This is a genomic window from Haemophilus influenzae (assembly GCF_003494325.1).
GTDB lineage: Bacteria > Pseudomonadota > Gammaproteobacteria > Enterobacterales > Pasteurellaceae > Haemophilus > Haemophilus influenzae_I.
In genome coordinates this window covers 346,028-576,713 of sequence record NZ_QQIK01000001.1, presented here as the reverse complement: position 1 = coordinate 576,713, position 230,686 = coordinate 346,028, and the positions used below count along the sequence as shown (strand labels likewise).

The 230,686-nt window shown below is 38.0% G+C and carries 232 protein-coding genes, 4 tRNA genes, 1 other RNA gene, 2 pseudogenes and 1 riboswitch (2 of these 240 cut by a window edge); of the genes and pseudogenes, 148 read left to right on the top strand and 91 right to left on the bottom strand.

Going from position 1 to position 230,686, the window contains the following annotated elements:
* From DV356_RS02975 to DV356_RS02880, 20 genes are all read left to right on the top strand, one after another.
* A protein-coding gene (locus DV356_RS02975) for an N-acetylmuramoyl-L-alanine amidase (protein WP_013525661.1) crosses the window boundary here: on the top strand, window positions 1–219 show its final stretch. Its footprint begins 318 nt before the window's first position; the window shows 219 of its 537 coding nt (coding positions 319–537); the start codon falls outside the window, past its left edge; it ends in the stop codon at window positions 217–219.
* 239 nt (window positions 220–458) lie between these two features.
* Window positions 459–689, top strand: a complete 231-nt coding sequence (locus DV356_RS02970) for a DUF2644 domain-containing protein (protein ID WP_005658916.1) — start codon at window positions 459–461, stop codon at window positions 687–689.
* Window positions 686–943 (top strand): DUF2681 domain-containing protein, encoded by a 258-nt coding sequence (locus DV356_RS02965; protein WP_005658913.1) that lies wholly within the window; start codon window positions 686–688, stop codon window positions 941–943. Before DV356_RS02970 ends, DV356_RS02965 begins: the two co-directional genes overlap by 4 nt.
* A 123-nt stretch (window positions 944–1,066) precedes the next feature.
* Complete coding sequence (locus DV356_RS02960; protein WP_005658911.1) at window positions 1,067–1,375, top strand: hypothetical protein; 309 nt, start codon at window positions 1,067–1,069, stop codon at window positions 1,373–1,375.
* Window positions 1,372–1,674 (top strand): hypothetical protein, encoded by a 303-nt coding sequence (locus DV356_RS02955; protein ID WP_005658909.1) that lies wholly within the window; start codon window positions 1,372–1,374, stop codon window positions 1,672–1,674. Before DV356_RS02960 ends, DV356_RS02955 begins: the two co-directional genes overlap by 4 nt.
* A gap of 9 nt (window positions 1,675–1,683) precedes the next feature.
* Complete coding sequence (locus DV356_RS02950; RefSeq protein WP_042602925.1) at window positions 1,684–2,232, top strand: DUF3486 family protein; 549 nt, start codon at window positions 1,684–1,686, stop codon at window positions 2,230–2,232.
* On the top strand, window positions 2,216–3,538 hold the full coding sequence (locus DV356_RS02945) for a terminase large subunit domain-containing protein (RefSeq protein ID WP_005658905.1): 1,323 nt from the start codon (window positions 2,216–2,218) through the stop codon (window positions 3,536–3,538). Before DV356_RS02950 ends, DV356_RS02945 begins: the two co-directional genes overlap by 17 nt.
* A gap of 1 nt (window position 3,539) precedes the next feature.
* Complete coding sequence (locus DV356_RS02940) at window positions 3,540–4,955, top strand: DUF935 domain-containing protein (protein ID WP_005661597.1); 1,416 nt, start codon at window positions 3,540–3,542, stop codon at window positions 4,953–4,955.
* Window positions 4,956–6,233, top strand: coding sequence for a phage minor head protein (locus DV356_RS02935; RefSeq protein ID WP_005658901.1), 1,278 nt, complete (start codon window positions 4,956–4,958; stop codon window positions 6,231–6,233).
* Window positions 6,234–6,419: 186 nt separating this feature from the next.
* Window positions 6,420–6,608 carry a hypothetical protein gene (locus DV356_RS02930; protein ID WP_005658899.1) on the top strand — a complete coding sequence of 63 codons (189 nt, stop codon included), beginning with the start codon at window positions 6,420–6,422 and terminating at the stop codon, window positions 6,606–6,608.
* A gap of 202 nt (window positions 6,609–6,810) precedes the next feature.
* Window positions 6,811–7,311 carry a phage virion morphogenesis protein gene (locus DV356_RS02925; protein ID WP_005661604.1) on the top strand — a complete coding sequence of 167 codons (501 nt, stop codon included), beginning with the start codon at window positions 6,811–6,813 and terminating at the stop codon, window positions 7,309–7,311.
* A gap of 242 nt (window positions 7,312–7,553) precedes the next feature.
* Window positions 7,554–8,657, top strand: a complete 1,104-nt coding sequence (locus DV356_RS02920; RefSeq protein WP_042602928.1) for a hypothetical protein — start codon at window positions 7,554–7,556, stop codon at window positions 8,655–8,657.
* Window positions 8,658–8,675: 18 nt separating this feature from the next.
* Window positions 8,676–9,602 carry a hypothetical protein gene (locus tag DV356_RS02915; RefSeq protein WP_005661610.1) on the top strand — a complete coding sequence of 309 codons (927 nt, stop codon included), beginning with the start codon at window positions 8,676–8,678 and terminating at the stop codon, window positions 9,600–9,602.
* A gap of 65 nt (window positions 9,603–9,667) precedes the next feature.
* Window positions 9,668–10,039, top strand: coding sequence for a DUF7210 family protein (locus DV356_RS02910; protein ID WP_080317248.1), 372 nt, complete (start codon window positions 9,668–9,670; stop codon window positions 10,037–10,039).
* Window positions 10,039–10,473 carry a gp436 family protein gene (locus DV356_RS02905; RefSeq protein ID WP_005658887.1) on the top strand — a complete coding sequence of 145 codons (435 nt, stop codon included), beginning with the start codon at window positions 10,039–10,041 and terminating at the stop codon, window positions 10,471–10,473. Before DV356_RS02910 ends, DV356_RS02905 begins: the two co-directional genes overlap by 1 nt.
* Window positions 10,474–10,484: 11 nt before the next feature.
* Window positions 10,485–10,982: a Gp37 family protein gene (locus DV356_RS02900; protein ID WP_005658884.1), complete on the top strand. Its 498-nt coding sequence runs from the start codon at window positions 10,485–10,487 to the stop codon at window positions 10,980–10,982.
* A gap of 9 nt (window positions 10,983–10,991) precedes the next feature.
* Window positions 10,992–12,377: a phage tail sheath family protein gene (locus DV356_RS02895; RefSeq protein ID WP_005661612.1), complete on the top strand. Its 1,386-nt coding sequence runs from the start codon at window positions 10,992–10,994 to the stop codon at window positions 12,375–12,377.
* 10 nt (window positions 12,378–12,387) lie between these two features.
* A complete protein-coding gene (locus DV356_RS02890) occupies window positions 12,388–12,906 on the top strand; it encodes a phage major tail tube protein (RefSeq protein ID WP_005661614.1) in 519 nt (172 codons plus the stop codon).
* Window positions 12,907–12,999: 93 nt separating this feature from the next.
* Window positions 13,000–13,275, top strand: coding sequence for a phage tail assembly protein (locus DV356_RS02885; protein ID WP_005658875.1), 276 nt, complete (start codon window positions 13,000–13,002; stop codon window positions 13,273–13,275).
* Between the two features lie 20 nt (window positions 13,276–13,295).
* Window positions 13,296–13,436 (top strand): GpE family phage tail protein, encoded by a 141-nt coding sequence (locus DV356_RS02880; RefSeq protein ID WP_005658873.1) that lies wholly within the window; start codon window positions 13,296–13,298, stop codon window positions 13,434–13,436.
* Between the two features lie 15 nt (window positions 13,437–13,451).
* Here DV356_RS02880 and DV356_RS02875 read toward each other — a convergent pair whose 3' ends face one another.
* Entirely contained in the window at window positions 13,452–13,685 is a 234-nt protein-coding gene (locus tag DV356_RS02875) for a hypothetical protein (protein WP_005658872.1), read from the bottom strand.
* Between the two features lie 37 nt (window positions 13,686–13,722).
* Here DV356_RS02875 and DV356_RS02870 point away from each other — a divergent pair, with 37 nt between their 5' ends.
* From DV356_RS02870 to DV356_RS02810, 13 genes are all read left to right on the top strand, one after another.
* Window positions 13,723–16,071 (top strand): phage tail tape measure protein, encoded by a 2,349-nt coding sequence (locus DV356_RS02870; protein ID WP_005658870.1) that lies wholly within the window; start codon window positions 13,723–13,725, stop codon window positions 16,069–16,071.
* The gene (locus tag DV356_RS02865; protein WP_042602932.1) at window positions 16,071–17,003 is read left to right on the top strand and encodes a phage tail protein; all 933 of its coding nucleotides are present in this window, start codon (window positions 16,071–16,073) and stop codon (window positions 17,001–17,003) included. The genes DV356_RS02870 and DV356_RS02865 overlap by 1 nt, the downstream gene beginning before the upstream one ends.
* The gene (locus DV356_RS02860; RefSeq protein ID WP_016533315.1) at window positions 16,984–17,214 is read left to right on the top strand and encodes a tail protein X; all 231 of its coding nucleotides are present in this window, start codon (window positions 16,984–16,986) and stop codon (window positions 17,212–17,214) included. Before DV356_RS02865 ends, DV356_RS02860 begins: the two co-directional genes overlap by 20 nt.
* A complete protein-coding gene (locus tag DV356_RS02855) occupies window positions 17,207–18,271 on the top strand; it encodes a phage late control D family protein (protein ID WP_005658863.1) in 1,065 nt (354 codons plus the stop codon). Before DV356_RS02860 ends, DV356_RS02855 begins: the two co-directional genes overlap by 8 nt.
* Entirely contained in the window at window positions 18,258–18,866 is a 609-nt protein-coding gene (locus DV356_RS02850) for a phage baseplate assembly protein V (RefSeq protein ID WP_005658861.1), read from the top strand. Before DV356_RS02855 ends, DV356_RS02850 begins: the two co-directional genes overlap by 14 nt.
* Before the next feature lie 54 nt (window positions 18,867–18,920).
* The gene (locus DV356_RS02845) at window positions 18,921–19,286 is read left to right on the top strand and encodes a GPW/gp25 family protein (RefSeq protein ID WP_005658860.1); all 366 of its coding nucleotides are present in this window, start codon (window positions 18,921–18,923) and stop codon (window positions 19,284–19,286) included.
* Window positions 19,286–20,392, top strand: coding sequence for a baseplate assembly protein (locus DV356_RS02840; RefSeq protein ID WP_005658857.1), 1,107 nt, complete (start codon window positions 19,286–19,288; stop codon window positions 20,390–20,392). Before DV356_RS02845 ends, DV356_RS02840 begins: the two co-directional genes overlap by 1 nt.
* Window positions 20,385–20,954 carry a phage tail protein gene (locus tag DV356_RS02835; protein ID WP_005658855.1) on the top strand — a complete coding sequence of 190 codons (570 nt, stop codon included), beginning with the start codon at window positions 20,385–20,387 and terminating at the stop codon, window positions 20,952–20,954. Before DV356_RS02840 ends, DV356_RS02835 begins: the two co-directional genes overlap by 8 nt.
* Before the next feature lie 31 nt (window positions 20,955–20,985).
* Window positions 20,986–22,695, top strand: a complete 1,710-nt coding sequence (locus DV356_RS02830) for a phage tail protein (RefSeq protein ID WP_085012763.1) — start codon at window positions 20,986–20,988, stop codon at window positions 22,693–22,695.
* An 11-nt stretch (window positions 22,696–22,706) separates the two neighbouring features.
* Window positions 22,707–23,309 carry a hypothetical protein gene (locus DV356_RS02825; RefSeq protein ID WP_005661624.1) on the top strand — a complete coding sequence of 201 codons (603 nt, stop codon included), beginning with the start codon at window positions 22,707–22,709 and terminating at the stop codon, window positions 23,307–23,309.
* Window positions 23,306–23,806 carry a hypothetical protein gene (locus tag DV356_RS02820; RefSeq protein WP_005659026.1) on the top strand — a complete coding sequence of 167 codons (501 nt, stop codon included), beginning with the start codon at window positions 23,306–23,308 and terminating at the stop codon, window positions 23,804–23,806. The genes DV356_RS02825 and DV356_RS02820 overlap by 4 nt, the downstream gene beginning before the upstream one ends.
* Window positions 23,807–23,981: 175 nt before the next feature.
* Window positions 23,982–24,101, top strand: coding sequence for a Com family DNA-binding transcriptional regulator (locus DV356_RS02815; RefSeq protein ID WP_005641687.1), 120 nt, complete (start codon window positions 23,982–23,984; stop codon window positions 24,099–24,101).
* Window positions 24,102–24,157: 56 nt separating this feature from the next.
* Window positions 24,158–25,003, top strand: a complete 846-nt coding sequence (locus DV356_RS02810) for a hypothetical protein (protein WP_042602938.1) — start codon at window positions 24,158–24,160, stop codon at window positions 25,001–25,003.
* 39 nt (window positions 25,004–25,042) lie between these two features.
* Here the strand turns inward: DV356_RS02810 and DV356_RS02805 are convergent, their stop codons facing one another.
* The 3 genes from DV356_RS02805 to DV356_RS02790 form a co-directional block, all read right to left on the bottom strand.
* Window positions 25,043–25,306, bottom strand: coding sequence for a hypothetical protein (locus tag DV356_RS02805; protein ID WP_005689965.1), 264 nt, complete (start codon window positions 25,304–25,306; stop codon window positions 25,043–25,045).
* 205 nt (window positions 25,307–25,511) lie between these two features.
* Complete coding sequence (locus DV356_RS02795) at window positions 25,512–25,874, bottom strand: FimD/PapC N-terminal domain-containing protein (RefSeq protein ID WP_239994840.1); 363 nt, start codon at window positions 25,872–25,874, stop codon at window positions 25,512–25,514.
* 94 nt (window positions 25,875–25,968) lie between these two features.
* Entirely contained in the window at window positions 25,969–26,682 is a 714-nt protein-coding gene (locus tag DV356_RS02790) for a fimbria/pilus periplasmic chaperone (protein WP_116945209.1), read from the bottom strand.
* Window positions 26,683–27,080: 398 nt separating this feature from the next.
* On the opposite strand from DV356_RS02790, the gene DV356_RS02780 reads away from it, so the two are divergent.
* Complete coding sequence (locus DV356_RS02780; RefSeq protein ID WP_118806486.1) at window positions 27,081–27,716, top strand: fimbrial protein; 636 nt, start codon at window positions 27,081–27,083, stop codon at window positions 27,714–27,716.
* 96 nt (window positions 27,717–27,812) lie between these two features.
* Here DV356_RS02780 and DV356_RS02775 read toward each other — a convergent pair whose 3' ends face one another.
* Both DV356_RS02775 and DV356_RS02770 read right to left on the bottom strand, forming a co-directional pair.
* Window positions 27,813–28,157: a type II toxin-antitoxin system HicB family antitoxin gene (locus tag DV356_RS02775; RefSeq protein WP_005653201.1), complete on the bottom strand. Its 345-nt coding sequence runs from the start codon at window positions 28,155–28,157 to the stop codon at window positions 27,813–27,815.
* The gene (locus DV356_RS02770) at window positions 28,154–28,402 is read right to left on the bottom strand and encodes a type II toxin-antitoxin system HicA family toxin (RefSeq protein ID WP_005647315.1); all 249 of its coding nucleotides are present in this window, start codon (window positions 28,400–28,402) and stop codon (window positions 28,154–28,156) included. The genes DV356_RS02775 and DV356_RS02770 overlap by 4 nt, the downstream gene beginning before the upstream one ends.
* Before the next feature lie 170 nt (window positions 28,403–28,572).
* On the opposite strand from DV356_RS02770, the gene purE reads away from it, so the two are divergent.
* The 3 genes from purE (at window position 28,573) to DV356_RS02755 (ending at window position 31,553) form a co-directional block, all read left to right on the top strand.
* Complete coding sequence (purE, locus tag DV356_RS02765; protein WP_118806485.1) at window positions 28,573–29,067, top strand: 5-(carboxyamino)imidazole ribonucleotide mutase; 495 nt, start codon at window positions 28,573–28,575, stop codon at window positions 29,065–29,067.
* A gap of 68 nt (window positions 29,068–29,135) precedes the next feature.
* A complete protein-coding gene (gene purK / locus DV356_RS02760; RefSeq protein ID WP_048954437.1) occupies window positions 29,136–30,224 on the top strand; it encodes a 5-(carboxyamino)imidazole ribonucleotide synthase in 1,089 nt (362 codons plus the stop codon).
* Between the two features lie 138 nt (window positions 30,225–30,362).
* Complete coding sequence (locus tag DV356_RS02755; RefSeq protein ID WP_048954438.1) at window positions 30,363–31,553, top strand: amino acid aminotransferase; 1,191 nt, start codon at window positions 30,363–30,365, stop codon at window positions 31,551–31,553.
* 222 nt (window positions 31,554–31,775) lie between these two features.
* On the opposite strand, the gene DV356_RS02750 is transcribed toward DV356_RS02755, so the two are convergent.
* Genes DV356_RS02750 through DV356_RS02730 form a run of 5 tightly spaced genes read right to left on the bottom strand, consistent with a single transcriptional unit; the run spans window position 31,776 to window position 34,827 of the window.
* Entirely contained in the window at window positions 31,776–32,393 is a 618-nt protein-coding gene (locus DV356_RS02750) for an energy-coupling factor ABC transporter ATP-binding protein (RefSeq protein WP_048954439.1), read from the bottom strand.
* The gene (locus DV356_RS02745; RefSeq protein ID WP_005667287.1) at window positions 32,394–33,026 is read right to left on the bottom strand and encodes an energy-coupling factor transporter transmembrane component T family protein; all 633 of its coding nucleotides are present in this window, start codon (window positions 33,024–33,026) and stop codon (window positions 32,394–32,396) included. It lies immediately after the preceding gene.
* Window positions 33,026–33,646 (bottom strand): cobalt transporter CbiM, encoded by a 621-nt coding sequence (gene cbiM / locus DV356_RS02740; protein WP_005667290.1) that lies wholly within the window; start codon window positions 33,644–33,646, stop codon window positions 33,026–33,028. The genes DV356_RS02745 and cbiM overlap by 1 nt, the downstream gene beginning before the upstream one ends.
* On the bottom strand, window positions 33,646–34,131 hold the full coding sequence (locus DV356_RS02735; RefSeq protein WP_112074778.1) for a carboxypeptidase regulatory-like domain-containing protein: 486 nt from the start codon (window positions 34,129–34,131) through the stop codon (window positions 33,646–33,648). The genes cbiM and DV356_RS02735 overlap by 1 nt, the downstream gene beginning before the upstream one ends.
* Before the next feature lie 12 nt (window positions 34,132–34,143).
* A complete protein-coding gene (locus DV356_RS02730; protein WP_005671602.1) occupies window positions 34,144–34,827 on the bottom strand; it encodes a DUF4198 domain-containing protein in 684 nt (227 codons plus the stop codon).
* 89 nt (window positions 34,828–34,916) lie between these two features.
* Between DV356_RS02730 and DV356_RS02725 the strand changes: the two genes are divergently transcribed.
* On the top strand, window positions 34,917–35,324 hold the full coding sequence (locus DV356_RS02725) for a Cd(II)/Pb(II)-responsive transcriptional regulator (RefSeq protein ID WP_012055477.1): 408 nt from the start codon (window positions 34,917–34,919) through the stop codon (window positions 35,322–35,324).
* A gap of 13 nt (window positions 35,325–35,337) precedes the next feature.
* Here the strand turns inward: DV356_RS02725 and DV356_RS02720 are convergent, their stop codons facing one another.
* Together DV356_RS02720 and DV356_RS02715 are read right to left on the bottom strand one after the other, a co-directional pair.
* The gene (locus tag DV356_RS02720; protein WP_192882148.1) at window positions 35,338–35,880 is read right to left on the bottom strand and encodes a tetratricopeptide repeat protein; all 543 of its coding nucleotides are present in this window, start codon (window positions 35,878–35,880) and stop codon (window positions 35,338–35,340) included.
* Window positions 35,881–36,597, bottom strand: a complete 717-nt coding sequence (locus tag DV356_RS02715; RefSeq protein WP_048954442.1) for a YwiC-like family protein — start codon at window positions 36,595–36,597, stop codon at window positions 35,881–35,883. It abuts the gene before it with no gap.
* Window positions 36,598–36,708: 111 nt separating this feature from the next.
* Here DV356_RS02715 and DV356_RS02710 point away from each other — a divergent pair, with 111 nt between their 5' ends.
* Both DV356_RS02710 and DV356_RS02705 read left to right on the top strand, forming a co-directional pair.
* On the top strand, window positions 36,709–37,059 hold the full coding sequence (locus DV356_RS02710) for a RidA family protein (RefSeq protein ID WP_005647339.1): 351 nt from the start codon (window positions 36,709–36,711) through the stop codon (window positions 37,057–37,059).
* Between the two features lie 30 nt (window positions 37,060–37,089).
* Window positions 37,090–37,494, top strand: coding sequence for a Z-ring associated ZapG family protein (locus DV356_RS02705; protein WP_014550872.1), 405 nt, complete (start codon window positions 37,090–37,092; stop codon window positions 37,492–37,494).
* Window positions 37,495–37,540: 46 nt separating this feature from the next.
* On the opposite strand, the gene DV356_RS02700 is transcribed toward DV356_RS02705, so the two are convergent.
* Complete coding sequence (locus tag DV356_RS02700; RefSeq protein ID WP_005653150.1) at window positions 37,541–38,146, bottom strand: DedA family protein; 606 nt, start codon at window positions 38,144–38,146, stop codon at window positions 37,541–37,543.
* Window positions 38,147–38,373: 227 nt separating this feature from the next.
* On the opposite strand from DV356_RS02700, the gene rplY reads away from it, so the two are divergent.
* Window positions 38,374–38,661 carry a 50S ribosomal protein L25 gene (gene rplY / locus DV356_RS02695; RefSeq protein ID WP_005633680.1) on the top strand — a complete coding sequence of 96 codons (288 nt, stop codon included), beginning with the start codon at window positions 38,374–38,376 and terminating at the stop codon, window positions 38,659–38,661.
* 153 nt (window positions 38,662–38,814) lie between these two features.
* Here rplY and DV356_RS02690 read toward each other — a convergent pair.
* The 4 genes from DV356_RS02690 to DV356_RS02675 form a co-directional block, all read right to left on the bottom strand.
* Window positions 38,815–38,889 (bottom strand) — tRNA-Gln (locus DV356_RS02690).
* Between the two features lie 47 nt (window positions 38,890–38,936).
* A tRNA-Gln gene (locus DV356_RS02685) sits at window positions 38,937–39,011 on the bottom strand.
* 28 nt (window positions 39,012–39,039) lie between these two features.
* Window positions 39,040–39,124, bottom strand: a tRNA-Leu gene (locus tag DV356_RS02680).
* 5 nt (window positions 39,125–39,129) lie between these two features.
* A tRNA-Met gene (locus DV356_RS02675) sits at window positions 39,130–39,206 on the bottom strand.
* 307 nt (window positions 39,207–39,513) lie between these two features.
* On the opposite strand from DV356_RS02675, the gene DV356_RS02670 reads away from it, so the two are divergent.
* The gene (locus DV356_RS02670) at window positions 39,514–39,879 is read left to right on the top strand and encodes an ACT domain-containing protein (RefSeq protein WP_005667312.1); all 366 of its coding nucleotides are present in this window, start codon (window positions 39,514–39,516) and stop codon (window positions 39,877–39,879) included.
* Window positions 39,880–40,007: 128 nt separating this feature from the next.
* Window positions 40,008–41,306 (top strand): adenylosuccinate synthase, encoded by a 1,299-nt coding sequence (purA, locus tag DV356_RS02665; protein ID WP_005667315.1) that lies wholly within the window; start codon window positions 40,008–40,010, stop codon window positions 41,304–41,306.
* A gap of 57 nt (window positions 41,307–41,363) precedes the next feature.
* Here purA and dapD read toward each other — a convergent pair whose 3' ends face one another.
* Window positions 41,364–42,191 (bottom strand): 2,3,4,5-tetrahydropyridine-2,6-dicarboxylate N-succinyltransferase, encoded by an 828-nt coding sequence (gene dapD, locus DV356_RS02660; protein WP_005657060.1) that lies wholly within the window; start codon window positions 42,189–42,191, stop codon window positions 41,364–41,366.
* Window positions 42,192–42,551: 360 nt separating this feature from the next.
* Here dapD and purR point away from each other — a divergent pair, with 360 nt between their 5' ends.
* Together purR and ppc are read left to right on the top strand one after the other, a co-directional pair.
* Window positions 42,552–43,562 (top strand): HTH-type transcriptional repressor PurR, encoded by a 1,011-nt coding sequence (purR, locus tag DV356_RS02655; RefSeq protein ID WP_038441314.1) that lies wholly within the window; start codon window positions 42,552–42,554, stop codon window positions 43,560–43,562.
* Window positions 43,563–43,746: 184 nt separating this feature from the next.
* Window positions 43,747–46,386 (top strand): phosphoenolpyruvate carboxylase, encoded by a 2,640-nt coding sequence (gene ppc, locus DV356_RS02650; RefSeq protein ID WP_118806484.1) that lies wholly within the window; start codon window positions 43,747–43,749, stop codon window positions 46,384–46,386.
* 37 nt (window positions 46,387–46,423) lie between these two features.
* Here ppc and DV356_RS02645 read toward each other — a convergent pair whose 3' ends face one another.
* The gene (locus DV356_RS02645) at window positions 46,424–47,836 is read right to left on the bottom strand and encodes a YcjX family GTP-binding protein (RefSeq protein ID WP_112119127.1); all 1,413 of its coding nucleotides are present in this window, start codon (window positions 47,834–47,836) and stop codon (window positions 46,424–46,426) included.
* Between the two features lie 69 nt (window positions 47,837–47,905).
* Here DV356_RS02645 and DV356_RS02640 point away from each other — a divergent pair, with 69 nt between their 5' ends.
* Genes DV356_RS02640 through DV356_RS02615 form a run of 6 tightly spaced genes read left to right on the top strand, consistent with a single transcriptional unit; the run spans window position 47,906 to window position 54,332 of the window.
* Complete coding sequence (locus tag DV356_RS02640; protein WP_116945166.1) at window positions 47,906–49,600, top strand: ABC transporter substrate-binding protein; 1,695 nt, start codon at window positions 47,906–47,908, stop codon at window positions 49,598–49,600.
* On the top strand, window positions 49,600–50,565 hold the full coding sequence (locus DV356_RS02635) for an ABC transporter permease (protein WP_006996469.1): 966 nt from the start codon (window positions 49,600–49,602) through the stop codon (window positions 50,563–50,565). Before DV356_RS02640 ends, DV356_RS02635 begins: the two co-directional genes overlap by 1 nt.
* Window positions 50,555–51,442 carry an ABC transporter permease subunit gene (locus DV356_RS02630; RefSeq protein WP_005689227.1) on the top strand — a complete coding sequence of 296 codons (888 nt, stop codon included), beginning with the start codon at window positions 50,555–50,557 and terminating at the stop codon, window positions 51,440–51,442. The genes DV356_RS02635 and DV356_RS02630 overlap by 11 nt, the downstream gene beginning before the upstream one ends.
* A 3-nt stretch (window positions 51,443–51,445) precedes the next feature.
* Entirely contained in the window at window positions 51,446–52,495 is a 1,050-nt protein-coding gene (locus DV356_RS02625) for a peptide ABC transporter ATP-binding protein (protein WP_005693649.1), read from the top strand.
* The gene (locus DV356_RS02620) at window positions 52,495–53,304 is read left to right on the top strand and encodes a peptide ABC transporter ATP-binding protein (RefSeq protein WP_118806483.1); all 810 of its coding nucleotides are present in this window, start codon (window positions 52,495–52,497) and stop codon (window positions 53,302–53,304) included. Before DV356_RS02625 ends, DV356_RS02620 begins: the two co-directional genes overlap by 1 nt.
* 11 nt (window positions 53,305–53,315) lie before the next feature.
* Window positions 53,316–54,332 carry a YeiH family protein gene (locus tag DV356_RS02615; protein ID WP_118806482.1) on the top strand — a complete coding sequence of 339 codons (1,017 nt, stop codon included), beginning with the start codon at window positions 53,316–53,318 and terminating at the stop codon, window positions 54,330–54,332.
* Between the two features lie 92 nt (window positions 54,333–54,424).
* Here the strand turns inward: DV356_RS02615 and truA are convergent, their stop codons facing one another.
* Window positions 54,425–55,234 carry a tRNA pseudouridine(38-40) synthase TruA gene (truA, locus tag DV356_RS02610; protein ID WP_105872281.1) on the bottom strand — a complete coding sequence of 270 codons (810 nt, stop codon included), beginning with the start codon at window positions 55,232–55,234 and terminating at the stop codon, window positions 54,425–54,427.
* A 234-nt stretch (window positions 55,235–55,468) separates the two neighbouring features.
* On the opposite strand from truA, the gene fbp reads away from it, so the two are divergent.
* The 3 genes from fbp (at window position 55,469) to DV356_RS02595 (ending at window position 61,466) form a co-directional block, all read left to right on the top strand.
* Window positions 55,469–56,473 (top strand): class 1 fructose-bisphosphatase, encoded by a 1,005-nt coding sequence (fbp, locus tag DV356_RS02605; RefSeq protein ID WP_118806481.1) that lies wholly within the window; start codon window positions 55,469–55,471, stop codon window positions 56,471–56,473.
* A 413-nt stretch (window positions 56,474–56,886) separates the two neighbouring features.
* Window positions 56,887–58,485: a lactate permease LctP family transporter gene (locus DV356_RS02600; RefSeq protein WP_118806480.1), complete on the top strand. Its 1,599-nt coding sequence runs from the start codon at window positions 56,887–56,889 to the stop codon at window positions 58,483–58,485.
* Window positions 58,486–58,739: 254 nt separating this feature from the next.
* Window positions 58,740–61,466, top strand: coding sequence for a TonB-dependent receptor domain-containing protein (locus tag DV356_RS02595; protein ID WP_118806479.1), 2,727 nt, complete (start codon window positions 58,740–58,742; stop codon window positions 61,464–61,466).
* A gap of 77 nt (window positions 61,467–61,543) precedes the next feature.
* On the opposite strand, the gene DV356_RS02590 is transcribed toward DV356_RS02595, so the two are convergent.
* From DV356_RS02590 to dsbC, 4 genes are all read right to left on the bottom strand, one after another.
* The gene (locus DV356_RS02590; protein WP_071163254.1) at window positions 61,544–62,233 is read right to left on the bottom strand and encodes a 5'-methylthioadenosine/adenosylhomocysteine nucleosidase; all 690 of its coding nucleotides are present in this window, start codon (window positions 62,231–62,233) and stop codon (window positions 61,544–61,546) included.
* A complete protein-coding gene (locus DV356_RS02585; protein ID WP_112101957.1) occupies window positions 62,230–62,925 on the bottom strand; it encodes a thiol:disulfide interchange protein DsbA/DsbL in 696 nt (231 codons plus the stop codon). Before DV356_RS02585 ends, DV356_RS02590 begins: the two co-directional genes overlap by 4 nt.
* A 4-nt stretch (window positions 62,926–62,929) precedes the next feature.
* A complete protein-coding gene (recJ, locus tag DV356_RS02580) occupies window positions 62,930–64,657 on the bottom strand; it encodes a single-stranded-DNA-specific exonuclease RecJ (protein ID WP_118806478.1) in 1,728 nt (575 codons plus the stop codon).
* Between the two features lie 290 nt (window positions 64,658–64,947).
* Window positions 64,948–65,637 carry a bifunctional protein-disulfide isomerase/oxidoreductase DsbC gene (gene dsbC, locus DV356_RS02575; protein ID WP_111691854.1) on the bottom strand — a complete coding sequence of 230 codons (690 nt, stop codon included), beginning with the start codon at window positions 65,635–65,637 and terminating at the stop codon, window positions 64,948–64,950.
* 132 nt (window positions 65,638–65,769) lie between these two features.
* On the opposite strand from dsbC, the gene prfB reads away from it, so the two are divergent.
* A protein-coding gene (gene prfB / locus DV356_RS02570; RefSeq protein WP_105182830.1) for a peptide chain release factor 2 occupies window positions 65,770–66,868 on the top strand; the annotation gives its coding sequence in 2 pieces (ribosomal slippage) (window positions 65,770–65,844 and window positions 65,846–66,868; 1,098 coding nt in all).
* 151 nt (window positions 66,869–67,019) lie between these two features.
* On the top strand, window positions 67,020–68,528 hold the full coding sequence (gene lysS, locus DV356_RS02565) for a lysine--tRNA ligase (RefSeq protein WP_118806477.1): 1,509 nt from the start codon (window positions 67,020–67,022) through the stop codon (window positions 68,526–68,528).
* 86 nt (window positions 68,529–68,614) lie between these two features.
* On the opposite strand, the gene mdh is transcribed toward lysS, so the two are convergent.
* A complete protein-coding gene (gene mdh / locus DV356_RS02560; protein ID WP_105897835.1) occupies window positions 68,615–69,550 on the bottom strand; it encodes a malate dehydrogenase in 936 nt (311 codons plus the stop codon).
* A gap of 206 nt (window positions 69,551–69,756) precedes the next feature.
* Between mdh and argR the strand changes: the two genes are divergently transcribed.
* Both argR and DV356_RS02550 read left to right on the top strand, forming a co-directional pair.
* Window positions 69,757–70,212, top strand: coding sequence for a transcriptional regulator ArgR (gene argR, locus DV356_RS02555; RefSeq protein WP_005667370.1), 456 nt, complete (start codon window positions 69,757–69,759; stop codon window positions 70,210–70,212).
* Window positions 70,212–71,102 (top strand): TIGR01777 family oxidoreductase, encoded by an 891-nt coding sequence (locus DV356_RS02550; protein ID WP_112102271.1) that lies wholly within the window; start codon window positions 70,212–70,214, stop codon window positions 71,100–71,102. The genes argR and DV356_RS02550 overlap by 1 nt, the downstream gene beginning before the upstream one ends.
* A 54-nt stretch (window positions 71,103–71,156) precedes the next feature.
* On the opposite strand, the gene purF is transcribed toward DV356_RS02550, so the two are convergent.
* The 3 genes from purF to yfbV form a co-directional block, all read right to left on the bottom strand.
* Window positions 71,157–72,674 (bottom strand): amidophosphoribosyltransferase, encoded by a 1,518-nt coding sequence (gene purF / locus DV356_RS02545; RefSeq protein ID WP_118806476.1) that lies wholly within the window; start codon window positions 72,672–72,674, stop codon window positions 71,157–71,159.
* Between the two features lie 10 nt (window positions 72,675–72,684).
* Window positions 72,685–73,176, bottom strand: coding sequence for a CvpA family protein (locus tag DV356_RS02540; protein WP_105875504.1), 492 nt, complete (start codon window positions 73,174–73,176; stop codon window positions 72,685–72,687).
* An 86-nt stretch (window positions 73,177–73,262) separates the two neighbouring features.
* Window positions 73,263–73,706: a terminus macrodomain insulation protein YfbV gene (gene yfbV, locus DV356_RS02535; protein WP_005663782.1), complete on the bottom strand. Its 444-nt coding sequence runs from the start codon at window positions 73,704–73,706 to the stop codon at window positions 73,263–73,265.
* Window positions 73,707–73,921: 215 nt separating this feature from the next.
* On the opposite strand from yfbV, the gene DV356_RS02530 reads away from it, so the two are divergent.
* Both DV356_RS02530 and pta read left to right on the top strand, forming a co-directional pair.
* Window positions 73,922–75,127, top strand: a complete 1,206-nt coding sequence (locus tag DV356_RS02530) for an acetate kinase (protein ID WP_032824104.1) — start codon at window positions 73,922–73,924, stop codon at window positions 75,125–75,127.
* A 67-nt stretch (window positions 75,128–75,194) separates the two neighbouring features.
* Window positions 75,195–77,330 carry a phosphate acetyltransferase gene (gene pta, locus DV356_RS02525; protein WP_005657124.1) on the top strand — a complete coding sequence of 712 codons (2,136 nt, stop codon included), beginning with the start codon at window positions 75,195–75,197 and terminating at the stop codon, window positions 77,328–77,330.
* Between the two features lie 77 nt (window positions 77,331–77,407).
* Here the strand turns inward: pta and smrB are convergent, their stop codons facing one another.
* Window positions 77,408–77,911, bottom strand: coding sequence for an endonuclease SmrB (gene smrB, locus DV356_RS02520; protein WP_118806475.1), 504 nt, complete (start codon window positions 77,909–77,911; stop codon window positions 77,408–77,410).
* A 130-nt stretch (window positions 77,912–78,041) separates the two neighbouring features.
* Between smrB and prmB the strand changes: the two genes are divergently transcribed.
* Window positions 78,042–78,986 (top strand): 50S ribosomal protein L3 N(5)-glutamine methyltransferase, encoded by a 945-nt coding sequence (prmB, locus tag DV356_RS02515; protein ID WP_118806474.1) that lies wholly within the window; start codon window positions 78,042–78,044, stop codon window positions 78,984–78,986.
* Window positions 78,987–79,044: 58 nt separating this feature from the next.
* On the opposite strand, the gene cysB is transcribed toward prmB, so the two are convergent.
* From cysB to DV356_RS02480, 7 genes are all read right to left on the bottom strand, one after another.
* The gene (cysB, locus tag DV356_RS02510; protein ID WP_118806473.1) at window positions 79,045–80,016 is read right to left on the bottom strand and encodes an HTH-type transcriptional regulator CysB; all 972 of its coding nucleotides are present in this window, start codon (window positions 80,014–80,016) and stop codon (window positions 79,045–79,047) included.
* 10 nt (window positions 80,017–80,026) lie between these two features.
* On the bottom strand, window positions 80,027–81,100 hold the full coding sequence (rluB, locus tag DV356_RS02505; RefSeq protein WP_116945838.1) for a 23S rRNA pseudouridine(2605) synthase RluB: 1,074 nt from the start codon (window positions 81,098–81,100) through the stop codon (window positions 80,027–80,029).
* A 47-nt stretch (window positions 81,101–81,147) separates the two neighbouring features.
* Entirely contained in the window at window positions 81,148–81,771 is a 624-nt protein-coding gene (locus tag DV356_RS02500) for an L-threonylcarbamoyladenylate synthase (protein ID WP_005657132.1), read from the bottom strand.
* A 120-nt stretch (window positions 81,772–81,891) separates the two neighbouring features.
* The gene (gene sucD / locus DV356_RS02495) at window positions 81,892–82,773 is read right to left on the bottom strand and encodes a succinate--CoA ligase subunit alpha (RefSeq protein ID WP_118806472.1); all 882 of its coding nucleotides are present in this window, start codon (window positions 82,771–82,773) and stop codon (window positions 81,892–81,894) included.
* Complete coding sequence (sucC, locus tag DV356_RS02490) at window positions 82,773–83,942, bottom strand: ADP-forming succinate--CoA ligase subunit beta (RefSeq protein ID WP_112119113.1); 1,170 nt, start codon at window positions 83,940–83,942, stop codon at window positions 82,773–82,775. The genes sucD and sucC overlap by 1 nt, the downstream gene beginning before the upstream one ends.
* A gap of 35 nt (window positions 83,943–83,977) precedes the next feature.
* Window positions 83,978–85,069 carry a 23S rRNA (cytidine(2498)-2'-O)-methyltransferase RlmM gene (gene rlmM / locus DV356_RS02485; RefSeq protein WP_112119112.1) on the bottom strand — a complete coding sequence of 364 codons (1,092 nt, stop codon included), beginning with the start codon at window positions 85,067–85,069 and terminating at the stop codon, window positions 83,978–83,980.
* Window positions 85,062–85,955, bottom strand: a complete 894-nt coding sequence (locus DV356_RS02480; RefSeq protein ID WP_005653692.1) for a transcriptional regulator GcvA — start codon at window positions 85,953–85,955, stop codon at window positions 85,062–85,064. The genes rlmM and DV356_RS02480 overlap by 8 nt, the downstream gene beginning before the upstream one ends.
* A gap of 473 nt (window positions 85,956–86,428) precedes the next feature.
* Here DV356_RS02480 and ilvE point away from each other — a divergent pair, with 473 nt between their 5' ends.
* Entirely contained in the window at window positions 86,429–87,460 is a 1,032-nt protein-coding gene (ilvE, locus tag DV356_RS02475; RefSeq protein WP_112119111.1) for a branched-chain-amino-acid transaminase, read from the top strand.
* Window positions 87,461–87,510: 50 nt separating this feature from the next.
* Here ilvE and DV356_RS02470 read toward each other — a convergent pair whose 3' ends face one another.
* Entirely contained in the window at window positions 87,511–87,654 is a 144-nt protein-coding gene (locus DV356_RS02470) for a hypothetical protein (protein WP_065245225.1), read from the bottom strand.
* Window positions 87,655–87,762: 108 nt separating this feature from the next.
* Window positions 87,763–87,807, top strand: a riboswitch (PreQ1 riboswitch).
* A 1-nt stretch (window position 87,808) separates the two neighbouring features.
* Here DV356_RS02470 and queC point away from each other — a divergent pair.
* From queC to DV356_RS02425, 8 genes are all read left to right on the top strand, one after another.
* The gene (queC, locus tag DV356_RS02465) at window positions 87,809–88,492 is read left to right on the top strand and encodes a 7-cyano-7-deazaguanine synthase QueC (RefSeq protein ID WP_112119110.1); all 684 of its coding nucleotides are present in this window, start codon (window positions 87,809–87,811) and stop codon (window positions 88,490–88,492) included.
* On the top strand, window positions 88,485–88,910 hold the full coding sequence (queD, locus tag DV356_RS02460; RefSeq protein ID WP_005663812.1) for a 6-carboxytetrahydropterin synthase QueD: 426 nt from the start codon (window positions 88,485–88,487) through the stop codon (window positions 88,908–88,910). Before queC ends, queD begins: the two co-directional genes overlap by 8 nt.
* Window positions 88,911–89,546, top strand: coding sequence for a 7-carboxy-7-deazaguanine synthase QueE (locus tag DV356_RS02455; RefSeq protein WP_005686506.1), 636 nt, complete (start codon window positions 88,911–88,913; stop codon window positions 89,544–89,546).
* A 612-nt stretch (window positions 89,547–90,158) separates the two neighbouring features.
* Window positions 90,159–92,339, top strand: a complete 2,181-nt coding sequence (uvrD, locus tag DV356_RS02445) for a DNA helicase II (protein WP_192882152.1) — start codon at window positions 90,159–90,161, stop codon at window positions 92,337–92,339.
* An 89-nt stretch (window positions 92,340–92,428) separates the two neighbouring features.
* Entirely contained in the window at window positions 92,429–93,430 is a 1,002-nt protein-coding gene (locus tag DV356_RS02440) for an ABC transporter permease subunit (protein WP_005647473.1), read from the top strand.
* A 14-nt stretch (window positions 93,431–93,444) separates the two neighbouring features.
* A complete protein-coding gene (locus tag DV356_RS02435) occupies window positions 93,445–94,332 on the top strand; it encodes an ABC transporter permease subunit (RefSeq protein ID WP_005667420.1) in 888 nt (295 codons plus the stop codon).
* 9 nt (window positions 94,333–94,341) lie between these two features.
* Window positions 94,342–95,334, top strand: a complete 993-nt coding sequence (gene dppD, locus DV356_RS02430) for a dipeptide ABC transporter ATP-binding protein (protein ID WP_005694258.1) — start codon at window positions 94,342–94,344, stop codon at window positions 95,332–95,334.
* Window positions 95,335–95,336: 2 nt separating this feature from the next.
* Window positions 95,337–96,320: a peptide ABC transporter ATP-binding protein gene (locus tag DV356_RS02425; protein WP_005663823.1), complete on the top strand. Its 984-nt coding sequence runs from the start codon at window positions 95,337–95,339 to the stop codon at window positions 96,318–96,320.
* A 28-nt stretch (window positions 96,321–96,348) separates the two neighbouring features.
* On the opposite strand, the gene DV356_RS02420 is transcribed toward DV356_RS02425, so the two are convergent.
* On the bottom strand, window positions 96,349–97,155 hold the full coding sequence (locus tag DV356_RS02420; RefSeq protein ID WP_041174784.1) for a DNA ligase: 807 nt from the start codon (window positions 97,153–97,155) through the stop codon (window positions 96,349–96,351).
* A 205-nt stretch (window positions 97,156–97,360) separates the two neighbouring features.
* Here DV356_RS02420 and lpcA point away from each other — a divergent pair, with 205 nt between their 5' ends.
* From lpcA to DV356_RS02390, 6 genes are all read left to right on the top strand, one after another.
* A complete protein-coding gene (gene lpcA / locus DV356_RS02415; protein WP_118806470.1) occupies window positions 97,361–97,945 on the top strand; it encodes a D-sedoheptulose 7-phosphate isomerase in 585 nt (194 codons plus the stop codon).
* A gap of 125 nt (window positions 97,946–98,070) precedes the next feature.
* Window positions 98,071–98,802 carry an arginine ABC transporter ATP-binding protein ArtP gene (artP, locus tag DV356_RS02410; protein WP_005670658.1) on the top strand — a complete coding sequence of 244 codons (732 nt, stop codon included), beginning with the start codon at window positions 98,071–98,073 and terminating at the stop codon, window positions 98,800–98,802.
* Window positions 98,803–98,819: 17 nt separating this feature from the next.
* Window positions 98,820–99,539, top strand: a complete 720-nt coding sequence (locus tag DV356_RS02405) for a lysine/arginine/ornithine ABC transporter substrate-binding protein (RefSeq protein ID WP_118806469.1) — start codon at window positions 98,820–98,822, stop codon at window positions 99,537–99,539.
* Between the two features lie 3 nt (window positions 99,540–99,542).
* On the top strand, window positions 99,543–100,208 hold the full coding sequence (artQ, locus tag DV356_RS02400; protein ID WP_065251623.1) for an arginine ABC transporter permease ArtQ: 666 nt from the start codon (window positions 99,543–99,545) through the stop codon (window positions 100,206–100,208).
* Window positions 100,208–100,891, top strand: coding sequence for an arginine ABC transporter permease ArtM (artM, locus tag DV356_RS02395; protein WP_065251622.1), 684 nt, complete (start codon window positions 100,208–100,210; stop codon window positions 100,889–100,891). The genes artQ and artM overlap by 1 nt, the downstream gene beginning before the upstream one ends.
* Window positions 100,892–100,990: 99 nt before the next feature.
* Entirely contained in the window at window positions 100,991–101,410 is a 420-nt protein-coding gene (locus DV356_RS02390; protein WP_239994839.1) for a YadA C-terminal domain-containing protein, read from the top strand.
* A gap of 97 nt (window positions 101,411–101,507) precedes the next feature.
* Here the strand turns inward: DV356_RS02390 and DV356_RS02385 are convergent, their stop codons facing one another.
* From DV356_RS02385 to DV356_RS02370, 4 genes are all read right to left on the bottom strand, one after another.
* Window positions 101,508–102,020, bottom strand: coding sequence for an opacity family porin (locus tag DV356_RS02385; RefSeq protein ID WP_005647500.1), 513 nt, complete (start codon window positions 102,018–102,020; stop codon window positions 101,508–101,510).
* Window positions 102,021–102,070: 50 nt separating this feature from the next.
* The gene (locus DV356_RS02380; RefSeq protein ID WP_065251621.1) at window positions 102,071–102,586 is read right to left on the bottom strand and encodes a SprT family zinc-dependent metalloprotease; all 516 of its coding nucleotides are present in this window, start codon (window positions 102,584–102,586) and stop codon (window positions 102,071–102,073) included.
* Window positions 102,587–102,880: 294 nt separating this feature from the next.
* Window positions 102,881–104,035: a methionine adenosyltransferase gene (metK, locus tag DV356_RS02375; RefSeq protein WP_005667439.1), complete on the bottom strand. Its 1,155-nt coding sequence runs from the start codon at window positions 104,033–104,035 to the stop codon at window positions 102,881–102,883.
* Between the two features lie 84 nt (window positions 104,036–104,119).
* A complete protein-coding gene (locus DV356_RS02370; protein ID WP_065251620.1) occupies window positions 104,120–104,701 on the bottom strand; it encodes an anthranilate synthase component II in 582 nt (193 codons plus the stop codon).
* A 41-nt stretch (window positions 104,702–104,742) separates the two neighbouring features.
* On the opposite strand from DV356_RS02370, the gene DV356_RS02365 reads away from it, so the two are divergent.
* Both DV356_RS02365 and DV356_RS02360 read left to right on the top strand, forming a co-directional pair.
* Complete coding sequence (locus tag DV356_RS02365) at window positions 104,743–105,729, top strand: aminodeoxychorismate synthase component I (protein ID WP_116940230.1); 987 nt, start codon at window positions 104,743–104,745, stop codon at window positions 105,727–105,729.
* Window positions 105,729–106,295, top strand: a complete 567-nt coding sequence (locus DV356_RS02360; RefSeq protein WP_118806468.1) for an aminotransferase class IV family protein — start codon at window positions 105,729–105,731, stop codon at window positions 106,293–106,295. Before DV356_RS02365 ends, DV356_RS02360 begins: the two co-directional genes overlap by 1 nt.
* 39 nt (window positions 106,296–106,334) lie before the next feature.
* Here the strand turns inward: DV356_RS02360 and DV356_RS02355 are convergent, their stop codons facing one another.
* Complete coding sequence (locus tag DV356_RS02355; RefSeq protein WP_005653635.1) at window positions 106,335–106,679, bottom strand: DUF496 family protein; 345 nt, start codon at window positions 106,677–106,679, stop codon at window positions 106,335–106,337.
* Between the two features lie 190 nt (window positions 106,680–106,869).
* On the opposite strand from DV356_RS02355, the gene serC reads away from it, so the two are divergent.
* Both serC and hisC read left to right on the top strand, forming a co-directional pair.
* Entirely contained in the window at window positions 106,870–107,958 is a 1,089-nt protein-coding gene (serC, locus tag DV356_RS02350) for a 3-phosphoserine/phosphohydroxythreonine transaminase (protein WP_105873224.1), read from the top strand.
* Window positions 107,959–108,042: 84 nt separating this feature from the next.
* Window positions 108,043–109,143: a histidinol-phosphate transaminase gene (gene hisC, locus DV356_RS02345; RefSeq protein WP_112070850.1), complete on the top strand. Its 1,101-nt coding sequence runs from the start codon at window positions 108,043–108,045 to the stop codon at window positions 109,141–109,143.
* Between the two features lie 76 nt (window positions 109,144–109,219).
* Here hisC and grxD read toward each other — a convergent pair whose 3' ends face one another.
* Entirely contained in the window at window positions 109,220–109,543 is a 324-nt protein-coding gene (gene grxD, locus DV356_RS02340; protein ID WP_005653629.1) for a Grx4 family monothiol glutaredoxin, read from the bottom strand.
* 150 nt (window positions 109,544–109,693) lie between these two features.
* On the bottom strand, window positions 109,694–110,737 hold the full coding sequence (ompA, locus tag DV356_RS02335) for a porin OmpA (protein WP_118806467.1): 1,044 nt from the start codon (window positions 110,735–110,737) through the stop codon (window positions 109,694–109,696).
* A gap of 369 nt (window positions 110,738–111,106) precedes the next feature.
* On the opposite strand from ompA, the gene ydiJ reads away from it, so the two are divergent.
* The 8 genes from ydiJ to cydC all read left to right on the top strand — a co-directional run bounded on the left by ydiJ (window position 111,107) and on the right by cydC (window position 121,853).
* Window positions 111,107–114,190 carry a D-2-hydroxyglutarate dehydrogenase YdiJ gene (gene ydiJ / locus DV356_RS02330; RefSeq protein WP_118806466.1) on the top strand — a complete coding sequence of 1,028 codons (3,084 nt, stop codon included), beginning with the start codon at window positions 111,107–111,109 and terminating at the stop codon, window positions 114,188–114,190.
* Window positions 114,191–114,275: 85 nt separating this feature from the next.
* Window positions 114,276–114,656, top strand: a complete 381-nt coding sequence (locus DV356_RS02325; RefSeq protein WP_192882147.1) for an endonuclease domain-containing protein — start codon at window positions 114,276–114,278, stop codon at window positions 114,654–114,656.
* Window positions 114,657–114,949: 293 nt separating this feature from the next.
* Window positions 114,950–115,366: a hotdog fold thioesterase gene (locus DV356_RS02320; RefSeq protein ID WP_118806465.1), complete on the top strand. Its 417-nt coding sequence runs from the start codon at window positions 114,950–114,952 to the stop codon at window positions 115,364–115,366.
* Entirely contained in the window at window positions 115,363–116,334 is a 972-nt protein-coding gene (gene hemH, locus DV356_RS02315) for a ferrochelatase (protein ID WP_118806464.1), read from the top strand. The genes DV356_RS02320 and hemH overlap by 4 nt, the downstream gene beginning before the upstream one ends.
* A 78-nt stretch (window positions 116,335–116,412) precedes the next feature.
* Window positions 116,413–117,270: a co-chaperone YbbN gene (locus tag DV356_RS02310; RefSeq protein ID WP_012054468.1), complete on the top strand. Its 858-nt coding sequence runs from the start codon at window positions 116,413–116,415 to the stop codon at window positions 117,268–117,270.
* Between the two features lie 73 nt (window positions 117,271–117,343).
* A complete protein-coding gene (trxB, locus tag DV356_RS02305) occupies window positions 117,344–118,300 on the top strand; it encodes a thioredoxin-disulfide reductase (RefSeq protein WP_118806463.1) in 957 nt (318 codons plus the stop codon).
* Between the two features lie 62 nt (window positions 118,301–118,362).
* Window positions 118,363–120,123 carry a heme ABC transporter permease/ATP-binding protein CydD gene (gene cydD, locus DV356_RS02300; protein ID WP_118806462.1) on the top strand — a complete coding sequence of 587 codons (1,761 nt, stop codon included), beginning with the start codon at window positions 118,363–118,365 and terminating at the stop codon, window positions 120,121–120,123.
* A complete protein-coding gene (cydC, locus tag DV356_RS02295) occupies window positions 120,123–121,853 on the top strand; it encodes a heme ABC transporter ATP-binding protein/permease CydC (protein WP_118806461.1) in 1,731 nt (576 codons plus the stop codon). Before cydD ends, cydC begins: the two co-directional genes overlap by 1 nt.
* Before the next feature lie 20 nt (window positions 121,854–121,873).
* On the opposite strand, the gene ffs is transcribed toward cydC, so the two are convergent.
* An RNA gene (ffs, locus tag DV356_RS02290) (signal recognition particle sRNA small type) lies at window positions 121,874–121,972 on the bottom strand.
* Window positions 121,973–122,100: 128 nt separating this feature from the next.
* Between ffs and nrdG the strand changes: the two genes are divergently transcribed.
* Window positions 122,101–122,568, top strand: a complete 468-nt coding sequence (nrdG, locus tag DV356_RS02285; protein WP_118806460.1) for an anaerobic ribonucleoside-triphosphate reductase-activating protein — start codon at window positions 122,101–122,103, stop codon at window positions 122,566–122,568.
* A gap of 99 nt (window positions 122,569–122,667) precedes the next feature.
* Here nrdG and DV356_RS02280 read toward each other — a convergent pair whose 3' ends face one another.
* The 4 genes from DV356_RS02280 to pmbA form a co-directional block, all read right to left on the bottom strand.
* Window positions 122,668–123,990 (bottom strand): L-cystine transporter, encoded by a 1,323-nt coding sequence (locus DV356_RS02280; RefSeq protein WP_105899368.1) that lies wholly within the window; start codon window positions 123,988–123,990, stop codon window positions 122,668–122,670.
* Window positions 123,991–124,084: 94 nt separating this feature from the next.
* Entirely contained in the window at window positions 124,085–124,294 is a 210-nt protein-coding gene (locus DV356_RS02275; RefSeq protein WP_005661330.1) for a LysE family translocator, read from the bottom strand.
* A gap of 1 nt (window position 124,295) precedes the next feature.
* Window positions 124,296–124,835 (bottom strand): hypoxanthine phosphoribosyltransferase, encoded by a 540-nt coding sequence (gene hpt / locus DV356_RS02270; protein ID WP_118806459.1) that lies wholly within the window; start codon window positions 124,833–124,835, stop codon window positions 124,296–124,298.
* Between the two features lie 210 nt (window positions 124,836–125,045).
* Window positions 125,046–126,401, bottom strand: a complete 1,356-nt coding sequence (pmbA, locus tag DV356_RS02265) for a metalloprotease PmbA (protein ID WP_005661326.1) — start codon at window positions 126,399–126,401, stop codon at window positions 125,046–125,048.
* An 88-nt stretch (window positions 126,402–126,489) separates the two neighbouring features.
* Here pmbA and yjgA point away from each other — a divergent pair, with 88 nt between their 5' ends.
* Genes yjgA through rapZ form a run of 6 tightly spaced genes read left to right on the top strand, consistent with a single transcriptional unit; the run spans window position 126,490 to window position 130,291 of the window.
* The gene (yjgA, locus tag DV356_RS02260) at window positions 126,490–127,026 is read left to right on the top strand and encodes a ribosome biogenesis factor YjgA (protein WP_005661324.1); all 537 of its coding nucleotides are present in this window, start codon (window positions 126,490–126,492) and stop codon (window positions 127,024–127,026) included.
* 50 nt (window positions 127,027–127,076) lie between these two features.
* Window positions 127,077–127,691 carry an LPS export ABC transporter periplasmic protein LptC gene (gene lptC / locus DV356_RS02255; protein WP_118806458.1) on the top strand — a complete coding sequence of 205 codons (615 nt, stop codon included), beginning with the start codon at window positions 127,077–127,079 and terminating at the stop codon, window positions 127,689–127,691.
* Window positions 127,672–128,190 (top strand): lipopolysaccharide transport periplasmic protein LptA, encoded by a 519-nt coding sequence (gene lptA, locus DV356_RS02250; protein WP_005693464.1) that lies wholly within the window; start codon window positions 127,672–127,674, stop codon window positions 128,188–128,190. The genes lptC and lptA overlap by 20 nt, the downstream gene beginning before the upstream one ends.
* Window positions 128,191–128,193: 3 nt before the next feature.
* Window positions 128,194–128,919: an LPS export ABC transporter ATP-binding protein gene (gene lptB / locus DV356_RS02245; RefSeq protein ID WP_005647567.1), complete on the top strand. Its 726-nt coding sequence runs from the start codon at window positions 128,194–128,196 to the stop codon at window positions 128,917–128,919.
* Window positions 128,920–128,921: 2 nt separating this feature from the next.
* On the top strand, window positions 128,922–129,416 hold the full coding sequence (gene ptsN / locus DV356_RS02240; RefSeq protein ID WP_005651843.1) for a PTS IIA-like nitrogen regulatory protein PtsN: 495 nt from the start codon (window positions 128,922–128,924) through the stop codon (window positions 129,414–129,416).
* Window positions 129,417–129,433: 17 nt separating this feature from the next.
* Complete coding sequence (rapZ, locus tag DV356_RS02235) at window positions 129,434–130,291, top strand: RNase adapter RapZ (RefSeq protein WP_015702081.1); 858 nt, start codon at window positions 129,434–129,436, stop codon at window positions 130,289–130,291.
* A gap of 43 nt (window positions 130,292–130,334) precedes the next feature.
* Here the strand turns inward: rapZ and pheA are convergent, their stop codons facing one another.
* The 18 genes from pheA to DV356_RS02145 all read right to left on the bottom strand — a co-directional run bounded on the left by pheA (window position 130,335) and on the right by DV356_RS02145 (window position 151,585).
* Window positions 130,335–131,492, bottom strand: coding sequence for a prephenate dehydratase (gene pheA / locus DV356_RS02230; protein ID WP_112103104.1), 1,158 nt, complete (start codon window positions 131,490–131,492; stop codon window positions 130,335–130,337).
* A 126-nt stretch (window positions 131,493–131,618) separates the two neighbouring features.
* Entirely contained in the window at window positions 131,619–132,536 is a 918-nt protein-coding gene (lpxC, locus tag DV356_RS02225; protein ID WP_118806457.1) for a UDP-3-O-acyl-N-acetylglucosamine deacetylase, read from the bottom strand.
* Window positions 132,537–132,574: 38 nt separating this feature from the next.
* Window positions 132,575–133,840: a cell division protein FtsZ gene (ftsZ, locus tag DV356_RS02220; RefSeq protein WP_005647572.1), complete on the bottom strand. Its 1,266-nt coding sequence runs from the start codon at window positions 133,838–133,840 to the stop codon at window positions 132,575–132,577.
* An 83-nt stretch (window positions 133,841–133,923) separates the two neighbouring features.
* Window positions 133,924–135,201, bottom strand: coding sequence for a cell division protein FtsA (gene ftsA, locus DV356_RS02215; RefSeq protein ID WP_048954750.1), 1,278 nt, complete (start codon window positions 135,199–135,201; stop codon window positions 133,924–133,926).
* Between the two features lie 18 nt (window positions 135,202–135,219).
* Window positions 135,220–135,984 (bottom strand): cell division protein FtsQ/DivIB, encoded by a 765-nt coding sequence (locus tag DV356_RS02210; protein ID WP_048954751.1) that lies wholly within the window; start codon window positions 135,982–135,984, stop codon window positions 135,220–135,222.
* Entirely contained in the window at window positions 135,984–136,904 is a 921-nt protein-coding gene (locus DV356_RS02205) for a D-alanine--D-alanine ligase (RefSeq protein ID WP_105882416.1), read from the bottom strand. Before DV356_RS02205 ends, DV356_RS02210 begins: the two co-directional genes overlap by 1 nt.
* 70 nt (window positions 136,905–136,974) lie before the next feature.
* A complete protein-coding gene (gene murC, locus DV356_RS02200; protein ID WP_005651829.1) occupies window positions 136,975–138,402 on the bottom strand; it encodes a UDP-N-acetylmuramate--L-alanine ligase in 1,428 nt (475 codons plus the stop codon).
* Window positions 138,403–138,538: 136 nt separating this feature from the next.
* Complete coding sequence (gene murG, locus DV356_RS02195; RefSeq protein ID WP_112065150.1) at window positions 138,539–139,594, bottom strand: undecaprenyldiphospho-muramoylpentapeptide beta-N-acetylglucosaminyltransferase; 1,056 nt, start codon at window positions 139,592–139,594, stop codon at window positions 138,539–138,541.
* A gap of 11 nt (window positions 139,595–139,605) precedes the next feature.
* Complete coding sequence (gene ftsW / locus DV356_RS02190) at window positions 139,606–140,790, bottom strand: putative lipid II flippase FtsW (protein ID WP_118806456.1); 1,185 nt, start codon at window positions 140,788–140,790, stop codon at window positions 139,606–139,608.
* A gap of 21 nt (window positions 140,791–140,811) precedes the next feature.
* Entirely contained in the window at window positions 140,812–142,125 is a 1,314-nt protein-coding gene (murD, locus tag DV356_RS02185) for a UDP-N-acetylmuramoyl-L-alanine--D-glutamate ligase (protein ID WP_118806455.1), read from the bottom strand.
* 111 nt (window positions 142,126–142,236) lie between these two features.
* A complete protein-coding gene (mraY, locus tag DV356_RS02180) occupies window positions 142,237–143,319 on the bottom strand; it encodes a phospho-N-acetylmuramoyl-pentapeptide-transferase (protein ID WP_005661304.1) in 1,083 nt (360 codons plus the stop codon).
* Window positions 143,313–144,686, bottom strand: coding sequence for a UDP-N-acetylmuramoyl-tripeptide--D-alanyl-D-alanine ligase (gene murF / locus DV356_RS02175; RefSeq protein ID WP_040034681.1), 1,374 nt, complete (start codon window positions 144,684–144,686; stop codon window positions 143,313–143,315). The genes mraY and murF overlap by 7 nt, the downstream gene beginning before the upstream one ends.
* Before the next feature lie 13 nt (window positions 144,687–144,699).
* On the bottom strand, window positions 144,700–146,166 hold the full coding sequence (gene murE, locus DV356_RS02170) for a UDP-N-acetylmuramoyl-L-alanyl-D-glutamate--2,6-diaminopimelate ligase (RefSeq protein ID WP_040034680.1): 1,467 nt from the start codon (window positions 146,164–146,166) through the stop codon (window positions 144,700–144,702).
* 9 nt (window positions 146,167–146,175) lie between these two features.
* Window positions 146,176–148,008, bottom strand: a complete 1,833-nt coding sequence (locus tag DV356_RS02165; protein ID WP_040034679.1) for a penicillin-binding transpeptidase domain-containing protein — start codon at window positions 148,006–148,008, stop codon at window positions 146,176–146,178.
* A gap of 11 nt (window positions 148,009–148,019) precedes the next feature.
* Complete coding sequence (gene ftsL / locus DV356_RS02160) at window positions 148,020–148,343, bottom strand: cell division protein FtsL (protein ID WP_005647600.1); 324 nt, start codon at window positions 148,341–148,343, stop codon at window positions 148,020–148,022.
* Window positions 148,344–148,345: 2 nt separating this feature from the next.
* Window positions 148,346–149,311: a 16S rRNA (cytosine(1402)-N(4))-methyltransferase RsmH gene (rsmH, locus tag DV356_RS02155; protein WP_006996539.1), complete on the bottom strand. Its 966-nt coding sequence runs from the start codon at window positions 149,309–149,311 to the stop codon at window positions 148,346–148,348.
* 30 nt (window positions 149,312–149,341) lie between these two features.
* Complete coding sequence (gene mraZ, locus DV356_RS02150) at window positions 149,342–149,797, bottom strand: division/cell wall cluster transcriptional repressor MraZ (protein ID WP_005651810.1); 456 nt, start codon at window positions 149,795–149,797, stop codon at window positions 149,342–149,344.
* Window positions 149,798–149,998: 201 nt separating this feature from the next.
* Window positions 149,999–151,585, bottom strand: a complete 1,587-nt coding sequence (locus tag DV356_RS02145; RefSeq protein ID WP_005667512.1) for a carbon starvation CstA family protein — start codon at window positions 151,583–151,585, stop codon at window positions 149,999–150,001.
* A 196-nt stretch (window positions 151,586–151,781) separates the two neighbouring features.
* Between DV356_RS02145 and DV356_RS02140 the strand changes: the two genes are divergently transcribed.
* Complete coding sequence (locus DV356_RS02140) at window positions 151,782–152,012, top strand: zinc ribbon domain-containing protein (protein WP_040034675.1); 231 nt, start codon at window positions 151,782–151,784, stop codon at window positions 152,010–152,012.
* Between the two features lie 651 nt (window positions 152,013–152,663).
* Here DV356_RS02140 and tal read toward each other — a convergent pair.
* A complete protein-coding gene (gene tal, locus DV356_RS02135; protein ID WP_005689370.1) occupies window positions 152,664–153,617 on the bottom strand; it encodes a transaldolase in 954 nt (317 codons plus the stop codon).
* Window positions 153,618–153,911: 294 nt separating this feature from the next.
* On the opposite strand from tal, the gene DV356_RS02130 reads away from it, so the two are divergent.
* The 5 genes from DV356_RS02130 to oppF all read left to right on the top strand — a co-directional run bounded on the left by DV356_RS02130 (window position 153,912) and on the right by oppF (window position 159,459).
* Window positions 153,912–155,537 (top strand): ABC transporter substrate-binding protein, encoded by a 1,626-nt coding sequence (locus DV356_RS02130; RefSeq protein WP_042602000.1) that lies wholly within the window; start codon window positions 153,912–153,914, stop codon window positions 155,535–155,537.
* Window positions 155,538–155,617: 80 nt separating this feature from the next.
* A complete protein-coding gene (oppB, locus tag DV356_RS02125) occupies window positions 155,618–156,538 on the top strand; it encodes an oligopeptide ABC transporter permease OppB (RefSeq protein WP_040034667.1) in 921 nt (306 codons plus the stop codon).
* A gap of 9 nt (window positions 156,539–156,547) precedes the next feature.
* Entirely contained in the window at window positions 156,548–157,483 is a 936-nt protein-coding gene (gene oppC, locus DV356_RS02120; protein ID WP_005651799.1) for an oligopeptide ABC transporter permease OppC, read from the top strand.
* Window positions 157,484–157,492: 9 nt separating this feature from the next.
* Window positions 157,493–158,464 carry an ABC transporter ATP-binding protein gene (gene oppD, locus DV356_RS02115; protein WP_114892776.1) on the top strand — a complete coding sequence of 324 codons (972 nt, stop codon included), beginning with the start codon at window positions 157,493–157,495 and terminating at the stop codon, window positions 158,462–158,464.
* A complete protein-coding gene (oppF, locus tag DV356_RS02110; RefSeq protein WP_042601994.1) occupies window positions 158,461–159,459 on the top strand; it encodes a murein tripeptide/oligopeptide ABC transporter ATP binding protein OppF in 999 nt (332 codons plus the stop codon). The genes oppD and oppF overlap by 4 nt, the downstream gene beginning before the upstream one ends.
* Window positions 159,460–159,498: 39 nt before the next feature.
* On the opposite strand, the gene DV356_RS02105 is transcribed toward oppF, so the two are convergent.
* Window positions 159,499–160,365 (bottom strand): VirK/YbjX family protein, encoded by an 867-nt coding sequence (locus DV356_RS02105; RefSeq protein WP_192882146.1) that lies wholly within the window; start codon window positions 160,363–160,365, stop codon window positions 159,499–159,501.
* A gap of 104 nt (window positions 160,366–160,469) precedes the next feature.
* On the opposite strand from DV356_RS02105, the gene yihA reads away from it, so the two are divergent.
* Window positions 160,470–161,087: a ribosome biogenesis GTP-binding protein YihA/YsxC gene (gene yihA / locus DV356_RS02100; RefSeq protein ID WP_105882020.1), complete on the top strand. Its 618-nt coding sequence runs from the start codon at window positions 160,470–160,472 to the stop codon at window positions 161,085–161,087.
* Between the two features lie 114 nt (window positions 161,088–161,201).
* On the top strand, window positions 161,202–162,731 hold the full coding sequence (locus DV356_RS02095) for a YifB family Mg chelatase-like AAA ATPase (protein ID WP_118806454.1): 1,530 nt from the start codon (window positions 161,202–161,204) through the stop codon (window positions 162,729–162,731).
* A 33-nt stretch (window positions 162,732–162,764) separates the two neighbouring features.
* Here the strand turns inward: DV356_RS02095 and deoC are convergent, their stop codons facing one another.
* Window positions 162,765–163,436 (bottom strand): deoxyribose-phosphate aldolase, encoded by a 672-nt coding sequence (gene deoC / locus DV356_RS02090; RefSeq protein WP_118806453.1) that lies wholly within the window; start codon window positions 163,434–163,436, stop codon window positions 162,765–162,767.
* Window positions 163,437–163,546: 110 nt separating this feature from the next.
* Between deoC and DV356_RS02085 the strand changes: the two genes are divergently transcribed.
* Window positions 163,547–164,050: a protein disulfide oxidoreductase gene (locus DV356_RS02085; RefSeq protein ID WP_005651783.1), complete on the top strand. Its 504-nt coding sequence runs from the start codon at window positions 163,547–163,549 to the stop codon at window positions 164,048–164,050.
* Between the two features lie 52 nt (window positions 164,051–164,102).
* Window positions 164,103–165,029 carry an ADP-glyceromanno-heptose 6-epimerase gene (rfaD, locus tag DV356_RS02080; RefSeq protein WP_118806452.1) on the top strand — a complete coding sequence of 309 codons (927 nt, stop codon included), beginning with the start codon at window positions 164,103–164,105 and terminating at the stop codon, window positions 165,027–165,029.
* 50 nt (window positions 165,030–165,079) lie between these two features.
* Here rfaD and xylB read toward each other — a convergent pair whose 3' ends face one another.
* Together xylB and xylA are read right to left on the bottom strand one after the other, a co-directional pair.
* Window positions 165,080–166,561, bottom strand: a complete 1,482-nt coding sequence (xylB, locus tag DV356_RS02075) for a xylulokinase (RefSeq protein ID WP_181933514.1) — start codon at window positions 166,559–166,561, stop codon at window positions 165,080–165,082.
* A 56-nt stretch (window positions 166,562–166,617) separates the two neighbouring features.
* Entirely contained in the window at window positions 166,618–167,937 is a 1,320-nt protein-coding gene (gene xylA / locus DV356_RS02070; protein WP_118806451.1) for a xylose isomerase, read from the bottom strand.
* 233 nt (window positions 167,938–168,170) lie between these two features.
* On the opposite strand from xylA, the gene xylF reads away from it, so the two are divergent.
* The 7 genes from xylF (at window position 168,171) to waaF (ending at window position 177,109) form a co-directional block, all read left to right on the top strand.
* On the top strand, window positions 168,171–169,169 hold the full coding sequence (gene xylF, locus DV356_RS02065) for a D-xylose ABC transporter substrate-binding protein (protein ID WP_116954250.1): 999 nt from the start codon (window positions 168,171–168,173) through the stop codon (window positions 169,167–169,169).
* Window positions 169,170–169,219: 50 nt separating this feature from the next.
* Complete coding sequence (xylG, locus tag DV356_RS02060; RefSeq protein ID WP_105878699.1) at window positions 169,220–170,731, top strand: D-xylose ABC transporter ATP-binding protein; 1,512 nt, start codon at window positions 169,220–169,222, stop codon at window positions 170,729–170,731.
* 3 nt (window positions 170,732–170,734) lie between these two features.
* The gene (locus tag DV356_RS02055) at window positions 170,735–171,862 is read left to right on the top strand and encodes a sugar ABC transporter permease (protein ID WP_112083682.1); all 1,128 of its coding nucleotides are present in this window, start codon (window positions 170,735–170,737) and stop codon (window positions 171,860–171,862) included.
* Window positions 171,863–172,137: 275 nt separating this feature from the next.
* Window positions 172,138–173,310, top strand: coding sequence for a MalY/PatB family protein (locus DV356_RS02050; protein ID WP_011272389.1), 1,173 nt, complete (start codon window positions 172,138–172,140; stop codon window positions 173,308–173,310).
* A 1-nt stretch (window position 173,311) separates the two neighbouring features.
* Entirely contained in the window at window positions 173,312–174,718 is a 1,407-nt protein-coding gene (gene nhaC, locus DV356_RS02045) for a Na+/H+ antiporter NhaC (RefSeq protein ID WP_050848340.1), read from the top strand.
* Between the two features lie 111 nt (window positions 174,719–174,829).
* Window positions 174,830–175,993, top strand: coding sequence for a XylR family transcriptional regulator (locus tag DV356_RS02040; protein ID WP_011272388.1), 1,164 nt, complete (start codon window positions 174,830–174,832; stop codon window positions 175,991–175,993).
* 75 nt (window positions 175,994–176,068) lie between these two features.
* On the top strand, window positions 176,069–177,109 hold the full coding sequence (gene waaF / locus DV356_RS02035) for a lipopolysaccharide heptosyltransferase II (protein WP_105894463.1): 1,041 nt from the start codon (window positions 176,069–176,071) through the stop codon (window positions 177,107–177,109).
* A 109-nt stretch (window positions 177,110–177,218) separates the two neighbouring features.
* Here waaF and DV356_RS02030 read toward each other — a convergent pair whose 3' ends face one another.
* The 3 genes from DV356_RS02030 to cysZ form a co-directional block, all read right to left on the bottom strand.
* Window positions 177,219–178,442, bottom strand: a complete 1,224-nt coding sequence (locus DV356_RS02030) for an MFS transporter (RefSeq protein WP_112083684.1) — start codon at window positions 178,440–178,442, stop codon at window positions 177,219–177,221.
* Between the two features lie 250 nt (window positions 178,443–178,692).
* Window positions 178,693–179,643, bottom strand: coding sequence for a cysteine synthase A (cysK, locus tag DV356_RS02025; RefSeq protein WP_112083685.1), 951 nt, complete (start codon window positions 179,641–179,643; stop codon window positions 178,693–178,695).
* A gap of 98 nt (window positions 179,644–179,741) precedes the next feature.
* Entirely contained in the window at window positions 179,742–180,560 is an 819-nt protein-coding gene (gene cysZ / locus DV356_RS02020) for a sulfate transporter CysZ (protein WP_042611693.1), read from the bottom strand.
* A 152-nt stretch (window positions 180,561–180,712) separates the two neighbouring features.
* Here cysZ and zipA point away from each other — a divergent pair, with 152 nt between their 5' ends.
* Together zipA and ligA are read left to right on the top strand one after the other, a co-directional pair.
* Window positions 180,713–181,699, top strand: a complete 987-nt coding sequence (zipA, locus tag DV356_RS02015) for a cell division protein ZipA (RefSeq protein WP_118806450.1) — start codon at window positions 180,713–180,715, stop codon at window positions 181,697–181,699.
* A 111-nt stretch (window positions 181,700–181,810) separates the two neighbouring features.
* Window positions 181,811–183,823, top strand: coding sequence for an NAD-dependent DNA ligase LigA (gene ligA, locus DV356_RS02010; protein WP_118806449.1), 2,013 nt, complete (start codon window positions 181,811–181,813; stop codon window positions 183,821–183,823).
* Window positions 183,824–183,827: 4 nt separating this feature from the next.
* Here the strand turns inward: ligA and DV356_RS02005 are convergent, their stop codons facing one another.
* The 11 genes and pseudogenes from DV356_RS02005 to ccmA form a co-directional block, all read right to left on the bottom strand.
* Window positions 183,828–184,127 (bottom strand): hypothetical protein, encoded by a 300-nt coding sequence (locus DV356_RS02005; protein ID WP_118806448.1) that lies wholly within the window; start codon window positions 184,125–184,127, stop codon window positions 183,828–183,830.
* 10 nt (window positions 184,128–184,137) lie between these two features.
* Window positions 184,138–184,636, bottom strand: a pseudogene (locus DV356_RS09985) (DUF8095 domain-containing protein).
* Between the two features lie 121 nt (window positions 184,637–184,757).
* Window positions 184,758–185,675 (bottom strand): c-type cytochrome biogenesis protein CcmI, encoded by a 918-nt coding sequence (gene ccmI / locus DV356_RS01990; protein ID WP_118806447.1) that lies wholly within the window; start codon window positions 185,673–185,675, stop codon window positions 184,758–184,760.
* A complete protein-coding gene (locus tag DV356_RS01985) occupies window positions 185,676–186,137 on the bottom strand; it encodes a cytochrome c-type biogenesis protein (protein ID WP_112071428.1) in 462 nt (153 codons plus the stop codon). It lies immediately after the preceding gene.
* Entirely contained in the window at window positions 186,137–186,682 is a 546-nt protein-coding gene (locus DV356_RS01980) for a DsbE family thiol:disulfide interchange protein (protein WP_118806446.1), read from the bottom strand. Before DV356_RS01980 ends, DV356_RS01985 begins: the two co-directional genes overlap by 1 nt.
* Before the next feature lie 138 nt (window positions 186,683–186,820).
* Complete coding sequence (locus DV356_RS01975; protein ID WP_118806445.1) at window positions 186,821–188,767, bottom strand: heme lyase CcmF/NrfE family subunit; 1,947 nt, start codon at window positions 188,765–188,767, stop codon at window positions 186,821–186,823.
* Window positions 188,764–189,285 carry a cytochrome c maturation protein CcmE gene (gene ccmE, locus DV356_RS01970; RefSeq protein WP_118806444.1) on the bottom strand — a complete coding sequence of 174 codons (522 nt, stop codon included), beginning with the start codon at window positions 189,283–189,285 and terminating at the stop codon, window positions 188,764–188,766. The genes DV356_RS01975 and ccmE overlap by 4 nt, the downstream gene beginning before the upstream one ends.
* Window positions 189,282–189,485, bottom strand: a complete 204-nt coding sequence (gene ccmD, locus DV356_RS01965; protein ID WP_005693416.1) for a heme exporter protein CcmD — start codon at window positions 189,483–189,485, stop codon at window positions 189,282–189,284. Before ccmD ends, ccmE begins: the two co-directional genes overlap by 4 nt.
* A 133-nt stretch (window positions 189,486–189,618) precedes the next feature.
* Complete coding sequence (locus DV356_RS01960) at window positions 189,619–190,356, bottom strand: heme ABC transporter permease (protein ID WP_048954773.1); 738 nt, start codon at window positions 190,354–190,356, stop codon at window positions 189,619–189,621.
* Window positions 190,357–190,415: 59 nt separating this feature from the next.
* Window positions 190,416–191,081, bottom strand: a complete 666-nt coding sequence (ccmB, locus tag DV356_RS01955; protein WP_112109689.1) for a heme exporter protein CcmB — start codon at window positions 191,079–191,081, stop codon at window positions 190,416–190,418.
* A 4-nt stretch (window positions 191,082–191,085) separates the two neighbouring features.
* Entirely contained in the window at window positions 191,086–191,724 is a 639-nt protein-coding gene (ccmA, locus tag DV356_RS01950; protein WP_112109690.1) for a cytochrome c biogenesis heme-transporting ATPase CcmA, read from the bottom strand.
* A gap of 248 nt (window positions 191,725–191,972) precedes the next feature.
* Here ccmA and sodA point away from each other — a divergent pair, with 248 nt between their 5' ends.
* The 12 genes from sodA to pnuC all read left to right on the top strand — a co-directional run bounded on the left by sodA (window position 191,973) and on the right by pnuC (window position 201,115).
* Window positions 191,973–192,608, top strand: a complete 636-nt coding sequence (gene sodA / locus DV356_RS01945; protein ID WP_005662808.1) for a superoxide dismutase [Mn] — start codon at window positions 191,973–191,975, stop codon at window positions 192,606–192,608.
* Between the two features lie 417 nt (window positions 192,609–193,025).
* Window positions 193,026–193,820: a phospholipid ABC transporter ATP-binding protein MlaF gene (mlaF, locus tag DV356_RS01940; protein ID WP_005656079.1), complete on the top strand. Its 795-nt coding sequence runs from the start codon at window positions 193,026–193,028 to the stop codon at window positions 193,818–193,820.
* Window positions 193,817–194,602 carry a lipid asymmetry maintenance ABC transporter permease subunit MlaE gene (mlaE, locus tag DV356_RS01935; protein ID WP_050948586.1) on the top strand — a complete coding sequence of 262 codons (786 nt, stop codon included), beginning with the start codon at window positions 193,817–193,819 and terminating at the stop codon, window positions 194,600–194,602. The genes mlaF and mlaE overlap by 4 nt, the downstream gene beginning before the upstream one ends.
* 10 nt (window positions 194,603–194,612) lie before the next feature.
* Window positions 194,613–195,116: an outer membrane lipid asymmetry maintenance protein MlaD gene (gene mlaD, locus DV356_RS01930; protein ID WP_050848352.1), complete on the top strand. Its 504-nt coding sequence runs from the start codon at window positions 194,613–194,615 to the stop codon at window positions 195,114–195,116.
* A 29-nt stretch (window positions 195,117–195,145) separates the two neighbouring features.
* Entirely contained in the window at window positions 195,146–195,790 is a 645-nt protein-coding gene (gene mlaC / locus DV356_RS01925) for a phospholipid-binding protein MlaC (protein ID WP_118806443.1), read from the top strand.
* Window positions 195,791–195,800: 10 nt separating this feature from the next.
* Entirely contained in the window at window positions 195,801–196,118 is a 318-nt protein-coding gene (locus DV356_RS01920; RefSeq protein ID WP_118806442.1) for an STAS domain-containing protein, read from the top strand.
* 20 nt (window positions 196,119–196,138) lie between these two features.
* On the top strand, window positions 196,139–196,396 hold the full coding sequence (locus DV356_RS01915) for a BolA family protein (RefSeq protein ID WP_005686372.1): 258 nt from the start codon (window positions 196,139–196,141) through the stop codon (window positions 196,394–196,396).
* A gap of 10 nt (window positions 196,397–196,406) precedes the next feature.
* Window positions 196,407–197,681, top strand: a complete 1,275-nt coding sequence (gene murA / locus DV356_RS01910) for a UDP-N-acetylglucosamine 1-carboxyvinyltransferase (RefSeq protein WP_118806441.1) — start codon at window positions 196,407–196,409, stop codon at window positions 197,679–197,681.
* Between the two features lie 300 nt (window positions 197,682–197,981).
* Window positions 197,982–198,755: an amino acid ABC transporter substrate-binding protein gene (locus tag DV356_RS01905; RefSeq protein ID WP_005651725.1), complete on the top strand. Its 774-nt coding sequence runs from the start codon at window positions 197,982–197,984 to the stop codon at window positions 198,753–198,755.
* Entirely contained in the window at window positions 198,739–199,455 is a 717-nt protein-coding gene (locus tag DV356_RS01900; protein ID WP_005633396.1) for an amino acid ABC transporter permease, read from the top strand. Before DV356_RS01905 ends, DV356_RS01900 begins: the two co-directional genes overlap by 17 nt.
* Window positions 199,456–199,464: 9 nt before the next feature.
* Window positions 199,465–200,232, top strand: a complete 768-nt coding sequence (locus tag DV356_RS01895) for an amino acid ABC transporter ATP-binding protein (protein ID WP_005647711.1) — start codon at window positions 199,465–199,467, stop codon at window positions 200,230–200,232.
* A gap of 175 nt (window positions 200,233–200,407) precedes the next feature.
* Window positions 200,408–201,115: a nicotinamide riboside transporter PnuC gene (gene pnuC, locus DV356_RS01890; RefSeq protein ID WP_112119088.1), complete on the top strand. Its 708-nt coding sequence runs from the start codon at window positions 200,408–200,410 to the stop codon at window positions 201,113–201,115.
* 118 nt (window positions 201,116–201,233) lie between these two features.
* Here pnuC and pyrG read toward each other — a convergent pair whose 3' ends face one another.
* Window positions 201,234–202,871, bottom strand: a complete 1,638-nt coding sequence (pyrG, locus tag DV356_RS01885) for a glutamine hydrolyzing CTP synthase (protein WP_005647713.1) — start codon at window positions 202,869–202,871, stop codon at window positions 201,234–201,236.
* Window positions 202,872–203,524: 653 nt separating this feature from the next.
* Between pyrG and DV356_RS01875 the strand changes: the two genes are divergently transcribed.
* From DV356_RS01875 to nrfD, 12 genes and pseudogenes are all read left to right on the top strand, one after another.
* The gene (locus DV356_RS01875) at window positions 203,525–205,090 is read left to right on the top strand and encodes a cytochrome ubiquinol oxidase subunit I (protein ID WP_005659374.1); all 1,566 of its coding nucleotides are present in this window, start codon (window positions 203,525–203,527) and stop codon (window positions 205,088–205,090) included.
* A gap of 14 nt (window positions 205,091–205,104) precedes the next feature.
* A complete protein-coding gene (gene cydB, locus DV356_RS01870; RefSeq protein WP_005651716.1) occupies window positions 205,105–206,241 on the top strand; it encodes a cytochrome d ubiquinol oxidase subunit II in 1,137 nt (378 codons plus the stop codon).
* A gap of 270 nt (window positions 206,242–206,511) precedes the next feature.
* Window positions 206,512–206,964: a DUF441 domain-containing protein gene (locus DV356_RS01865; protein ID WP_012055383.1), complete on the top strand. Its 453-nt coding sequence runs from the start codon at window positions 206,512–206,514 to the stop codon at window positions 206,962–206,964.
* The gene (locus DV356_RS01860) at window positions 206,965–207,339 is read left to right on the top strand and encodes a DUF423 domain-containing protein (RefSeq protein WP_005693396.1); all 375 of its coding nucleotides are present in this window, start codon (window positions 206,965–206,967) and stop codon (window positions 207,337–207,339) included.
* Window positions 207,336–211,253: an ATP-dependent RNA helicase HrpA gene (gene hrpA / locus DV356_RS01855; protein ID WP_118806440.1), complete on the top strand. Its 3,918-nt coding sequence runs from the start codon at window positions 207,336–207,338 to the stop codon at window positions 211,251–211,253. The genes DV356_RS01860 and hrpA overlap by 4 nt, the downstream gene beginning before the upstream one ends.
* An 8-nt stretch (window positions 211,254–211,261) precedes the next feature.
* Window positions 211,262–211,822: a hypothetical protein gene (locus DV356_RS09915; RefSeq protein WP_239994837.1), complete on the top strand. Its 561-nt coding sequence runs from the start codon at window positions 211,262–211,264 to the stop codon at window positions 211,820–211,822.
* On the top strand, window positions 211,785–212,126 hold the full coding sequence (locus tag DV356_RS09910; RefSeq protein ID WP_338322734.1) for an abortive infection family protein: 342 nt from the start codon (window positions 211,785–211,787) through the stop codon (window positions 212,124–212,126). The genes DV356_RS09915 and DV356_RS09910 overlap by 38 nt, the downstream gene beginning before the upstream one ends.
* A gap of 375 nt (window positions 212,127–212,501) precedes the next feature.
* Window positions 212,502–212,600: pseudogene (locus DV356_RS10000) on the top strand (DUF3418 domain-containing protein); the annotation flags it as partial.
* A 251-nt stretch (window positions 212,601–212,851) separates the two neighbouring features.
* Complete coding sequence (gene nrfA / locus DV356_RS01840) at window positions 212,852–214,378, top strand: ammonia-forming nitrite reductase cytochrome c552 subunit (RefSeq protein WP_005651712.1); 1,527 nt, start codon at window positions 212,852–212,854, stop codon at window positions 214,376–214,378.
* 76 nt (window positions 214,379–214,454) lie between these two features.
* Window positions 214,455–215,105, top strand: a complete 651-nt coding sequence (nrfB, locus tag DV356_RS01835) for a cytochrome c nitrite reductase pentaheme subunit (protein WP_112119084.1) — start codon at window positions 214,455–214,457, stop codon at window positions 215,103–215,105.
* A complete protein-coding gene (nrfC, locus tag DV356_RS01830; RefSeq protein WP_040034623.1) occupies window positions 215,102–215,779 on the top strand; it encodes a cytochrome c nitrite reductase Fe-S protein in 678 nt (225 codons plus the stop codon). The genes nrfB and nrfC overlap by 4 nt, the downstream gene beginning before the upstream one ends.
* Window positions 215,776–216,741 carry a cytochrome c nitrite reductase subunit NrfD gene (gene nrfD / locus DV356_RS01825; protein ID WP_042593754.1) on the top strand — a complete coding sequence of 322 codons (966 nt, stop codon included), beginning with the start codon at window positions 215,776–215,778 and terminating at the stop codon, window positions 216,739–216,741. Before nrfC ends, nrfD begins: the two co-directional genes overlap by 4 nt.
* A 238-nt stretch (window positions 216,742–216,979) precedes the next feature.
* Here nrfD and pyrH read toward each other — a convergent pair whose 3' ends face one another.
* Window positions 216,980–217,693, bottom strand: a complete 714-nt coding sequence (gene pyrH, locus DV356_RS01820; RefSeq protein ID WP_005651708.1) for a UMP kinase — start codon at window positions 217,691–217,693, stop codon at window positions 216,980–216,982.
* Between the two features lie 130 nt (window positions 217,694–217,823).
* Between pyrH and DV356_RS01815 the strand changes: the two genes are divergently transcribed.
* From DV356_RS01815 to DV356_RS01780, 8 genes are all read left to right on the top strand, one after another.
* Window positions 217,824–219,383, top strand: a complete 1,560-nt coding sequence (locus DV356_RS01815) for a phosphoethanolamine transferase (RefSeq protein WP_005665917.1) — start codon at window positions 217,824–217,826, stop codon at window positions 219,381–219,383.
* 127 nt (window positions 219,384–219,510) lie between these two features.
* Window positions 219,511–219,915 (top strand): 3-hydroxyacyl-ACP dehydratase FabZ, encoded by a 405-nt coding sequence (fabZ, locus tag DV356_RS01810; protein WP_005685437.1) that lies wholly within the window; start codon window positions 219,511–219,513, stop codon window positions 219,913–219,915.
* A 13-nt stretch (window positions 219,916–219,928) separates the two neighbouring features.
* Window positions 219,929–220,717 (top strand): acyl-ACP--UDP-N-acetylglucosamine O-acyltransferase, encoded by a 789-nt coding sequence (lpxA, locus tag DV356_RS01805; RefSeq protein WP_005647756.1) that lies wholly within the window; start codon window positions 219,929–219,931, stop codon window positions 220,715–220,717.
* A gap of 66 nt (window positions 220,718–220,783) precedes the next feature.
* The gene (lpxB, locus tag DV356_RS01800) at window positions 220,784–221,956 is read left to right on the top strand and encodes a lipid-A-disaccharide synthase (protein WP_116945077.1); all 1,173 of its coding nucleotides are present in this window, start codon (window positions 220,784–220,786) and stop codon (window positions 221,954–221,956) included.
* Window positions 221,949–222,542, top strand: coding sequence for a ribonuclease HII (gene rnhB / locus DV356_RS01795; RefSeq protein WP_118806439.1), 594 nt, complete (start codon window positions 221,949–221,951; stop codon window positions 222,540–222,542). The genes lpxB and rnhB overlap by 8 nt, the downstream gene beginning before the upstream one ends.
* A gap of 215 nt (window positions 222,543–222,757) precedes the next feature.
* Complete coding sequence (locus DV356_RS01790) at window positions 222,758–223,261, top strand: site-specific DNA-methyltransferase (protein ID WP_118806438.1); 504 nt, start codon at window positions 222,758–222,760, stop codon at window positions 223,259–223,261.
* Window positions 223,152–224,960: a DNA methyltransferase gene (locus DV356_RS01785; protein WP_239994842.1), complete on the top strand. Its 1,809-nt coding sequence runs from the start codon at window positions 223,152–223,154 to the stop codon at window positions 224,958–224,960. Before DV356_RS01790 ends, DV356_RS01785 begins: the two co-directional genes overlap by 110 nt.
* The gene (locus DV356_RS01780) at window positions 224,950–227,712 is read left to right on the top strand and encodes a DEAD/DEAH box helicase family protein (RefSeq protein ID WP_118806436.1); all 2,763 of its coding nucleotides are present in this window, start codon (window positions 224,950–224,952) and stop codon (window positions 227,710–227,712) included. The genes DV356_RS01785 and DV356_RS01780 overlap by 11 nt, the downstream gene beginning before the upstream one ends.
* Before the next feature lie 110 nt (window positions 227,713–227,822).
* Here DV356_RS01780 and DV356_RS01775 read toward each other — a convergent pair whose 3' ends face one another.
* Window positions 227,823–228,164 carry a carboxymuconolactone decarboxylase family protein gene (locus DV356_RS01775; RefSeq protein ID WP_005688340.1) on the bottom strand — a complete coding sequence of 114 codons (342 nt, stop codon included), beginning with the start codon at window positions 228,162–228,164 and terminating at the stop codon, window positions 227,823–227,825.
* Between the two features lie 111 nt (window positions 228,165–228,275).
* Here DV356_RS01775 and DV356_RS01770 point away from each other — a divergent pair, with 111 nt between their 5' ends.
* Window positions 228,276–229,172, top strand: coding sequence for a cupin domain-containing protein (locus tag DV356_RS01770; RefSeq protein WP_105897932.1), 897 nt, complete (start codon window positions 228,276–228,278; stop codon window positions 229,170–229,172).
* A 78-nt stretch (window positions 229,173–229,250) separates the two neighbouring features.
* Window positions 229,251–230,686, top strand: the 5' portion of a protein-coding gene (locus DV356_RS01765; protein WP_118802483.1) for an ABC transporter ATP-binding protein. It continues 409 nt past the right edge of the window; 1,436 of the gene's 1,845 nt are visible here — the first part of the coding sequence; it begins with the start codon at window positions 229,251–229,253; the stop codon falls past the right edge of the window.

Here is a 230,686-nt window from a genome sequence, read left to right as displayed (position 1 = left end):
TATACTCGCAAACAATGGCAAGCCTTGCACAAACTCTTACGCAAGCTAGAAAGCCGATTTCCCAGCTCTCGTATTTGTGGACATCGTGATTTAAGTCCAGATTTAAACGGCGACGGCACCATCACCCCTAACGAATGGCTGAAAGATTGTCCTTGTTTTGATGTTTGGGAATGGCTCGACAGTGAGCAAGTGATTAATGATGAACACTTATTTGAATAAGGAGCATTATGAGTGCATCAATAAAAGTTAAAGTAAGTCGGTCATTAAAAGGTAAATCCTTTCAAAAACTCAGTAATAACGCTAAGCAAAATCAACGATTAAACAGTGGAGTCACAGCCGCTAATGCATTTTATCTGTTATGGGGATATTGATAATGAAAAGAGAAATTCGAGGAATAACATTTTTTTCTTTAGTGTGGGAAATCATGATTTTTGGTGGTTTTATTAAGGAGCCAAAAAATGAAAAAACTGAATGAACTTATTACTAACACAGATGGACGTTTATCAACAACAGGCACAATTCAATTTGGAGGTGCGTTATTGATGGCAATTATTCTAGCGATTTGTGTGTATTTAGACAGATCTTATGTACCAGAGCTATTCATGACATTTGCAATCTTTTGTGGCGGAGGCGTCGCAACAAAAGGCTTTGCAAACGCGATGGAAAGACGACAGGGAGGACGTGAATGAACTTACAAGTGATTGTTGTCTGCACAACATTTTTTATTTTGTTATGTGGTTATGTTTTCTTCAGGTTAAAGCAAGCACAGCGACGAGTTGAAAAGCTGATAGAAGAAAATGCACAACTGCAAACAGAAAAAGCTGTAGCCCAAACACAGATTAAACATCATCAAGTGAGACAAAAAAATGAAGAAAACATTGTTAGCACTAGCCGTGAGCGGATTATTGACAGATTGCACAACCAAAACGATCTCCGTGATTAACCCGAGTTGTAGTGGTTTTAGATTGATTAAGGCAAGCCGTCAAGACTCAACGGAAACCTTACGACAGATACTGGTACATAATCAAACTTATAGGGAAATTTGCCCAATTCAGGGAGAGAAAAAATGACAATCAATGTGGAGTTTTGGCATTTAGTTGGATTACTGATCTCATTTTTAGGGTGCTGTTTTGGGTTTGCGAAGATGCTGGTTGCACAGTTTCAAAATTCACTGAGCGAGCGACATCATAATCAAATGAAAGTGAATGACAAAGTTGAGGACATTGAAAAACAGTTAAATCAGATGCAATCAGCATTACCACTTAACTACGTGCTACGTGATGATTACATCCGAGGACAAGCTATTCTTGAAGCCAAAATGGATGCACTACACAAGACATTAAGCGATTTATACAAAATGGAGAGTACAAGATGATGGAAAAAGCACGACGAGAAGGTATGCGTTGGCAATTATTGAATGTGCTACATAAAGCAATGCCGTATACAACGAGTGAGCAATTTTTACTTGACGTCATTCGTGGTATTTACCCAAACGTAACCGCATTAGAGATTCGCCAACAATTGGAATATTTACAAGACAGAAAGCTCATCAGCATTGATAAGCAACCGCACGGTGTATGGTTTGCCGATATTCATCGCTTAGGTGTGGATATTGTGGAATACACCATTGATTGTCAGGCTGGTATTGCCCGTCCTGAAAAATATTGGGCATAAGGGGGATATATGGCTCCACGTTCTTCTATTGAACAACTGCCAGAAGACGTCCGCCGTTGGCTGGAAAGAGCGTTAACGGAAAATGGCTTTGCAGGTTATGTAGAACTGGAAAAGCTATTGAAAGACAAAGGCTATTCAATCAGTAAGTCGGCGATTCATCGTTATGGTCAGAAAATTGAGGGACGTTTGAAAGCGATTAAAGAAAGTGCAGAAATTGCCAAATTGATCACTGAATCTGTTGATGATGATGGCGATAGTCAATCTGATGCGTTAATGAGACTGGTTCAGACTGATTTGATGAATATCTTAATTGAGTCACGTAATACCGAAGAGTTAAGCGTAAAAGATAAAATTAAGTTATTTGGCAATATCGGTAAAAACATCGCTGCAATGACCTCTGCCAGTGTCAAACTGAAACAATATCAGGCTGAGCATAAAGCTAAACTATTGGCAAAACTTGACGAAATAGCAAAAAACGCCGAGCAAGAAGGCAACGATATGCCAACCCTTGAGCGTGTACGCAAAGGATTATTAGAAACCTATGGGCTTAACAACTAATACCACACCACGAACCGTTCTCTACAACTACCAAAAACGCTGGCTGCAAGATAACAGTCGTTTCAAAGTGGCAATGTTTAGCCGTCAATCTGGCAAAACTTTTACCACTACCCTTGAAATTGTATTGGATTGTATGGCTTGTGAAGCGCGTGGAGAGAAAACCCGCTGGGTGATTTTATCCCGAGGAGAACGCCAAGCCAAAGAAGCCATTAATGAAGGAGTAAAACGTCATTTAGAGGCTGTGGGCATTGCCTGTCAAATTATGGAGGTACCATTTAGTCCGACCATCAATGCTCTTGAAGTGATTTTCCCTAACGGTTCCAAAATTACCGCACTGCCAGCCAATCCTGACACTGCCCGTGGTTTCTCTGCCAATGTGTTTTTAGATGAATTTGCCTTCCATCAAGACAGCCGAGAAATCTGGAAAGCCTTATTCCCCGTCATATCCGCAGATTGGAAATTGCGAGTTGTGAGTACCCCAAACGGCAAAGGGAACAAATTTTATGAACTGATGACCGACCTTAATAATACAGAATGGTCACGTCATACCGTGGATATTTATCAAGCTGTTGCAGACGGCTTACCTCGTAACATTGAACAGCTACGTAAGGGTTTAAATGATGAAGATGCTTGGGCGCAAGAGTTCGAATTGAAATGGCTTGATGAAGCAAGTTCATGGCTCTCTTATGATCTGATTGACGCTGTAGAACATCATCAGGCAGGCATTCCTGAGCTTTACACAGGCAATCCTTGTTTTGTAGGGATGGATATTGCGGTTCGGGGGGATTTAACCGTGATTTGGGTCATTGAATTAGTGGGTGACGTGTACTGGACAAGAGAAGTGATAACGCTCAAACGGGTTGCTTTGAGAGAGCAACTTGCTGAATTAGACCGAGTATTTAATCAATACCACGTCATCACCTGTTATCTCGACCAAACAGGCATGGGCGAAAAAATGGTGGAAGATGCGCAATACAGCCACGGTAAACGCCGAGTACAAGGGGTGTTATTTAATGTCGCCACCAAACTGAATATGGCAACTATTGGTAAAAATGCCTTTGAAGACAGACAAATTCGTATCCCCCAAGGCGACACCGATTTGCGAGAAGATTTACACAAACTCAAAAAGGTGACTGGCTCAAATGGCGTGCCACGCTTTATCGCTGAAAGTGATTCAAAAGGACACGCTGACCGAACTTGGGCGTGCTTTCTTGCCCTCACTGCTGCTAAAGAGGGGGTAATTATGCCAATCAAAGCCCAAAGCCGAAAACCAAGAACAAGCAGAAAAATGACACAAGGATATTAATATGGCGAAGAAATTTGATTTAGTGAAAGAAATAGCGGTGCGTTCTCACGCCATTGATTATTTCAGTATGGGGCAATATCTCCCTAATCCTGACCCCGTTTTAAAGAAAATGGGGCGTGATATTTCTGCTTACCGTGAAGTCTTGTCAGATAGTCACGTGGCAGGTTGTGTCCGACGTCGTAAAGCGGCTATCAAAGGTTTAGAGTGGCGAATCACCCCAACAGGTAATGACAAAACCGACGAAATCCTGAACACACTTTTTGAGCGTCTTCCCCTACCTCAAATTATTACTGAAATGTTAGATGCCGCTTTGTTTGGTTATCAAGTGCTCGAAGTGATGTGGGAAAACCAAAATGGTTTGTGGTTACCAGCAGAAGTCATTGGTAAGCCACAAGAATGGTTTGTCTTTGATGAGCAGAATCAACTGATGTTACGAGATAAAGAGAACCGTAACGGCAAACTTGTTCCTGAGAAAAAGTTTTTGCTGACGACCCAAGAAGCCAATTATACCAATCCTTACGGAAAATCCGATCTCGCTTTGTGCTTTTGGGCTGCAACCTTTAAACGAGGTGGCTTTAAATTTTGGCTAGAATTTACCGAAAAATACGGTTCGCCTTGGTTGGTCGGCAAACATCCTCGCCAAGCACAAACACACGAAATCGAAGATTTGTTAGATAGCCTCGAACAAATGATTGGTACTGCTGTTGCTGCAATCCCTGATGATAGCTCCATTTCAATGCTAGAAAGCGCAAGCAAAGGTGGCTCTTCACAGGTCTTTGATGAATTTTTAAAGTATTGTAAGTCTGAAATTGCCATTGCTTTACTCGGGCAAAATCAAACCACCGAACAAGAAAGCAATCGTGCGTCAGCTACCGCTGGGCTTGAAGTAACAAAAGAAATCCGCAATGAGGATGTTACCCTCGTTGAAAGCGGTTTTAATCAGTTATTGAATTGGATTTGTGAGCTCAATTTTAATATGGAAACCTTGCCTAAATTTGAACTTTACGAACAAGAAAGCATTGATAAAGTTCAAGTAGAACGTGACCAAATTTTATCGCAAATGGGGGTGAAATTTACCGCTCAATATCTTCACCGCACCTATGGTTTTGAAGATGGTGATATTGAATTAACCGTCAATAACACGCCAAAAACCGCAGAGTTTAATGAGCCAACATTGCCATCGAATATCACAGATGGAATCGTTGAACAGTTAGAGGTAGAGGGTGAAACTTATATTGAAGATTGGATGCAAACCATTAAAGATAGATTGAGTCAAGCTGAGAGTTTGGAAGATTTTCGCAACCAGCTTGACAGTCTCATTCCTGAGTTAAATTTTGCTGAATACGGTGAGTTAATGGCTTGGGCAAGTACTACAGCATTTTTAGCAGGTCGCCAATCTGTTGTGGAAGAAAAATAAATGAGCAAGTTTACATTTCAAGAGCAATCTCGTTACTTTGAGAAAAAACTCAATTTAAAAACCAATAGTTATTTAGATGTATTGGGTGAAGAGCACGACTATTTTTTCGTTGTTGCGGGCGCAAATCGTAATGAAGTTATCAACGCATTTCGTGAGGCAGTAGATCAAGCGATTCATCATGGGGAAACATTAGAAAGTTTCCGTCAGCGATTTGATGAGATTGTCGAAAAAACGGGTTGGGATTATAACGGAGGAAGAAATTGGCGAACACGTATTATTTACGATACAAATGTTTATGGTGCATATAACCTAGGGCGTTTACAGCAACATTTAGATTTAGCAGATGTCATGCCCTACTGGGAATATCAACATAATGATAACAGTCACCCCAGACCAGAACACGTTGCCTTGGATGGGACAATTCGTCCAGCGACAGATCCATTTTGGAAATACTATTACCCGATCAAAGCATATGGTTGTCATTGCACAGTCATTGCCCATGATGAGCATGATTTAAAAGCAATGGGGAAACAAGTTAGTCCTCCCGTTGAGATTGAATATGAAGATAAATTAGTCGGTGTTCGTTCAGGCTCTCCGCGTTTAGTAACACTCCCCAAAGGCTATGATGTTGGATTTGCACCTTATAATTTTGATGATTTGAGCTCAAGCAGAAATGTTGAGATTGATAGCATTTTGTTTCAAAAACTTACAACAGCAGAACCTCGCTTTGCCAGTTTATTAATTCAAGATGTGATGAAAAATACGGCAACGGTTGCGTTATTAAATCACTCAATGAAAGAAATGGTAGAAACGGTATCTAATGAAAAAATCGCAAGAGGAAAAATGAAGTACGTAGGGGTTATTCATGACGAAGTGATTGATAAGCTAACTGCAATGGATAAAGCCCCTCAAACTGCTGTGATAGCAGTGCGTGATGAAGATGTATTACACGCCTTGCGTGATACTAAGCAAGCCAAAGGCATTAACCTGCCGATTGAGTTTTGGGAGCAGTTGCCAGAGAAGTTGAGAAATCCTAAGGCAATTTTGTTTCAACCTAAAGAAAGTTTTAATGATAAAAATGCTAAAGATACCTTGCTTTTTATCTATGACACAGATCACGGCAAAGTGGCAGTCAAAATGGATTATGAAGTTAAATTGAGAGATCAGCTTACTAGCAAAAAATTTAAAGCTAATTTAAATGTGGTTAAAACAGCAAGCGTGATTGATGAAGATTTAAAGAAATTACAACAGTTTGAAGTGTTATGGGGAGAGCTTTAAGGGAACGCTAAAATATCGGGTGGGACTCGAACCCACAAACATATCCAAACCAACTTACTTGAACCGTTCCCGTAGTTCTTATAAGTCTTAAGGTTTGACCACTTAGCCACCTTGTTAAAGCCCCTACGATACCTTAGCTTCCGTAACTATACGCCCAACTTATTTTTTAATCAATAGGAGAATAAAATGACTGAACTTGAAGAAAGAAAAAAAGCCCTAGAATTACTACCACAATTCCAAGGCTTAACAATCAACGAAATTATTTCTGTCTTACATTGGCTTCAAGCTTATGTGCAAGATTACCAACGTTTTGACATTAGTAATGAGCTTGTATCTCATCAAGAAGAGATAGAATCTTCTCACGATTCCGTTTAATTTCAATGATAGCTTCACGATAGCAATCACTGGTGGTCCTTGTTCCTTGAGCAAGTTTTTCAGCTTTGATTGCTTTTGCCAAGGTTGCTACTTGAGCAACGAAGATATTTCTTAAAAGGTTGTCTTCGTAATTTGACATAAAATTTCCTTAAATAAAGCGTGGCAACATTACCACGCTTGCATTTTAGAGTGGAATAACGCCATGATCAAAATCACCCTCAACGACACCCAAGCGCTCGCAAAACTGCACAGCATTGCCCAACAACTACAGCACCCACGCAAACTCTACGGCTTATTGGGCGAAACCTTGAAGAAAATTCACGCCGACCGATTTAAAGCTGAAGTTGCGCCCGATGGTAAAAAATGGCAACCCCTTTCCTCTATTACACGGAAAATAAAAGGAAACGATCAGATTCTAAAACAAGGTGGTTATTTATCACAAAAGACAGCATACAATTATGATGATAATCGTCTTGAATTTGGTTCCGATGCAAAATATGCCAGATTGCACCAGTTCGGCGGCGTAATTAGACCGAAGAAAGGCAAGCGGTTAAAATTTGGAAAAGGGAGTAATACCGTTTATGCTAAACAATCTAAAATTCCTGCGCGTCCATGGTTAGGTGTAAATGCTCAAGACGAACAAAAACTTCTGAAAAAAGCCACCGCACTTTTACAACGCCAAATTAACCAAAATTTGAAATAAACCCTAAAAATCAAAATAACGCCACAAATTCGCACTGTGGCGTTTAAATCTAAAAATAATACGATTTATCGTCTCAAAAAATTTAAATCGAATTTAAGCGATTTGAACCGCATTTAAAGCACTTTAAGTTTTTATATAAAACTTAACGCTCTCTTAATAATGTTTTCCTCATCAAATCTTTAAAGCACTTTAAAATTCTTTTCACGTTCCTCTTGGCATAATGTTTCTATAACGGAGGCATTATGAATCTCATTGAAATTTTCAAAGCTGGCACTCGTAAAGATGCTAATGGCAAAGAAGTCACATTGACTATCGAAGACTTACAACAAGCAGTACAAAGTTATAACGTGGAGTTTCACGAGGCTCCCGCTGTTATCGGTCATCCACAACATAATCATCCAGCTTATGCGTGGGTCAAACGCCTAGAGCTTGATGGCGATATTCTCAAGGCAGAGTTTGACCAAATCGACCCTGAATTTGCCGAGATGGTAGATAAAGGACGATTTAAAAAAGTATCTGCTTCGTTTTACCTTGCAAACAGTCAAGCTAATCCTAAACAAGGCTCGCTTTATTTACGTCACGTCGGTTTTTTAGGGGCAATGCCGCCTGCTGTCAAAGGATTGCGTAACCCTGAATTTGCTGAAGATGAAGAAGGTGTGGTGGATTTTTCTGACTGGACAGAAGCCACACTGTGGCGACGTTTGCGTGACTGGTTTATTGGTAAGCACGGACAGGAGGAGGCGGATAAAGTTTTACCCGATTATTTAGTGGGTAGTGTACAAGAAGAAGCCGTACGCAACTCGCTACAACCGCAAAAAGCGGAATCTCCGATTTTTAATGAACCCACTCAACAACAAGGAGAACCTGAAATGAGTGCAGAAGAAAAAGCTGAGCTTGAGCGTCTGAAAGCTGAAAACCAACAGCTAAAAGACGAAAAAGCCCAAGCTGAAGCCCAAAAAGCTGAAGCGCAATTAAATCAAACGAAAGTTGAAAACGCTGATTTTGCAGAAAGTCTAGTTAGCGTAGGGAAACTTGCTCCTGTGTCAAAAGAAAAAGCCATTGAGTTGCTGAACTGTGCTGCTGTGCAATCAGCTGGTGGCGTAGTTGAATTTGGCGAAGGGGAAAACATCCTGACTGCAATTAAAGCATTTTTAGAAGCGCAACCTCAAATTATTCAATTTGGTGAAGTGGCAACGAAAGATAATGCCACAACAACTGAAGATAATACGGTTGAATATGCGGAAGGCACAAGCGCAGAGGCTATTGATATGGACAAGCGTGTACGTGCTTATATGAAAGAACACAATGTGTCTTATGTCACCGCATTCAATGCAATTCATTCATAAATCAAGGGAGAAAATCAAATGTCTGATTTATCAAAACATCGTGTTGTTGACCCTGTATTAACAGAGTTAGCACAGGGTTATTACAATGGGAATATGATTTCTGAAGTGTTATTCCCGATTGCAGAAACACAAAAAGAAGGGGGCAAAATCCCAACTTTTGGGCGCTTAGCATTCCGTTTACAAACCACAAAGCGTGAACTTCGAGCCGCATCAAATCGTTTAACACCTGAAGATATTGGTTCATTGACTGTTGTGTTAGAAGAAAACGACATTGAATATCCAATTGATATTCGTGAAGTGAGCGAAGCGGAAGGCGTTTACCCACTTCGTCAGTACGCAACAGGTGTCACTCAAGATGTGATTGTATTAAATCGTGAAAAAGCCTGTGCGGATTTAGCATTAAACGAAGACAACTATGATGCAAGCAATAAAATCACGTTAAGTGGTACTTCTCAATTTACGGATAAAAACTCTGATCCAATTTCTGTTATTAAAGCAGGTATTCGTGCAATTAAACGTGCGACAGGTCGTAAGCCGAATGTTTGTGCAATTTCTGGTGATGTATGGGAAGTGTTAAGTGAACACCCCAAAGTACTAGAAAAAATCAAATATGTGGCAACGGCAGTATTAACGCCTGAAGATTTTGCAAAGTTAGTCAAAATTGACAAAGTCATCATTGGTGAGGCGGTGTATGAACAAAGTAGTGAATTAAAAGATATTTGGTCAAAAGCTATCGTGCTTGCTTATGTTGCAGCTGCATCAAAAGAGAAAAAACAAAATATCTATGAGCCATCTTATGGTTATACCGTGCGTCGTAAAAATGGCTTATATGTGGATACCTATACTGAAGTTGGGGGCAAAGTTGAAATCGTGCGTACAACAGATATCAATAAGCCATACATTGTTGGTAAAGCTGCTGGTTACTTAATCAAGGGCTGTATTTAAATCTAATTTAAGCCGTATTTAAACGAGTTTTAAGTGCGGTTTACTCACTTTTTTGGGAGAGAAAAATGAATAAAAAAATGTTATATGCCGTCGTTGGCACAATGGCAATTCTTCACAACGGCAAACGTTATGAAAAGGGCGACAAAATCGAATTGACTGCTGAAGAAGCGGAAAACTTATCGCTTTATATTCAGCTAGACCAATCTGAATTGGAAAAGCAAAAAGAAGAACGACGTCTTGCTGAAGAAAAAGCAGAGCAAGAGCGTTTAGCTGCTGAAAAAGCACAAAAAGAAGCTGAAGAAAAGGCAGAAAAAGAACGTTTAGCTGCTGAAAAAGCACAAAAAGAAGCTGAAGAAAAGGCAGAAAAAGAACGTTTAGTTGCTGAAAAAGCGCAGAAAAAAACGGAAGAAAAAACCAAAGAAAAGGCAGATAAGTAATGTACATTTCGGCACAGGATTTAACAGAAGTATTGAGTGAACGCAGTCTGATTGAACTATCCAATGATCATTCTAGAGCGACTGAGTATAACCCATTGGTGCTTGACAAGGCTTGTCAGTATGCCACGGAAACTGTGGACGGTTATTTACGTTCTCGCTATTTGTTGCCGTTAAAATCGGTGCCGACAATCGTGCGTAATATCTGTTTGCAACTTGCTCGCTTTTGGCTTTATTCACGTCGTCCCGAAGGGACAGGTTTCCCTGAGAACGTCAAAGATACCTACGCTCAAGCATTGAAAGATCTTGAGCGCATTCAAAGCGGTAAGTTACATCTTGGCTTAGAAGAGCTGAATGAAAATGGCACAAATGCATTGGACGATGTAGCTAAATTCAAAACCAGAGCTAATAAGAAAATAGATTTAACAGGTTATTGAGAGGTATTGTTATGAGTGCGACACAGACAATTTTAAACAGCATACAAACTCACCTTCTATCACAGATTGACCGTTTTGCTATTGAACTCTTCCCTGACAATCCGAGTGAATATTTCCTGCGAGATGAATCTGGTGCAATTCTTATTCAATACGCAGGGTCAAAGTTTGAACGCATTAATAGCACGGATATTATTCAACAACGACGCACTGTGACCATTGCATTGACGGTCATTGCACGCAGTCAACACAATGATGATGGTGCCTTAGCCATATTAGATCAAGTGCGGTTGGCTATTGTTGGATTTCGTCCAGAAAATTGTCTCGCTTGTGCATTAATCAATGAAGAATTTGCTGGTGAGGCAGATGGGCTTTGGCAATATCAGCTCTTAGTACAAACCGAAACGTGGCAAGTTGAGCAAACAAAAGCAGTGGATTTACCTAAATTGGCAAACGTCTATTCTCGCAAGCCAACGGATCCGCTTAACCCCATTTTACAACCTAAATCATAGGAGAACTATATGGCATTTCATCATGGCACAGAAACCAAACGTGTTACAGGTGGCTCCGTTGCAGTCGAAACGGTTGATGGTGCAATTATTGGCATTGTCGGTACAGCACCAATAGGTCCACTTAATGAGTTAACACTGTGTCAAACTAAGAAAGACTTTGCCAAATTTGGTACGATTTTAAATCAAGGTTTCACCTTACCTGATGCATTTGATGTGATTGCTCGTTATGCCGCAGGGCAAGTATATGTTGTGAACGTGTTAGATGTATCAAAACACAAAAGCGAAATTCAAGATGAAAGTATTACGCTGGATGAAACCACGTTACTTGCGAATACGCAGAAAAAAGGCTTATTAAGCCTAACATTAAAGTCCAATAGCACACCATTAACCTTAAATGAAGATTATTGGGTAGATATGCAAACGGGCGAAATTCGTTTAAAAGTGAGCAAGACGTCATTGACTGCGACTTATACCTACGCTGACCCAAGCAAAGTCACTGAAGAAGATATCAAGGGTGGCATTGAAAGTTCAACAGGTAAACGTAAAGGCTTTGAATTGTTGCGCGATGGTTTCAACTTGTATGGTGCGGATGCCAAAATTCTGATTTGCCCCGAATTTGATAAAACAGCCAGCTGTGCTTCAGCACTTGGTACACTTGCAGAACAATTAAAAGCAGTGGCTTATGTGCAGTTACCAAAAGGCACGAGCCTTTCTAAAGCTATCCAAGGTCGTGGTCCACAAGGCACGATTAATGCAAAAGATTCAACTGAACGTGTACGCCACTTTTTTCCGTATGCATTAGGTTCCAGTAACCAGTTAGAAAGTTTGGCGGTTCACGCTGCAGGGCTTCGTATGAAAGTGGATGTAGAAAAAGGCTATTGGCATAGTACCTCAAACCACCAATTACTCGGTGTAATCGGTATGGAATTACCATTGACTGCACGTATTGATGATATCCAATCTGAAACGAACCGTTTAAATGCGGTGGGCATCACCACCATTTTCAACAGTTTTGGCACTGGTTTCCGACTTTGGGGTAACCGCTCATCAAATTACCCAACTGTCACGCATATCATCAATTTTGAAACCGCACTTCGCACGGGGGACTTAATTGATGAAAGTATTCGCATGGTTGAATTGCAATATATTGACCGCCCAATTGATGACGCATTAATTGATAGCCTTACTGAAACGGTAGACACTTATTTGCGTGCCTTACCTTCAATTGTCGGATATAGCTTAGGGCTAGATTATGACTATGATTTAGTGGATGCGTTTAGTAAAGGACAGGTGCCGATTAAATACGATTACACACCGAAATTACCCGCGGAACGTATTACCAACACGTCAGTAATGACACGTAAATACTTGGTTAATTTAGTGTCACAAAAATAAGGAGTAATAAATGAGCGTAGCAATTAATCAGATTATCAATGCCAATGTGTATATGGATGGAAACTCATTACTGGGCAAAGCAAAACAGTTTAAATTGCCAGATATTGAATTTGAGCAAATCGAACACAAAGGCTTAGGGCTTGTGGGGACTATTAAGCTACCCTCTGGTATTGCAGCATTAGAGGGCGAAGTAACATGGGATAGTTTTTATCCTGAAGTGCGAGCCAAAGCCTACAACCCAATGAAGAACGTGCAACTGATGGCTCGTTCTAATCTGCAGGTATTTGATGCCCGTGGCTTAGTGGCAGAAGAACCTATGGTTACCATTATGAATGTGAGCTTTAGTAAAACAACAGGGGGAAGCCTCAAAAACAAGGAAGCCACAGAACACGCAGATACCTTCCAAGTGCATTCTATTAAGCAAACTGTTGGCGGTAAGGAGATCTTCTTCTATGATGCATTTGCTAATATTTTGCGTGTAAATGGGCAAGATGTGTTACAAAAATACCGCACTAATATTGGGCAATAGTTAAAAATCTTTAAAGCACTTTAAAAGCACTTTAAATCGTATTTAATTAAACTCCTTAATGAAGTTAAACAATGAAGCATTAAGGAGTTTTTTATGTCTCTTTCTAATCAAATCCAAATTTATCGCAGTATTCAACTCCAATTTCCGATTAAAGACGGGGAAGGTAAAGATATTACCGAATTAAAGATTCGCCGTGCAAAAGTGGCGGATATTAAACAGATGAGTAATTTTAAAGGCACTGATGCAGATAAAGAAATCTATATGCTATCACTTCTCACAGGGCTGGTACCTGAGGATTTTGATGCTATGGATATTGCGGATTATGCCAAAGTCCAAGCAGCGTTAGCGGATATGCAAAAGGGAAAGTAAGTATTGAACAGCTCAATGCTATGGTTGCTGATGTGGCGTGGTGGTTTGGTTGGAATGTTAGTGAAATTGAACAAATGACATTGGATGAATTATCAACTTGGCTAGAACAAGCTAACCGCCAAATTAAAGCAGGATACAGCAAAAGTAAAGCCACGCTATAACGTGGCTTTATTACTTTATTTGTTCGCTTTTGAAAACAAGCGTCCTGAACCTAGCCGATAGGCAAAAAATAAAACAGCACCGATTATTTGCCAAGCAATAACCCAGATAAAAACAGCAAAAATAATTTGCACAAAATCCAGTTGTGATGCTGCAAAAGTTAAAAATGAATACAGGGTATAGCCAAAGCCTACGACACAGCTCAATACAATGAGGCTTTCTAAAAAATCAAAGCTAGTAGTGGTTTTCATATCTACCCCCCCCTTAGTAATGAGAGAAATATAAACGATGTCTTCAAATTTAGCAATATCTTTAGTTATCGGCGCATCCGTCGGTGGTGCGATAGCTGGAATTAAGAATTTAAGAAATAGCCTGAAGCTTTTTAAAGACGAAAGTCAAAGCGTTGGGAGCCGCATGCTAGGCTTGGGTAAAAATGTTGCACTTGGGACCAGTTCATTGATCTCGTTAGGTACTGCCGCAACAACATCCATGCTTGCTATAGCACAACCTGCTATTAAATTTGAAAGTGCAATGGCAGATGTAAAAAAGGTAGTGAATTTTGATAGTCCTGCTCAATTCAAAGAGATGGAGCAAGATATCCTTAGGCTCACACGCACTATCCCTATGGCAAGTGAAGAAATCGCTGCTATTGTTGCTGCAGGTGGTCAAGCGGGTATTGCTAGAGAGAATTTACTTGGTTATGCCGAAGATGCCGCAAAAATGGGAGTGGCATTCGATATGGCAGCAGGTGATGCGGGTACTGCGATGGCAACCATGGCGAACGTATTGGGCAAGCCTATTAGTGAAATGGCAAAATTTGGTGATGCGATAAACCATCTATCAGATAACGCTAACGCAAAGGCTGCTGATATTGTCAATGTCATTGCACGAGCGGGTTCTGATACTAGAATGTTAGGCTTGACAGAAAACCAAGCGGCTGCATTAGGTTCAACATTCCTGTCCATGGGTAAAGCACCCGAAGTTGCGGCACAAGCGATTAAAGGCATGAGTTCGGCATTTGCAGAGCTTAAAGCTGGTAAGCATGCTAAAGAGTTACAAATGCTTGGGCTTACCCCAAAATCATTTGCTAAAGCAATGAATAAGGACGCACAGGGGGCAATTTCTGACTTTATTGCACGCGTAAAAAAACTCCCAAAAGATAAACAGTACCCACTTTTAGCTAAGATGTTTGGTAAACAATACGCTGATGACATTATGTTGCTTGCTCAAAATACAGCGGAATATAACAGACAGCTTGGGTTACTCGAAGAACGTGATGAAAACGGAAATCTCAAATACATGGGCTCTATGCAGCGTGAATTTGAGAACCGAAGTGCGACGACTGAAAACAATCTTCAGCTTTTGAAAAATAGCTTTAATGAAATTGGTATCGCCATTGGCGCTAAGTTACTTCCGCCTATCAATTTATTAGTGAATAAATTAAAACCTGTCATTTACAACATTTTAGAATGGATGAATGCCAACCCAGAACTTGTCAATCAATTTGTTCAAATTGGGGGTGGTTTAGTAGCAATAATTGGTGGATTTGTTGCATTAAAAACAGTGCTGTCACTTGGCTTAATGGCAATCTTACCGTTTTGGTCGGGGGGTAAAAAGTTATTTTCTCTATTCAAATTCTTGACGCCAGTATTGATGAAACTTGCCTATGGATTTGGTTATACGCTTGGATTGATTGCTAAAGGTGCACTTTTCTTGGGTAAATTGCTTTCAGGCGTTCTAGTGAAAGGTTTGATGTTAGTCGGTAAAACAATGCTGTTTGTGGGACGTGCCATGTTGATGAACCCAATTGGTTTGTTGATTACGGGGATTGCAGTTGGTGCGTTCTTAATTTATGAGTATTGGGAACCTATCTCAGCATTTTTCAGCACGCTTTGGGCAGAAGTTACGGTCATTTTTGATAATGTTTGTCAATTTGTGACTAATATCTGGAATGATGTGCAAGGTATTTGGTCTGCTGTTTGGGATGGCGTGACAAACTGGTTTACAGGCTTATGGGAAAGTATTAACGGATTGTTTAATGGTAACTTTACAGAGCTAGGTAACATTATTCTTGCATTTAATCCACTGTCGTTATTCCAATCTATTTTTAGTTCAGTATTAAATTATTTTAGCGTTGAACTTCCTGCCGAGTTCACTAACTTTGGTAAAAATATCATTGATGGATTGGTGAACGGAATCGGCAATGCTTGGGATAGCGCAAAAGAAACAGTCACGGAGCTTGGCACCAGTGTCAAAAACTGGTTTGCTGAAAAACTCGGTATTCACTCCCCGAGCCGTGTATTTATGGGGTTCGGTGAAAATACAGTACAAGGACTAGCAATTGGTATTAATAAATCCTTGGGATTAGCCGAAAAAGCCAGTGATGAAATGAGTAATGCGGTAGGTATTTTCCCCCACTCTGATTATCAATCATTACAAACCACTTTTGCACAACAACAAAGCGAGCAAGCTCAGCATGGCGGAATGACGATTCATTTTAATCCCACTATTAATGTAAATGGTTCATCTAATAACCAAGTGTTAAATGATGTTAAAGAGGGATTAAACATCTCTTTAAGAGAATTTGAAACCATGCTTGCGCGTGTATTAGATCAACAAAAACGGAGAGCATACTAATGTATTTAATGTTGGGCACAATTGCACTTGAACCTATTGATGTCACTGATTTTTCAGAAATCCAAGCTGCAAGATTTGCAGAACATCAAGTGTTAAAAGGTAAACCTCGTTTACAAGCGATGGGTGAAAGTTTAGCTGAATTGAATCTATCTGTCCGCTTGCATCACAAAATTGGTGGAGTTGAACGTCGTTATCAAGCTTTACTCGCTGCCAAAGCGAAACAAGATGCTTTGGCACTCATTTGGGGACGTGGCAAATTTAAAGGGAATTTTGTGATCACAGATATTCATTCAAATACACTGTTTACGGATAAATACGGTAATGTGCTGTGTCGGGAGCTAACAATTAACTTAAAAGAATATGTTGGTGAATTAAAAAATAATTTATTAGGTGCGGCATTAAATATTGGTAAAGGCTCATTATTAGGTTCGATACTACCACCAGAATTTTTTGCAGGAATGAATGCAGCAAAAGAAGCCTTAACAAAAGGGATTGATCTTTATAACCAAGGTAAACGCATTGTTGATGAGGTGCAAAATACCATTGCCATTATGAAACAATTTTCACAAGACCCCGCAACTGCATTGGCTTATTTACCGAGTGTGTTAGGTAATCTTGATGGTGCACTGGGTAGCTTCAGCGAGCTAACAGGAATGAGTGAGTTATTTAATGGCGTGCGTTCAGTATTGCCTGTTGTTAGTGAGTTCAGTCAAGAGGTGGCTGAAATACAAAGTGGTCTGATGGCGATTCAATCTGATTTCCAGCAAGGCTCGAGCGGTTCAGATTGGTCAGAGTGGTTTCCCTCTGCAAATAGAACCATGTCTGAGGTTGCAGAAAGCTTTGATTTCTTAGCCCCTAGAGTGGCTGAAATGACCGCTTGGATTGTGTTACGCAATGATGATGAGGTAAATAATGACACAGACCGTGCTTAAACACATCGTTAAACAAGGCGAACGTTGGGACAACCTTGCCTATCATTATTACGGTGATGCACTAGAGTATTCTCGTATTATTGATGCTAATCCACATCTCAGTTTTTACGAAGTCTTACCAACAGGAGCAACAGTATTTATTCCCGTGTTACAAGTGAAACCTACGAATAATGAAGATATGCCGCCATGGTTAAGGGGAGATAATGAGTAATATTGCCCAACCTGATTTTTCACTATTTTATGAAAAAACAAATATTACCGCAGACATTGAGCCGCACTTAATTGAATTAAGTTATACGGATTATTTAGAAGGTCAAAGTGATGAACTTGTGGTGCAATTTGAAGATATTAGCGGAAAATGGATCCGTGCATGGTTCCCAACACAAGGCGATAAGCTCAAAGGGGCGATTGGCTATAAAGGTGAACAACTTGTTGATATCGGTGCATTTGAAATTGATGAAGTCGAATACCAATACCGCCCTTCTAACATTACATTGCGTGCATTAAGTGCTGGGGTGTCTAAAAATCAGCGTACGCTCAAACCCAAAGCCTATGAACACACAACCCTTGCACAAGTCATTGCAGTTGTAGCAAAACGTTTAAAATTAAAAGTGGTGGGTGAGATAAAACATATTCCCATTGCTCGCATAACACAATATCAGGAGCGTGATTTAGAGTTTTTGGCACGCCTTGGACGTGAATACCATCACAGTTTTAAGGTGGTGAATGATCAGCTTGTCTTTACAGCAAAAGAAAAATTGGGAGAAAGTGAGTCCGTTCTCACTATTGAAGAACAAGACACTATCAGCATTAGTCTTCGTGACCGTATTAGCTCTACCGCAAAAGAAGTGAATATTAGTGGTTATGATGCGAATGGTAAAAAAGTGATTAAAAAAAGTAAAAAAGCAAAGGCAAAACGTGAAGATGTTTCCCAAGCGGCGAAATCTAGTGAAGATAGCTTGCAAATTGTAACACGTGGCGAAAGCCAAGAGCAAATTGATGCAAGAGGTGAAGCAGCACTTGCAGAACAAAATGACGACCAGCAATCTGGCACGATTAAACTTTGGGGCAACCCTAAATTAGTCGCAGGCAATACCATTTTATTACGCAATCTAGGTGTGTTTTCAGGGAAATATTTGATTAAATCATCACACCATACGATTTATCGCAATCAAGGCTACACAACGACAATAGACGTGAGATTGCTTGAATTTATTGCTGATGACCTAGTGACACAATCAATGGAGAAACACAATGCAAACCCATAATTTCACTGCGACTTACCAAGAAGGCATTGTCAGTGCGGTGGACAGTACAAAACACAAAGTGAGATGTAAAATTCCCGCACTTGATGACTTGGAAACAGCGTGGCTTTCTTATCTGACACCCAATGCAGGCGGTAATCAATTTTATTGTCTGCCTGATGTGGGCGAATTGGTCGCAATAATACTCGATGCACGAGGTGAAGGTGGTTGTGTGTTAGGCGCAATTTTTAATGCCCAAGACCCAACACCAACAGGTGACAGTAACATTTGGATGAAAAAATTCAGCAACGGCACAATAATCAAACACGACCGAAATTCTGGTAATGTTGAAGTATCTGCTGTTGGCGAGGTTTTAATAAAATCTCCATCAAAAGTTACCATAGATTGTCCAGCAACAGAAACCACAGGGGACCTTATGGTTAAAGGCGCATTGACTTATATGAAAGGTATGACAGGTTATGGCGGTGGTGGTGCTACAGCGATGATTAATGGCTCACTTGAGACGAAAGGTGGTGACATTAAAGCTGATAATATTAGTCTAAAAACTCACAAACATACTGAGCAAGGCGACGGTAAAGATACTAGTATTGCGAAATAATTCTTTAAAGCGCTTTAAAATCAATTTTCCCTGCTGCCCTGTAATATCAGGGCTATGAATACACATACTCACTTAACGACACACTGGCAACTTGCCCCGAATGATGAAGTGCAATCAGTTATTCAGGGCATTGATGATATTCATCTTTGTATTGCCAACATTCTCAACACCATAAAAGGCACTGATATTTTACGCCCTGAATTTGGCAGTGATCATTTTCGTTATATTGACCAACCTGAAGATCTTGCCGTACCCAACTTCGTGCGTGAAATTACCTTTGCATTACAGCGTTTTGAGAAGCGGATTGAGATTGATGAAGTCAAAGTCAGTGGAAATGCACCGCACTTTACGTTCACTATTTTTTGGTCGTTAAAAGAAGATGTCTATCGTGAAATCTATTCAACAGAGGTCAAGGGATAATGAAAGCGGATGATGTAAAAATTGTGTCTGAAGATGTGAAACAAATCCTTGCAGATACCATTGCAGATTATGAAAAACGCACTGGCAAAACATTGCAACCAGCACATATTGAACGCTCAATTATTCAGTCTTATGCCTATCGTGAATTGTTAGTGCGAAAAGGTATCAATGAAGCTTTCTTAAATACTTTTCCACAATTTGCCAAAGGACTAGCCCTTGATTTATGTGGCGAGCCTATGGGGTGCTATCGTTTACAAGACAAACCTGCTCGTTGTGTTTTACGCTTCAGCATAGAAGCCACCCACCCTCTCGTGTTAATCCCTAAAGGAACTCGTGTTGCAGTTGATGAAAAGTTGGAATTTATCACCCTTAACGATGATGTCATTACACCACTTATCAGCTATGTAGAAATTGAGGCACAAGCCAATATTAAAGGCACCATGGGTAATGGCTGGGAAATCGGGCGAGTAAAAACCTTAAAAAGTCCATTAATGACCTCCCTTGAAGTTAAAGTGAGCAACATTGATGTGCCAAGTGGCGGCCTTGTGCAAGAAAGTGATGATGACTATCGCAAGCGTATTTTGAGCGCCCCTGAAGCATTCTCAACCTGTGGTTCAGTGGCTGCTTATGATTACCACGTGCGTGCAGTGTCTCAAGCTATTGCAGATGTGAATGTGGCAACACCCAAAGGCGGTTTAGTCCGCATTACGGTACTGACAAAAGAAGGCATCCCTGATAGCCGATTGCTTAATGACATCAAGCAATATGTCAGTGGCGAAAAACGACGTCCGCTTTGCGATACTGTTGAAGTAAAAGCCCCTACACAAAGGGACTATCAAATTACAGCCACATTAAAGCTACTTGATGGATTTCGTGAAGATATTGTGAAAACCAAAGCTCGTGATGCGCTTCAATTTTATCTTTCAGATAAAACGAAAAAGCTAGGGCTGGATGTAGTGCCGTCAGCATTAATCAGTGCTTTGCGTGTTGAGGGTGTCTATGACGTCACCCTCACTTCACCGCAAAAAATTGTAGTGGCAGAAAATGAATGGGCAAACTGTACTGCAATTAGCGTAGAAGTCGAAAGCGAGAGAACAAATGGCTAGATTACGTTACCCAGATATTATCGCACGAGATGCAAAATACACCGCACTGGCGGAACTTGGGCAAAGACTACCTCAGTTTAAGCTCTCGCCTATTATGACTACGCTCGTCGATTTACTCGACGACCGCTTTATTGAAGTGCTTGCGGAAAAATGGAGCGTCACAGGTTATGACGGGCTGTTTTTAGCGACGACGCAAGAATCTAAAAAAGGGTTGATTAAAAAATCCGTTGAGTTACACAGACACAAAGGCACGCCTTGGTCTGTTCGTGAAGTAATTCGTCAACTTGGATTTGGAGAGATTGAAATTGACGAAGGATTAAAAAATCGGGATTACAGCGCAAATACCTTCGTCAATAAAATTCCATCAGATGAGAGATGGGCATATTACGGCATTCAGCTAAGTAAGCCTGTGACAAATGAGCAAGCGGTCGAAATTCGGAAAATATTAAGGAATTTTGTGCCAGCACGTTGTTTGCTGGGTGTGCTTGACTATAAGTCTGCACCAGTACTCTACAACAATAAAGTACGATACAACAAGCAATATAATCATGGTTCTGTATAAATTTTAAAAGCGTTTAAAGAGGATTTAAATCATGGCTGGTTTGAACGAAACCAATAAATGGGAAACCGAAATTTATCGTATAGAGGAAAACGATCCCGTGCACGGGGGTGAGGACGGCATTACGAATAAACCCATTAAACAATTAGCAAATCGCACAAAATATCTCAAAACAGAGGTTGAGAAGCGCTATATCGCACAGAACGCCTCAACAGAACAAACTGGGTTAGTACAACTCGACTCAAACACTGATTCAGATGCAGAGGATAAAGCAGCGACACCGAAAGCAGTAAATGTTGTTAAAGCGTTAGTGATTGCTGTGAGAAATGCGCTAAATAACTATATTCCAAACAGCAAGAAATCAAATGCTGATAACAGCTCAAGTTCAGACACTATTGCAACGAGTTATGCTTTAAAAAAAGTACGTGATATTGCAACAAAAAGAGCAACAGATACGACCGCTGGACAAACAGTGTTGTCACACAAAACCAATGGCACTGATAAATCAAAATCCGCTTCTGAGTTCGCGCTTGGCGAATTAAATAAAGAATTAGCAGGGAAAGGTGTACCACTGGGTGCAGTTGTGTCTTTTCCAAAAGGCATGAATCCTCGCGGTTATCTAAGAGCAATTGGCGGTACGTTTAATCGAGCAACTTATCCTGACTTATATGTCGCTAATGGGAATAGTGACATCTTACCGAATTTACATCGTAGCGATGTAGGCATGACGGCTTATTTTGCCGTGGATAACATTCCCACTGGCTGGATTGCCTTTGATTCAATCAGAACAACCGTTACACAGCAAAATTACCCTGAGTTATATCGTTACTTAGTCGGTAAATATGGTTCTATTTCAAATGTGCCATTAGCTGAAGACCGATTTATTAGAAATGCATCAAACAATTTATCTGTTGGTGAAACGCAAAGTGATGAGATTAAAAAGCACGTTCACAAAGTGAGAACACACTGGGTTAATTCAAGTGATAGTAATATTTTTTATGACAAAACGAAAACAGTTATAGATTCACGATTACGCACTGCAACTACAACTGATGATAATCTCAGTGATAATGGATTTATGCATCCGCTATTAGATAGCCCAATGGCAACAGGTGGAAATGAAACTCGCCCTAAATCATTAATCCTCAAATTATGCATCAAAGCAAAAAACACATTTGATGACGTGCAATTCTGGGTGAAGGCTTTCGGTGTTGTTGAAAATGCTGGGGCTTTAGATGCGGGTACACTTGCGCAAAATATGCAAGCGTTATCTGAGAGTGTTGAACAAAAAATAGAAGAGAATAAACAATCAACTTTGCGAGAAATCACCAATGCAAAAGCTGATATAAAACAGCAATTTTTGCAGGCACAAGAGAATTTATCTCAAATTGGCACATTAAAAACAGTCTGGCAAGGTAACGTGAATTCTAGGCAAATTACTCTATCAGAGAAGTGCTTCGGTAAAACGTTAATTTTATATCTTCAATCGTCCGAAAGTCACAGGCTTAATGATAATAACGATATTGAACTCGTCAGTTTTGAAGTGGGTGCAGAAATTGAAGGTAAAAAAGGTGGCAGAGTTCGTTGGCTTGATGTTCGTGAAGTAAATGCACACAGCAATGGTGGTAGACCTATTTATTATGTAGAAGTCAAGACATTCGCTGTGACTGTTGATAGAGACGGTACAACAATACAAATTCAAAATCTTGCTGGTCGTTTTGTAAAACGTATTGATATTCGATGAAGGAGTGATTAATGAAAGTCTATTTTTTAAAAGAAAATTTGAATAGTTATCAAATTTTCCCTATTCCTCAAAACTTAAATGATTTTGTGGAAATGGAAGTAGAAAACGAATCAGAGCTTGAGACTAAACAACTTATTGATTTTAAAAGTCAATACATTCTAGTTGATAGACAACCAACAGAATTACACAAATGGAACGGAAACAGCTGGGTTGTTGATAAAAAAAAGAAAACTGAAATTAAGCGTGAACTCATTAAAAATCTAGTTGATAGCATTGATGATACAGCAGCTAACATTAGTGCAAGATGGACAAGGTTTGCCGAAGAGTATAAGGAGCGAGAAGCTGCCGCTATTGCCTTTAAAGAAGCAAATTTTGCTGGAGAAGTAAGCGTTTATATCAGCAGTTTTGCAACGGTTGCAGGTCTTGATAATCAGTCTGCGTCACTTTTGATTCTTCAGCAAGCAGAAAGCTTGCGTACATTGCAACAACAATTAGCAGTGCAAAGAATGCGTAAGTATGAGTTAAAGCATGAGGCGTTGAGTGATGAAGAACTGCAACGTATTCATGACGATATTATAGGTAAAATGCAAACATTAGCGGAGGCACAACAATGATAGGCGCTAAAATCTATCTCGCATTATACAAAGGTAAAAAAACGGGTAAAAACCCGAGCGCACTTTTGGCACGTTTGAGTGACTGGCTCACTCGTAAATTGACAAAAGGCGTGTATTCGCATTGTGAAATTGCAGTAATGAAAGAAGTATTTGTCAGTGGGCATCACTATGAAACAGAAGTGATGTACGAGTGTTATTCGTCTTCAATTCGAGACGGCGGTGTACGTTGTAAGCAAATTGATGTTTATGATAGAGAAAAATGGGATTTAATTGAGCTAGAGGGAGTTACTGAAGCACAAATCAAAGCTTATTTTGACCGCACTTTGGGCTGTAAATATGACTGGTGGGGTGCGTTAGGGATTGTGCTAGGCATCAAACAAAAACGCTCAAAATATTTTTGCAGTGAATGGTGTTTTAATGCGATTTGCGGTGGCGAGAGCGGTTGGCGGTTTAGTCCAAATCAACTAGCAGCTATATTTAATAAAGAGAAAAGTTAAAAGGAGAGTTTACCCTGCACAAAGTTTAATTCAGTAAAGAAAAGACGGCGATAACAACGGCACTAGGAATGCTCGTTGTTACCAGCTACGCAGAATAAGCCTGCATATAGCCATACGTCGCCTACCTTGCGCAAGGCGGGCGGATTGTAACAAATCTTTTGATTAGGAGAAATATATGCAGTCAATTAAAGCAATCCGTTGCACATTTTGTAACAAATTATTGGCGAAAGTGGGGATAGTTGGTTATTTAGAAATCAAATGCCCTCGTTGCAAAACCGTTAATACTACACGTTAATTTGATTTGAGTGTCAGAATGCCTTGAGCATCGGAACGCCATAGAAAGGAAAAACTATGGCAAATCAAAACACCTTTAAACAAGCCCCATTGCCGTTTATCGGACAAAAACGAATGTTTCTTAAACATTTTGAAACAGTTTTAAATGAGAATATAAAAGGCGATGGCGAAGGCTGGACGGTTATTGATACATTCGGCGGTTCGGGCTTATTAAGCCACGCAGCCAAACGGTTAAAACCGAAAGCCCGCGTAATCTACAACGATTTTGATGGCTATGCCGAAAGATTGGCATATATCAACGACACTAACGCCTTACGCACACAAATCTTTGCAAAAATTGGTAACGCTACGCCAAAGAATAAGCGTTTACCAAAGTCATTAAAGGCAGAAATCATTAAAATCATCGACCAATTCAAAGGTTACAAAGATTTAAACTGCTTGACGAGTTGGCTATTGTTTAGTGGACAACAAGTAAGCTCATTAGACGAACTGTATAAGAAAGATTTTTGGCATTGCGTTCGATTAAGCGATTATCCTAGTGCAGAGGGGTATTTGGATGGCGTGGAAGTTATCCGTGAATCATTTCACACACTTTTGCCGAAGTTTACCGATAATCCGAAAGCCTTGTTTGTATTAGATCCGCCTTACCTTTGCACCAAACAGGAAAGCTACAAACAAGCCACCTATTTTGATTTGATAGATTTCTTGCGATTGGTCAATATTACGCGACCACCTTATATATTCTTCAGTTCAACAAAGTCGGAATTTGTGCGGTTTATTGAGTATATGGTCGATGATAAAGTGCATAATTGGCAGGCGTTTGAAAACGCCAAACGGATTACAGTCAATGCCAAACTGAACTACCAAGTGGCGTATGAAGACAATTTAGTCTATAAATTCTAGCAGTAACAAAGGCTTCGAGTAATCGCGAAGCCTTTTGTTTTAGTCTTCTAATTCGGAAAGTAAACAATAAAACGGTGGGGCAAAAGAGGCGAGCGTGGACGTAAATCTCACCACGCAATCTTTACGTCCGTCTTCCACAAAACGCACATCTAAAAATGCCGTGTTATAGACAAAAGTTTGCCCGCATTCGTTAGGCAGTGAATATTGCGAACCGTCTACAACAAAACCGTCGTGTTCTTTTACGGCAACAAGAGCTAGTTCCATCATTATTTCTTGCTCGGTTCTCATTTTAAAATTTGTCATTTTGTAGGTTTCCTGTGTTTGTTTAACTTGGTCATAGGATTGCTCTCTTAGGTTTACATAGCAAGTTATCATTACGGAAAAATGACTGACTGTGGTCGAATTAGGCTAGGGAGGGATGTAGGGCTAAATAGGTGCAGTTATGTTGTGCGAGTTTATCTGAAGTGCAAAATTTAAACGCCCTTTAATGATGATTTAAAGGGCGTTTTTATTTCTCAAATTTAGCGATTTTTAACCGCTTAAAATGGGAAATAGCCAAGATTTCAGATTTCTCACTTTTAACGGTTATGTTTCTCAAAATTCGCGGACGGCTACACCGACCTGTGGCAGGATTATCAGCAAAAATAATATCGCTTTCGCCTTTTTCTTCATTATTCACATAGATTTGAGCTTCATAACGCCCTGGTAACACGGCATTTTTTACATTAAATCGGGCAAAATCAACGCCCAACACCGAACCATCTCCCCAAAGAGAGGCATCAAATTGATCTTCCGCCCACGCTAAAGGATTTGCCAATAGCAGTGAACAAGCAAACGCAATTTTATTTAAGGGAAAAATTTTTGTTTTCACAGATTAATCGTTCTTTGTGGTTGTAGGGTGGGCTTCAGCCCACCTTTGTTATGGTTAATCGGTGGGCTAAAGCCCACCCTACACTAGTTCGCTATTATTGAGCGATGGCTTCGCCTTCTTGGTCGGCACCGTAATCATTAACCAATACCCATTTCAATTTATCGCCAGAACGCACGCCTTTGGCTTCAAATACCGCTTGAGAAAAAGGGGCAACCATTTTGACATTTTTCGCAGGTTTATTTTGATGTAACAAACCAATGTAGTTCATATAATAAGGGGTTTGATTATCCACCAACACCCCTTCAGGTGTGGCTTTAAACACTACTTTTTTCATTGCATCAAAAGAATCCATCGAGAGTTTCGCAGGGCGATAAAACAACTTCAAACGTGAACGAATGGCAATTTGCATAAAACTGCCGTGTTTTGCCAGAAATGCCGCATCAGGTTTCGGCGGAATATCTAACAAATTAAAATAAAAGAGGCTTTCGCGATCATCAGGTAAAGGCTCGCTGCCTGTGAACGTAATCCGCAAACTTTGCCCTGATTTCGCTTCCACTCGAGCAACAGGCGGGGTAATCACAAAAGGGGTTTTGGTGTATTTTGGATCGGCATTTGGATTGCCATTATCAATCCAGGCTTGCACCAATGCTGCCGAATCATCATTGTTTTCTAACTTCACGATAACATTTTTTTGCCCAGCGGGATAAATCACTCTGGTGCCAGTGATAATCACATTTGCATTGGCTGAAAATGCACAAAGTGCGGTAAAAAATAGTGCGGTAAAAAATAAAAGTGTTTTTTTAAACATTGTTTTCCCCATTTCAACATAATTAAATCCATAAACTGGGCTAAGCCCATATTTATCCTTATTCATTTCCCCGTAGGCGAGGCATAAGCCCACCGTGCCTAATACAACATTACAGTTGTTTGATGATGTTCCGCGTGGGCTTACGCCCACCCTACAAATCTTTTTTATATGTCTCCATGTGGGCAAAAACCCAACCTACAGCGAATTAATTCAAAAAAATATGAAATTTTTCAAAAAGGACTTTAATTATATATATATATATATAATGGAAGCGTTTTTTACTTTTTTGGGAAAACAAATCTTGCTGTTTATTAAGGCTTTGGCATGTTGATAAACGGTTTATATTCATCTTTTACTTTATTTATAAAGCGCAAACCTCTTTTATGGAGTAATTTATTATGAAGAAAACACTACTTGGTAGCTTAATTTTATTGGCATTTGCAGGGAATGTGCAGGCACAACCTAATGCAGAAACAAAAGGAACTGTTACTTTTTTTGGCAAGGTGGTTGAAAATACTTGTAAAGTGAAAACAGACAATAGAAATATGAGCGTGGTATTAAATGATGTGGGTAAAGCACATTTAACAACAAAAGATAATACCGCAATGCCTACACCATTCACAATTACGTTGGAAAACTGTAATACTACTACTGCTGCTGGTAAACCTAAAGCAGATAAGGTTGGGGTTTATTTTTATTCCTGGAAGAATGCGGATAAGGAAAATAGCTATACATTAAAAAATATACATCCAAATGATGCTGATAAAGCGAATAACGTTAATATTCAGCTTATGAAAGATAATGGTACAGATGCAATTGCAGTAGTGGGTAAAGAAACCGAGGACTTCGTTCATAAAGGTAATGCAGACAATCAAACTGCTATAGCTAGAGATAAAAATCATATTTCAGGTGCAACTGAATTAAATAATCAAGCTAGTATTGCTCTACATTATATAGCCCAATATTACGCAACAGGTACAGCAACCGCAGGTAAAGTAAAATCCTCAGTTGATTTCCAAATTGCTTACGAATAATACCTAATGTAACGCAATCTAAGCCCACGCGTTTGTTATATCCCGCGTGGGCTTACGCCCACGCTACGTGATGAAAGAAAATGTAAATACGTTTTGTTATCTTAAACTTGGTTTTTCACGAAAAATTTTTTCTTGAATCGCTTCCGTAACAAAAGCATTAAGAGAACGATCGCCTGCTATGATCGTAGCTTCTCTATGCAATTCCTCGCCAATTCGTACATTAAATACACCTTTAAAAGGCTTATTCGGTTCTTTACCTAATTCCAAACAATCTTGTAAATATAAATCAACAGATTGACGAAATTCTTTTTCTAGCTCAGATAATGACTCTGCTTCGTAAGTCACTAAATCACGAATGTAAGCAAGTTTGCCAAACAATATATTGTTTTCTAAATCCGCCTCAATCGTGCCAACATAACCTTTATAATTTAATAACTTCATAGAATACCTACCTGTTTTAATGATTCTTTCACTGACTTTAAAGCACCGCCTTTAATATAATTTTCAGGGTGAGGCTTATGTAACAAAATCGTGTGCTTGAGTGTTCTATTATAAAATCTCACTCGAGAGCCTGCCATTTCTCGCTTTTCATAACCTTGTTGAGCTAACAAAAAAACTAATTCATTCCAATTAAATGTAGATTTTGATTGTGCGAGCTTATCTAATAATTTTTCAGTTCGTCCCATATAAACTATCGCCCATTAATTTGGTATCAAGTATAGTTACTAAAATTTAAAAATCAAATAATTATAAAATAATCCCCATTAATACGTACATAAATAGCAAACGTTTGCTCGATATATGTAATCTATGCTATTCTACACCACGTTTTTAATTAGAAAATTGAGAAAATAGCATGTCAAAAACTGCACAAATTGCCGTTGTGATGGGGTCAAAAAGTGATTGGGCTACTATGCAAGAGGCAACTCAGATTTTAGATGAATTAAACGTGCCTTATCATGTGGAAGTCGTCTCTGCCCATCGTACGCCTGATAAACTTTTCGAATTTGCCGAAAATGCACAAAAAAATGGCTATAAAGTAATTATTGCTGGTGCAGGCGGTGCGGCACATTTACCTGGTATGATCGCAGCCAAAACACTTGTGCCAGTGCTGGGGGTGCCAGTAAAAAGTTCTATGTTAAGTGGTGTGGATAGCCTTTATTCAATTGTGCAAATGCCAAAAGGGATTCCAGTCGGAACATTAGCGATTGGCTCTGCAGGCGCGGCAAATGCTGGGTTGTTAGCAGCCCAAATTCTAGCAGGTTGGGATGCAGAATTGCTTTCACGCTTGCAATCTTTCCGTGAAAGCCAAACTCGTGCTGTACTGGACAATCCCGATCCACGCACATAAAAATATCTTCAGATCTGACCGCACTTTTAAAGTGCGGTTGTTTTTTCGTAAATTTAACGAGAAATATTATGCAAAACTCCACCTTATACCCAACCGTTTATGTTCTCGGCAACGGACAACTCGGCAGAATGTTAGGTTACGCTGGTGCACCTTTAGATATTTATGTTGAACCCTTAGCCTTCAATGCGCCAGTTTTTGACTTACCTGAAAATGCGATCATCACGGCGGAAATTGAACGCTGGGAAAAAACGCCTTTGACTGAATTACTCAGCAATCATAAAAACTTCGTTAATCAACATGTATTTGGATTATTAGCCGATCGTTTTACGCAAAAATCCTTGCTTGATGAACTGAATATTTCTACCTCACCTTGGTGTTTATTAAAAGATAAAACACAATGGAATGATCTCTTCCAAACTGTTGGCGGGAAAGTTGTCGTTAAACGCAGAACCGGCGGATATGATGGGCGTGGTCAATGGATTATCAGCGATAAAAACAAAGCGGACATTACCGATGACTTATTTGGTGAAGTGATCGCAGAAAAATTTATTCCTTTCGATTATGAAGTTTCTATTGTGGGCGCGAGATTTAAAAATGGCGAAAAACATTTTTATCCCGTTACACATAACCTGCAACAAAACGGCATTTTGCGTTACAGTGTGGTTGATATTGCGTTTCCTCAACAATCTACACAACAAAAGCAAGCAGAAGCCATGCTCGGCAAAATTATGGATAAATTAGGCTATGTGGGTGTCATGGCAATGGAATGTTTTGTTGTAGGCGACAAATTACTGATTAACGAACTTGCGCCTCGCGTACATAACAGTGGGCATTGGACACAACTAGGCTGTGCTATCAGTCAATTTGAATTACATTTACGTACGCTACTCAATTTGCCAACGCCTGAATTACAAACGTTCGCCCCAAGTGTAATGATTAATTTAATCGGCACCAATCATAACCCTAAATGGCTTAACATACCTTTTGCACAGCTTCATTGGTACGGTAAAGAAGTGAGAGCTGGGCGTAAAGTTGGGCATATTAATCTTTCCCATCCCAATAAAGCGGTCATTATTCAACAATTAGAAAAACTCCGCACTGAATTACCAGAAGATTATCAATCTGGATTAAATTGGGCGATTGAAAAACTAAAATAATGTAAAAAATGACCGCACTTTTTGATGAATATTTAAAAATATCAAAGCGTGGTTAATTTTTATAAAATCTTTCTTGATAAAATAAAATGACTGAAGTATAAAACTATTCATCACACAACACATACATAAGGAAAAGCTATGTTTGAACATATCAAAGCGGCACCAGCCGATCCAATCTTAGGCTTAGGCGAAGCATTTAAATCCGAAACTCGCGAAAATAAAATCAATTTGGGTATTGGGGTTTATAAAGATGCGCAAGGCACAACCCCGATTATGCGTGCAGTAAAAGAAGCCGAAAAACGCTTATTTGATAAGGAAAAAACGAAGAATTATCTGACTATCGATGGTATTGCGGATTATAACGAACAAACAAAAGCGTTACTTTTCGGTAAAGATTCTGAAGTCATCCAATCTAATCGTGCAAGAACAGTACAAAGTTTAGGCGGCACTGGTGCATTACGCATTGCGGCAGAATTTATTAAACGCCAAACCAAAGCACAAAATGTTTGGATCAGCACACCAACTTGGCCAAATCACAATGCCATTTTCAATGCTGTGGGTATGACCATTCGTGAATATCGTTATTATGATGCTGAACGCAAAGCCCTTGATTGGGAACATTTACTTGAAGATTTAAGCCAAGCAAGCGAAGGCGATGTGGTGCTTTTACACGGTTGTTGCCACAACCCAACGGGTATTGACCCAACCCCTGAACAATGGCAAGAATTAGCCGCACTTTCAGCAAAAAATGGCTGGTTACCACTCTTTGACTTTGCTTATCAAGGTTTAGCCAATGGCTTAGATGAAGATGCTTACGGTTTACGTGCTTTTGCGGCAAATCATAAAGAATTATTAGTGGCGAGTTCATTCTCTAAAAACTTTGGTTTATATAATGAACGTGTGGGGGCATTTACCCTTGTGGCAGAAAATGCAGAAATTGCATCAACTGCATTAACACAAGTGAAATCAATTATTCGTACACTCTACTCTAATCCTGCATCTCACGGTGGCGCAACTGTAGCAACGGTATTAAATGACACTCAACTTCGCCAAGAATGGGAAAATGAATTAACTGAAATGCGTGAACGCATCAAAAAAATGCGTCATTTATTCGTTCAGCTATTAAAAGAATACGGTGCAGAACAAGATTTCAGCTTTATTATTGAACAAAACGGTATGTTCTCTTTCAGTGGATTAACAGGGGAACAAGTGGATCGCTTAAAAAATGAATTTGCCATTTACGCTGTTCGTTCTGGTCGTATCAACGTAGCTGGAATCACAGAAGATAATATTCGCTATTTATGTGAAAGTATCGTGAAAGTGCTTTAATAGGGTTACAAATAATATATCCTCTAAAATATTGTAAGTAAAAAATAAAGCCTTGATTATCAAGGCTTTAATTTTATCTAATCATTAACAAATTCTCGGCAATGGTTCATTTGTTGGTAAATCTAATAATCGACTTTATCCAAAAATGCCCACTAAACGCACTTTTTTATCGGTTATCACTTTCCCAATCACAGCCGCATTTTTACCTAATGGATATAGAAATCATAAACTAATAATTTCTGTGGCTAATTCGTTAATAAATCCATGATGATGGGATGAAATCAAAATGGGTAAGGAAAGTTCTCGCAAAAGTGCGGTCAATTTTTCAGTATTTTTTCGATCTAATCCATTGGTGGGTTCATCTAATAATAAAATTTTTGGCTGCATCGCTAAAACACCAGCAAGTGCGGTAAAATTTTTCTCACCACCAGATAAGGTATGCACCATACGATCTTTTAAACGTGTGATACCAAGACGTTCTAATTGCTGCTCTGCGATGTGATACGCCTGCTCTCTTGGAATATTTTGGTTTAATGGCCCGAAGGCAATATCATCCAATACTGTTGGGCCAAAAAGTTGATCATCCGCATTTTGAAAACAAATACCAATCGTGCCACGAAATGGCGCAAAATCTTTTTCTTTACGACAAACTTTGCCAAATAGTTTAATTTCCCCCTTGGTTACTGGAACAAATCCCAACAAAGCAAGCAGTAAAGTGGTTTTTCCTGAGCCAATTTCCCCTTGGACGAAAAGACGTTTTTGACCTTCCAAGGTAAAACTTAAATCTTGAATAATCGCTCTACCATTGCGTTCTATATAAAGATTATTTACAGCTAACATTTATTTTTCTCTCTTTTTGCCAAACTGAAAACCACGACATTTTAAAGCCATTTGCGCCGTTTCGGCTTTTAATAGGGCATGAATCAATAATAAAGCGACACTTTGAGCGGTCACATAAAGGGTTCGGCGATTAAGCCCAGGACGAAATCCACGAGCTCGCATAGCAATATCCATTTTTTGACGCAATTCGCCAAGCAGTGCAATGTAACGTACGGTCAGCACAAAAAGTTGAATTAATTTTTCTGGCAAAGGCAATTTACCAATGGCTTGAACAAGTACTGCATCATTAATATTCCACAAAAAAAGCCAAAGAGAAATCAACAATAAATGAGTCCGCAAACTCAATTTTTCTGCTAATTCAATGCCTTGAAAATTGAGTTCAATGCCATTTTCTCCAATTTGCCAACTTAATGTCGCCCACATTAAAGCAATAAAAATGACTAAAGCAAACCAACGTTTAAGGTAAGGCAAAAAAGATTTTTGACTGAGCTGCAGTGAAATAAAAAAGAGAGAAACTGCAAGCACATTAAGGGAGATAAGCCAAGTAAGATCACTCAATCCACTAATGGTTAGCCCCCAGATAAACAGATAAATCAACCTAAAGTGCAGTTGAAATAAGCGATGAATTTTCATTAAGAGACATTCTGGGTACGATTCATGACTTCAGGATACATTTTACCAAGCAAGGTAATCACCCCTACGCTGATAATACTATCCAAAATAAATACCGGAAGATGAGAGACTAGCAAGAGCCAAACAAGATTCAGATAACTTTTTCCACCATCTAACATCAGCACAAAAGAAGCAAGCGCGCCTGCCCCGCCAACGCCAATTACGCCAGCTCCAATACCAACTAATAAGCGATCTTTTAATGCCATTTGTGGCTGTAAACGAGAACGGAAAAGATAATAAGCGATCACCGCTGGCGTTGCCATCACACAAAGATTGACGCCTAACACGGCAAATCCACCAAAAGAAAAGAAAATGACTTGTAATAAAAGTGCGATGAGGAATGCTGGAAAAACAGCCCACCCAAGGAATAAACCTGCCATGCCATTTAAAATTAAATGCACGCTACCAATTCCTACAGGCACATGAATGGTTCCTGCCACAAAAAATGCAGCGGCAAAAAGTGCGGTGAGCGGTAAACGTTCTGATTCTAAACGACGCAACCCCACGGCAATGCCCGCAACAGCAAGCACTGCGCCAGCTAATAAAATAGGCGTATGTAACACGCCTTCAGATAAATGCATTAAATACGTCCTTGTTTAATTTTACGCGCATTACGTAAAGCAATAAGTCCAGCAATACCAACGATATAACCGATTCCACCTAAAATATCATGCAAATAAATTTTATCTTTTAAATGTGCAATATCTTCACGAAGCAGCATTAAATCTGCACCGCTTTGATTTTCGGCAGAGGTATGAGCGGCAACAACCGACGCACGGTGTCCTTCATCGCCTTCCACCACCACTTTTAAGGTTGTGTGTGGCACATCAGCAATAGAAAGCTTAAATGCACCTTGGCGGTCTGTTTTTCCAGTTAAAACGGGATCAGAAACACCTGAGCGGAAAACTTCTAAATAAGTTTCAGCTGCTGGGGTCATATCAGAATAATAGGATTTGCCAGAGAGTGTTTGCCCATCATATTGGGCAAACACATAAAGTGCGTGGGCATAAGCATTCGGGAGATAGCAAGCCACAAAAAGTGCGGTTAAAAAAGCAAATTTTTTCATCCCAAATCCATATTATTGTGCGTCAAAAGTTAGCATATATTCCACAGTTCGACGATCGTAATCCGCATTATTTGTTACTTTTTCCTCAAACTCTGCCCATACTTTGTTGAAGCCTTTAGTTGGCGTAAATTGAGCGATACCTTTTTCATTAGTTAAATTGAACGGTGCATCTTCACTCACACCCACTTTAATGCCTTGAACGGGTTTACCATTATGTAAAACAAGGATAGAAAGCGGTTTATTCGCTTGTGCTTTTTCTTGAGGAATCAATTCGTATGCTTGTTGATGAGATTTGAAAGATTCAGCATCCCATTTCAAAATCGCTTTACCAAATTTAACAGGATTAGTACTAAATTCTGCTGTTGGTTCTTCACGTTTTGTTTTTTCAACGTATTTACCGCTTGGTAATTTTGACCATACACCATTATCGAAATGAACGAATACTAAATCTGATTTAGGCATAAGATAGGCTTCGCCATTTCTGAATTGGTAATCAACGGCAGTTAATTTGCCTTGCGCATTTAAGGCTTGAATAGATTTAAGTTTAGATTCTGGATAGGTTTCAGTTTGTTCATGTCCAAATTTCACCACGTATTCATCTTGCGATGAAGCAGGCTCAAGCCAAACATTGTGTGCGTTAGCAACAGACATACCTAAAAGTGCGGTTAATCCCACAGCGATTTTTTTCAATTCCATTTTGGATACTCCTTGTTTGTTTAAGAAAATCTAGGCGTATGATAAAATATGAAGTAACTTTAGAATCAAGTCATTTTTTAAGGAAATTGATGAAAATTGGAGCACTTGCTAAAGCCCTAGGCTGTACCGTAGAAACCATCCGTTATTATGAACAACAAGGTTTAATCCCGCCCCCAAAACGTACTTCAGGCAATTTTCGCCAATATAATGAAGAACATTTGCAACGTTTATCATTTATTTGTAACTGCCGAAATTTAGATATTTCATTAAGTGAAATCAAAAGCCTACTGAATTTAGAAAATACCTCCAAACAACAAGCAGAAGAAATTAATCGTGTGTTAGATAAACACATTAAAGAGGTGGCAACAAGGATTCACGAACTCGCCCATTTACGGATGAAATTAATGGAATTACGTGAAAAAACAGTCTCGAATGATGAAGATCCAATGAAATTGCTATTGCAACATAGTGGCGTAAAATTTGTGCGATTAAAATAACCGCACTTTTAGATTATGGCTGACTAGATAAACGCTGTTTTGCTTCCTTATTGCCTAATTCAGTGGCTTTCTTCAGCCATTCCAATGATTTTTCAGGTTGGTTTTGCGAGCGATAAATATTACTTAACATCATCATTGCATCTGTATCTTTAGCTCGAGCTGTACGTTCAAAAAGCTTAATGGCCTGCTCTGTATTTTGTTTGACGTAATCGCCACGTAGATACATAACGCCAAGGTTATTTAGCCCTTTCACACTGCCCTTCTCTGCCGCTTCGCTAAACCACCAATAAGCCTTTTCATAGTCTCTCACCGTGCCACGCCCAAGGTTATATAACATACCCAGATTACTTTGAGCAGTGGTGTTTCCCTCTAACGCCATTGGATACATAATATTGAAAACGTCGATCCATTGTTGTTTATTGGCAAACTCTTGTGCCAAATTCATTCTTGCTTGATCATCCATTTTCGGACTCGCTGTAACATCAACGGTTTTCATTGCCCAAATAGGCAAACTAAAACAAAGTAATACTATATGAAAAAATAACTTCAGTTTCATTTACAAGGTTGCTACTAAAAGTAAAATAAAAAATACGGCAGTAATCGCAAATTCGATTAGTCCAACTTGCATAACAGAAAGCTTTTTAGTGGGCAAATAAACGGCTCGCACTAATCCAGGCACAAAAGCTAATGCTAAAATAAATTGTTGCGAAACCACAAAAATCAGCACACATAATAAGTGAAAAATTACTGATGCCCAAAAATAACGTGGATTTTTTCGTTCACGCATCATTGATTTTACATAAAGTGTTGTTCCAATAAAAAATAATGTTGGATAAATCGCCACCCAAAGTATTTTTTCATCAAAAGTGCGGTCAGAAAAGTAATAGGATCCCATTCCAGCTAGAGCAAAAATTAAGATCCCTGCCAAGTCATTCCATAAATTGCGCTCATCTTTTTTCTTGGTGAAATAAATATTTACCATTACAAAAGGCAACATAGCAAACATAAAATAAAGCACTTGCCAATTATAAATTAACGCAGGAATCGCAAAAATCACGGCGGCAGCAAAATAAATCACAGACCATTTTTTATATAACTCAAGATTTTTACCTTTAAACAAATTCAAAAAAGGATAAGTCATCAAATAAAGCGAAAACCATCCTAATAATAAAAACATGTGCGCCCATACTGGATTAGCAAGCAACATACCGTAAATAAAAGGCACCAATGCCATAACAATAGCACCGTGCTGATTGGAAATAAGCAGTTTCATAATAATTAAATAATTGAGAATAATTGTCGGATATTTTAGCCTAGTAAAGAGGATTTTACAAAGTGGTAAAGGCTATTTAGAATAGAAGAAAACACCCCAAAGGAGAACCCTATGACAATTCAACGCATTTTACCCAGTGCACGTTTAAGTGAAGTTTCAATTCATAACAACCTCGCCTATTTTGCAGGGCAAGTTCCAGAATTAACCATCGAGCAAAATGCCTACGAACAAACCAAAGAAGTATTAGGTTTAATTGATAAATTGTTAGCAGAAATTGGCTCCAATAAAAGAAATATTTTAACTGCGCAAATTTTCTTAGCTGATATGAAAGATTATGCACAATTAAATCAAGCTTGGGATGAATGGGTCGATCATGTTAGCCCACCAAGTCGAGCGACAGTGGAAGCTAAATTAGCGGATCCTCGTTGGAAAGTTGAAATTGTTATTATTGCAACTTGTTAGTTTTTTAAGCCGAATAAACAGGAGAATATTATGGAAAATTGGAGCAATGAAATTTGGGTAGCAATTGGCATCGCTTTTATTGTTGGATTATTTATTGGTTACATTATTGTGCGTTTAACCAAAGGCTCCGTAAAACATCAAGCTAAAACAGAAGCTGAATTAAAAACAGTCAAAACCCAACTTGATACACAAAAGGCGCAAATCGAAAAACATTTCGCAGAAAGTGCTGAGTTATTCAAAACCTTAATTAACGATTATCAAAAACTTTATCGCCACTACGCAACCTCTTCCAATAACTTACTGGGCGAAAAAGATCAAAAAGGTTTATTTACCCAACAGTTAATTACTGCAACAGATAAATCTCAAAATGAACAGCCTAGAGATTATTCGGAGGGTGCATCAGGCTTATTTAAAGAAAATAAAGAAGAAAATTAAAAAGTGCGGCTAAAAATAGAAATATTTTTAGCCGTTTATTATTCTATTATTGCGTTGATTTTTTAGATTTTTTCCATTTCCAAAAAAAGAATAGTACAAGTAGCCCAATAAATATATAAATCACAATTTGACCTTTTTGAATTTGTGTATGTAGCCAATCTAAATTTTTAGCCCCCAATTCCCCAAGATAAATCCAAATAGGTACAGAAATAATCGCAGCACAGAAATCTATTAAAACAAAACGAACATAACTTACACGGCGTGTAATACCTGATACCATATAAATTGGAGCACGTAAACCGGGTAAAAATCGTGCAACAAACAGTACTCGATTGCCATATTGACTGAATTTTTCACGCACCATTCTTAAACGCTGTAATGTTACGATTCTACGTATTGGTCGGAAACGTAAAATTTTCGTGCCATAAATTCGACCAAGCCAATACATACAGGAATCGCCAGCAAGCACACCAATCATACTAACCAGCAACATCAAATGAGAATTGACATTTTCTGGATAAAGCCCCGCAATGACACCACCTGAAACTAATGTTATATCTTCTGGAATAGGTACACCAAATCCACAAATAATTAAAACAAAAAGAACAGCCCAATAACCATATTCAGTAAAAAATCCAATTAAAAATTCCATTTGTTCCTGCTTTTTTATTATATTAATAGATGTGATAAAAAATTGGTTCACATTCTAATCTTTTCAGGGTAAAAAACCTAGAAAAAGTTTGCTTTGAAAAGAGGGATATTCTATAATTCGCCGTCTCAAAGCGTGGCCAGTGCTTGTCTTTGAGAACAATATTTGGAAAATTGCTGGGTCGCCTGCAATTTTCTTTCTTTTAACATTAATTTAAAGAGAACATTAAAATGGCATTTAAATTTAACGCTGAAGTTCGTACTGCGCAAGGTAAGGGTGCGAGCCGCCGCCTGCGTCACAATGGTCAAATTCCTGCAATCGTTTATGGTGGCAGCGAAGAACCCGTTTCAATCATCTTAAACCACGATGAATTAAACAACGCGCAAGCACATGAATCTTTCTATTCTGAAGTGATTACTTTAGTGATCGGTGGTAAAGAAGTTGCAGTTAAAGTACAAGCAATGCAACGTCACCCATTCAAACCAAAATTGGTTCACATTGACTTCAAACGCGCATAATTCTAGTTCACGCATTTAAATAAAATAACAAAAAAGCTAAGACATTCATCTTAGCTTTTTTCTTACATATTCATTCTTTCTCAATAAATATCTAAACTTTAATTTTTGATCAAATAACGATTTTTGCAAGTTATTACGAAGATATTGAAAATATGGCTGGGGTACTAGGATTCGAACCTAGGAATGCTGAGATCAAAACCCAGTGCCTTACCGCTTGGCGATACCCCAATTAGAGAAATCTTTGATTAGATATAAAGAAGATTTATTTGATAGTATGGCTGGGGTACTAGGATTCGAACCTAGGAATGCTGAGATCAAAACCCAGTGCCTTACCGCTTGGCGATACCCCAACGACTATTTGACTTACAAAGCGATAAATGGTGCGGGACGAGGGACTTGAACCCACACACCTCTCGGCGCCAGAACCTAAATCTGGTGCGTCTACCAATTTCGCCAGTCCCGCAAATTTGGTGGCTACAGCGAGATTCGAACTTGCGACCCCAACATTATGAGTGTTGTGCTCTAACCAACTGAGCTATGTAGCCATCACTTAATTTGCTTAACCATATCGGCTTTGCGGGGCGTATTATGCTAATTTTGATGATCCTCGTCAAATACTTTTTTACAAAAAAAGTAATTTTATGTTTGTTTGGTTATTAATGAAGCATATCACTTATTTTTTATTCATTTAAACAACTTATATGGCTTTCTCAACAGCCAAATTTTTCCTAATCCTATTTTTTCTTTTATGCGTTCATTTATTGTTAATTAAAATTTATTTGACAAAAAATGCCTAAATCGTTATTTCTATACCCACTATTCTAAAAAAAACACAACATCTAGGAGTATCTTATGCCCCAGCTCTCAGCCGCCAAATTTGGCGGAACATCTGTTACTAACTACGATTCGATGACAGCTTGTGCAAAAATTGTCATTGCCGATCCCAATACATGCGTAGTTGTGCTTTCTGCATCAGCTGGTGTAACAAATTTATTAGTGGCTTTAGCAAATGGTGTAAAAGCGACAGAACGTGAAAAATTAATTGGCAATGATCTGCATATCACTTCAGGTGTGGCAAAGCGTATTTTTGATACTGTTCAATCTTATAATGTGCGAATGATTAGTTATGGGGCAAGTACCAACAATGTTTGTATGTTAGTACAAAGTGAACATTCTGATGAAATTGTACGCTCGTTACACAAATCCTTATTTGAATAAAATTTAAACCTAAAGTGCGGTGAAAAATCACCACACTTTTTCTTTTATATCATTGAGATTAAAGCCGAAAAAGAGTAAAGTAAACGGCTGTTCATTTAACTAATTTAACCGAATAAAAGGCGGAAATTATGGGAAAAAGCGTTGTTATCTTAGGCGCACAATGGGGCGATGAAGGTAAAGGAAAAATCGTTGATCTTTTGACGGATCGCGTAAAATACGTAGTTCGTTATCAAGGCGGTCATAACGCAGGTCACACACTTATTATCAATGGTGAAAAAACCGTATTACGTTTAATTCCATCTGGTATGTTACATCCAAACGTAACTTGCTTAATTGGTAATGGCGTTGTGGTTTCGCCTGAAGCATTAATGAAAGAAATGGGCGAACTTGAAAGCCGAGGTATTAAAGTTCGTGAACGTTTATTAATTTCAGAAGCTTGTCCTTTGATTCTGCCTTATCATGTGGCAATGGATCACGCGCGCGAAGCAGCCCTTGGCAAAAAAGCTATAGGTACAACTGGTCGTGGTATTGGCCCAGCTTATGAAGATAAAGTAGCTCGTCGTGGTTTACGCGTAGGCGATTTATTTAATAAAGAAGCCTTTGCCGAAAAACTCAAAAACATCCTTGAATACTATAATTTCCAATTGGTGAACTACTACAAAGTTGAACCTGTCGATTATCAAAAAACCTTAGATGATGTAATGGCAATTGCCGATGTAATCACAGGTATGGTGGCAGACATCACTACAATTCTTGATACTGCGCGCAAAAATGGCGAACATATTTTATTTGAAGGCGCACAAGGGACAATGTTAGATATCGACCACGGTACTTATCCGTATGTAACCAGCTCAAATACAACGGCTGGTGGTGTTGCAACAGGTTCTGGTTTTGGCCCACGCAATCTTGATTATGTACTTGGTATCATTAAGGCTTACTGTACTCGTGTAGGCGGTGGCCCATTCACGACGGAATTATTTGATGATGTGGGTGCTGAAATTGCACGTAAAGGTAACGAATTTGGCGCGGTAACCGGCCGTCCACGTCGCTGTGGTTGGTTTGATGCCGTCGCCATTCGTCGTGCAATCCAACTTAACTCTATTTCTGGTTTCTGTATGACTAAACTAGACGTATTAGATGGTTTTGATGAAGTAAAAATCTGTGTTGCTTACAAAATGCCAAATGGCGAAATCGTTGAATATGCACCGTTAGCGGCGAAAGATTGGGATGGTGTAGAACCAATTTATGAAACATTACCTGGCTGGAAAGAAAATACTTTCCGCGTCACGGATGTAAATAAATTGCCACAAAACTGTATTAACTATATTAAACGTATTGAAGAAGTGACTGGCGTACCTATTGATATTCTTTCAACTGGCCCTGATCGTGTAGAAACCATGATTTTACGTGATCCGTTCGCAGCTTAATTGCTTTAAATTTCTGACCGCACTTTTAAAAGTGCGGTCTTTTTTTATTATTTTTTACTATTCTTCGATAGAACGTAATAATTCGTTAATGCCTACTTTACCTAAAGTTTTTGCATCCACTTTTTTCACGATCACGGCGCAGTATAAGCTGTATTTTCCACATTTTGATGGAAGGCTACCTGATACCACCACAGAACCTGCTGGTACACGGCCGTAATGAATTTCGCCTGTTTCACGATCATAAATTTTGGTTGATTGACCAATGAATACGCCCATTGAAATAACACAACCATCTTCAACGATAACACCCTCAACCACTTCTGAACGCGCGCCAATAAAACAGTTATCGCCAATAATAGTTGGGTTAGCTTGTAATGGTTCTAACACGCCGCCGATTCCTACACCACCCGATAAATGCACGTTTTTACCAATTTGTGCGCATGAACCAACCGTCGCCCAAGTATCTACCATGGTGCCTTCGCCAACGTAAGCACCAATGTTTACATAAGATGGCATTAATACGCAGTTTTTAGAAATGTATGCACCTTTACGCACCGTTGCAGAAGGCACAACACGGAAACTTTCTTCAGCAAAACGTTCTTCGGTATAATCCGCAAATTTTAATGCCACTTTGTCGTAATATTTTGTTTCTGCACCATCAATGATTTGGTTATCGTTAATGCGGAAAGATAGCAATACCGCTTTTTTTAACCATTGATGTGTTACCCATTCGCCATCAATTTTTTCGGCTACACGATATTTTCCAGAATCTAATCCTTCGATCACTTCTTCAATTGCCGCGCGCGTTTCTGCATCAACGGTTTTTGGTGTAATTTCTGCACGTTTTTCAAATGCCGCTTCAATAATTGCTTGTAAATTTGACATAGAACTTCCTATATACGTTGTGAATAAAACGGCATTAGTTTTACCATATTTTAAACGGGCAAGCAAAACACCGAAAAAAATCACCGCACTTTGTAGAAACAAAACTGCGGTGATAATAAAAAGTTAGTTTGATTAAAAGATTGAAAGTGCAAGCCCCACGACAACAGACATACTAAAAACAACCATAATCATTGCATAACCAAAATCGCTCATTTTGTTCTCCTCATAAAAAAATAACGCAGACATTCTAGCAAGAATAATACGAAAAAATCACTTCTTTTTATAAAAAATTTGCAATAAAGATGACTAAATTCTCAACAAACCTTTATAATAGGAAAAATTTTTTAGGGATTTAAATATATGGCAACAATTAAAGATGTGGCAAAAATGGCTGGTGTGTCCACCACAACCGTATCTCACGTAATTAATAAAACCCGTTTCGTTGCAAAAGATACGGAAGAAGCGGTGTTATCCGCAATTAAACAACTTAATTATTCCCCTAGTGCTGTGGCACGCAGTTTAAAAGTCAATACCACCAAATCCATTGGTATGATTGTGACAACCAGTGAAGCTCCGTATTTTGCCGAAATAATCCATTCTGTTGAAGAACATTGCTATCGACAAGGTTATTCTTTATTTTTGTGTAACACACAAAATGATCCTGAAAAAGTCAAAAATCATTTAGAAATGTTGGCAAAAAAAAGGGTCGATGGTTTGCTTGTAATGTGTTCTGAATATACTCAGGATTCATTGGATTTACTTTCATCATTTTCCACTATTCCAATGGTTGTAATGGATTGGGGGCCAAATACCAATACCGATGTGATTGATGATCATAGTTTTGATGGCGGCTATTTAGCAACCAAACATCTTATAGAGTGCGGTCATAAAAAAATCGGGATTATCTGCGGCGAACTCAATAAAACTACCGCAAGAACGCGTTATGAAGGCTTTGAAAAAGCAATGGAAGAAGCCAAATTAACAATCAATCCGTCTTGGGTACTAGAGGGTGCATTTGAGCCTGAAGATGGCTATGAATGTATGAATCGTTTACTGACTCAAGAGGAATTACCAACCGCCCTATTCTGCTGTAACGATGTGATGGCACTCGGTGCAATATCAGCACTAACAGAAAAAGGCTTGCGTGTGCCAGAGGATATGTCAATTATCGGCTATGATGATATTCACGCCTCACGTTTCTATGCGCCACCATTAACCACCATTCATCAATCAAAACTACGTTTAGGCAGACAGGCAGTAAATATTCTGTTAGAACGAATTACTCACAAAGATGAAGGTGTTCAACAATATAGTCGTATTGATATAACCCCTGAGCTTATCATTCGAAAATCCGTTAAATCGATTTTATAAACTTAGCAAAAATAGACCGCACTTTTTAAACAATCCCTAAAAAGTGCGGTTCTTTTTTAGCTATTTTTTAGCTTTTCTTGATTATTTTCAAAATTTCTCTGAATAGCATTTGCCCTCCACCCTATTTTTAGTTATATCTATCGCTAACTGACAAATTTTATTTTTACTTTTAGTAGGAGTTCCTATGACACAAGAGTACAGTACTCTGCGCAATAACATTAGTATGTTAGGGCGTTTTCTAGGAGAAACCATCAATGATGCACAGGGCGAGGATATTCTCGAGTTAATCGAAAACATTCGTAAACTTTCTCGTAATTCTCGTGCTGGCGATGATAAAGCAAGACAAGCATTGCTCGATACGCTCGGTAGTATTTCTAATGAAAATATTATTCCCGTCGCACGTGCTTTCAGTCAATTTTTAAACCTCACTAACATAGCAGAACAATATCAAACAATTTCCCGTGAACATTCTCTTGCACAAAGTTCTTCTCAATCCTTAAGCGAACTTTTCAAACGCTTAAAAGAACAAAATGCTTCAGTGGAAGAGGTGCATAAAACCGTCGAAAAATTATTAATTGAGCTTGTTCTGACCGCACATCCAACAGAAACAACACGTCGTTCATTAATTCATAAACACATTGAAATCAATAAATGTTTAAGCAAGCTAGAACATCATGATTTAACGGAAAAAGAACGCAATATTATTGAACGTCTATTACTTCGTTTAATCGCTGAAGCATGGCATACCAACGAAATTCGTACTGTTCGCCCAACACCATTTGATGAAGCGAAATGGGGCTTTGCGATGTTAGAAAACAGTTTGTGGCAAGCTGTGCCAGAATTTTTACGCCAACTCAACGAAACCACCCGTGAATTTTTAGGTTACGATTTGCCAGTAGGATTAAAACCTGTGCGTATTTCCTCTTGGATGGGCGGCGACCGTGATGGAAATCCATTTGTTACCGCACAAATTACCAAAAAAGTACTTTATTTTGCCCGCTGGAAAGCGGCGGATTTATTCTTACAAGACATCAGCAAATTAGCCGATGAACTTTCAATGATGAAATGTAGCGATGAATTTCGTGATAAATACGGCGAACATTTAGAACCCTATCGTTTCGTAGTAAAAAATTTACGCAATCAACTTACAGCAACATTAGCTTATTTTGATGATCACTTATCTAATCGCACACCAAGAGTCTCCGAAAGCGAGATTATTTTGGAAGATAATCAACTGTGGGAACCGCTTTACGATTGTTATCAATCTTTAATTCAATGCGGTATGCGCATTATTGCGAATGGTTCATTGCTGAATATTTTGCACCGTATTAGTTGTTTTGGCGTGACACTTTCTCAAATGGATATTCGCCAAGAAAGCACCCGTCATACCGATGCCATCGCTGAAATCACGCGCTATATTGGTTTGGGCGATTACTCTCAATGGATGGAAGACGATAAACAGGCTTTCTTAATTCGTGAATTAAGCTCACGTCGCCCATTAATTCCGCAAAACTGGACGCCATCGCCTGAAACCAAAGAAATTTTAGATACTTGTAAAGTCATTGCTCAACAAAAACAAGGTGTAATAGCTTGTTATGTTATTTCGATGGCGCGCAGTGCCTCTGATGTTTTAGCCGTTCATTTACTCTTAAAAGAATCAGGCGTGCCATATCACATTCCTGTTGTGCCATTATTTGAAACCTTAGAGGATTTAGATGCAGCCGAAAAAGTGATGACTCAACTTTTCAATGTGGGTTGGTATCGTGGCGTGATCAATAATCGTCAAATGGTAATGATTGGCTATTCAGATTCGGCAAAAGATGCGGGAATGATGGCAGCCTCTTGGGCGCAATACCGTGCGCAAGAAGCCTTAGTGAATTTAACAGAAAAACTTGGCATTGAACTTACTTTATTCCACGGACGTGGTGGCACAATTGGTCGTGGTGGTGCGCCAGCACATGCGGCATTACTTTCTCAGCCACCTCGTTCCTTAAAAAATGGTTTACGTGTAACAGAACAAGGCGAAATGATTCGTTTCAAACTGGGTTTACCCGCAGTAGCAGTAGAAACCTTTGATCTTTACGCCAGCGCCATTTTAGAAGCAAATCTTTTACCGCCACCAGAACCGAAACCAGAATGGCGTACTATAATGGACGAGCTTTCCACGATTTCTTGCGATATTTATCGTGGTGTGGTGCGTGCCGATAAAGATTTCGTGCCTTATTTCCGTAGTGCGACGCCAGAACAGGAACTCTCCAAATTGCCGCTTGGCTCTCGCCCTGCAAAACGCAATCCAAATGGCGGCGTGGAAAGTTTACGTGCGATCCCGTGGATTTTTGCTTGGATGCAAAACCGTTTAATGCTGCCAGCTTGGTTAGGGGCTGGTGCAGCTATTCGTCAAGTTATTGAACAAGGCAAAGGCGATATTATTCATAAAATGTGCGAAAACTGGCCGTTCTTTTCAACGCGAATCGGAATGTTGGAAATGGTCTTTAGTAAATCGGATACTTGGCTTTCCCAACAATATGATCAACGATTAGTGAAAAAAGAACTTTGGTATTTAGGCGAAAATTTACGTAAGCAACTTGAAGATGATATTCAAACTGTGCTTTCACTTTCTCACCAAAGTAAATTGATGTCTGATTTACCTTGGATTGCAGATTCAATTGCATTGCGTAATATCTACACGGATCCACTCAATCTACTGCAAGTGGAATTGCTCCACCGTTTCCGTGAAAATCCAGAGCAAGTCAATCCCGATGTGGAACAAGCATTGATGATTACCATCACAGGTATCGCTGCTGGGATGCGCAATACGGGCTAGAAAGATGAAAAAAGTGCGGAAAATTTTCCGCACTTTTTTATTCAAATCGATCACTTAATAAAAATTGTAAAACCGCATCCATTCTCAAATGAGGAATGCTCTCCCCTTGTTCTAAAGGCTGAGGTTCAAAACTATCAAAATCAAAGTGCGGTTGTTTTTGCCAAAATTCTGTTTTTGGTAATTTACTCGGCACCGTTCCTGGATAAATCGTAATCGGTTGTTTATCAATAGAACGAATCCCTTGAATTGCTTTAATTTCTTTTCCTTGCTGATTCACAATCACTTGCTTTGTGGTACGAACAGCTGCAATAGCGGTATATTCTGTATCGATTCCTTCAAATTCTACATGGCGACCGCCCTCTTGCACAATTTGGCGCATTAAACTCACTAAATTAGGAATTTGATCACGAGTAATATGATCCGCCTTTGTCGCAACAAACATTAATCGATCAATTTGCGGAGAAAACAAACGATGAAGAAAATTTCTGCTGCCATAATGGAAATTATTAAATAACTGATTTAAGCCCATTTGCATATCTAAAAAGGCTTGCTGACTGTGATTTAAAGGCGTTAAACAATCCGCCAAAATAACTTGACGATCAAAGGTAGAAAAATAATTTTCGTAAAAACCTTTCACAATTTTATTGCGATAATAATTATAACGTTTTGTCAGCACGGCAAAATAGCTATTCGATTTGGCTGTTTTTTTCAAGGTTTGCCAATGTTCTTCCGAAAGATGAATCAATGGGAAAAATTGCAATACTGGCGCGCCCTCTAAATCACTCGGCAATACAAATCGCCCAGGCTGAATAAATTGCATGCCTTGCACTTTGCATTGATGTAAATAATCCGTATAACTTTTCGCTATCTTGGCTAAAACATCTTCATTTGCGACCGCACTTAAATCCAAATCCTGCAACATAGCGAGCCAATTCTCCGCCAATTCTTCACGAATGCCTGTTATTACCTTAATTTGCTCTTGTGACCATTGTTGAAAATCTAGATTTAATAACGGCAAATCGAGTAGCCATTCCCCTGGATAATCAAAAATATCCAGATAAAGCGTGCCTCGTTCTTTCAAATGGCGTAGCAAGCCAGATTGGCGTTGAAAACGAATTGCTAAACGCGTTTCACTCACGCCACGAGTAGACTGAAACCATTGAGGCGGATTTTGTGACAAATCATTTAAATTACTTTCATAATCAAAACGTGGCACGCTGAGATCTTGTTGGGATACTCGTTTGACTGCCAAGATCGCACCATTTCTAGCTGCTTCAAACAAGGGCAAATTCTGTGATGAATGTTGATTAATGGAGAGAAGTTGATTGATTAAACTTGTAATAAACGCCGTTTTTCCACTCCGACTTAACCCCGTCACCGCTAAACGCAAAGTGCGGTCAAAACCACGATTAATAATTTGATTGATTTCCTTTTGAACCCGATTAAACATTCAATATCCTAGCCATTTTTACTAATATGCCTTACAATTTGACACATAATTTATCACAATGCATTTGTTATGTTACGTCTAAATCTGAGATTTTTATCTTTTCTGCTCTGTATAATCCAAAGTGTAGAATTACAGGCTGCGCCAAGTGTTCCAACATTTTTAACTGAAAATGGCTTAACTTATTGCACCCACGCTTCAGGTTTTTCATTTAATCCGCAAACAGCAGATGCAGGAACCAGTATGAATGTGGTCACGGAACAAATTTATAACAAATTATTTGATATAAAAAATCACAGTGCAACATTAACACCAATGCTGGCACAATCTTATTCCATTTCAGCTGATGGTAAAGAAATTTTATTAAATTTACGTCACGGCGTAAAATTTCACCAAACCCCTTGGTTTACCCCAACACGTGATTTTAACGCTGAAGACGTAGTATTTTCGATTAATCGTGTATTAGGGCATAATACTTATTTACCAACCTTAGCAGAGACGAATGTTACCTATAGTAATCCACAATATAGAGTGTTTCACGAACAAGCAAGAAAAGTGCGTTTTCCTTATTTTGATAGCATTAAACTTAACGAAAAAATCAAATCTGTGACCGCACTTTCGCCTTATCAAGTAAAAATTGAATTATTTGCACCAGATTCCTCCATCTTGTCGCATCTTGCCAGCCAGTATGCCATTATTTTTTCACAAGAATATGCCTATCAATTAAGCGCAGATGACAACCTTGCTCAATTAGATACCCACCCAGTAGGCACAGGGCCTTATCAAGTAAAAGATTATGTATATAACCAATATGTTCGCTTAGTGCGTAACGAAAACTATTGGAAAAAAGAAGCCAAGATAGAACATATTATTGTGGATCTTTCTACTGATCGCAGCGGACGTTTAGTCAAATTTTTCAATAATGAATGTCAAATCGCCTCTTATCCTGAAGTAAGCCAAATTGGCTTATTAAAAAATGATGACAAACATTATTATATGCAATCTACTGATGGTATGAATTTAGCCTATTTAGCGTTTAATTTTGATAAGCCATTAATGCGAGATCACGAAATCCGTGCCGCTATTTCACAAAGTTTGAACCGCGCACGTATTATTCACAACATCTATCACAATACTGCGACAGTGGCGAATAACATTATTCCTGAAGTATCTTGGGCTTCAAGTGTCAATACGCCAGAATTTGAGTTTGATTACAATCCCAAAATCGCCAAAAATAAATTAGCAGATAAAAACCTTTTGTTAAATTTATGGGTAATTAATGAAGAACAAGTCTATAATCCTGCACCTTTTAAAATAGCTGAAATGATAAAATGGGATTTAGCTCAAGCGGGTGTGAAAGTTAAAGTGCGTGCCGTAACTCGTCCATTTTTAACTGCACAATTACGCAATCAATCGGAAAATTATGATTTGATTCTATCTGGTTGGTTAGCTGGTAATCTTGATCCTGATGGTTTTATGCGTCCAATTTTAAGCTGTGGAACAAAAAATGAACTCACTAATTTATCTAATTGGTGTAATGAAGAATTTGATCAATTTATGGATCGCGCCATTACCACCTCACATTTAAGTTCACGCGCAAAAGCCTATAATGAAGCCCAAGAACTCGTTTTACGTGAATTACCCATTATTCCTATTGCCAATGTAAAACGAATTTTAGTCGCAAATAGTCGTGTGAAAGGAGTAAAAATGACGCCTTTTGGTAGCTTAGATTTTTCCACCTTATATTTTATTCAGGAGAAACACTAATGTTATGGTCGGTTCTTCGCCATATTCTGTGGGTGGCATTATTATTACTCGTATTATCGCTATTAGGCTTTGTCATTTTATTGCGCGATCCTCTTAATGCGAATCTTGTTACACAAAACATTTATATCGGCTATTTCCATTATTTAGGCACCTTGTTACAAGGTGATTTTGGCATTACCTATAACGGTGGAAAATCATTAATGAACCTTATTCTTACGGTTCTTCCTCCCACATTGGAACTTTGTTTCATTACATTGTTTTTGGCATTTATTTTTGGTTTGCCACTTGGCATTATAAGTGCGGTCAATTCTGAACAAGTTTTTGCAAAAAGTTTACAAATCCTATCTTATGTAGGGCTATCTATTCCAATATTTTGGTTAGCCCCCATTTTACTGTATGTTGCCGCGCTCTCACATTGGGAAATTGCCGCTATTGGACAATATAATTTGCTTTACGAAATTAAACCCATTACGGGATTTCCTGTTATTGATATGTGGTTTCTGGAAGTGCCTTATCGTACAAAAATCGTACAAAATATATTGCAACATTTAGCCTTACCAACATTGGTATTGTGTATTTTGCCAACAATGGAAATTATCCGCATTATTCATCAACGAGCAGAATATATTTTGAATCAAAATTTTTCTAAAGTAGCGACAACACGGGGTTGGTCAAAATGGAAAATTCTCCATCAATATGTATTCCGTAATACTTTTCCCCTGCTTGTTCCACAAGTACCACGTGTATTCACATTAGTATTAACGCAATGTATGTTGGTAGAAACGGCTTTAGGTTGGCCTGGCATTGGTCGTTGGTTAATTAATGCCGTAAATGAACAAGATTACAACAGCATTGCCGCAGGTGTAATTGTTATTGGTGTATGTATTATTTTGATTGATACATTCACTAAAATATTCACTTTTATACTCGATCCATTTAAAAAGAAAGGTTGGTATGCAAGATAAAGAACCTGATGAATTCCGCGAAAGCACCTCAATCTTTCAAATTTGGTTACGCTTTCGTCAAAATACCATCGCACTTTTTAGCTTTTATTTATTAATCGCATTAATTTTTACCGCACTTTTTGCTAGTTATCTTGCACCTTATGCTGATAATCGACAATTTATTGGGCAAGAATTAATGCCTCCTTCTTGGGTAGATAGAGGAAAAATTGCTTTTTTCTTTGGTACTGATGATTTAGGTCGCGACATATTAAGTCGTTTAATTATGGGTACTCGTTATACCTTAGGTTCTGCTTTACTGGTTGTCTTTTCAGTGGCAATAATAGGCGGCGCACTAGGAATTATTGCAGGACTACTGAAAGGTATTAAAGCTCGTTTTGTCGGGCATATTTTTGATGCTTTTTTATCGTTACCTATTCTATTAATTGCCGTTGTTATTTCAACATTAATGGAACCAAGTTTATGGAATGCAATGTTTGCTACGCTATTAGCGATTTTGCCTTATTTTATTCACACTATCTATCGCGCTATTCAAAAAGAATTAGAAAAGGATTATGTTGTAATGCTAAAACTTGAAGGCATTTCCAATCAAGCCTTATTAAAAAGCACTATTTTACCGAATATTACTGTTATTTATATTCAAGAAGTGGCTCATGCTTTTGTTATAGCCGTGTTGGATATTAGCGCGTTAAGTTTTATTTCTCTTGGTGCACAACGACCTACACCAGAATGGGGGGCAATGATAAAAGACTCTTTGGAACTACTTTATCTTGCACCTTGGACAGTACTTTTACCCGGTTTCGCTATTATTTTTACTATTTTATTAAGTATTATTTTCAGTAATGGCTTAACTAAAGCCATCAATCAACATCAAGAATAGCCTATGGCACTTTTAGACATTTGTAACCTCAATATTGAAATTCAAACCTCCAATGGACGTATAAAAATTGTAGATGGCGTCAATCTTTCCCTTAACGAAGGGGAAATCAGTGGATTAGTTGGCGAATCAGGCTCAGGAAAAAGCTTAATCGCTAAAGTCATTTGTAATGCAATCAAAGAAAATTGGATTATTACTGCCGATCGCTTTCGTTTTCACGATGTCGAATTACTTAAACTCAGTCCTAATAAACGCCGAAAGTTAGTGGGTAAAGAAATATCCATGATTTTCCAAAATCCCTTATCTTGCCTTGATCCAAGTCGAAAAATAGGGAAACAACTCATCCAAAATATTCCTAATTGGACATTTAAAAATAAATGGTGGAAATGGTTTGGGTGGAAAAAAAGACGTGCTATTGAATTGTTACATCGCGTAGGAATTAAAGATCATCGTGATATTATGGCAAGCTATCCTAACGAACTGACAGAAGGCGAAGGACAAAAAGTTATGATCGCAATGGCTGTCGCTAATCAGCCACGTTTATTAATCGCAGATGAACCAACAAATGCATTAGAATCAACCACTGCCCTACAAGTTTTTCGTTTACTTTCCAGTATGAACCAAAATCAGGGAACAACAATTTTACTTACGAGTAACGATATTAAAAGTATTAGTGAATGGTGCGATCAAATTTCAGTGCTTTATTGTGGGCAAAATACCGAATCTGCCCCGACTGAAATATTAATCGAAAGTCCCCATCATCCTTATACCCAAGCCTTAATTAATGCAGTACCCGATTTTACTCAACCTTTGGGGTTTAAAACTAAATTGGGTACGTTAGAAGGCACCGCGCCTATTTTAGAGCAAATGCCAATTGGCTGTCGTCTTGGCCCAAGATGCCCTTTTGCACAAAAAAAATGTATGGAAAAACCAAGACGATTGAAAATAAAACAACACGAATTTTCTTGTCATTATCCTATTAATTTACGAGAAAAAAATTTCAAAGAAAAAACAACCGCCACCCCTTTTATACTTAATTGCAAAGGAAATGAATAATGCCCTTATTACAAGTGGAAGATTTAACTAAAACTTTTAAAGGTCACGCCAGTTTATTTGGTCGAAATCAATTCAATGCAGTGGATAAAGTGAGTTTTACCCTTGAACGTAAACAAACACTTGCAATCATTGGCAATAATGGCTCTGGTAAATCAACCCTAGTGAAAATGATAGCAGGCATTATTCCGCCAACTTCTGGTCGAATTTTATTTAATGATCGAGAATTACAATATCAGGATGCCCAATCTAGAGCTAAACATATTCGTATGGTTTTCCAAGATGTCAATTCTGCATTTAACCCACGTTTAAATATTGGACAAATATTAGACGAACCATTAAGCCTAGCGACAGATTGGACAGAAACACAACGTAATGAAAAAATCTTTGAGACCCTCTCTCTTGTTGGGCTGTATCCTGATTACACAAATCTCAATATTAAGCATCTTTCTATTAGCCAAAAACAGCGTGTCGCTTTGGCACGTGCGCTGATTTTAGAACCTGAAATAATTATTATAGATGATGCAATTGGTAATTTAGATGTCTCGGTGCGCATTCAATTACTAAATTTAACCCTTGATCTGCAGCAACGTTTAGGTATTTCTTATATTTATGTAGGGCAAGATCTCGGTGTAATTAAACATATTGCAGATACGATTATCGTAATGGATGAAGGAAAAATGATTGAATATGGCAGCCCTCAAAATCTTTTTACTGATCCACAAACTGATGTTACTCGTCGCTTAGTCGAAAGCTATTTTGGCAAAATTTTAGATGAAACCGCTTGGGTAAAAGACAAAAACGCTCACTAAGGAAAGAAAAAATGAACACTCGTCCCTTTTATTTCGGACTTATATTTATCGCGATTATCGCTGTACTTGCTAACTATTTAGGAAGCACCGACTTTTCCCATCATTATCATATCAGTGCCTTAATTATTGCCATCTTACTGGGAATGGCAATCGGCAATACCATTTACCCGCAATTTTCAACACAAGTAGAAAAAGGCGTATTATTTGCCAAAGGCACGCTTCTTCGCACTGGCATTGTGCTGTATGGTTTTCGCCTCACTTTTGGCGATATTGCCGATGTTGGCTTAAATGCTGTTGTCACTGATGCCATTATGCTAATTTCAACCTTTTTTCTTACCGCACTTTTGGGCATTCGTTATCTAAAAATGGATAAACAATTGGTTTATCTCACTGGGGCAGGATGTAGTATTTGTGGTGCGGCAGCGGTTATGGCGGCAGAGCCTGTTACCAAAGCAGAATCTCATAAAGTTTCAGTGGCGATTGCCGTAGTGGTCATTTTCGGGACGCTTTCTATTTTTACTTATCCATTTTTCTACACTTGGTCACAACATTTAATTAACGCTCATCAATTCGGTATTTATGTTGGTTCTAGCGTGCATGAAGTGGCTCAAGTTTACGCTATCGGGGGAAATATAGATCCTATCGTGGCGAATACCGCCGTCATTACCAAAATGCTCCGAGTGATGATGCTTGCACCATTTTTATTAATGCTTTCTTGGTTATTAACACGTAGTGATGGGGTATCAGAAAATACGTCACACAAAATTACAATTCCTTGGTTTGCTGTACTTTTTATTGGCGTTGCCATTTTTAATTCTTTTGATTTATTACCAAAAGAACTCGTGAAATTATTCGTTGAAATCGATTCTTTCTTATTAATTTCAGCGATGGCTGCACTTGGATTAACGACACAAGCAAGCTCAATCAAGAAAGCAGGACTAAAACCTCTGATTTTAGGGATGCTGATTTATTTATGGCTAGTGATTGGTGGATTTTTAGTGAACTATGGAATATCAAAATTAATATAAAATTCACTTAACATTGACCGCACTTTTAAAGTACGGTCTTTTTTTATGAAGAATATTTTCAGATATGGTTATTTAAAAGATGAAATTACGCTTTATTTGAAAGGACGATTTAATAAACCATCCTCTAAAAATAAAGGGCCAATTGGGCGTTTAGGAATATCAAACTTTTGTGGATAAATCACATCCACCAAATACAATCCATCGGGTTTTGCTGTTGGTGCGGCAAGCTGACGATTTTTCTGCTCAAGTAGCCATTGCATCCATTCAATCGGCTGATTTCCAGCACCGACCTCAATCAAACTTCCCACAATATTGCGCACCATATGATGCACAAAAGCGTTCGCCTGAATATCAACAATAATATATTTTCCGATACGAGACACATTCAAATGATGCACATTACGCCAAGGCGTATGAGACTGACATTGCGCCGCACGGAAAGAGGAAAAATCCTGTTCGCCAAGTAAACATTGCCCTGCCTGATGCATTTTTTCCGCATCTAAATCTAAATGACAATGGGTTATTCCTCCCGCTAAAATCGCAGAGCGTAATTTATTACAATAAAGAATATAGCGGTAACGGCGTGCTGTTGCGGAAAATCTGGCGTGAAATTCATCATCGACTTGTTTTGCCCAAGCCACCGCAATGTCATCAGGTAAATGAGCATTCGTACCAAAAGCCCAAGCCTTCTCTGGACGAACCGCATTGGTTTCAAAATGAACAACCTGCCCCGTTCCACTTACGCCAGAATCCGTTCGCCCCGCACAAAATATGTCAATTTTTTCATTAGCAATGTGAGAAAGTGCCTTTTCTAATTCTTCTTGTACACTGCGGACTTTTTCTTGTCTCTGCCAACCATAATAATTTTGCCCGTTATACTCAATGCCTAATGCAATTTTCATTTTTTACCTTTTGGCTTAATAAAGTGCGGTTATGGTAGCCCAAGTTTATTTGGAGCGCAAATTCACAAAATCACTCCAGAATTAATTAACAAATAAGTGATAGCTTCTAAAAATTACAACAATTAATGTGAAATTTTTGTGATAAAGATCTCATTCTGATAATCTGCCATTAGAGTTTACACTCCAGATTCCCTATAATTAATCAACGTATTATGAAAAACTAAAAGGAAAATTATGAAAACATTAAGTGAATTTATCGTTGAACGCCAAGCAGAATACCCAAATGCAAAGGGGGAATTGAGTGGTATTTTGTCGTCAATTCGTCTTTTAGCGAAAATTATTCATCGAGATATTAACAAAGCAGGTTTAACAAATATTCTCGGTCAATCTGGTATTGAAAATGTACAAGGCGAAAGTCAAATGAAACTCGATTTATTCGCCCATAACACGATGAAAGCGGCATTAATGGCTCGTGAAGAAGTGGCTGGGTTTGCCTCTGAAGAAGAAGAAAGTTTTATCGCATTTGATACGGAACGTGGACGTAATGCAAAATATATTATTTTAACGGATCCCCTTGATGGTTCTTCAAATATTGATGTAAACGTATCTGTAGGAACAATTTTCTCCATTTACCGTCGCATATCTCCAATTGGAACGCCTGTAACCTTAGAAGATTTCTTACAACCTGGGAATAAACAAGTTGCCGCAGGTTATATTGTTTATGGTTCATCAACTATGTTGGTATATACCACAGGTAACGGAGTCAATGGTTTTACTTATGATCCATCAATCGGTACATTCTGTCTTTCCCACGAAAATATGCAAATGCCAAAAACGGGGCGTATTTATTCCATCAACGAAGGACAATACCTCAAATTCCCACAAGGTGTGAAAAAATATATTAAATATTGCCAAGAAGAAGACAAAGCGACCAATCGCCCTTACGCCTCTCGCTATATTGGTTCACTTGTAGCAGACTTCCACCGAAACTTATTAAAAGGCGGCATTTATATTTACCCAAGTGCAACCAACTATCCAAATGGAAAACTCCGTTTATTATATGAAGGCAATCCTATTGCATTTTTAGCGGAGCAAGCTGGTGGTGTCGCAACGGATGGTTATCGTCGAATTTTAGATATCGAACCAACCGCACTTCATGAACGTGCTCCATTATTTGTGGGTTCAGAAGATATGGTAAAAAAAGCGCAAGAAATGATGGAAGAATTTAAAGAAGAATAATAAAAATCTCCTCGATTAAAAGGGGAGATTTTTATCAATAAAAAGCATAGCCCAACTTTTCAGCCAACGCATAACAACGCATAACAAAGCGTCCCTTTCCCAGCACCACTAGGACCATCAACAGTAATAATCATTCCCATACAAATTATCCTTTCATTCTCAAAATTTTGCGCATTATAGTGAGAATTTGGTAATCCTGCTAATGTTAATATGGCATTAAACAATCTTTATCATATTCCATATTCTTCTATTAATACTATAACTAAACACAAATAGTAATAAAAATGTAAAAAATGAAAATAAAATGTTAAATTTTATGAGATATTGATCACATTTTCTTAAAATAGGTATATGCTTTTGCATATAAATCCATAAAATAACCACATCTTTTAATCTAACTCTGAGGATATTTTATGCTGTCTTTTATTCTAAGTATTTTTCCTATCGTTTTACTGATTTATCTTATGGTAAAAAGAAACGCGCTACCTTCTTATGTTGCCTTACCTTGGATTGCGACATTAGTTATGGGTGTTCATCTTTTACACTTTAATACAGATATTGTCACTATTAGTGCAAATGTTGTTTCTGCAATTATTGCGGTACAAACACCTATTACAGTAATTTTTGGTGCGATTCTCTTTAACCGTTTCTCTGAAATTTCAGGCGCAACAAATATTATGCGAAAATGGCTAGGAAATATTAATCCAAATCCCGTTGCACAATTAATGATTATTGGTTGGGCGTTTGCTTTTATGATCGAGGGAGCAAGTGGTTTTGGTACACCAGCGGCAATTGCTGCACCTATTTTAGTGGGATTAGGTTTTCATCCATTAAAAGTGGCGATGTTGGCACTTATTATGAACTCAGTTCCCGTATCCTTTGGTGCGGTAGGTACACCAACTTGGTTTGGTTTTGGTGCTTTAAAATTATCAGAAGATATGATTTTAGAAATTGGGTCTATTACAGCATTTATACACTCCATTGCTGCACTTATTATCCCATTATTAGCACTTCGTATCTTAGTAAATTGGGATGATATTCGTAAAAACATCGTATTTATCTATATTAGCGTACTGGGTTGCGTAGTACCTTATTTCTTGATTGCTCAAGTCAATTACGAATTTCCATCACTCGTTGGGGGGGCAATCGGCTTATTTATTTCTGTATGGGCTGCTAATCGCAATATTGGTTTAGCAAAAGTAACAAATACCCTTGATAATAATGCGGTAAGTGCAGGAGAAGTAGTTAAAGCATTATTTCCGACAGGTTTACTTATTGCATTTTTAATTGTGACTCGTATTCATCAATTACCATTCAAAGCAATGATGAATGACGCAACTATTTGGTTCTCAACCACATTAGGTTCGTTAGGATTATTTGAAATTAGCAAAGGTTTAATCTTTAGCTTAAAAAATATTTTTGGCTCAAATGTTTCATCAAGCTATAAACTTCTTTACGTACCCGCATTGATTCCATTTGTCATTACAGTACTAATTGCGATTCCTTTCTTTAAAATTTCCAGTTCAAATGTTAAACAGATTTTTGTATCAAGTTTACAACAATCTAAAAATCCATTTATTGCCTTAATTGGTGCCTTAGTGATGGTAAACCTAATGTTAGTGGGTGGCGAACATTCTATGGTAAAAATTATAGGTAGAACTTTTGCTGAAATTTCTGGTAGTAACTGGACTATTTTCTCCTCTTTCTTAGGCGCGATTGGATCCTTTTTCTCAGGTTCAAATACCGTATCCAACCTAACATTTGGTAGTGTTCAACTTTCTACCGCAGAAACAACAGGCATTTCTGTCGCACTTGTTCTTGCTTTACAATCTGTTGGTGGGGCAATGGGGAATATGGTATGTATAAATAACATTGTAGCGGTAAGTTCAGTGTTAAATATTTCAAACCAAGAAGGCACAATTATTAAGAAAACCATTATACCTATGATCATTTACGGTATCATTGCCGCACTTGGCGCGCTGTTCTTAGTACCTTTATTTTATAATCTATAAAATTTACGCCAAAAATGACCGCACTTTTGCGGTCATTTCCTATTTTAAAGTGCGGTTGATTTTGCGAATGAATTTGTCCATTTTGCAAAAACCAAACTTTCTTTTTCTCTATCTTCTAAACGTATTTTCTCTCTAAAAATTAATTTTTTTATTATTTTTTAGGTATTTTCATTAAATTTATTAAATCATTCCTTGAGATCCCTCTTAATAAAATGGATAATCATAATATTTCTCAAAAATAAATAGGAACTATAATGAAGAAAGCTATAAAATTAAATTTAATTACACTTGGCCTAATTAATACGATCGGTATGACGATTACACAAGCTCAAGCCGAAGAAACATTAGGACAAATTGATGTAGTGGAAAAAGTTATATCAAACGATAAAAAACCTTTCACTGAAGCCAAAGCCAAAAGTACACGTGAAAATGTCTTTAAGGAAACACAAACCATTGACCAAGTGATTCGAAGTATCCCTGGTGCATTTACTCAACAAGATAAAGGCTCGGGTGTCGTTTCTGTGAATATTCGTGGCGAAAATGGATTAGGTCGTGTCAATACTATGGTTGATGGTGTAACACAGACCTTCTATTCTACAGCCTTAGACTCAGGTCAATCAGGCGGAAGTTCTCAATTTGGTGCGGCAATCGATCCTAATTTTATTGCAGGTGTAGATGTTAATAAAAGCAACTTTTCAGGAGCAAGCGGTATAAATGCGTTAGCAGGCAGTGCTAATTTTAGAACATTAGGCGTTAATGATGTTATTACCGATGACAAACCATTTGGCATTATTCTGAAAGGAATGACAGGGAGTAATGCCACTAAATCCAATTTTATGACAATGGCTGCTGGCAGAAAATGGCTTGATAATGGTGGCTATGTAGGCGTGGTGTATGGTTATAGCCAACGTGAAGTATCTCAAGATTACCGTATCGGTGGCGGAGAACGATTAGCATCATTAGGGCAGGATATTCTCGCGAAAGAAAAAGAAGCTTATTTTCGTAATGCGGGTTATATTTTAAATCCTGAAGGGCAATGGACACCTGATTTAAGCAAAAAACATTGGTCTTGTAACAAACCAGATTATCAGAAAAATGGTGATTGTAGTTATTATCGTATTGGATCTGCTGCAAAGACTAGAAGAGAAATTCTACAAGAATTATTAACAAATGGAAAAAAACCTAAGGATATTGAAAAGCTCCAAAAAGGTAATGATGGAATTGAAGAAACTGACAAATCATTTGAACGTAATAAAGATCAATATAGTGTTGCACCGATTGAGCCGGGTAGTTTGCAATCTCGTTCTCGTAGCCATTTATTAAAATTTGAATATGGCGATGATCACCAAAATTTAGGGGCGCAATTACGCACGTTGGATAATAAAATTGGTTCTCGCAAAATTGAAAACCGTAATTACCAAGTCAATTATAACTTCAATAATAACAGCTATCTTGATCTTAATTTAATGGCTGCACATAACATTGGTAAAACCATTTATCCTAAGGGTGGATTTTTTGCTGGCTGGCAAGTGGCAGACAAACTTATTACCAAAAATGTCGCAAATATTGTTGATATAAATAACAGCCATACTTTCTTGTTGCCAAAAGAAATTGATTTAAAAACCACATTAGGTTTTAACTATTTTACCAATGAATACAGTAAAAACCGTTTTCCAGAAGAATTAAGTTTGTTTTATAACGATGCTTCACACGATCAAGGTAACTACAGCCATTTAGGACGATTTAAAGGTACCCGAAGTTTACTACCCCAACGTTCAGTGATTTTACAACCTTCTGGCAAGCAAAAATTTAAAACGGTCTATTTTGATACCGCACTTTCTAAAGGCATTTATCATTTAAATTACAGCGTGAATTTTACCCATTATGCCTTTAATGGTGAGTATGTTGGATATGAAAATGGAGCGGAACCGATTTTGCATAAATCAGGTCATAAAAAGGCATTCAATCATTCTGCTACATTAAGTGCAGAACTAAGCGATTATTTTATGCCATTTTTCACTTATTCACGCACACACAGAATGCCGAATATTCAAGAGATGTTTTTCTCTCAAGTGTCTGATGTAGGGGTAAACACGGCATTAAAACCTGAACAATCTGACACCTATCAATTAGGCTTTAATACTTATAAAAAAGGTCTATTCACTCAAGACGATGTGCTAGGCATCAAATTAGTGGGTTATCGTAGCTTTATTAAAAACTATATCCATAATGTTTACGGTGTTTGGTGGAGAAATGGCGTTGTACCTACGTGGGCAAGCAGTAATGGTTTTCGCTTTAATATCGCACATCAAAATTATCAACCTATCGTGAAAAAAAGCGGTGCTGAGTTAGAGCTTAATTATGATATGGGACGTTTTTTTGCGAATGTCTCTTACGCTTATCAACGTACTAATCAGCCAACCAATTATGCCGATGCCAGCCCACGTCCGAATAATGCTTCAAAAGAAGATATTTTGAAACAAGGTTATGGCTTATCTCGTGTTTCAATGCTACCAAAAGACTACGGCAGATTAGAGCTTGGTACACGTTGGTTTGATAAAAAATTAACTTTGGGTATGGCAGCTCGTTATTATGGAAAAAGTAAACGTGCGACAATTGAAGAAGAATATATCAATGGCTCTCGCTATGAAAAATATACTTTAGGTCAAAGAACTTACTATGCCGTGAAAAAAACAGAAGAGATTAAAAAACAACCGATTATTTTAGATTTACACGTCAGCTATGAACCAATCAAAGATTTGATTATTAAAGCGGAAGTACAAAATCTATTAGATAAACGTTATGTTGATCCATTAGATGCTGGAAATGACGCGGCTTCGCAACGTTATTATTCAAGTTTAAATAATTCTATCGAATGTGCGGCAGATCCTTCTGCTTGTAGCGGTGGTTCAGATAAAACCGTGCTTTATAACTTTGCACGTGGAAGAACTTATATTCTGAGTTTAAACTATAAATTCTAATAGGTTCATATAAAAAGGCATAGCTAATAAGCTATGCCTTTAATTTTAGAATTTATTATCTTATTAAAAGATTATTACTACAGTCTGTCAATCATCCCCAACACTAACGCCGAAGACTGCTTCGCCGCTAATGGTAAAAACTCTTCAAAAGACATACTTGCTTTGCCATCGCCGCCATCAGAAATTGCTCGAACCACCACAAAAGGCACATTAAACGCATAGCAAACTTGTGCAATCGCTGTGGCTTCCATTTCAACCCCCGTCACATTCGGGAAGTCTGCTTTTATTTGTGCAATTTTGTCTTCACTATTAATAAAACTATCGCCAGAGCAAATTAAGCCACGTTTTACTGATTGCCCTTGCTTTTCTGCAATTTCTTGAGCGAGATCTGCTAATTTTTTATCTGATAAAAATGCCGCAGGATTAGCAGGCAATTGCCCTTTTTCATAGCCAAAAGCGGTCACATCCGCATCGTGATAGCGTGTTTCATCAGAAATCACAATATCCCCCACTTTCAAGCCTTTTGCTACCCCACCTGCAGAGCCAGTATTGATTACAAAATCTGGCTTGGCTAATTGCAATAATGCCGTCGTGCCAATTGCAGCTGCCACTTTGCCAATGCCTGATTGTAATAATACAACATCTTTACCGTTAATTTTGCCTTCAAAAATGACCGCACTTGCTACGCAAGTTTCCGTTCTCTCTGTCATTAAATTTTTTAAAATTTCCACTTCTTGCGCCATTGCGCCAACAATTCCGATTTTCATTGTTTTTGTTCCTGCTCTATTTTATTTACCAAAAAATCTAACACTGCAACGCTATAATCATCGTTATAAAGCGTACTCGCAGTGAGTACATATTTTCCCCCAATAACAACGTAAGGATAGGTAAACACACCATATTCTTCCGTCAATTCAATCGCATCTTGAATTTGTTCTTTTACGCTTTGTGAATTTTCAGTTTGAATAAATAACTGTTTATCTAGCCCTTGTTCTTCCGCCCATTGCTGAATTTTATTTGATGTAGACAATTCTGTATAACGGGATTTTTCTGAAGTTTCAAATAATAAAACATTAGATAATTCCACCGCACTTAATGCTTGCAAAGTATAAAAAATGCGTGCGCTAAACTGGCTATCGGCAGTTGCAATAGGATATTGTTCCAACACAACTTTATGTGTGCGTATTTGGCTATAAAGTTCTAAAATATCCTGCGCTGAAGAACATACTCGACAATCATAATCAAAAAAGAATTGAATCCGTATTTTTTTATCGGCTCGAGACGCTTGTTCAATAGGTTCTTGATAAGAAAAATAATCGCGCCCATCTTCAAAATAAATGGTGTCCCGTGATGGCAAGTACGGAGAATTTTGTACTGAAAATTCTTTCTGATTGACTTCTGCTAAAACAAACGACGATAAAAAAAGCAAACAAAATGCCAACAGCCCTTTTAATTTCATTCTATCACTCATCTATAGGCTCAATATAATCTACCAATAATTGTAGGCTACGATTGCCACGAAATTCGTTAATATCTAATTTATAGGCTAAACGAGCCTGTTTAATTGAAAGATCAGGATACAATCTTGTATCAATATTAAACGCAATCGCATCTAATAAAACCCCACCTTGTTTCGGTTCTAGCAACATTTTTAGATGATTTTTATTTTGCCCAATCGCACGCTGATCCAAAATTTTAAATTCGCCATCAAAGCAAGGCTCAGGAAACCCTTGTCCCCAAGTGCCTACCGATTTTATCAACTCTGCCGTTTCAAGATTAAATTCATTTGAATTCAGTTCGCCATCTGTCCAAATTATGCTTTGCATATGTTCTTCATCAAACCAATCGGCAACGGTTTGATTAAAAATATGTTGGAAATCCGCAAAATGTTCTTCGCGAATACTCAAGCCTGCCGCCATTGCGTGTCCGCCAAATTTTAAAATCATATTAGGATGTTGCGAATGAATACGCTCTAAAACATCACGCATATGTAACCCCTCAATAGAACGCGCGGAACCTTTCAAAATTCCCTCACTATCTTGTGCAAAGGCAATCACTGGACGATGATATTGATCCTTAATCCTTGATGACACAATGCCTAATACGCCTTGATGCCAATCAGGTTGATAAAGCGTAATACCATAGGGTAACTCTTTAAAAAGTGCGGTAAGATTTTGACAAATTTTTATTGCCTCAAGCTTCATACCTGCTTCAATTTCTTTACGCGTTTGATTGAGTTCGTCGAGATCTAAAGCTAATTCTCTGGCTTTTGACATTTCGTTCGCCAGCAAAAGCTCCACCCCAATCGACATATTATCTAAACGCCCTGCCGCATTTAAACGAGGCCCGATACAAAAACCGAGATCACTTGAAGTAAACTGCTCTACATTACGGTTAGCCACTTCTGCCAACGCAATAATACCAAGACGGCAGTGTCTAGCACGAATCCGCATTAAACCTTGATAAGCAAGGATACGATTATTTTGATCTAAAGGCACAACATCAGCTATAGTGCCAAGTGCCACTAGATCAAGCAAGTCAGTAAAATTAGGTTGTGTTTCTGCCGTAAAAATACCGAGTTCACGAAATTTTGCTCGTACGGCTAACATCAAATAAAATGCCACACCCACACCTGCCAAGGATTTTGAAGGGAAATGACACTGACTTAAATTAGGATTAACAATCGCATCGGCTGGCGGCAAAGTTTCGGGGGGTAAATGATGATCCGTGACTAAAACTCGAATGCCTTTTTCTTTCAAAAATGCCACACCGTCAAAAGATGAAACGCCGTTATCCACCGTCATTAAAAGCTGAACGCCCTTTTCAATTGCCATTTCAGCCACGGGAATACTCAAACCATAACCTTGTTCAAATCGATTTGGCACAAGGTAATCCACATCAGAAAAGCCAAGTTGTCTTAAAGCCAGCACACTCAATGCTGTGCTGGTTGCACCATCAGCATCAAAATCCCCAACAATCACAATTTTTTGCTGTTGTTGATAGGCTTCCACTAATAAATTTACAGCTTGCTCAATGCCATATAATTGATTTGGATTGAGCATTGATTTCAAAGTGCGGTCTAATTCTTTAGTGTTTTGAATATGACGAGCACGATAAAGGCGATCTAATAACGGATGGGTTGAAACAGAATTTCCAACTGGAATTTCACGGCGTTTGATAAGTTTTTTCACTGGATATTAATTCATACCTAAAAGCAAAAAGCTGTTGAAATCAACAGCTCTTTTATCTATACTTTTTCCTGTCGGTCAGGGCTTTTAACCCTGAATGCTGACAGGGGTTAAAAGCCCTACTGACCATTAGTCTAACTATTGTGTCAGCTAAGGATTTTAATGATGCCTAAATTATGTATTTATATCATAATTTTTGTGTTGTTAATGCTTTTAAGCTCCCCAGCATATTAAGCATACCGACTATTAAAACACAAGGGGTAGGCAACTGCCCCTTGTTTTTCATTATAAAATTATTGTGCTGTTTCTTCAAGTGCTCTTAATAAATCAGCTGGTTTTAAATAACCGCCAATAAGCTCACCAGTTGAGGTAACAATACTTGGTGTTCCTCGTACACCAAATTGAATACCTAATTCATAATGTTTTTTCACGATATTTGGCGTTTTAACTTCTTTTGGTAAATTGCCTTTTTCTGCTTCATTTAAAGCAAAAACGGGATCTTTCGCCGTCCAAATCGCTTCCATTTGTTTCGCCGTTTGATTATTCATACCTACGCGAGGGAAAGCTAAGTAACGCACAGTAATACCAAGATCGTTATATTCTTTTAATTGCTGATGTAACAAATGGCAATAATGGCAGGTAATATCCATAAATACTGTTACTACGTGTTTTTCATTTTTCGCAGGATAAACAATCATCTCATCTTTATAAGAATTAAGTTTATCCACTAAAATTTTACCTGCGACATCAATAGGGCCATTATTTGTGAGTTCATAAAGTTTACCTTCAAAAAGATATTTTCCATCTTCGCTCACATAGAGTATACCTTGATCCGTGACAGCCGTTCTAATGCCTGAAATCGGCGAAGATTTAATAGCAATATTTGATACATTAAAAGACTGTAATTTGCGTTTAATTGCCGCATCATCTGCCATTGCATTAGCCGCAGCCACGCACAAAAGTGCGGTAAAAATTTTCTTCATTTTTTGTTCCTAAATTTACTTGAGTAAGAAAGCCTAAAATTATAGAGAGATTGCTAATTTCTGCAAGGTCAAACTATCCAAAAATCAGAAAATAGCATATAATTCCACACTTTATCACACAGTGAATTTATTATGTTTGAAATCAATCCTGTAAAAAATAAAATCATCGATTTATCTGACCGCACTTCGGTGCTTCGGGGGTATCTTTGACTTTGATGCCAAAGTTGAGCGTTTAGAAGAAGTCAATGCCGAATTAGAACAACCAGATGTTTGGAATGATCCAGATAAAGCCCAAACGCTTGGTAAAGAACGGGTTTCTTTAGAACAAGTTGTAAATACCATCAAAAATTTAGAACAAGGCTTAGAAGATGTTGATGGCTTGTTAGAACTCGCCATCGAAGCAGAAGACGAAGACACCTTCAATGAAGCGGTCGCTGAATTAGATGAACTCGAACAACAACTCGAAAAATTAGAGTTCCGTCGAATGTTTAGTGGCGAACATGATGCTTGCGATTGCTATGTGGACTTACAAGCTGGCTCTGGCGGTACGGAAGCTCAAGATTGGACAGAAATGTTGCTGCGTATGTATCTTCGTTGGGCAGAAAGCAAAGGCTTTAAAACAGAACTGATGGAAGTCTCTGACGGCGATGTAGCAGGATTAAAATCAGCAACCATTAAAGTGAGCGGTGAATATGCCTTTGGTTGGTTACGAACAGAAACGGGCATTCATCGTTTAGTGCGTAAAAGTCCATTTGATTCCAATAACCGTCGTCACACATCATTCAGTGCAGCATTTGTCTATCCTGAAATTGATGACGATATTGATATTGAAATCAATCCTGCTGATTTACGTATTGATGTTTATCGTGCATCAGGGGCAGGTGGTCAGCACGTAAACAAAACTGAAAGTGCGGTGCGAATTACCCATATGCCAAGTGGCATTGTAGTGCAATGTCAAAACGACCGTTCACAGCACAAAAACAAAGATCAAGCGATGAAACAATTAAAAGCGAAATTGTATGAGCTTGAGTTACAGAAGAAAAATGCGGATAAGCAAGCAATGGAAGATAATAAATCGGACATTGGTTGGGGAAGCCAAATTCGCTCTTACGTATTAGACGATTCACGCATTAAAGATTTACGTACTGGCGTAGAAAACCGTAATACGCAAGCCGTATTAGACGGGGATTTAGATCGATTTATTGAAGCGAGTTTGAAAGCAGGCTTGTAAAAATTTCTTGCCTTCCCCTGTTTACGGGGGAAGGTGGCACGAAGCGACGGAAGGGGGCTTTCGATAATATATTTCCTTTAGTCTTCAACAGCTCCTAAAGTAAACAAAGAAAATAAAAATTTCTTATTAATTTATAAAAAAGGTAAACAATATGTCAGAACAAGAAGTTAAAGAATTAGATCTCAATGGCGAAATGCTCGTTCGTCGTGAAAAATTAGCCGCATTACGTGCAAAAGGTAATGCCTTTCCAAACAAGTTTCGTCGTGATGCGCTCGCACAAGATTTGCACAATCAATATGATGCAGAAGATGGGGAAATCTTAAAAGAGAAAGGCATTGAAGTACAAGTTGCTGGGCGTATTATGACTCGCCGTGCAATGGGTAAAGCAACTTTTATCACTATTCAAGATATGAGCGGTAAAATCCAGCTTTATGTTGCACGCGATAATTTGCCTGAAGGTGTTTATAAAGATGACGTTGGTACTTGGGATTTAGGCGACATCATTGGCGTTAAAGGCACTTTATTTAAAACAAAAACCGATGAACTCACTGTAAAAACCACTGAAGTTCAACTTTTAACTAAAGCACTTCGCCCATTACCAGATAAATTCCACGGTTTAACCGACCAAGAAGTTCGTTATCGCCAACGTTATTTAGATTTAATTTCTAACGAAGAATCTCGCCGCACTTTTATTATTCGTTCTAAAGTTGTCGCGGGTATTCGTGAATATTTCATTTCTAAAGGCTTTATGGAAGTGGAAACGCCAATGTTACAAGTTATTCCAGGCGGTGCATCTGCGCGTCCTTTCGTAACTCATCACAATGCATTAGATGTGGATATGTATTTACGTATCGCACCTGAACTTTATTTAAAACGCTTAGTAGTGGGTGGCTTTGAACGAGTATTTGAATTAAACCGTAACTTCCGTAATGAAGGGGTTTCTGTTCGTCATAATCCAGAATTTACTATGCTTGAATACTATCAAGCCTATGCAGATTACCACGATTTAATGGATAACACCGAAGAACTTCTTCGTAAATTAGCGATTGATATTCTTGGTACAACCATTGTGAAATACGGTGATTTAGAATTTGACTTCGGCAAACCATTTGAGCGTATTACATTACACGATGCAACGGTTAAATATGGTGCTGACAAAGGTATCGTAAAAGAAGATTTATATGATTTTGATCGTGCAAAAGCCACGGCTGAACGCTTAGGTATTGAAGTACAAAAATCTTGGGGTTTAGGCAGCATTGTCAATGCAATTTTTGAAGAAGTGGCTGAACATCACTTAATTCAACCAACATTCTTAATGGCTCATCCTGCGGAAATTTCGCCACTTGCACGTCGTAATGATGAAAACCCTGAAGTGACTGACCGTTTTGAATTATTCATCGGCGGACGTGAAATCGGTAATGGTTTCTCAGAATTAAATGACGCGGAAGATCAAAATGAACGTTTTGATGCACAAGTGGCTGCGAAAGAAGCGGGCGATGATGAAGCGATGTTTAAAGATGAAGACTTTGTTGTTGCACTAGAACACGGCTTACCTCCAACAGCTGGGGAAGGTTTAGGTATCGACCGTCTAGCGATGCTTTATGCAAATGCACCATCCATTCGTGATGTGATCTTGTTCCCTGCAATGCGTCAGAAATAATAAAGATACAAACAAAAGCCACCAAATGGTGGCTTTTTTATCGAAACATAAAAAAGGGAGCTAACTCCCCCCTTATTTTTTAATGATTAACCATTAATAAATTTTTCGCCTAATTCAATATCTGCATGTAAAGTCGGCAACATATTTTCTAGAGCTTGTTGTTCAAAATTGCTTAATGGGCCAATTGGTAAAATTTCTTCTACACCTTCTTTACCTAAACGAACTGGTTGAGAGAAGAAACGAGCATATTTGCCATCACCTTCAACATAAGTACATTCAACCACTGTCTCGCCACTTAATCCTTTTACTAAAGAACGAGCAAAACGTGCTGCAGCCTGTGCCATTGAAAGAGTTGCTGAACCGCCACCCGCTTTTGCATTGACCACTTCTGTACCTGCATTTTGAATACGTTTTGTTAATGGTTCGATTTCATCTTCATTCCACTCAGCATATTGAACTTGAGAAAGTAATGGAAGAATAGTCACTCCAGAGTGACCACCAATAACAGGAACGCTTGTACGAGAAACATTTAAACCTTTTAATTCAGCCACAAAGGTTTCAGAACGTAACACATCTAAAGTTGTCACACCAAATAATTTGCGTTTGTCGTAAACACCTGCTTTTTTCAACACTTCAGCCGCAATCGCAACGGTAGTATTTACTGGGTTAGTGATGATACCAACACAGGCTTTCGGGCAAGTAACCGCGACTTTTTCAATTAAACCACGCACGATACCTGCATTAATATTGAATAAATCTGAACGATCCATACCAGGTTTACGTGCAACACCAGCAGAAATTAATACAACATCCGCACCTTCAAGTGCTGGAGTTGGATCTTCACCAGAAAAACCTTTCACATTCACTGCCGTTGGAATATGGCTCACATCCACTGCAACACCTGGGGTAACAGGGGCAATATCATATAATGCTAAATCTGAGCCTGCTGGCAACTGAAGTTTTAGTAATAACGCTAATGCTTGACCAATACCACCTGCGGCACCTAATACAGCAACTTTCATAAATACTCCTTATATGTTAGTTAATTTAAAACAGACTGATTTTAAAATGTTCATCTTACAATTACAAATAGAGAAATATCATTCTATGATCTAGTTCACATTTCTGAGATAAATATTTTCTTCTCTTTGTTCTTATTCATATTTCAGTTGATGAAAGTGAATTTTTATGCAATTCTTATGCAAATTTTGACTATTGAAAAATAAAGATGACTGAGAATTTAACTCGCGCTTTTAAAGAATTACTCAACCAAGAACGCTTTGGTTCTCAAAGTGAAATTGTCGATGCCTTAAAAAAACAAGGCTTTACTGGTATTAATCAATCAAAAATATCAAGAATGCTCAGCAAATTTGGCGCGGTTCGCACCCGTAATACCAAAATGGAAATGGTCTATTGCTTACCAAATGAATTAAGTGTTCCCAATACCAGTAGTCCATTAAAAAATCTTGTCTTAGATGTTGATCACAATGCGATGTTAATCATAATAAAAACGACGCCCGGTGCTGCTCAATTAATTGCACGATTACTTGATTCCATTGGAAAATCAGAAGGCATTTTAGGTACTATCGCAGGCGATGATACTATTTTTGTCACGCCCACAAACAATAAACCTATCGACGAATTATTGCAAAATATCCAACGTTTATTTGAAAACACATTGTAATGAATATTCTATTAACGGGAGGAACAGGACTTATCGGCAAAGCACTTGTCGAACAACTCTGTTTACGCAATGAACAAGTGACGATCTTAACGCGCTCAAGTTCGCTGCACACTCTCTCAAAGCACAAAAACATCAAATTTATTACCGCACTTTCCCAACTTAATTCACAAGAACAGTTTGATGCCATCATCAATCTTGCTGGCGAGCCAATTTTTCATAAAGTTTGGTCGAAAAACCAGAAATCTATTTTACGAGAAAGTCGTTTAAGCCTCACTACTCAACTGGTTGAATTCATCAATCAGTATCAGCAACACCCTATTTTTATATCAGGTTCAGCAACAGGAATTTACGGCGATCAAGACGAACAAAAAATTACCGAAACAAGCAAAACAGCAAAAACCTTTACTGCACAATTATGCCAAGATTGGGAAAATATTGCGCAACAAGCACATGCTAGAGTTTGTTTGATTCGAACAGGCATGGTATTTTCTACAAAAGGTGGCGCACTTGCTAAAATGTTGCCTTTATACAAATGGGGACTTGGCGGTAAACTGGGCAAGGGAGAGCAATATTTCCCTTGGATTGCTTTGGAAGATATGGTAAACGGCATTTTATTTTTACTCGATCATTCAGAATGCAGAGGGGCGTTTAACTTCGCTGCCCCCAAGTCTATAAAACAGCATAAATTTAACCGCACCTTAGCTCAACTATTAAAACGTCCTGCCTTTGCAACCATTCCAAAATGGCTATTACATTTTATTCTTGGCGAGCGAGCAAATCTATTACTCGAAAGTCAAAATGTTGTACCTGAAAAATTACTTAACGCTGGATTCCAATTTCAATATGCTGATTGCGAAAACTATCTAGAAGACATCCTAAAAAACAAATAAAAAAATCACCGCACTTTTAATACGATGATTTTTATCCCTCTAAATGCCTAGCATTTATTGTTCATTGTAAATTTCAAGATTGGATGCTTGTTTTTCTCGTTTCTTCTTTGCGTTATCATTGCGTTGAGTTGCGATTTTCTCTAAATATTCAGGGCTAATATCGCCTGTAATATATTCGCCTGTGAAAACAGAACAATCAAAACCTTGAATGGCTGGGTTTTCCAATTGAACAGATTCAGTAAGTGCGGTCAGATCTTGGAAAATTAATTTATCTACGCCAATTAATTCTGCAATTTCATCAACATTTCGTCCATAAGCGATCAGTTCATCGCGACTCGGCATATCAATACCATATACATTCGGATAACGAATTTCTGGAGCAGCCGAGGCGAAGTAAATTTTCTTCGCACCAGCTGAGCGAGCCATTTCAACAATTTGCTCAGAGGTTGTGCCACGAACAATAGAATCGTCTACCAATAACACGTTTTTATCTTTAAATTCAGCTTTAATGGTATTCAATTTACGACGAACCGAACTAATACGCTGTGCTTGTCCTGGCATAATAAAGGTACGGCCAACATAGCGATTTTTCACAAATCCTTGGCGATAAGGCTTCCCTAGTACACGAGCTATTTGTAACGCAATATCTGTTGAAGTTTCAGGAACGGGAATCACCACATCAATATTATCAATTTCATCAGCCCATTCTTTTGCAATTTTTTGTCCAAGTTTTTCGCCCATGTGAACACGCGCAGCATAAACAGAGACGCCATCAATCGTTGAATCTGGGCGTGCAAAATAAACATACTCAAAAATACAAGGATTTAACACCGCACTTTCAGCACATTGTTGTGAATAAAGCTCGCCATCAAACGTCACATAAACAGCTTCGCCTGCAGCAATATCACGCACAAATTCGAAACCTACAATATCTAAAGCCACTGTTTCAGAGGCAAACATATAATCAGTTTTGCCATTTTCTTCGCGTTTACCCAGCACCAAAGGACGAATGCCAAAAGGATCACGAAACGCAACCATGCCATGCCCAATAATCATCGCTAAACAAGCATAAGCACCACGAACATCGTTATGAGTTTTACGAACGGCATAGAAAATATCTTGTGGATCGAGGTGATCTTGAGGAATGTGATCGAGATGGTTAGCGAGAATATTAAGAAGAAGTTCGGAATCTGAATTCGTGTTTACATGGCGGCGAGCTGTTTTAAAGACTTTTTCTTTTAACTCCACTGAGTTGGTTAAGTTGCCGTTATGCACCAAAGTGACACCATAGGGAGAATTCACATAAAAAGGCTGAGCCTCTGAGACGCTAGAACTCCCCGCTGTAGGATAGCGAACATGCCCCAATCCAGCATTTCCTTGCAATCGTAGCATATGTTCTTGATGGAACACATCACTGACTAAACCATTAGCTTTACGTAAGCGAAAACGGTTTTCATCATCAACCGTTACAATACCTGCCGCATCTTGTCCACGATGTTGCAAAAGGGTTAATGTTGCATAAATAGATTCATTAACCGGACTTTGGCTAACAATACCGACAATACCACACATTTTGTGTTCCTTATTGATTAAGCGTTGGAGTTAAAAAACTTGAACTCGCCTGAAGTTGTTGAAAGAACCATTCAATAATAAAACCAAAGTGCGGTATTAATTGAGATTCTTTCCACCAATCAGTTTGTTCAAAATTGGTAAAAGTATCCATAAAAAATAACAACGCAGCCACAATCAGCGCACCACGCACTAAACCGAAAGCTGCACCTAATACGCGATCAGTACCGCTTAAACCCGTCTTATCCACTAATTGACTAATCACATAATTTACTATGGCACCCACAATTAAAGTCAGAACAAACAAAATGGCGATTGCAGTTCCATTACGAACATACATTGATTCAATTTGCGTAAGATAAGCAGCAAGATAAGGATAGAACTGACTTGCTACAATAAATGCCACAACCCAGCTACCGAGTGAAAGCACTTCGCGAACAAAACCGCGTAATAAACTAACAAGAATGGAAAAAGCGATAATGCCAATAATAATGTAATCGATCATTAAAAAATCTCTCAATGAAAAACGGCCGTTTAAAACGACCGAGCTATTCTACAAAAATAAAGCCAAAAAGAAAACGTTTGCGTAAACTAAATTTCCTGCCAAAAAGCACGTTCAAATTTACTTTGAGCTTTCTTTAAGACTTCTGCTAAATGTTGGTATGTCGGTTTTTCTTGCACAAAAGGCAAGGGTTCATGTAGTTGTTTTAAGCGTTCGCAAATATCGTAAAACCATACCGCACTTTGATTTTCTAATGGCGTATTGGCACGCTTACCAAGCCAATAAAGACCTTGAAAAGGAATAAGCAAGGCAAAAAGTGCGGTCAAAATTGCAATAGAAAATGCCATCAAATCATTTTTTGCATAAAACTGCTGCCATAGAATTGCAAACACAGCAACAAAAGGCATAAATTTTTGTGCAAAACTCGTGGCTTTCATAATACGGTTTTCAGGGAAAATAATGCCTAACTTCGCCTCCAGCGGCCAAGTATTAAGATAAATTTGTCCCTGTTTTAAAATGGAAAAAAATGCCATAAAAAACACCTCAAAAATTGACCGCACTTATCATACGCTATTTTAAGTCTATTTTTAGTAAAAATAGTTTAATTTTTCAAAAAATACGATAAAGTTTGTATTTTTTCCTTACCGATGAATTTATTTTATTCATCAAAAGGTGTATTCTATGTCTGATTTTTCAAACCATCTTAGATGATGGATTTCTATTAACCTCAATCAAATATAGGGTTCCTATGTCAAAACTTGTTCTTATCCTTAACTGTGGTAGTTCTTCACTCAAATTTGCAATTCTTGATCCAGCAACAGGGGAAGAAAAATTATCTGGCTTAGCCGAAGCATTTTTCTTACCAGAAGCACGTATCAAATGGAAACTCAATGGAGAGAAAGGTAACGCAGATTTAGGCGCAGGTGCAGCGCATACTGAAGCGCTTAATTTTATCGCATCTAACATTCTGAATGATGAGCTTAAAAATTCTATCGCGGCAATTGGTCATCGTATCGTTCACGGTGGCGAAAAATACACTCAATCTGTCATCGTAACAGATGAAGTTGTTAAAGGAATTGAAGATGCTGCACAATTTGCGCCACTTCACAACCCTGCTCACTTAATTGGTATTCGCGAAGCATTCAAGGCATTCCCACACTTAAAAGATAAAAACGTGGTAGTTTTTGATACAGCATTCCACCAAACTATGCCTGAAGAAGCCTTCCTTTATGCCCTTCCATACTCTTTATATAAAGAACACGGCGTACGTCGCTATGGTGCACACGGCACAAGTCACTACTTCGTTTCTCGTGAAGTCGCTGAATATGTAGGCAAACCTGCAGATCAAGTAAATGCTATTATTTGTCACTTAGGTAATGGTGGTTCTGTTTCTGTTGTGCGTAACGGTCAATGTATTGATACTTCAATGGGCTTAACTCCGCTAGAAGGTTTAGTAATGGGTACGCGTTGTGGCGATATTGACCCCGCAATCGTATTCTACCTATACAAAACACTAGGTATGTCTATGGATCAAATCGAAGAGACTTTAGTGAAAAAATCGGGTCTTTTAGGTTTAACTGAAGTAACAAGCGACTGCCGTTATGCTGAAGATAACTACGATGATGAATCTAAACCAGAAACAAGACGTGCTTTAAATGTTTATAGCTATCGTTTAGCGAAATACATTGGTGCTTATATGGCTGTGTTGGGCGATGATCACTTAGATGCAATTGCATTCACTGGTGGTATTGGCGAAAACTCAGCGCACGTTCGTGAATTAGCCTTAAATCACTTAAAATTATTCGGCATTAAAATCGATAACGAACGAAATCTTGCCACACGTTTTGGTAAAGATGGTGTAATCACCACTGATGATTCCGCATTTAAAGCAATTGTTCTTCCAACTAACGAAGAATTGGTTATCGCACAAGATACCGCAAAACTTTGTTTCTAATTTAACAACAAGCTGCCGAATTTTTCGGCAGTTTTTATTTATAAAATATACATATTAAGGTTTAACTATGTCTCGCACGATTATTCTTATCCCTGTAAGTACAGGCGTGGGTTTAACTAGCATTAGTCTTGGATTAATCCACTCTCTCGAACAAAAAGGCACAAAAGTTGCTTTTATGAAACCAGTTTCTCAACCAAGCACTGGCGAAGATAAATTGGATCGCACAACTTCTATTATTCGCACTAGCACTAGCCTTGAAACTGCCGAACCTTTTATGTTAAGCGTGGCAGAATCATTAATTGGTCAAAATCAGTCTGACGTATTGTTAGAAAAAATTGTAGCTAACCACCAACAATTAACCAAAAATAATGACATCGTTGTAGTTGAAGGCTTAATACCCACAAGAAAACACGGTTACGCAAACAGTATCAACTATGAAATTGCACAAGCATTAGATGCGGAAATCGTATTAGTTGCAGCACCTGCAACTGAAACGCCAACCGAATTAAAAGATCGCGTAGAAGCTGCAGCCTCTCTATTTGGTGGTAAAAACAATCCAAATCTTTTAGGTGTTGTTGTAAACAAATTCAATGCACCTGTTGATGAATCAGGTCGTACTCGTCCAGATCTTGCTGAAATTTTTGATTCATTCCAACACAATCATATTAGCGAAACAGAAGTAAACAAGTTATTTGCAGGTAGTGCCATCAAGTTATTAGCTTGTGTGCCTTGGAATGCAAATTTAATCGCGACACGAGCAATTGACTTAGTCAAACATTTAGGTGCATCAATCATTAATGAAGGAGAAATCAATCGCCGTATCCGTGGCATCACTTTCTGTGCAAGAAGTTTATCAAATATGATAGAACATTTCCGCGCAGGTAGCTTATTGGTTGCCTCTGCTGACCGTCCTGATGTAATTGTTGCTGCTTCACTTGCTGCTGCAAACGGTATTGAAATCGGCGGTATTCTATTAACAGGCGGCTACAAAATTGATGCTCAAATTAATAAACTTTGCCGTCCAACTTTTGAAAAAGCGAAATTACCGATCTTCCGTATTGAAGGCAATACTTGGCAAACTGCATTAAGTTTACAAAGTTTTAATCTTGAAGTGCCTGTTGATGACAAAGAACGTATTGAAAATATTAAACAATACATTAGCCAACACTTTAATGCTGACTTTATCAATAATTTAGTTGCAGATTCCAGCCGTTTACCTCGCTTATCCCCACCTGCATTCCGTTTCCAATTAACTGAACTTGCTCGTGCGGCGAAAAAACGTATTGTGCTTCCTGAAGGCGATGAACCTCGTACAATCAAAGCAGCCGTACTTTGTGCAGAACGTGGCATTGCGGAATGTGTGCTTTTAGCAGATCCTGCATCCGTTCAACGAGTTGCAGAAGCACAAGGTGTTAAATTAGGTAAAGGTATTACAATCATCAACCCTGCTGACGTTCGTGAAAACTATGTTGATCGTTTAGTTGAATTACGTAAAGCAAAAGGTATGACCGAAACTGCGGCTCGTGAGCAATTAGAAGACACTGTGGTACTTGGCACAATGATGCTAGAAGCAAATGAGGTAGATGGTTTAGTATCTGGCGCTGTCCACACCACTGCAAACACCATTCGACCACCAATGCAAATCATCAAAACTGCACCGGGTAGTTCGATTGTTTCTTCTATCTTCTTTATGCTATTACCAGATCAAGTGCTTGTTTATGGTGACTGTGCGGTAAACCCAGATCCAACTGCAGAACAACTTGCTGAAATTGCAATTCAATCTGCGGATTCTGCGAAAGCATTTGGTATTGATCCAAAAGTCGCGATGATTTCTTACTCAACAGGTACATCTGGTAGCGGTGCTGATGTAGAAAAAGTGAAAGAAGCAACTCGTATTGCGAAAGAAAAACGCCCTGATTTATTAATCGATGGCCCATTACAATACGATGCGGCTGTGATGGAAGATGTGGCTCGCTCTAAAGCACCAAATTCACCAGTAGCAGGTAAAGCAACAGTATTCGTATTCCCTGACTTAAATACTGGTAACACTACTTACAAAGCAGTACAACGTTCTGCAGATTTAGTGTCTATTGGCCCAATGCTTCAAGGTATGCGCAAACCAGTCAATGACTTATCTCGTGGTGCCTTAGTTGATGATATTGTGTACACAATTGCCTTAACCGCAATTCAAGCGACACAATAGTTCAAGTAAAAATATAAAAGAAAATACCGCACTTTGCCCCAGGCAGTAAAAGTGCGGTATTTTTTTATAACGTTTTTTTACAAATCAACCAAAATCAAAATTGCGGCTTCACCGCCCCACTCCCTTGGTGCTTGATGTAATGCCCGCACTTTAGGATGTTGTACTAGCCAACGTGGAATTTGTTTTTTCAATGTAAAGGTGCCATAGCCCGTCATAATGTTGGCACAATCTACATGCTCATTTTCACAAGCCAGTAAAAGTGCGGCTAATTCTTGCTTAGCTTGTTCACGGGTTAAACCGTGTAAATCTAAAAACAATTCTGGCGAAAAATCTCCACGACGAAGTTGTTTTAATAAATGGGAATCTTCCCCATCACGTAAATATTTCACAACACCATCATTGTCATTCAGTAATGGCTCATATTCATCAGAAAAATAGAACAATGTATCTTCTTTAACTCGTAATTCTTTCAATTCTATTTTTTTCTGATCACGTTTTTGGCGGGGGGCAACAAAAGTATCTTGTTTAATTGGCTTAACGCCTTTGGTTTCCGCTCGGAATAAATCAAATTCGTCTTGCATTTTTTTCTCATTAATTTCAAATTTTGCGTATCATATCATAGTTCTACATTCTCATCTGTGGTATAACTACGCCAAATTTTCATACCTAATTTTATACTAACTTTTCTACTCACTTTTATGGAGAAATGCGATGGAAACCTCACATAACCAAGAATTAGTTGCAACTATCTTGGAAGATAATGTTGCAAACGAACTGCAAACCATCCAAGATTTTCTGCGTTGGACGTATAGCATTCTCAATCGATCTGATGTTTACTTCGGGCAAGGGCACGATAATCCTTGGGATGAAAGCCTGCAACTCGTTTTAAGTAGCTTACATTTACCCATTGATTTACCTACCGAATTATTTAACAGTCGATTAACCCCATCTGAAAAAGAAACCTTAGTTCAACTTGTATTAACCCGAATCGAACAACGTGTACCTGTGGCATATTTAACAAATAGCGCTTGGTTCTGCGGTCACGAATTTTATGTCGATGAACGAACCATTATTCCACGTTCTCCAATTAGTGCTTTAATTCAAGATCGATTTGAAGATTTAATTTCACAAGAACCAAATCATATTCTCGATCTATGCACAGGCAGCGGTTGTATTGCCATTACTTGTGCTTATGCTTTCCCGAATGCGGAAGTAGATGCGGTAGATTTATCGGTTGATGCACTTAATGTCGCGGAGATCAATATTTCACGCCATCAATTAGAGCATCGCGTATTCCCGATTCAATCAAACTTATTTGAAAATATTTTGGGACAAAAATACGATCTTATCGTGACCAATCCACCTTATGTGGATGAAGAAGATCTCGCCGATATGCCAGAAGAATTCCATTTTGAACCAGAGTTAGCCTTAGGTTCTGGCAGTGATGGCTTAAACATTACCAAACAAATTTTAAAACAAGCTCCAGATTACTTAACCGAAAATGGCGTGTTAGTGTGTGAAGTGGGTAATAGTATGATTAGCTTAATTGAGCAATATCCAGATGTACCATTTAAATGGGTAGAACTTAAAAATGGCGGACTAGGCGTATTTGCTATTCAGCGTAAAGATTTAGTGAAATATCACGATCTGTTTTAATCTTTCAAGTGCGGTTAAAATTCTTATTAAATTTCAACCGCACTTCATTTATACATTGTTATCTTGTTTCCAATTCAATGCCTTCAAATAATTTTTTCACTGAATTGTTATCACGCAAACGCTCGGCTTTTTCTACGACACTACGAGTTAAGTGCGGTGAAAAATATTCCATGAAATCGTACATATAATTACGTAAGAACGTGCTATGTTTAAATGCAATATTCGTCATACTCGGGCGGAACAAATGGCTTGCATCAATTAGCACAAGATCCGTATCTAATGCCGTATGTGCCATAGATGCCATAATGCCCACCCCTAAACCCAAGCGCACATAAGTTTTAATAACATCAGCATCGGTAGCCGTAAAAACTATATTTGGTAAAATGCCTGCACTATTAAATGCGTAATCTAAATCAGAAACACCCGTAAAACCAAACGTGTAAGTCACAAGTGGGTATTTGCCTAATTCCTCAATGGTCAGTTCTTTCACTTTGGCAAGCGGATGTTCTGGCGAAATAATCACGGCACGATTCCACCAATAGCATGGAATCTGAACTAAATCATCAAATAAATAAGGTGCTTCAGTGGTAATTGCCAAATCCACTTCACCTGACATTAAAGCATCGTGAATTTGTGTTGGCGAACCTTGATGAATATGCAAGCTCACATCAGGATATTTTTTAGAAAAACGTTCAATCACGCTTGGCAGCATATAACGTGCCTGAGTATTTGTCGTCGCAATACGTAATACACCGTGATTTGGCCGAGTATATTCATCGGCAACGGCACGGATACCTTGCGCTTTAACAAGTAACTCGCGTGCAATTGAGATAATCTTTTTCCCTGCTGGTGTAATTGATTTTATATGTTTGCCATGACGCTCAAAAATTTCTAGACCTAATTCATCTTCTAATAGGCGAACTTGTTTACTGATACCCGGCTGTGATGTGTAAAGTGCATTTGCCGCTTCTGTGACATTCAAATTTTGGTTTACAATCTCAACGATATAACGCAATTGATGCATTTTCATAAAAAAGTCCTTATTTTTTATAACGTTTGTTCATCTCCGAATAACGTTTTACCGCTTTACGAATTTGCCCAGATTTTGGACGACGACTAGCCTGTTTTACATCTAATTTCGTTTCAGTCTCAGCAGGTAATCCCACCAATTCACGTAAATAATTGACGTTTTCAAGATCCATTTCTTCCCAGCCACCACGAGGCAAACCTTTCATCAGTTTGATATTTCCGTAACGAATACGAATCAAGCGGCTAACTTGAATCCCTTGGGATTCCCACAAACGACGAACCTCACGGTTACGTCCTTCCATCAAGGTTACGTCATACCATTGGTTAATACCCACACCGCCTGTAAATTTAATTTCTTTAAAATTAGCAGGACCATCTTCAAGCTGAACGCCTTTACGTAAACGCACTAACATCGCATCATCAACTTGACCAAATACACGCACAGAATATTCACGTTCAACTTCACGGCTTGGGTGCATTAAACGATTTGCTAATTCGCCATCAGTGGTAAAAAGCAATAAACCCGATGTATTAATATCTAAACGCCCCACCGCAATCCAACGAGAGCCTGTTAAACGCGGCAAACGATCAAACACGGTCGCACGCCCTTCTGGGTCGCTACGTGTACAGAGTTCGCCTTCAGGTTTGTAATACATTAATACACGGCAAATTTCTTTTTGTGCGTGGCTAAGATTAATGATTTGACCATCAATACGCACTTTCACACCAGAATGTACGTCAATACGATCGCCCAAAGTCGCAATTTTACCCTCTACGCTCACTCTGCCTGCGGCAATCATCGTTTCAATTTCACGACGAGAGCCTTGTCCAGCACGCGCTAAAACTTTCTGTAATTTTTCGCCCTCTGCTTTCGGTTGATTCGAGGCTCTTACAACAGGTTTCGCTTTTGGCTTCGCTAAAAATTTGTTATCAGAATTAACCGCACTTTTTTTCGTATTTGCTGTTTCTATGCGAGCAGTACGAGATACTGAACGTCTGTCATTTTTAGCTGAAAAATCACGTTTCTTTGCTGAATCTTTGGAAAAGTGCGGTTGTCTTTGAGTTTGTTTTTGACTAAGTTTCATTGTTTTCCTTGAATAATGGAAAGGTCGCTTTCACAAGCGTCTATAAGTTAAATAAAAGGAGCAGTACTTCCACTTCCTTCGCGCAAAATCACTGGCGATTCTTCCGTTAAATCTACCACTGTTGTAGGCTCTTGCCCTAAATATCCACCATGAATAATTAAATCGATTTGGTGCTCCAAACGATCTCGAATTTCCTCAGGATCAGATTGTGTGGTATGTTCTTCACCTGGCAACATTAACGAACAAGATAAAATCGGCTCGCCTAAGGCTGAAAGCAAATCTAAAGCAATTTTATTATCTGGTACGCGTAAACCAATGGTTTTACGTTTTGATGTCATTAAACGGCGAGGTAATTCTTTCGTTGCTGTAAGAATAAAAGTATAACGCCCTGGCGTATTATTTTTAATCAAACGATAAGCGGTATTATTTACCCTTGCATAAGTTGAAAGTTCCGACAAATCGCTACACACCAAGGTAAAATTATGTCCTTCAGGCAATTTACGAATTGCTACAATGCGATCCATTGCGTGTTTATCGCCCATCATACAGCCCAAGGCATATCCCGAATCCGTTGGATACACAATCACACCGCCTTTTTGTAAAATCTCTACGGCTTGATTAATCAAGCGCACTTGTGGATTTTCAGGGTGGATATAGAAAAATTGGCTCATGTGTTTCTTCCTTAAAAAATGTGCGCTGATTATAGCAATTTTGTGCTCACTTTATAATGGCGAGCATATAAAAATAAAGGCGTAGAAAGCCAATCTACGCTTTAGAAAACTAAAGTGCGGTTAATTTTTAGATGATTTTAATAGCTTTCTCAAGACTTCACCAATTTCAGCGAGGCTTTTTACACAGGTCACACCAGCGGCTTCTAACGCTGCAATTTTTTCTACTGCAGTACCTTTTCCGCCGCTAATAATGGCTCCCGCATGCCCCATCCGTTTTCCTTTTGGCGCAGTGATTCCCGCAATATAGGCAACCACTGGTTTGGTGACGTTATCTTTAATGAAGATTGCCGCTTCTTCCTCTGCAGAGCCGCCGATCTCGCCAATCATCACAATGGCTTCTGTTTCGGGATCTTGTTGAAATCTTTCGAGAATATCAATAAAACTAGAACCCGGAATGGGATCACCACCGATACCCACACAAGTCGATTGTCCAAAGCCTTCATCTGTAGTTTGTTTTACCGCTTCATAAGTTAAAGTTCCAGAACGAGAAACAATCCCCACTTTACCTTTTTTATGTATGTGAGCGGGCATAATGCCAATTTTACATTCATCAGGCGTAATCACACCTGGGCAATTTGGCCCAATCATTACTACGCCCGTTTCATTTAATTTCTGTTTCACTTTAAGCATATCCAATGTAGGAATACCCTCAGTAATACAGACAATTAACTGAATCCCTGCATCAATAGCTTCAATTATGGCATCTTTACAAAATGATGCTGGCACATAAATGACTGTTGCTGTTGCCCCCGTATTTTCAACAGCTTCACGAACTGTATTAAATACAGGTAAACCAAGATGAGTGGTTCCACCTTTATTTGGCGATACGCCACCAACTAATTGCGTTCCGTAGGCCAATGCTTGTTCAGAATGAAAAGTCCCTTGTCCACCAGTAAAACCTTGGCAAATCACTTTGGTATTTTTATCAATTAAAATCGCCATTAGTGTTCTCCTTTTGCTGCATTCACGGCTAATTCTGCGACTTGTTGTAAACTCTGTGCGGTAAGAATATTAACGTCACTTTCCACTAAAATTTGGCGACCCATTTCAGCATTCGTTCCTTCTAATCGCACAACCACAGGCACTCTCACGCCCACTTCATTTACTGCAGCAATCACGCCTTCAGCAATCAAATCACAACGAACAATGCCACCAAAAATATTCACTAAAATCACTTTAACGGAAGGATCGGTTAAAATGATTTTGAACGCTTCAGCAACCCGCTCTTGCGTTGCACCTCCACCCACATCAAGAAAATTCGCAGGCTTCCCACCATAGAGTTTCACAATATCCATGGTGCCCATTGCAAGCCCAGCCCCGTTTACCATACAACCAATGTCGCCCTCTAAAGCCACATAGTTTAACTGGAATTTTTCAGCTTCTGCTTCACGGGCATCATTTTGAGTTAAATCTTGCAGTGCCAATAAATCTTTATGGCGAAATAAAGCGTTATCATCGACAGATATTTTGGCATCGAGACAAACCAAATTGCCTTGTTGAGTGAGAACAAGTGGATTGACTTCCACTAAAGATAAATCTTTTTCTAAAAACAAACGAGATAATCCCATAAAAATATCGGTAAACTGTTTGTTTTGCGTACCACTTAACCCTAATTTAAACGCCAATTCACGGCCTTGATAAGGCAATCCTCCAAATAAAGGATCAATCTCGACTTTATGGAGTAAGTGCGGTGAATTTTGCGCGACTTCTTCAATATTCATTCCACCAGCAGGAGAAGCAATAAACACCACTTTTTGAGAGGCACGATCAACAATCGCACTTAAGTAAAATTCTTTATCAATATCGCAAGTTTCTTCAAAATAAATCTGGTTTACTGGCTGACCCAATTTATCCGTTTGAAAAGTGACTAAACGTTGTCCCAGCCATTTTTCTGCAAAAGATCTCGCTTCCTCTACATCTTGCACTAATTTAACGCCACCCGCTTTACCACGCCCACCAGCATGAACTTGGCATTTCGCTGCCCACTTATCGCCAGAAAGTTGAGCCAGTACCAAATCGACATCCTCAACAGATTGACAGATTGCCCCATTTTTTACGGGTAATCCATAATGCTCAAATAGTTGTTTTGCTTGGTATTCGTGTAAATTCATTCGCGACGTCCTTTTTGGTTATGAAAACAGTTCACTCAAGGTTTTAATGCTATATGAACCGTGATTTCTTCACGATCGTGATATAAATGTTTTGCTTGGATATCAAAATTTAAATTCTGCTCAGCCAACATAACAGCCAAGTTTTCTAAACATAATATCACTTCTTGATAACGTTTTTTCATGGGTAATTTTAAATTGAAGATGGTTTCTCGGCACCAACCATTCAACAACCATTTACCAATCAATAAAGAAATACGACTTGGTTGCTCCACCATATCACAGACTAACCAATCTACTTTTTTCCTTTTGGGAGGCTGAAATTTAAAACCATCTTCCGCGCAATGTTCAATGCGCCCCGTATCATGCAAACTCGCCGCCATTTTTCCGTGATCAACAGCATAAACAAATAAACCGCGTTTAACTAATTGATACGTCCAACCACCAGGGCAAGCCCCTAAATCAACGCCAATCATATTTTCATTTAAACGTTTATTCTCTTCTTTACGCGGAATAAAAGTCAAAATAGCTTCTTCTAGTTTTAACGTGGAGCGACTCGGCGCATCTGCAGGAAATTTTAAACGAGGGATTCCCATAAAATGGGAGGAATGATTATCCACATAAGAATATCCCACATAACAGCAATTCGGTTTTACAAAAAAACAATGTAAAAATTGACCGCACTTTTGACTCGCCTTTGCCGAAAGCCAACCTTGTTTTTTCAATGCCTGACGTAAAGGCACGGTAAATTTACGACAAAAAGTGGAAAGCTCCTTCGCTTCATTTGTATCTGCAGTTTCTACAAAAAGCTCGCTAGATTGAGCAAAATTAACTTGTTGTGATAATTCTTCAAACGCCGCCACGATGGGACTAATACGATCAGCGGGATCTAAATCTTCCAATAAATCGGAAATAACCATCATCTGACGAGCAAAAATCAAACGGTTAAAAGGAATGTCTCGCGCAAGGCGATCTGCCTCATCAGGTTGATAACATTCAAAAATGACATAGCCCGAATTATCTTGTACTCGAGCAAAACCAAATACACCTAAATGACTTGCTTGATCGGTAATCTCTGCGGCGACTTCTTTCTCAAAACCTGGGCGACAATATAATGCGAGTTTATTCATTTTCTTCTTGTTTAATTGAGTTAATAATCCACTGACGGAATGCTTGAATTTTTTGGTCATCAAGGCGATCAAGATGATTGACCACATAAAATGATTTTGGATCAGGCAAATTAGTCGGCAACACTGCTTGCAATGATCCATTTTCAATTTCTTGCAAGGCTAATAAGCGATTAGCTAATACAATGCCTTGCCCGTGAATTGCTGCCTGTAACGCCATAAATGTATGGCTAAATAACGGTCCTTGCTGAATATTTAAATCATCTAACTGTAAATGATTTGCCATCGCTTGCCAATTATCACAGGTATGAATGTGAATTAATGTGTGTTTTTTTAAATCTTCAGGCTGAATAATTGGATCTTCTGCTAGCAATTCAGGTGAGGCTAAAATCAATAAATTTTCTTCGCAAAGACGATCTACTTGAAGATTCTGCCAATTTCCCAAACCATAATAAATAGCAAGATCAATTTCTTTATTTAACAAACCTTCATCTTGATCCACGCCTGTTAAACGAACCTCAATTTGCGGATAAAGCTGATTAAATTCACTTAAATGTGGCACTAACCATTGGATACCAAAAGTTTGTGGCACACTAATGTTTAAGTGAGGATCTGCTTTTAACATCAACAATCGCTCTGTTGCTTCATTTAAGCGACGCAGAATTTTATTAATATCAACAAAATAAGCTTTACCAAGCTCCGTTAATTCTAAAGAACGATTCTTTCGCTTAAATAATTCAATCCCTAAAAATTCTTCTAATAATTTAATTTGATGACTAACCGCCGCCTGTGTAACACAAAGCTCATCTGCTGCTTTAGTAAAACTTAAATAACGAGCAGCCGACTCAAAAGATTTTAGTGAATTCAATGGTGGCAAACGTTTATACATAAGTATTTCCATTTATAAAATTTTCGTCTATAATGGACAAGATTTATTTCAAATTAGTTTTTCTAATACCTCAAATAAAAAAACGTCACTTGTCCTTTCCTACCCTTTTCCTTACAATACAACCATACTTAATGATTGGTAATTCCTTACTAGTTAATGAGTTTCAGACTTAAGTATGATGTTGTGTTTGCATATAGTTCGGGAAACCGAACTTGAGTAACAATTTGTTACTCATTTACTTCCTGTATATTATTAAACCGATTTGGTTAAACGCTGCTCTCATTGAGTGGCGTTTTTTTCATCCCGATTTTAGCATAACTATATCGTTATTTCCTGCCCTGTTTCCAAAATTTCATTATTCCTTTTTAGTTGGCTAAAAATTGCATCATTTCGAGAATTTATTATTTAAATCACTTCAGGAATGGTGTAGATTAAGCGAAATTTCATTCAAAAAATAATATTAAGGAAGTAAAATGAAAGACTTAGACTGGAATAACCTTGGTTTTAGTTATATTAAAACAGATTACCGCTTCATCGCTCACTGGAAAGATGGCAAATGGGACGAAGGAAAACTCACTACAGATAGCACATTACATATTCACGAAGGTTCAACCGCTCTTCACTACGGTCAGCAATGTTTTGAAGGCTTAAAGGCGTACCGCTGCAAAGATGGTTCAATCAACTTATTCCGCCCGCAAGCAAATGCAGAGCGTATGCAACGTACCGCAGACCGTCTTTTAATGCCACGCGTACCAACTGAATTATTCGTGCGTGCATGTAAAGAAGTGGTTAACGCTAACCAAGATTGGTTGGGTCCTTACGGTTCTGGTGCAACCTTATACTTACGTCCATTCTTAATTGGCGTGGGCGAAAATATCGGCGTGAAAACGGCACCAGAGTTTATTTTCTCTGTTTTTTGTTGCCCAGTGGGTGCTTACTTCAAAGGTGGTTTGGCTCCATCAAACTTTATCACGACTGATTATGACCGTGCTGCACCAATGGGCACTGGTGGTGTGAAAGTGGGTGGGAACTACGCAGCAAGCTTACTTCCACACGAATTAGCCGCAGAACAAGGTACGCCAGAACGTAAATTTGCGGATGCAATCTATTTAGATCCAAAAACTCACACTAAAATTGAAGAAGTCGGTGCGGCAAACTTCTTTGGGATCACAAAAGACAATAAATTCATCACACCAAAATCAGAATCTATTTTACCAAGTATCACTAAATACTCTCTTTTACATATCGCAAAAGAGCGTTTAGGTATGGAAGCTATTGAAGGCGATGTGTATATCGATCAACTCGATCAATTCGTAGAAGCTGGTGCGTGCGGTACAGCGGCGGTGATTACTCCAGTGGGCGGCATTCAACACAACGGAAAATTCCACGTATTCTATTCAGAAACTGAAGTAGGCCCTGTTACCCGTCGTCTTTATGATGAATTAACAGGCATCCAATTCGGTGATATCGAAGCACCTGAAGGCTGGATTGTGAAAGTAGAATAATTTCTACCAATAGAAAAACGAAAGTGCGGTTAAAAATCAACCGCACTTTTTTATTGATTCAATCCCCATTGGCGAGAATCTTTATCAAATTTAACACCTGAATGCGAACCTTCTGCACCGTTAAAATACACATCCTTATTTGCACAAGCTGAAATAATCAACACGCCTGCGATAATCAACAACCATTTTTTCATAAGTAAACCTTTTTGCTAAATTAAAAACCTGCGAATTGTAGCACAACGACTTCACATCCAACGAAATATTTCACTTGTCTTGCTAAAATAGAACTTCCCCACTAGAATACCCCCGTAGTTCGCAAACCTCCTACAATAAAAAACTAGGTAAAATATGAATATTTTCAATCCAAACCACGATCGTAAAGCGATTGTCATCTTTTCAGGTGGACAAGACTCCACGACTTGTTTATTCCAAGCTATTGCTGAATACGGCAAAGAAAACGTAGAAGCCATTACCTTTCAATATGGGCAGCGTCATGCTATTGAGTTAGAAAAGGCGTGCACCATTGCGCAAGATCTCGGCATTAAACAAACCTTGATTGATACATCTGTTATGAAAGCTATCACGCATAATGCATTAATGGATGAACAAGCGCATATTGAGCAAAAAGAGAATGAATTGCCAAACACTTTTGTTGATGGTCGCAATGCCCTATTTTTACTTTATGCAGCGATTTATGCGAAAGGCCAAGGCATTCAAGATATTATCACTGGCGTATGTGAAACAGATTTCAGCGGTTATCCAGATTGCCGAGATGTGTTTATCAAGTCAATGAATGTCACATTAAATTTAGCTATGGATTATCAATTCAATATCAAAACACCATTAATGTATCTCACTAAAGCCCAAACTTGGCAACTTGCTGATGAATTAGGCGTATTAGATTATGTACAAAAACATACTCACACTTGCTATGAAGGCATCGAAGGTGGATGCGGAAAATGCCCAAGCTGTATTTTACGCAATAAAGGTCTAAAGAAATATTTGACTCAAAAAGGTAGAAAAAATGTTTAAAATTTCCAAAGAATTTAGCTTTGACATGGCACATTTATTAGATGGACATGATGGGAAATGTCAAAATTTACATGGACACACATATAAATTACAAGTTGAAATTTCGGGCGACTTATATAAATCAGGTGCAAAAAAAGCAATGGTCATTGATTTTTCAGATCTAAAGTCTATTGTGAAAAAAGTTATTTTAGATCCGATGGATCACGCCTTTATTTATGATCAAACCAATGAGCGAGAAAGCCAAATTGCCACTCTATTGCAAAAGTTAAACTCAAAAACTTTTGGTGTTCCCTTTAGAACTACGGCAGAAGAAATAGCTCGTTTTATTTTTAATCGTTTAAAACATGATGAACAACTGTCCATATCATCCATTCGTTTATGGGAAACCCCAACTTCATTTTGCGAGTATCAGGAGTAAATGTTGATGGAAAAATATCATGATTTTGAACCGAACTTTAACATAGTCGAAATTTTTGAAAGTCTGCAAGGGGAGGGCTTCAATACGGGAATGCCAAGTGTTTTTGTACGATTTGGTAAATGCAATCTAGACTGTCCTTGGTGTGATACACCTTATAATAATTTTAAACGCTGGTCTGTATCACAAATTCTAGAAAAAGTGCGGTCATTTTCGTCAAAGAATATTATCATCACAGGTGGTGAGCCAACAATTGTACCAAAAATTGAATACTTACTTGAACAATTTAAATCAGATGGCTATTTTCTTGCAATTGAAACCAATGGTCTAAAAGCAATTCCTGCACAAATAGATTATATTGCGACGAGTCCTAAGAGCCTTTATGCTCATAAGTATGAAAAGCGTTGCATTCCATTTGCAAATGAAGTACGTATTGTAATGGACAGTAATATGCCATCATTTTGTGAATTGATCGAGCAAAAAATAAAAGCAAAGAATTACTATCTTTCACCTTGTGAAATTGATGGGAAAATGAATTTACTTGAGACTATCACTTTACTTGGTCAATTGAATCAACGTTCAAATAAACCTAAATGGCAGCTAAGTTTACAAACACATAAATTGATTGGTATTGAGTAATAGAAGGAAATATTATTTTTTGATCAGTATATAATTTAGTATATGACGTTCTCTACTTTAGAGTGATCATAATGAAACTTGGATAGCACACTTCTCCCATTCCTTTGTGCTAACCATTTTTTGGAATTTTGTACCATATCTCACTCTTTCTTATTTGTATTAATTATGAATAACATTGAATTTGAGTAACTTTTTAACCTAAAACTTAATTCGGACAAAATCACCGACTATGCGTAAAATGGCGTGCAAGTAGAAGGAAAAGCAAATGTTTATAAAATCATTACAGGAATCCTAGCAAATCAAGTATTGATTAAGTCATTAAACAACATTCCTATGCTATTATTGTTCATCATGGGTATTTTTGGAAAAATGAGAAACCTTGCATTTTAGGAATGAGAGGTAAACGAATTAAAAGTTTGTTTATAAATAGTATAAAAATAGCTTTCAAAGCATATGGTTTTGATGTTGAGTTTAAGGATATAGGAGAATCCCGCTTAATATTATTCTTAAAATGTTCTACCCTACTTTTGATATACTCACAAATCTTATTGTTTCACAAGATAGATGGGACTATAATAACTGTAAATTTAAACAGATTAAAGATAGTTTATGATGGATATTGCGGAATTACTTGACGGACTCAACGATAAACAACGCGAAGCCGTAGCTGCTCCTCTTGGTAATCACTTAGTGCTAGCTGGTGCAGGCTCGGGCAAAACGCGTGTATTGACGCACCGTATTGCTTGGTTAATTGCGGTCGAAAATATTTCTGAAGGCAGCATTATGGCGGTGACGTTTACCAATAAAGCCGCAGCAGAAATGCGTCATCGTATTCAATCTACCCTTGCCAAACACGCACAACATCAATTAGTTGGTATGTGGATTGGCACCTTCCATAGCATTGCTCATCGTTTGTTGCGAGCTCATCATTTAGATGTGGGATTGCCACAAGATTTCCAAATTTTAGATTCAGAAGATCAACTTCGTTTAATTAAACGATTATTAAAATTACATAATTTTGATGAAAAAGCTTTTCCGCCTAAACAGGCTTGTTGGTACATCAATAACAAAAAAGATGAAGGCTTGCGACCAAATGATATTGAAGATTTTAATGATCGCCAAGAACGTGAATGGATTAAAATTTATCAGATCTATCAAGACACTTGCGATCGCGCAGGGTTGGTCGATTTTGCTGAATTATTAATTCGGGTCTATGAATTATTTGAGAAAAAACCATTAATTTTGCAACGTTATCAACAACGTTTTCAGCATATTTTGGTGGATGAATTTCAAGACACCAATAAAATTCAATATAAGTGGATTAAAATTCTTGCTGGAAAAACAGGCAAAGTCATGATCGTAGGCGATGATGATCAATCTATATACGGTTGGCGTGGTGCGCAAATTGAAAATATCCAAAAATTCTTGAAAGATTTCAAAGCCGAGACAATTCTCCTTGAACAAAACTATCGTTCTACCGCCAATATCCTAAACAGCGCAAATGAATTAATTGCAAACAATAGTGATCGTCTTGGTAAAAATTTATGGACAGAGGGTGAAAAAGGCGATCCTGTGGGCATCTATGCTGCCTTTAATGAATTAGATGAAGCAAAATTTGTCGCTTCACAAATTCAGGATTGGGTAGAACATGGCGGAAAACTTGATGATTGCGCTGTACTTTATCGTAGTAATAGCCAATCACGGGTTATTGAAGAAGCCTTAATTCGTTGTCAAATTCCATATCGTATTTATGGCGGTATGCGTTTCTTCGAACGTCAAGAAATTAAAGATGCGTTAGCCTATCTTCGTTTGATTAATAATCGTCAAGATGATGCGGCTTTTGAGCGTGTAATTAATACGCCAACCCGTGGCATTGGCGACCGCACTTTAGATATATTGCGTAACTTAACACGCGAACGCCAAATTACCTTATGGCAAGCAGTACAAGTCGCAACACAAGAAAATATGTTAGCAGGGCGAGCCTCAACAGCCTTATTACGTTTCCAAGAATTAATTAATTCACTACAACTTGATACCGCAGAAATGCCGCTTTTCGCACAAACTGATTTTGTGATTAAACATTCGGGCTTATATGAAATGTATCAACAAGAAAAAGGCGAAAAAGGCGAAGTGCGTATTGAAAACTTGGAAGAATTAGTTACCGCAACCCGTGAATTTATCAAACCTGATGACGCGGAAGAAATGACCGAACTCACTGCCTTTTTAACGCACGCTTCCTTAGAAGCTGGCGAAGAACAAGCCTCGCCGCATCAATCTTGTGTAGAAATGATGACGTTGCACTCTGCGAAAGGCTTAGAATTTCCTCGTGTATTTATGGTGGGCGTAGAAGAAGGATTATTCCCAAGTTTTCGTTCTTTTGAAGAACCCGGACGTTTAGAAGAAGAGCGTCGTTTAGCTTATGTCGGTATTACTCGTGCGCAGAAAAAACTGACCATCTCTTATGCGGAAAGCCGTCGGTTATATGCCAAAGAAGAACGCCATTTGCCATCACGGTTTATCACAGAATTACCGAGAGAATGTATCCAAGAAATTCGTTTACGAGGGACAGTCACGCGTGCGATGAACCTAGCAAAAGTCGGTTCATTGTCGAATACCAGTGCGGTCGAAAATGAATGGAAAATGGGTCAAAAAGTTAAACACGAAAAATTTGGTTTCGGCACAGTGATTAATGTGGAAGGATCTGAAAATAACACACGTTTACAAATAGCGTTCCAAGCTCAAGGCATTAAATGGTTGATTGCGCATTTGGCAAAATTGGAAAAAGTGCGGTAGAATTCAAGAGTATTATATTTTTTACCGATTAATTTCTTTGAAAAGTGCGGTGAATTTTTACCGCACTTTTATTATCTACGAGTGATGGAATGTTTAAATTTGTATTCAAACGAATCTTAATGGTGATCCCTACTTTTATTGCCATTACTCTTATTACCTTTGCCCTTGTGCATTTTATTCCCGGTGATCCTGTGGAAATTCTGATGGGGGAACGTGGCTTAACGGCAGAAGTACATCAACAAATGATGCACCAATTGGGTTTAGATTTACCTCTTTATCAGCAATATTTCCACTATATTGGCAATGTAATTCAAGGGGATTTCGGTGCATCGTTCCGCACTCAACAACCTGTCCTTACTGAATTTTTTACGCTTTTTCCTGCTACCGCTGAATTAGCTTTTTTTGCGTTATTTTGGTCATTATTAGGTGGAATAATTTTAGGCACGATTGCCGCAGTAAAAAAAGACAGTTGGATTTCTCACACCGTTACAGCTGCCTCGCTCACAGGTTATTCTATGCCGATTTTCTGGTGGGGTTTAATTTTAATTTTATATGTTTCGCCACAACTCGGTTTGCCACAAGGTGGACGTTTAGATAATGAATTTTGGATCGATACACCAACAGGATTTATGCTTATTGATAGCTGGCTTTCTGGTATGCCAGGTGCCTTCGAAAATGCAGTGAAATCCTTAATTCTTCCTGCAATAGTCCTAGGCACCGTTCCTCTCGCCATTATTACGCGTATGACACGATCTGCAATGCTGGAAGTGTTAGGTGAAGATTACATTCGCACGGCTAAAGCAAAAGGTTTAAGCTATACTCGAATTGTTATTGTTCACGCATTGCGTAATGCGTTAATTCCTGTTGTCACTGTGGTGGGATTAATTGTAGGTCAATTGCTTTCTGGTGCAGTTCTCACAGAAACTATTTTCTCTTGGCCGGGGATTGGAAAATGGATTATTGATGCCATTCAAGCCCGTGATTATCCTGTGTTGCAAGGTTCTGTACTGATTATTGCGACGATTATTATTGTGGTAAATTTAACCGTCGATTTACTTTACGGCGTGGTCAATCCGCGTATCCGTCATTAATTGTAGGAGAAATTATGTCTGACACGCCTTTAACTTTCGTGCCAAAAACACCCTTACAAGAATTTTGGTTTTACTTTAAACAAAATCGTGGCGCGCTAATTGGTTTAATTTTTATTTTGATTGTTGCCTTAATCAGCATTCTCGCGCCTTATATTGCACCTTTTGATCCAACAGAACAAAATCGTACCGCACTTTTACTTCCCCCTGCTTGGTATGAGGGCGGTAATCCTGCCTATTTACTCGGCACAGACGATATTGGGCGAGATATTCTTTCGCGTATTATTTATGGAACGCGAATTTCCGTCTTTGCGGGATTTATCATCGTATTACTATCTTGCGCCTTTGGTACCAGCCTTGGCTTGATTTCTGGCTATTATGGCGGCGTGCTAGATACAATTATCATTCGCCTAATTGATATTATGCTCGCAATTCCAAACTTACTTTTGACGATTGTAGTCGTCTCTATTTTAGAGCCATCACTCGCCAATGCCACTTTAGCGATCGCCGTGGTATCGATTCCTAGCTATGTGCGTTTAACTCGAGCAGCGATGATGAATGAAAAAAATCGTGATTATGTGACTTCATCTAAAGTGGCAGGGGCAGGTATTTTACGCCTCATGTTTATTGTGATTTTACCAAACTGTTTAGCCCCTTTAATTGTGCAAATGACTATGGGAATATCCAATGCTATCTTAGAACTCGCGACACTTGGTTTCTTAGGCATTGGTGCAAAACCACCAACACCTGAACTTGGCACAATGCTTTCCGAAGCACGTGGTTTTATGCAAGCGGCAAACTGGTTGGTTACAATTCCTGGCTTAGTGATTTTATCTTTGGTACTTGCTTTCAACTTAATGGGCGATGGCTTGCGTGATGCCCTTGATCCAAAACTCAAACAATAGGAAAACAGAATGGCATTATTAGACGTAAAAGAACTTTCTGTTCACTTTGGCGATAAAAAAACGCCATTTAAAGCAGTGGATCGCATTAGCTATCAAGTCGCACAAGGCGAAGTGCTTGGCATTGTAGGAGAATCAGGCTCAGGTAAATCTGTGAGTTCTCTCGCAATTATGGGATTAATTGATCATCCTGGACGTGTATCTGCTGAATCCTTGCAATTTGAAAATACTGATTTACTCACTTTAGAGAGTAAAGCTAAACGTCAGCTTATTGGTGCTGATGTTGCAATGATTTTCCAAGATCCGATGACAAGTTTGAATCCTGCTTATACTGTGGGCTTCCAAATTATGGAAGCGTTAAAAACTCACGAAGGCGGCACAAAAAAGGCGAGAAAAGACCGCACTTTAGAGCTTTTAAAATTGGTCGGTATTCCTGATCCTGAATCTCGGATTGATGTTTATCCCCATCAGCTGTCTGGTGGAATGAGCCAGCGCGTGATGATTGCGATGGCAATTGCTTGCAGACCTAAATTATTGATTGCTGACGAACCAACCACGGCATTGGACGTGACTATCCAAGCTCAAATTATGGAACTCTTACTTGAATTGCAAAAGAAAGAATGTATGTCCCTAATTTTGATTACTCACGATCTAGCACTTGTGGCTGAAGCGGCAGAGCGAATTATCGTGATGTATGCTGGACAAATCGTTGAAGAAGGCACCGCAAAAGATATTTTCCGCGAACCAAAACATCCTTACACACAAGCCTTGTTACGTTCATTACCTGAATTTGCAGAGGGAAAATCTCGCTTAGAATCATTACAAGGGGTCGTCCCTGGAAAATACGATCGCCCAACAGGCTGTTTATTAAATCCTCGCTGCCCTTATGCCACCGAATATTGTCGCCAAGTTGAACCTCAATTGCATCATATCGGTTCGCGTAAAGTAAAATGCCATACTCCGCTGAACGAGCAAGGCAATCCAGTTGAATATCAAGGAGCTTAATAATGACGAATGAAGTAAAAGAAAATACGCCATTATTAAATGCCATTGGCTTAAAAAAATATTACCCTGTAAAAAAAGGCTTGTTTGCAAAACCACAGCAAGTAAAAGCGTTGGATGGTGTCTCTTTTCAGCTTGAACGAGGTAAAACTTTAGCAGTCGTGGGTGAATCAGGTTGTGGAAAATCAACGCTAGGTCGTTTATTGACAATGATTGAAGAACCAACCAAAGGCGAACTTTATTACAAAGGGCATAATTTTTTAGAAAATGATTCTGAAACAAAAGCACTACGTCGTAAAAAAATTCAAATAGTTTTTCAAAATCCTTACGCATCGTTAAATCCACGCAAAAAGATTGGTTCAATTTTGGAAGAACCATTAATCATCAATACAAAACTTTCCGCCAAAGAACGGCGAGAAAAAGTTTTATCGATGATGGAAAAAGTGGGCTTGCGCGCTGAATTTTATGATCGTTATCCCCACATGTTCTCAGGCGGACAACGCCAACGTATTGCCATCGCTCGTGGTTTAATGTTAGATCCCGATGTCGTTGTTGCCGATGAGCCTGTTTCTGCATTGGATGTTTCCGTGCGTGCACAAGTACTGAATTTAATGATGGATTTACAAGATGAATTAGGCTTGTCTTACGTGTTCATTTCACACGATCTTTCTGTGGTAGAACATATCGCTGATGAAGTGATGGTAATGTATCTAGGTCGTTGTATTGAAAAAGGGACGACAGAGCAGATTTTTTCTAATCCTCAGCATCCTTATACCAAAGCGTTACTTTCAGCGACACCACGTTTGTCGCCAAACTTGCGCCGTGAACGCATAAAACTGACAGGCGAATTGCCAAGCCCAATTAATCCGCCAAAAGGCTGTGCATTTAATCCTCGTTGTTGGAAAGCGACAGAAAAATGTCGTGAAAATCAACCGCACTTGGAACAATATACTGATGGAAAATTAATCGCTTGTTTCCATATTGATTAAATTCATTTTGTCAGATTTATAAATAGGCTCATTTTTTCTCTCGCCAATAGGTTGCAAATCGAGGTTTTCCACTATTCGTAATGCCTCGATATTTATAAGTAATCACAGATCCTATCGGAGGGGGATTTTCTCGTTCGTTTAAATTAAAACCCGAACCAATTTTAAATTCTCCCCGATGATTTTTACAAGTTAAAGCACCCATCACATTTTCAAATTGTCCTTTGCCTTTATGGTGTGCAATAACCGTACATTCTTCATCTCGTGCTGTTTTCAATTTTAAAATTTGTGAGCTTCGCTTACGTTCATAAGGTGCATTAGGGTTACGTACAACAACGCCCTCGCCTTGCAAATTTTCGACTTGTGCAAGAAATTGATATAAATGGGTTTTATCTTTAACAGGAATTTGCTCAATAATTTCAATATAAGTTGTAGGATATTCAAGTAAATAGGCTTTCAATTTAGCTAAACGCTCAAATAAATTGCCCTCTGCATCAGGCACATCAAAAACATACAATTTAAGTTTTGCCCAACCATCGCCTTTAAAAGATTTTGTGATGGATGAAATTTCCTCAAAATGATTTCGCTCACTAAATAATTCGCCATCAATCGCAAAAGGCGGAAAATCCTTAATGAAATAAGCTGGCGGCGATAAAGGTTGCCCTTGTCGGGTTAATAATTGCTTTCCATTCCAATAACCGCGTACGCCATCTAACTTTTCAGACATCACCCAACCCTCTATGGGTTGATTATTGTAGGTATGAAGAAGCATTAAATCTGAGTTAGCAAAAGCAAAAGAACTAGCAAAGAAAAGTAACAAAGTGCGGTAAAATTTCATTGTGTTTTTGAAAATTAAGGGCTAAGAATTTACGTAAGATAAACATATCTTGAAAAATCCCCAACTACTCAAACTTATTTTTTCGATCTAAATCGCAAAAAATCATTATTTCATCGAAAAAAGATGAATTTTTATTTAGGCTAGCGAAGAATCTTCATCTGCTATACAATGCCATCGCGATTTTATTCCCAACAAGGAGCAATCAATGTATTTAGATCAAATCAAAGCGGAACTTGTGGAAGCACAAGATGTGTTAAACAAATTTATTTCTGACGAAAATAACATTAAATTAATTCAAGAAGCGGCATTATTAATTTCGAATAGCTTCAAACAAGGAGGCAAAGTGCTTTCTTGTGGTAATGGCGGTTCGCACTGTGATGCGATGCATTTTGCAGAAGAATTAACGGGTCGTTATCGTGAAAATCGTCCTGGCTACCCCGCTATTGCGATTTCAGATGCAAGCCATTTAAGCTGTGTAAGTAATGATTTTGGTTATGAATATGTATTTTCTCGCTATGTTGAAGCGGTGGGGCAAAAAGGCGATGTGTTATTCGGTTTATCAACCTCTGGTAATTCAAAAAATATTTTAAACGCCATTGAAGCGGCAAAAGCAAAAGGCATGAAAGTCATTGCGATGACAGGCAAAGATGGCGGAAAAATGGCAGGATTAGCGGATGTTGAAATTCGTGTACCCCATTTCCGTTATGCAGATCGTATTCAAGAAATCCATATCAAAGTTATTCATATTTTAATGATGTTAATTGAGTTTGAAATGGCAAAAAAAGCCTAAAGTGCGGTTGATTTCAATCGAGTTTTTAAAATCCCAAATTTTTTGGGATTTTTTATTAATAGCACTTGCATAATTATGCATAAAAATGTAATATTTTTTCATCTTATAAAGCATAGAGAAGAAAAATGGCTATTCGTGTTAAAAATCTCAATTTCTTTTACGGTTCATCACAAACGTTATTTGATATTAACCTTGAAGCAGAAGAAGGCGATACCGTTGTGTTGCTGGGCCCAAGTGGTGCAGGCAAAAGTACATTAATTCGCACATTAAATTTGTTAGAAGTGCCAAAGTCTGGTGAATTAAGTATTGCAAACAATGAATTTAATTTATCCAATGCAATGGCAAATCCCAAAGCAATCCGACAATTACGTCAAGATGTAGGAATGGTTTTTCAACAATATCATCTTTGGCCGCACTTAACGGTAATTGAAAACCTAATTGAAGCACCAATGAAAGTGCGTGGTGTGAGTGAAAATGAAGCGAAAACCGATGCAATGGAATTGTTAAAACGTTTACGTTTAGAACAACTTGCCGATCGCTTTCCATTGCATTTATCAGGCGGTCAGCAACAACGTGTTGCAATAGCGCGCGCACTAATGATGAAGCCACAAGTTCTATTATTTGATGAACCAACGGCTGCGCTAGATCCAGAAATTACAGCGCAAGTTGTAGATATTATTAAAGAATTACAAGAAACTGGCATTACGCAAGTGATTGTGACCCACGAAGTCAATGTGGCGCAAAAAGTGGCGACAAAAGTCGTCTATATGGAACAAGGTAAAATCGTCGAAATGGGATCGGCTGATTGCTTTGAAAATCCAAAAACGGAACAATTTAAACACTATCTTTCTCACTAGAAAATAAGGAACTTACAATGAAAAAAACATTATTAACTGCCATTTTATTGGGATCATCTATTGCTGTAAGCGCACAAGAACTCACTTTTGCAATGGAACCTAGCTATCCACCATTTGAAACCACAAATGCAAAAGGCGAAATTATCGGGTTTGATGTTGATGTGACAAATGCAATTTGTCAAGAAATTCAAGCAACCTGTAAATTCAAGAGCGAAACCTTTGATGCGTTAATTCCAAATTTAAAAGCAAAACGTTTTGATGCAGCAATTTCCGCAATCGATATTACCGATGCTCGTGCAAAACAAGTGTTATTCTCTGATGCGTATTACGATAGCTCTGCAAGCTATGTTGCTCTTAAAGGCAAAGCAACCTTAGAAAGTGCAAAAAATATAGGTGTTCAAAATGGTACAACATTCCAACAATATACCGTAGCAGAAACCAAGCAATATAGTCCAAAATCCTATGCAAGTTTACAAAATGCCATTTTAGACTTAAAGAGCGGTCGGATTGACATTATTTTTGGCGATACCGCCGTGCTCGCCGATATGATTTCCAAAGAGCCAGAAATTCAATTTATAGGCGAAAAAGTGACCAATAAAAAATATTTTGGTAATGGTTTAGGTATTGCAATGCACAAATCAAACAAAGATTTGGCTGCACAATTAAACAAAGGTTTAGCTGCAATTAAAGCAAATGGTGAATACCAAAAAATCTATGATAAATGGATGACAAAATAATTTATGTTTTCTGACTTTCTTTCTTTAATGTTTACCGCTGCTCTAATGACTTTAGGGCTTGCGGTCTGTTCATTAATCCTAGGCTTATTTTTAAGCCTAATTTTTGCCGCACTTGAAGCAAATCGTTTTGTTGGCAAGCCGATGACAGTATTTGTGGTATTATTACGTGGCTTACCCGAAATTATTGTTGTATTACTTGTCTATTTTGGTTCTACTGAATTAGTAGAAATGCTGACAGGAGAATACATTGAATTTGGTGCATTTGGCTGTGGCGTGCTTGCGCTTTCTCTTATTTTTGCAGCTTATGCTTCACAAACATTACGCGGCGCAATTCAAGCCATACCAAAAGGACAATGGGAATCAGGTGCAGCGTTAGGCTTAAGCAAAAGCTATACGTTCATTCATATTGTTATGCCACAAGTATGGCGTCACGCCTTACCTGGTTTAAGCAACCAATGGCTTGTATTGCTAAAAGATACGGCATTGGTTTCATTAATTGGCGTGGACGATTTGATGCGCCAAGCGGATCTGATTAATACCAACACCCATCAGCCTTTTACTTGGTATGGTATTGCTGCGTTAATTTATTTGGCAGTGACATTAATTAGCCAAGTTGGTATTCGAAAATTAGAGCTGCGTTTTACTCGTTTTGAAAGGGGCGTGAAATAATGTTTCAAGAATATTTAAGCGTGATCGTACAAGGGATTCCAACGAGTTTGTTGCTTACTGTCGTATCCTTACTGATTGCTTTCTTTTTAGCCTTATTTCTTACTTTTTTACTTTCAATGGAAAACAAATGGGTAAAAAGAGCGGTTAATTTATACCTTACTTTATTCACTGGCACGCCACTGTTAGTACAGTTCTTTTTAATTTATGCAGGACCAGGCCAATTTCAATGGATTATTGACAGCCCATTATGGTATGTCTTATCCAATGCGTGGTTCTGTGCTGCATTAGCTTTAGCACTAAACAGTGCAGCCTATTCCACCCAATTATTTCATGGCGCAGTGAAAGCCATTCCCAAAGGACAATGGGAAAGTTGCGCAGCGTTAGGGTTAAGCCGATTACAGACACTCAAAATCTTAATTCCCTACGCTTTAAAACGCGCATTGCCGTCTTACAGTAACGAAATTATTTTGGTATTTAAAGGAACGGCATTAGCATCCACCATTACGATTATGGATATTATGGGTTACGCTCGCCAACTTTATGGGACAGAATATGATGCACTCACAATTTACGGCATTGCGGGCGGTATCTATTTAATTATCACAGGCATTGCAACATTATTACTACGTAAATTAGAGAAAAAAGTATTGGCATTTGAACGTTTTGAAGTAAGCAAAGCATAAAGTGCGGTAAAATTTTTAGTGATTTTAAATCCCAATCTCCGTTGGGATTTTTTATTTTGTGATCTTGATCACATATTTTTGATATTAAGCCATTGGAAAATGCTTATAAAACAGAGCATCAAAATTATGCTGATTTGGCAAAATTACGTAATATTCTTTACGATTTGCCGAAAAAAAAAAGAGGAAGTTGCTGGGTTAAAAAGCAATATGGAACAGTTGAAAACCGCAGCTAATCCAAATCAAGCTAAGATTGACAACGCAACTAAATCTTATGAAACAGCTAAAAATGAATTAGTTTCAACTTGGAAAGGCACTGCGGGTTCGGTTTCAGCGGGGAATGAAATAAGAGGCATAACCCGCCAAATTACTGGCGTAGCTGCAGGGACTTATCGAGGACAATCTGCCGTTGCAGCTAGAGTCCGTTATACGCCTAAACCAAATATGGTAATTAGCCTTTCAGGCTCTGCTGATACCAATAACGGTGTGGGTGCTGCAACTGGGGTAAGTTTTGGGTTTTAGCGTATTGAAATAATCCCAAAATAAATAACGGTGATTGTTTTAAACGATCACCGTTAAATTAAAGTGTTTTATAAAAAAGATTTTTGTATTCTAAAAATTAGAATCCGTACCCCACACCAACTTTTGCACCATAGTTATTAACTTTGGTACTATCAAAATTACCTAAACGATTGTACTCAACTCCACCATTTGCGTACCAGTTGCCATCTAACTTATATTTTGCACCTGCTACAACCCCATATCCGAGCTTAATATCAGAAGAACTTTTAAACTTTTGTTCTGCGCGATTGGTGTATTTAAATTGATTAGTCGCTACACGAGCACCAACATAAGGTTGCACTTTAGAATTCGTGTCAAAATCATATAATACTGATGCACCTAAACCTTGAATTTTTGTGCCATCAACTTTTCCATGATGAGTATAATCACCCGCAACACGTGTATTTCCTACTTTATAACCCACGGATACGCGAGGCTCAACTCTTGTATTGTTACTACCGTTTGCTTTAGTTTGAGATAAACCGATATCGCCCTCAGCATAAATATTCGCATTTGCAACAGAAGCAAAGGCAAATGCACCAACAATAACTGCTAATAAAGATTTTTTCATTGGATAACTCCTTTATTTATTGAATAAATTGGAAAAATATATCACAAAAATTATTCTTCATCATCGACAAAAACTAATTTTCCCTTACATTTTTTACACAAATATTCGATGTTTTCTTTCATTATTTTGTTATGCCGACGAATAGTTAGAAAATGGGTTTGGCAAGCACAACGATATTCAAAGGTTTTACCTTGCACGTTTTTTATATCAAATTGATGGCAAGTGTCTGCGGGAAGCTTAAAAATTTCATTCATTACAAGCTGCCACTCTTTCCCGTGTGGTTTTACGCGACCAAACATTTGATACACAATCAAATGTGCAAGCTCATGTGGCACGACTTGTCGAATAAATTCATCCGTATTTTCTTGCAATAAAGTGCGGTTAAATTTTATTTCATTTTTTTGTAGGTAAGCCAAGCCTGCCTTTATGCCACGTAACTCATAATTTACCTCTGGCATTGTAAATTTTCGCTTAAAATAAGCCTCTGCAAGCAGCAAAGACTGATTCAATTTGCGTTGCACTTGCATTTTTAAATGACGAAATGGAATGAGTGATATTGATGTCATCGGTAAAAGCAAAAACCGCTAGATAAGCGGCTTTTATATGATAGAATAACCAGTGGTTGGTCAGGTACGTTATTGCCTGACTGGCGGGTCAGGCAGTAACTCAATCTCGATCAGCTTTGTTTAACAACTCTGAAAGGAGATAGCCTTATGATAAAAATCATCTTAATGATTATTATCGGGTTCTTGTTGCTGTCCTTTAGCTCCCCAGCTTGGTAGCTACCTAAACCAACTAAGGCAACAAGAAACCTTGTTGCCTTTTCAATATAAGCCTTTCAAACTAAAAATTCAAGCCTATTATTTTAAACCTGCCGCAATACGTAAATCTTCTGCGCGATCCACTTTTTCCCAAGGGAATTGTTCACGACCGAAATGGCCATAAGCTGCCGTTTCACGATAGATTGGTTGGATTAAATCTAACATTTTAATTAAGCCATAAGGACGTAAATCAAAAAACTCACGAACTAATGACACTAATAATTCATTCGCAACTTTTCCAGTTCCAAAGGTTTCGACCATGATAGATGTTGGATCAGCCACACCAATCGCATAAGAAAGTTGGATTTCACAACGATCTGCTAAACCAGCTGCCACAATATTTTTTGCGACATAACGTGCAGCATAAGCCGCAGAACGATCTACTTTAGATGGATCTTTTCCTGAGAATGCGCCACCACCATGACGAGCAGCACCACCGTAAGTATCTACGATGATTTTACGGCCAGTTAAACCACAATCCCCCATCGGTCCACCAATAACAAAACGACCAGTCGGGTTAATGAAGAATTTTGTTTCTTTAGAAAGCCATTCACTTGGTAACACAGGTTTGATAATTTCTTCCATCACACCTTCATGTAAATCTTTTTGGCTAACTTCTTCAGAATGTTGAGTAGAAAGCACAACCGCATCCACACCAACAATTTTATTATCTTCATATTTTAACGTGACTTGGCTTTTCGCATCTGGGCGTAACCATGCTAATTTACCGCTTTTACGCACTTCAGCTTGTTTTTCCATTAAACGATGTGCATAAGTAATGGCTGCAGGCATTAATACATCCGTTTCATTGGTGGCATAACCAAACATAATACCTTGGTCGCCTGCGCCTTGATCTAATGGATTTTCACGATCAACGCCTTGATTAATATCTGCAGATTGTTTACCAATCGCATTAAGCACCGCACAAGAATGACCATCAAAACCCATTTCAGAATGTTCATAACCAATATCACAAATCACTTTACGGGTTAAATTCTCAATATCAACCCATGCTGATGTGGTGATTTCCCCACCAACCAATGCCATACCGGTTTTTACGTAAGTTTCACAAGCTACTCGTGCTTTTGGATCTTGTTTTAGGATTTCATCAAGTACTGCATCAGAAATTTGATCGGCAATTTTATCTGGATGCCCTTCAGAGACAGATTCAGATGTAAATAAATAGCTAGACATATTTTCTCTCTTTTTCTTCTAAATTTAGATGTATTGACGTATAGACGGCTATAATACGCATTTTTGCTTAATAAGCAAGCGGTATTATGGGGTAGTTGTGGGATGAATCGCCAACCAATTACGCAAAATTTGCTCGCCAAAATCTGACATATAAGATTCTGGATGAAACTGGACACTATAAATTGGCAAAGATTTATGTTGCATTGCCATCACTACATCTTCATCACAAAGTGCGGTGATTTCTAGGCAATCAGGAAAATCTTCTTTCTGTACAGCCCAAGAATGATATAAGCCGATATTAAATTCAGTTGGAAGATCAAAAAACAATGGAGAATTTGACCGCACTTTTAATGTTCGTTTCTGCCCGTGACGAACATTCTCTAAGTTATACAATGTACCACCAAAAAATTCATATAAGGTTTGATGCCCTAAACACACACCTAAAATAGATTTTTTCTGATGATATTTTTCCAACATGGAAAAAAGTTGTGGATAAGCGCGTGGTACATCGGGTCCTGGCGAAATCAATATATGGCTATAATTTTCCGCTGTATTTTCTTTCAAATCTTCTACGTTTAAAACATCATAAGGCACATTTAATTTTCGAATTAAATCCACCAAGTTAAAAGTAAAAGAATCGTGATTATTAATGATGAGTAATTTCATAACAGTTCGGTATTCGTTATAATCAGGTCATTTTACGCAAAATGGCACAAAGCACAATGCAACATTTTATTGAACAGGCTAATCATTATGGCAAACAACGCACGCCATTTTTCTTTCTTATTGATTTTGAAAAAGAAAAACCACTGATTTGTCCTCTCGAAAATTCTGCACAACAAGGCATTTATTTTGATATTTTAGGCAAAAGAAATTGCACAATTTCTCCACGACCTCTCCCTCTTAATTTTACCAAACATCCAATGCCTTTCTCGCATTATCAACAAGGTTTTGAACTTGTTCAAAGTGAATTACAAAAAGGTAATTCTTATTTATTAAATCTCACCTACCCCACTGAAATGTCAGGTAATCTGTCACTTGAACAAATTTTTCATCAAACCAATGCACCTTATAAATTGTGGTTACAAGATCAATTCGTTTGCTTTTCACCTGAATGTTTTGTCAATATTCATGACAACAATATTTTTACCTATCCCATGAAAGGGACAATTAATGCCACCCTGCCCGATGCAGAAAATCAGTTACTCACAAATGAAAAAGAACAACGCGAACATTACACGATTGTTGATTTGATGCGTAACGATTTATCCATGGTGGCAGAACACATTCAAGTGAAAAAATTTCGTTATATCGATCGCATCAAAACCCAGAAAGGCGAAATACTGCAAACCAGTTCTGAAATTTACGGAAAGTTGAATGAAAACTGGCAAAATCAAATTGGGGATATTTTAGAGAAACTGTTGCCTGCTGGGTCTATTAGTGGCGCACCAAAAGAAAAAACCACACAAATTATTCAACAAGCAGAAAAACAAAAGCGCGGTTATTACACGGGAATTTTTGGCATATTTGATGGCAAAACACTACAAAGTGCGGTGGCAATTCGATTTATTTCTCAAGTAGATGAAAAATGTTATTTTCATAGTGGAGGCGGGATTACCATTCATAGCAATGCACAAGATGAATATGAAGAATTGTTAGAAAAAGTCTATTTACCGATTGAAGGTGTTGATTAATGTATCCTCTATTTGAAACCCTTTGTATTGAAAACGGGAAAATTCAAAATATCGATTTACACCAAATTCGATATGAACGTAGTTTACGTGAATATTATGGTAAAAGTGCGGTGAAAATTTTTAATCTTTTTTCACTCATTCAACTTCCAACGCCTTTACAAAATCAATTAGTTCGCTGCCGCATTGATTACAATGCCGAAACCACACAAATTCAATATTTTGAATACCAACGAAAAATCTACCGCACTTTTCAACCTGTAATTTGTGATGACATTGAATATAGTTTGAAATATTTAGATCGCAGTTTAATTAATACATTATTTGCTCAACGTGGTGCTTGTGATGAAATTATGATTATCAAAAATGGAAAAGTGACAGATTGTTCCATCGGTAATTTAATTTTTCGCCAAGGAAAAAAATGGTACACGCCAGACACGCCATTGCTTTTAGGCACACAACGAGAAAAATTATTACAAGAAGGGAAAATTCAAGAACGCACAATATTCCAAGAAGATATTGTCAATTTTGACGAAATTAAAATCATTAACGCAATGAATGGCTTATAAAAAATAAGCCGACTGATTCAGTCGGCTCTAGTTATCCTATTATTTTTCAGCATTTTTCAATAATTCTGCGTGTGCTTTTTTCTGTTCTTTCATTTTCGTACTCGCTTCACGGCGTTGCTTAGAAAGTTCAGCATTGCGAATTGTATAATCATCCACACGGCTTTCATAATCATCACGCATACTTTCAATAATTCCGCGTACTTCTGCAATAGTCATATCATCACGAATATATTGATTTAAATTATCCAATAACAATATGCGTTTTTGGTTATCGCGAATCTTACGATTATTGTCTTCCATATCTCGTTTAATTCTATTTTTTAAACGATACATACGCACGTATTCCAACACATCTTGAAAAGATTGTTTATTCACAATTTCCATAACAACTCCCTTTAAAATAAATAAAATGACTGTGCCGTAATTTAGCTTTTTTTTAATCAATCGTCAAAATTTACCCTCTATTTTATGAATGATAGAAAGAATTTTTTTGATTTCAGTAAAAAGCATTGATTATCGATTTTTGTAGTGATAAAAAAGACATCATTATTTTCATAAAAAGCAAGGAAATACAATGTCACAAGTCTTTAATTTTAGCGCAGGCCCTGCGATGATTTTCCCAGAAGTGTTGCAAAAAGCACAAAATGAACTTATAAACTGGCTCAATCAAGGTGTTTCTGTAATGGAAGTAAGCCATCGCGGAAAGTATTTTATGGAACTCGTTACCCAAGCGGAAAAAGATCTACGTGAGGTTTACAATATTCCTGATAACTATCGTGCACTTTTCTTACAAGGTGGTGCTCGCGGTCAATTTGCCGCGATTCCGATGAACTTAATCGGTAAAAAAGGCAAAGCCCTTTATTTAAATAGTGGGCATTGGTCAGCTACAGCGGCAAAAGAAGCAAGAAATTTTGCAGAAATTGATGAAATCACTATTGTAGAAAATGGCGAACAGACTCGAATTACCGATCTTGATTTTAGCCATATCGCTGATCAATATGACTACGTTCATTATTGCCCGAATGAAACCATCAGTGGTGTGGAGATTTTTGATGTGCCAAATGTAGGCAATGCCGTATTGGTCGCGGATATGTCTTCAAATATTCTTTCACGTCAAATCGATATCAGTAAATTTGGTGTAATTTATGCTGGTGCGCAAAAAAATCTTGGCCCTGCGGGCATTACATTAGTCATTATTCGTGATGATTTAATCGGTAATGCACGTAAAGAAACTCCCTCTATTTGGAATTATGCCACTCAACGTGATGCAAATTCAATGATCAACACGCCTCCAACTTTTGCGTGGTATTTATGTTCCCTCGTATTTAAACATCTTAAAGAAATAGGCGGCTTAGAAATAATCGAAAAACGTAATGCACTAAAAGCACAAACCCTTTATGATTATATTAATTCGAGCAAACTTTACCGCAATGTAGTAGCAAAAGAAAACCGCTCAACAATGAATGTCACTTTCATCACAGGTAATCCTGAATTAGATGCAAAATTTGTCGCAGAATCTACTTCTGCGGGCTTGCAAGCCTTGAAAGGTCATAAGGTTTTAGGTGGAATGCGCGCATCTATTTATAACGCAATGTCGCAAAATGGTGTTGAGGCACTCATTTCATTTATGAAAAAATTTGAAACTGAAAATCTTCCTCAATAGGAAAAACATTTCCAATGGGCGTATTTACGCCCAAATTTACTAGAAAATTCATACTAATTCATATCAATATTTACAAATAACACTATGCAGTACATCAACATTGCCAATCGTGGCGTAAAATCCTTATCCCCTTATCAAGCAGGCAAACCTATTGAAGAATTAGAACGAGAACTTGGTATTTCCAATATCGTTAAACTTGCCTCAAACGAAAACCCATTTGGTTTTCCAGAAAGTGCAAAAAAAGCAATTTTTGAACAATTAGATAAACTAACTCGTTATCCAGATGCGAATGGCTTTGAACTAAAACAAACTATCGCAAAAAAATTTGGTGTTCAACCAAATCAAATTACGCTCGGAAATGGATCAAATGATTTATTAGAACTTTTTGCTCACACTTTCGCAAGCGAAGGCGATGAAATCATTTATTCACAATATGCCTTTATTGTTTATCCTTTAGTGACTAAAGCGATTAATGCAATTGCAAAAGAAATTCCAGCTAAAAATTGGGGGCACGATTTACAAGGATTTTTAACCGCACTTTCTGATAAAACAAAGCTCATTTACATTGCTAATCCCAATAATCCAACGGGTAATTTTTTAACATCGCAAGAAATTGAAGATTTTTTAGCAAAAGTCCCCGAAAATGTAATCGTGGTATTAGATGAAGCCTACACGGAATTTACCAAAGCTGAAGAACGAGTGGACTCTTTCAGTTTATTAAAAAAATATTCAAATTTAATTATTTCACGCACTCTTTCTAAAGCCTATGGCTTGGCAGGCTTACGCATTGGTTATGCGGTATCTAATCCGGAAATCGCAGATTTATTAAATCGAGTTCGACAACCATTTAACTGTAATTCGTTGGCATTAACCGCTGCTGTTGCCGTAATGAATGACGATAAATTTGTTGAAAAAGTCGCTGAAAATAATCGAATAGAAATGCGACGTTATGAAGACTTTTGTCAAAAAAATCAATTGGATTATATTCCCTCTAAAGGAAATTTTATAACCATTGATTTCAAACAACCTGCCGCACCAATTTATGATGCGTTGTTACGAGAAGGCGTAATCGTTCGCCCAATTGCTGGTTATGGCATGCCGAATCATTTACGTATAAGTATTGGTTTACCTGAAGAAAACGATAAATTTTTCACCGCACTTTCTAAGGTATTAAAGTTTGCTTAATCTATTATTTAATAATGAAAGGGAAACTTATTATATAAAAAACCCGCTTATTGCGGGTTTTATTTTTCCACTGTGATTAAGCGTGCTTTGCTGCCACTTCAGCTAATAAAGTTTGCAATTCGCCTGCTTGATACATTTCTAAAATAATATCACAACCACCAATTAATTCTCCCTCAACCCATAATTGCGGAAAAGTTGGCCAATTTGCATATGTTGGTAATTCAGCGCGAATATCTGGATGTTGCAAAATATCCACATAACCAAAAGGCACTTTGCAGTGCATTAATGCCTCAGATGCACGAGCAGAAAAACCACAAGATGGTAATTTTGGCGAACCTTTCATATAAATAAGAATGGGATTTTCACTAATTTGCTTTTTGATTTTGTCTAAGGTTTCCATAATGTTCCCTATAAATAAACGAGGTAAGCATTTTATCACAAGTTAAAACTTGATTGAAATGCTTGGTTTTATATTCATTTAAAACAAAAGGCCTAAACCGAAGTTTAAGCCTTTTGCTGTATTTAATCTTTCGTTAAACAAATACTAAAATTATTTAGTACCGTTTACCGCGATTTCTACACGACGGTCTGGAGCAAGACAAGCGATAAGCGCTTTACGACCTTTAACTTGGTCACAAGTTGCGCCAGTTACTGGGTTTGCTTTACCGTAGCCAGTTGCAGAGATTGCATCTGCTGCAACACCTTTAGCAACAAAGTAGTTAGCTACCGAATCTGCACGTTCTTGAGAAAGTTTTACGTTGAACGCATCAGAACCAATACGGTCAGTGTAACCAGCAACAGCTACTTTTGCACTTTTAACTTGTGACATTTCGCCATAGATGCTGTCTAATGTTGCTTGTGCTTGAGGTTTTAAGTTTGCTTTACCAAATGCGAAAGTTACATCAGAGTTTAAGCTGAAAGTTTTGCTTACAACTTCAGGTGCTGCTACAACTGGCGCTGCGCCTTGACCAAAACGGTAAGAAATACCTGCATTGATAGAACCAATCCAAGGGTTGTAGTTAAGTGCGGTATTTGGCTTATCTTGAGGGCGGTATTTACCTACGCGAGTTAGCCATTGGTATTCTAAACGAACTGCTAATTCTGGTAATACTGCGTATTCTGCACCTACTGCAAATAAACCAGAGGCACGTGCTCTGTGACTATCGATGTGTTTATTATCGTAGAATTTATAGTCAGAACGAACTAAAGCAACACCTGCTTTACCATAAACATCTAAACCTTCTAACACTTCATAGCTACCTTTTAAGCTTAAGTGAGTACCGTGGTTAGTGTGTTTAGCAACAGTTCTACCTGCTTGGCGACCTTTAGCACGACCGAAATCGTCGTAACCTAATTCAACCGCTAAACCTAAGTTATTTTGATTTAAAATTTGATAACCACCGAATACACCATAAGTGAAAGAATTACGGTGATAACCTACTTTATTTTCACGAGCTAGAGCACGAAGTCCATCGTGAAAAGATGCTTGACCAGCTTTAACGCCAGCGTAGAAAGTGTTTTCTTGTGGAGCTGCTTGAGCTACTGAAGCTGCTGCTAAACCAGCAACTACTAATGCGATTGCAGTTTTTTTCATTTTGATGTCCTCTATTTAGTGATCGAATAGTAATAAAAAAGTGTCCTTGTTTATACTGAACTTTTAATTAAAGTTACATTCTAAACAGTCACTTAACTAGGGTTTTGAATTTGCCCTACTTTATTACCTTTTGACAAATTCAATTCCTTTGCTTATGTTTACCCCAAAGGAACGTTCAAAAGTGTGATCATTATCCTATGAATTTTAAAAAGATCAAATTATTTTGAATTATTTGTTTAGTTTTTATCCAAAATAACACTTTCTTAAACAAACTTTTTACCTTCTCCTCTCTCTTTCCTAATCGACATTATTCTAGCCTTAGGATATTATCAAAGTCTCCATCTGATATGTTTAAATGGGTCAAATACTATGTTGCCAAATCTAAATCGCATTCCTCAAGTTGAACAATATGTACTTGATTATCTTAGTGATCTTCAACGCCAACATTTTGAGGGGGATATTGCAACAAATTATTCGGATAGATTAAGTCTGGCTACGGATAACAGCGTTTACCAACAACTTCCACAAGCGATTCTTTTTCCGAAAAATGTTGCTGATATAGTGCGTATAACCAAATTGGCAAATTTACCAAAATATCAATCAATCAGCTTTACGCCTCGCGGTGGAGGCACTGGCACAAATGGACAATCCATCAATAACAATATAATAGTGGATCTTTCTCGTCATATGACTGCCATTTTAGAACTCAATGTAAAAGAACGTTGGGTTAAAGTACAAGCAGGCGTTGTAAAAGATCAACTTAATCAATTTTTAAAACCACATGGTTTATTCTTTGCTCCAGAGTTATCCACCAGCAATCGAGCGACTTTAGGCGGAATGATTAACACAGATGCCTCGGGGCAAGGTTCATTGCAATACGGTAAAACCTCTAATCATGTTTTGGCATTACGCGCAGTCTTAATAAATGGCGAAATTTTAGATACAAGTGCGGTCAATTCTGTTGATGTTTTAGAAAACATTGATGCACTTGAATTAAGTGAGAGTAGCAAAAGACTCCATCAAACAATCGCACAACACTGTAAAGAAAAAAAAGCGGCTATCATTAAAGATCTGCCACAACTTAACCGTTTTCTAACAGGTTACGATCTGAAAAATGTATTCAATGAAGATGAAAGTGAATTTAATCTCACGAGAATTCTCACTGGTTCTGAAGGTTCTCTCGCATTTATTTGCGAAGCCAAACTCAATCTTCTGCCAATTCCGCAGTATCGCACGCTCATCAATATTAAATATCGTTCTTTTGATGCGGCATTACGCAATGCACCCTTTATGGTGAAAGCCAATGCGCTTTCTGTGGAAACCGTTGATTCCAAAGTCTTAAACCTCGCTAAACAAGATATTATTTGGCACTCTGTGAATGAACTTCTTACAGAAGATGAAAAAGATCCAATTCTTGGTTTAAATATTGTGGAATTTGCTGGTAATAATAAAGAAAAAATAGACCGTCAAGTCACCGCACTTTGTCGCTCACTTGATGAAAAAATCGAACATAACCAAGATCACATTATTGGCTATCAAATTTGTTCTGATTTACCTTCTATCGAGCGTATTTATGCAATGCGAAAAAAAGCAGTGGGCTTACTTGGTAATGCAAAAGGTGTAGCTAAACCGATTCCTTTCGTGGAAGATACTTGTGTCCCCCCAGAAAATCTTGCGGATTACATCAGTGAATTTCGCGCTTTATTAGACCAGCACAATTTACAATACGGCATGTTTGGGCACGTGGATGCTGGTGTGTTACACGTTCGCCCTGCGCTTGATTTATGCGATAAAGAACAAGTGAAATTATTTAAACAAATTTCAGATGAAGTGGCAGAACTTACGATTAAATATGGTGGATTACTTTGGGGAGAGCATGGAAAAGGCGTGCGTTCCCATTACGGCGAAAAATTCTTTACCCCAGAACTCTGGCACGAACTTCGTTATATCAAAACCTTATTCGATCCGAACAATCGCTTAAATCCCGGCAAAATCTGTACGCCTTTGGATTCCAAAGAGGAACTTTATTCTATTCTTTCGCCGATGCGAGCTGATAAGGATCGCCAAATTCCTATCCAAGTGCGTGATGAATTTAAGGGTGCGATGAACTGCAATGGAAACGGCTTATGTTTCAATTTTGATGAACACAGCATTATGTGCCCGTCGATGAAAGTCAGTAAAAACCGTGTATTTTCGCCGAAAGGTCGCGCAGCCATGGTTCGAGAATGGCTTCGATTGATGGCGAATGAAAATGTTTCGCCCGCACAATTAGACTTCCGTAAAACAGAAATAAAACTAACCGCACTTGTAAAAAGACTAAGCAATACAGTTCAAAAATGGCGAGGCGACTATGATTTTTCTCACGAAGTGAAATCTGCAATGGATACTTGCCTTGCTTGTAAAGCCTGTGCGAGTCAATGCCCGATTAAAATCGATGTACCAAGTTTCCGCGCAAAATTCTTTCATTTTTATCATAGCCGCTACTTACGACCGGCAAAAGATCACATTGTGGCAAATTTAGAAATCGCAGCGCCTTATATGGCAAAACAGGCAAAATTCTTTAATTATTTTACCAAGCTAAAAGTCACGCAAACATTAGTGAAAAAAACATTAGGAATGACTGATTTACCGTTACTTTCAGAACCCAATTTGCAACAACAACTGGTGGAAATTCATTATCAAGGCAAATCCTTGGAAGAATTGGAAGACCTAAGTGCGGTAGAAAAAAACGATATTTTATTTATTGTGCAAGATCCTTACACATCTTACTATGATGCGAAAGTGATTCGCGATTTTGTTATGCTTACGCAGAAATTAGGCTTCACACCAATTCTGTTGCCATTTAAACCAAACGGCAAAGCAATGCACATTAAAGGTCTCTTAAAACGCTTTAGCAAAACAGCACAAAACCAAGCCGAGTTTTTAAATCGAATGGCAAAATTAGGCATTCCACTTGTAGGCGTTGATCCAGCCATCGTGCTGTCTTATCGAGATGAATACAAAGAAGTACTACAAGAAAAACGGGGCAATTTTCACGTTCTCACCGCACACGAATGGTTAAAACAAAGATTACAAAATGCGTCATTAAAAGATAAACTGAAAAACATTGCCAAAACTGACCGCACTTCCGATTGGTATTTATTCCCGCATTGTACGGAATCTACCTTTATGCCGAACAGTCCAAAAGAATGGCAAGAAATTTTTGGAAGATTTGGACAACAACTGAATGTAGAAAAAGTAGGATGTTGCGGTATGGCTGGTGTATTTGGACATGAAGTGCAAAATCAAAAAATGAGCCGAGAAATCTACGATGTATCCTGGCATAAAAAACTGCATGAAAAAGATCCGCACTTTTGTTTAGCAACTGGTTATTCTTGCCGCAGTCAGGTAAAACGTTATGAACATGTGGTGTTAAAACACCCTGTTCAAGCCTTACTTGAGATATTTAAATAAAGAATGATAACTTGCCTTCCCCTGCTTGCGGGGGAAGGTGCCCGAAGGGCGGAAGAGGGATATAGGGATATAGGGATATAGGGATATGCGAAATAAAAATAAAAGATTAGCCCAATATGCTACAGAATTAAGACATAATATGACAGATGCAGAGTATGCACTATGGTACCATTTGAGAAATAAACTCTTTTATGGTATCCGTTTTAATAGACAGGTTATTATTGGTCATTACATTGTGGATTTTTGCAGTAGAAAATTAAAACTTGTTATTGAATTAGATGGTATTCAGCACGTAGAACAAGAACAATATGATTTAGAAAGAACAAAATTCTTAACAGCACAAGGCTATAAAGTTATTCGGTTTTGGAATGATGAAGTACTAAAAAACATAGATAATGTACTTGAGGCAATTTATGTTGAAATTGAACATTTATCCCCCCTCAGCCTTCGGCAGCTCCCCCCATAAATGGATGGAGCCAAGATTAGAAGTTATAAAATAAATAATGATAACTTACCTTTCCCTGCTTATTAGAGGTTTTAAAAACTTGCCTTCCCCTGCTTGCGGGGGAAGGTGCCCGAAGGGCGGAAGGGGGATATAGGGATATGCGAAATAAAATTTTGAAATGATGAAATATTAAAAAATATAGATAATGTACCTAAAACAATTTATGTTGAAATTGAACATTTATCCCCCCTCAGCCTTCGGCAGCCCCCATAAATGGGTGGAGCCAAGATAATTGATAATATGGAATAGATTAAATGCTCTGGAAAAAAACTTTTACCCTCAAAAACTTAAATCAACTTTGCTCCAACAGTGCAGTTAGCCATCTTGGCATTGAAATTTCTGCTTTTGGCGAGGATTGGATTGAAGCGACAATGCCAGTGGATCATCGTACTATGCAGCCGTTTGGTGTATTGCATGGCGGGGTTTCGGTTGCTTTAGCTGAAACAATTGGTTCTCTTGCGGGTTCGCTTTGTTTAGAAGAAGGCAAAGCTGCGGTGGGATTGGATATTAACGCCAATCATCTTCGCCCTGTGCGTTCAGGTAAAGTGACTGCGAGAGCCACGCCAATTAATTTAGGCAAAAATATCCAAGTTTGGCAAATTGACATCCGCACAGAAGAGAATAAACTTTGTTGTGTTTCTCGATTAACCCTTTCCGTAATCAATTTATGACAAAATCCGCAAAAATCGGCGTGTTACTTGCCAATCTAGGCACGCCAGATAGCCCAACACCGAAGTCAATTAGCCGCTATTTATGGCAATTTTTAACGGATCCTCGCGTGGTAGATTTACCCCGTTGCAAATGGTATCCACTGCTTAAAGCCATTATTTTGCCATTGCGTTCAAAACGTATCGCCAAAAATTATCAAGCCATTTGGACAGCACAAGGTTCGCCTTTACTTGCCATTTCACGACAACAAAAAGACGCATTACAAGCCTATTTAGATAAGCAAAATATCGATACACAAGTAGAAATTGCCATGACGTACGGCAATCCATCAATGCAAAGTGCGGTGAAAAACTTGCTTAAAAATCAAGTTGAGCGAATTATTGTCTTGCCTCTTTATCCGCAATACTCTAGCTCAACCACGGGTGCAGTATTTGATGCTTTCGCTAATGCCCTTAAAGAAGAACGAGGATTAGTGCCTTTTGATTTCATCCATTCTTATCACGTCGATGAAAATTACATTAATGCCTTAGCAAATTCCATAAAAGTGCGGTTAAAACCTGATGAGTTTTTGTTATTTTCTTATCACGGTATTCCTCTGCGTTATGAAAAAATGGGCGATTATTATCGTGAACATTGTAAACAAACGACTATTGCAGTTGTTAATAAGCTGGGCTTAACAGAAAACCAATGGGGAATGACGTTTCAATCTCGCTTTGGCCGTGAAGAATGGCTGCAACCTTATACCGATAAATTTTTAGAATCTGCTGCAACACAGAACATTCAAAAAATTGCTGTTGTTTGCCCGGGTTTCTCCGTAGATTGTTTAGAAACCATTGAAGAAATTGACAAAGAAAATCGAGAAAATTTCCTAAACAATGGCGGGCAATCTTATCAATATATTCCTGCACTTAATGTAGAGCATGCACATATTGAAATGATGGGAAAATTGATCTTAAAGAAACTTGATTAATAATAGAAATGGTAAAACGTTTCTAAAATCTTCCGCACTTTGCTAAAATCAGCCATTATTTTTTCACAAGGATAAAACATGGCTGATTTTCCTTTTATCGTTGAGATCAACGAACAAAATCTTACTGAAATACTGCAACAATCCTTAGAAAAACCACTTGTCATCAATTTTTACGCACCAACACATAAAGAATCGGCGGATTTTTTGGTGCTACTTGAGCAAGTTGCAGAACAATATCAAGGACAATTTATTCTTGGAAAAGTAGATTGTGAAAAAGAGCAAATGATTGCCGCACAATTCCGCATCCAAGCATTGCCAACCACCTATTTGTTTAAAGAAGCACAGGCATTAGATGCATTTCCAGGCATGCTTGATAAAGCATCATTAATCCAACGATTAAGCATTATTTTACCTAAAGAGGAAGATTTAAAATTCCAACAAGCATTAGATTTCTTGCAAGTAGAAAATTACGAAGCTGCATTGCCATTGTTGAAAGACGCATGGGAACTTTCCGATAAGAAAAACAGTGATGTTGCCCTGCTCTATGCGGAAACCTATATTGCAATGAAGAAAACGGAGCCAGCACAAGAAATTTTAAATCAAATTCCATTGCAAGATCGAGATAGCCGTTGGCACGGATTACAAGCACAAATTGAGCTACAAATTCAAGCAGCCGATACACCTGAAATCCAACAATTACAAGCTGATTATGCTAAAAACCCAACAGCTGAAATTGCAATAAAACTTGCCGTACAACTTCATCAAGCTGGACGAAATGAAGAAGCATTAACACTACTTTTCGGCATTTTAAAAACAGATTTAAGCGTGCAGAATGGCGAAGTTAAACAACAATTTTTATCTATTTTAAGCGCAATGGGCAATGCTGATCCGCTGACAAATAAATTTCGTCGATTACTTTATTCGCTGCTTTATTAAGCAAAAAGTTTATAATCAGTAAAATGCAACTTATTGCATTATATTATTACTTAACTACAAACAAGGATTCTTTATGTCAGATATCAAACACGCAAAACTTTTAATTTTAGGCTCAGGCCCTGCTGGTTATACAGCAGCCATTTATGCAGCACGTGCAAACTTAAAACCTGTATTGGTGACTGGTTTACAACAAGGTGGGCAGCTGACCACTACAGATGAAATTGAGAACTGGCCGGGTGATTTTGAGATGACTACTGGTTCAGGTTTAATGCAACGTATGTTGCAACATGCAGAAAAATTTGAAACAGAAATCGTTTTCGATCATATCAATCGCGTCGATTTATCTTCTCGCCCATTCAAACTTTTTGGCGATGTGCAAAATTTCACTTGTGATGCGTTAATTATCGCAACGGGTGCCTCTGCACGCTATATTGGCTTACCTTCAGAAGAAAACTACAAAGGCCGTGGCGTTTCTGCTTGTGCAACCTGTGATGGTTTCTTTTATCGCAATAAACCAGTCGGTGTAATTGGTGGTGGAAATACAGCGGTGGAAGAAGCGCTTTACTTAGCCAATATTGCAAGTACAGTGCATTTAATCCACCGTCGCGATAGCTTCCGTGCGGAAAAAATCCTTATCGATCGTTTATACAAAAAAGTAGAAGAAGGGAAAATCGTTCTTCATACTGACCGCACTTTAGATGAAGTGTTGGGTGACAACATGGGCGTAACTGGATTACGTTTAGCCAACACAAAAACTGGAGAGAAAGAAGAACTCAAATTAGATGGCTTATTCGTGGCGATTGGTCATTCGCCAAATACGGAAATTTTCCAAGGGCAACTAGAATTGAATAATGGCTATATCGTTGTAAAATCTGGTCTTGAAGGAAATGCAACTGCCACTTCTGTGGAAGGCGTGTTCGCAGCTGGCGATGTCATGGATCACAATTATCGCCAAGCCATTACCTCCGCGGGAACTGGTTGTATGTCAGCATTGGATGCAGAACGCTATTTAGACTCTCAAGAAGCATAAATTCTCTAACTAATTCCCCTCTTTTAAAAAGAGGGGAACTTTCTCTATATCACGATAAAACTATGAACAAACTTCGCCAAAAATATTTACAAAAATGGCTTCGCGCACAACAAGAACCTATCAAAAAATTAATGCGTGTGAACATTGTCTTAGCTACGCTTTCTTCATTCATTTTAGTCGCACAAACTTATTTTCTTGCGACGTTGCTCGATAAATTGATTATACAAAATGTGCCTCGTGATGAACTTATTCCTTATTTTCTCGGGCTAATTATCGGCTTCGGGATGCGTGCTATTATTTTATGGGCACGCGAAAAAATAGGTTTCCAAAGCGGACAATTATTACGCAACCATATTCGTCAAAAAATTCTGGATAAAATTCATCTTGTCGGCCCTGCGACAATCAATCAAAAACCAGCTGGAAGTTGGGCAAGCATTATGTTGGAACAAGTTGAAAACTTACATAATTTCTATGCCCGTTTTCTGCCTCAACAAAGTCTTTCAGCCATTGTTCCAGTGGTTATTTTCATTGCTGTATTTCCCTTGAACTGGGCGGCAGGCTTAATCTTAATGATTACCGCACCGCTTGTTCCTCTGTTTATGATCATTGTCGGTATTGCTGCGGCTGACAACAGCCAAAAAAATATGGATACCCTTTCTCGCCTCAGTGCCCAATTTTTAGATCGCTTACGCGGTTTGGAAACCTTGCGTCTTTTTAACCGCACTTCTGAACAAACGGAGCATATTGAAAATGCCACTGAAGATTTCCGTGAAACCACAATGGATGTGCTAAAACTCGCTTTTCTCTCTTCTGCAGTATTGGAATTTTTTACCTCTATTTCCATTGCACTGATGGCGGTCTATTTTGGTTTTAGCTACTTAGGTCAAATTGAATTTGGTACCTATAATACACCGCTTACACTTTTCACAGGTTTCTTTTGTTTAATTCTTGCACCTGAATTTTATCAACCCTTACGCGATCTGGGCACTTATTACCACGACCGCGCAGCAGGTATTGGTGCCGCAGATGCCATTGTTGATTTCTTAGAATCCGATTATTTAACCGTTCATCAAAATGAAAAAACAATTTCTTTAGAAAGTGCGGTTGAAATTTCTGCCGAAAATTTAGTGGTGCTTTCGACACAGGGTTCAGCATTAACCAAGCCGTTAAACTTCCAAATTCCAGCAAATCACAATGTTGCGCTTGTAGGACAAAGTGGCGCAGGGAAAACCTCATTAATGAATGTAATTTTGGGCTTTTTACCTTATGAGGGCTCTCTTAAAATTAATGGGCAAGAACTTCGCGAAAGTAATCTAGCTGACTGGCGCAAACATATTGCGTGGGTAGGACAAAATCCATTGTTATTACAAGGCACAATTAAAGAAAACTTACTACTTGGCAATATTCAAGCCAACGATGAAGAAATTAATCAAGCGTTAATACGCTCTCAAGCGAAAGAATTTACCGATAAACTTGGACTTCATCACGAAATAAAAGATGGTGGATTAGGCATTTCTGTGGGTCAAGCACAACGCCTTGCTATTGCTCGGGCATTGTTACGCAAAGGCGATTTACTTCTGCTCGATGAGCCAACCGCAAGCCTAGATGCGCAATCAGAAAATCTTGTTTTACAAGCATTGAATGAAGCAAGTCAGCATCAAACTACACTGATGATTACACACCGAATTGAAGATTTGAAACAATGTGATCAAATTTTTGTGATGCAACGAGGAGAAATAGTACAGCAAGGTAAATTTACCGAATTACAACATGAAGGTTTCTTTGCTGAACTACTCGCTCAACGACAACAGGATATCCAATAATGCACACATTACTTCCGTTTATACGTTTATTTAAATTCGCCAAATTTCCTCTTATTTTAGGCTTGGTGCTGATGATTTTAGGCTTGGGATCCAGCATGAGCTTGCTTACCGTTTCAGGCTGGTTTTTAGCCGCTACAGCCATTGCAGGACTAGGCACGCTATTTAACTTTTTCTACCCTTCAGCCAGTGTGCGAGGTTTAGCTATCGGACGAACCGTCATGCGCTATTTTGAAAAAATAGTGACGCATGATGCAACATTCCGCATTTTGTCGAAATTACGCGTACAAGTATTTGAAAAAATCATTCCTTTAAGCCCAGCGGTATTAAATCGTTATCGCAACAGCGATTTATTAAATCGTTTAGTTTCCGATGTGGATACCCTTGATAGCCTCTATTTACGTTTACTTGCGCCATTTTTCACTGCTGTATTTGTAATCATTGCCATAACGATTGGACTTAGCTTTATCAATATTCCACTCGCACTTGGTTTAGGCTTATTTTTGTTAATTTTATTAATAATTATCCCTACTGTTTTCTATCGACTAGGACAGCAATTTGGCGAACGCTTAATCCAAGCACGTGCGACCTATCGAACCCAGTTTTTAGAATTTATCCAAGCACAAGCCGAGCTTTTATTATTTAATGCGGAAGATAGATTAAAAGAAAAAATGTCAGTCACAGAAAAAACATGGCAGGAAGATCAAGCCAAAGAAGCAAAATTAAGCGGATTTTCTACCGCACTTGTTCTCTTTCTTAATGGTTTGTTGATTTCTGGAATGCTATGGTTTGCAAGTAACGCCAATTTTGGCACAGATGAATACCGCACGGCTTATATTGCACTTTTCACTTTTGCTGCACTTGCAGCCTTTGAGATCATCATGCCACTGGGTGCAGCATTTTTACATATAGGTCAAGTTATTGCGGCAGCAGAACGTGTGACCGAAATCATTGAGCAAAAACCGCTTGTTGAGTTTAATGGTAACGAGGAATTTGAAACAAAAGTGCGGTTAATTTCTGCGAAGAATTTAAATTTTTCCTATCCCGAACAAGAAACACTCGTATTAAAAAATCTTACATTAGATTTAGAACAGGGCAAAAAAATTGCTATTTTAGGCAAAACTGGAAGTGGAAAATCTTCACTTCTTCAACTTTTAGTACGCAATTATGATGCGAATCAAGGTGAGCTTTTATTGGCAGAAAAACCCATTTCCGCCTATTCAGAAGAAACATTACGCCGCCAAATTTGTTTTTTAACTCAACGTGTTCACGTATTCAGCGATACACTTCGTCAAAATTTACAATTTGCAAGTGCGGATAAAATTTCTGATGAAAAAATGATTGAAGTACTACATCAAGTTGGCTTAAGCAAATTACTTGAGCAAGAAGGAAAAGGTTTAAATCTTTGGCTTGGGGATGGCGGTCGTCCACTTTCTGGTGGGGAACAACGCCGTTTAGGTTTAGCGCGTATTTTACTCAATAATGCGTCAATTTTATTATTGGATGAACCGACAGAAGGCTTAGATCGCGAAACTGAACGTCAAATTTTACGTTTAATTCTGCAACATGCCGAAAATAAAACCCTAATTATAGTCACTCACCGTCTCAGTTCAATTGAACAATTCGATAAAATTTGTGTAATTGATAACGGAAGATTAATCGAAGAAGGCGATTACAATAGTTTAATCACAAAAGAAAATGGGTTCTTTAAAAGATTGATTGAGCGGGTATAAGAAAAGGAAGTTGGGCGGAAACCTTACCAGCTTCTTCTCGGCACACAGTAATTCCGACTTTGGCTGCTTCCTTCCAGACCTGACCGAGTAAACCAGACACCGTTGCGAGAGACCGAGAAGGTTTCCATTGATATCGCAATGCGATTGCGTGCTATTATGCAAAAATTACCGCCGTATTGCAAAGACTAATTCAAAAGTGCGGTGAATTTGGCGAGAATTTAAGCCACCTTTTTAGGATTTTTATGAAATGAACTACCTCCAATACTACCCGACCGATGTGATTAATGGCGAAGGTACAAGATGCACACTTTTCGTCAGTGGCTGCACGCATGCTTGCAAAGGTTGCTATAACCAAAAAAGTTGGTCATTTTCAGCAGGGGTATTATTTGATGACGCAATGGAACAACAAATCATCAATGATTTAAAAGACACACGCATTAAACGCCAAGGGCTGACACTTTCAGGTGGCGATCCACTTCATCCCCGTAACATAGAAACATTATTGCCCTTTGTGCAACGCGTAAAACGAGAATGCCCCGATAAAGACATCTGGGTTTGGACAGGTTATAAGCTGGATGAATTAGACAAACAACAACGTGCAATGTTGCCTTATATTGATGTGTTAATTGATGGGAAATTTATTCAAGAACAGGCAGACCCAAGTTTAGTTTGGCGAGGTTCCGCAAACCAAATTATTCATCGATTTAAGTTATAAAACACTGAAAAAAACCACCGCACTTTTTAGTCAAAAGTATTGAGCGATAAAAAATCTGCAACTGAATTCTCAATTGCAGATTTTTTTATTGATTTCCAGTTACTTATTTAGCAAGCGATCCGTAATCGTGCCTGCCACCATGGCACCGTTTACGTTAAGTGCGGTACGTCCCATATCGATGAGCGGTTCGATGGAAATGAGTAAACCGATTAATTCCAGTGGTAAACCTAATGTAGATAGCACGACGATAGCGGCGAATGTGGCTCCGCCACCTACGCCTGCGATGCCGAATGAAGAAATGGCGACCACGAAAATTAAGGTTAGAATGTAGCTGAAACTAAAAGGGTCAATGCCGACCATTGGGGCGACCATTACAGCAAGCATCGCTGGATAAATGCCGCCACAGCCGTTTTGTCCGATAGTGGCACCGAATGTGGCAGCAAAGTTGGCGATGACATTGCTGTTACCTAATTTTGCGGTTTGCGTTTCAATATTTAACGGAATTGTCGCCGCACTTGAGCGAGATGTAAACGCAAAACTTAAGGTTGGCAACACTTTTTTGTAGTAATCCACGGGATTGACTTTGACGAAGAACAATAAAATGCCGTGAACCACAAACATTAAGGCAATAGCAGCGTAAGAAGCCACAATAAAATTGCCCAAATTGACAATATCCGCCCATTTTGAGGTGGCAGCCATTTTAATCATCAACGCAAACACGCCGTAAGGGGTTAAGCGAATCACAAAACGCACCAAACGCATCACTAATTTGTTTAAAGTTTCTACACCTTGTGCAATTCGTTCGCCAAGTGCTTGATCTTCTTTGCCTAAACTCAAAGCCGCCACGCCAAGTAATGCTGAGAAAATTACGACACTAATAATGGACGTTGGGTTGGCACCCGTGAGATCAGCAAAAGGATTTTTCGGAATAAAGGACACCAACATCGCAGGCACAGTTAAATTGGACACTTGCCCTGCTTTATCTAACACTTTGCCTTGAGCCGCTAATTCACGATCGCCCACGATTAATCCTGCCGCCGACACATCAAATAAATGCACCATCGCAATCCCAATTGCAGCGGAAACGGCGGTGGTAATCAGCAAGGTGGATAACACGCCAACGCTGACTTTGCCCAATGATCTGGTTTGATTGATACGAGCGATAGCAGATAAAATCGACACGAACACCAACGGCATCACGATCATCTGCAATAAACGAACATAACCGTTACTGACCACGTTGATCCAATCTAAAGTTTTGTCTAACAAAGGTTTTTCAAAAGCGGATTGCAATACCGCACCAAAAAGCAAACCGAGCAATAAACCGATAAATACCGTTTGCCCTAATTTTTCGGTTTTGCGATATAGCTGTGCTAACAGCAATAAAAAAGCAATAAATATCGCCAAATTGACTAATAACATAAAAAATCTCCAAAACTGATTAAAGTGTTTGGAGACTATCAACTTCAGTAAAAATAACAAGTTTTCTTTCGTTATATTTTATACTTTTTGGTAATTAAAATGCGGCTGCAGTGGCTAGCACGCCTGAATAAACTAAATAGTCGCCGAAAAATAAGAAAATTGCCCCAGCAAGATTATCAATATAACGGCTGTATTTGCTGTAAAAAGATTTAGCAAGTGATCGAGAAAATAGCAATGAAATAATACAAAAAAGTGCGGCTAAAAATTCATTTAAAATTTCAACCGCACTTTTCAATAAAATCAAATTATTCTTCTAAAACAACTTTACCGATATAGCCTAAATTACGATGGCGTTGCGCGTAATCGATACCATACCCCACCACAAATTCATCAGGAATTTCAAAACCAATCCATTCAACAGGCACTTCCACTTCCCGACGAGAAGGTTTATCAAGTAACGTACAAATTGCAAGGCTCGCAGGATCACGCAAATTCAAAATATCACGCACTTTTTCCAAGGTATAGCCCGTATCAATAATATCTTCCACAATTAAAACGTGTTTACCTTTTATATCGCCGTCCAAATCTTTGGTAATACGAACGTCGTGATTCGCGGTCATACCAGTGCCATAACTTGAAGTAGTCATAAATTCAATTTCCACAGGTAAATTTATCTGACGAACAATATCCGCCATAAACATAAAGGAACCACGTAAAAGCCCCACTACAACAAGGCTATCGATCTGTTTTTCTTGATAAAATTTTGTAATTTGAGTACCTAATTCAGCAATACGAGCATGAACATCGTTCTCTGAAATTAAAACATCTACGTGGTGTTTTTTCATTGTGTTTCCTTATGAAATGACAGGGGATAAAATAGTTTGCTATTTTACAAAAAAAAGGCTGAAGTTTAAACCTTCAGCCTTTTTGAACCCTAACGAATTTACTTTCTACTCTACCTGTTGGAGCAACCTGCAATCGCTTAACAGATGTGCGTATAGTAGCAGATATTTATCCATTGTCAATAAGAATTATTCTCAATTTCAAAAATATTCTTAATTTCCTGAAATTTTCATTTTATCTAACAAAATAGAACCCGTTTGGATGTTAGAACGATGCTCTATATCATCCGCTACAGCAACCATATTCTTCAACATATCTTGCAATTGTCCCGCAATGGTAATTTCGGCGACTGGATATTGAATTTCTCCATTTTCCACCCAAAAACCTGATGCGCCACGGGAATAATCGCCAGTAACGATATTGACACCTTGCCCCATAACATCTGTTACGAGTAAGCCTGTTCCCATTTCACGTAAAAGTGCGGTCAATCCACCCGTTAAATTTGGCTTAACAAGCCAGTTGTGAATACCTCCAGCGTGCCCTGTACTTGGCATACCAAGTTTTTTACCGCTGTAACTTGTCACTAAATAAGTTTGTAATATGCCGTTTTCGACAATTTCACGATCTTGCGTACGGACACCTTCACTATCAAAAGGCGTGGAAGCTAAACGGCGTAATAAATGTGGTCGTTCGCTGATATTAAACCAATCTGGTAAGACCTGTTTACCTAAATAATCGAGTAAGAAACTCGATTTTCTATATAAACTGCCACCACTTATTGCAGCGGCAAAATGAGAAATAAGACCGGTTGCAACATCATTTAAGAAAATAACTGGCACTTCTCGTGTACTCAATTTTTGAGGATTTAAACGAGAAACGACTTTCTTTGCACAATTTTCGCCAACCCAAATTGGCGATTGGAGTTTATCGAATTCACGAGAGATCGTGTATTCATAATCATTTTCTAAGGCATCTTCTACGCCACCAATAACCGAACAAGATAAGGAATAACGGCTTGATAAATAACTTTGCAACATGCCATGGCTATTTCCATAAACTTTCACGCCTGTATGTGAAGTAAAACTTGCACCATTACTATTTATAATGCGTTCATCCGCCTCTAAAGCCGCCTTTTCAGCCTGAAGTGCAAGTTCTGTTGCTTTATCGACATCCACATCAGCAGCATGATAAAGTTCTAAATCAGGCACATTAAAAGCCATTAAATCCTTATCCGCAAGGCCTGTGCAATCATCGGGTGAAGTGTATTTTGCAATTGCAAGTGCGGCTTCTACCGCATTTTTAATTGCGCTTTCGCTTAGATCGGAAGTAGAAGCATTGCCTTTTTGTTGCCTCATATAAACGGAGATCCCCAATGCGCCATCATTAGTAAATTCTACGTTTTCAATTTCTTGCAAACGAGCAGATACGGATAAACCGCTCACTTTTGTGACCGCGACTTCTGCACTTGCGCCAGCTTTCGTTGCTAACTCCACTGCAAAACTGACGGCTTGACGTAATTCTTGTTCTTGTGCTTTTAAAAGTGCGGTTGAATTTTCAGCTGTTTTCATTATTTTTTCCTATTAAAAATTTTCAACATTTTATCTTATTTTCAAAGTTTATGGTAAAATGCACGCCAATTTTTATAAAGGATAAAAAATGGCAAAACGTAAGAAAAAAGAAGTTTTCGATTGGGAAGATGAAGATCAAGAAGAAATTATTTGGGTGAGTAAAAGCGAAATCAAACGCGATGCGGAAGATTTAAAACAACTTGGCGAAAAGATTGTCAATTTAACCAAAGCTAATCTTGCCAAAATCCCACTTGATGAATCCTTACTTGATGCCATTGAACTTGCACTGCGTTTACAAAAAGAAGCTCGCCGCCGTCAATTACAATATATCGGTAAATTGTTGCGTGGAATTGATGTTGAACCCATTCGTGAAGCCTTAGATAAAATTGAAAATAAGCATAACCAACAACAAGCTATGCTGCATAAAATCGAAAAAGTGCGCGATGAATTGGTGGAAAAAGGCGATGTGGCTTTAACAGATTTATTAAATGATTATCCTAATGGCGATCGTCAGCAACTACGCAATCTGATTCGTTCTGCACAAAAAGAACTGGAGCAAAATAAACCATCGAAAGCCTATCGAGAAATTTATCAAATGCTCAAGGTATTAATGTTGGAAGATTAAAAACACTGAAATTTTCATCCGCACTTTGTGGATAAGTGATTGAAATAAAAATGAATATTCGTTGGAATGTAATTTTGGGCGTTATCGCACTTTGTGCTTTGGCGTGGTTTTATTCCTTAAATCAGGAAACCGCAGATTTATCTAAACTTGTGAAAAAGCCAGATAGTCCTGATTATGTGGGTTATAAAATGGAAACTACGGTTTTTTCCCCTGAGGGTAAAAAACAATATTTGGCTTTATCCGATAAAATTGAGCATTATACAGTCAATGAACAAACCCTTTTTACCGCGCCTTTAGTTTATTTATATCCCACAACATCAAATGAAAAGGAAAAGGAAAAAAATGCCAATCAAAATGTAGATTTTTTTAGCACACAAAGCTGGAAATTAAGCGCAAATCAAGCAAGATTGACAAAAGATCAAATATTGTATTTAGAGGGTAATGTCGTCGCGCAAAATTTAACATCAGATTCACGTTTGCAACGCATTGAAACAGAATCAGCGGTCGTCAATTTGAAAACACAGGATATAACTTCCGAAACACAGGTTAAAATTAAGGGTAAAAATTTTAGTTCTACAGGATTAAAATTAGTCGGAAATTTACGCCAACAAGTGGCGACATTAAAGGAACAGGTAAAAACATATTATGAAGTTAGTAAGCAATAAAATTCTTTTTCTTGCAACGATGGTATTAGCATCAAGTTCAGCTTTTGCATTGAAAGATGATGTTAATCAGCCGATAAATATTGTTTCGGATAATCAATCCTTAGATATGGAAAAAAGTGTAGTGACATTCACAGATAATGTGGTAATTACACAGGGGTCTATTGTTATCAAAGCAAATAAAGTTGTCATCACTCGTCCTGCTGAAAAATCAGGGAAAAAAGAAACCGTAGAAGCATTCGGCACGCCAGTCACATTCCATCAACAGTTAGATAATGGTAAGCCAGTGGATGGAAAAGCAAATAAAGTTCATTATGATCTTGGTAACGAATTTTTAACATTAACTAACAATGCCGAATTAAAGCAGCTTGATAGTAAAATTAATGGCAGTGTTATTACCTATGATGTGAAAAAACAACAACTTAAAGCTAATGGTAATGGAAAATCACGAGTAACAACAGTTCTTATTCCATCTCAATTACAACAAGCTAAAGGGAAGTAATCTATGTCAATTTTGACTGCAGAGAATTTAGCTAAAAGCTACAAAAGTCGTAAAGTTGTTTCGGATGTTAGTTTAACCGTAAATTCTAATGAAATTGTTGGTTTACTCGGGCCAAACGGTGCAGGTAAAACAACAACTTTCTATATGGTCGTTGGGCTTGTTCGCCAAGATCAAGGTAAAATTGTTATTGATGGCGAAGATATTAGTTTGCTCCCAATGCATAATCGTGCGCAACGTGGCATTGGTTATTTACCGCAAGAAGCCTCGATTTTTCGCCGTTTGACTGTCTATGAAAATTTGATGGCGGTATTGGAAATTCGTAAAGATTTAACCCCACAACAACGTCGCGAAAAAGCAGATGAATTAATTGAAGAATTTAACATTAGTCATATTCGAGATAATTTAGGGCAAGCCTTATCAGGCGGAGAACGTCGCCGTGTAGAAATCGCACGTGCCTTAGCAGCAAATCCAAAATTTATTCTATTAGACGAACCTTTTGCTGGTGTAGATCCTATTTCTGTGAGCGATATTAAGAAAATTATTACTGATTTACGCAATCGTGGATTAGGTGTATTAATTACTGACCATAATGTTCGTGAAACCCTTGATGTTTGCGAACGCGCTTATATTGTTGGCGCAGGTAAAATTATCGCAACAGGCACACCAGAACAAGTGATGAACGATGAACAGGTTAAACGCGTTTATCTTGGCGAACAATTCAAATTATAAAAATGAAAATAACTGAACTATTAAGCCCTGAGAATATTCGTCAGGGCGTTAGTTTTTCTAGCAAAAAACGATTATTTGAGTCTATTGCGCATTTTGTAGAAGAACAAATCCTTGCAGAACAAGGCGAACAAGCCTGTTTTGAATGCCTTTTTGAACGTGAAAAACTGGGGAATTCTGGTTTAGGAAATGGGATTGCAATGCCAAAAGCGAAAATCCCCGTAACAGTATCAGATAAAGCAATCGCAGTGTTTATGCAACTCGATAATCCGATTGATTACGATGCTTTTGATGGTAAACCAGTGGATTTAATCTTTGCCTTGCTGATTCCAGAAAATCAATGTGAAACCTACATTCCAGTTTTAGCATCATTAATAGAAAAACTGACTGATAAAAATGTGTTGAAACAATTACGATCAGCCAAAAGTGCGGATGAAATTTGGCAAGTTTTTGAAATTACCGATCAATCAGAAACGACATTTGAAGAAGTGAAAGAATAATTACAGTGGGGAAACTTATGGAAATTATCATTATTAGTGGACGTTCTGGCGCAGGAAAATCTGTAGCCTTACGAGCATTAGAAGATACAGGATATTATTGTGTTGATAATATTCCTCTGGATTTACTTCCTCAATTGACTGATATTCTATCTCAATCCCAATCATCTGTCGCCATCAGTCTTGATATTCGTAATATTCCAAACTCCGCTCATTCTCTTAAGCAAACCCTTTCAACATTACAAAAGCATCATCAGATTAAAATCATTTTCTTAGAGGCTGATCGTGCCACCCTAATTCGCCGATATAGCGATTCACGCCGTTTGCACCCGCTTTCATTAAAAGATTTATCTCTTGAAGCCGCAATTGATGAAGAATATTGCTATCTTGAACCATTGATTCAACACGCAAATCTTATTCTTGATACCACCCATCTTTCTACGCATAGTCTTGCAGAGCGATTACACGAATTTTTACGCGGTAATAGTGAAAAAGAATTAAAAATTATTGTTGAATCTTTTGGTTTTAAATATGGGATTCCTTTAGATGCGGATTATGTTTTCGATGTACGATTTTTACCTAACCCCCATTGGGATCCAACATTACGCCCAATGACTGGATTAGAAGCCCCTGTCGCAGAATTTCTAAATAGTCATACAGAAGTCAATGAATTTATTTATCTCACTCGTCATTACATTGATACTTGGTTGCCAATGTTAGAAAAAAATAACCGTAGCTATTTGACGATTGCCATCGGATGTACTGGGGGAAAACATCGCTCCGTTTATATTGCTCAGCAATTAGGCGAATATTTTCAAGCCAAAGGAAAAACGGTGAAAATTCAACATAAATCTTTAGAACGGAACAAAAAAATATAAAAAGTGCGGTCATAAAAACATTATTTTTATTGACCGCACTTTTTTATACATTCACAGGCTTTACAATCTCACTAGGATAACAGCCTAAAATCTTTAAGTAATTACTATAATTTTTTAGTTCTTCCAAAGCCTGTTTTGTATCTGGATGATGAATATTTGCTTCAATTTCTAGATAAAACATTTCTTCCCAAGGCTTACCATAAATCGGTCGAGATTCCAGTTTTGTCATATTGATTTGATGCTTTTTAAACACCAATAAAGCATCCACTAACGCACCAGCTTGCTGTGAAGTTGTCATTAATAATAAGGTCTTTGTGGGAATCTGTGATGAAACTTCGCGAGGCTCTTTAGCCACCACAATAAAACGCGTAATATTGTTCTCTTGATTAGCAATATTAGTTTTTAATACACTAAGTCCATACAATTTTCCACCGTCTTCATTGCCCAATGCTGCAATATTAGGTTTATTCAAACTTGCGACTAATTGCATTGCGTGTGAACTACTTTCGCAATATTCAATATGCACGCGATCAAGGCTATGAATAAATTGACTACATTGTTGAATCACTTGAGGATGACTATACAACGTATCAATTTGGCTCAAATCTGTCTTATCATTGACAAGTACGCAATGTTTGATTGGATATGCCAACTCTCCCACTAATGATAAATCAGTATGCTGAAGTAAATCATAAACTTCATTAATTGCACCCGATGTTGTATTTTCTAAAGGCAATACGCCAAAGTCAGCTTCTCCAGTCTGAACTTTTTCAAATACTTGCTCAAAAGACTGACATCCTAGTTCTACAAATTGTTTTTGATAACGAGCAGCATAATTACGTGCAGCTAAATTAGAATAAGAACCACGTTTACCTAAAAAAGCAATATGTAAATTTTGATTACGTTGTTCATTAAGTTTATTCTGCAAATAGACTTGCTGGGTCAATACCGAGTCTTCAATGATTTTTTGGAAAATTGAAGTGATATATTGTGCTTCAAGCTGATAATTTTCATTTTCTGCAAATTGCACTAGTTCTTGTAAAAGTTGCTGTTCTCGCTCTACATCACGTAAAGATTTTTGCGAGATCTCTTTACTTCTCACTACATCGAAAGCTAAACGATGACGCTCAGAAAGTAATTTTAATAAACTACGATCTATTTGCGTAATTTGTTGGCGAATGTCAGATAATTCTAATGCCATAATGCTTCCTTATAAAAAATCCCACGAAATTGACCGCACTTTTAGTACATTCGATATTTAAGCACGAGATGAAATAAAAAAGCTATACTTCCCACCAGAAATATAGCTTTTTCAACAATAAAACAATTAAATAAGCACTTGCACTGGAGCTACATACCCTTGTGGCACTTGCGCTTTATCTTCAAAGGTTACAAATTCCCACGCTTCTTGATTTGCTAAAACAGCACGAAGTAACTTGTTATTTAAACCGTGACCTGATTTATAGGCTTTAAAATCACCGATAATGTTATAACCAGCCATATAAAGATCACCAATTGCGTCTAACATTTTATGACGAACAAGTTCATCTTTAAAACGTAAACCATCTTCATTTAAAATTCTATAATCATCAAGAACAATCGCATTATCAAGGCTACCACCTAATACTAAACCTTGAGATTGAAGATATTCAATATCTTTCATAAAGCCAAAAGTTCTTGCTCGGCTAATTTGATGAACAAATGCTTGGGCAGAAAAATTCATTTCATAGTTACGTACATCTTTGCCAATAGCAGGATGGTCAAAATCAATAGTAAAATCTAAACGAAAACCATTGTAAGGCTTAAATTCAGCCCATTTATCGCCATCTTCAACTCGAACATATTCCTTAATACGAATAAATTTTTTCGCTGCATTTTGTTCTTCAATTCCCGCATCTAACAACAAATAGATAAACGGACTAGCACTACCATCCATAATTGGAATTTCAGGAGCATCAACTTCAATAATAATATTATCAATACCAAGCCCTGCCAAAGCTGCATTTAAATGCTCGACGGTAGAAATACGCACACCTTGTTCATTAATTAGCGCGGTACAAAGCATTGTATCACGCACTGAATTAGGATCAGCAGGGAATGCCACCGCAGGGTTTAAATCTGTGCGATAATAAACAACACCAGTGTTTGGCATAGCTGGGCGCAAGGTTAATGTCACTTTTTCACCGCTATGCAAGCCAACGCCTGTAACTTTAATACTTTGTTTTAATGTTCTTTGTTTAATCATTCTACTACCTTCATTTACTAGGTATTTTCTGAAACTTATTAATTTTCTTCACGCTGTGCAGGATTAAAGAAATTATTTTTCTTAAATGCTTCCAAGCGATCTGTAATCGGTTTATCTAACGGCCGTTGATATTCTTCTGATGCAGTTCTTGACACTTCAACAGATTCACGACGATGAAGTTCAGGAACAATGTTTACACGTCCTTCACCTTCAATATTCTGCGTAGAAAGCCCTTGACGAACAACCTGAATTGGTTCATTTCCTGCAATTTCACCGAGACCAGTTGCCACAATAGTTACACGAATTTCATCGCTCATCTCAGGCACTAAACTCGTACCAACAACAACTGTCGCTTCTTCAGAAGCAAAACTACCTATTGTCTCACCTATAATGTTAAACTCTTCAAAAACTAAATCCATTCCAGCAGTAATATTAACTAAAATTCCTTGAGCGTTAGAAAGATCGATTTTTTCTAGAAGATCATTGCGTACTGCAAGACGAGCTGCCTCTTCTGCTCTACCTGCACCGGGTTCTCCCACAGCTGAACCAAAACCAATCATAGCTTGCCCTTGAACTGACATTACCGTTCTTACATCAGCGAAGTCCACGTTAATTAAACCAGGAGAGGTAATCATATCTGAAATTCCCATTACAGAATTACGCAATACGTCGTTTGCAGCAGCAAAAGCATCAATTAATTTAGCATTTTTAGGGAGAACTTTTTGGATTTGTTGATTCGGAATAATAATCATTGAATCAACATATTGGGATAAATCTTTAATACCAAGCTCTGCAAATTGCATACGTTTTTTGCCTTCAAAGGCAAAAGGTTTAGTCACTACAGCAACAGTCAAAATACCGAGTTCTTTAGCAATTTTAGCAACAACAGGTGCCGCACCCGTACCTGTGCCGCCGCCCATACCTGCTGCAATAAAGACCATATCGGCACCTTCAAGCATTTTGCGGATTTCATCCTGATCATCTTCAGCTGCCTTACGACCAATATTCGGATTTGCCCCAGCACCTAAACCTTTGGTTGTTTCTCCACCAATTTGTACGGTCTGTTGAACTTGACTTTTACGCAATGCTTGAGCATCAGTATTGACGGCATAAAATACTATGCGACCGTGTTCCTCTGATGTTAATGAACTTTCGCCAACAAAGGTTCCGCCCATTTCTTGTTTTACCATATTCATTACCATATGGTTTACGGCATTGCCACCGCCACCGCCTACACCTACGACTTTGATCAGTGCGCCGGATTCGTTAAAATTATCGTACTCAGGGTACTCTGGGTATAGCATTGATGTTCTCCGTTACTGCCAGATAAGCTGACTAAATATATAAAATATAAATTCCCTTTATTGTAGATGAAAAATTAAAATAATCAAAATTCTGACCGCACTTTATTGACAATTTTTTTTACTCCTTGCCAAATAGATTCAAAGAAAGTTCCTTCAGAATCATCACTTCCTGAAATTAAATCATCATCACTATTACTGTGATTATATTGCAATAATCCCACCACCGTTGAATATTGTGGACGATTCACGTAATCAGTCAAACCAGTAATATTTAATGGACTCGCAATACGCACTTGACAATAAAAAACATTTGAAGCGCATTCTTTAAGATCTTCAATCTGTGCTCCACCACCAGTTATTACCACACCTGCAATTAATTCAAATTTAATATGTTTTGCTTCTAATTCAGCTTTTAACTTATCTAATTCATCTTTTACCACGCCTAAAAGCTCCGTATAACGAGCTGATGTAATTAAAGATAAATCACTTTTTGTTAATGAACGAGGCGCACGACCGCCAATACTTGCCACTTCAATTTTTTTATCTCCGTGCAAACGAGCTGGGTAAAATGCACTAGCATAGTTCACTTTGATCCGTTCTGCTTCTGCTCGCGAAATTGTACAAGCGTGCGCAATATCATTTGTCACAATATTTCCTGCGTAAGGAATTACCTTGCTAAAACGTAATGCGCCATTCGTATAAACCATCACGTTCATTGTGCCAGCACCAAAATCAATTAAACACACGCCGAGATCTTTTTCATCCTCAGTTAGCACAGAATGTGTTGCTGCAAAACCAGAGAAAACCACTTTATCCACTTGCAATCCACAACGTTCAACGGCTTTTTTTAAGTTATTTTGCCAATCTTGATGACAAGCGATCAAATGTACTTGTGCTTTTAAACGCACGCCTTGTAATCCCAATGGATTTTTAATGTTCATCTGACGATCAACAGCGTATTCTTGTGGAATAACATGCAATAAAGATAAGCCTTCTGGCAATTTTATTGAGCTTGCTGTATGAAGTGCGGAATCGATTTCCTCTTGTGTTACTTCACTTTCTGCTATCGGCACAAAACCACTTTCATTGAGGCTTTGAATATGCTCTCCAGTAATGGCTAAAGTCACACTCATAATCTGACAATCAGCCATAGATTCTGCCGCTTCAATAGCACGTTGAATCGAACCCACCACGGCATCAAGATCAGTGATGCTGCCACGATCAATCCCTTTTGAAGGACAACTGCCTACACCAAGCACATTCACTACACCATCAGGAAATACTTCGCCAACTACAACGACCACTTTTGACGTGCCAACCTCTAAACCTACTATTGTTTTTGTTTCCACACCTTTAACCATTTTCGCACCCAGTTATTTTTATCTATCAACCATACCTACAGCTGCACCTGCCGTATATCTTAAATCTATATAATCTATTTTTTTGTTTTCTGGCACATCAATTTGCGGATAAATTGTGACAAATCGCTCAAGTTTTGATTTCCAATCGCCACGACCTAATTTTAGCACAATATCATTATCAAGCTGGATCTGCCACGCACCGCGATCATCAATATTAATTCCCTTTGCCATTATATTATTTGATTTTAAATTAATATAAATTTGGTTCCACGTCTCAATTACTTTCAAACTCTGATAATCGGGCCCGCCCAAATAGGGCAAATTTTTTGCAGTTAAACGTACAGAAGGAAGCTGAAAAACGATACCATCAAGGGTAACAAATTGATTTTGATTCCAAAACGCAACGGGTTGATATTCTGATACCCAAATACTTAAACGATTTGGCCACATTTTTCTTACGATTGCACCTTTAACCCAAGGTAAAGCCTCAATTTGCTCTTGAATCGGTGCCACATCTTGCCCCCAAAATCCTTTTAATTCGCCCATTTTTAATAGGCTTTCTTTAATATCATCAGCAGTAGTAAAGGTATTTTGTCCCACAAGTGCAAATGCGCTAATCGGCTTATCATCCATTTTTTCTAAAATGCTTTGCCAATTAAAATAAACACCAAGTAAAAAAAAGACACCAAGCAATACCGCAAAAGTCCGAATATGAAAATAATATTTAGGCTTTTGTTCTCCAAAACGAATATTCTGTGGCGTTTTTCTTTTCAGAATGTTCATTACAGGCTCAACTCCAAAATTTTCACGACGAGTTGCTCAAAAGAAATACCTACTGTCGCTGCAGATTTTGGGAATAAACTATGGCTCGTCATTCCAGGGTTAGTATTAACCTCAACCAAACGGAAATTACCTTTTGCATCACACATTACATCAATACGACTCCAACCACGACATCCCACTGCATCATAAGCACGTTTTACTAATATTGCTAACTCTTGCTCGCGTTCAGGCGTTAAACCTGCTGGGCAGAAATATTGCGTATTATCAGAAATATACTTCGCTTCATAATCATAAAATTCGCCCTCTGGAACAATACGAATTGCGGGTAATACTTGATTGTCAAGCACAGGCACAGTTAATTCATCGCCAGCTAACCACTCTTCAATTAGAATGGTATTATCAAATTTAAGCGCATATTCCACCGCACTTTTTAACTCTTCTACCGCTTTTACTTTCGTTAAGCCAACGCTAGAGCCTTCTAAAGAGGGTTTAACCATTAATGGTAAGCCTAATTTTGCCACAACAGCCTGAGGATCCAATTCAGAAAAAGTTTCTCGGGTAACCACTTTCATATCTGCAACAGGTAAACCAAAAGCTTTCCACAACATTTTTGTACGCATTTTGTCCATCGTTAATGCAGAAGCCATCACGCCACACCCCGTATAAGGCAAACCAATTTGCTCTAATAAACCTTGAATTGTGCCATCTTCTCCACCACGACCGTGCAAAATATTAAATGCTCGATTAAAGCCATCCTTTTTAAGATTTGCAACATTATATTCTTTAGGATCAATAGGATACGCATTATATCCTTGTTTTAATAATGCTTCTAATACCGCTTTGCCTGAATTGAGAGAAACTTCACGTTCAGCAGATGTGCCGCCTAATAACACCGCGATTTTTTCTTGTTTTAAGTTCATTTTCTATCCTGTTTTTCTTCTTATGATGATACTTTTCTAATACTAAGATTTTCAATCAATCCATCTGGCATTAATTCTTCCAAGATTCAGCCAAGCCACGAGAAATTTTACTTACGCTACCCGCACCTTGTGCCAAAATCAAATCGCCATCTTGAATAATTTGATCGAGAACATCGCCTAGTTGCGAAGTATCTGATACCAAAATAGGATCAACTTTACCAAGATTACGAATGGAACGGCAAAGAGATTTACTGTCAGCGCCAACAATAGGGGCTTCTCCTGCTGCGTACACATCAAGCATAATCAAAGCGTCTACTTGCGAAAGCACTTGTACAAAATCATCAAACAAATCACGAGTGCGCGAATAACGATGCGGTTGGAAAATCATAACAATACGTTTCTCTCCCCAGCCTTCTCGCGCTGCTTTAATGGTTACGCCCACTTCTGTTGGATGATGACCATAATCATCAACTAAACGTACTTTACCATTTGGACGAATAAACTCACCTAACTGATCAAAGCGACGACCTGCACCTTGGAAATCAGCAAGGGCTTCTAAAATAGCCTCATTGCCAATACCTTCTTCTTTTGCTATAGCAAGTGCAGCCGTTGCATTTAACGCATTATGTTTTCCTGGCACATTTAACAGTACATTAATACGTTCATTATTTGGGCAAATCACTGTGTAATGACCTTGAAATCCTGTTTGTTCATAATCTTCAATGCGATAATCTGCCTGTTCACTAAAACCATATGTAATCACTTGGCGACCAACTTTTGGCACAAGTTCCATTAAAACAGGATCATCAGCGCACATCACGGCTAAACCATAGAATGGTAAATTATGCAGGAATTTCACATAAGTGGCTTTCATTTTTTCAAAATCGCCTTCGTAAGTATCCATATGGTCTGGCTCCATATTAGTTACAACAGATACCATTGGCTGTAAATGCAAAAACGACGCATCACTTTCATCGGCTTCGGCAATTAAATAACGACTTGCCCCTAAATGTGCATTCTTACCCGCCGATTTCACTAAACCGCCATTTACAAAAGTCGGATCAAGTTTAGCTTGGGTGTAAATCATTGAAATCATTGCTGTTGTTGTCGTTTTCCCGTGTGTTCCTGCAACAGCAATACCGTGACGAAAACGCATAATCTCCGCCAACATTTGTGCGCGTTGAATCACTGGAATGCGTTTTTGTTTCGATGCGACTAATTCAGGGTTATCATCTTTTATCGCACTAGACACAACAACAACACTGGCACCCTCAATATGTTCTTCTGCATGACCAATGTAGATTTTTGCCCCAGCTTGAGCTAAACGTTGAGTGACTACGCCATCGGCAATATCTGAACCTGAAATTTGATAACCTTCATTTAATAAAATTTCTGCAATGCCGCTCATTCCCGCACCACCAATGCCAATGAAATGAATTTGCTGTACACGGCGCATTTCAGGGATAATTTTTCTAATTTCTTCGTGGGAATGTTTCATTTATTTTTCCTTTTCTCCCAATGACAAAACTCAACTAAAAGTGCGGTTAAAATTCGCAACGTTTTTATTTCTAATATTAGCACTTTTGGATATAAAAATACTTATGGCTGAGGCTATTTATAAAACGCCACAACCCCTAGTTTGAATATTGTTTAATTACTTCAGCTACACGTTGTGCCGCATTAGGCATCGACATTGTTTTCGCTTTCAATGCCATCTGCAATAAATTTTCACGAGTGAAATTTTTTAAAGAATTCACTAGAATTTCAGGCGTTAAATCTGCCTGTTCTATAATTTTCGCCGCGCCAACATCTGATAAATATTTCGCATTTAAATATTGTTGGCGATCTTTATGTTGGAAGGGTACAAAAATTGCTGCGGCTCCCACTGCTGCAATTTCACATACGGTTAATGCGCCAGAACGGCAAATAACCACATCAGCCCAAGCATAAGCCTCTGCCATATTATCAATAAATTCTGTTATTTTAACTTGTTCTAAATTCTCGCCATAAAGTTGGCTGACTTCTTCTACCGCACCTTTACCTACTTGATGACGAAGCTCTAATTTATCTGCAAGCTGGGCGACTACTTTAGGTAAAGTATGATTAAGCACTCTCGCTCCTTGACTACCACCAACCACTAAGACACGTAATTTTTCCTCACGATCCGAGAAACGAATATCAGGATTTGGCATCTCAAATAAATCTTCTCGAACTGGGTTTCCTACTACTTCAGCATGAGGAAAAGCCGTTGGAAATGCCTGCAATACACAGGTTGCAATTTTACCTAATAATTTATTCGTTAAACCCGCTATCGCATTTTGTTCATGTAAAATGATTGGTACACCACAAAGTTTTGCCGCAACGCCAGCGGGGCCAGAAACATAGCCTCCCATACCAAGTACAGCGTCAGGCTTTTCTTCTTGAATAATTTTTTTTGCCTGCAACACCGCACGAAAAACGGCAAAAGGCGCATTTAACAAAGCTTTTATACCTTTACCACGCAAGCCAGAAATTTGAATAAATCGAATAGGAATACCATATTTTGGTACAAGTTGAGCCTCCATTCTATCTTTCGTACCTAACCAGCAAATATCCCATTCTTGTTTTTGTAAAGTTTGAGCAACTGCAATGGCAGGAAAAACATGACCGCCAGTGCCACCCGCCATCACTAATAATTTTTTATTTTTCATCTTTTCTATCTCTAATCATCACGCAAGCGTGCTTGACCTATACGAAATAAACGATTTTCGTGATCAATTCGCAATAAAATACCAATAGTGGCGGACATAATGATAATACTCGAACCACCATAACTCACGAGTGGAAAGGTTAAACCTTTAGTTGGTAGTATTCCAAGAGCCATACCTAAATTCACAAAGCCTTGAAAGAAAATCCAAAAACCAATACCTAATGCAAAAAAACCTCGAAAACGTTGTTCTAACATTAAGGATTCTCGTCCAATTTTCATTGCACGAAAAATTAATAAACCTAATAAAAGAATAACAATCAATATACCGATAAATCCAAATTCTTCGCCGATAATCGCCATAATGAAATCGGTATGTGCTTCAGGCAGATAATCTAATTTTTGAATTGAATTACCTAATCCTTCGCCAGTAATTTCTCCCCGCCCAAATGCTATAAGAGAGTTTGTTAATTGGAAACCAGTGCCATAAGGATCTTTAAAGGGTTCTAAAAAACCTATAAATCGCTTTAACCGATAAGAGGCGGTCAATACTAGCCAAACGAATAAGATTCCACCTAATGCTATCAATCCTACAAACTGTAAAATTTTCGCCCCTACGATAAAAAGCATCCCAGACATAATAATAAATAGCACGACTGTACTACCTAAATCAGGTTGCAATAAAAGAAAACAACCCAATACAAGCATAACAATAAACGGTTTAAAAATACTAACATGTCGCGACCGCACTTCATCATAACGACGAGTGAAATAACTTGCTAAAAAACAAGTCAAAGCCAATTTTGCAAATTCTGCAGGTTGAAAGTTTAAGATCCCCAATGAAATCCAACGTTTTGCGCCATTAACCGATGTACCGATAAAAAGGACAAGCAATAATAATATGACAGAAAATAAAAAAATTTTAGCGTGCCATTTTTCCCATTGCGAAGAAGAAATTTGTAATGAAATATAACAAGTGAGCAAAGAAAGTAGCACATAAATAGCGTCGCGTTTTGCAAAGTAAAAAGGATCATTAAATAAACGAGAGCTATAAGGAATAGAAGCAGATGTTACTGCCACTAAACCAATTAAAAGCAAAATAACAAATAACCAAAATAGTGCACGATCATACAACAAACCTTGCGGTGTGATGCGTGTCCATTCATCGTAATTTTTTTTGATATTTTGTAAAAATTCCATCTTATTTCGTGAGTTACTAAATTAGGCTAAACATTGAGCTAAACGCGTAAATTCTTCGCCACGTTTTTCAAAAGAAGCAAACTGATCGAGACTTGCACAAGCAGGCGACAATAATACCATATCTCCGCTTTGCAATGTTGGGCGTAAAAATTCTATCGCTTGTTCCATTGTTTCAAACAAATAGCTTTGTGATGAAAGTTTTGCAAGCTGCGCACCATCTCGACCAAAACAATAACAAATAATGTGTGGTTGATTAATTAATTCAGCTAATTCTGAAAAATCAGCCCCTTTTCCGTCTCCGCCTAGCAACAAATGCAATTTACCCTCAATATAAAGCCCAGCCAATGCAGCAACTGTACTCCCCACATTTGTTGCTTTAGAGTCATTAATCCAACGAATGCCATTAGCTTGATGCGCTAATTGAAAACGATGATCTAACCCTTTGAAATGGCGAAGTGCGGCACGAATTGAATCTAAATTAATACCTATAGCTTGTGCCAATGCTGTTGCTGCCAAAATGTTCATATAATTATGGCGACCAACCAATGTAGCTTCTTCACAAGGTAAAATCACTTCATCTTTTACCATTAAATATTGCTTGCCATTTTCAGTTTTTAGCCAATAATCCGCACTATTTTCCGCAAAAGAAACGATTTGTTTCGCTTGATTTTCGTTTTCCCCAAAAGTCAGCCTATCTTCATTGTTCAACACACCTACTTTAGCATTATGATAAATGCGTAATTTTGCTTGGCGATAATCTTCTAAATCCATATAGCGATCCATATGATCTTCAGTCACGTTCAAGACAGTCGCAGCCGCAGCTTTTAAGCTATAAGTTGTCTCAAGCTGAAAACTAGAAAGCTCTAATACATAAAGTTCACAATCTTCATTCAACAATGACAAAGCAGGAATCCCAATATTTCCACCCATACCAACTTTCACGCCAGCAGCTTTCGCCATTTCATAAACTAAAGTAGTTACGGTACTTTTTCCATTTGAACCGGTAATTCCCACAATTGGCTTTGTCGCTGCGCGGCAGAATAATTCAATATCACCGATTACTTCTACGCCAGCTTTAAGTGCGGTTTGAATTTCTGGTGTTTTTACCGCAAGCCCTGGGCTAATAACAATCATATCGCTTTCAAGTAACCATTCCTGATTTAAACTACCAGTATGAAGAGGGATATTTTGAGGAAGTTTATCAATACCAGTAGGCTTTTTTCGAGTATCAATCACACGAATATTAGCCTGTTGGGATAAGAGATAATCCACACAAGAAAGACCTGTTTTGCCAAGCCCAATGATCGTAATATTTTTGTTTTGATAGGCATTCATTTTATTTCTTCTTAATTACTATAAGTTTTAAATTTTGCTGATGGGAATATCAATTTATAACGTAAAAGCTCGCTCTTTCAAAAACTGAAAGAGCGAACCTCACAACATTTATTAACGCAACTTCAAGGTGACTAATCCCATCAACACTAACATTAAGGAAATAATCCAAAACCGAATAATCACTCTTGGTTCTGGCCATCCTTTCAATTCAAAATGATGATGAATCGGTGCCATTCTAAAAATGCGTTGTTTGCGTAACTTATAAGACCCTACTTGCAAAATAACAGAGAGCGCTTCAACAACAAATACGCCACCCATTATCACAAGCAAAAATTCCTGACGAACAAGAATTGCTACGACACCCAGCGCTCCACCTAATGCTAGAGAACCCACGTCCCCCATAAATACTTGAGCTGGATAAGTATTAAACCATAAAAATCCTAAACTCGCGCCAACAATAGCTGTACAGAACACCACTACTTCAGAACTGTATTTAATATACGGAATGTGCAAATATTCTGCGAAATTCACGTTACCTGTAGCCCAAGCAATTAAAGCAAACGCACCTGCAACAAGCGCAGTAGGCATAATCGCTAATCCATCTAAACCGTCGGTTAAATTCACTGCATTACCCGTGCCAACAATCACAAAGTAAGATAACACAATATAGAACAAACCTAATTGAGGCATAATGTCTTTAAAGAATGGAATCACTAAACGGGTGGCATCAGTGTCGTGACCAAGCCAATAAAGCCAAAGGATTGCCACTAATGCCACCACAGACATCCAGAAATATTTCCAACGAGCAATCAATCCATCAGTATTTTTACGGGTAATTTTGCGGAAATCATCCACAAAACCAATTGTGCCGTATCCAAATAAAACAAATAAACAAACCCAAATATACGGATTAGCAAGATTTGCCCATAATAACGTACTTACGCCAATAGAGAATAAAATCATCACACCTCCCATAGTGGGTGTGCCTTTTTTTGCAAAGTGACTTTCAGGGCCATCATTTCGCACTTCTTGGCCAAATTTTAAGATCTGCAAGCGTTTGATCACTTTAGGACCAATCCAAAGTGAGATAAAAAGTGCGGTTAATAATGCAAGAATTGCACGGACGGTAATATAAGAAATCGCATTAAAGGCGGTTTCGTAACGAACAAGATATTCAGCAAGCCAGACTAACATTTAATTTTATCCTTTAATGAATAGATCACATCTTCCATTTTCATTGAGCGTGAGCCTTTTCCTAGCACCACAACTTTTTTATTTTGTTGTAATTGGTTTTCAATAAGTGGAACTAAGAAATCCACCATTTCAGTTTTATCCGTAAAATGCTTGCCCAAAACAGCCTCAGAAATAACCGCACTTTCATTGCCATAAGAACACACTAAATCTAAATTTACCAAATTAATATATTGTCCAACTTCACGATGAATAGCGAGAGAATTTTCGCCCAATTCTTTCATATCTGCGACACATAGAATAAGGAAAGCATCATAACTTTTTAGGACATCAATAGCCGCACAGAGAGAATCTTTATTTGCGTTATAAGTATCATCTAATAACAATAAATTAGGCGTTACTTGAATAGGAAATAAACGCCCTTTCACTTGTGAACGTTGTTCTAATCCAGCTTTGACATCGGCAAGCGTAGCACCAACATTCATCGCTAGTGCGGTAGCAGCTAAAGCATTTTTTACATTATGTTCACCAAGGTAAGGTAAGTTAATCTCAATTTCACCTTGTGGGGAAATAAGTGTAAAAGTGGAACCTTGATCAGTATGATGGATATTTTTTGCAGAATAATCTTTACCGTTAAAATATTGAATCTCATGTTCACTGATTTCTTTTTGCCAACAATCTAAATGGTTATGTTCTGCGTTAATAATCGCCACGCCATTCAATGTTAAACCACGATAAATCTCACCTTTAGCTTGTGCTACGCCCTCTAAAGAACCAAACCCCTCTAAATGTGCAGGCGCAATATTATTAATCAATGCGGCATTAGGTTGAACTAATTTTGTGGTGTAATTGATTTCATTTTGATGATTTGCACCAAGTTCAATCACAGCAAAACGATGTTTTTCTGTTAAGCGAAGCAGAGTTAAAGGCACACCTATATCGTTATTGAAGTTACCATTGGTAAAAAGTACCGCTTCTGAATCAGCTGCGGTATGCTGCAAAATACTTGCCGTCATTTCTTTTACCGTAGTTTTACCAGAAGAGCCAGTCATCGCCACAGTACGTGGATTAATTTTCTCACGTAACCATTTTGCAAGCTCGCCCAAAGCAATACGAGTGTCTTTAACCACAAGTTGAGGAACTAAAATAGACGAGTTTTCTTGCTGAACAACAAGCGCAAGCGCACCCTGTGACACCGCTTGATCAAGATATTGATGAGCATCAAATTTTTCGCCTTTTAAAGCAAAAAATAAGCTATTTGATACGCTTTTTCGAGTATCCGTATTAATTTCTGCAACTTGCACATTTTCATCGCCAATTAATTTAGCTTGAAGAATCTGTGCAAGTTGTACAGTAGAGAGTTTAATCATAATTGAGTGATTATTATTTTAAGAAATCAAGTGCAATTTCTTGGTCGGAAAAATGCACAACTTCCGAACCAATAATTTGATAATGCTCATGACCCTTTCCAGCAATTAAAATCACGTCATTTTCTACCGCACTTTCAATCGCAAACTGGATCGCCTGTGCGCGATCAGGAATAATCCCCACTTTTTCCATATTTTTAAAGCCAGCGACAATATCTGCTTCAATTTGGCTTTGTGGTTCTGTTCGTGGATTATCTTTTGTCACAATAATCTTTTCAGCAAACTGCTCTGCAACCTGTGCCATTAACGGACGTTTGCCTCTATCACGGTCTCCGCCACAACCAAAAATGCACCATAATTCGCCTTGGCAATGTTCACGCGCAGCAATCAACGCTTTTTCTAACGCATCTGGTGTATGCGCATAATCTACAATAACGGTTGGTTTATTTGGATATTGAATCATTTCCATTCTTCCACATACTCCTTTTAAAGATTTCGCCGTAGCGAGTAAATTTTCCAATGGGTAACCAAACGATAACAACGTGGTCATTACTAATAATAAATTACTTACATTAAAAGCACCAATTAATGGGCTATGCAAAACACCATTACCCCAGCTAGATTCAAAAGTAATATCTGCACCTTTAAAATGATAATGGATATTTATTGCTTTCATCCATTGGTGTGAACCTACTTTAAAATCCGCATTCATACTTACGGCAATAGCATCAGGTAGTTCAGTTAGCCATTGGTATCCAATTTCATCATCAGCATTAATCACTTTAATTTGGGTATCTAATTCAGTGAACAAGCGTTTCTTCGCCGCAGCATAATTTTCCATAGATTGATGATAATCTAGATGATCACGGGTTAAATTCGTGAAAATTGCTGCTTTAAAATGCAAGGCTTCTACACGATGCTGCGCCAAACCGTGTGATGAAACTTCAATAGAGGTAAAATCTGCACCTGCGTGTTTGAAAGTTGAAAGAGATGACTGAATTTCTACTGCTGAACCTGTCGTATTTTTAGCTTCTACAATTTGCCCAAAAAGTCCATTACCAATGGTTCCCATCACAGCCGCACGATGCCCCAATAATTCCGCCCATTGCGCTAATAATTGAGAAATAGTGGTTTTGCCATTTGTTCCTGTAACACCAACAAGGGTTAAATTTTTAGAGGGCGAATCATAAAAAACATCAGCTAAAGACGAAAGATGACGTGCAAGTTGATAATATTTAACTACCGGCACATTCCTGATAAACGCCACAGTTAAATGCTCGCTAGATAATTCTGTCTCAGAAACCACCGCACTTGCACCAGAATGAAGAGCAGAATCAATAAATTGATTTCCATCGACTTGATGCCCTTTTATCGCCACAAAAAGATCGCCAGCTTTAACCTTACGGCTATCTAACACCATATTATGGAGTTCTATATCATTCTTTAATTCAGGCAAATTAAAAAGTGCGGTGAGTTTTTTCATAATTTTTCCTTAATTCACTTTTTGATTCTTGTGTTCGCCAATATAAACAATACGTTTTGCACTTTTCGTTGTTGTGTTTTCAGCTGATTCAGCATCTTGCGGAATAGCATTTGCACGTAACGCATAGCCCATAATGTTAGAGAATACAGGGGCAGAAACCGCACCACCATAATATTCTCCTGCTTTTGGATCATTGATCAAAACCACTAATGCATAACGAGGATCACTAATTGGTGCAATACCCGCAGTAAATGCCACATATTTATTTACATAATGTCCATTTTCAATCTTACGTGCCGTACCTGTTTTTACGCCGACACGGTAGCCTTCCACCATTGCGCGTTTATTTTTAATTGCTACTTTCTCTAAAATTCCCACAATATCTTTAGTTATTTTTTCAGAGAAAACCCGTTTCCCAATAACTGGCGGATCAACTTTAGTGATAGAAAGCGGACGATAAACACCGAAACTACCAAGGGTTGCATAGGCACGAGCAATTTGTAAAGGTGTCGCAGTAATACCATAACCATAAGCGACTGTTGCACGCTCAATATCTGCCCAGCGTTTACGATTTGCATTCAAAATCCCAACTTGTTCGCCGATCAAGCCTAAATCTGTCGGTTTACTTAAACCTGCATTTTGATAAGTTTCCATTAATGCACTAGGTGGCATACGTAATGCAAGACGACTTACACCACGGTTACTAGAGTTCATTAAAATCTCGTCTAAAGTTTGCTGAGCACGTGGTGCAACGTCCACAATTTCTTTACCGCTTAATTTAAAGGACGTAGTATCAATAATTTCATCTCGTTTAACTACACCTCGTTGAAGTGCGGTTAAAACAACGAAAGGTTTTACCGTAGAACCTGGCTCAAAAGTATCGGTAATTGCACGGTTACGCATTAACTCTGATTTCACGCCGACACGGTTGTTTGGATTATAAGAGGGCGCAGTCGCCATAGCTAACACCTCCCCAGTACGAACATCAACTAACACCGCAGTACCAGACTCCGCATTATTCTCAGACACCGCCTTTTTAATCTCACGATACACCATAGATTGCAATTTTTCATCAATACTTAAGGTAACATCTTGTGCATCATATTTTTTCTCATCGGAGATATGTGCAACAATATTCCCACGTTTATCTTTACGAACAGTACGTGAACCGTCTTTACCAACAAGCAGGGAATTAAAACTTTTCTCAATGCCTTCAATACCATTTCCATCAATATCCGTATAACCCACCACGTGTGCAGCTTCTTCTACACGAGGATAAAAACGGCGATGCTCTGTTTCTAAAATAATACCCTTAATTTTTAATCTACGAATATAGTTAGCTTTACTTAATTCAACTTGACGTGCTAAATACAAATAACCAGATTTAGAATTTTTCTCAATTTTTTTCACTAAATCATTTTCAGTCATACCTAATTCTTCGGCTAAAGCTGCAATTCGTTCTTTATCCGCAAGCGAATTTTCCTTCAACATCGTTTTTGGATCTGCCACAATCGCGCTCATCGGCACGCTTACAGATAAAAGCTGACCATTACGATCTAAAATAGAACCACGCACCGATAATACTTCATCTTTACGCAAAGAACGCTTATCCGCTTCATTTGATAACGTATCGGCATTAATAGATTGAACATAAGCTGCTCGTGCGACTAAAGCACACAGACCAAGTAAAATAAGAACCGTAGAAAGCATATAACGTCCACGCATAAAGCATTTTTCAAACACCTTTTGAGGCTTGTTTTGCTTTACAGTTTCAGGTGCGGTCAATTTTCTAATTGTTTTTTTTGACTTACCTGATTTACGCGAGGAATTAAATTTCACCATTTTTTTACCTATTATTCTCTAATTTCAACTTCTTGCTCTGAAGAAACAACTTTCATTTTTAATGTACTAATCGCAATAGATTCTACTCGCGTGCTATCCCCTTCCGTAGCTTCCTGCACTTGTAAATTACGGTATTCATTCTCAAGTGCTTGACGCTGTAAAATTAACATTCCATTTTCAGAAATTAGTTGGCGAGTTTTATGGGTTATCCAAATCGTTCCCATTGCAGAAACTAAAATCCCTATCAACAGCAACACCACTAACTTATTTGAAGAAAATAAATCTTCGACTAAAATCTGCTGTAACGGATAACGAGGCTTATTATTTTCAGACATCGCTAAATTCTCTCTGCCACACGTAATATGGCACTTCTTGAACGAGGATTTGCTTGAATTTCTGCATCACTTGGCTGAATGGCTTTACCAATAATTCTTAATTTTTGATTACGCTGAATTTGATCTTCTCGCAATGGTAAACCTTTGGGAATATCCTCGCCCTTACTTTGTTTTTTCATAAAATGTTTCACCATTCTATCTTCTAAAGAATGGAAACTAATAATTGATAAACGACCTTCTGGTGCTAACATATCTAACGCAGAATTAAGCAGACTTTCTAATTCATCTAATTCCGAATTAATAAAAATACGAATAGCTTGGAAACTACGCGTCGCAGGATGTTTATGTTTATCTTTAAAAGGAACTGCCTGTGAAATAAGTTCCGCCAATTGACTGGTACGCGATAAAAATTCTGTGCCATTTTTTACCGCACTTTTATTGAAATCAACAATAGCAGTGGCAATACGTTTAGCGAAACGCTCTTCGCCAAAAGTTTTCAACACCCAAGTTAAATCCTCAATGGACACTTGTTTTAACCATTCTTCAGCAGATAAACCTTGAGTTGTATCCATACGCATATCAAGCGGGCCATCTTTCATAAAACTAAAACCACGTTCTGCTTCATCAAGCTGAGGGGAAGACACACCAAGATCAAGCAAAATACCGTCAATTTTGCCCACTAAATTTAATTTGTCACAAATTTCAGGAATATGCGAAAAGCTGTTATGTTCAATCTGAAAACGCGAGTCTTGGATTTTGTGTGCTTCTGCAATAGCACGAGGATCGCGATCTACAGCTATCAAACGACCATTAGAAGAAAGTTGAGAAAGGATAAACCGAGAATGCCCCCCACGCCCAAAAGTACCATCAATATAAATGCCATTCTCCTTCAATGCCAAGCCATTCACGGCTTCGTGAAGTAAAACTGTAATATGTTCAGATGAAGAAAAGGAATTTTCGCTATTCATAAATTTAAGATAAAAGTACTACATTATTTTCTATAATGAGAAATCATTTAACGCATCAGCAGCAAAATCTGCGCTGGAGCCAATTTCTATATCCTCTGCAATTTGAGTATGCCATTCTACATCGCTCCAAATTTCAAATTTATTAAGTTGCCCTACCAACATTAAACCTTTTTCTAATTTTGCGTGTTGGCGTAATGGCCCACTAAGCAAAATACGACCCTGAGCATCCATCTCACATTCAGTGGCATGACCAAGCATTACTCGCTGCAAACGGCGTTGGGTAGGATCAAAGTTAGAAAGTGCGAGAAGTTTTTGTTCGATTTTTTCCCATTCATCAAGGGGATAAAGTAAAAGACAGGGTTGGCGAATATCTACAGTACAAACCATTTTCCCTTGGTTCTTTTCAAGAATTTCAGCGCGATAGCGAGTTGGGATCGCTACACGTCCCTTAGAATCTAAATTAACCGCCGTTGCACCACGAAACATATTACACCTTAAAAATTGAACTTATTTTTAGAAAATCTCTAAAAATCTCCACAAAACACCACTTTTCTCCACTTCTAGCAAGTTTATAATTTGTTCGCTCAACTTGCAAGTAATTCCACATTAAAGCAACTGATTTTTATCAAAATAAAAAAGCCGTTTGAATAAACAATTCAAACGGCTTTTTTCATCAAATTTTATTGACTAATTATTTATATAAGCTTCTTCATCTCGCGTACCTAATGGTTTAAGCATTGTGAAGAACAATACGATACAAACGATGGTTGTTGCTAAACCAAGATACACAGAAAGCTGATAATCTAAGCCGAAACCAATTTTGTTGTAGAACAAATAAGTTGCACATACTGTTGTGATAAACCACGCAGGAAGAGACGCAACCCAGTGGAATTTATGATAACGATATAAATATCCCGCTGCAGTCCATAACATTACCATTGCTGTCATTTGGTTTGCCCAAGTGAAATAACGCCATAATACGCTGAAATCAATGGTTGAAATAAAATAACCTAATACAAACAACGGCACAGCAATTAATAAACGTTTAGGTAATGAACGTTGATCAACATTAAAAATTTCGGCTATCTGTAAACGCGCAGCACGGAATGCAGTATCGCCAGAAGTAATAGGAAGAACAATCACGCCTAATATAGCAAAAATACCACCAATAAAACCTAAGAAATGTAACGAACTATCATACACAACTTTAGATGGAGAACCTGCTGAAATTGCATCTTGTAACGCTTGTGGATTTTCATAGAATGCAAGACCAACCATACACCATACTAATGCAATTACCCCCTCAGTAATCATTGCACCGTAGAAAATGAAGCGACCTTCACTTTCATTTTCTGTACAACGTGCCATTAATGGAGTTTGCGTTGCGTGGAAACCTGATAATGCGCCACAAGAGATAGTTAAGAATAAAAGTGGCCAAATTGGAACATCACCTTTCACTTGGAAATTTTGTGTAAATTTCGCCCAAGTTAAACCCTCGCCATCAGCATTGATTGTACGGAAAAACTCAATTGGATCTGTTGCACTAAAATGTGAAACAACTAATCCGTATACCATACCAACTGACATAAAGAGTAATAACGCACCAAAGAGTGGATAAATTCGACCAATAATCTTATCAACTGGGAGTAAGGTTGCAAGAATATAATAAGCAAAAATAATTGCTGTCCACAGAGCAACCACTGTTGCTTTATCCATTCCCCATACTTTAATCCCACCAGCTTCAACAGAATGATGAACTGCCTCTGCATCACCAAGCACTAACGCACCTTGCGAAGCACCAAATACATCCATTGTAATGGTACCCATCAATTGAGCTGGGCTTGCCACAAACACAACACCGACAAGTAAAAGCAACACAAGTGCTAATGTATTGATAAAGACTTTAACGGGACGACCTAAAAACTTACCCGCCAAATATGGCATTGTTGCGCCACCGTGACGAATACTTAACATACCACAGAAATAATCGTGTACTGCGCCAGCAAAAATACAACCAATAACAATCCAAAGCATTGCAACAGGTCCGTATAATGCACCAAGAATAGGGCCAAAAATAGGGCCTGTTCCCGCAATATTTAATAATTGAATTAGCCAAATTTTCGTTTTAGACATTGGCATATAGTCCACACCATCATTTACTTGGTAAGCAGGTGTTTGACGTTTTGGATTAATCACAAAAATTTTTTCGATAATTTTTCCATAAATAAAGTAACCGATAATCAACACGGCTACACAAAAGAAAAACCATAACATAGGAAGGCTCCTCAAAAAATAAAGTAAAAGTATTTATATGCCCTAAACAAGCGGCTGTATTCTATTTCAAATTACGTCAAATCAAAATTGAATTTAAAGATTTTTATAAGATTTGTGACTTGTATCACATTTGTAAAATCTAAAACATCCATTAAAATGCTAATAAATAAGTAATTGAATAGGTATAAAAGCAAATATGTCCTTAACAAGATGCCCTGAATGCAGAAAAAAGATTAGTGAAAATGCAGAAAATTGCCCTAATTGCGGCTTCTCTTTCAAACAAAAAGATCTAGAGATGTACAAACAAAGATTAGAAGATCAACGCTTACATAATGAAGAAGTCAATCGTAAAAGCACAAAACTCCACATAATCTGGTTTTGCATCTTTGCAATTTTTATCGCAGTCACAAGCTGGATGGTAAATTAATCTATCAATGATAAATTTATTAAGGAGTTACTATTAACTCAAAAAGCTGATAAAAATTATAATTCTATTTATAACTTACAATGGCTTGATGAAAATACATCGAAAAAAGATGCTTCTCTTGAAGAATGGGTAAATAAAAATACAAAATCTAATATAACCTCTTTTCTCGACAACCATCTTTATACCTGATGTGGACTTATCTATTGGTAATTTTGCTCAATTCTTTGAGGAAAGAAAAATTATCTTAATTAAGAAATTAAGTGATTTATTAAGCTAATTTATAATCAAATATCAAATGGTAATCATTCCAGAATGTATAAAATCTTGGGAAGACTACCACTTTTCTCTGATATTATCGCAAGTTAAAATTCTAACTACTAATTTAGTATAAATTAAAAATATAATTTATCTTTATTAAAATATTTTTATAATAAATTTCATCTATTTTGTTATGAAAATGTATTACTTAATAATATTTCTGTAACCATTATCTATCGCTGCTAGGAGTAAATAAACAAAAATACACCGAATTTTTACCGCACTTTTATATCTTAATAAATAAAAAAATCTGCACTCAAATTAGTTAAATATTTTCTTTAACTAATTCAAGAGCAGATTGAAGTGCGGTTATTTTTTATATTGAATTATAGATTAAAGTTTTGCTGAAAGCATGGTTTCCAATTTTTCTTGGTCAATAGCAAATTTACGAATACCCTCTGCTAATTTTTCAACAGCCATAGCATCGCTGTTATGTTGCCAGTAGAACTCAGCTTCTGTTAATGGCTGTGGTTTCGCTTTTACTTCGCCTTTGTATTCTAATTTGCGTACAAGTGCGGTTGAATTTTCTTGTAATTCTTTCAGTAATGCTGGTGCAATGGTTAAACGATCGCAACCTGCAAGTTCAGTAATTTCGCCTACATTACGGAAACTTGCGCCCATCACAACTGTGTTGTAGCCATATTCTTTGTAGTAATTGTAGATTTTGGTGACAGAAATAACGCCTGGATCTTCTGCTGGCGCATATTCTTTTTTGTCGGAGTTTGCTTTGTACCAGTCTAAAATACGACCTACAAATGGCGAAATTAAGTAAACGCCCGCTTCTGCACAAGCACGAGCTTGCGCTTCAGAGAATAATAAGGTTAAGTTACAGTTAATGCCTTCTTTTTCAAGGATTTCTGCAGCTCGGATACCTTGCCATGTGGAAGCGATTTTAATCAAAATACGATCATTTGAGATGCCAGCTGCATTATAAAGTGCGATTAATTTACGTGCTTTTTCAACCGTTGCTTGGGTATCGTAAGAAAGGCGAGCATCCACTTCAGTAGAAATACGTCCCGGAACAATTTTTAAAATTTCTAAGCCGATGTTTACCGCTAATTTATCTTCTGCATCAATAAGTTGCTGTGCTTTATCATTGCTTTGAGCTTTTGCATAAGCTACCGCTTCATCAATTAATGGCGCATATTGTGGAAGTGCAGATGCGCTTAGAATTAATGATGGGTTTGTTGTTGCATCTTGTGGTTGGTATTTTTTGATTGCATCAATATCGCCAGTATCAGCTACGACGACGGTCATATTACGAAGTGAATCTAACTGTGTTGTCATTGTATTCTCCTTGAATGGACTTGTTTAAATCTAATCAGGTTACGATAGCACAATTAGCATTAAAAGGGTAATTTATATAGGAAAATATTTACAATAGGAAAAATCAATACATCCTAGATTCCCCCCTCTCATATCATCACTTTTAGCAATTTTTTTAGCGATTTATTAGACACAACTCACAAAACTCAATTTTTCTTCAAATAATTTCCTGACAAATCTTTACAAAAATGAATTTTTGAGCTAATAAGTAGAAGACTTTTTATAAAAATATCGCCTAATGACAAGGAGGCTCAAATGCAACACAAACTACTCTTCTCTGCAATCGCTCTTGCTCTTTCCTATTCTGCGCAAGCAGTTATAGTGCCTGAAGGAACACAATTAGATGAAAAACAGCATATCGTGTTCAATAATGGGGCTGAACCACAAAGTTTTGACCCACACAAAACCGAAGGTGTGCCAGAATCTAACGTTGCTTATCAATTACTTGAAGGCTTAGTCACCTCAGACTCTGAAGGTAAACTTCAACCGGGTGTGGCTGAAAGCTGGGAAAATACACCTGACTTCAAAACCTGGACATTCCATTTACGTAAAGATGCTAAATGGTCAAACGGAGATCCTGTTACTGCACACGATTTCGTGTTTGCGTGGCGTCGTTTAGTGGATCCTGCAACTGCTGCACCTTATGCGAGTTACTTAAGTTATTTACAAGTTGAAAATGCGCAAGACATTATTGACGGTAAGAAAAAACCGGCTGAATTAGGCGTGGAAGCAAAAGATGATTACACCTTTGTGGTTCATGCAATCAATCCTGTGCCTTATGCAGTCAGTTTAACGACTCACCAATCCTTATTGCCATTACCACAAAAAGTAGTCGAAAAATTGGGTGATGCATGGGTGAAAAAAGAAAACTACGTGGGTAACGGTGCGTATAAGCTGGCTAACCACATCATTAACGAAAAAATCGAATTTGAACGTAACCCACTTTATTGGAACGATAAAGAAACCGTAATCAATAGCGCGACATTCCTCGCCATTGAAAACCCAAGTACCGATGTAGCGCGTTATCGTGCGGGCGATTTAGACATGACCAGTTATGGTTTACCGCCAGAACAATTCGCTAAATTACAAAAAGAATTGCCAGGCGAAGTATACGTTACTCGTACCCTAGGAACTTATTCTTATGAATTAAACAATAAGAAAGCACCTTTTGATAACGTGAATATTCGTAAAGCCTTGAACTTATCTCTTGATCGTCATGTGATCACCGATAAAGTATTGGGCCAAGGTCAAACACCAACCTATGTGTTTACCCCAACTTACATCGAAGAAGGTCATCTCATTCAACAACCTGCTTATTCAAAAGAACCGATGGCACAACGTAATGAAGAAGCAATTAAACTCTTAGAAGAAGCTGGTTACAGTAAAGCGAATCCGTTGAAATTCAGCATTCTTTATAATACCAATGAAAACCACAAAAAAGTGGCTATTGCTGCAGCATCTATGTGGAAAGCGAACACCAAAGGTTTGATTGATGTGAAATTAGAAAACCAAGAGTGGAAAACTTACATTGATAGCCGTCGTGCAGGTCGTTACGATGCGGCACGCGCAGGATGGAGTGCGGATTACAACCAAGCAACAACATTCGGCAACTATTTCTTATCTAATTCTAGTAACAATACTGCGAAATACGCAAATCCAGAATATGATAAAGCGATGGCAGAATCTTACGCAGCAACTGATGCAGAAGGTCGTGCAAAAGCTTATGCGAAAGCCGAAGAAATTCTTGCAAAAGATTACGGTATCGTACCAATCTTTAACTATGTGAATCCACGCTTAGTGAAACCTTACGTAAAAGGTTATTCAGGCAAAGATCCGCAAGATCACATCTACTTACGAAACCTTTATATTATTAAACATTAATTCGTTGCTCGTATTTAAGTGCGGTTAAAAATCGTCGTATTTTTTGACCGCACTTTTCGCCCATTTTGGTTGGAGTTGTTATGTTCAAGTTTATTTTTAAACGGCTGTTGGAAGCCTTGCCGACGCTGTTTATTTTGATTACTTTTTCTTTCTTTTTGATGCGTCTCGCCCCTGGCAGCCCCTTCACTTCTGAACGCGCTTATCCGCCAGAAGTCATGGCTAATATCGAAGCGAAGTATCATTTAAATGAACCATTATATAAACAATATTTCCTTTATTTAGAAAATCTTTCCAAAGGAGATTTTGGTCCCTCTTTTAAATATAAAGACCAATCAGTCAATGATTTAATCGCGTCAGCTTTCCCTGTTTCCATAAAATTGGGAATGGCGGCCTTCGCCTTTGCAGTCGTGCTAGGAGTAACAGCAGGTACGCTCGCCGCTCTCAATCAAAATAGCCGTTGGGATTATATTTTAATGAGTTTCTCGATGCTTGGGGTCATTATGCCAAGCTTCGTATTTGCACCTGTTTTAGTGCTAATTTTCGCCATTTATCTAGGATGGCTGCCAGCTGGCGGCTGGAACGGCGGTACAGCCATGTACATGATCTTACCTGTAGCCTCCTTAACTATCGCTTATGTTGCAGGGATTGCGCGTATCATGCGTGGTTCGATGATTGAAGTGTTACATTCCAACTTTATTCGAACCGCCAAAGCTAAAGGACTTTCCATGTCGAGAATCATTTTAAAACACGCTTTGCGTCCCGCACTTTTACCCGTGATAACCTATTTAGGACCTGCTTTCGTAGGGATTATTACTGGCTCAATGGTCATCGAAAGCGTATTTGGTTTACCTGGCATGGGGTTATTATTTGTAAACGGCGCATTGAACCGCGATTACTCTTTAGTTTTGAGCCTCACCATTTTAGTGGGGACATTAACCATTTTATTTAATGCGATTGTGGATATTTTATACGCCATCATCGATCCAAAAATTCGTTATTAAGGATAAATTATGACAGATTATCGTACTCAGCCGATTAATCAGAAAAATGCGGATTTTGTGGAACAAGTGGCTGACCGTATTGAAGAAATGCAACTGGAAGGCCGCAGCCTATGGCAAGATGCGAAACGCCGTTTTTTCCGCAACAAAGCGGCCGTTGCCAGTCTGATTATTTTGGCGTTTATTATTATATTTATTACCGTCGCGCCTTGGTTCTTCCCATTTACCTATGAAGATACCGATTGGAATATGATGAGTGCCGCACCAACAATGGAAGGCTATCACTTCTTCGGTACCGATGCCTCAGGTCGAGACTTGTTGGTACGTACTGCTATCGGTGGACGTATTTCATTATTGGTCGGTATTGCTGGTGCTTTCATTTCCGTCACTATCGGCACAATTTATGGGGCGATTTCCGGTTATGTAGGCGGTAAAACAGATATGCTGATGATGCGCTTTTTGGAAATTCTTAGCTCATTTCCATTTATGTTTTTCGTGATTTTGTTGGTGACCCTTTTTGGCCAAAACATTTTCTTAATTTTTATCGCTATCGGGGCCATTGCTTGGCTTGGTCTTGCACGTATTGTACGCGGACAAACCCTCAGCCTAAAAAATAAAGAATTCGTCGAAGCTGCCATCGTTTGTGGCGTACCTCGTCGCCAAATCATTTTGAAACACATTATTCCGAATGTATTAGGCTTAGTGGCAGTTTATGCCTCGCTTGAAGTGCCTGGACTCATTCTATTTGAATCATTCTTAAGCTTCTTAGGATTAGGAACTCAAGAACCGATGAGTAGTTGGGGCGCACTCTTAAGTGATGGTGCTGCACAAATGGAAGTGTCGCCTTGGTTATTAATTTTCCCGGCATTTTTCCTTTGCCTTACCCTATTTTGTTTTAACTTTATCGGTGACGGGTTGCGTGATGCGCTTGATCCGAAAGATAGATAGGAGCGAATAATGAATCCTTTATTAGATATAAAAAATCTCTACGTTCGCTTCAAAACACCAGATGGCGTCGTTACAGCAGTGAATGACTTAAACTTCACGCTGAATGCAGGAAGCACGCTGGGCATCGTAGGCGAAAGTGGATCAGGCAAGTCACAAACAGCCTTTGCCTTAATGGGTTTATTGGCAGCCAACGGTGAAGTGGAAGGCTCTGCCATTTTTGAAGGGAAAGAATTAGTTAATTTACCGAATGCTGAATTGAATAAAATCCGCGCCGAGCAAATTTCCATGATTTTCCAAGATCCAATGACGTCGCTAAATCCTTACATGAAAATCGGTGAACAACTCATGGAAGTGCTGCAATTGCACAAGGGCTATGATAAACAAACTGCCTTTGCCGAATCCGTGAAAATGTTAGACGCAGTTAAAATGCCAGAAGCTAAAAAACGCATGGGCATGTATCCGCACGAGTTTTCTGGCGGTATGCGTCAACGGGTGATGATTGCGATGGCCTTATTATGCCGTCCCAAACTACTCATTGCAGATGAACCAACAACAGCTTTGGATGTGACCGTTCAAGCACAAATCATGACTTTATTAAATGAACTAAAACGTGAATTTAATACTGCAATTATTATGATCACTCACGATTTAGGTGTGGTAGCAGGTATTTGCGATCAAGTCATGGTGATGTATGCTGGACGAACCATGGAATACGGCACAGCGGAACAAATTTTCTATCATCCAACCCATCCCTATTCCATAGGCTTAATGGATGCGATTCCTCGCTTAGACGGCAATGAAGAACACTTGGTAACCATTCCTGGCAATCCACCGAATTTATTGCATTTGCCAAAAGGTTGTCCATTCTCACCTCGTTGCCAATTTGCTACTGAACAATGCCAAATTGCGCCAAAACTGACTACATTTAATCACGGTCAATTACGTAATTGTTGGTTACCAACGGAGAAATTTAACCTATGACAGTCTCAAACAACAAAGAATTACTCCTTGAAGTCAATCACTTAGGCGTCAGTTTTAAAATTAAAAATGATAAATCCCTTTTCTTCGCCAAACCGCAAACCTTAAAAGCGGTGAAGGATGTGTCTTTTAAACTTTACGCAGGTGAAACTCTCGGCGTAGTAGGTGAATCTGGTTGTGGTAAATCCACACTTGCACGCACTATTATCGGTTTAGTCGAAGCGAGTGAAGGGGAAATCTTGTGGCTTGGTAAACATTTACGAAAACAATCAGCGAAACAATGGAAAGAAACGCGTAAAGATATTCAAATGATTTTCCAAGACCCACTAGCCTCTCTCAATCCGCGAATGAATATTGGCGAAATCATTGCTGAGCCATTAAAGATCTACCAACCGCACTTAAGTGCCGCCGAAGTGAAAGAAAAAGTGCAAGCTATGATGTTGAAAGTTGGGCTTTTACCGAACTTGATTAACCGCTACCCACATGAATTTTCTGGTGGTCAATGTCAGCGTATCGGTATTGCTCGTGCATTAATCATTGAGCCCAAAATGATCATTTGTGATGAACCCGTTTCAGCGTTAGATGTGTCGATTCAGGCTCAAGTGGTGAATTTATTGAAATCCCTGCAAAAAGAAATGGGGCTTTCCTTAATTTTTATCGCTCATGATTTAGCGGTGGTAAAACATATTTCTGACCGCGTGTTGGTGATGTATTTAGGCAATGCAATGGAATTAGGCAGCGATGTGGAAGTATATAACGATACCAAACATCCTTATACCAAAGCCTTAATGTCTGCTGTTCCGATCCCCGATCCAAAATTGGAACGCAATAAATCCATCGAATTACTTGAAGGTGATTTGCCTTCACCAATTAATCCACCGTCTGGTTGCGTATTTCGTACTCGCTGTCTAAAGGCTGATGAGAATTGTGCGAAACAAAAACCACCTTTCACCAGCCAAAACAACAGCCATTTTGTGGCTTGCTTGAAAGTCTTATAAAACAAAAAGTGCGGTCAACATTCACCGCACTTTTTACTTTTACAATCCTAACTTTTCTTCAATTACCTTAGCCAAATCATCTAGCATCGCATAACGCTTACGATACATGGAACGTTTTTTACTTGGAATATCATCCAGATTTCTATCCATTTCTAAAGGTAATTCCCAGTAATCTTTTAATTCTCCGCCTGATTCGCCAAAAATTGCATCATAATCCACTGTGTATTGTTTGCTTTGGATGAAGCGAGATTTATTTTGGTATTTTTGCGGAATGCCAAGCAATTTATCGTAGCCTAGTATTTTTGTGAGTGATTTCATGGTTTCAACCATTAAATAGGCAGGGCGCAAACCGTGGCATAATTTGGTTAGTTGCTTCACCATTTCTTTTGAACCTTCAAAATTTGGCCCTTGTACAACAGCAATAAGCAACGCATCGCCTAATTTGGCAAAAGTAAGCAAATAAACTAATTCATTTCTTGGTTTATGCCATAGCTCCAATACCCAATATCCTTCCATTGGTTGATGGGTTGTCATGCTTAATGTCATTTCAAAATCAGGAATGACTTCGCCAAAACTTAATGGTTTTTCCCATAACGGCGTCGAAAGTGCGGTAAGTTTTTCGGGTAAAAATAAAAGATTCTCACAAACGGCATGAAAACGTTGTGATGCGTTAAAACGCTTATCTAAAAAACGACAAGCAACAGGATAACTATAATCCAAGTGCGTATTAAAAATATCGACGAGAAAAGGATATTGATTGATAAATTGTTCAAAGCGACGAATTGAACCACGATTTAAAAAGCTACGTAAATTGTAACGCCAATGTTTGGGCGCATCAAAACGCCCTGGTCGATATGGATAAAGATCCTTAGATTGAGGCCATTGGTAAGTTGTTTTTGTTGTCATCTGGAGTGCCATTAGTTGATTATAATTTCGGAGAGAATTTTGACATAATTTCAGGAAATTTTCCATTTATGCTATTCTAAACACAATTTTTAAAAGGAATCCTTATGTCTGAAATTAAACTTAATTACCACAAAACTCACTTTTTAACGAGTGCGCCGAATATTCGTTCCATTCCTGAAGATACGGGCATTGAAATTGCGTTTGCGGGTCGTTCAAATGCAGGAAAATCAACTGCACTTAATGCATTAACCAATCAAAAAAGCTTGGCTCGCACCTCAAAAACGCCGGGGCGTACTCAACTAATCAACTTATTTGAAGTGGAGCCAAATTGTAAATTAGTGGATTTACCAGGCTATGGTTATGCTGCCGTGCCAGAGCAGATGAAAATTCAATGGCAAAAATCCTTAGGCGAATATTTACAAAAACGCGAATGTTTGGCAGGGTTAGTTGTGTTGATGGATATTCGCCATCCGCTTAAAGATCTTGACCAACAAATGATTGAATGGGCGGTTTCAGCTGATTTACCAGTTCTTTTATTACTGACTAAAGCCGATAAATTAAGCCAAAGCTCACGTAGTAAACAAGTAAAAATGGTGCGTGAAGCAATTCTTCCATTTCAAGGCGATATACAAGTTGAAGCTTTTTCTGCACAAAATAAAATTGGAATTGATAAACTTGCAGCGAAATTAGATTTTTGGTTTTCGCCACTTTTTGCGGAATAAAATACAAATATTGCGATCTAGATCGCAAAAAAAGCACGGGATGAATGATTTCATTACGTGCTTTTTTTATAGTGCCAAAACTATCTCCATTTTTACCGCACTTTAAGGATTATAATGTCTCTTGCTATTGTTTACAGCCGTGCCTCTATGGGGGTGCAAGCGCCGCTTGTTACTATTGAGGTACATTTAAGCAACGGAAAACCCGGATTTATACTTGTTGGTTTGCCCGAAAAAACCGTGAAAGAGGCACAAGATCGGGTGCGTAGTGCGTTGATGAATGCACAATTTAAATACCCAGCCAAACGCATTACCGTGAATCTCGCACCAGCAGATTTACCGAAAGAAGGCGGAAGATTTGATTTGCCTATTGCCATCGGTATTTTAGCCGCATCGGATCAGCTTGATGCGAGCCGCTTAAAGCAATTTGAATTTGTGGCAGAGCTTGCGCTAACGGGGCAATTGCGTGGTGTACATGGTGTAATTCCCGCTATTCTTGCAGCGCAAAAGTCAAAGCGAGAGTTAATTATCGCAAAGCAAAATGCCAATGAAGCCTCACTTGTTTCTGATCAAAATACTTATTTTGCGCAAACACTTTTAGACGTAGTGCAATTTCTCAATGGTCAAGAAAAATTACCTCTCGCCACTGAAATTGTGAAAGAAAGTGCGGTAAATTTTTCGGGTAAAAATACATTAGATTTAACGGATATTATCGGACAACAGCATGCCAAACGAGCATTGACCATTGCCGCAGCAGGGCAGCATAATTTACTCTTTCTTGGCCCACCGGGTACAGGGAAAACCATGTTAGCCAGCCGATTAACAGGGCTTTTACCTGAAATGACTGATTTAGAAGCGATAGAAACGGCATCTGTAACGAGTTTAGTGCAAAACGAGTTAAATTTTCATAATTGGAAACAACGTCCTTTTCGCGCCCCGCACCATAGTGCATCAATGCCAGCTTTAGTTGGTGGTGGAACGATCCCAAAACCTGGTGAAATATCCTTAGCAACAAATGGCGTATTGTTTCTTGATGAACTTCCAGAGTTTGAACGAAAAGTGTTAGATGCGCTACGTCAGCCTTTGGAAAGTGGTGAGATTATTATTTCTCGTGCTAATGCAAAAATTCAATTCCCGGCTCGTTTTCAATTGGTGGCTGCGATGAATCCAAGCCCCACAGGTCATTATACTGGAACACATAACCGCACTTCGCCGCAACAAATTATGCGTTATTTAAATCGACTTTCAGGACCCTTTTTAGATCGCTTTGACTTGTCTATTGAAGTGCCTTTATTGCCACAAGGTAGCTTACAAAATACGGGCGATCGTGGCGAAACCAGCGCACAAGTTCGTAAAAAAGTGTTAAAAGTGCGAGAGATTCAAATGGAAAGAGCGGGGAAAATTAACGCTTATTTGAACAGTAAAGAGATTGAGCGTGATTGCAAGTTAAACGATAAAGATGCCTTTTTCCTTGAAAAAGCACTGAATAAACTTGGGCTTTCTGTTCGGGCTTATCATCGTATTTTGAAAGTGTCTCGAACCATTGCCGATCTACAAGAAGAACAACAAATTTCTCAACCGCACTTAGCGGAAGCCTTGGGCTATCGAGCAATGGATCGTTTGTTGCAGAAATTGTCGAATATGTAAAAACGCGTGGAAAGAATACCACGCGTGAAAGGATTAGTAAGTGCTTTGGGTATCTTGCGTACCGCTAATAATTGCAATGCCCGCACTTGCACCAATGCGAGTTGCACCCACTTTAATCATCGCAAGTGCCGTTTCAGTATCACGCACACCACCTGATGCTTTAACACCAATATTGCCGACCGTTTGTTTCATCAATGCAACATCCTCTACGGTTGCACCGCCTTTATTGAAGCCTGTTGATGTTTTAACAAAAGCCACACCGATTTCTTTACAAATTTCACAGGCTTTCACTATTTCATCTTTAGTGAGCAAACAAGTTTCTAAAATCACTTTTAATGGCGTGCCATTACAAGCATTAAATACAGCTTGAATATCTTGTTTTACTGCATCCCATTTTTGCGATTTTATCCAACCTACATTAATTACCATATCAATCTCATTTGCACCCGCTTTAATAGATTCTTGCGTTTCAAATGCTTTGACTGAGGTTAAATTCGCCCCCAAAGGGAAGCCCACCACAGTACAAATTTTTACATTTGAGCCAGCAAGTTTTTCTTTAGCGAGTGGAATATAACCAGAATTGATACATACAGAATAAAATCCGTGTTCAATCGCTTCATTACAGAGTGTCGAAATATCTTGTTCATTTTTTTCTGCGGTAAGTGCGGTGTGATCGATATATTGAGCAAGTTGATTCGGTGTCATGATTTTCCTCCTTTTATTTATGTTTTACCTATTGTAGCAAAAATTCTTTATTTTTGACTATGGTTTTACGCTCAATTACAATCATCTCAACAAGATAAGGAATAAATAAAATGAAGATTAAAAAATTACTCAAGAATGGATTATCCCTCTTTTTAACTTTTATTGTGATAACTAGCATACTGGATTTTGTTCGTCGCCCTGTAGTGCCAGAGGAAATAAATAAAATCACGTTACAAGATCTTCAAGGGAATACGTTCTCTCTTGAAAGTCTTGATCAAAACAAACCCACATTACTTTATTTTTGGGGAACTTGGTGTGGTTATTGTCGTTATACTTCGCCAGCAATTAATTCTTTAGCAAACGAAGGCTATCAAGTTGTATCGGTGGCATTACGTTCAGGCAATGAGGCGGACGTAAATGATTATTTAAGTAAGCATGACTACCACTTCACTACGGTTAATGATCCTAAAGGGGAATTTGCAGAACGATGGCAAATTAATGTGACGCCCACAATTGTGCTGTTGAGTAAAGGCAAAATGGATCTTGTTACGACAGGCCTTACGAGTTATTGGGGATTAAAAGTGCGGTTGTTTTTCGCAGAGTTTTTTGGCTAAGCAGTAGAAAATCTATTACAATACGCAGACTTATTTTAAAGAGGACAGAATTATGATTATCGTAACAGGCGGCGCTGGTTTTATTGGCAGTAATATTGTCAAAGCATTAAATGATTTAGGGCGCAAAGATATTTTAGTGGTCGATAACTTAAAAGATGGCACAAAATTCGCAAATTTAGTTGATTTAGACATTGCAGATTATTGTGATAAAGAAGATTTCATTGCTTCTATTATTGCGGGCGATGAATTTGGCGATATTGATGCAGTATTCCACGAGGGGGCTTGTTCTGCGACTACGGAATGGGATGGCAAATACATTATGCACAATAACTATGAATATTCTAAGGAGTTATTGCACTATTGCCTTGACCGCGAAATTCCTTTTTTCTATGCCTCAAGTGCAGCAACTTATGGAGACACCAAAGTATTCCGTGAAGAACGTGAATTTGAAGGCCCATTAAATGTGTACGGCTATTCTAAATTCTTGTTCGATCAATATGTGCGTAACATTTTGCCAGAAGCAAAATCGCCAGTATGTGGTTTCCGTTATTTCAATGTTTACGGGCCGCGTGAAAATCATAAAGGTTCTATGGCGAGTGTGGCATTCCACTTGAATAACCAAATCTTAAAAGGCGAAAATCCAAAATTATTTTCAGGCAGCGAACACTTCCGCCGTGATTTTGTTTATGTGGGCGATGTGGCTGCAGTGAATATTTGGTGCTGGCAAAATGGCATTTCGGGTATTTACAACCTTGGTACAGGAAATGCAGAAAGTTTCCGTGCGGTGGCTGATGCAGTAGTGAAATTCCACGGTAAAGGCGAGATTGAAACCATTCCATTCCCAGAACATTTGAAATCTCGTTATCAAGAATATACTCAAGCAGATTTAACTAAACTTCGTTCAACAGGCTACGATAAACCATTCAAAACAGTCGCCGAAGGCGTGGCTGAATATATGGCGTGGTTGAATAGAAAATAAATTATTAATGTAATAAATCCCCTATAGCTTATCGGTATAGGGGATTTTATTTAATATAATTGTGATAAATGTGTTAAATAACGCTCATAAGCATTTTGATAATTTTTCACCTGTGATAAGTTGGGATAAGCTTTTGAGTTTTCATCTAAGTGAATGAAGGTTTCGCATAAAAATTCCAGTTCTCCTTCTCCATTTGCCCACATAGCTTGAATTGCTCCTCCTAATGCAGCAGCTTCTTCGTCCTGCAAACATACCACTTCAGAATTCATCACATCAGCAATCATTTGCCGCCAAAATGAGCTTTTCGCGCCACCTCCAATTAGGCGAATTTGTGAGGTTTCGAGGCCAGCTTGACGAAATAAATCTAAGCCATAGCGAAGCGTAAAAGTAGCACTTTCCATCATTGCTCGACAAAGATTTTCTCGTGTGAAATTACTTGAATCTAATCCTAAAATGCTCGCTTTTGTATTGGGTAAAGGTGGAACTCTTTCACCATTAAAGAATGGCAAAATAGTGATGCCATTCGCGCCAATAGGTGCTTGTTGAGCAAGTTGATTTAATTCTTCAATATCAATATTGAGCAAATTCATTAGCTGTTTATTTGAGGAGGTTATATTCATTACACAAACCAGTGGTAACCAGCCATTATTACTTGAACAAAAATTTGCGATCATTGGTGGTAAATTAAGTAATGGCTTTTGCGTATAAGCATACAAGGTACCAGAAGTACCGAGACTCATCGTAGCAATCCCTTCTCGAATATTTCCTGTACCAATTGCTCCCATCATATTATCGCCTCCACCTGTGGAGACGATGACATTCTCATTAAAACCAAATAAAGTCGCAATTTCAGGTTTAATCACACCGATTTTTTGTTCAGCAGAAAGTAATTTTGGTAACACTTCATCCATATTTAATTCTGGTGCAAGATATTTGAAGACTTCTCTTTTCCATTCTCTTTTCACAACATCGAAATAACCACTACCAGAAGCATCACCAAATTCAGTGCAGAATTTTCCTGTTAGCCAATAATTTAGATAATCGTGTGGCAGCATGATTTTGCGAATATTGGCAAATTTGTCAGGATAATTTTGACGAAACCAACTTAGTTTTGAAGCCGTGTAACCAGTTTGGCAAATGATGCCTAATTTTTCAAATACGGCTGTTTGTCCGCCTAATTTTTCGATCAGTATATCATTTTCCGTAGCGGTTTCTGTATCACACCAAAGCTTAGCCTTATATAGAGGACGATCGTTTTTATCTAACATTACCAGTCCATGTTGTTGTCCTGAAATGCCTATTCCCTTCACTAAATTAGGTGAAAAGTGCGGTGAATTTTTTGCTTGTTTCAATGCAATTTGTAATGCTTGTTGTAATGCCTCAATCCACCAATTTGGTTGTTGTTCACGTCTTCCATTGGATTGTGTAATTAATTCATGTTTTGCGTAACCAACTCCAATCACTTTTTTTTGGACAGAATCAAGCACTATTGCCTTTGTTCCTTGTGTGCCACAATCAATTCCTATATACATAATGTCTCCTAAAATAAAAAAGTGCGGTGAAATACAACCGCACTTTTGCTTCATTTTTAGCTATAAATAACTTGGTTTACCAAATTTTCCAAATATTCTTGCTGACCTGAAACTGGTTTTGGCGCTAAATCTTTTTGTTGGACAAGTTGCGCAAGTGTTTCAAGTGAAGTTTTACCTTGCAAAATATGCTGACCAAGTTCACTATTCCAACCTGCATAGCGTTCATTAACAATTTTTTGTAAGGTTTCCTCTTGTAACATTTTTGCTGCACGTTTTAAGGATAATGCCAATACATCAATTGCACCGATATGAGCGTAAAATAAATCATAAGGATCAATACTTTGTCGGCGAATTTTCGCATCAAAATTAAAGCCTCCAGTAGTAAAACCGCCATGTTTTAAAATTTCATACATAACTAACGTATTTTCTTCAACACTATTTGGGAATTGGTCGGTATCCCAGCCTAATTGTGGATCGCCACGATTAGCATCAATTGAGCCAAAAATATCTAATGCACAAGCTGTTGCAATTTCATGTTGAAAGGTATGGCCAGCAAGCGTCGCGTGGTTAGCTTCAATATTAACTTTAATTTCTTTTTCTAAACCAAATTGTTTTAGGAAACCATACACTGTTGCCACATCATAATCATATTGATGTTTAGTTGGTTCTTGCGGTTTTGGCTCAATTAATAATGTACCTTTAAACCCAATTTTATGCTTATGTTCTACCACCATTTGCATAAAACGACCAATTTGTTCACGTTCACGTTTCAAATCGGTATTCAATAAAGTTTCATATCCCTCACGTCCACCCCATAATACGTAATTCTCTCCACCTAAACGTTGAGTGGCATTCATCGCATTAAACACTTGTGTTGCAGCCCAAGCAAAAACCTCAGGATTAGGATTAGTTGCTGCACCAGACATATAACGAGGATTAGTAAAACAATTTGCAGTTCCCCATAAGAGTTTTACACCCGTTTCTACTTGTTTGCGTTCTAAAATATCAACAATATGATGAAAATTTTGTACATATTCCCGCACTGAATTACCTTCAGGTGCAATATCAACATCATGAAAACAATAATAAGGCACGCCTAACTTATTCAAAAACTCAAAAGCAATCTCGGCTTTTTGTTCTGCGCCAGCAAGCAAATTTGGATTTTTCTGCCAACTTCGTTCCAAAGAACCTAGCCCAAACATATCATTCCCATTCCAGCAAAAGGTATGCCAATAACACACCGCTAAGCGTAAATGTTCAGCCATAGTTTTACCTAAAATTACTTGATTAGCATCATAATGTTTGAAAGCAAAAGGATTTGTGGATTTTTCTCCCTCAAAGGAGATTTTTTCAATTTTATCGAAATAGGTTGTCATAACATTTTCCTCTCTAGGTGATGAAATTTTTCGTATTTTTGTGAAAAACTAACTTTTCATCAATTATGTTATTTAATTTTTCTATGTTGATTATTTGCAACTGTGGCGTGGATCACAGTTGTGAAAAAACGTAATAATGGAGAAAGATTTTATAATTGAAAGCCTTTTTTAAAGTGTGAAAACTAACAACTGGAGCAATAACTAGTCCTTCACTTAACTATTGAGGTATCAATATGAAAATCAAATCAGCTTTACTTACCCTTGTTGGTGCATTAACTGTATTTAGTAGTTCTGCCCATTCCAAAGATCTTAAAATTGGTTTATCCATTGATGATTTACGTTTAGAAAGATGGCAAAAAGATCGAGATATTTTCGTAAACAAAGCAGAATCAATGGGTGCAAAAGTGTTTGTCCAATCTGCAAATGGTGATGATTCAGCACAAATTTCTCAAATCGAAAATATGATCAATAAAAATATTGATGTATTAGTAATTATTCCTCATAACGGTGAAGTATTAAGTAACGTTATTTCTGAAGCTAAAAAGGAAGGAATAAAAGTAGTAGCGTATGACCGTTTAATCAATAATGCAGATTTAGATTTTTATGTTTCCTTTGATAATGAAAAAGTGGGTGAACTACAAGCTAAAAGTATTGTGGCTGTAAAACCAGAAGGTAATTATTTTTTAATGGGGGGATCTCCTGTAGATAATAATGCGAAATTATTTAGAAAAGGGCAAATGAAAGTATTAGATCCTTTAATTGCCAGTGGGAAAATTAAGGTTGTAGGAGATCAATGGGTTGATTCTTGGTTAGCTGAAAAAGCGTTACAAATTATGGAAAACGCATTAACAGCTAATAAAAATAATGTGGATGCTGTTGTTGCATCTAACGATGCTACTGCTGGAGGTGCGATTCAAGCCCTTAGTGCACAAGGCTTATCTGGGAAAGTCGCAATTTCTGGGCAAGATGCAGATTTAGCTGCAATTAAACGTATTGTCAATGGCTCGCAAACTATGACTGTTTATAAACCAATTACGAAACTTGCAGATAAAGCGGCAGAAATTGCGGTTGAATTAGGTAAGAATGAAAAAGTAGAAGCTAATGCAGAACTGAATAATGGCTTAAAAAATGTTCCTGCGTATTTACTTGATCCTATCGCTGTTGATAAACGTAATATTAATGAAACTATAATTAAAGATGGTTTTCATACTAAGGAAAGTATTTATCATTAACTTTAAGAGGGAAGAGAAAACTCTTCCCTTACCTCTTAAGGAGTTACGATATGGCATTGTTGGAAATGAAACATATCACAAAAAAATTTGGTGATGTGACCGCACTTCATAATATATCCATTGAATTAGAAGCGGGGGAAATTTTATCTTTATGTGGTGAAAATGGATCTGGAAAATCTACATTAATGAAAATACTTTGCGGTATTTATCCTTGTGGAGATTACAGCGGTGATATTTACTTTTCAGAAAGTGAACTAAAAGCAAGGAATATTAGAGATACTGAAGAAAAAGGCATTTCAATTATTCATCAAGAACTTACTCTCGTAAAGAATATGTCTGTATTGGAGAATATTTTTTTGGGTAACGAAATAACTCATAAAGGTTTGACAGCAGATAATGAAATGTACTTACGTTGCAAAAATTTATTACAGCAGGTGCAATTAGATGCCGATCCCAATACACGAGTAGGAGAATTAGGTTTAGGGCAACAGCAATTAGTTGAAATAGCTAAGGCTTTGAATAAACAAGTAAGACTTCTTATCTTAGATGAACCAACGGCTTCACTTACTGAAAAAGAAACGGAAATTTTGTTAAATCTTATTAAGGATCTTAAAGCACACAATATCGCTTGTATCTATATTTCCCATAAACTCAATGAAGTTAAGGCTATCTCTGACAAAATTTGCGTCATTCGTGATGGTGAACATGTTGGTACGAAAGACGCTTCAACAATGACAGAAGATGACATTATTACCATGATGGTAGGTCGGGAAATTACCTCACTTTATCCACATGAACCTCATGAAATCAAAGATGAAATTTTACGAGTAGAAAATCTCTCTGCTTGGCATCCAATCAATACACATATTAAGCGTGTTGATAACGTAAGTTTTAGTCTTCATGAGGGGGAAATTTTAGGTGTTGCAGGTTTAGTTGGTTCAGGTCGTACAGACATGGTGCAATGCTTATTTGGATCTTATGAAGGTAAGTTTGAAGGAAATATTTTTATCAATCAAAAACAAGTAAATATCAAAAATTGTGCCCAAGCGATTGAACATAAAATTGTGATGGTTCCTGAAGATCGGAAGAAACACGGCATTGTTTCTATTATGGGAGTTGGCAAAAACATTACGCTTTCTTCTTTGAAATCTTATTGTTTCGGAAAAATGGTAGTTAATGAAGCAAAAGAAGAGCAAATAATTGGCTCAGCCATCAAACGACTAAAGGTAAAAACTTTTTCACCAGATTTGCCAATAGGACGACTTAGTGGCGGTAATCAACAGAAAGCGATCCTAGCAAAATGTTTATTGTTAAATCCTAAAATACTGATTTTAGATGAACCAACAAGAGGAATTGATGTTGGTGCGAAATATGAAATTTATAAGTTAATTAACCAATTAGCACAAGAAGGGATTGCTATTATTGTCATTTCATCAGAACTACCAGAAGTTTTAGGCATTAGTGATAGAGTTCTTGTTATGCACCAAGGTAAACTTAAAGCTAGTCTTATCAATACTGCTCTTACTCAAGAACAAGTTATGGAAACAGCACTTAAGGAGTAATCTATGTTTAAGTTAAAATCCGTAAATTTACAAGTTTACATTATGTTAATAGCTATTGCAGTCATTATGGCATTCTTTAGTGTTGCTACTGATGGCGCTTATTTAAGTGCAAGAAATATTTCTAACTTGTTACGCCAAACTTCAATTACTGGCATTCTTGCAATTGGAATGGTTTTTGTCATTATTTCTGCTGAAATTGACTTATCTGTTGGTTCACTTATGGGCCTACTGGGCGGATTTGCAGCTATTGCCGATGTTTGGTGGGGCTTCCCATTACCTGTAACTATTATTGCAACAATTGCTCTTGGTTTAATTTTTGGTATTTGGAATGGTTGGTGGGTGGCTTATCGCAAAGTGCCATCCTTCATTGTTACACTTGCAGGTTATCTCGCATTCCGTGGAATTTTGATTGGTTTGACTAATGGCACAACTGTATCTCCTATTAGTGGAACTATGACAGTTATTGGGCAAGGTTATTTATCAGATATTGCAGGGGTTATCTTAGGTGGTATTGCAGTTATTGGATTTGTTCTTTGGGGAAATTATCAACGTAGAAGTCGCCAGCAGCTCCAGCTGGAAGTGTCTGCATTATCAAAATATTTTACGAAATATGCTTTGTTTGCAGTCATTGTATTAGGAGCAATTTATTTACTTAATGATTATCGTGGCATTCCATTTCCTGTTTTAGTACTGGCAGTTCTTGCAATCTTAGGGTTATTCCTCTCTCGTAAAACTTCATTCGGCCGCCACGTTTATGCGATTGGTGGCAATATTGATACGGCAAAATTATCTGGTATCAATGTAGAGAAAACAAAACTGATTATCTTTGCAATGAATGGTGTGTTAGTTGCAATAGCAGGGTTGATTTTAAGCGCTCGTTTAGGTGCAGGCTCTCCATCTGCTGGGCAAAATGCAGAACTAGATGCGATTGCAGCTTGTGTCATTGGAGGGGCAAGCTTAGCTGGTGGTGTAGGAAGTGTATTTGGGGTCGTTATTGGTGCACTTATCATCGCATCGCTTGATAATGGTATGAGTATGCTTGATGTGCCAACTTTTTGGCAATATATTGTCAAAGGTGGCATTTTGTTGCTTGCTGTATGGATAGATACTAGTAATAAGAAAAAGATGTAATTATTAATTTTAAACCGTCATTTATAAAATGGCGGTTTTTTAATTTTATAGAAATGGTTACCTAACATACCGCTTTCTAGATGATGAAATTTTTCGTATTTTTGTGAAAAACTAACTTTTCATCAATTATGTTATTTAATTTTTCTATGTTGATTATTTGCAACTGTGGCGTGGATCACAGTTGTGAAAAAACGTAATAGATAAAGTAGTTTTAGTAATTTTAATTCTTTTCTTCCTTGACTAAAGTAAATTTGCCTTATACATCAGGAGGAATAATGAATAATTTTTATAATTTTGATGTGATTATTGATCGTCTAAATACATTTAGTGCTAAATGGAATGTAGATAATGATATTATTCCAATGTCTGTTGCGGATATGGATATTCCAGCCCCTCAGATAATGATAGATGAATTAGAAAAATTTAATCGTTTAGGAATTTATGGTTATACTGAATTACCAGCCGACTATTACAAGATAATCAGTGATTATATTTTCGAACAATATCATTATTCTGTTCTCTCTGAAAAAATTGTATTTTGCCCAAGAATAATCCAAGCCGTATCTATTTATATACGAGCATTTACAAAAGAAAATGATGGAATATGTATTCTATCACCTTCATATAGTCCAATATTAAACACGATAAAATTAAATGACAGAAAATTATATCAATGTCCTTTGGTTTATGAAAATAGAAAGTATCATATTGATTTTCATTTATTAGAGGAATGTTTTAAACATTCTAAAGTATTTGTTTTAATTTCTCCTCATAATCCAACTGGAACGATTTGGAATAAAGAAGTCCTTATTAAAATTATAAACTTAGCTAAAAAACATAATGTATTTATCATTTCCGATGATGTCCACGCAGACTTTACACTAACAAATGACTCCCACTATTTAATATCATCATTAGATGAATGGGTAGCAAATCACTCAATGATCTGTTTATCCCCAGCAAAAACTTTTAATATTCCTGGATTGGAAATAGCTAACCTAATTATTGAGAATAAAGAAATTCGAGAAAAATTTATAAAAGAAATGATGGCATTAGGTATACATAATCCAAATTATTTCTCTATACCAGCTATTATTTCGTTATATAAATATTGTACTGATTGGGTAATCTATCTAAAAGAATACATAAAGAATAATAAGAAGATAGTAAAAGAATTTTTCAATGAGTATATTCCATTATTAGATATTACTGAAAGTGATGGAACTTATTTACTTTGGATAAACTATAAAAAGCTAAGTATAAATGAAAATGAATTAGCTTATTGGATTAATAATTTATCAAGAGTAAAAGTATCTTTGGGGAGTGAATTTGGCAAAGAGGGAGATGGTTTCTTTCGTATGAATGTCGCTATGCCTAGAAAAAAATTATTAGAAGCATTGAATCGAATCAAAAATGGGTTTTGTTTATTAAACAATAGGGAGATTTAATATGAAAACCACTCATCGCACAAGAATGCCAACAACATTAGAAGCTTTTTCACCAATCATTGTGATGCTATTACTGTTAGGGCTTGGGTATGCTTTATTTGATTTGCCAGCAGAGCCATTAATGATTATTTCAACGGTATTTGCTGGTTTTTTAGTTATTAAATTAGGTCATTGCTATTTAGATATTTTAGACGCCATTTCAGAAAAAATAGCTAAAACAATGCCTGCGCTATTAATTTTAATTACTGTAGGATTATTAATTGGAACTTGGATTAGTGGAGGAACAATTCCTATGATGATCTACTACGGACTAAAAGCGATATCACCAGAATATCTTTATGTGACAGCCTTATTCCTTACTGCTATTGTTTCCATTTGTACTGGAACCTCTTGGGGGGCAGCAGGGACTGTTGGTGTGGCATTTATGGGAGTTGCGATTGGATTAGACGCCAATTTGGCTGCTACGGCAGGTGCTGTGGTCGCTGGTGCGTATTTTGGAGATAAATTATCGCCATTATCTGATACAACCAATATTGCATCCGCAGCTGCTGGCGTAGATTTATATGAGCATATCGCTCACTTACTTTATACAACATTACCATCTTTTATTCTTTCGGCTACTGTCTATGTGGTATATGGTTTAAACTACGATTTTTCTAATGTAGCGACTCCAGAAAAAGTAAATACAATGATTCATGAGTTAGAGCAAGTTTATCATTTTAACTTTCTATTACTTATTCCTGTCGCTATTGTATTATGGGGATCTATTACTAAGAAACCGACTATTCCAGTGATGTTATTATCAGCATTTATCGCAATTATTAATGCTATCTTAATTCAAAAATTCTCTCTATCTGATGTGATTAATAGCGCAGTTAATGGATTTGATACCTCAATGATTCACCATACTTCAGTTAGCTCTGATTTAAGTCGTTTGTTGAATCGTGGTGGAATGAACTCAATGATGGGAACACTATTAATTTGTTTCTGTGCATTGTCATTTGCAGGTGTATTACAATTGAGCGGTGCATTAACCGTGATTATTCAAAAATTACTCACCTTTGTTCATTCAACTCTTTCTTTGATTATTACAACGATTCTTTGCGGTCTAACAATGATTGGGGTTACTTGTAATGGGCAAATTTCTATTCTAATTCCAGGAGAAATGCTTAAAAATGCGTATGTAGAAAAAGGATTACATCCAAAAAATCTAAGTCGAACAGCAGAAGACTCCGCAACAATTATTGAACCTATTTTGCCATGGACTGCCGCAGGTGCATATATGGCAGGCACATTAGGTGTTGCAACATTGTCTTATTTACCTTGGGCAATTTTATGCTGGAGCGGTATTATCTTTGCTATTATTTATGGTGCAAGTGGAATAGGTATTGCGAAGCTAAAAAAATAAATGTGGTATTGGATATAAAAATGGCCAGTTATTCTGGCTATTTTTATCTTGAAGCTAAATATCTTTTCTATTATAACTTAAATAGCAATTTCCCATAGATAAGGATATAAAATGACGGAACAATACTACAAAATTGCCCTCTTATTTAATGCAAACAAAGTATATGATCGGCAGGTGGTGGAGGGTATTGGACAATATATTCAGGCATCGCAATGCATGTGGGATATTTTTGTAGAAGATGAATTTATCTATCATACTGATACTATTAATCAACTTTCTATTGATGGCATTATTGCAGACTTTGATGATCCAAAAACTGTTGAATTATTGCAACACACTCTTATTCCCACTATAGCAGTTGGTGGATCTTATAAACAAGCTGATTTTTATCCGCACTTTCCTTATGTAGCAACAGATAATATGGCATTGGTTGAAATGGCTTTATCTCATTTACAGGAGAAAGGACTGTCACAGTTTGCATTTTATGGTTTGCAAGTAAATACTCATAAGCATTGGTCTATAGAACGAAGAGATGCTTTTGTAGAGTTGATGGAGAAAAATCATTACCCTATTTACCTATATGAGGGTGTGCAGGTTCATGCTCAAAATTGGTTGGAAGAGCAACAAAAGCTAATTGTCTGGTTAAAATCTCTTCCTTCTCATACTGGTATTATTGCTGTTACGGATGCGCGTGCTCGTCATTTATTGCAGGCTTGTGAATACAGTAAAATTGCTGTACCTGAAGAGCTTTGTGTGGTCGGTATTGATAATGAAGAATTGATCCAATATTTATCGCGTATGTCCCTTTCCTCCGTAGAACAAGGCACGAGAGAGATTGGTTATCAAGCTGCGAAATTATTACACAAATTACTCAATGGTCAAAAAGTTTCACATACCCCTATTTTAATTCCACCGATTACCGTTCACTCTCGAAATTCTACAGATTATCGATCATTAACAGATCCGCTTGTCATTCAAGCAATGCATTATATTCGTCATCGTGCCTGTCATCGAATTAAAGTAGAACAAGTTTTAGATCATCTTGAAACCTCACGTTCTAATCTTGAACAACGTTTTAAGAATGAAATGAATAAAACAATTCACCAAGTCATCCACGAAGAAAAAATTTCCCGAGCAAAGAATTTATTACAACAAACAGATATTTCTATTCAAGAAATTGCTGAGATTTGCGGCTATCCATCAATTCAATATTTTTACTCTGTTTTTAAGAAAGAATTTGAAATGACTCCTAAAGAGTTTCGACTAAATTGTTAAAGGAGCATATTTTTATTCAACTCTGTGCCATAATAACAAGTATTTTTGACCGCACTTTTATCTGAAAGACAGAAAATGAATATTCTAATTATTGGCCCATCTTGGGTTGGCGATATGATGATGTCGCACAGTTTGTACCAGCAACTGAAAATTCAATATCCAAACTGCAATATTGATGTGATGGCACCGAATTGGTGTAAGCCTTTGCTTGCGCGAATGCCAGAGGTGCGTAAGGCGATTGAAATGCCATTAGGGCACGGAGCCTTTGAATTGGGAACGCGTTATCGTTTAGGAAAGTCTTTGCGTGAACAATATGATATGGCGATTGTTTTGCCTAATTCATTGAAATCGGCGTTTATTCCTTTCTTTGCAAAGATTATCCATCGTCGCGGTTGGAAAGGCGAAAGCCGTTATATTTTATTGAATGATTTACGAGCCAATAAAAAAGATTATCCAATGATGGTGCAGCGTTATGTTGCATTGGCTTTTGAAAAAGATGCTGTACCAAAAGCTGATGATATTCCTGTCTTGAAACCCTATTTGACGGTTGAGCCAGCGCAACAAGCTGAAACCTTAAAAAAATTTGAAAAACAAACCGCACTTTTAGGCGAGCGTCCAATTATTGGTTTTTGTCCTGGTGCGGAATTTGGCCCAGCAAAACGTTGGCCACATTATCATTATGCAAAATTAGCAGAAATGTTAATTACCCAAGGCTATGCGGTGGCACTATTTGGTTCTGCTAAAGATGAACCAGTGGGCGAAGAAATTCGTCAAGCGCTGCCAGAAGAGTTGCGTGAGTTTTGTGTCAATTTAGCAGGAAAAACCAACTTGAATGAAGCGGTGGATTTAATTGCAAATTGTACGGCAGTCGTGACCAATGACAGTGGTTTAATGCATATTGCGGCAGCAGTCAATCGTCCATTGATTGCACTTTATGGCCCAACTAGCCCGCAATATACGCCGCCGCTTTCAGATAAAGCAACGATTATTCGTTTAATTGAAGGTGGATTGATTAAAGTCCGTAAAGGCGACAAAGAGGGGGGGTATCATCAAAGTTTGATTGATATTACGCCAGAAATGGCATTAGAAAAACTGAACGAACTGTTGGCAAAATAATGAAAATTTGCTTAGTGAAAAGAAAACTTATAAAGATATTACTTATAAGATGACTTGTTTCATAAAAAAATGCTCGCATTTGGCGAGCATTTTTATCTTTTATATTTTCTTAGTCTAAGGCTTTACCTTTTAATTCGGGGATTAAGAAAATTGTCGCTAACATATCAATTACGTAGATAATCGCAAGTAGAGCGATGGCCGTTTGGAAAGAGTAGGCAAGTACAACTGCGCCCACAACTACAGGTCCAAATCCCCCTACGGCACGACCAATATTGAAAAGTACGTTTTGTGCCGTTGCTCGAGCTTCTGTTGGGTAGGCTTCCGCCATCAATGCACCGTAACCGCCCAGCATTCCGTTCACAAACATACCTAAAAATGCCCCAGCAAGAAGCATGATGTCAGGATCGGTAAGTTGTGAGTAAACCACAATACTTATCACTGCGCCTAATTGGAAAAGTAAGAAACTTGGTTTGCGTCCGATGCGGTCGGCGAGTTGTCCGAAAATCCAAATGCCAACCATCATGCCGCAGACGGTAACGGCTGTCCAAAGCCCAGATTTAGTTAAACTGAATCCAAGTTGTTTTGATAAGAAATTAGGTAACCAAATCATAATGCCGTAATAACCGAAGTTTTGTACGGAGGTGAGTACGACGATACCAAGGCTAATTTTGCTTGTGGCTTTGTCTTTAATAAGAAGCTGGAATGAACGTAATTTATCAGTAAAGCTGGATTGAGTTGAAAGTGCGGTTTGTTTTTGCGTGAAAATTTCAGGTTCGTGCAGATGAGAACGTAAGAACCAAGCGACAAATGCAGGGAAGATACCCACTAAGAACATTCCACGCCAGCCAATATGCGGGAGCAATAATGGTGTAAGCAATGCTGCACCTAACACACCAACTTGCCAACCCAATGCAACATAAGATGCTGCTTTAGCTCGGTGGCGTGCAGGCCATGCTTCTGCTGCTAGAGCCATCCCAATTCCAAATTCACCGCCTAAGCCAATGCCAGCAATTGTGCGATAAATCAGTAAATCCCAGTAACCTTGTGCGAGCGCACATAAACCAGTAAATACCGCAAAGAGAAGAATAGTCCAAGTCAGTACGCGTACACGACCGTATTTATCGCTTAATGCACCAAATAAAATGCCGCCAAATACGGCACCAATCAGAGTCCAAGTTACGAGAGAGCCACCTTGGGCGGGTGTTAGATTTAAGTCTGCGGAAATTGCACTAAGCATGAAACCTAAAATGAGAAGATCGAAACCGTCCATTGCATAGCCGACGGCAGAGCCAATTAAGGCTTTCCAGCCATAACTGTTTACTTTGTTTGTCATGATGTGTCCTTTTGTTACTCGCGGGTAACATTTAAAGTGAAAAGAAAGATGATTAAAAATCGGTGGCTAGTTTACTGCATTGATGAAAAAATTCAATGAACAGAATACGAAAAGAAGAATAAAAAATTGATTTTGAATAAGAAGGAAAGGATAAAATAAGGGGATTAAACAATCTGATGTCATTCAGATTGAACTACTCTAGTCTTAATAAAAGTGCGGTAAAAATTCACCGCACTTTATTCTTTTTTGTTTATCCCTCAATCCCTTCAAACAGTGCTGTGCTTAAGTAGCGTTCAGAAGCTGAAGGCAAAATAACAACAATGAGTTTATCGGAAAATTCTGGTAATTTAGCTAAGCGATCTGCAGCCGCGACAGCTGCACCAGATGAAATACCTGCAAGAATGCCTTCTTCCGCCATTAAGCGACGAGCTGTGGCAAGTGCGGTATCACTATCAACAGTTTCTACGCGATCAATAATAGATAAATCTAAATTTTTGGGAATGAAACCCGCACCGATACCTTGAATTTTGTGTGGGCCTGGTTTTACTTCTTCACCCGCTAAAGTTTGACTAATGACCGGAGATTCCACTGGCTCAACGGCAACAGAAGTGATTTGTTTACCAAAATCTAATTTAATCGCACGAGAAATACCCGTAATCGAACCACCTGTTCCTACGCCAGCAACAACAACATCGACTTTGCCATCCGTATCTTTCCAAATTTCAGGCCCTGTTGTTTCTCGATGAATTTGTGGGTTGGCTGGATTTTCAAATTGTTTAAGCATGACATAGCGGCTTGGATCAGAAGCAACAATTTCTTCTGCTTTCGCAATAGCACCTTTCATTCCTTTTGCGCCTTCGGTAAGCACTAAATTTACACCCAATCCGCACAATAAGCGTTTTCTTTCAAGACTCATTGTTTCTGGCATAGTGAGCGTGATTTTATAACCTCTAGCCGCCGCAACATAAGCCAAAGCAATGCCCGTGTTACCACTCGTTGCATCTACAATCTCTTTCCCTTTTGTGAGCGTGCCATCTTTTTCTGCTTGCCACACCATATTCGCCCCAATACGGCATTTTACGCTGTAGCTTGGGTTACGACCTTCAATTTTTACCACCACATTGCCGTTATGGCCAAAGTGTTTTAAACGCACAAGCGGCGTATTTCCGATAGAATAAGAATTGTCTGCATAAATTGTCATAATATTTCCCTTTCGTTGGACTTCGTTAATGTTGGTTTATTTATAGTACCGCACTTTTGATTAAAAAAATAGTTATTTGATCTATTTATAACTGTAGGCTATTTAACAATCCCTGTATTTTCTGAACGAACATCAAGCCCCGTTTGAGAGGAAAAAGATCTATTCATATTAAAACCTAAGTCATTACGATAATTTTCCACCCACATCAGCGTCGCACCACATACTGCAACAGGCATAATTAATAAATTAATCACTGGCACAAATGTGCAACAAGTAACCAATCCACCAAAAGTTAAACTTTGAGTTCTTTGATTGCCAAGTGCATTTTTCATGATATCAAAAGAGACTTTGTGATTATCAAAAGGATAATCACAATATTGAATTGCCATCATCCAACAAGTGAACAAGAAAGTAAGTACTGGCACGATGGTTTGCCCAACCAAAGGAATAAAACTCAGTAAAAATAAGGCGATAATTTTGGGTAGGCTATAACGTAATTTTTGCCACTCTCGAGCAAGCATACGAGGCACATCCCTCATTATATCCACGAGACCATCATCATTAATATTTTCCCCCGTCAGCATTTTTTCTACTTTTTCCGCCAACAAACCATTAAAGGGGGCTGCGATAAAGCCAGAAAACGTGGTAAAAGTAAAATAAAAGAGCAATAAAATCGTTAAAATCGAAAGTGTCAGTAAAATGACACTGAGAAAACTAAGCCAATCTGGAATAAAATTCATCACCCAATCAATGGCACTGCTGATTTGGCTAATAAAAAGCCAAAATAAACCACAAAGCAAAACAGTATTGAGCAAAATTGGCATAATAACAAAGCGGCGCAAACCTTTTTGTGTGATGAAATGCCAGCCCATCACAAAATAATGGAAACCAGATTTTAATTCATTAAGATTCAACATTTTTCTTTCCTTTCAATAAAAATATGCTTAAAACAGACCGCACTTTTCCTTTAAAATTCCACACTTTGAAGTATTTTTTCATCTACTGAAATATGGTAGCATTAGCACCATTTATAGCACTCTCGCCGAACTATCGCGCGTAAGGAATAAAAATGGATTTAAATACAATTTTGATTATTGTGGGTATCGTAGCACTTGTCGCCTTAATCGTACACGGATTATGGTCAAATCGTCGTGAGAAATCAAAATATTTCGATAAAGCCAATAAATTTGACCGCACTTCTCCAACATCTAAATCCCATACGCAAGAAGAAATGGTACAGCCAAACAATATTTCGCCAAATACCTATGTGGAAAATGGGCATACACCAATTCCTCAACCGACCACAGAAAAATTACCATCAGAAGCTGAATTGATCGATTATCGCCAAAGTGATAAAAGTGTGGATGACATCAAAATTTCTATTCCTAACACGCAACCTATTTATGATATGGGGAATCATCGTTCCGAGCCAATACAACCAACGCAACCTCAATACGATATGCCAACCGCAAATAATGTCGCAAGTATGACCTTAGAACAACTTGAAGCACAAAGTCAAAATGTTGGTTTTAATGGCATTAATTCATCATCGCCAGAATTAAGAGTGCAGCTTGCAGAATTATCTCACGAAGAACATCAAGTAGACTACAACCTCTCGTTCAATGAACCAAAAGCAGAAACGACAGCTCAGCCAAAACAAACAACTGGCTATATTCAACTTTATCTTATTCCAAAATCTAGCGAAGAATTTAATGGTGCTAAATTGGTACAGGCTCTTGAAAACTTGGGTTTTATCTTGGGTAAAGATGAAATGTATCATCGTCACTTAGATTTAAGTGTGGCAAGTCCTGTGCTTTTTAGTGTGGCAAATTTAGAACAACCCGGCACATTCAATGCTTATAACTTAGCGGAATTTAACACCATAGGAATTGTATTATTTATGCAATTGCCCTCTCCAGGTAATAATCTTGCTAATTTACGTATGATGATGCGTGCTGCCCATACATTAGCCGAAGATTTACAAGGTGTTATACTGACTGAAGAACAAGAAATTTTTGATGCAAATGCAGAGCAAGCCTATCTTGCTCGAGTGTAAATTCATACCTTAAATTTACCGCACTTTTATATTCATTTAGACAGGCTTTGTACCTGTCTATTTTCACGCTAAATACATAGAAAAGTGCGGTCATTTTTCTCCGAGAATTTTATGACAAATATTCAAACTCAACTAGACAATCTACGCAAAACCTTGCGCCAATATGAATACGAATACCACGTTTTAGATAATCCGAGCGTGCCTGATAGCGAATACGATCGTTTATTTCATCAGCTCAAAGCCCTAGAATTAGAGCATCCTGAATTTCTGACGTCAGATTCGCCAACTCAACGTGTTGGTGCAAAACCACTTTCTGGGTTTAGCCAAATTCGTCACGAAATTCCTATGCTCTCTTTGGATAATGCTTTTTCCGATGCAGAATTTAATGCTTTTGTAAAACGCATTGAAGATCGTTTAATCCTATTACCGAAACCACTTACTTTCTGTTGCGAACCTAAACTTGATGGCTTGGCTGTGAGTATTTTGTATGTTAATGGTGAACTTACACAAGCCGCCACTCGTGGTGATGGCACCACAGGCGAAGATATTACGGCAAATATCCGCACGATTCGTAATGTTCCATTACAACTTTTAACAGATAATCCTCCAGCACGTTTAGAAGTGCGGGGCGAAGTTTTTATGCCGCACGCAGGCTTTGAGCGTTTAAATAAATATGCGTTAGAACATAATGAAAAAACCTTTGCTAATCCTCGCAATGCAGCGGCAGGCTCTTTACGCCAGCTTGATCCTAATATTACCAGCAAACGCCCGCTGGTATTAAATGCTTATGGTATTGGAATTGCTGAGGGGGTTGATCTGCCGACTACGCATTATGCTCGTTTGCAATGGCTAAAATCTATCGGGATTCCAGTAAATCCTGAAATTCGTTTATGTAATGGTGCAGATGAAGTTTTAGGTTTTTATCGAGATATTCAAAACAAACGTAGCTCGTTAGGTTATGATATTGACGGAACGGTATTAAAAATCAATGATATAGCCTTACAAAATGAATTAGGATTTATTTCTAAAGCACCTCGCTGGGCGATTGCTTATAAATTCCCCGCCCAAGAAGAATTAACCCTGTTGAATGATGTTGAATTCCAAGTGGGTCGAACTGGCGCAATCACACCAGTTGCCAAATTAGAGCCAGTGTTTGTTGCAGGCGTTACAGTAAGTAATGCCACCTTACATAATGGCGATGAAATTGAACGTTTAAATATCGCTATTGGCGATACTGTTGTTATTCGTCGAGCAGGCGATGTAATTCCACAAATTATTGGCGTATTACACGAACGTCGCCCTGATAATGCTAAACCAATCATTTTCCCAACAAATTGCCCTGTGTGCGATTCTCAAATTATTCGTATTGAAGGCGAAGCAGTAGCACGTTGCACGGGAGGATTATTCTGTGCAGCACAGCGTAAAGAGGCGTTAAAACATTTCGTCTCTCGTAAAGCAATGGATATTGATGGTGTAGGCGGAAAATTAATAGAGCAATTAGTCGATCGAGAACTGATTCATACACCTGCGGACTTATTTAAACTTGATTTAACCACGCTCACACGCTTAGAAAGAATGGGTGCAAAATCTGCAGAAAACGCACTCAATAGTCTTGAAAATGCAAAAAGCACGACGCTTGCTCGCTTTATTTTTGCTTTAGGCATTCGTGAAGTGGGCGAAGCCACTGCATTAAATCTTGCTAATCATTTCAAAACTTTAGATGCGCTTAAAGACGCAAATCTTGAAGAACTTCAACAAGTGCCTGATGTAGGGGAAGTTGTAGCGAACCGAATTTTTATATTTTGGCGTGAAGCGCATAATGTTGCAGTCGTGGAGGATTTAATCGAACAAGGTGTGCATTGGGAAACTGTAGAAGTGAAAGAAGCAAGTGAAAACTTGTTCAAAGATAAAACTGTAGTACTGACAGGCACTCTTACACAAATGGGGCGTAATGAAGCAAAAGCCTTATTACAACAGCTTGGTGCAAAAGTAAGTGGTTCGGTATCCAGTAAAACAGATTTCGTTATCGCAGGCGATGCAGCAGGCTCTAAACTTGCAAAAGCTCAAGAACTAAATATTACAGTATTAACAGAAGAAGAATTTTTAGCACAGATAACAAGATAATTTTTTATCTAAAATAGTGATAATTATAATGATATCCGACGCTTGGTGTGACTGGAAGAACAGGCAATACACGTCTTGTTCTCGTTTTAACTTTATTGTCACTTTGGTTTAATTTTAAACTTGTATCAATTTGTTGCGTTATTTTATCCTTTTGAGTTTGTGTAACAGTATTACCACTAATAACTCGAGCATTATATTCTTGCACAGTTTTCATATCGTAAACAGCGTGGCTGTGTTGTTCTGACTGAGATGAACATCCAACCAAATATAACATAACAACACTAATAAAAACGAAATTTTTCATTTAATATAACCTATTTGCAAATTACATCATTTAATACGGTAATGCCTTCTGAAATATGATTGATGGCAGTTTCTTTTAATTTTTTATTTTCTTGTGCCTGAATGCACTTAGATAAATCTTTATCTGTAATTGAATAAACTGGCACATAACTTAAATTTTGAGGATCTTTTTGGTTATAAATAGTTGCACCAACCACACTGCCATAGAATTCTCCTCTATTGTCTGGATAAATAATGGTAAGTCGAATTTGTGTAATCTACACCTCTTGTAATCTTAAATCCCTGACAAATTCCAGCTGGAGATTCATAAATACTTTCTGATGAAGTGGTTTCATCTATTTTATAAACTTTAAATTCAATACTTTGAGCTAGTTTTTGAGCATTATTATTTGAAACATCGGAATTAAATGCTTTTTTATCTTCAGAATCAATATAAGTGACTGCACTAGAATCATTTTCTGCAATCGAAAATTGTGAAGTAAATAAACTTCCAATAATGACGCAGAACAAAGAAAAAAAGTGCAATTTTTGTTATTCATTTCTCGTTCCTTTAGTACTTTATTAAATGCTAATCTGTTCGACTACGAATAATTTTTTCGCACTATATCAAAAAGTCTTATAACGTACTAGGTTATTTTTTGGGAGTGATACTTTTTGATTTTTCTTCATTTTGCGCTTCTAAAGCATCACGCGCGGTACGAATACTTTTTTCAATTAATGGAACTCGCTCATCATCTTTCGGCATTAAGCGTAGCATCATCGCCCAAGTCACTGCCGCCATTTTATAATCTTCCGTTTCAAAATAACGGAATGCGAGTAAACTCAATGCTTCAATGTTAGTGTGTTCTTGACGAATCACTTCACGCAATAAATTGCCACCTTTAAGTTTATCAGTCGCATCTTCAGAGAACATCAATATACGAGCATAGCCTAATTTATATTGCACATTATCTGGTTCAAGTTTATTAGCCTTTTGATAGCTATCGAATGCCAAACGTGCATCACCTAAATTCATCCCAATTTGACCGAGCATCCACCATTTTTTGGCATCAGTTGGATTTTTTTGCAAATCGATTCGAAGTGCGATAGAAAATTGCTGCATTTCTGTATCAGAAAATGGATTTTTATCTTCATCTTTCATTCGGTCAAAGAAATAGGGCAATTTCGCATAAGTTTGCTCTAACATCGATTCGGCTTGCCAAGATCCCACCATAAAATAAGAAGAACCTGCGATAATTCCTAACGCTAATACACCAGAGACAAACCAAATTTTTCCATAAGATTTGCCAGAATAATCCACATTCTCTTGGACTTTACTCGGTACATCATCAAGCAAGGTTTTCTGTAATTCTTGTTTGAGTTGCTCAACATTTTCAACTAAACCTTGGGAATTATCTTGCTCAATTTCTTCCAAGCGCGAGAAATATAACGCCTTATTTAAATCATCACGTTTTTGCCCATGTTTCGCTTTGAATTGACGTAATAAAGGATAAAAACAAATTAACGCCACAACTAAAGTGGTTAAGATAAAAATTAATGTAAAATTCATCTATTTATCCTTGTTTAATAATTCTGCCAAACGCGCATTATCTTCATCCGTTAAAACCTCTTGGGATTTCGCCGCACTTTGGGTTTTAGGTTTGCGTCTTAATAAAAACACCACGCCTAACAACACAAGCAATAATGGCGCAATCCATAGCACTAATGTACTCGCTGTTATAGGAGGATCATAGGTTACAAAATTGCCGTAACGTGCCACCATATAATCCACTACGTCATTTTTTGATTTGCCTTCTTGTAAAAGCTCAAATACTTTGCCACGCATATCCACAGCGATAGTCGCATTGGAATCCGCAATATTGTTATTTTGACATTGAGGGCAACGCAAAGATTGTGTTAATTGATGGTAATCACTCTCTTGCTGTGGAGAACTAAAATTTAATGCATCAATAGCTGAAAATGCCACTGAACTAAACAAAAGTGCGGTCAAAAATAGCCATGTTTTTTTCATTATTGTTGCTCCGAAAGTTTGTCATAAATTGGTTTTAAAGTCTGAGTCCAAACTTTCTCGTTTACATCTCCAGCATAACGATAATGAATCACACCTTTTCCATCTACAATGAACGTTTCTGGTGCACCATATACTCCTAAATCCAAACCGAAAGAACCTTTTTCATCTTTTAAAACAACTTGATAAGGATTGCCAAGATCTTTTAGCCACTTCATTGCTTTAGGTGATTCATCTTTATAATCTAAACCAATAATTCTCACACCCTCTTTAGCAAGTTTGTTTAAATATTGATGTTCTGCATAACAAGTCGGACACCAAGTCGCCCATACGTTAAGCAAAACTGGCTCACCTTGTTGAAACAATTCGTTCGTGTAAGCTTTATTTTCAAACAACTCCGTCAAATTTTTTGCTGGCACAGGCTTTCCAACCAAAGCTGACTCTAATGCTTTAATATCTTCGCCTTGCGCATTACGTTTTAATTGCACTAAAAAGGCAATTGTTATCGATAAAAAGAGAATAAGAGGAACGAGTAAATTTTTTTTCATTTTTTACCGCACTTTTTCATTAACTTTGCTCCACCCATTTATGGGGGAGCTGTTGCGAAGTGACTGAGGGGGATATCGTAATCCCCCTTCCGCCCTTCGGGCTCCTTCCCCCGCAAGCAGGGGAAGGCAAGAATAAAATTATTTCTTCAACAACACATTAAACCGATAGCGTCGATCGAACATGCACAACAATCCACCTAACGCCATAAACAAGCCGCCAATCCAAATCCAGCGAATAAATGGCTTGTAATATAAGCGTAACGCCCAAGAATTATCCTCAAGTTTTTCGCCAAGTGCCACATAAAGGTCACGAGTTAAACCACCAGCAATAGCGGCTTCCGTCATAGACATCCGACTTACTGTATAAAAACGTTTTTCTGCGAATAAACTCGCCTCTGGTTGCCCATCTTTAGAAATATCAATTTGAGCTTTTCCACCAATATAGTTTGGACCATTTTCATCCGTCACACCAGCGAATTTAAAATCGTAACGACCAATTTGTGCGCTCTCGCCAACTTTCATTCTCACATCACGTTCTACGCTAAAGTTTTGGCTAAATGCGATCCCCCAAACAGTCATAGCTACGCCTAAGTGAGCTAACATCATTCCCCAATGAGAACGAGATAGTTTGCGTACGCCAACAAAGAATGATTCACGATGCGTCGCACGTTGTTGCAATTCATAAAGCGCAAGTAACGCAATAATCACAGTCATCATTGAACCAAGTACCGAACTCACGGTAATTTTATCTTGCAAGAAATAAGGTAACGCAAAACCTGCAATCAGCATAACAAATACGCAGATAACAACAGGCGTACGAATTGCAGAAAATTGGTCTCTACGCCATTTCACTAAAGGTCCAATACCAAGCAATAATGCAAATGGTGTCATAATAATTAAGAACATTTGATCAAAGAACGGCGCACCAATAGAAATAGAGCCTAAACCAAGTTGTTTGTGAACGAGTGGTAACAACGTTCCTAAGAATACAACGCAAAGTGCGGTCATTAATAAGATATTATTTAATAACAACATACTTTCACGTGAATAGCGTTCTGCATTATCACGAGAACGAATTTGACTGCCTTTATACGCATAGAGCGCAAGCGAACCGCCAATTACCACAACGAGGTAAGCCAAAATATACAAACCACGAGTTGGATCCGATGCAAATGCGTGAACTGAAACTAAGATACCAGAACGAACTAAGAAGGTGCCGAGCAGACAAAGTGAAAAGGCTAAAATCGCAAGTAATACCGTCCAAGCTTTGAAAGAACCACGTTTTTCTGTCACAGAAAGAGAGTGAATCAATGCAGTACCAGCAAGCCACGGCATAAACGATGAGTTTTCTACTGGATCCCAGAACCACCAGCCCCCCCAGCCAAGCTCATAATAAGCCCACCAAGAACCGAGTACGATACCTAAAGTTAAAAACACCCAAGCAGCAAGCGTCCAAGGACGTGACCAACGCGCCCAAGCTGAATCTAATTTTCCTGTCATTAAGGATGCAATCGCAAACGCAAATGCCACAGAAAAACCAACATAGCCCATATAAAGTAATGGAGGGTGGAAAATCAAACCTACATCTTGCAACATTGGGTTAAGTTCTTTTCCGTCCACTGGGAAATTAGGGAAGGTACGCGTAAAAGGATTTGAAGTGAACAAGACGAACAACACAAAACCGACGCTAATAATCCCCATAATACCAAGCACACGAGCAACCGCTTCTTGGGGTAAATGTTTACTCAATAAAGCAACGGCTGATGACCAAACGGCAAGTAACCAAATCCACAATAATAAAGATCCTTCATGAGAACCCCATACAGCAGACAAACGGTAATAAATGGGTAAAGTAGTATTAGAATTATTTACAATATATTGCACGCTAAAATCATTGACTGCGAATAAATAAAATAGCGCAGCAAAAGCAATGCTTAGGCTTGCAAATAAACCATAAGTCATTGGGCGAGCTAGTGCCATTAATTGTGCATTGCCCTTTTCAGCCCCCCACAAAGGGAAAATCGCCAACATAAGCGATACAGCTAAACTTAAAGCAAGCGCGTAATTTCCTAATTCAGCAATCATTTTGCGCCTTCTTTTTCTTGACGATCACGCGCACTTTCGCCTTTTAAGTCCGCTGCCTCAATTCCCATTGGTTTATGTACTTTTTGCATTTTTTCGCCTAATTCTGGCGGCACATAATTTTCATCGTGTTTAGCCAATACTTCTGTCGCGGTTAAAACAGTTGGCTGAGTTAATACACCTTGAGCCACAATACCTTGCCCTTCACGGAAAAGATCTGGCAAAATGCCTTCATATTCAACCGTGATCGCAGGACCAATATCATTTAAATCAAACCGCACTTTCAAGCTTTTTGGATCACGCTCTACAGAGCCTTCAACCACCATACCGCCAACACGAATACGCTGCCCCACTTCAGGTTTTTGATTCAGATTATTATCCTTACCTTGAATCACTTCAGATGGCGTATAAAACAAGTCTATATTTTGGCGTAGTGCATATAACATTAACCCACTAGCAATAGCGATGCCTAATACAACAAAAATGACTAATTTAAATCTGGATTTACGTCTTGGATTCATAGTGTATTCCCCTTATTTGCTTGTTGTAAACGTTCTTCGCGTTGTTTCTCACGCAAGACATTTTGTAATACTGTCTTGCGTTGCTTAACACTTTGAACAATTAAGGCAATAACTGCCACTAAACTTACTGCATAGGATAACCATACGTAAAAACCGTAGCCACCCATATTAAAAAAATCACTCCAAGTTTGGAAAAACATAAAATATTCCTTATTTCTCACCCTAGGGTAGCTATACCCTAGGTTAGTAAAAGTACTACCCTTTTAGGGTAGATTCAACTTTCCCCAAAGGGGAATCATTTTATATTAACCGTGGGTATACCTACCCACGGAATTAGATACCCTCCGCAAGTGCTTTAACCCAAGGACGTTTCGCATCTTCTTTCAATAATTCCACGCGATAACGCACTAAAGTAAGCCAAATATACAAGGTTAAAAAACCGAAGATACACAAAATTAATGGAACCAACATTGGAATTGCAATGGATGGTTTTTCCAGTTTAGTGATACTCGCACCTTGATGTAACGTGTTCCACCATTCCACCGAAAAATGAATAATCGGTAAAATCACGACCGTTGTAATGCATAAAATCCCCGCTGCTTTTGCCCCTACATTACGATCTGAAAAAGCAGAATAAAGCGCTAAGATACCAAGATAAAGAAAGAATAAAATTAATTCTGCAGTTAAGCGAGCATCCCACACCCACCAAGTACCCCACATTGGTTTCCCCCAAATTGCCCCCGTAACAAGCGATAAGAAAGTAAACAATGCACCAATTGGCGCCATTGCAATCATTGCGAGATGAGCTTGCTTAATTTGCCACACAAGGGCAACCACAGCTGCAATCGCCATTGAACCGTACACGCCCATTGACCAAATCGCTGTCGGCACATGCACATACATAATTCGGAAACTATTGCCCTGTTGGTAATCAGCTGGGGCGAATGCTAACCCCCATACAATGCCGATACCGAGTAAAATAAGCGTTAAAAATGCAAATAACGGACTCAATTTACCGCAAATACGATATTGAGTTTCGGGTTTTGCATAAGGATGTAGCCACTTCCACATAAAAAAATCCTTAAAAATTAAAGAGAAAAACCACCGCACTTTTATACGATGAAATAAAATTAATTATCTAAACTAATTCGCAGTGCCGCCGCGATGGCAAAAGGCGAAAATGTTACTGCGCCAACCATCATTGCACCTAAAATCGCCAGTTGTCCCCCATAAGGCACATTTAATCCTGCTGCTTCTAATATTGATGAAGCAAAAATTAAAACGGGAATAAATAACGGAACAACAAGCAAACTCAACAACACCCCCCCTTTTCGCAACCCCACTGTTAAAGCCACGCCAATTGCGCCAATACAGCTCAATACAGGGGTGCCAAGCAACAATGTCAAAACTAATGCCCACCAAATATTCACTTCAAGAGAAAGTAACAAAGCCGCAATAGGCGATAATAAAATAAGCGGCAAACCTGTGAGCAACCAATGTGCAACTACTTTAGCCAGAGCCGTCATCGGCAAAGGCTGTGCGGTTAGCATTAATTGTTCGAGAGAGCCATCAATAAAATCATCACGGAATAAACGTTCAAAAGAAAGCAATGCTGAAAGTAATGCCGCTACCCACGCGATACCCGGTGCGATACGGGAAAGTAATTTAGGATCTGGCCCAATAACCAACGGAAACAAGGTAATCACAAGCAAAAAGAACCACAGCGGATTTAAAATTTCCGCATTTTTACGCATCGCAATTTGAAGTTCACGTTTAATTATTTCTAGAAAAATCATTAAGTTATTCCGATTTATAAGCTGCTAGATTCAATTTTTGCAGATGTGAACTTGGCACTTCTTGATGGCTGGTCAGTAACACAATACCACCTCGTTGAGCGTGCTTATCAAAAAGTGCGGTTAAAATTTCCACGCCTTTTTTATCAATCGCAGTAAAGGGTTCATCTAAAATCCATAAAGGAGCTTGAGAAAGCCATAAGCGACCTAAGGCGATACGTTTTTGTTGCCCAGCAGAAAGTTGTGCGGCAGGCAAATCTTCACGACCTAGTAATCCCACTTTCTCAAGCAAATCCCACAACATATCGGTGTTTTGTTCAGCTTGACTAATTCGTTGATAAAACTGCAAATTTTCCCACGCGGTTAATTCTGGTTTAACACCAGAAAGATGACCTAAATAAAGCAAATTCTGATGATATTGTTCACGTTGTTTGGAAATCGCTTCAGAATCCCACCGCACTTCGCCTTCCAAAGGTTGCGCTAAACCCGCAAGAATACGTAACAAACTTGTTTTACCTATGCCGTTATGCCCTTCAATTTGTACAAAATCACCGCTATTAACATCGCAAGTCAAAGCACGAAAAAGTACGTGCTCACCACGTTGGCAGGATAAATTTTGCAGAGATAACTTGTGTTGCTCAAACATAATTACAGAGGGAAAATAGAAAGTGGTGGTATTCTAATATTTGATGAAATTTTCGCAACTCAAACGCATAACTCTTTAGAAGTAGATCGATAGGTTTATTGATTTAAAACAAAATTTAATAAATTCACTTTTTAAAAAAGGAAAAACATTTAATGATCTAAATCAATTTTTTTGCTATTATTTGCTCAATTTTGGTTATAGACCAAAACCTCAACGAAATCTGTTTTTAACAATAGAAGGAATACATTATGTCTTACACTCTCCCTGAATTAGGCTATGCCTACAATGCGTTAGAACCACATTTTGATGCACAAACAATGGAAATCCATCATAGTAAACACCACCAAGCTTACGTAAACAATGCAAATGCTGCATTAGAAGGTTTACCTGCTGAATTAGTAGAAATGTATCCGGGTCATTTAATTTCTAACCTTGATAAAATTCCTGCAGAAAAACGTGGAGCATTACGTAATAATGCTGGTGGCCACACAAACCACAGTTTATTTTGGAAAAGCTTGAAAAAAGGCACTACTTTACAAGGCGTATTAAAAGATTCGATTGAACGCGATTTCGGTTCTGTAGATGCATTTAAAGCAGAGTTTGAAAAAGCAGCTGCAACTCGTTTCGGTTCAGGATGGGCATGGTTAGTATTAACCGCTGAAGGTAAATTAGCCGTTGTATCAACAGCAAACCAAGATAACCCATTAATGGGTAAAGAAGTGGCAGGTTGTGAGGGTTTCCCACTTTTAGGTTTAGACGTTTGGGAACACGCTTACTACTTAAAATTCCAAAACCGCCGTCCAGACTACATTAAAGAATTCTGGAATGTGGTAAACTGGGATTTCGTTGCAGAACGTTTTGAACAAAAAAACAGCACACTGTAACTGTGCAAAATAATAGACATAGGAAAACCTAGCAAAAGTTAGGTTTTTCTGCTTTCCTCTCTATAACTTTTCTTTTGCAATCTTTTTTATCAAATCTGTATCTTTTACAGGCTTATTATTTATAGGCATTTATCAATGTTATTTTCCATAAACAAAGTATTATTAAAATTCAATAAATAATGAAGAAATTTAAAGCTTCTTTAGTGAGGTCAAAAAGAATGTTACTATGGCAAAATTTTAAGTTATTAAAAATAGAATTTATCACTATTTTTTATAACTATTTTTATGACCACATTAAAGTTAAGCCAAAGAAATGTGTTGCTATAAATAACAAAACTTAATCTTTAAATTAAACAAATCTAACTTTTTAAGGTCATATAAAACTGATTGAACTTTTTATTTATAAACGAGATTTTAATGAATCAAAATCTAATTGAAGTTAAGAATCTCACCTTTAAACGCGGTGATCGCGTGATTTACGATAACCTGAATTTGCAAGTAAAAAAGGGAAAAATCACTGCGATCATGGGGCCGTCGGGGATTGGTAAAACCACCTTACTTAAATTGATCGGTGGGCAACTAATGCCAGAGCAAGGTGAAATTTTGTTTGATGGACAAGATATTTGTCGTCTATCTAATCGTGAACTGTACGAAGTACGCAAGCGGATGGGGATGTTATTCCAATCAGGTGCACTTTTTACGGATATTTCTACTTTTGATAATGTCGCCTTTCCAATTCGTGAACATACGCATTTGCCTGAAAGTTTAATTCGTCAAATCGTGTTGATGAAATTGGAGGCGGTTGGGTTGCGAGGTGCTGCCGCATTGATGCCTTCAGAACTTTCCGGTGGTATGGCTCGTCGAGCTGCATTAGCGCGTGCTATTGCGCTTGACCCTGATTTAATTATGTTTGATGAGCCATTTACGGGGCAAGATCCGATCAGTATGGGCGTAATTTTAAGCCTGATTAAACGATTAAATGAAGCGTTAAATTTGACTTCTATCGTGGTGTCGCACGATGTGGAGGAAGTATTGAGTATTGCAGATTATGCCTATATTATTGCAGACCAAAAAGTCATCGCAGAAGGAACATCTGAGCAGCTTTTACAAAGCCAAGATCCGCGCGTGGTGCAATTCTTAAAAGGTGAATCTGATGGTCCTGTGCGCTTTAAGTACCCGGCGCAAGATTATGTGAAGGAATTGTTTGAATGATCATCAATTTTATTTCTGCTTTTGGAAAACAGGTGATCGACTTTTTCCGTGCCTTAGGGCGAGCAGGCTTTATGTTATTTGGCGCATTGATCGGCAAGCCACAAATTCGCAAGCATTTTCCTTTGCTTGTGAAGCAAATGCATGTTTTAGGTGTCCAATCGTTACTCATTATTTTGTTGTCCGGTTTATTTATTGGAATGGTATTAGGGCTACAAGGTTATGTCGTGTTAGTCGATTTTTCTGCTGAAACAAGTTTGGGACAGCTTGTAGCACTTTCTCTTTTACGAGAATTAGGTCCTGTTGTTACCGCACTTTTATTTGCTGGTCGAGCGGGGTCTGCATTAACGGCTGAAATAGGATTAATGAAAGCTACTGAACAACTGTCTAGTCTTGAAATGATGGCTGTTGATCCTTTACGTCGAGTGATTGCACCTCGTTTTTGGGCAGGAGTTATTTCCATGCCAATTTTGTCAATCTTGTTTATCGCGATTGGTATTTGGGGCGGTTCCTTAGTTGGTGTGGATTGGAAAGGTGTTGATTCAGGCAGCTTTTGGTCTGTGATGCAAAATTCCGTGAGTTGGAGCTATGATATTTTAAATGGCTTTATTAAAGCGGTTTTCTTTGCTGTAGCCGTAACTTGGATTGCGCTGTTCAATGGTTATGATTGTATGCCAACATCAGAAGGTATCAGCCAAGCTACAACACGAACAGTTGTGCATGCATCTCTTGTTGTTCTAGGATTAGATTTTATTTTGACTGCTATTATGTTTGGCGCAGGTTAAGGATTTTTTTATGAGACAAACAATTAAATATGAATTTTGGGTTGGATTATTTTTATTACTTGGTATTGGCGCCTTAGTTTTTTTAGGTTTACGCGTAGCTAATGTACAAGGTTTTGCTGAGACGAAATCTTATACCGTGACGGCAATTTTTAATAATATTGGCGGACTTAAAGTGCGTGCACCACTAAAAATTGGAGGCGTAGTAATTGGGCGTGTGAGTGCTATTACGCTTGATGAAAAAAGCTATTTACCAAAAGTCAGTATTGCGATTAATCAAGAATATAATGAAATCCCAGAAAACAGTTCTTTATCAATTAAAACATCAGGTTTATTAGGTGAGCAATATATTGCCTTGACAATGGGTTTTGATGATGGAGATACAGCAATGCTTAAAAATGGTAGCCAAATTCAAGACACTACATCAGCTATAGTATTGGAAGATTTAATTGGGCAATTCTTATACGGAAGTAAAAAATCAGACGGCAATGAAAAATCAGAATCCGCAGAACAATAGGTTAAATTTTATAAATTAGGAGATTGATAATGAACCTTATTCAACTAAAAAAATGGTTTACCATTTTAACTTTCGTATTAACCGCATTTTTGGTTACACGAACAGCTATTGCAGAAACAAGTCCTTATGTTTTAATGCAGCAAGCGGCAGATAAACTATTTTCTGATATACAAGCTAATCAAAGTAAAATTAAACAAGATCCAAATTATTTACGTACTATTGTTCGTAATGATTTATTGCCTTATGTAAACTTAGAATATGCAGGTTCTAAAGTATTAGGTTCATACTACAAATCAACCTCTGCAGAACAACGAGAAAAATTTTTCAAAACTTTTGGCGAATTGATTGAGCAAAAGTATGCACAAGCATTAACAAATTATTCTAATCAAAAAATTCAAATTGAATCAGAAAAAGAATTAGGCGATAACAATTTTGTAAATATTCGCGTAAGTATTATTCAAACTAATGGCGTTGCTCCGATCCTATTAGATTTTAAATGGCGTAAAGGCAATAAAAGTGGGGAATGGAAAGCCTACGATATGGCAGCAGCAGGCGTAAGTATGCTGGAAGATACGATAAAAAATTGGGTTGGTATTTTAAACAAACAAGGTATTGATACATTAATCACAAAGATGCAGCAATCTGCCTCACAACCTATAATTTTCAATCAATAAATGAATAACTATGCTAAATTGGGATTTGCAAAAAAATAATGATAAAATAACGCTCTTTTTGTTTGGGGAACTATCTCGCAGCACGTTGTTACCAATGTGGCAGCAACGTGGCGTTTTTTTGTCAGCAAGTACACTTGATAAAACTATTGTTGAATGGAATTTGTATGATCTTCAGCATATTGATTCTGCTGGTTTTGCAGCTCTTTGTGATTTTTTACGAGAGTGTCAAAAGCTTAATAAAACAGTGCGATTAGTTTATCCACCAAAACAATTATTAACCCTAGCAGATCTCTTTGGTTTATCTGATTGGATCGCAAATTTTACATAGCTTAACTAAACGGAAATCCGATGGAACTTCAAAAAATTGAACAAATTTTAAAAGACACACTAAATATTGCAGAAGTCTATGCACAAGGTGAAAATGCACATTTTGGTGTGATTGTTGTGAGTGATGAAATCGCTGCACTATCTCGTGTAAAACAACAACAAACGATTTATGCCCCTTTAATGCCTTATTTTAGTACTGGTGAAATTCACGCTCTAACCATCAAAACTTATACCGTAGAAAAATGGAAACGCGATCGTGCATTAAACCAGTTTAATTAAGGATTTAAAAATGGATAAATTTCGTGTTTATGGGCAATCTCGTTTAAGTGGAAGTGTGAATATTTCAGGCGCAAAAAACGCCGCACTTCCAATTCTTTTTGCGGCTATTTTAGCTACAGAACCTGTTAAATTGACAAATGTTCCCGAACTTAAAGATATTGAAACAACTTTAAATATTTTGCGTCAATTAGGCGTGATTGCAAATCGTGATGAAACTGGTGCAGTTTTACTAGATGCCTCTAATATCAATCATTTCACTGCACCTTATGAATTGGTTAAAACTATGCGAGCTTCAATTTGGGCATTGGCACCTTTAGTCGCTCGTTTCCATCAAGGTCAAGTATCATTACCCGGAGGTTGTTCTATCGGAGCTAGACCTGTTGATCTCCACATTAGCGGTTTAGAAAAATTAGGTGCGGATATCGTTCTTGAAGAAGGATATGTAAAAGCACAAGTATCAGATCGTCTTGTGGGAACTCGTATTGTAATAGAAAAAGTAAGTGTAGGTGCAACTTTATCTATAATGATGGCAGCAGCCCTTGCGAAAGGTACGACTGTTATTGAAAACGCCGCTCGTGAGCCTGAAATTGTAGATACCGCTGACTTCCTCAGTAAAATGGGCGCAAAAATATCTGGTGCAGGCTCTGATCACATTACGATTGAAGGTGTTGAACGTTTAACTGGTTGTGAACATAGTGTTGTGCCAGATCGTATTGAAACGGGAACATTCTTAATTGCTGCAGCCATTTCGGGCGGTCGTGTTGTTTGTCAAAATACTAAAGCGGATACTTTAGATGCCGTAATTGATAAACTCCGTGAAGCTGGTGCGCAAGTTGATGTAACTGAAAATAGCATTACTTTAGATATGCTTGGTAATCGCCCTAAAGCAGTGAATATTCGTACTGCACCACATCCGGGGTTCCCAACTGATATGCAGGCTCAATTTACTTTATTAAATATGGTGGCAGAAGGTACAAGCATTATCACTGAAACGATTTTTGAAAATCGTTTTATGCATATTCCTGAATTAATTCGTATGGGTGGTAAAGCTGAAATTGAAGGGAATACAGCGGTATGTCACGGGGTTGAACAATTGTCTGGCACAGAGGTAATAGCGACAGATTTACGCGCTTCAATCAGTTTAGTGCTTGCAGGTTGTATCGCAACGGGTGAAACCATTGTAGATCGTATTTATCATATCGATCGTGGTTATGAACATATCGAAGATAAATTACGTGGTCTAGGTGCGAAAATTGAACGTTTTTCTGGAAGTGATGAAGCGTAATTAGGTACGCTGCTTTTCTATTAGACATTACAAGTTTATTTATAATCTTAAATTTCTATTAATGCCTTTCTTTAGAAAGGCATTTTTTTACTGAAATTTTATAAGAGTAGATTGATTGCATTGTTTAGAAACGTATTTTTCTACAAGAAAGTGCGGTAGATTATTTTCTTATTTTGATAGTAATCACTTATATCAATTTTTTATAACTAAAATTCATAAACCATAAATAAATAATCTTTTTTTTTCATAAGTTTGGTTTTTATAATCACGCTTAGACAAACACAACACAAGGAAGAAAAAATGAAAAAATTACTTTTTACGACCGCACTTTTAACTGGAGCTATTGCTTTCTCAACGTTTTCTCACGCAGGCGAAATTGCCGATCGTGTTGAAAAAACGAAAACTTTATTAGTCGGAACAGAAGGGACTTATGCACCATTTACTTTCCATGATAAAAGTGGAAAATTAACAGGCTTTGATGTAGAGGTTATTCGTAAAGTTGCTGAAAAGCTCGGTTTGAAAGTGGAATTTAAAGAAACACAATGGGATGCAATGTATGCGGGGTTAAATGCAAAACGTTTTGATGTGATAGCAAACCAAACTAACCCAAGCCCAGAGCGTTTAAAAAAATACAGTTTCACAACGCCTTATAATTATTCTGGTGGGGTGATTGTAACAAAATCATCGGATAACAGTATTAAATCATTTGAAGACTTGAAAGGTCGTAAATCTGCGCAATCTGCAACAAGTAACTGGGGTAAAGATGCAAAAGCTGCAGGTGCGCAGATTCTTGTAGTGGATGGTTTAGCACAGAGCTTAGAGCTTATTAAACAAGGCCGTGCAGAAGCAACAATTAATGATAAATTGGCTGTATTAGATTATTTTAAAAAACACCCAAATTCTGGTTTAAAAATTGCTTATGATCGTGGGGATAAAACTCCGACTGCCTTTGCTTTTTTACAAGGTGAAGATGCATTGATTACAAAATTTAATCAAGTACTTGAAGCACTTCGCCAAGATGGTACATTAAAACAGATTTCAATTGAATGGTTTGGTTATGATATTACTCAATAATTGGTTGGCGAGTCTTCCATTTATGAGTGCAGAACGAGCTGATTATGTAATCAGCTCGTTTTGGCCTATGTTGGAAGCAGCAATTTTATACACATTGCCATTGGCAGTCATTTCTTTCTTCTGTGGTTTGCTTATTGCAGTGATTGTTGCAGTTATTCGTACTTTGCCTAGTCCTAATTTACCCTTAAAATTGTTACAGGCTTTATGTCGAGTGTATATCTCTATAATTCGAGGTACACCGATGTTAGTACAAATTTTTATTATTTTTTATGGATTACCTGAAGTCGGTATTACTTTAGAGCCTTTTCCGACAGCGATTATTGCATTTTCTATTAATATAGGTGCTTATGCAGCAGAGACAGTTCGTGCTTCAATTATTGCTATACCTAAAGGGCAGTGGGAAGCCTCTTATGCGATAGGTATGAATTATCGACAAGCATTTATTCGTACAATTATGCCACAGGCTTTACGTATTTCAGTACCATCGCTTTCTAATACTTTTATTAGTACAGTGAAAGACACTTCATTAGCTTCTCTTGTTTTAGTGACAGAATTATTCCGTGTCGCACAGAATATCACGGCAGCAAACTATGAATTTATTTTAATTTATAGTGAGGCAGCTTTGATTTATTGGATTTTCTGTTTTGTTTTATCTTTCTTACAAGATCGTCTTGAAATTCGCTTATCTCGCCATTTATAAGGAATGTCTATGTTAAAAGTAAGTAATATTCAGAAAAACTTTAATGGCAATCATGTGTTAAAAGGCATTGATTTTGAAATTAATAAAGGTGAAGTGGTCGCAATTTTAGGCCCTTCTGGTTCTGGAAAAACCACCTTTTTACGTTGTTTAAACTTGCTTGAACGACCAGAGCAAGGCATTTTGGAATTTACTGATGGCAGTCTAAAAATTGATTTTAGCCAGAAAATTAGTAAAGCAGATGAATTGAAGTTACGCCGACGTTCGTCAATGGTCTTTCAGCAATACAATTTATTCCCTCATCGTTCTGCCCTTGAAAATGTTATGGAGGGAATGGTTGTTGTGCAAAAACAAGATAAAGCTCAAGCTCGTGAAAAAGCACTTAGTTTGCTAGAAAAAGTAGGACTTAAAAATAAAGCGGATTTATTTCCATCCCAACTTTCTGGCGGTCAGCAACAGCGAGTGGGGATTGCTCGAGCCCTTGCGGTAAAACCTGATATTATTTTATTAGATGAACCTACATCGGCATTAGATCCTGAATTGGTGGGCGAAGTGTTACAAACACTAAAAATGCTCGCCCAAGAAGGCTGGACAATGATTATTGTTACTCACGAAATGCAGTTTGCGAAAGATGTCGCGGATCGTGTGATTTTAATGGCGGATGGATATATTGTAGAACAAAATACAGCAGATAAATTCTTCACTTGCCCACAACACGAGCGCACTAAACAGTTCTTGTTACAAGCAAAAATACCACTTGAGCTTGATTATTATATTTAAAGTGCGGTCAATTTTTAGAGCGTTTTTTGAAACAAACTCAATAATGGATAATGTAGGCTTTAATTAAAACGTGATGGATTTCACAACTTTAGAATTAAATGCTTCTACACCTTTACATTACCAATTCACAATGCGAAAATGGTCACCTCAAAATTTAAGTCAATAGGAGTAAATAATGACTTTGGCAGCGCGTTTAAAACGAGAATTTGTTTCTGGTTGGAAACCTTTTGAGGTGGTTTGGCTTGCGCTTTTTATCATTGCGCAAATTTGGGCTTATGTACAAACACCTGATTCTTGGTTAGCAATGATTTCTGGTATTTCGGGTATTTTGTGTGTGGTATTGGTAAGTAAAGGTAAAATTAGTAATTATTTCTTTGGATTGATTTTTGCCTATACTTATTTTTATGTTGCTTGGGGATCGAATTTCTTAGGCGAAATGAATACTGTACTTTACGTATATTTGCCCTCTCAATTTATTGGTTACTTTATGTGGAAAGCCAATATGCAAAATAGCGATGGTGGAGAAAGCGTGATTGCAAAAGCGTTAACTGTTAAAGGATGGATGACATTAATTGTTGTGACTACGGTTGGTACTTTGCTTTTTGTTCAAGCATTACAAGCTGCTGGTGGTAGTTCAACAGGTTTAGATGGTCTAACTACAATTATTACGGTTGCGGCACAGATTTTAATGATTTTGCGTTATCGTGAACAATGGTTGTTATGGATTGGATTAAATATTCTTTCTATTTTCCTTTGGGCAGAGACACCTGCAATATACTTAATGTATTCAGCCTACTTACTTAACTCGTTGTATGGTTATTATAACTGGACGAAATTAGTTAAGCGTACTAACCTAAATATAAAAACAGTAAATAGCTTATAAAAAACCCCCGTTAAATGATAAATTTAACGGGGATTTTTTTACTTCAAAAACATCAAGTTATATCATAACCAAATAAAAATATTTCATTTTTTTACCGCACTTATTGCAGGACCAAGAATTACTTCACAGATTTTTTGTGATTTTCATAGGCTGCTTTTACAAAGCCTGCAAACAACGGATGACCATCACGAGGCGTAGAAGTAAATTCTGGATGGAATTGGCAAGCGACAAACCAAGGATGATTTGGCACTTCGATAATTTCTACCAATTTTTTATCTGCAGATAATCCAGTTACTTTCAATCCTGCTTTTTCAATTTGTGGAAGCAAGGTATTGTTCACTTCATAGCGATGACGATGACGCTCTTCAATGGTTTCTTTGCCATAAAGCTCGCGAGCGCGGCTACCTGATACCAAATGACATTGTTGTGCGCCTAAACGCATTGTTCCGCCAAGATCTGATTCATCGGTACGCACTTCAGTATTACCCTCCGCATCCTGCCATTCTGTGATTAATGCCACCACAGGTTGTTCACAATCTTTATCAAATTCAGATGAATTGGCTTTAGTTAAACCCGCTACATTACGTGCATATTCAATCAATGCGATCTGCATACCTAAGCAAATACCCAAGTAAGGAATTTTGTTTTCTCGTGCATATTGTGCGGTACGAATTTTACCCTCTACTCCACGATAACCAAATCCCCCTGGAACAAGAATGCCATCAACGCCTTTTAATACTTCAACACCTTTGGTTTCAACATCTTGGGAATCAATATATTTAATGTTTACACTTAAACGGTTCGTTAAACCTGCGTGTTTTAAGGCTTCATTTACTGATTTATAGGCATCGGGTAACTCAGTGTATTTACCTACCATACCGATGGTTACTTCTCCCACTGGATTGGCTTGCTTGTAAAGCACTTGCTCCCATTCAGTAAGATCTGCTTCAGGGCAAGTTAAACGGAAACGTTCACAGACAAAATCATCTAAACCTTGAGATTTTAATAATGCGGGGATTTGATAAATTGAATTCACATCTTTTAATGAAATGACTGCACGTTCTGCAACATTACAAAATAAAGCAATTTTCGCACGTTCATTTGGTGGAATCATACGATCTGAACGGCAAATCAACACATCAGGTTGAATACCAATAGAAAGCAATTCTTTTACCGAATGCTGGGTTGGTTTAGTTTTTACCTCTCCCGCCGTTGGAATGTAAGGCACCAAGGTTAAATGCATAAATAACGTATGTTCACGACCAACTTGAACGGCTAATTGACGTAATGCTTCTAAGAATGGAAGTGATTCAATATCCCCAACAGTGCCGCCCACTTCAACAATCACAACGTCGTGACCTTGAGCACCAGCAATAACGCGATCTTTAATTTCATTAGTGATATGTGGAATCACTTGAATTGTTGCACCAAGATAATCGCCACGACGCTCTTTACGTAATACTTCAGAATAAATTTTACCTGTAGTGAAGTTATTACGTTTGGTCATTTTCGTGCGGATGAAACGCTCATAATGACCTAAATCTAAATCTGTTTCTGCACCATCTTGAGTAACGAAAACTTCCCCGTGTTGGGTTGGGCTCATCGTACCAGGATCCACATTAATATATGGATCTAACTTCATAATGGTTACGTTTAAACCACGTGCTTCTAAAATTGCCGCCAATGATGCTGCCGCAATGCCTTTACCTAACGATGAAACCACACCGCCAGTGACGAAAATATAATTTGTAGCCATAGGGAACCTAATCTGTATTGGGATATAAATGATTATAGCTAATCATCTTACAGACAAAATCAACCAAAAGTGCGGTCAAAAATCGAAGATAATTAGCTATCAAAGACGGGATGGTAGTTTACCTGATTTGCGCAATGAACTCAATGCTAGTTTTGGCTTAATCCTTTTTATCCTTGGAAAGGATCAACACTCACATTACAAATGTTGAATGATAAATTAAGTATTAAATGCCACTACATACTTATTCAAGCAGTTAAAAACATCAAGAGATGATGTTGGTTGAGACAAATATTAAAATATGCTCTTACACAATGAAATTAATCATCTTTAAAACAAAAATTATTGCAAAAAATGTCAATTTGATCTAAGTCAATTAAATGAAATATAACAAATAAGCCCTATTTTTGTATTTATATCAAAAATGTGATCTATATAGCATTTTTTACTATTTTTTATCCTTATGTTTAGTAGTAGAATAGCCGCCAATTTGGATTATCTCTATAATAACTGGTGTTTTTTTAACCTTTAAAAATAATTATGTAGATAAGTCAATTTAAACTTAGCTGATTGGAGTTGAGTAATTAGGGATTATTTAAGGCATCGCCTTGTTAATCATTGTTGGAACTAATGTTGTTTATACAAAGGAGTTGAGAATGTTAGACGTTGTTGATCTTTCTCGCTTGCAGTTTGCTTTAACTGCGTTGTATCACTTCATTTTCGTGCCGCTAACATTGGGTTTATCCTTTATTCTTGTAATTATGGAAACTATTTATGTGGCGACAGGTAAAGAAGTTTATAAAGATATGACAAAATTTTGGGGAAAGTTATTTGGTATTAACTTTGCCCTTGGGGTGACCACCGGTATTATTATGGAATTCCAATTTGGTACTAACTGGTCTTATTATTCTCATTACGTGGGGGATATTTTTGGTGCGCCACTTGCTATTGAAGCGTTACTTGCCTTCTTCTTAGAATCCACTTTTGTGGGGTTATTTTTCTTCGGTTGGGATCGTTTATCAAAAGGAAAACACTTATTAGCAACTTATTGTGTGGCTTTCGGTTCTAATTTATCTGCTATGTGGATTTTGGTTGCAAATGGCTGGATGCAAGCACCAACAGGTTCAGAATTTAATTTTGAAACTGTACGTATGGAAATGACTAACTTCTTAGATCTTTGGTTAAACCCTGTTGCACAAAGTAAATTCTTACATACTCTTTCTGCAGGTTATGTGACAGGCGCATTTTTTGTTTTAGCCATTAGCTCATACTTTTTACTAAAAGGTCGTGATTTTGAATTTGCAAAACGTTCTTTCTCCGTAGCTGCTACTTTTGGATTTATCGCCTCTATTTCAGTGCTAATTCTTGGTGATGAATCTGGTTATGATATTGGTAAAGCACAACCAGTAAAATTAGCCGCAATGGAAGCTGAATTTGAAACTCACCCAGCACCTGCTCCATTCCTTCCAGTAGCAATTCCAAATACGGCTGAAATGAAAAATGATTTTGCGATTGAAATTCCTTATCTTGGCGGTGTAATAGCAACTCGTTCAATTGATAAAGAAATTATAGGTCTAAAAGATCTTCAAGCATTAAATGAAACTCGTGTACGTAGTGGTATCCGTGCTTATGAATTATTTACTCAACTACGAGCTGAGAAAAAAGCAAATGGTCAAGTAAATGAAGAAACCAAAGCACAATTTAATGAAGTTAAAAAAGATCTTGGTTTCGGTTTATTATTAAAACGCTATACAAACAATGTTGTTGATGCGACAGAAGAACAAATTAAACAAGCCGCTCGTGATACTATTCCAAATGTAGGCCCTAATTTTTGGGCATTTCGTGCAATGATTGCCGCTGGTGGTTTAATTGCTTTACTTACATTCGGCGCATTTGTTCAAAATTTACGTAATAAAGTCACTCAAATTCCATTATTGTTAAAAGTTCTTTTATGGGGATTGCCATTACCTTGGATTGCCATTGAGTGCGGTTGGTTCTTAGCAGAATATGGTCGTCAGCCTTGGGCTATTTACGAGATCTTACCTGTTGGCGTATCCGCTTCTAATTTAAGTACAGGCGATTTATGGTTCTCCATTGGTTTAATTTGTGCGCTTTATCTTGCGTTCATTATTGTTGAGATGTATTTGATGTTTAAATATGCGCGTTTGGGTCCAAGTGCGTTAAAAACCGGCAAATACTACTTTGAACAATCAGCTAAATAAGTAGGAGATAAATTATGATTGATTATGAATTTCTACGTTTTATTTGGTGGGTGTTAGTTATTGTATTATTGATTGGCTTCTCTGTAACTGATGGATTTGATATGGGCGTGACCGCACTTTTACCTGTAACAGGTAAAAAAGAAGTGGAACGCCGTATTATGATCAACACTATTGCTCCCCATTGGGATGGTAACCAAGTTTGGTTATTAACTGCAGGTGGTGCAATATTTGCAGCTTGGCCAATTGTATATGCAGTATCTTTCTCAGGTTTTTACATTGCATTAGTATTAGTCTTGGCAGCGTTATTCTTACGTCCATTGGGTTTTGAATATCGTGCAAAAATTGATAATCCAACTTGGCGTTCTGTTTGGGACTGGGGATTATTCGCAGGTGGTTTTGTACCAGCATTAGTATTTGGCGTGGCTTTTGGTAATTTATTACAAGGCGTTCCATTCCATTTTAACGAATTAACTCAAGTGACTTATACAGGTTCATTTTTTGAGCTATTAAATCCATTCGCATTATTATGTGGTGTTATTAGCTTATCAATGCTTGTCACTCACGGCGCAAACTGGTTACAAATGAAAACCACTGAAGCCTTACGTGATCGTGCTCGTTCAGTAAGTCAAATTGGTTCTATTGTGACTTTGATTGCATTCGTATTAGCTGGCGTATGGTTATATTCTAAAGATGGTTATGTAGTTACTAGCACTATCGATCATTTCGCTCCATCGTCTCCAATGAATAAAGAAGTTGCTGTAGAAACTGGCGCGTGGTTTAGAAATTTCAATGAAATGCCAATTCTTTGGATTTTCCCTGCGTTAGCTGTAGTTGCTGCATTATTAAATGCTGCATTTTCTAAAGCTAATCGTTGTGGTTTTGCATTTTTCTTCTCTGCATTAACAATGGCTGGTGTGATTATTACTGCAGCAGTATCAATGTTCCCATTTGTGATGCCTTCAAGTTCACATCCTGAACAAAGTTTATTAATGTGGGATTCGACTTCAAGTGAATTAACATTAACATTAATGCTGATTTTTGCAGTTGTTTTTGTGGTCATTGCTTTAGCTTATACTATTTGGTCTTACTCAAAAATGTTTGGTCGTTTAGATGCTAATTTCATTGATAAAAATAAACACTCATTATACTAAGGAGAAATAGAATGTTATATGCGATTTGGGTAGTGGGTGTATTGTTTGCAATTTGGGCTAGTGCAAAATGCACCATCAATAAAGAAAAAAAAGGTAAATTTGAAGAATAAATGATTTAAGAATTTTACCGACTAAATAAAAGGGTTCAGATCATAATGAACCCTTTTTAACTTTTCTCATTTATCTTTTTCTCAACAACAATGGAAAATAATTTTACGAATTTCTATGCTAGAATATTTACCAAAATTTCCATTTTTTTAACCGCACTTTATGACATTACAACTCAATACCATTGCTCTATTACTAGTGATACTTCTTATTCTTGGCGTATTAAGCAACAACAGCGCAATTACCATTTCTGCTGCCGTATTACTGATCATGCAGCAAACTTTTTTATCTTCTCATATTCCTTTGCTCGAAAAATATGGCGTTAAAATTGGTATCATTATTTTAACCATTGGGGTTTTAAGCCCCTTAGTTTCAGGGAAAATTCAGTTGCCTGATTTATCAGGTTTTCTTAGTTGGAAAATGGCACTTTCCATTTCTGTTGGTGTGCTTGTGGCATGGCTTGCCGGCAAAGGTGTGCCTTTAATGGGCGAACAACCGATTTTAGTCACTGGCTTGCTTATCGGCACAATTATTGGTGTAGCATTTTTAGGTGGAATTCCCGTTGGCCCACTTATTGCTGCAGGTATATTAGCTTTACTTTTAGGGAAAATTTAAATGAAAAACAAATACCTTACTCTTGTTGCTTTAAGCGGATTCTTCTGTGTCGCACTAGGCGCATTTGCAGCTCATGGCTTAAGCCATATATTAGAAGCCAAAGCATTATCATGGATTGATACGGGGTTAGAATATCAAATGTTCCATACCATTGCAGTACTTGCCGTTGCATTATCTGCTTTACGTGACAACAAATTCGCCCGATTATCTATGTCTTCTTGGTTAATTGGAATCTTATTATTTAGTGGAAGTTTATACGCACTTGCTTTCGAAGCAAGCAATGTAATTGTATGGATTACGCCTATTGGTGGGACTTTATTTTTAATCGGATGGATTAGCTTAGCTTACGGAAGTTTCAAAAGTAAATCGCTATGAAAAACAGCTCGGTAAAACACACATTAACTCCCTTACAACAATCTCTTTTTTCTCAATTAAATGACATCATGCTGGTGGATCAACGTCGCTTATCCGCCCGCATTCGTGGTATTGGAAAAATTAAAAGCCAAGAGGCTCAACAAGCCGTTGCCGCTGAAATCCAACAGCAAATTGAACAAGCTAGATTACGTGTAGAACAACGGAAAAGTGCGGTACAAAATCCGATTGTTTTTCCAGAGAGTTTGCCGGTTAGCCAACGCAAAGTCGAAATTCAAAAACTGCTTTCTGAACATCAGGTCATCGTGGTGGCAGGGGAAACTGGTTCAGGTAAAACCACCCAATTGCCGAAAATGTGTTTGGAATTAGGTTTCGGCAATTTAGGCATGATTGGTCATACTCAACCACGCCGTATTGCTGCTCGTTCGGTGGCGGCGCGTATTGCGGAAGAACTGGAAACGGAGCTTGGTGGTTTAGTCGGTTATAAGGTTCGTTTTAACGATCAGATCAGTGATGATACGCAAATCAAGTTGATGACTGACGGGATTCTGTTAGCGGAAATTCAAAACGATCGTTTTCTCAATCAATATTCTTGTTTGATTATTGATGAAGCTCACGAACGTAGTCTAAATAACGATTTTATTCTTGGTTATCTGAAACAGCTTTTGCCACGTCGTCGTGATTTAAAACTTATTATCACTTCTGCAACCATTGATGTGGAACGCTTTTCTAAACACTTTAACAATGCGCCGATTATTGAAGTCTCAGGCAGAACCTATCCTGTTGAAGTGCGTTATCGTCCCGTAGTGGAAGAAGACGATCAAGATCAGCTACAAGGTATTCTGAATGCGGTGGATGAATTGCAAGCAGAAGGTCGAGGCGATATCTTGATCTTTATGAATGGAGAGCGTGAAATTCGTGATACCGCCGAAGCTTTACAAAAACAAAATCTAAAACACACGGAAATTCTACCGCTCTTTGCACGCTTGTCTGCGCAAGAACAAAATAAAATTTTCCATCCAAGTGGTTTAAATCGCATTGTATTGGCGACCAACGTCGCAGAAACCTCATTGACCGTACCTGGCATTAAATATGTGATTGACCCAGGTACAGCACGCATTTCCCGTTATAGCTATCGCACCAAAGTACAACGTTTACCGATTGAACCTATTTCACAGGCATCTGCTAATCAGCGTAAAGGTCGTTGCGGTCGTGTAAGTGAAGGGATTTGTATTCGTTTATATTCGGAAGAGGATTTTAATTCTCGTCCAGAGTTTACCGATCCTGAAATTCTGCGCACCAATTTAGCCTCCGTTATTTTGCAAATGACGGCATTGGGTTTGGATGATATTGAAGCGTTCCCATTTGTTGATGCGCCAGATAAACGCCATATTCAAGATGGGATAAAACTGTTGGAAGAATTGGGCGCGTTTGAAATGGTTCGCACCAAAGCGGGTGAAAAACGCCTATTAACTAGAGTTGGTCGCCAACTCGCTCAACTTCCAGTCGATCCGCGCCTTGCCAAAATGATCCTAAGTGCGGTCAATTTTGGCTGCGTTTATGAAATGATGATCATCGTCTCTGCGTTATCCATTCAAGATCCGCGCGAACGACCACAAGAAAAACAGCAAGCTTCCGATGAAAAACATCGTCGTTTTGCCGATAAAAAATCAGATTTCTTGGCTTTCCTCAATCTTTGGCGTTATCTACAAGAACAACAAAAAGAATTGAGTAAAAACCAATTCCGTCGTCAATGCCAAAAGGATTTCTTAAATTATTTACGCATTCGTGAATGGCAGGATATTTATCATCAAATTCGTTTAACCGTGCGTGAAATGGGCTTACCGATTAATTCCGAAAAAGCAGAATATCAGCAAATTCATACCGCACTTTTAAGTGGCTTGCTTTCTCATATCGGTTTAAAAGAAGCGGAGAAACAACAATATCTTGGCGCACGTAATGCCCATTTTGCAATTTTCCCCAATTCTGTGCTTTTCAAAAAACAACCGAAATGGGTGATGGCGGCAGAGTTAGTGGAAACCTCCAAACTTTGGGGGCGTATGGTGGCAGAAATCGAGCCAGAATGGATTGAGCCACTTGCCGAGCATCTCATTAAAAAATCCTATTCAGAACCGCGTTGGTCGAAATCTCGTGGTGCCGTGATTGCAGATGAAAAAGTCACGCTTTACGGTGTGCCGATTGTGGCTGTGCGACCAGTGAATTACGGTGCTATTGATCCAACGGTAAGCCGTGAGATTTTTATTCAATCGGCCTTGGTGGAAGGGGGTTGGAATACCAAGCATAAATTCTTCAAAGAAAATCAAAGGCTCGTTCAAGAAGTAGAAGAATTGGAACACAAAAGCCGCCGCCGCGATATTTTGGTGGATGATCGCACGCTTTTTGAATTTTACGATCAGCGTATTGGCACAGAAGTTGTCTCTCAAAAACATTTTGATACCTGGTGGAAAAAGGCGCAGCAAAAAGATCCTGAATTGCTTAATTTTGAACGTTCATTTTTGATCAATGATGATGCGGAACAAGTGAGCAAACTGGATTTCCCGAATTTCTGGCATCAAGGTAATTTAAAACTCAAATTGACTTATCAGTTTGAACCAGGTACCGATGCGGACGGCGTGACAGTACATATTCCATTGCCATTGCTCAACCAAGTGGAAATGACAGGCTTTGACTGGCAAATTCCAGGCTTGCGTGAAGAATTGGTGATTTCGCTGATTAAATCGCTGCCGAAATCTTATCGCCGTAACTTCGTACCTGCACCTAATTATGCCCAAGCTTTTTTAAGTCGAGCGGTGCCGTTGGAAAAACCATTATTAGATACGCTGATTTATGAATTGCGTCGTATGACTGGCGTCACCGTAGAAGCGGAACATTGGAATTGGGAACAAATTCCAAGCCATCTGAAAATGACGTTCCGTGTGGTGGATGAAAACGGTAAGAAAATCGCAGAATCCATGAATTTGGATGAGCTGAAATTCAACTTAAAAGATCGTGTGCAGGAAAGTATTTCTGCTGTGGCAGATGATGGCATTGAGCAAAGCGGGCTGCATATTTGGAGTTTTGCAGATTTACCACAATGTTACGAACAAAAACAACGAGGTTTCAGCATCAAAGCGTTCCCAGCCATTGTAGATGAGAAAGATGCCGTAGCTATCAAACTGTTTGAAACAGAGTTTGAGCAATCGGTGGCGATGCAGCAAGGTTTACGTCGTTTGTTATTGCTCAATGTGCCATCACCAATTAAATATCTTCATGAAAAATTGCCGAATAAGGCTAAATTGGGTCTGTATTTTACTCCGTTCGGTCGCGTATTGGATTTGATCGATGACTGTATTGCTTGTGCGGTGGATAAACTGATTGCCGATTTTGGCGGGTTTGTTTGGGATGAAGCAAGTTTTGAAAAATTGCGTGATTTCGTTCGAGAAAATCTTAACGAAGTGACCGTGGATATTGCGCAGAAAGTGGAGCAGATTCTTACTCTCACTTACCAACTTAACCAACGCCTTAAAGGCAAAATGGATTTCACGATGGCATTTGCATTATCCGACATCAAATCGCAACTTGCAAGTTTGGTGTATCAAGGTTTTGTGCAAAAGAGCGGTTATGATCGCCTACCAGATTTACAACGTTATCTGCAAGCCATTGATAAACGTATTGATAAGTTGGCTCAAGATGTAAACCGTGATCGTGCCGCGATGCTACGCGTGGAACAAGTGCAACAGGCTTACCAACAATTACTGGCTAAACTGCCAAAATCTAAACCGATTTCTGATGAGGTGGTGGAGATTCGTTATATGATTGAGGAATTGCGCGTAAGTTTATTTGCCCAGCAACTGGGGACGAAGTATCAGGTGTCGGATAAGCGGGTGTTGAATTTGATTGCAAATATTAGTAGCTAAGGTTTTTTATGAGTACACAGTTAATTCCACTAGAGATTATCGCTTTTTTATCTAAAGAGTTACCTCAATTTAATTCACATACAGAATTAGACATATTATTTTTATCTGCAGGTATACCATCGGATAGTATTCTTAATGAAAATAGGGAAAAAAAGGTTCAACGCAAATTATCAAATATAAATGATAATTGCTCAGAACCGATACAAAAATTAGAGATCTTGCTTAATGAAGCTACAAAACCTGTGACGGGAAATGATGTTTCCTTTGGATATCCAAAAACTCGAGAAGAAAAGAAGAAAACATTTAAAGAGAATATAGAAACAGAACTAAATAGGCATGGTTTCGCATATATTAATGGGAAAATCTTACCATCAAAATCGTTATCGCCTGCTAGTATCACTTTGTCTGATTTGATCAAAAATAGGAATGTGGAGTCAATAAATAGAGAATTTGATAGGGCGCTAGAAAATTTGAATACAAATCCATTAGATGCGATTTCTTCTGCATGTAATATTTTAGAGTCTATTTTTAATAGTTTATATTTCGGAGAAAGGTTTAAAACTACCTAATACACAAATATTAAAAGAATTATGGAAAGTAGTTAAAGAAGATTTTAAGTTTGGATTAAGTAAATTAGTACAAGACGATTTAAAGAAAATTAATTCTGGTATTACATCTATAATTGATGGTATAGCATCAATAAGGACACACGAAAGCTCAGCCCATGGGAGAGGCCCAGAATCCTATATTCCTGAGGTTAGACAGGCAAGGTTGGTTGTTAATGCCGCACACTCTTTAGCAGTATATATATTAGAAACATGGGTGGCTCAAGATAGTTTTCCACAATCGTCAGAACGTTTCAGAATAGGGTAAGTATTCTCCAAGATAGCCCCCACGATAGCGCGCGTCTCCCGACGAGTGCTTATTTTCAGATATCAGGGACACGCGTCAGGAGACGCGCGCCAGCGTAATCAGTAATATTTACTCAAAAAGTGCGGTCATTTTTTCAAACGTTTTTCAACCTCAAAAACACTTTCAAAATCTACCGCACTTGTGCTTATCAAAATCCCACATAAATCTTATTCCCCAATCCTTCTACAATATGTTGTAAAAAGGCAAGTGGCGGGTTGTAGTTACCTGATTCAAAACGACTGATAAAATTTGGGCGATGCAGTTTTCTGCAAAACCTTTTTTAGGTGAATTGCTGCTCTTGACATAATTTAATGATTTAACGAATAAATTTAATGCTTGATAGAAAAATTACGAGTCAGTTTATTTGCCCAGCAGTTAGGGACGAAATATCAAATATCAGATAAAAGAATAGCAAATATTATTAGTCAATACTAATGATAATAATACTCAAAATTAAGGCGGTTTTATACCGCCTTAATTTATTTAAAACAATAATATACCTCTTTTGGAGTATTTTAAAAGATAAGCTTGATCAAGCTCAAACTTTAGCATTCTGCGAGTAGAAAAACTTTTTTCTTTTGGTATCTTACGCTTGAATGAAAATATATCTACGTTTTGTATGGATATTAATAATAATTCTCAACTTTCTACTTAACCTTTTTATTACAACAAATGGAGTGATTATCGTGAACGCATTCAAAAAAAGCCTTATTGTGGCAGCGTCTTTCGCGAGTTTAAGCTTATTTAACTCAGCTACTGCTGAGCTTGTATATAAGCCATTAGAACAACCTGTTGAACCAGCAAAACCTGATTTGAAAATTGAATCTGTAAATGAAAAATTTGCAGAAAAATATCCAAATCAATATAACAGCTGGCGTTCTACAGCAAACGGCGATGGCGAAAACATTATTTATGCTGATGAAGAAAATCCGCGCCTAATCGTACTTTGGGGTGGTTATGCATTTGCAAAAGAATATAACGCACCACGCGGTCACTTTTATGCGGTAACAGATGTGCGTAATATTTTACGTACAGGTGCGCCAAAAACTGCAAATGATGGCCCTCAAGCTATGGCATGTTGGACATGTAAAGGTCCTGATGTTCCACGTTTAATCGCGGAATGGGGTGAGAAAGATTATTTCAATGCGAAATGGGCAAAGGGAGGGCCTGAAATCGTGAACTCAATTGGCTGTGCTGACTGTCACGACACAACCTCTAAAGATTTTGCTGAAGGCAAACCAGCATTACGTATTGCTCGCCCACACGTATTACGCGCCCTTGATGCTTTAGAAAAAGCCACTGCTGAAAAAGATAAAGCAGAAGGTCGCCCACACAACAATTTAAGTTTCAACACGGCGGCGCGTACTGAAAAACGTGCAGAAATTTGCGCAAACTGCCATGTTGAATACTATTTTGCAGGGGACATCAAGCAAGTAACTTTCCCTTGGGATAATGGTCAAACCGTAGATGATATTGAAAAATATTATGATGATATTGGTTTCACTGACTGGACTCACTCACTTTCTAAAGCACCAATGTTAAAAGCACAACACCCTGACTTTGAAATTTGGTCTTTAGGTATGCACGGTAAAAATGGGGTAACTTGTGTAGATTGCCATATGCCAAAAGTACAAGGTGCGGACGGTAAAGTTTACACCGATCACCAAATTCAAAATCCATTTGAGGCATTTGACAGCACTTGTGCAAATTGTCACGATCAAAGCAAAGAAAAATTACGCGATATTGTTACTTCACGTAAAAAAGAAGTGAAAGATGTAATGGGTCGTTTAGAAGACCAAGTTGTCAAAGCTCACTTTGAAGCAAAAGAAGCTTGGGACGCAGGTGCAACTAAAAAAGAAATGGAAGCAGCATTAATGGATATTCGTCATGCTCAATGGCGTTGGGATTACACTGCTGCAAGCCATGGTGGTCATATGCATGCGCCTGAAGTAGTACTTCGTGTATTAGCTTCTGGCTTAGATAAAGTAGCAGACGCACGTACTAAACTTGCTGTAATCTTAACTAAACACGGTGTGAAAACTCCAGTTCAAATCCCAGATATTTCAACTGCTGATAAAGCGTGGAAAGTAATGGGTATTGATATTGAAAAAGAACGTAAAGCGAAAGAAGAATTCTTAAAAACTGTGGTACCACAATGGGAGCAACAAGCTAGAGAAAAAGGCTTATTAGTTGATCCACCAGCACAAAAATAAATGAAAAATGCACCGCACTTTTTAGTGCAAACAGGAAAGTGCGGTGATTTTCAAGGTCAAATTTGAGGTAACCCAAATGAATTTAACTTCTTTAATCAACAAATCTGCAAAAGCGTTAGCGTTAATTGTGGCATTTGTAGCAGCGCCATTTTTGGCTTATGCGGATGATGCACAAAAACCTGCGGATCATGTTACTTATGAACCGCAATTAGATAACCAACGCGATCCTAATCAATATTGTGCTAAATGCCATAAATTCGACAAAATAGATAAAAACCAAACGCTAGATCGGTCTGGTGGCGAACTCCACTTTGGTAAATTTCACGGCGCACATTTAGATAAGAAAAATCCAAATAACGGTAAAGCTATTACTTGTGTAAGCTGTCACGGCAATATTTCCGAAAATCATCGTCGCGGTGCTAAAGATGTTATGCGTTTTGAAGGAGATATTTTCGGTAATAAAAAACCGATGTATTCCGTTCAAGAACAAAACCAAGTTTGTTTTGCTTGCCATCAACCTGACAAACTTCGTGAAAAATTATGGGCTCATGATGTACACGCAATGAAATTGCCTTGCGCAAGTTGCCATACTCTTCACCCTAAAGAAGATGCAATGAAGGGGATTCAACCAAAACAACGCGTTAAACTTTGTGTAGATTGTCATGGCGAACAACAAAAACGTAAAGCTGAACAAGATAAACTAATCAAACAAAAGGATAAACTATGACAGTCTGCTCACGCCGAAACTTTGTTTCTGGCATGGGGGCTGTGATCCTTATGACGGGAACATCTTTACCTTCTTTTGCAAAAGAAGACAAGGCGGATAAACCTAAACGTTACGCAATGATACATGATGAAAATGCGTGTATCGGTTGTACCGCCTGTATGGACTCATGTCGTGATGTAAACCAAGTGCCAGAAGGCGTTTCTCGCTTAGAGATTCTACGTAGTGAACCTTATGGGGAATTTCCAAATCAAGAATACGAGTTCTTTCGTCAATCTTGCCAACATTGTACAAATGCACCTTGTGTAGCAGTTTGTCCAACTGGTGCATCTTTTATTGATAAAGAGACTGGCATTGTAGATGTACATAAAGATTTATGCATAGGCTGCCAATACTGTATAGCAGTTTGCCCATATCGTGTACGTTTTATTCATCCAATACATCGTACCGCAGATAAATGTAACTTCTGCCGCGATACAAATCTAGCCAATGGTAAACAACCTGCTTGTGTAGAGGCTTGCCCAACCAAAGCATTAACCTTTGGGGATATGAATGATCCAACAAGTGCAGTTTCACGTAAAGTGAAAGAAAAACCGGTTTATCGCACTAAAGTGGAATTAGGTACACAACCAAACTTATATCACATTCCATTCCAACATGGGGAGCCTAGAAGATGACGTTAGATTATCCAGTTCCATTTCATACGCCTAATCTAGTGTGGGATTATACCATTGCGATCTACTTGTTTTTATTGGGGATCTCATCTGGTGCGGTACAGTTAGCAATTGCCTATAAACGCAGTAATAAACTAGAAAATCTAAGCCAAAACTGGATTATTCGATCTGGGGTAATTTTAGGGTCTGTACCAACATTAATTGGTTTAACGCTATTAATTTTCCACTTGACTCGACCTTGGACATTCTGGAAATTGATGTTTAACTATCAATTCAACTCCGTAATGTCGATGGGGGTCATGCTATTCCAAATCTATATGTTATTTTTAGTAATTTGGGGGGTAGTGATTTTCAAAAAAGAAATCGAAGCATTAATTAATCGCTTTATACCAAAACTGCAATTTGTGATGAAACTAATCGGTATTGCAGAACGTATTGTAAGTCCAGTCGAAGTTATTCTTTTCATATTGGCTGCTGTGCTTGGAGCATACACAGGGTTCTTACTTTCTGCATTGATTAGCTATCCAATGTTAAATAACCCCGTATTACCCGCATTATTCTTAGCCTCTGGCACATCATCTGGTATTGCTGCAACCTTCTTAATTATCTTAATTGCAGGAAAACTAAAAGGTGATTCTCACGAATCGCACTTCATCCACAAATTTGAAGTGCCAATTATGGTGACAGAACTTGGTTTGATTGTGTGTTTCTTCGTTGGATTACATTTTGGTGGCGGACAAAAAACAGTTGCCTTACATAATGCCTTATCTGGTTTTTGGGGAGCGATATTCTGGGTTGGAGTATTGATTATTGGTATCTTGATCCCATTAATCGCCAATATGTTTGTAAATGACCGTTTAAAATACAACCGTAACTTTATTATCTTGGTATCAATTTTTGACTTAATTGGGGTATTTTGTTTACGTTTCTTTATTTTATATGCGGGACAACTCACTGTAGCTTAAACTGAAATTTTATAAAAAATTAATCTGCATTCTAAAAGTTTGATTAACTTTCTCACTTATTAGAGTGCAGATTTTTATATCTAAATAATCCAACTATGAAGACTAAACAGAATTTACGAAAACTTTCATTCCTGCCGTAATGCTTTATTTAAATTAAAAAGACTAAACTCAATGAATTAAAAGTTTAGCCCTTAATTTAATTATGTATTTTCTTTAATATTATTCTTTTCAACATTCACTAACAAATAGTGGTGCCTTCTTCAGTACCAGTCACTACTTGACGTAATGCTCCAGGTTTACCCATATTGAACACTCTAATCGGCATGCCATGATCGCGAGCTAAAGTAAACGCCGATAAGTCCATCACTTTCAATTCTTTATCGATCACTTCTGCATAACTTAAATTTTTATAAAGTTTTGCATCAGGATTTTTCGCAGGATCACAATCATACACACCATCAACTTTAGTCGCTTTCAACACAACATCAGCTTCAATTTCAATACCACGCAAACAAGCGGTAGAATCAGTGGTAAAGAATGGATTTCCCGTTCCCGCAGAGAAAATGACTACGCGTTTTTCACGTAACATTTTGATTGCTTCAGACCAGTTATAAGTATCGCAAATACCATTTAATTGGAAAGCGGACATTAATTTTGCATTCACATCAGCACGGAATAAAGAATCACGCATTGCCAAACCATTCATCACAGTAGCAAGCATTCCCATATGATCGCCCACCACGCGATTCATCCCCGCTTTTGCTAGTTTTGCGCCACGGAATAAGTTGCCGCCACCAAGAACGACACCAACTTCCACGCCCATCTCCACTAATTCTTTAATTTCAACAGCCATACGATCGAGAATCGCAGGATCGATACCAAGACCATCTTCTCCTTGTAATGCTTCACCGCTTAATTTCAATAAAATACGTTTATAAATTGGTTGGCTCATTGTTTTTTCCTTCTGGCTTAAAAAATTGGCTTATTCTATAAAATAACCACTCAAGAGTGAAGAAGTTAAATATGGAAATTCTGAGTGAAAGGTGGATAATAGCAACATTTTCTTTTCAGGGAAGACAATGATGAACACGAAAAAAACAAGCCAAATTTTGCCCGCACTTTTTGCGGTGATTTGTGCCGCATTCGCAGGTTATTTTATTTTAATCGGTTCTGGAATGTTTACAGAACCAAGTGTGGCTCTCATTCTGCTTGCGACAATAACTATTCTCTTATTAAGCAGCAGTAAAAAATCCTTCTATTTTATTTTGCTACCGCTTGCATTACTACATGCTTTTTATACGCCTACGGGGCTAAATTTTGGCCCTCCAAGCTATCAATATATCGCCTCACTTTTCGCGACAGATATATTAGAAACGAAGGAATTTCTATTGCAAATCCCAGTGAGTAGTTACTTAATTGCTTTCGCCATTCCTATTTTGATTTTTCTTCAGTACAAAAGTGCGGTGAAATTTGGCATAAAATTTTATCGTAATAAAACATTTATTGCCTTGGCGACATTGCTTTTTGCTTACAACATGCCGCTTGCTGAACCGATTAAAGAAACGGTAAGTTCCACATTAAAAATTGTAGATGAAGTACAAAAACTAAAACAAATTTCTCAATCTGATAACTGGGGAAAATCAACATTAGAAAATTCACGCTATGATGATTATGTAATTGTACTCGGAGAAAGTGCGCGGAAAGATTACCACCATGCCTACGGCTATCCAATAGAAAACACACCCTTTATGTCTAACGCTAAAGGCACGTTGATTGATGGTTTTCGTTCAGCAGGAACAAATACCGTCGCCTCACTTCGTTTAATGCTAACCTTTCCTAACAAAGAAAAATGGGAACCCAATTACAGTTTGAGTTTAGTGGATCTCATCAAATCTGCAGGCGTAAAAACTTATTGGCTTTCTAATCAAGGGATGCTCGGCGAATTCGATACGCCCGTTTCATCCCTTGCATCAAAATCTGATGAAACCTTTTTCTTGAAAAAAAGCGGAAGCTTTAATTCGACTAACTTTAGTGACTTTGATTTATTACCCAAATTCGCCCAAGTATTAGAAAATTCTGTTCAAGGAAAACGTTTTATTGTGTTGCATATTTATGGTTCACACCCAATGGCTTGCGATCGTATCGAAGATTATCCAAAAATCTTTGATGATAAAGATCTTAATCCGAAATATGGTTATTTAAATTGCTATGTTTCATCTATTAAGAAAACTGACGAATTTTTAAAACGTGTATATGATCAGCTTGAAGAAAACGTGAAGAAAAATCACCGCACTTTTTCAATGATTTATTTCTCAGATCACGGTTTGTGCCACCAACAAGATGAAAAAAACAATATACTTTTGTTCAATCAAAACTGTTTCAGCCGAGAACATCATAATATTCCGCTATTCAAAATTTCATCAGATGATATGGAACGCAAAGAATATAAGGTGTTTAAATCAGGTTTAAACTTCTTAGAAGGAATCGCAAATTGGATAGGAATTAAAAATCCTCAATTAACGCAAACAGAAGATTTATTTTCTAACGAATCGGATAAAAATGACTTTGGATTGCAAAAACGAATTGATGAAAAATATCGTAAAGATGACGATCCTGCCATTGATATTCGCCCTAAACACTAGGCTATATTGAGTACGTTTTATTTTTAGCTATAAATATCGTATAATCCGACAGATTTTATTTGTTTATTTTTTGTAAGGTATCAACGTGTCAGAACAACAACCAAGAGTGATCGAATCAAAAGAAATTATGACTTTATTGCCACATCGCTACCCATTTTTGTTAGTGGATCGCGTATTGGATTTTAAAGAAGGCGAATGGTTAAAAGCGATTAAAAATATCAGCGTCAATGAACCTTGTTTCACAGGTCACTTCCCAGGCGAACCCATTTTACCGGGCGTTTTAATTTTAGAAGCTTTGGCACAAGCAATGGGCATTTTAGCCTTTAAAACTCTCGAATTAAAAGGCGGCGAACTATTCTACTTTGCAGGTATTGATGAAGCGCGCTTTAAACGCCCAGTATTACCGGGAGATCAAATGGAATTAAACGTTCAAGTGATTAAAGAACGCCGTGGTATTACTGCATTTACTGGCGTTGCCACCGTAAACGGCGAAATCGCTTGTGAAGCAAAACTAATGTGCGCTCGTCGTTAATTAAGGGGTAAATATGATCCACCCAAGTGCAAAAATTCATCCAACTGCCCTCATTGAAGAAGGTGCGGTAATTGGCGAAGATGTTTTTATTGGGCCTTTCTGTATTATTGAAGGCAGTGTTGAAATCAAAGCTCGCACTGTATTGAAATCTCACGTTGTGGTACGTGGCGATACCGTGATTGGCGAAGATAACGAAATTTATCAATTCACTAGTATTGGCGAAGTAAACCAAGATTTGAAATACAAAGGCGAAGCTACAAAAACCATTATTGGTAATAGCAATAAAATTCGTGAACACGTGACAATCCATCGTGGCACGATTCAAGGCTGTGGCGTAACCGCTATTGGCAATAACAATTTATTAATGATTAATGTTCACGTTGCGCACGATTGCCAAATTAAAAATAACTGTATTCTGGCAAACAATGCAACGCTTGCAGGTCACGTAGAATTAGATGATTTCGTGATTGTTGGCGGTATGTCAGCAATTCATCAATTTGTGATTGTTGGCGCACACGTTATGTTAGGCGGCGGTTCTATGGTAAGCCAAGATGTACCACCTTATGTTATGGCACAAGGCAACCACGCCCGTCCATTTGGCGTAAACTTAGAGGGTTTGAAACGTCGTGGTTTTGATAAACCAACTATGCACGCAATCCGTAACATTTATAAAATGATCTACCGTAGCGGCAAAACACTTGAAGAAGTGTTACCAGAAATTGAGCAAATTGCGGAAACCGATTCAGCGATCAGTTTTTTTGTTGAATTTTTCAAACGTTCAACTCGTGGGATTATTCGTTAATAAAACTTCTCCATTTTCAACCGCACTTTACACACCAAAGTGCGGTTATTTTTTAGGATAAATTTGATGAACAAAACAAATCCAACCATTGCTCTTGTTGCAGGAGAAGTGTCTGGCGATATTCTCGGGGCGGGATTAATACGCCAGCTCAAAGCACATTATCCTAATGCGCGCTTTATTGGCATTGCAGGCCCAAGAATGTTGGCTGAAGGTTGTGAGACGCTTGTCGATATGGAAGAGCTTTCAGTCATGGGCTTAGCTGAAATTTTGAAACATCTTCCTCGTCTGTTGAAAATTCGTAAAAATGTCATTCAAACTATGTTGCAAGAAAAACCTGATGTTTACATCGGCATTGATGCACCTGATTTTAATTTGGATGTAGAACTTAAACTAAAAGCGAACGGAATTAAAACTATTCATTACGTTAGCCCCTCTGTATGGGCTTGGCGTCAAAATCGCATCCATAAAATTGCCAAAGCGACCCATCAAGTTCTAGCCTTTTTGCCTTTTGAGAAAGCCTTTTACGATAAATTTAATGTGCCTTGCCGTTTTATTGGGCACACAATGGCAGATGCTATTCCACTCAAACCAAACCGTGCCGAAGCCTGCCAAACGTTACAGATTGATCCCGCACAACGCTATTTAGCAATCTTAGTTGGAAGCCGTGGTTCAGAAGTGGAATTTCTGGCTGAGCCTTTCTTAAAAACCGCTTTATTATTAAAAGAACAATTCCCAGATTTACAATTCCTCGTGCCTTTAGTGAACGAAAAACGACGAATTCAATTTGAAGCCATTAAAGCTAAAATTACGCCAAATCTAGACCTGCATTTAATTGATGGCAATGCACGACAAGCAATGATCGCAGCTGATGCAACATTGCTTGCTTCAGGGACAGCAGCACTTGAAGCAATGCTTTGTAAATCCCCCATGGTAGTTGGCTATCGAATGAAACCACTGACCTATTTCTTAGCAAAACGTTTAGTGAAAACCGATTATATTTCTTTACCAAACTTGCTTGCGAATGAAATGCTTGTTCCTGAAATGATTCAAGAAGAATGCACGCCAGAATTGCTTGCTGAAAAACTATCTGCTTATCTTTCAGATGATGAAAGTGCGGTAAAAAATCGCCATGTTTTAATTCAGCACTTCACGGATTTACACCAAAAAATTCAATGCAATGCCGATAAGCAAGCGGCTCAAGCGGTCATTGATTTATTAGAAGGAACAAAAAATGTTTGAATATCCACAAGGCTATAAATTGATCGCTGGCGTTGATGAAGTTGGGCGAGGCCCTCTCGTTGGGGCGGTTGTCACGGCTGCCGTCATTTTAGATCCTCATAATCCAATTGAAGGATTAGCTGATTCTAAAAAACTTTCAGAAAAAAAACGTTTAGCCCTTGCTGAAGAAATCAAAGAAAAAGCCCTTGCTTGGGCATTAGGTCGAGCTGAAGCTGACGAAATTGACAAGATAAATATCCTGCAAGCCTCCTTGCTGGCAATGACTCGAGCGGTAAAATCTTTAAAAATTCAACCGCACTTTGTGTTGGTTGATGGCAATAAGATCCCAAAAGATTTAGATATTCCAGCGCAAGCCGTCGTAAAAGGCGATAGCCTTGTGGCAGAAATCAGTGCCGCTTCTATTTTGGCGAAAGTAGCACGAGACCAAGAAATGGAAGAATTAGACAAGCAATATCCAGAATACGCTTTTGCCCAGCATAAAGGCTATCCGACCAAATTACATTTGGAAAAATTAGCTGAACTTGGTGCGTTACCGCAACATCGTCGTAGCTTTGCCCCAGTGAAAAAAGCACTAGAACAGTTTTAGAATGCTAATTTGGTTTAACAAAGGCTGTGTTTTAATACTGTGTTAATGCTTTCACTAAAATCTGATGCAGATAAACAAAATTTTTTGACCTCGGTTAGTCAAAGAAAACAGGTTAAGAGAGTAATTAAACCTGTACGGTCGATAAATATACCTAAACACTCTGCTATTCCTTTGTAATAGCACATTAAAATAATGACTTATGAGGATTGATAACGATGAAGACAGACATTCAAACCGAATTAACCCAAGCCCTACTATCACACGAAAAAGTATGGGCAAACGAAGAAAAAACCATTTTAGCCAAAAACATTCTGTTGGATTTGGTGGAAAAAACCGACCCGACCATCATCGGTTTGTTATTGGGGAATGATGATTTAAAACGCCATTTCTTTGTGGAAGTGAATGGTGTTTTGGTGTTTAAATTGCAGGATTTTCGTTTTTTCTTGGACAAACACCGCATCAATAATTCCTACACAAAATACGCCAATCGCATTGGCTTGACGGACGGCAACCGCTTTTTGAAAGACAGTTCGGATATTGTGTTGGATTTTCCGTTTAAAGATTGTGTGTTAAATGGCGGACAAAGCACCGAAGAAGGCGAAGAAATTTATTTTAAACGCAATAACAACCAGCCAGCCAGCCAGCCAGCCAGCCAGCCAGCCAGCCAGCCAGCCAGCCAGCCAGCCAGCCAGCCAGCCAGCCAGCCAATTATACACTAAATTAACCCGAAAAAGACAAGAAATCTTTTTTAATCAAACCCTTGCTTTTGATGAAATTGACCGACTTTTTGACGCAAAAGCATTCTCAAAATTCTCTCGCCACACCGCAGATGGCAAACAACCCGTTGGCGAAATCAAACGCCATTTTGACGGCACGCCAGCCGAAAATCTCATTATCAAAGGCAATAATCTGATTGCCCTACATTCGCTTGCCAAACAGTTTAAAGGCAAAGTAAAGTTGATTTATATTGACCCGCCATACAATACAGGGGAAGACAGTTTTAAATATAACGATAAATTTTCACATTCTACTTGGCTCACTTTTATGAAAAACCGCTTGGAAATTGCGAAAACATTGTTGGCTGATGATGGTGTGATTTTTGTTCAATGCGATGATAAGGAACAGGCTTATTTAAAAGTTTTATTGGATGAAACTTTTACAAGAGAAAATTTTATAAACTGCATTGCTGTAAAAATGTCAGAGCCATCAGGTAACAAAATGGCACATACATCGCATAGACTACCAAAGATAAAGGAATATATTCTTATCTATAAAAATAAAAATATAAAATTAAACCCTATTAGAGAGCAAAAATCAGAATGGGACGATGAGTACAATATTTTTTTAGAGAATTTTACTCAAGAAGATAAAAAATTTATTGATTTAATAGTAAATAGCCAAACAGAAAATAAAGAAATAAATGGTAATACTTTAAAAGAAATTGATATTCTTTTAAAGAAAATATCTCCTATTTCAGTTAATCAAAAATTAGCCCAATTAAATATTAAAGATAATGAAGTTATAAAATGGAAACTAGATAATGCGTATAGAATTGTAAGAACAGCAGCTAGTAGTAGCGTAAAAAAATTAGCAGATGAAAAAAAGGGAAATTGCCAACAACAATTTTTTTCAGTTATTTCTAAACGAGATAGATTATTGTATATCGTCAAGTCAGATTACTCAAAAGATGCAAAAGCACCACGAGTGCAGGTTTTGTTTGCAGAAGATTATTTGAGTATTAGTTTATGCGATTTATGGACAAATATAAATACCACAGGACTAGAAGCAGAAGGAAATGTAGAGTTAAAAAATGGTAAAAAGCCAGAAAGTTTAATTGAAACCATCATTAAACTAGCAACCAATGAATCCGACATCGTCCTAGACTACCATCTTGGCAGTGGCACAACCGCCGCCGTTGCTCATAAAATGAACCGCCAATATATTGGCATTGAACAAATGGATTATATTGAAACGCTTGCCGTTGAACGCCTGAAAAAAGTGATTGATGGCGAGCAAGGCGGTATTTCCAAAGCCGTGAATTGGCAAGGCGGTGGTGAGTTTGTCTATGCCGAGCTTGCTCCATTTAACGAAACTGCAAAACAACAAATTTTGGCTTGTGAAAATTCAGACGACATCAAAACACTATTTGATGAATTATGCGAACGCTATTTTCTAAAATACAACGTCAGCGTGAAGGAATTTAGTCAAATTATTGAAGAACCTGAATTTCAATCTTTGCCATTAGACGAACAAAAACAAATGATGCTTGAAATGTTAGATTTAAATCAAATGTATGTTTCATTATCCGAAATGGATGATGAACAATTTGCAGGATGCTTAAATGATGACGATAAAGCGTTAAGCCGTGCGTTCTATCAATTGGTAAAACATCAAGCGGAGAAAAAAGATGGCGAATGATAAAACGTTGTTTGAAGTAATTGAAAACCGCAAAGCTGTGTATTTGGAAGACGGAGATGATGAAAAATACAGGCTGCCTGAATTTGTAGAACGCAATTTAAAATATCCGTTTTTTGAATGGCAAAAATCGGCTTTAGAAAACTTTGTAATTTTTGACCGCACTCCAAAATTAAAGGACTTCCCCGATATCAAAAACCGCCCTACCCATTTGCTATTTAATATGGCAACAGGTGCAGGCAAAACGATGATGATGGCGGCATTGATTTTGTATTATTTTGAGAAAGGATATCGGCATTTTTTGTTTTTCGTCAATCAAAATAATATTGTGGATAAAACGGAAAATAATTTTATTGATCCGACGCACGCAAAATTTTTGTTTACCGAGAAGATTTTGCAGGGCGATACGGTAATTCCTATTCGCAAAGTGGAAACATTTAGCCCACATTCAGACGGCATTGAAATTAAATTTACCAGCATTCAAAAACTGTATAACGATATTCACATCGAGCGAGAAAACCAAACCACATTGGCGGATTTGCACAAATTGAACCTTGTGATGCTGGGCGATGAAGCGCACCATTTAAACGCTCAAACCAAAGGCAAAAAACAAGGCGAATTAGATTTAGAAAAGGAAATGAACGACCGTACCAGCAATGCCGAAATTGAACGTAAAGGCTGGGAGCATATGGTTTTGGAATTGTTACTCAATAAAAATGGCAATCCTAGCCAAAATGTGCTGTTGGAATTTACCGCCACACTGCCTGAAAATGCTGACGTGCAACAAAAATACGCTGATAAAATCATCACAAAATTTGGCTTAAAAGAATTTTTGCAAAAAGGTTATACCAAAGAAATCAATTTGGTATCCAGTACACTGGGCAAAAAAGAGCGAGTATTGCACGCTTTATTGTTTGCCTGGTATCGCCATCAAATCGCATTGAAATATGGCATTGCCAATTTCAAGCCTGTGATGTTGTTTAGAAGTAAGACGATTGATGAATCAAAAGCGGATTATTTGGCATTTTTAAATTGGGTAGAAAATGTGCAAGCGGATGATTTTTCGTTTTTAACGACATTTTCAACAAGCTTAAACGATAGCGATAACGCCAACGAACAAGGCAAAACCCGCACCGAACAAGCCTTAAAATTTATGCAGGAAAATGGCTTTGAGTTTGTGCATTTGGCAAATTGGGTAAAACAAAATTATCAAAAACATAATGTGATTATTACCAACTCCGAGACCAACAAAACCAAAACTGAAAAAACCGACAGCGAAACCGAAAAATTGCTAAACAATCTGGAAGTGGCTGATAATCCGATCCGTGCCATTTTTACGGTGGATAGATTAACCGAAGGTTGGGATGTTCTGAATTTATTTGATATTGTGCGTTTGTATGAAGGGCAAAACGGTGGCGGTTCAAATAAAAAATCGGGTAAAACGGCTGCCGCTACCGTATCGGAAAAACAGTTGATTGGTCGTGGCGTGCGTTATTTTCCATTTTCGTTTGAAGATAAACAGCCGAATAAACGCAAATTTGACAATGACATGCAACACGAATTGCGTATTTTGGAAGAATTGTTTTATTACACGCACGATGAGCAATCTCGCTATATTTCAGAATTAAAAGCAGAACTTCGCAAAGATGGCTTTATTCCCGAAAACGATAAAGACAAGGTTTTAACCACCTTCAAACTAAAATCTGAATTTGCAGATGATGAAACTTTTAAAAACCTATTGATTTGGGCAAATCAAAAAGTAAAAAATCCCAATGCTAAAGCCAATAATGCAGACAGCCTAAAAGCCAATCCGCAAACGCTTTCATTCCAAATTCACGGCAATCAATTGTTGCAGGAAACGCAATTTACAGCCGATGAAAATGATGAAACCGCCCGACAAATCGGCACACAAAATAATTTTACTCAAACCATAAAAATGAGTGAAATGGAGCGGCACATTTTCAATAAAGCATTACATATCAAAGGGAAAAATAGTCAATCTTTATTCCATTTCAACCGTTTGCAAAGCAAGCTCGACATTCAAAATCGCAATGAATTGCAAAATAACTTGTTGAAAGACTGGCAAATTGAATTTTTAGGATTAGGGCAAGACAAACAGGTTCGCCCGGATGATAAACTTGCAGGCTGCCTGAAAATCTTGGAAATGGTTGAAAAGCATTTGAATGAAAGTGATAAGCCATTTATCGGTACAAAAGAATTTACACCTAAAAAATTGTGGGAAATTTTCGGCACGCCAAAACAAAAATGGGTCAAAAAAGATGATATAAAAACTGCTATTGCCATGCAAAATGATTGGTATGTGATGGATAATTTTGCTGGAACAAGTTTGGAAGAAGCGTTAATTCAATTTATTTCAGAGCGTTTGGGCGATTTGAAATCTAAATATGACGTTCATTTAATCCGCAATGAAGAAGTGTTTAAATTGAATAACTTTGCCGATGGTGAAGGATTTATGCCGGACTTTGTTTTATTGCTGAAAGATAAACAAAAATCTTCTTCCAATGGTGTGAACGACTTTTTGCATTACCAAATTTTCATTGAACCCAAAGGCGAACATTTAGTGGAAACTGATAGGTGGAAAGAAGCTTTTTTAAAATCAATCACAGTGGAATATGGGAAGGATAAGATCCTGCAAAAAGATACACCGCATTATCGTTTGATCGGTTTGCCGTTTTTTACTGATCATCAGAAAAATGGACAATTTACGGAGTTATTCCCTTTAGGAGAGACATAGCTTGAAAAATAGAGTGGTGTATTATTAAAACACAGCCTTAACAAAACAAGGGAGCATTAAAAAATGCTCCCTTTCTCTTAATCAACTTAACTTTATGGAATGATGAGTAATTAAGCTTTCTGTACGCTATATGCTTCTAATGCACGTAAAGAATAAGTATAAGCTGCACCTGCATTTAATGCGATAGCTGTTGCTAATGCAGCAGCAACTTCAGCTTCGCTTGCGCCAGCTTTTACCGCTTCTTCTGCGTGTGCACTAATACAGCTTTCACAACGCGTTGTTACAGCAACTGCTAATGCGATAAGTTCACGAGTTTTAGCGTCAAGCACATTGCCCTCTGCAGCTGCCGCGCCTAATGCTTGGTAAGCTTGTAACATTTTAGGGTGTTGTTTACCCAATTCACCAAATGATTTTTTAACGTGAGATGTGTGTTCTTTCCAATCTGTAAACATAATGTTCTCCTAAATATATTGAATTAATAACCAACTGGTGTGGCAAATTATAGGCGGATTAGATTATGATACTTGCTTATTTATCTCAATTTTTATCGCTAACATCTCATTATGGACTATTTAGATAAACTTACCCATTTAGCACAAGTGCGTGGAGAAATTAATATTCGCTGTGAATTTCAAGGCGAATGGCAAATATCTCATCAAGAAAAGGATGTAGGAAAAGGCATATTCCATCTTATTGAACAAGGCGAGTGCTGGCTTACACTAAATGAAAAACAATTTCATTTAAAAGAGGGAGATATTTTTTTTCTTCCTCAAAATCAACCGCACTCTATGCATTATTCAGCAAATAAAAGAGCGGATATTCCTACAAAAAAAAGTCATCAAGGATTATTTGAGTTACATCAGATTGGACGAGGTACACCAGATTTAAAAATGTTTTGCGGTAATTTTTATTATCAACAAGATGCGCTTCTTACAGCATCAATGCCTGAATATTTACATATAAATTTATGCGACACGACAATTCATCCTTTAGTACAGCTTTTTTTACAAGAAGCGCAAAAAAATGATGCGGGTACGAAATCCGTCGTTGATGCACTTTCAAATGTACTTTTAATTTATATTTTACGTCACGCCATTCAACAAAATTTAATTGAACAAGGCATCTTATTCGCCTTACAAGATAAGCGATTAAATACTGCACTGATAGCAATATTACAACAACCTCAAAATGATTGGCATATTGAACAATTAGCTGAACTTGCAACAATGTCTCGTGCAAACTTTATTCGTGTTTTTCAACAACAACTTGGTATGTCGCCAGGACGTTTTCTCACGAAAGTGCGGTTACAATCTGCGGCGTTTTTATTAAAACAATCACAACAATCTGTGCTTGCCATTGCTTTAGAAGTGGGGTATCAATCAGAAGCACATTTTTGTAAAGTTTTTAAAAATTACTATCAACTTTCGCCAAGCCAATACAGAAAATCTGTCAGCCTATAAATTGATGCGTTTTTGCGCTATAATAATACGCACTTCTAAAAGGCAACCTGCGTTGCCTTTTCTTTTTAAGGAAAAGATATGTTTAACAAAATTTTTTCGTGGTTTGAAAACCGTTTAAATCCCTATCCAGAAAGCAATCCAACAACACCTAAAAAAGGTTTGTTCCGTTTTATTTGGTCTAGTATTGCAGGAATGAAAGGTTGGATTCTCTTGCTCGCGATTTTAACCGTCGGTACAGGTGTAATGGAAGCCGTATTATTCCAATTTATGGGGACGCTTGTAGATTGGTTAGGCACATTTACACCTGAAAAATTATGGCAAGAAAAAGGTCATTTATTAATTGGAATGGCTACCCTATTACTTATTAGTATTGTGTGGGGATTTTTAGCTTCCGCCGTGCATTTACAAACCTTACAAGGCGTATTTCCAATGCGATTACGTTGGAATTTCCATCGTTTAATGCTTGGACAAAGTTTAAGTTTTTATCAAGACGAATTTGCAGGTAGAGTATCCGCAAAAGTGATGCAAACTGCCCTTGCAGTACGTGACACAGTACTTACACTTGCAGATATGTTCGTTTATGTATTGGTATATTTTATTACCTCTGGCGTAGTTCTAGTGGCATTAGATTCTTGGTTCTTATTACCATTCATTACTTGGATTATACTCTTCGGTTTGATCCTACGAACCCTCATTCCTAAACTATCAAAAACTGCACAACGACAAGCTGATGCTCGTTCTTTAATGACGGGACGTATTACAGATGCTTATTCCAATATTGCTACAGTAAAATTATTTTCTCACGGCTCGCGTGAAGCCACTTATGCCAAGCGTTCGATGCAAGATTTTATGGTAACAGTACACGCTCAAATGCGTTTAGCAACATCACTAGATACGCTCACTTACGCTACAAATATTCTACTTACATTAAGCACCGCAATACTTGGCATTATTTTATGGAAAAATGGTCAAGTTGGTGTGGGTGCAATAGCAACGGCAACTGCAATGGCATTACGCGTAAACGGGCTTTCTCGTTGGATTATGTGGGAATCAGCCCGATTATTTGAGAATATCGGCACCGTAAACGATGGAATGAATACTTTAACCAAACCTCATACCATTGTAGATAAACCACAAGCATCGCCGTTACAAGTGAAACAAGGGGAAATTAAGTTTAACGATATTACCTTTGCTTATGATCCAACAAAACCATTGCTCAATCGCTTTAATCTCACTATCAAACCAGGGGAGAAAGTCGGGTTAATCGGTCGTTCTGGTGCAGGAAAATCAACGATCGTGAACTTGTTGCTGCGTTTCTATGAAGCACAACAAGGCGAAATTACCATTGATGGACAAAATGTACTCAATGTGCAACAAGAAAGCCTACGCAGCCAAATCGGTTTAGTGACTCAAGACACTTCTCTGCTACATCGCTCTGTTCGTGACAATATTATTTATGGACGCCCTAATGCCACAGATGAAGAAATGGTTTTAGCTGCTGAAAGAGCGGAAGC

What these genes read in the sequence shown, in the direction of transcription:
- lpcA (WP_118806470.1), top strand. Translation starts at nt 97,361, where the DNA reads ATGTATTTAGATCAAATCAAAGCGGAACTTGTGGAAGCACAAGATGTG.
- dppD (WP_005694258.1), top strand. Translation starts at nt 94,342, where the DNA reads ATGGCATTATTAGACGTAAAAGAACTTTCTGTTCACTTTGGCGATAAA.
- DV356_RS02750 (WP_048954439.1), bottom strand. Translation starts at nt 32,393, where the DNA reads ATGTTAGCTGTAAATAATCTTTATATAGAACGCAATGGTAGAGCGATT.
- trxB (WP_118806463.1), top strand. Translation starts at nt 117,344, where the DNA reads ATGTCAGATATCAAACACGCAAAACTTTTAATTTTAGGCTCAGGCCCT.
- DV356_RS02910 (WP_080317248.1), top strand. Translation starts at nt 9,668, where the DNA reads ATGAATAAAAAAATGTTATATGCCGTCGTTGGCACAATGGCAATTCTT.
- murE (WP_040034680.1), bottom strand. Translation starts at nt 146,166, where the DNA reads ATGAAAAAACTCACCGCACTTTTTAATTTGCCTGAATTAAAGAATGAT.
- DV356_RS02895 (WP_005661612.1), top strand. Translation starts at nt 10,992, where the DNA reads ATGGCATTTCATCATGGCACAGAAACCAAACGTGTTACAGGTGGCTCC.
- DV356_RS01905 (WP_005651725.1), top strand. Translation starts at nt 197,982, where the DNA reads ATGAAAAAATTACTTTTTACGACCGCACTTTTAACTGGAGCTATTGCT.
- cydD (WP_118806462.1), top strand. Translation starts at nt 118,363, where the DNA reads ATGAACAAACTTCGCCAAAAATATTTACAAAAATGGCTTCGCGCACAA.
- DV356_RS01865 (WP_012055383.1), top strand. Translation starts at nt 206,512, where the DNA reads ATGACATTACAACTCAATACCATTGCTCTATTACTAGTGATACTTCTT.
- DV356_RS02055 (WP_112083682.1), top strand. Translation starts at nt 170,735, where the DNA reads ATGTTTAAGTTAAAATCCGTAAATTTACAAGTTTACATTATGTTAATA.
- prmB (WP_118806474.1), top strand. Translation starts at nt 78,042, where the DNA reads ATGGAAACCTCACATAACCAAGAATTAGTTGCAACTATCTTGGAAGAT.
- yihA (WP_105882020.1), top strand. Translation starts at nt 160,470, where the DNA reads ATGTCTGAAATTAAACTTAATTACCACAAAACTCACTTTTTAACGAGT.
- DV356_RS02620 (WP_118806483.1), top strand. Translation starts at nt 52,495, where the DNA reads ATGCCCTTATTACAAGTGGAAGATTTAACTAAAACTTTTAAAGGTCAC.
- DV356_RS02385 (WP_005647500.1), bottom strand. Translation starts at nt 102,020, where the DNA reads ATGAAAAAATCTTTATTAGCAGTTATTGTTGGTGCATTTGCCTTTGCT.
- pyrG (WP_005647713.1), bottom strand. Translation starts at nt 202,871, where the DNA reads ATGGCTACAAATTATATTTTCGTCACTGGCGGTGTGGTTTCATCGTTA.
- rlmM (WP_112119112.1), bottom strand. Translation starts at nt 85,069, where the DNA reads ATGAATAAACTCGCATTATATTGTCGCCCAGGTTTTGAGAAAGAAGTC.
- DV356_RS02540 (WP_105875504.1), bottom strand. Translation starts at nt 73,176, where the DNA reads ATGATCGATTACATTATTATTGGCATTATCGCTTTTTCCATTCTTGTT.
- DV356_RS01875 (WP_005659374.1), top strand. Translation starts at nt 203,525, where the DNA reads ATGTTAGACGTTGTTGATCTTTCTCGCTTGCAGTTTGCTTTAACTGCG.
- lysS (WP_118806477.1), top strand. Translation starts at nt 67,020, where the DNA reads ATGTCAGAACAAGAAGTTAAAGAATTAGATCTCAATGGCGAAATGCTC.
- DV356_RS02130 (WP_042602000.1), top strand. Translation starts at nt 153,912, where the DNA reads ATGCAACACAAACTACTCTTCTCTGCAATCGCTCTTGCTCTTTCCTAT.
- purR (WP_038441314.1), top strand. Translation starts at nt 42,552, where the DNA reads ATGGCAACAATTAAAGATGTGGCAAAAATGGCTGGTGTGTCCACCACA.
- mlaE (WP_050948586.1), top strand. Translation starts at nt 193,817, where the DNA reads ATGATCATCAATTTTATTTCTGCTTTTGGAAAACAGGTGATCGACTTT.
- DV356_RS01790 (WP_118806438.1), top strand. Translation starts at nt 222,758, where the DNA reads ATGAAGACAGACATTCAAACCGAATTAACCCAAGCCCTACTATCACAC.
- DV356_RS02960 (WP_005658911.1), top strand. Translation starts at nt 1,067, where the DNA reads ATGACAATCAATGTGGAGTTTTGGCATTTAGTTGGATTACTGATCTCA.
- DV356_RS09915 (WP_239994837.1), top strand. Translation starts at nt 211,262, where the DNA reads ATGAGTACACAGTTAATTCCACTAGAGATTATCGCTTTTTTATCTAAA.
- DV356_RS02365 (WP_116940230.1), top strand. Translation starts at nt 104,743, where the DNA reads ATGGCACAAAGCACAATGCAACATTTTATTGAACAGGCTAATCATTAT.
- DV356_RS02625 (WP_005693649.1), top strand. Translation starts at nt 51,446, where the DNA reads ATGGCACTTTTAGACATTTGTAACCTCAATATTGAAATTCAAACCTCC.
- DV356_RS02480 (WP_005653692.1), bottom strand. Translation starts at nt 85,955, where the DNA reads ATGTATAAACGTTTGCCACCATTGAATTCACTAAAATCTTTTGAGTCG.
- nhaC (WP_050848340.1), top strand. Translation starts at nt 173,312, where the DNA reads ATGAAAACCACTCATCGCACAAGAATGCCAACAACATTAGAAGCTTTT.
- fbp (WP_118806481.1), top strand. Translation starts at nt 55,469, where the DNA reads ATGAAAACATTAAGTGAATTTATCGTTGAACGCCAAGCAGAATACCCA.
- waaF (WP_105894463.1), top strand. Translation starts at nt 176,069, where the DNA reads ATGAATATTCTAATTATTGGCCCATCTTGGGTTGGCGATATGATGATG.
- sucD (WP_118806472.1), bottom strand. Translation starts at nt 82,773, where the DNA reads ATGGCGATTTTAATTGATAAAAATACCAAAGTGATTTGCCAAGGTTTT.
- DV356_RS02900 (WP_005658884.1), top strand. Translation starts at nt 10,485, where the DNA reads ATGAGTGCGACACAGACAATTTTAAACAGCATACAAACTCACCTTCTA.
- ccmE (WP_118806444.1), bottom strand. Translation starts at nt 189,285, where the DNA reads ATGAATCCAAGACGTAAATCCAGATTTAAATTAGTCATTTTTGTTGTA.
- DV356_RS02615 (WP_118806482.1), top strand. Translation starts at nt 53,316, where the DNA reads ATGAACACTCGTCCCTTTTATTTCGGACTTATATTTATCGCGATTATC.
- DV356_RS02140 (WP_040034675.1), top strand. Translation starts at nt 151,782, where the DNA reads ATGTCCTTAACAAGATGCCCTGAATGCAGAAAAAAGATTAGTGAAAAT.
- rplY (WP_005633680.1), top strand. Translation starts at nt 38,374, where the DNA reads ATGGCATTTAAATTTAACGCTGAAGTTCGTACTGCGCAAGGTAAGGGT.
- tal (WP_005689370.1), bottom strand. Translation starts at nt 153,617, where the DNA reads ATGACAACACAGTTAGATTCACTTCGTAATATGACCGTCGTCGTAGCT.
- DV356_RS02145 (WP_005667512.1), bottom strand. Translation starts at nt 151,585, where the DNA reads ATGTTATGGTTTTTCTTTTGTGTAGCCGTGTTGATTATCGGTTACTTT.
- yfbV (WP_005663782.1), bottom strand. Translation starts at nt 73,706, where the DNA reads ATGGCATTTTTTTCCATTTTAAAACAGGGACAAATTTATCTTAATACT.
- murG (WP_112065150.1), bottom strand. Translation starts at nt 139,594, where the DNA reads ATGAAAAATAAAAAATTATTAGTGATGGCGGGTGGCACTGGCGGTCAT.
- lptC (WP_118806458.1), top strand. Translation starts at nt 127,077, where the DNA reads ATGAATATTCGTTGGAATGTAATTTTGGGCGTTATCGCACTTTGTGCT.
- DV356_RS02845 (WP_005658860.1), top strand. Translation starts at nt 18,921, where the DNA reads ATGAATACACATACTCACTTAACGACACACTGGCAACTTGCCCCGAAT.
- cydB (WP_005651716.1), top strand. Translation starts at nt 205,105, where the DNA reads ATGATTGATTATGAATTTCTACGTTTTATTTGGTGGGTGTTAGTTATT.
- purE (WP_118806485.1), top strand. Translation starts at nt 28,573, where the DNA reads ATGTCAAAAACTGCACAAATTGCCGTTGTGATGGGGTCAAAAAGTGAT.
- DV356_RS02595 (WP_118806479.1), top strand. Translation starts at nt 58,740, where the DNA reads ATGAAGAAAGCTATAAAATTAAATTTAATTACACTTGGCCTAATTAAT.
- nrfB (WP_112119084.1), top strand. Translation starts at nt 214,455, where the DNA reads ATGAATTTAACTTCTTTAATCAACAAATCTGCAAAAGCGTTAGCGTTA.
- DV356_RS02405 (WP_118806469.1), top strand. Translation starts at nt 98,820, where the DNA reads ATGAAAAAAACATTATTAACTGCCATTTTATTGGGATCATCTATTGCT.
- ccmA (WP_112109690.1), bottom strand. Translation starts at nt 191,724, where the DNA reads ATGTTTGAGCAACACAAGTTATCTCTGCAAAATTTATCCTGCCAACGT.
- cydC (WP_118806461.1), top strand. Translation starts at nt 120,123, where the DNA reads ATGCACACATTACTTCCGTTTATACGTTTATTTAAATTCGCCAAATTT.
- DV356_RS02280 (WP_105899368.1), bottom strand. Translation starts at nt 123,990, where the DNA reads ATGTTATTAGTCAATTTGGCGATATTTATTGCTTTTTTATTGCTGTTA.
- DV356_RS01985 (WP_112071428.1), bottom strand. Translation starts at nt 186,137, where the DNA reads ATGAAAAAAACATGGCTATTTTTGACCGCACTTTTGTTTAGTTCAGTG.
- DV356_RS02470 (WP_065245225.1), bottom strand. Translation starts at nt 87,654, where the DNA reads ATGAAAAAATGGTTGTTGATTATCGCAGGCGTGTTGATTATTTCAGCT.
- DV356_RS02860 (WP_016533315.1), top strand. Translation starts at nt 16,984, where the DNA reads ATGACACAGACCGTGCTTAAACACATCGTTAAACAAGGCGAACGTTGG.
- pnuC (WP_112119088.1), top strand. Translation starts at nt 200,408, where the DNA reads ATGACTTTGGCAGCGCGTTTAAAACGAGAATTTGTTTCTGGTTGGAAA.
- DV356_RS01900 (WP_005633396.1), top strand. Translation starts at nt 198,739, where the DNA reads ATGATATTACTCAATAATTGGTTGGCGAGTCTTCCATTTATGAGTGCA.
- yjgA (WP_005661324.1), top strand. Translation starts at nt 126,490, where the DNA reads ATGGCAAAACGTAAGAAAAAAGAAGTTTTCGATTGGGAAGATGAAGAT.
- lpxA (WP_005647756.1), top strand. Translation starts at nt 219,929, where the DNA reads ATGATCCACCCAAGTGCAAAAATTCATCCAACTGCCCTCATTGAAGAA.
- ilvE (WP_112119111.1), top strand. Translation starts at nt 86,429, where the DNA reads ATGAAAGACTTAGACTGGAATAACCTTGGTTTTAGTTATATTAAAACA.
- DV356_RS01915 (WP_005686372.1), top strand. Translation starts at nt 196,139, where the DNA reads ATGGAACTTCAAAAAATTGAACAAATTTTAAAAGACACACTAAATATT.
- DV356_RS02835 (WP_005658855.1), top strand. Translation starts at nt 20,385, where the DNA reads ATGGCTAGATTACGTTACCCAGATATTATCGCACGAGATGCAAAATAC.
- ftsW (WP_118806456.1), bottom strand. Translation starts at nt 140,790, where the DNA reads ATGGAATTTTTACAAAATATCAAAAAAAATTACGATGAATGGACACGC.
- DV356_RS02735 (WP_112074778.1), bottom strand. Translation starts at nt 34,131, where the DNA reads ATGAAAAAATTTGCTTTTTTAACCGCACTTTTTGTGGCTTGCTATCTC.
- DV356_RS02500 (WP_005657132.1), bottom strand. Translation starts at nt 81,771, where the DNA reads ATGAGCCAATTTTTCTATATCCACCCTGAAAATCCACAAGTGCGCTTG.
- fabZ (WP_005685437.1), top strand. Translation starts at nt 219,511, where the DNA reads ATGACTTTATTGCCACATCGCTACCCATTTTTGTTAGTGGATCGCGTA.
- ftsL (WP_005647600.1), bottom strand. Translation starts at nt 148,343, where the DNA reads ATGTCTGAAAATAATAAGCCTCGTTATCCGTTACAGCAGATTTTAGTC.
- DV356_RS02640 (WP_116945166.1), top strand. Translation starts at nt 47,906, where the DNA reads ATGTTACGTCTAAATCTGAGATTTTTATCTTTTCTGCTCTGTATAATC.
- artQ (WP_065251623.1), top strand. Translation starts at nt 99,543, where the DNA reads ATGTTTTCTGACTTTCTTTCTTTAATGTTTACCGCTGCTCTAATGACT.
- DV356_RS01980 (WP_118806446.1), bottom strand. Translation starts at nt 186,682, where the DNA reads ATGAAAAAAAATTTACTCGTTCCTCTTATTCTCTTTTTATCGATAACA.
- artM (WP_065251622.1), top strand. Translation starts at nt 100,208, where the DNA reads ATGTTTCAAGAATATTTAAGCGTGATCGTACAAGGGATTCCAACGAGT.
- DV356_RS02205 (WP_105882416.1), bottom strand. Translation starts at nt 136,904, where the DNA reads ATGAACTTAAAACAAGAAAAAATCGCGGTGTTATTAGGCGGCACATCT.
- pyrH (WP_005651708.1), bottom strand. Translation starts at nt 217,693, where the DNA reads ATGAGCCAACCAATTTATAAACGTATTTTATTGAAATTAAGCGGTGAA.
- DV356_RS02955 (WP_005658909.1), top strand. Translation starts at nt 1,372, where the DNA reads ATGATGGAAAAAGCACGACGAGAAGGTATGCGTTGGCAATTATTGAAT.
- DV356_RS02930 (WP_005658899.1), top strand. Translation starts at nt 6,420, where the DNA reads ATGACTGAACTTGAAGAAAGAAAAAAAGCCCTAGAATTACTACCACAA.
- ccmI (WP_118806447.1), bottom strand. Translation starts at nt 185,675, where the DNA reads ATGAATTTTACATTAATTTTTATCTTAACCACTTTAGTTGTGGCGTTA.
- DV356_RS02380 (WP_065251621.1), bottom strand. Translation starts at nt 102,586, where the DNA reads ATGACATCAATATCACTCATTCCATTTCGTCATTTAAAAATGCAAGTG.
- xylB (WP_181933514.1), bottom strand. Translation starts at nt 166,561, where the DNA reads ATGTATATAGGAATTGATTGTGGCACACAAGGAACAAAGGCAATAGTG.
- DV356_RS02630 (WP_005689227.1), top strand. Translation starts at nt 50,555, where the DNA reads ATGCAAGATAAAGAACCTGATGAATTCCGCGAAAGCACCTCAATCTTT.
- grxD (WP_005653629.1), bottom strand. Translation starts at nt 109,543, where the DNA reads ATGGAAACCTTAGACAAAATCAAAAAGCAAATTAGTGAAAATCCCATT.
- ccmD (WP_005693416.1), bottom strand. Translation starts at nt 189,485, where the DNA reads ATGTTTTTCCAAACTTGGAGTGATTTTTTTAATATGGGTGGCTACGGT.
- mraZ (WP_005651810.1), bottom strand. Translation starts at nt 149,797, where the DNA reads ATGTTTCGTGGTGCAACGGCGGTTAATTTAGATTCTAAGGGACGTGTA.
- DV356_RS02210 (WP_048954751.1), bottom strand. Translation starts at nt 135,984, where the DNA reads ATGAACATTCTGAAAAGAAAAACGCCACAGAATATTCGTTTTGGAGAA.
- DV356_RS02590 (WP_071163254.1), bottom strand. Translation starts at nt 62,233, where the DNA reads ATGAAAATCGGAATTGTTGGCGCAATGGCGCAAGAAGTGGAAATTTTA.
- argR (WP_005667370.1), top strand. Translation starts at nt 69,757, where the DNA reads ATGACTGAGAATTTAACTCGCGCTTTTAAAGAATTACTCAACCAAGAA.
- hrpA (WP_118806440.1), top strand. Translation starts at nt 207,336, where the DNA reads ATGAAAAACAGCTCGGTAAAACACACATTAACTCCCTTACAACAATCT.
- mraY (WP_005661304.1), bottom strand. Translation starts at nt 143,319, where the DNA reads ATGTTAGTCTGGCTTGCTGAATATCTTGTTCGTTACGAAACCGCCTTT.
- ccmB (WP_112109689.1), bottom strand. Translation starts at nt 191,081, where the DNA reads ATGATTTTTCTAGAAATAATTAAACGTGAACTTCAAATTGCGATGCGT.
- DV356_RS02425 (WP_005663823.1), top strand. Translation starts at nt 95,337, where the DNA reads ATGACGAATGAAGTAAAAGAAAATACGCCATTATTAAATGCCATTGGC.
- DV356_RS02970 (WP_005658916.1), top strand. Translation starts at nt 459, where the DNA reads ATGAAAAAACTGAATGAACTTATTACTAACACAGATGGACGTTTATCA.
- purF (WP_118806476.1), bottom strand. Translation starts at nt 72,674, where the DNA reads ATGTGTGGTATTGTCGGTATTGTTAGCCAAAGTCCGGTTAATGAATCT.
- DV356_RS02645 (WP_112119127.1), bottom strand. Translation starts at nt 47,836, where the DNA reads ATGTTTAATCGGGTTCAAAAGGAAATCAATCAAATTATTAATCGTGGT.
- lptB (WP_005647567.1), top strand. Translation starts at nt 128,194, where the DNA reads ATGTCAATTTTGACTGCAGAGAATTTAGCTAAAAGCTACAAAAGTCGT.
- DV356_RS02810 (WP_042602938.1), top strand. Translation starts at nt 24,158, where the DNA reads ATGGCAAATCAAAACACCTTTAAACAAGCCCCATTGCCGTTTATCGGA.
- metK (WP_005667439.1), bottom strand. Translation starts at nt 104,035, where the DNA reads ATGTCTAGCTATTTATTTACATCTGAATCTGTCTCTGAAGGGCATCCA.
- DV356_RS02730 (WP_005671602.1), bottom strand. Translation starts at nt 34,827, where the DNA reads ATGGAATTGAAAAAAATCGCTGTGGGATTAACCGCACTTTTAGGTATG.
- sodA (WP_005662808.1), top strand. Translation starts at nt 191,973, where the DNA reads ATGTCTTACACTCTCCCTGAATTAGGCTATGCCTACAATGCGTTAGAA.
- ftsA (WP_048954750.1), bottom strand. Translation starts at nt 135,201, where the DNA reads ATGGTTAAAGGTGTGGAAACAAAAACAATAGTAGGTTTAGAGGTTGGC.
- ompA (WP_118806467.1), bottom strand. Translation starts at nt 110,737, where the DNA reads ATGAAAAAAACTGCAATCGCATTAGTAGTTGCTGGTTTAGCAGCAGCT.
- rfaD (WP_118806452.1), top strand. Translation starts at nt 164,103, where the DNA reads ATGATTATCGTAACAGGCGGCGCTGGTTTTATTGGCAGTAATATTGTC.
- mdh (WP_105897835.1), bottom strand. Translation starts at nt 69,550, where the DNA reads ATGAAAGTTGCTGTATTAGGTGCCGCAGGTGGTATTGGTCAAGCATTA.
- DV356_RS02855 (WP_005658863.1), top strand. Translation starts at nt 17,207, where the DNA reads ATGAGTAATATTGCCCAACCTGATTTTTCACTATTTTATGAAAAAACA.
- cysZ (WP_042611693.1), bottom strand. Translation starts at nt 180,560, where the DNA reads ATGTTGAATCTTAATGAATTAAAATCTGGTTTCCATTATTTTGTGATG.
- DV356_RS02550 (WP_112102271.1), top strand. Translation starts at nt 70,212, where the DNA reads ATGAATATTCTATTAACGGGAGGAACAGGACTTATCGGCAAAGCACTT.
- DV356_RS02105 (WP_192882146.1), bottom strand. Translation starts at nt 160,365, where the DNA reads ATGACAACAAAAACAACTTACCAATGGCCTCAATCTAAGGATCTTTAT.
- oppC (WP_005651799.1), top strand. Translation starts at nt 156,548, where the DNA reads ATGACAGATTATCGTACTCAGCCGATTAATCAGAAAAATGCGGATTTT.
- DV356_RS02850 (WP_005658861.1), top strand. Translation starts at nt 18,258, where the DNA reads ATGCAAACCCATAATTTCACTGCGACTTACCAAGAAGGCATTGTCAGT.
- DV356_RS01895 (WP_005647711.1), top strand. Translation starts at nt 199,465, where the DNA reads ATGTTAAAAGTAAGTAATATTCAGAAAAACTTTAATGGCAATCATGTG.
- hemH (WP_118806464.1), top strand. Translation starts at nt 115,363, where the DNA reads ATGACAAAATCCGCAAAAATCGGCGTGTTACTTGCCAATCTAGGCACG.
- murA (WP_118806441.1), top strand. Translation starts at nt 196,407, where the DNA reads ATGGATAAATTTCGTGTTTATGGGCAATCTCGTTTAAGTGGAAGTGTG.
- DV356_RS01780 (WP_118806436.1), top strand. Translation starts at nt 224,950, where the DNA reads ATGGCGAATGATAAAACGTTGTTTGAAGTAATTGAAAACCGCAAAGCT.
- DV356_RS02360 (WP_118806468.1), top strand. Translation starts at nt 105,729, where the DNA reads ATGTATCCTCTATTTGAAACCCTTTGTATTGAAAACGGGAAAATTCAA.
- DV356_RS02705 (WP_014550872.1), top strand. Translation starts at nt 37,090, where the DNA reads ATGGAAAATTGGAGCAATGAAATTTGGGTAGCAATTGGCATCGCTTTT.
- nrfC (WP_040034623.1), top strand. Translation starts at nt 215,102, where the DNA reads ATGACAGTCTGCTCACGCCGAAACTTTGTTTCTGGCATGGGGGCTGTG.
- queC (WP_112119110.1), top strand. Translation starts at nt 87,809, where the DNA reads ATGAATATTTTCAATCCAAACCACGATCGTAAAGCGATTGTCATCTTT.
- pmbA (WP_005661326.1), bottom strand. Translation starts at nt 126,401, where the DNA reads ATGAAAACAGCTGAAAATTCAACCGCACTTTTAAAAGCACAAGAACAA.
- DV356_RS02770 (WP_005647315.1), bottom strand. Translation starts at nt 28,402, where the DNA reads ATGGGACGAACTGAAAAATTATTAGATAAGCTCGCACAATCAAAATCT.
- DV356_RS02050 (WP_011272389.1), top strand. Translation starts at nt 172,138, where the DNA reads ATGAATAATTTTTATAATTTTGATGTGATTATTGATCGTCTAAATACA.
- sucC (WP_112119113.1), bottom strand. Translation starts at nt 83,942, where the DNA reads ATGAATTTACACGAATACCAAGCAAAACAACTATTTGAGCATTATGGA.
- pheA (WP_112103104.1), bottom strand. Translation starts at nt 131,492, where the DNA reads ATGGCATTAGAATTATCTGACATTCGCCAACAAATTACGCAAATAGAT.
- hpt (WP_118806459.1), bottom strand. Translation starts at nt 124,835, where the DNA reads ATGAAAAAACACCACGTAGATGTTTTAATTTCAGAGAACGATGTTCAT.
- DV356_RS02600 (WP_118806480.1), top strand. Translation starts at nt 56,887, where the DNA reads ATGCTGTCTTTTATTCTAAGTATTTTTCCTATCGTTTTACTGATTTAT.
- mlaC (WP_118806443.1), top strand. Translation starts at nt 195,146, where the DNA reads ATGAACCTTATTCAACTAAAAAAATGGTTTACCATTTTAACTTTCGTA.
- DV356_RS02825 (WP_005661624.1), top strand. Translation starts at nt 22,707, where the DNA reads ATGAAAGTCTATTTTTTAAAAGAAAATTTGAATAGTTATCAAATTTTC.
- DV356_RS02870 (WP_005658870.1), top strand. Translation starts at nt 13,723, where the DNA reads ATGTCTTCAAATTTAGCAATATCTTTAGTTATCGGCGCATCCGTCGGT.
- DV356_RS01960 (WP_048954773.1), bottom strand. Translation starts at nt 190,356, where the DNA reads ATGTGGAAGTGGCTACATCCTTATGCAAAACCCGAAACTCAATATCGT.
- serC (WP_105873224.1), top strand. Translation starts at nt 106,870, where the DNA reads ATGTCACAAGTCTTTAATTTTAGCGCAGGCCCTGCGATGATTTTCCCA.
- DV356_RS02670 (WP_005667312.1), top strand. Translation starts at nt 39,514, where the DNA reads ATGCCCCAGCTCTCAGCCGCCAAATTTGGCGGAACATCTGTTACTAAC.
- DV356_RS02935 (WP_005658901.1), top strand. Translation starts at nt 4,956, where the DNA reads ATGAGCAAGTTTACATTTCAAGAGCAATCTCGTTACTTTGAGAAAAAA.
- lpxC (WP_118806457.1), bottom strand. Translation starts at nt 132,536, where the DNA reads ATGATTAAACAAAGAACATTAAAACAAAGTATTAAAGTTACAGGCGTT.
- mlaD (WP_050848352.1), top strand. Translation starts at nt 194,613, where the DNA reads ATGAGACAAACAATTAAATATGAATTTTGGGTTGGATTATTTTTATTA.
- smrB (WP_118806475.1), bottom strand. Translation starts at nt 77,911, where the DNA reads ATGCAAGACGAATTTGATTTATTCCGAGCGGAAACCAAAGGCGTTAAG.
- murF (WP_040034681.1), bottom strand. Translation starts at nt 144,686, where the DNA reads ATGATTAAACTCTCTACTGTACAACTTGCACAGATTCTTCAAGCTAAA.
- DV356_RS02165 (WP_040034679.1), bottom strand. Translation starts at nt 148,008, where the DNA reads ATGGTGAAATTTAATTCCTCGCGTAAATCAGGTAAGTCAAAAAAAACA.
- DV356_RS02635 (WP_006996469.1), top strand. Translation starts at nt 49,600, where the DNA reads ATGTTATGGTCGGTTCTTCGCCATATTCTGTGGGTGGCATTATTATTA.
- DV356_RS02435 (WP_005667420.1), top strand. Translation starts at nt 93,445, where the DNA reads ATGTCTGACACGCCTTTAACTTTCGTGCCAAAAACACCCTTACAAGAA.
- DV356_RS02890 (WP_005661614.1), top strand. Translation starts at nt 12,388, where the DNA reads ATGAGCGTAGCAATTAATCAGATTATCAATGCCAATGTGTATATGGAT.
- DV356_RS02715 (WP_048954442.1), bottom strand. Translation starts at nt 36,597, where the DNA reads ATGAAACTGCTTATTTCCAATCAGCACGGTGCTATTGTTATGGCATTG.
- murC (WP_005651829.1), bottom strand. Translation starts at nt 138,402, where the DNA reads ATGAAACATTCCCACGAAGAAATTAGAAAAATTATCCCTGAAATGCGC.
- DV356_RS02085 (WP_005651783.1), top strand. Translation starts at nt 163,547, where the DNA reads ATGAAGATTAAAAAATTACTCAAGAATGGATTATCCCTCTTTTTAACT.
- rluB (WP_116945838.1), bottom strand. Translation starts at nt 81,100, where the DNA reads ATGAAACTTAGTCAAAAACAAACTCAAAGACAACCGCACTTTTCCAAA.
- dapD (WP_005657060.1), bottom strand. Translation starts at nt 42,191, where the DNA reads ATGTCAAATTTACAAGCAATTATTGAAGCGGCATTTGAAAAACGTGCA.
- DV356_RS02720 (WP_192882148.1), bottom strand. Translation starts at nt 35,880, where the DNA reads ATGAAACTGAAGTTATTTTTTCATATAGTATTACTTTGTTTTAGTTTG.
- DV356_RS02925 (WP_005661604.1), top strand. Translation starts at nt 6,811, where the DNA reads ATGATCAAAATCACCCTCAACGACACCCAAGCGCTCGCAAAACTGCAC.
- DV356_RS02310 (WP_012054468.1), top strand. Translation starts at nt 116,413, where the DNA reads ATGGCTGATTTTCCTTTTATCGTTGAGATCAACGAACAAAATCTTACT.
- DV356_RS01775 (WP_005688340.1), bottom strand. Translation starts at nt 228,164, where the DNA reads ATGTTTACAGATTGGAAAGAACACACATCTCACGTTAAAAAATCATTT.
- DV356_RS02355 (WP_005653635.1), bottom strand. Translation starts at nt 106,679, where the DNA reads ATGGAAATTGTGAATAAACAATCTTTTCAAGATGTGTTGGAATACGTG.
- ligA (WP_118806449.1), top strand. Translation starts at nt 181,811, where the DNA reads ATGACAAATATTCAAACTCAACTAGACAATCTACGCAAAACCTTGCGC.
- mlaF (WP_005656079.1), top strand. Translation starts at nt 193,026, where the DNA reads ATGAATCAAAATCTAATTGAAGTTAAGAATCTCACCTTTAAACGCGGT.
- DV356_RS02585 (WP_112101957.1), bottom strand. Translation starts at nt 62,925, where the DNA reads ATGAAATTAAAAGGGCTGTTGGCATTTTGTTTGCTTTTTTTATCGTCG.
- DV356_RS02820 (WP_005659026.1), top strand. Translation starts at nt 23,306, where the DNA reads ATGATAGGCGCTAAAATCTATCTCGCATTATACAAAGGTAAAAAAACG.
- DV356_RS02805 (WP_005689965.1), bottom strand. Translation starts at nt 25,306, where the DNA reads ATGACAAATTTTAAAATGAGAACCGAGCAAGAAATAATGATGGAACTA.
- ppc (WP_118806484.1), top strand. Translation starts at nt 43,747, where the DNA reads ATGACACAAGAGTACAGTACTCTGCGCAATAACATTAGTATGTTAGGG.
- nrfD (WP_042593754.1), top strand. Translation starts at nt 215,776, where the DNA reads ATGACGTTAGATTATCCAGTTCCATTTCATACGCCTAATCTAGTGTGG.
- DV356_RS02965 (WP_005658913.1), top strand. Translation starts at nt 686, where the DNA reads ATGAACTTACAAGTGATTGTTGTCTGCACAACATTTTTTATTTTGTTA.
- queD (WP_005663812.1), top strand. Translation starts at nt 88,485, where the DNA reads ATGTTTAAAATTTCCAAAGAATTTAGCTTTGACATGGCACATTTATTA.
- DV356_RS02005 (WP_118806448.1), bottom strand. Translation starts at nt 184,127, where the DNA reads ATGAAAAATTTCGTTTTTATTAGTGTTGTTATGTTATATTTGGTTGGA.
- pta (WP_005657124.1), top strand. Translation starts at nt 75,195, where the DNA reads ATGTCTCGCACGATTATTCTTATCCCTGTAAGTACAGGCGTGGGTTTA.
- DV356_RS02700 (WP_005653150.1), bottom strand. Translation starts at nt 38,146, where the DNA reads ATGGAATTTTTAATTGGATTTTTTACTGAATATGGTTATTGGGCTGTT.
- oppB (WP_040034667.1), top strand. Translation starts at nt 155,618, where the DNA reads ATGTTCAAGTTTATTTTTAAACGGCTGTTGGAAGCCTTGCCGACGCTG.
- DV356_RS02455 (WP_005686506.1), top strand. Translation starts at nt 88,911, where the DNA reads ATGTTGATGGAAAAATATCATGATTTTGAACCGAACTTTAACATAGTC.
- oppF (WP_042601994.1), top strand. Translation starts at nt 158,461, where the DNA reads ATGACAGTCTCAAACAACAAAGAATTACTCCTTGAAGTCAATCACTTA.
- DV356_RS02370 (WP_065251620.1), bottom strand. Translation starts at nt 104,701, where the DNA reads ATGAAATTACTCATCATTAATAATCACGATTCTTTTACTTTTAACTTG.
- rapZ (WP_015702081.1), top strand. Translation starts at nt 129,434, where the DNA reads ATGGAAATTATCATTATTAGTGGACGTTCTGGCGCAGGAAAATCTGTA.
- DV356_RS02040 (WP_011272388.1), top strand. Translation starts at nt 174,830, where the DNA reads ATGACGGAACAATACTACAAAATTGCCCTCTTATTTAATGCAAACAAA.
- DV356_RS02830 (WP_085012763.1), top strand. Translation starts at nt 20,986, where the DNA reads ATGGCTGGTTTGAACGAAACCAATAAATGGGAAACCGAAATTTATCGT.
- uvrD (WP_192882152.1), top strand. Translation starts at nt 90,159, where the DNA reads ATGGATATTGCGGAATTACTTGACGGACTCAACGATAAACAACGCGAA.
- ptsN (WP_005651843.1), top strand. Translation starts at nt 128,922, where the DNA reads ATGAAAATAACTGAACTATTAAGCCCTGAGAATATTCGTCAGGGCGTT.
- cysK (WP_112083685.1), bottom strand. Translation starts at nt 179,643, where the DNA reads ATGACAATTTATGCAGACAATTCTTATTCTATCGGAAATACGCCGCTT.
- DV356_RS02865 (WP_042602932.1), top strand. Translation starts at nt 16,071, where the DNA reads ATGTATTTAATGTTGGGCACAATTGCACTTGAACCTATTGATGTCACT.
- lpxB (WP_116945077.1), top strand. Translation starts at nt 220,784, where the DNA reads ATGAACAAAACAAATCCAACCATTGCTCTTGTTGCAGGAGAAGTGTCT.
- xylA (WP_118806451.1), bottom strand. Translation starts at nt 167,937, where the DNA reads ATGACAACCTATTTCGATAAAATTGAAAAAATCTCCTTTGAGGGAGAA.
- zipA (WP_118806450.1), top strand. Translation starts at nt 180,713, where the DNA reads ATGGATTTAAATACAATTTTGATTATTGTGGGTATCGTAGCACTTGTC.
- DV356_RS02950 (WP_042602925.1), top strand. Translation starts at nt 1,684, where the DNA reads ATGGCTCCACGTTCTTCTATTGAACAACTGCCAGAAGACGTCCGCCGT.
- DV356_RS02940 (WP_005661597.1), top strand. Translation starts at nt 3,540, where the DNA reads ATGGCGAAGAAATTTGATTTAGTGAAAGAAATAGCGGTGCGTTCTCAC.
- xylF (WP_116954250.1), top strand. Translation starts at nt 168,171, where the DNA reads ATGAAAATCAAATCAGCTTTACTTACCCTTGTTGGTGCATTAACTGTA.
- cbiM (WP_005667290.1), bottom strand. Translation starts at nt 33,646, where the DNA reads ATGCATTTATCTGAAGGCGTGTTACATACGCCTATTTTATTAGCTGGC.
- DV356_RS02745 (WP_005667287.1), bottom strand. Translation starts at nt 33,026, where the DNA reads ATGAAAATTCATCGCTTATTTCAACTGCACTTTAGGTTGATTTATCTG.
- DV356_RS02775 (WP_005653201.1), bottom strand. Translation starts at nt 28,157, where the DNA reads ATGAAGTTATTAAATTATAAAGGTTATGTTGGCACGATTGAGGCGGAT.
- rsmH (WP_006996539.1), bottom strand. Translation starts at nt 149,311, where the DNA reads ATGAATAGCGAAAATTCCTTTTCTTCATCTGAACATATTACAGTTTTA.
- hisC (WP_112070850.1), top strand. Translation starts at nt 108,043, where the DNA reads ATGCAGTACATCAACATTGCCAATCGTGGCGTAAAATCCTTATCCCCT.
- DV356_RS02530 (WP_032824104.1), top strand. Translation starts at nt 73,922, where the DNA reads ATGTCAAAACTTGTTCTTATCCTTAACTGTGGTAGTTCTTCACTCAAA.
- DV356_RS01920 (WP_118806442.1), top strand. Translation starts at nt 195,801, where the DNA reads ATGCTAAATTGGGATTTGCAAAAAAATAATGATAAAATAACGCTCTTT.
- cysB (WP_118806473.1), bottom strand. Translation starts at nt 80,016, where the DNA reads ATGAAAATGCATCAATTGCGTTATATCGTTGAGATTGTAAACCAAAAT.
- DV356_RS02880 (WP_005658873.1), top strand. Translation starts at nt 13,296, where the DNA reads ATGGTTGCTGATGTGGCGTGGTGGTTTGGTTGGAATGTTAGTGAAATT.
- rnhB (WP_118806439.1), top strand. Translation starts at nt 221,949, where the DNA reads ATGTTTGAATATCCACAAGGCTATAAATTGATCGCTGGCGTTGATGAA.
- DV356_RS01770 (WP_105897932.1), top strand. Translation starts at nt 228,276, where the DNA reads ATGGACTATTTAGATAAACTTACCCATTTAGCACAAGTGCGTGGAGAA.
- deoC (WP_118806453.1), bottom strand. Translation starts at nt 163,436, where the DNA reads ATGACACCGAATCAACTTGCTCAATATATCGATCACACCGCACTTACC.
- DV356_RS02780 (WP_118806486.1), top strand. Translation starts at nt 27,081, where the DNA reads ATGAAGAAAACACTACTTGGTAGCTTAATTTTATTGGCATTTGCAGGG.
- DV356_RS02710 (WP_005647339.1), top strand. Translation starts at nt 36,709, where the DNA reads ATGACAATTCAACGCATTTTACCCAGTGCACGTTTAAGTGAAGTTTCA.
- dsbC (WP_111691854.1), bottom strand. Translation starts at nt 65,637, where the DNA reads ATGAAGAAAATTTTTACCGCACTTTTGTGCGTGGCTGCGGCTAATGCA.
- DV356_RS02840 (WP_005658857.1), top strand. Translation starts at nt 19,286, where the DNA reads ATGAAAGCGGATGATGTAAAAATTGTGTCTGAAGATGTGAAACAAATC.
- purA (WP_005667315.1), top strand. Translation starts at nt 40,008, where the DNA reads ATGGGAAAAAGCGTTGTTATCTTAGGCGCACAATGGGGCGATGAAGGT.
- murD (WP_118806455.1), bottom strand. Translation starts at nt 142,125, where the DNA reads ATGAATGCCTATCAAAACAAAAATATTACGATCATTGGGCTTGGCAAA.
- DV356_RS01815 (WP_005665917.1), top strand. Translation starts at nt 217,824, where the DNA reads ATGAACACGAAAAAAACAAGCCAAATTTTGCCCGCACTTTTTGCGGTG.
- DV356_RS02030 (WP_112083684.1), bottom strand. Translation starts at nt 178,442, where the DNA reads ATGACAAACAAAGTAAACAGTTATGGCTGGAAAGCCTTAATTGGCTCT.
- DV356_RS02095 (WP_118806454.1), top strand. Translation starts at nt 161,202, where the DNA reads ATGTCTCTTGCTATTGTTTACAGCCGTGCCTCTATGGGGGTGCAAGCG.
- DV356_RS02790 (WP_116945209.1), bottom strand. Translation starts at nt 26,682, where the DNA reads ATGTTTAAAAAAACACTTTTATTTTTTACCGCACTATTTTTTACCGCA.
- DV356_RS02755 (WP_048954438.1), top strand. Translation starts at nt 30,363, where the DNA reads ATGTTTGAACATATCAAAGCGGCACCAGCCGATCCAATCTTAGGCTTA.
- DV356_RS02815 (WP_005641687.1), top strand. Translation starts at nt 23,982, where the DNA reads ATGCAGTCAATTAAAGCAATCCGTTGCACATTTTGTAACAAATTATTG.
- DV356_RS02920 (WP_042602928.1), top strand. Translation starts at nt 7,554, where the DNA reads ATGAATCTCATTGAAATTTTCAAAGCTGGCACTCGTAAAGATGCTAAT.
- DV356_RS02885 (WP_005658875.1), top strand. Translation starts at nt 13,000, where the DNA reads ATGTCTCTTTCTAATCAAATCCAAATTTATCGCAGTATTCAACTCCAA.
- oppD (WP_114892776.1), top strand. Translation starts at nt 157,493, where the DNA reads ATGAATCCTTTATTAGATATAAAAAATCTCTACGTTCGCTTCAAAACA.
- DV356_RS02725 (WP_012055477.1), top strand. Translation starts at nt 34,917, where the DNA reads ATGAAAATTGGAGCACTTGCTAAAGCCCTAGGCTGTACCGTAGAAACC.
- DV356_RS02945 (WP_005658905.1), top strand. Translation starts at nt 2,216, where the DNA reads ATGGGCTTAACAACTAATACCACACCACGAACCGTTCTCTACAACTAC.
- ydiJ (WP_118806466.1), top strand. Translation starts at nt 111,107, where the DNA reads ATGTTGCCAAATCTAAATCGCATTCCTCAAGTTGAACAATATGTACTT.
- DV356_RS02320 (WP_118806465.1), top strand. Translation starts at nt 114,950, where the DNA reads ATGCTCTGGAAAAAAACTTTTACCCTCAAAAACTTAAATCAACTTTGC.
- lptA (WP_005693464.1), top strand. Translation starts at nt 127,672, where the DNA reads ATGAAGTTAGTAAGCAATAAAATTCTTTTTCTTGCAACGATGGTATTA.
- DV356_RS02905 (WP_005658887.1), top strand. Translation starts at nt 10,039, where the DNA reads ATGTACATTTCGGCACAGGATTTAACAGAAGTATTGAGTGAACGCAGT.
- nrdG (WP_118806460.1), top strand. Translation starts at nt 122,101, where the DNA reads ATGAACTACCTCCAATACTACCCGACCGATGTGATTAATGGCGAAGGT.
- DV356_RS02390 (WP_239994839.1), top strand. Translation starts at nt 100,991, where the DNA reads ATGCTTATAAAACAGAGCATCAAAATTATGCTGATTTGGCAAAATTAC.
- DV356_RS02325 (WP_192882147.1), top strand. Translation starts at nt 114,276, where the DNA reads ATGCGAAATAAAAATAAAAGATTAGCCCAATATGCTACAGAATTAAGA.
- DV356_RS01975 (WP_118806445.1), bottom strand. Translation starts at nt 188,767, where the DNA reads ATGATTGCTGAATTAGGAAATTACGCGCTTGCTTTAAGTTTAGCTGTA.
- xylG (WP_105878699.1), top strand. Translation starts at nt 169,220, where the DNA reads ATGGCATTGTTGGAAATGAAACATATCACAAAAAAATTTGGTGATGTG.
- purK (WP_048954437.1), top strand. Translation starts at nt 29,136, where the DNA reads ATGCAAAACTCCACCTTATACCCAACCGTTTATGTTCTCGGCAACGGA.
- truA (WP_105872281.1), bottom strand. Translation starts at nt 55,234, where the DNA reads ATGAAAATTGCATTAGGCATTGAGTATAACGGGCAAAATTATTATGGT.
- ftsZ (WP_005647572.1), bottom strand. Translation starts at nt 133,840, where the DNA reads ATGCTATACCCAGAGTACCCTGAGTACGATAATTTTAACGAATCCGGC.
- DV356_RS02420 (WP_041174784.1), bottom strand. Translation starts at nt 97,155, where the DNA reads ATGAAATTTTACCGCACTTTGTTACTTTTCTTTGCTAGTTCTTTTGCT.
- artP (WP_005670658.1), top strand. Translation starts at nt 98,071, where the DNA reads ATGGCTATTCGTGTTAAAAATCTCAATTTCTTTTACGGTTCATCACAA.
- DV356_RS02875 (WP_005658872.1), bottom strand. Translation starts at nt 13,685, where the DNA reads ATGAAAACCACTACTAGCTTTGATTTTTTAGAAAGCCTCATTGTATTG.
- DV356_RS02440 (WP_005647473.1), top strand. Translation starts at nt 92,429, where the DNA reads ATGTTTAAATTTGTATTCAAACGAATCTTAATGGTGATCCCTACTTTT.
- DV356_RS02915 (WP_005661610.1), top strand. Translation starts at nt 8,676, where the DNA reads ATGTCTGATTTATCAAAACATCGTGTTGTTGACCCTGTATTAACAGAG.
- DV356_RS01860 (WP_005693396.1), top strand. Translation starts at nt 206,965, where the DNA reads ATGAAAAACAAATACCTTACTCTTGTTGCTTTAAGCGGATTCTTCTGT.